The organism is Micromonospora sp. NPDC047812 (assembly GCF_040704175.1).
GTDB lineage: Bacteria > Actinomycetota > Actinomycetes > Mycobacteriales > Micromonosporaceae > Micromonospora.
The window spans coordinates 954,370-1,173,331 of record NZ_JBEYRY010000002.1 but is presented as its reverse complement, the minus strand read 5'-3'; the positions used below and the strand labels follow the sequence as shown (position 1 = coordinate 1,173,331).

Below are 218,962 nucleotides of genomic sequence, written 5' to 3'. Positions count from 1 at the left end.
TCCGGGTGCGGGCCGGGACGCTCGTGGTTCCGTGCGGGGGCCCCGGCTCGTTCGTTGTCCGGGTGCGGGCCGGGACGCTCGTGGTTCCGTGCGGGGGCCTCGGCTCGTTCGTTGTCCGGGTGCGGGCCGGGACGCTCGTGGTTCCGTGCGGGGCCCCGCCCGTTCGCGTTCAGGAAGTGCCTGCGTGTGCTCAGGCGATGCGGCGGTTCTCCCGGACCAGGCCGCCCTCGCACCAGTCCCGGTAGACGAAGAGTTCCGGGCGGGCCAGCAGCGCCCGGCTGTTGTACGCCCAGGTGCGCATCAGGTCGTCGCCGTCGCGCTCGGCCTGCTCCACGAGCTTGCGGAAGCGCCGCTTCGGGTGGGCGCGGAAGTTCGTCCGGATGCCGTCGGCGGCGTAGATGTAGAGGCAGTGCAGCGCGAACCGGCGCGCGGGGCAGGCCGGGTCCATCGCCAGGCCGAAGAGCACCGCCACCAGCCGGTCGCCGGAGACCAGCAGGTCCCAGTCCGGCGGCATCGAGGTCAGCGGTACGGAGTCGGGCTGGTAGGCCCACGCCCGCAACTCGGCGGGGGTCGGGTCGACGGGGTTGGCGAAGCCGTGGAACGTCGACTCCTGCACGTTCACCGGCCAACCTTCCGCTCTGAGCCCGCGAGGGCGTCGGCCACCCCCGAGCTCTGGCTGCTGGGGCGAAACGGTAACCCGGAGCGCTGGTCGGCGGTAGACCCCGTGAGGAGCAATTCGACATCCGTTGGCCGAGGGCCGACCCGACCGTACGGTCGATCCGGCCCCCGGCCGACGTCGGTCATTCCGCCACGGGTGCCGGCTGGGCCCGCTGCGCGGCACCGCGCTGCCGCAGCCAGCGCTTGAACCACGCGAAGTCGGGCAGCCGTGCCAGCATCGGCCCGGTCACCACGGTGATCAGCACGTACGCCGTCGCGAGCGCCGCCAGTTTCGGCTCGACGCTGCCGGCTGCCACCGCGAGGCCCGCGATGACGATGGAGAACTCACCCCGTGGCACGAGGGCCAGGCCGGCGCGCCATCGACCGGGCTCGGCGATGCCGACCCGGCGGGCGGCCAGGTAGCCGGTGAGGGTCTTCGTCGCCATGGTGACGATGGCCAGCGCGAGCGCGGGCAGCAGCACCGGCGGGATGTCCCGGGGGTCGGTGACCAGGCCGAAGAAGACGAAGAAGACCGCCGCGAAGAGGTCCCGTAGCGGCGTGAGCAGCTCCGTGGCGTGGTGCGCCACCGGCCCGGAGAGGGCGATGCCGACCAGGAACGCCCCGACCGCCGCCGACACCTGGAGCTTCGCCGCGATGCCGGCCACCAGCAGGGTCATCCCGAGTACGCCGAGCAGCAGCGCCTCCGGGTCCTTCGCCGACATCGCGGTGGAGATCAGGTTGCCGTAGCGGATGGCGACCACCAGCACCAGGAGCACGGTGCCGACCGCGATGCCGAGCGCGATCCCGCCGCCGAGCAGGCCCGTGCCGGCGAGCACGGCCGTCAGCAGCGGCAGGTACAACGCCATGGCGAGGTCCTCGATCACCAGGACCGAGAGGATCACCGGCGTCTCCCGGTTACCGAGGCGACCCAGGTCGCCGAGCACCTTGGCGATGACGCCGGAGGAGGAGACCCAGGTGATGCCGGCCAGCACCAGTGCGGCGACCCAGTCCCAGCCGAGCAGCAGCGCGAACGCCGCGCCCGGCAGCGCGTTGAGCAGCCCGTCGATGAGCCCGGCGGGGGCCGCGGCGCGCAGGTTGCCGACGAGCTCGTTGGCCGAGTATTCCAGGCCGAGCATCACCAGCAGCAGGATCACGCCGATCTCGGCGCCGACCGCGAAGAACTCCTCGCTGGCGCCGAGGGGGAGCAGGCCGCCGTGGCCGAAGGCGAGCCCGGCGAGCAGGTAGAGGGGGATGGGCGAGAGGCCGATCCGGCGGCTCAGCCGACCGAGCAGGCCGAGCAGGAACAGCAGCGCGCCGACTTCGACGAGCAGGGTTGTGGTCTCGTGCATCCGCGCCTCAGCCGTCCGGGTCACTGTCGGCGAGGATGGCTGTCACTCCGTCGAGGCCCCTGCGGGTCCCGACGACGACCACCACGTCACCGGCGGCGAAGCGGAAGGACGGGTCCGGCGAGGCGATCACCTCGCCGTGGCGCAGCACCGCGACGATCGAGGCGCTCGTGCGGGAACGTGCCTGCGTGTCGCCGAGCCTCCGGTTGACGTACTTCGACCCGGCCGGAATGGCGATCTGCTCGGTGAGCAGCCCGGCGGCCTGGTCGCGCAGCCCGGAGAGCTGGCCCAGCATCAGGGACGCGCCGAGGATGTCGGCGAGCGCCTCCGCCTCGTCGTCGGTCAGCGGTATGTCGTGCTGACATGAGTCGGGATCGTCCGGGTCGTACAGGACGAGGTCACGGCGGCCATTGCGGTGGGAGACGACGCCGAGGCGGCGGCCGGATTCCGTCAGCAGATCGTGACGGACCCCGATGCCAGGCAGGGCGGTCTGTTCGACACGTACGCGCACGCGGCCAGGCTACTCCCCGCCGTCACCTGCGGATCCTGCCAGGACATCGCCTGTCGCTGAGTGATCCGTCAGTGCTCCTCCGCCACCGACGTGGACGGCTCGGCCCGGCAGAGATCGGGCGCCGAGGCCGGGGAGTCCGGCCTGGAGGCGCGGGAAGGTGTGAGCCAGCTCACGTGGTCAGGGTTGAGCGGAATAGGCTCAACTCTGGTTGTGTCCTTTCCAGTGGACACGCCGATCCGGGGGAGCCCATGAACACGGAACGTCTCACCACCAAGAGCCGCGAGGCCATCACCGGTGCCGTCGCGCTGGCGAACCAGCGTGGCCACGCCACCGTGGAGCCCTGGCACCTGCTGCTGTCACTGTTGGACACCGACGGTTCGACCGCCGCCGGCCTGCTGCGCGCCGTCGGAGCCGATCCCGGCGAGCTGCGCCGGGTCGCCCAGCGCTCGGTCGACAACCTGCCCGCCGCCCGGGGTTCCAGCATCGCCGAGCCGACCCTGGCCCGGGAGTTCGTCAACGCCATCGGGGCCGCCGAGCAGATCGCCCGGCCGCTCGGCGACGAGTACACCTCCACCGAGCACCTGCTCGCCGGCCTGGCCCGGGTGGGCGGCGCGGTGTCGAACGCGCTGAAATCGGCCGGTGTCACCGAGGAGACCCTCGTCGCCGCCTTCCCGTCGGTGCGCGGCGGGGACCGGCGGGTCACCAGCGCCGACCCCGAGCAGACCTACCAGGCCCTGGCCAAGTACGGCGTGGACCTGACCGCCAGCGCCCGCGACGGCAAGATCGACCCGGTCATCGGCCGGGACTCGGAGATCCGCCGGGTGATCCAGGTGCTGTCGCGGCGGACCAAGAACAATCCGGTGCTCATCGGTGAGCCGGGTGTCGGCAAGACCGCCATCGTGGAGGGCCTGGCCCAGCGGATCGTCGCGGGCGACGTACCCGAGTCGCTGCGGAACAAGAAGCTCGTCTCGCTCGACCTCGGCGCGATGGTGGCCGGCGCCTCCTACCGGGGCCAGTTCGAGGAGCGGCTCAAGTCCGTCCTGGAGGAGATCAAGAACTCCGACGGTCAGGTCATCACCTTCCTCGACGAGCTGCACACCGTCGTCGGCGCCGGCAAGGGCGAGGGCTCGATGGACGCCGGCAACATGCTCAAGCCGATGCTGGCCCGCGGCGAGCTGCGGATGGTCGGCGCCACCACGCTGGACGAGTACCGCGAGCACATCGAGAAGGACCCGGCCCTGGAGCGCCGCTTCCAGCCGGTGCTGGTCGGCGAGCCGACCATCGAGGACACCATCGGCATCCTGCGCGGCCTGAAGGAGCGCTACGAGGTGCACCACGGCGTACGGATCACCGACGCCGCACTGGTCGCCGCCGCCTCCCTGTCGGACCGCTACATCACCGACCGGTTCCTGCCGGACAAGGCGATCGACCTGGTCGACGAGTCCGCGTCCCGGCTCCGGATGGAGATCGACTCCCGGCCCGTCGAGGTGGACGAGATCGAGCGGGCGGTGCGCCGGCTGGAGATCGAGGAGATGGCGCTGGCCAAGGAGCCGGACGCCGCCTCCGCCGAGCGGCTGGAGCGACTGCGCAAGGAGCTGGCCGACAAGCGCGAGCAGCTCACCGTCCTGTCGGAGCGCTGGCAGCTGGAGAAGAGCCACATCACCAAGCTCTCCACGGCCAAGGAGGAGCTGGAGCGGCTCGGCGGCGAGGCCGAGCGGGCCGAGCGCGACGGCGAGCTGGAGCGGGCCGCCGAGCTGCGCTACGGCCGGATCCCCGCCCTCAAGGCCGAGCTGAAGCAGGCCGAGGAGGAGCTGGCCCGGCTCCAGGCCGAGGGCGCGATGCTCAAGGAGGAGGTCGGCGCCGACGACATCGCCGCCGTGGTCGCCTCCTGGACCGGCATCCCCGCCGGCCGGCTGCTGGAGGGCGAGACCGCCAAGCTGCTGCGGATGGAGGAGTCGCTCGGCGCCCGCGTGGTCGGTCAGGCCGAGGCGGTCGGCTCGGTCTCCGACGCGGTCCGCCGCGCCCGGGCCGGCGTCGCCGACCCCGACCGCCCCACCGGCAGCTTCCTCTTCCTCGGCCCGACCGGCGTCGGCAAGACCGAGCTGGCCAAGGCGCTCGCCGAGTTCCTCTTCGACGACGAGCGGGCCATGGTCCGCATCGACATGAGCGAGTACGGCGAGAAGCACTCCGTCGCCCGGCTGGTCGGTGCCCCGCCCGGGTACGTCGGCTACGAGGAGGGCGGCCAGCTCACCGAGGCGGTGCGCCGCCGGCCGTACTCGGTGATCCTGCTCGACGAGGTCGAGAAGGCCCACCCGGACGTCTTCGACATCCTGCTCCAGGTGCTCGACGACGGCCGGCTCACCGACGGGCAGGGCCGCACGGTGGACTTCCGCAACGCGATCCTGATCCTCACCTCCAACCTGGGTTCGTCGGTGATCGGCGACCTGACGCTGGCCGAGGAGCAGCGCCGGGAGGGCGTCCTGGCGGTGGTCCGCTCGCACTTCAAGCCGGAGTTCCTCAACCGCCTAGACGACATCGTGGTCTTCGCCGCGCTGCTCGGGGACGACCTGCGGGCGATCGTCGACATCCAGCTCGACCGGATGCGCAAGCGTCTCGCCGACCGCCGCCTCGGCCTGAAGATCACCGAGCCGGCCCGGGTCTGGCTCGCCGAGCACGGCTACGACCCGATCTACGGCGCCCGCCCGCTGCGCCGCCTGGTCCAGACGGCGATCGGCGACCAGCTCGCGAAGGCGCTCCTGTCGGGGCAGATCCGCGACGGCGACACGGTCGAGGTCGACCTGGCGGACACCAGGGACGCCCTGACGGTCGCAACGGCCTGACCCGTCCCCCTCGCCCCGGCCGGCGCCGCCGACCGGGGCCCACCCTGACGATCAAGAGGTTTGCGTCCAGGCAGCGCTCCGTCGACGACGCAAACCTCTTGATCGTCAGGGTGGGCGGGGCGCGGCGGGGGAAGGAACAGGGCATGTTCGGGATCGGGAAGAAACGGGACCGGGAGATCGAGGCGGCGCTCGACGAGTTGCGGCAGGCCGACACGGTGGCGTTCGGCGGGGTGGGGATCGCCGCGACGGTGCTGCCGGTGACCGAGGCGTACCGGCGGGTGGAGGCGGCGCTCGCCGAGGACCCCGAGGGCGTACGCGGGGAACTCGACCGGCTGCTCGCCGAGGCCACCCCGGCGGGCCGCGTCTACGCCGCCACGCTGATCGAAGGCGTGGACCTGGCAGCCGGGCGGGCCGCCTGGACGGCGCTGGGCGGCGACCCGGCCGAGTTCGGCACCTTCACGGGCTGCGTCATGGGCCGCACCACCCTGCGCGAGTACGCCGCCGCGCACCTCTCCCGAGGCTGACCCCCGGCCCTCGCGAACAGCCTCGGGGCGGTCCCGGCGGAGATACGCGGGGTGACCGTTCCCTCACTCAGGCGACAGCATGTTTCCCCAGGTGCGCGGGGTTGTTACCGTCCTCGCCGACGTACCTGGGGAGGTGGTCGGGATGAGCGGGACGATCGCATTCGTGCTGGCGGCGATGGGCTGTCTGGTCGGGGTGGGCGGCCTGGTGGTGGCCGTGGTGGCCTGGAACCGGACACGTTCCCGCCCGCAGCAACGGGCCAAGGGGCCGGGCGACCCGCTGCGGGACCGGGACGCCGACGCGCTGCGCGGCGACCCACGCCGGCTCAAGCCCGGTGACATCGTCGAGATCCGGGGCGTGTCGTACGCGGTGCGCGGCTCGATCCGCCTGGTCGAGGGCGGCTGGAGCTGGGCCGAGCACCTGCTCGACGACGCCGCCGGCGTGCGGCGCTGGCTCTCCGTCGAGGAGGACCCGGAGCTGGAACTCGTGCTCTGGGGGGCCGAGCAGGGTGCCACCGTCACCCCGGGCGCGCCGACGATCGACTTCGCCGGCCGCCGCTACAACTGGAACGAGTCCGGCCAGGCGCGCTTCACCGCCGTCGGCAACACCGGGCTCGACCCGACCGGCACCATGCGGTACCACGACTACCAGGCGCCCGGCGGCGCCCGGCTCTCCTTCGAGGCGTACGGCGAGGCGGGCTGGGAGGTGGCGCTCGGTGAGCTGCTGCACCGCGGCGACGTGATGATCTACCCGCAGTCCGAGGTGGGCTGATGCTCGTCACCCTCGACGCCCCGTACGTCGACACCAGCGCCGCCGACCTCAGCCTGGCGCTCGACGACGTCGAGCGGCCCGCGCTGCACGTGCTCGACCTCGACCTGCCCGGCGGGGTCCGGCTGCGGCTGCGGCTGCTCGGCGCCTCGCACCAGGTGGTCCTGCACGCGCCCGGCGCCACGCTGACCGAGACGGTCGCCTGCCTGCCCGGCCGCCCGCCCGAGCTGCCGCCGGCGGTGCGGGACGAGGCGAGTGGCTACCACTTCACGGCCACCGTGCTGCGGCCCGCCGGCAAGGGGCTGAGCGAGCAGGTCGCCGCCCTCCGCGCCGACCTGGCCGACGACCCGTACGCGCTGGTGGGGGTGTTCCCCGGCGACACCGACGCGGTGACCGCGCTGGCGGTCCGCCCCGACCCGCCGGCCGGCACCCTCGCCTGGCGCACCTGGCACGCGTATCCCCAGACCAACGAGCTGGTCCTGACCGAGACGGTGGTGGCACTGCGATGACGTACCGACGCTGGTTCGTGGTGGGGGTGGCGTTCGCCGTCATCGGCGCCCTGGTCGCCGCCTTCGCCATCTTCTACGGCAGCTTCTCCCCGCGCGGTTACGTGGAGGACAAGTACAGGCGGGCGGCGAGCCACGACATCGGCCGCAACGCCGTCGCCTACACCTCGCCCCGCTCGCCCAGTCAGGTGGCGAAGGAGGTCACCGACGCGTGGCAGCCCGCCGACCAGTACGTCGACGGCAGCGGCGTCTACCTGCGCTACGACGACGACTCGGTGGTGATCCTGCCGATCGCCGCCGGCTCGGTGATCCTGCTGGAGCGCATGAGCACCGCCTATCCCCGCTACCACTCCACGGTCGGCTCCCACTGGGGCTGGGGCCGTGGCAGCACCGTCCGGGGCGGCGGCCCCGGCAGCGGCAAGTGACGCACCGACCCCCCTCACCCTGGAGCCTCCTGTGCAGACCCTCGTCACCGATCTGCTGGTCACCCTCGCCTACGGGGCGGTCGGTGTCCTGCTGATGGGCATCGGCTACGTCCTGGTGGACCTCGCCACCCCCGGCCGGCTCAACCAGCTGATCTGGACCGAGCGCAACCGCAACGCGGCGCTGCTGCTCGCCTCCAACCTGGCCGGCGTCGGCGTCATCGTGGTCGCCGCGATCGCCGCCAGCGACGACGACTTCGTGCTCGGCATCGTCGGCGCGTCCGCGTACGGGATCCTCGGCCTGGTGATCATGGCGGCGGCGTTCGTGCTGCTCGACGTCGCCACGCCGGGCAAGCTCGGCGAGATCCTGGTCGACCAGCAGCCGCACCCGGCGGTCTGGGTCTCCGCCGTCGTGCACCTCGCCACCGGCGCGATCATCGCCGCCGCGATCAGTTGATGGCGACGGCGAAGAAGCCCGGCGGGCAGGGGGCGGCGGGCGCGAACGCGGCCAAGAGCACCTGGATCGTCTGGGTGGTCATGGGTGTGATGGTCCTGTGCTGCGTGGGCATCGGCGTGGCCAACCGCGGCGGGGGCGGGGACGACGTGCTGCCGCCGACCTCGCAGGAGCGCGGCGACACCGTGCCGATCCTCCAGCGCTCCAGCGCCAGCCAGGGCATCTGCTACGGCTGGGTGCTCCGGGACTTCTACAGGTACACCGACCTGAGCGTCGGGTCGAACCTCGGCGACGGGGTGGCGGTCGAGGAGAACGCCGCCTGCCCGCGCTGGGTGCAGGTGGTCGCCCGGGTCGCCTACACGTCGGAGAGCAGCGAGAGTAACGACTTCGCCCTCGTCAAGGTGGAGGCCTCCGACGACGTCTCCGCCACCGCCCGCCTGCGGATGGAGAGCGGGCTGGAACGGCTCGGGCTGACCGAGGACGCCTTCGTCGACGAGCCCGGCTGGGCCGTCACCCGCGCCGCCGTCTCGCTGCCGTTGCTCGCCGCCGAGGCGGGGGTGGTGGAGCCGGCGCCGACCCCGGCGGCAGCGACGGCCGACGCGCCGCCGCTGCCGGACGCCGGTAGCGACCTCTGGCGCGACCGCTGGGGCTACCTGCTCGCCGCGGTCGGCCTGCTGCTGTTCACCGCGCTGCTGTTCGCCGCCGGCTTCTGGCAGCGCGGCCACCAGCGCCGCAAGGAGGCCGAACGGCAGGGGCCGACGAGGCACGTCCGGGCCGCCGGGCGTACGCCGGAGGGCCGGTGACCGTCGAGGCGCCGGCACCGCCCGCGCGGTGGCGGCTGTCCCGCGCGGCGGTGCTCGTCGCCGTCTTCGTCTGCGCCGCCTGCGGCCTGGTCTACGAGCTGGCCCTGGTCGCCCTCGGCAGCTACCTGATCGGGGACACGGTCGGGCAGGCGTCGATCGTGCTCGGCGTGATGGTGTTCGCGATGGGCGTCGGCGCGCTCGCCGCCAAGCCGTTGCAGCCCCGGGCCGCCGCCGCGTTCGCCGCGATCGAGCTGGCCCTGGCCCTGCTCGGTGGCCTCTCCGTGCTCGGCCTCTACGCGGCCTTCGCGTGGCTGGACCTCTACGGCCCGGCGCTGATCGGCACCGCCTTCGTGCTCGGGCTGCTGATCGGCGCGGAGATCCCGCTGCTGATGGTGCTGCTGCAACGCATCCGGGAGCAGGCCGCCGGCAGCGCGGTGGCGGACCTGTTCGCCGCCGACTACGTCGGCGCGCTACTCGGCGGGCTGGCCTTCCCGTTCCTGCTGCTGCCGGTCTTCGGCCAGCTCAAGGGGGCGCTGGTGGTCGGCGCGGTGAACGCCGTCGCCGGGCTCGCGCTGGTCTGCACGGTCTTCCGGCGGGAGCTGAGCCGCCGGGCCCGCGTCGCGCTCGGCGCCGGCAGCGTCGTGGTCTTCGTCAGCCTCGGGTACGCGTGGGTGACCGCGCACGACTTCGAGCTGACCGCCCGCCAGCAGCTCTACCGGGATCCGGTGGTGCACGCCGAGCGCAGCCGGTACCAGGAGATCGTGCTCACCCGCTCGGTGGCCGAGACCGGTCGCGCCGGCACCGACCTGCGGCTCTTCCTCAACGGCGACCTCCAGTTCAGCTCGGTCGACGAGTACCGCTACCACGAGGCGCTGGTGCATCCGGTGCTCAACGGCCCGCGTGGCGAGGTGCTGGTGCTGGGCGCCGGGGACGGCCTCGCCGTACGCGAGCTGCTGCGCTACCCGGACGTCCGGCGGATCACGGTGGTGGACCTGGACCCGGCGGTGGTGGCGCTGGCCCGCAGCGAGCCGCAGCTGCGCCGGCTCAACGGCGGGGCACTCGACGATCCCCGGGTCCGGGTGGTGCACGCCGACGCGTTCGCCTGGCTGCGTACCGCCACCGACCGCTTCGACGCGGTCGTGGCCGACCTGCCCGACCCGGACGAGACGGCCACCGCCAAGCTCTACACCGTCGAGTTCTACGCGCTGGTGCGGACGGTGCTCGCCGAGGGCGGCCGGCTGGTGGTGCAGTCCGGCTCGCCGTACTTCGCGCCCCGGTCGTACTGGTCGATCGAGGCGTCGCTGCGCGAGGCGGGCTTCGCCACCACGCCGTACCACGTGGACGTGCCGTCCTTCGGCGACTGGGGTTTCCTGCTGGCCGCCCCGGGCCCGACCGCGCCCGCCCTGGCCCTGCCGTCGGACGTGCCCGGGCTGCGCTTCCTCGACGCGGCGACCCTGACCGCCGCCGGCAACTTCCCGGCCGACCGCCGCCGGGTGGACGTGCCGGCCTCCACCCTGCTCCAGCCCCGCGTACTGGAGTACGCCCGCGCGGAGTGGCGCGGCTACTGAGGCGCCCGGCGACCCGCGATCGCCGCCGTCCCGGCGGGTCAACGCCCGTCTGACGTGCCGGAGTGGCCCGACCTGGATACGGTGTGACCGCGATCTAGGGAAGGAGAATCATGGTCGATTCCCACAACACGCCGGCCCGCACCCGGCCGGGTGTGGTGACCATATCCACGTATCTGCTGTGGCTGTTCGCACTCACCCAGCTGATCGGCCTCATCATCACGCTCTCCACCGTCGGCACCATCTCGCAGGTGCTCGACGACGCGTACCGGGGCACCGACGCCAACGGCACGCAGAACCTGGCCGACATCACCACGATGATCACCATCGGTGGCGCGGTCTTCGTGCTCCTGCTCGCGGTCGTGCTGGCCGTGCTCGGGGTGTTCAACAACCGGGGCAGCAACGGGTCGCGGATCACCACCTGGGTGCTCGGCGGCATCATGGTCTGCTGCACGGGCGGCGGCCTGGTCAGCGGAGTGGGCGGCGGCATGGGCACCGGTCAGACGACCGGCGACGGGCCGAGCCCGGAGGAGATCCAGCGCCGCCTCGACGAGGCGCTGCCCGGCTGGTTCACCCCGGTCACCACGCTGCTCAGCGTGATCGGGCTGCTCGCGCTGCTCGCCGCGCTGATCCTGCTGGCGCTGCCGAAGGCCAACGAGTTCTTCCGCAAGCCGAAGCAGGGCTGGGAGCCGCCGGTTCCGGGCGCGGCCTACCCGCAGTCCGGTGGCCAGCCCGGCTACCCGCAGTCCGGCCAGCCCGGCTACCCGCCCACGCCGGGCTACCCGCCGACGCCGGGCCAGCCGCAGTCGTCCGACCAGCCGGGTTACCCGCCGGCCCCGGGCGACCAGCCGCCGTCCGCGCCGTACGGCGGGGGCCAGCCGGGGTCGAACCCGGGTGGCGACCAGCCCGGTTCGGACCGTCCCGGCCCGACCCCGCCGCCGGTGAGTTGACCGGTCGATAACAGCGACGCCGACGGTCCCTCCGAGTAGGTTGCAACCCGACGCCTACCGGAGGGACTCGTCGTGTCGCACCCCGATCGGGCACCGGCCCGCCGCCCGGCCGTGGTCACGGCGGCCGTGGCGCTGCTGGCGCTGATGGCGGTCGCCGCCCTCGCGTACGCCGTCGCCGGTGTGGCGACGCGCGGTGGCACCGTCGACCGGTTCCGCGCCGCCGCCGGGGGCACGTCGGCGGGCCCGGACCAGATCGACCGGACGGTCACCCTGCTGGGCGCGTCCACCGTGCTGACGACGGTGGTGAGCCTGCTCGCGGGGCTGCTCCTCGCCGGTCTCGCCCTCGGCCTGCGGGCCGGCCGGGACGGCGCCCGCACCGCGACCTGGGTGGTCTCCGGACTGGGGCTGATCGCCGGGTGCTGCGGGCTCGCGTTGCTGGTCGGCCAGCGTGCCATCCCGCTGGGGTCGGGGGCGGACGACCGGGCGACGGCGGAACTCCTCGGCCTGCTCGCCGACGCCTACCCGTCCTGGTGGATTCCGCTCGGCGCGGGGCTTTCCGTCGGCCAGGTGCTCGGTTACCTTGTGGTAGCCGTGCTGCTGGCACTGCCGGCGGCGAGCGCCTGGTTCCGCCGGCGGCCCGCGCCGTCCGCCCCGCACCACCCTCCGGCGTCGCCCGCGCCGCCACCCGTCCAGCCGCCCGGGGCGCCGCCCGCGTCCCCGTACCCGCCGAGGTAGGACCGCCCGTGACGCTCGACCAGCCGGCCAGCGAGCGGCGGGCCCTGATCACCGGAGCGACCGCCGGCATCGGTGCCGCCTTCGCCCGCCGGCTGGCCGCCGACGGCTGGCACCTGGTGCTGGTGGCCCGGGACGCGACCCGGCTGGCCGCGACGGCCGCCGAGCTGGCCGGGCGGCACGACCGGGGGGTCGAGACGATCCCGGCCGATCTGTCCACCGACGACGGCTGCGCGACGGTCGAGGGGCGGCTGGCGGAGGGGTCGCCGGTCGAGCTGCTGGTCAACAACGCCGGGATCAGCCTGAACACACCGTTCCTGCGGTCCTCCGCCGAGGACGAGGCGCGGCTGCTGCGGCTCAACGTGCACGCGGTGATGCGGCTGACCCTCGCGGCCCTACGTCCGATGACCGAGCGACGCCGTGGGGCAGTGATAAATGTCTCTTCCGTGGCGGGGTTCGGCGCGGTCATGCCGGGGTCGACATACTCCGCCAGCAAGGCGTGGGTCACCAACTTCAGCGAGTCCGTCGGCCAGTCCGCCCGGCCCTTCGGCGTACGCGTGATGGCGCTCTGCCCCGGCTACACGCGTACGGAGTTCCACGAGCGCGCCGGCATCAACATGTCGAAGACGCCGGAGTGGATGTGGCTGCGGGCCGACGACGTGGTCGACGAGGCCCTGCGTGACCTGCGGAAAGGCAAGCTGGTCAGCGTTCCCGCGTGGAAGTACAAGCTCGCCGTGGCGGGACTGCGGCACGCGCCCCGGCGGCTGCTGGAGGCTGTGTCCCGGGACACCCGGGGCCGGATCGGCCGCGACGGCGGCTGACCGACGGACCGGGGCCGGCTCGCCCCGTCGATCTTCGTCGATCGTCCGATATGTCCGGCTGAACGGTCGCTCAGCGTAGCCGGCCACCGCCACCCGCCCGTCGTCCCCAGGGCTGATCCCGGTGGACCCCGCACACGACTCCCAGACTTGAGCAGTACCCTCTATCGGCATGGGGGACCACGACGACCTGCGTAAATTCATCACTGACCTGGCGGTGGTCCACGGCCGGGTGGTGCTCTCCTCAGGCCGCGAGGCCGACTGGTACGTCGATCTACGTCGCGTCACGCTCCATCACCAGGCCGCTCCGTTGGTGGGGCGCGTGATGCGTGACCTGACGGCCGACTGGGAGTACGACGCGGTGGGCGGGCTGACCCTGGGCGCCGACCCGGTGGCGCTGTCGATGGTGCACGTCGCGTCCGGAACCGATCGTCCGGTGGACGCGTTCGTGGTCCGCAAGGCGGGTAAGACGCACGGGCTACAGCGCCGGATCGAAGGGCCGGACGTGGCCGGCCGGCGGGTGCTGGCGGTGGAGGACACCTCCACCACCGGGGGAAGTGTTTTGACGGCGATCGAGGCCCTTCGCGAGGTCGGGGCTGAGATCGTGGGTGTGGCGGTTATTGTTGATCGAGGCGCCGGCGACGCGGTGCGAGCCGCCGGATTGCCGTATCGAGCGGCCTATACGTTGGCTGACCTCGGCCTTGTGGCGTAAAAGTCTGCCGATTCGGATCCGCCGATATGCAGGCGGATCGATGCTGCTGGTGGAAGGATGGAATACGTGGGAACTGCGTTGGCCGAAATGACTATGCCTCAGATCTCGCCGCTTGCCGGCGAGCCGATCGAACGTGCCGATGCCGAGCGTCTCGCGGGGGTCCTCAAGGCCCTCGCCGACCCCGCTCGACTTCGGCTGCTCAGCCTGATCCAGTCGGCACCCGAGGGCGAGGCGTGCGTGTGCGACCTGACCGCGCCCCTCGGCCTCTCGCAGCCGACGGTCAGTCACCACCTGCGTATCCTCACCGAGGCCGGCTTGCTGGAGCGGGAGAAGCGCGGTGTCTGGGCGTACTACCGGCTGGTGCCGACGGCGATCGCCACGATCGCCGATCTGCTGACCCCGCCGCGCAAGCGCGCCACCAAGAAGGCGCGCTGACCTTCACCGATCGTCCGGTGCCATCCCCCACCGGGGACGGCGCCGGACGGCCGGTCGGTCAGTGCTTGCCGTAGTGCTCGCGGGTCTCCCGGATCGCCTCCTCGGCGGCGGCCCGCTCCTGCGGGGTGGTGCCACGCCTGGCGGCCATCCACGCCCGGAGCAACTCGATGGCGATCGGAATCACCGAGATCAGCACGATGCCGATCAGGATCATTTCGATGTTCGCCTTGACGAACGGGACCTGGCCCAGGAAGTAGCCGAGCACGGTCACGCCCGTGCCCCAGAGCACGCCGCCGATCACGTTGTAGATCACGAACGTGCGGTAGTTCATCCGGCTGACCCCGGCGACGATCGGCGTGAACGTCCGCACGATCGGCACGAAGCGGGCCAGCACGATGGAGCGCGCGCCGTACTTCTCGAAGAACTCGTGCGCCTTGAGTACGTTCTCCTGCTTGAACAACCTCGAGTTCGGCCGGCGGAACAGCGCCGGGCCGACCTTGCGGCCGAACGCGTACCCGACCTGGTCGCCGGCGATCGCCGCGATGGTGATGAGCAGGCAGACCAACCACAGCGGGTAGGTGATGTACTTCCCGTCCGCGGTGAGCAGCCCCGCCGTGAACAGCAGCGAGTCGCCCGGCAGGAAGAACCCGATCAGCAGGCCGGACTCGGCGAAGACGATCACCAGGATGCCGATCAGCCCGAACGTCGAGATCAACACCTCTGGATCGAGCCAGCTCGGCCCCAAGGCCAGGGTGGTGGTGGGCGTCGGCACGAGGCGACCTCCGATGTATGCCGGTCGGTGACGGATCGTCCGTAGTCTAGGTGGCTGCCCGCCGCGCCGGTGCTCGACGTCACACCGCGCGAGCTGCCGCGCCGCCTCAGCGGGGCGCCACGACGAGCGTCTGCACCGCGCCCCCCACGGTGCCCTCGGCATCGGCCAGCCGGCTCGCCGCGACGCCGGACCCGTGCGGTCCGATCGTGGTGTCCGAGTCGAGCAGGAGCCACTCGCCGCGCGGTGGCCGGTGCAGGGTCACCGTCAGGTCGACGTTCACGAACAGCCAGCGGGCCAGGTCCAGCCGGGCGCTCACCCCGCTGCCCGAGTCCGCCACCAGCAGCGCCAGTTCCGCCGGACGGACGGGCTCGCCGGGCAGCAGCGGGATCCGGGGCCGTACCCACACCCGGGCCGGGCCCGGCTCGGCGAACGCGCCGGAGACGAATCGCCACTGCATGGCGGACAGGTAGCCGGCGGAGTGCGCGGCGGCCCAGTGCTCCGGCTCGGCGCCCGCGTCCGGCCCCGGCACCGGCGGCCCGTCGTCGGCCGTCGCGGGCGTCGGTGCGGCCGGGGCCAGGATGCGCCAGCCCCGGGCGTGCAGCACCTCCTGCCCGCCGGCCTCCGCGATCCCCTCCACCAGCGTGATCCGCCGGCCGGCCCGGACCGTACGGACGCGCACCGTCAGCTCCGCCACCGGCACCGGGCGCAGGATGTCCACCGACACGCGGGTGAGGAGTTGACCGTCGACCGGGTCGTGCCCGGCGAGCGCGCGGGCGAGCAGGGCCGACGGCGGGCCGGCGTGCTGGGCGGCCGGATCCCACGGGCCGGCGGTCGCCGGGGTGGACCCGAACCGGCCACCGCCGGCCGGCTCGTAGAACGCCTCGTACGTGGTCATGGCCGGCGACCATACCCGCGACCGTCGCCGGCCGACAGCGTCCCGCCGCCCGCCGGCGACGGTCTCCCGCTGCCGCCCGCCGCCGGCCGGGCGCTGGTCGCCGTCGACTGCCGGCACCCGGTGCCCGCTGTCACAGCCGGGGGTCGACCGGCTCGGACTCGCAGGCCAGGATGGCGAAGACCAGCTCGTGCCGGCGCCACAGCGGGGCGCCGGCGACCAGCGCGTCCAGCGCCGCCAGGCCCAGCCCGTGCTCGCGCAGCGCCAGCCCCCGCTTGCGCCCCAGGGACCGGCGGCGCAGCGCGGCGAGCTGCTCCGGCTCGTCGTACCCCGGACCGTAGATGATCCGCAGGTACTCCCGCCCCCGGCACTTGATGCCCGGCTGGAGCAGCGAACCCCGCTCGCTGCGGGCGGCCGGGCCGGCGTACGGCTTCACCACCATGCCCTCGCCCCCGGCCGCCGTCAGCGCCAGCCACCACTCGGTGGCCGCCGCCTCGGCGGCCGGGTCGGCCAGGTCGACGACCTGACGGCGGGTCGGCGTGAAGAACTCCGGGTCGGCGGCGCAGAGCCGGTCGGCCATTCCCAGGTGCCAGCCGTGGTCCCGGTCGGCGTAGCTGGCCTTGGCGCCGGCCAGCACCGCGAACGGGGCCAGGGTCACCCCGCGCAGCCCGTCGGTCGGCCCCACGTACGCCCGGTAGGCGTCCGAGTAGGCCAGGATCTCGTCGCGGCGGCGGGCCATCCGGTCGCGCAGCCCGTCGACGGGCAGGCCCCGACCGGCCGCCGCCTCCAGCACGGCCAGCGCCGCCGGGAGGGCGGCCCGGCCGGCGGCGCCGACGCCGGCGTACTGCTCGCGGATCAGGCCGCCCGCCTTCGCCGACCAGGGCAGCAGCTCGCAGTCGAGCAGCAGCCAGTCCGTCCCCAGCTCGTCCCAGAGCCCCGCCCCGCCGACCGCCGCGCGCACCCGGTCGAGCAGTTCCGTGTCGAGCGGCGTGCCGAAGAACGGCCGGCCGGTGCGGGTGTGCACCACCCCGCCGCCCGGGCCGAAGGGCCCGCCGTCGGGCTCCCGGCAGACCAGCACCACCGCCCGCGAGCCCATGTGTTTCTCCTCGCAGACCACCCGGTCCACGCCCGCCGCGCGGTAGTCGGCGAACGCCTGCGCCGGGTGCTCCAGGAAGCCGCCCGCCGTGGCCGTCGAGCAGGGCGCCATCGTCGGCGGGAGCCAGGCCAGCCAGCGCGGGTCGACCGCGAAGCGGCTCATCACCTCCAGCGCGGCGGCCGCGTTCTCGGCCGGCACCGTCAGCGACCCGTACGCGTGCTCGACGTGCCGCCGGCCGGTCACGTCGGTCAGCTCCAGCACCTGGTCGGGCCGGGCCGGGGCGGCGGTCAGCGGGCGCACCGGGGCGTACCACTCCCGCTCCGCCGGCACCGAGACCAGCTCCTTCTCCGGGTAGCGCAGCGCGGTGAGCCGGCCGCCGAAGACGCAGCCGGTGTCGACGCAGATGGTGTTGTTCACCCACTCCGGCACGGCGGCCGGCGTGTGCCCGTAGACCACCATCGCCGAGCCCCGGTACTCCCGCGCCCACGGGTAGCGCACCGGCATTCCGTACTCGTCGGTCTCGCCGGTGGTCTCGCCGTAGAGCGCGAACGAGCGCACCCGGCCCGAGGCGCGGCCCTGGTAGGCCTCCTTCAGCCCGGCGTGCGCGACCACCAGCCGGCCGCCGTCGAGCACGAAGTGGCTGACCAGGCCGTCGATGAAGCCCGCCACCTCGGCCACGAAGGCGTCCGGCTCCGCCGCCAGCTGCTCCATCGTCTCGGCCAGCCCGTGGGTGAGCCGCACCTCGCGGCCGCGCAGCCGGCGCAGCAGCTTCTGCTCGTGGTTGCCGGGCACGCAGATCGCGTGTCCGGCGGCGACCATGCCCATCACCAGGCGGAGCACGCCGGGGGAGTCCGGGCCGCGGTCCACCAGGTCACCGACGAAGACGGCGGTACGCCCCGACGGGTGCGTCGCGTCCACCGGCCGGCCCCGCTCGTCGCGGCGCAGCTCCCAGCCGAGCCGGACGAGCAGCGCCTCCAACTCGGCGCGGCAGCCGTGCACGTCGCCGACGATGTCGAACGGCCCGGTCAGCTCCCGCCGGTCGTTGAAGAGCTTCTCGTAGCGGATCTCGGCGGCGTCGATCTCCTCGACGCCCCGCAGCACGTGCACCTTGCGGAAGCCCTCCCGGGCCAGCAGCTTGTACGACCGGCGCAGGTCGCGCTGCATCCGGGCGAGCACCTGCCGGCCGAAGGTGCGGTCGGCGCGGCCCTCGGTGCGTTCCCAGGCCAGCGCCTCGGGCACGTCCAGCACGACGGCCACCGGCAGCACGTCGTGCTCGCGGGCCACCCGCACCAGGGCGGCCCGGGCGTGCGGCTGGAGATTGGTCGCGTCGACCACCGTGAGCCGGCCCCGGCGCAGCCGCGTGGCGGCGACGTGGTGCAGCGCCTCGAAGGCGTCGGCGGACGCGGACTGGTCGTTCTCGTCGTCGGCGACCATCGCCCGGAACGTGTCGGAGGAGAGCACCTGGCTGGGCGCGAAGTGCCGGCGGGCGAAGGTGGACTTGCCGGAGCCGGAGACGCCGACGAGTGCGACCAGGGCCAGCTCGGGGATGTCGAGGGTGGTCACGGGTTCTCCTTCCGGGTCAGCACGACGAGCTGGGTGGGGGCGCCTACCTCGGGATCGTCGTCGCCGACCCCGCTGATCGCGGCGGTGTAGCCGTACGTGGTGGACACCCGGTCGACCCAGGCGGCGAACTCCGCGCGGGTCCACTCGAAACGGTGGTCGGCGTGCCGGAACCGCCCGGCGGGCAGCCCCTCGTAGCGGACGTTGTACTCGGCGTTCGGGGTGGTCACCACGACGGTGGCCGGCCGGGCGTGCCCGAGCACGGCGTCCTCCAGCGCCGGCAGCCGGGGCGGGTCGACGTGCTCGACGACCTCCATCAGCACCGCCGCGTCGTACCCGCGCAGCCGGTCGTCCCGGTAGGTCAGCGCGGACTGCCAGAGCCGGATCCGGTCCCGCTGCCGCTCGGGCAGCCGGTCCAACCGCAGCCGCCGGGCGGCCAGGGTCAGCGCGTGCGTGGACACGTCGGTGCCGACGATCTCGGTGAACCGGCGGTCGCCGACCAGCGCGGCGAGCAGGGCACCGCCGCCGCAGCCGAGATCCAGCACCCGGCTCGCACCCGCCCCGGCCAGCGCGCCGAGCACCGCCTCCCGCCGGCGCGCGGCCAGTGACGCCCGGCGGGCCGTGGCCTGCCCGCCGTCCCCGGTCGCCCCGTCCGTGGTCGTGCCGTCCGCGGTCGCCTCGTCGGCGGTCGTACCGTCGGCGGCCGGGTGTCGCTCGGCCAGGCGGGCCAGGGCCAGCCCGGCCAGCGCCCGCCGGTGCGCCAGGTAGCGGCGGGTGATCATGTCGCGCTCCGGGTGGTCGGCCAGCCAGCCCTCGCCGGCCCGCAGCAGCTTGTCGACCTCGTCCGGGGCGACCCAGTAGTGCTTGGCGTCGTCCAGCACCGGCAGCAGGACGTAGAGGTGGTTGAGCGCGTCGGCGACGCGCAGCGTGCCGGTCAGCGTCAGGTCGACGTACCGGCTGTCGCCCCACTCCGGGTGCCGCTCGTCGAGCGGGATCGGGGCGGCGGTCACCGCCCAGCCGAGCGGGCCGAACATCCGGACCGCCACGTCCGCGCCGCCCCGGCAGCGCAGCACCGGCACCCGCACCTGAAGCGGGATCGGCGTACGGGCCAGCTCGGGACGCTCGCGGGACTCGCCGCGCAGGGCCGAGCGGTACACCTTGGACAGCGCGGAGGAGAGCAGGCTGGACGCCGCGTAGGGCCGGTCGTTGACGTACCGCCCGAGGGTGAAGCTGTCGGGGGCCGGGGCCTGCTGCCGGCCGCGACCCTTGCCCCGCACGCCGGCCAGCCGCAGCGGGTCGACGTCGAGCAGCAGGGCGGCGGTGCAACGCTGCTCGCCCGCCTCCGGGTAGAACACGTGCGCGGTGCCGACCGGCACGTCGAAGGAGTGCGCACGGTCGGGGTGCTTGACCAGCAGGTGCCCGAGGTCGGTGGCCGGCCGGTGCGTGGTGGTCAGGGTGAGCAGCACGCGCCCATGGTCTCAGCCTCGTCGATCTTGCGTCGTCCCGTTTTCCGGGTGTTTACGGTGGGGGTTCCTCCCGCAACGTTCCGGCTGCCCGCCTCCGTCATCAGGAGCAGGAGTCCGGGAGGTGCAGTGACGTACGAGGAGTTCGCCGACTCGCGGCTGGCCGCGCTGCTGCGGTACGCGGTCATGCTGACCGGCGACCCGCACCAGGCGCAGGACCTGCCACTGGTGGATCTGCTTAAGGTGCTTCCGGGTCTGGGGTCCGTCGATCCGGTCGGGCTCAGTCTCCCGGTCGGGCCGCCGGAGGGCCCCGGCCGGGGGCTGTCACCGGACCCGAAGGAAGCCCCCGCGTTCCTGGCCGCGCTGCGGGAGGACCGGTTGGCGCGGTGGGTGGCGCAGCATCCGGATCAGGTCAACCGCACCCGCTGACGCGTGGGCCGGCCGCCACCGGCATCGTCCGGTGGCGGCCGGCCCGCGTGCGGCTCAGCGGTAGTCCTCCTCGTCGGCACCGACCACCCGCGCCTGCTCCATCGCGTCCCAGTCGTCGACCTCCAGGCCGCGGCGCGGCTCGGTGTCGGCGTCGCCGGGGTCGATCGCGGCGGCCTGCTCGACCGCGTCGGCCGGCTCCGCCTCCATGTCACGTTCCTCGGGGCTGAGGTGGTCGCTGGGTGCGAAGTCCTCTTCGGGCTGACCCATATCAGTCTCTCCCGGGATCTCAGCGGACAGTTCCCCACACACCGTACGGGCTGCGCCCGCCCACCGCTCGGAAGCCGAGTCGACCGAATCGCCCCACCGGCCGCCGCCCCCGGTGCCAGGATGGGGCGGTGGGCTTCCTGATCCGGTTGGCGATCACCGCCGTCGCGCTGTGGATCACCACGCTGATCGTGCCCGGGGTGGAGGTGAGCGGCCGCTCCGGCACCACCACCGCTGTCACGCTCGTCGTCGTGGCCCTCATCTTCGGCGTGGTGAACGCGGTGCTCAAGCCGCTGATCAAGGTGTTCGGCTGCGTCTTCTACCTGCTCACCCTCGGCCTGTTCGCGCTGGTGGTCAACGCCCTGCTGTTCCTGCTGACCGACCGGATCGCCCGGGCGCTGGACCTGCCGTTCCACGTGGACGGTTTCTGGGCCGCGTTCTGGGGTGCCATCGTGATGGCCGTGACGACCTGGTTGATCAGCGTCGTCGTGCCCGACAGGTGGGAGGGGCGGTGAGGCGGTGCCAGGAACCGGGCGCGTACCGGGTCGGTTGTGCCGGCGCCGGCTCTCTACGGGATACTGCCGACGGTGGACAGCGCGGTCCGGCGCACCCAGGGACAACAGCGGCCGGTGACGGCCGAGAGCGGTAAGTAAGGAGCGTTCGACATGCCCATCGCTTCCCCCGAGACCTACGCGGAGATGCTGGACCGCGCCAAGGCCGGCCGGTACGCGTACCCCGCGATCAACGTGACGTCCTCGCAGACCCTGAACGCGGCGCTGAAGGGCTTCGCCGACGCGGAGAGCGACGGCATCATCCAGGTCTCGACCGGTGGCGCGGAGTACCTCTCCGGCCCCTCGGTGAAGGACATGGTCACCGGCGCGGTGGCGTTCGCCGCGTACGCGCACGAGGTCGCCAAGAAGTACCCGGTCAACATCGCCCTGCACACCGACCACTGCCCGCAGGAGAAGCTGGACAAGTTCGTCCGGCCGCTCATGCAGATCTCCAAGGAGCGGGTGGCCGCCGGCCAGGAGCCGCTGTTCCAGTCGCACATGTGGGACGGCTCGGCCGTGCCCGTGGCGGAGAACCTGGAGATCGCGGCCGAGCTGCTCGACCGGGCCGCCGAGGCCAAGATCGTCCTCGAGATCGAGGTCGGCGTGGTCGGCGGCGAGGAGGACGGCGTCGAGAACGCCATCAACGACAAGCTCTACACCACCGTCGAGGACGGCCTGGCCATGGTGGAGGCGCTCGGCCTGGGCGAGAAGGGCCGCTACATGGCGGCGCTGACCTTCGGCAACGTGCACGGCGTCTACAAGCCGGGCAACGTCAAGCTCCGCCCCGAGATCCTCAACCAGATCCAGGAGGCGGTCGGCGCCAAGTACGGCAAGGAGAAGCCGCTCAGCCTGGTCTTCCACGGCGGGTCCGGCTCGCTGCTGTCGGAGATCCGCGAGGCGCTGGACTACGGCGTGGTGAAGATGAACATCGACACCGACACCCAGTACACCTTCACCCGGCCGGTCGCGGACCACATGTTCCGCAACTACGACGGCGTACTCAAGGTGGACGGCGAGGTCGGCAGCAAGAAGCTGTACGACCCGCGGGTCTGGGGCAAGGCCGCCGAGGCCGGCATGGCCGCCCGCGTGGCGGAGGCCTGCGAGCACCTGCGCTCGACCGGCACCACGCTGGCCAAGTGACCCGCTGACGCGAACCGCCGACGGCCGGCTCCCCACCCGGGGGCCGGCCGTCGCCGTGTCCGCAGCCGTCAGGGCGCCGCGGTGAGCACCCGGACGGCCTCGTGGACGTCGTCGGTGAGGTGCACGGTGGCCGACAGGTCGCCGAAGGGCGAGGCGGCCAGCAGCGGCCGCAGCAGCGACTCCACCGGAAGCTCGTGCGTCCAGTAGGCGCGGTCCAGGAAGACGTACGCGCCGCTGGCCCCGTCGGTGCAGTAGTAGGTCTTGGTGGCTGCCTGGAACACCTCCTGCACCGTGCCCGCCCGCCCCGGGGCGAAGACGATCCCACCCCGGGCCAGCCGCAGGATGGTGTCCTCGCGGATGGCGTTGGAGAAGTACTTGGCGATCCGGCCGGCGAAGAGGTTCGCCGGCTCGTGCCCGTACAGCCAGGTCGGGATGGCCAGCCCGCCCGCGCGCGCCCAGGTCACGTCGCCGGCGGACAGCGCGGCCGAGTCGGCGCGGGACACGCTGCCGGGGTCGGCGGCCCGGGGCCGGGGCGGCACCACCGGCTGGCCGTAGCGCTCCCGGACCCGCAGCGCCGCCGACGTGTAGCGGTCGTGGTCGGTGAAGTCCGGCGCCCCGGCGAGCAGGTCGATCGCGGCGTCCAGATCCTCGATCGGCCGCAGCGCGAGGTAGGCGCCGAGGTTGGCGGCCTCCATCACCCCGGGGCCGCCGCCGGTCACCACCAGCCGGTCGGCCCGGGCCAGCTCCCAGCCCAGCACCGCCGCCATCCGGTACGGCGCACTGCCGCGCGGCACCGCGTGCCCGCCCATGATGCCGACCACCGACTGCGGCCCGTGGGTGGCCAGCCAGGCGCGGGTGGCGTCGGCCAGCGCGTTGTCCACGCCGTGGTCGTGCAGCCGCTGACCGAGCGCCTCCCGGACGTCCGGCAACGCCCCGCCGTGCGCCCGGAAATGCTCGTAGACCCGGGTGTCGTACATCCCGGCGAACCCGCCCTCGGCGAAGCCGGCGGCCAGTTCCTCCGGGGTGTAGAGGTGGGACGGCTGCGTCGGGTAGGGCAGCCCGGAGAACGGCGGCACCACGTTGGCGCCGCGCCGGACCAGATCGGCGCCGACCTCCCGGGAGGCGAAGCGGCACCCCACGAAGAGGGTGCCGGTCACCTCGACGGCGGTGAGGTCGGGGACGGGGTCGAGGTCGAGCCGCAGCCCCTGCACGGTCAGCCCGACGAGGCTGCCGGTGGTCAGCCGCCGGTCGAACTCGGCGCGGGTCTCGATCTCGTCGGTGCAGGTGTGCGGCTCGATGACGTCCGCGGGAGGTGGGGTCGGCACCCTGGCCATCCTGCCCCGCCGGGTCAACCGGCCAAACCTGGGGAACCCCCGCGTACCGGCGACCCCGCCGCTGAAGGCCGCCCGACCTGCGCGTCACCGGATCCGCGCCGGATGCCGGTCCGCGTCGGACCCCGGCCTGCGCGTCGCCCCGGCCTGCGCTGGACCGACGGAAGCCCGGCGGCCGTGACCACCGGGCTTCCGCGGTACCGGGTCCTGGGGAGGCTCCGGACCAATAGTTGTAGTCGAAAGCACCGGCCCGGGGCATGGGCCGCAGGCGTGACCAACTCCTCAGCCGTTCAGCCAGTCGGCTCGCCCAACCCCCTCGCGCGCCCCGGGGCGAAGCGGGTTGAATGGGGCGATGCAGAACCTGTTGCCGGAACCACCGGCCACCCTTCTCCCCGCGCACGACGAGGCCGACGCCGCCCTGGCCGACGCCGAGCAGGCCGGCAGCGACGAGGCGCACGCCGAGGTGGCGGCGCGCTTCCCGACCTACAGCGCCGGCTGGGGTGCGCTGGCCGCGCGGGCTCTCGCCGCCGGCCAGGTCATCCCGGCGTACGCCTACGCGCGCACCGGCTACCACCGGGGCCTGGACCAGCTGCGCCGCAGCGGCTGGAAGGGATTCGGTCCGGTGCCGTGGTCGCACGAGCCGAACCAGGGCTTCCTGCGCTGCCTCTACGTGCTGTCCCGGGCCGCCGACGAGATCGGCGAGTCGGACGAGGCGGCCCGCTGCGCCCAGTTCCTCCGCGACTGCGACCCGGCCGCCGCGGACGCGCTGGCGAGCAACTGACGTCGGGGCCGACGGCCGGCGCGGCTCAGTCCCGCCCCGGCCGTCGGCTCGTCCGGTGCCCGGCGCTCCCGGCACGTCGTCCACCTGGCGACGCGGCCGGGACGCCGGGCGGCGTCACCCGGGCGGACCGGCGGAGCCCTACAACCCCTCCGCGACGGCGGCGGCGATCTTCAGCCAGGCGTCCCGGGTGGCCGCGGAGAGCCCCCCGTACCGGATCGGCTCGCCGGTGTCGATGAGGCGCTCGTACGGCGCGAGCAGCACCGCCCGGGTGCGGGCCGCGAAGTGCTCCTGGATCGCCGGCAGGTCGATCTCCTTGCGGGACGGCGGCATGGAGACCACGGTGACCGCCTGCCGGACCAGCCGCTGCCGGCCGCTCTGCTCCAGGTGGTCCAGCATCCGGGCGGCCGTCTCCGCCGAGTCGTTGCGGGCCGACATGGTGACCACCAACTGGTCGGTGGCGTCCATCGCGGCCTGCCAGTTCTGGGCCCGGACGTTGTTGCCCGTGTCCACGAAGATCAGCTTGTAGAACCGGCTGACCACCTCGCGGATCTCGGCGAACGCGGCGGCGGTGAGCATCTCGCCACCCGTGGCCGACTCGTCCGAGGCGAGGACGTCGAACATCCCCTCACCCTGCGAGCGGACGTACTGCGACAGGTCGCCCACCCGCCCGTGCGCCCCCTGGAACTGGCCCAGGTCCCGCAGCATGTCCCGCACCGTACGGGAGTGGAAGTCCTGCTGGGCGCGCATCCCGAGGGTGCCCTGGGTCTCGTTGTTGTCCCAGGCCAGCACGTAGCCGCCGCGCTTCTGGCCGAACGTCATCGCCAGCAGCAGGATGGCCACCGTCTTGCCGGCGCCGCCCTTCGGGTTCACCACGGTCACCTGGCGCAGCCCGCCGAAGTTGCGGCGTACCGTCTCGATGTCCCGCCGCAGCTCCTGCTCGTGCCGCCCCGGCGGCAGCCGCAGCCCCATCCGGTTGGCCACCGCCCGTACGCCCATCGTGGCCACCGGGTCGGCGGGCCGGACCTGCCGGCGACGGGCGAAGTCCTCGGCCGTCGGGGGGTCGGTGATCGCCGGGTGCCAGTTCGGGTCGGGCTGTGCCGGCGGCACCGCCGTGACCCCCTCCGCCGGCTGGTACGCCTGCTGCGGAGCCGGGGCGTGGCCCCCCGGGGCGGCCTGCTGCCAGGGCGGCGGATGCCACCCGGGCGGGTACGGACCGGGCGGCGTCGGGCCGCCCTGCTGCGGCGGGTACGGCCCCGGCGGCCCGGCCTGTTGCGGGTACGGCCCGGACTGCTGCGGCGGGTAGGGCCCGGGCGGCGCGGACTGCTGCGTCGCCGCCGGGTCGGACCCGACGCCCTGCTGTGACGCCGGGTCGGGTCCGAGGCCCTGCTGCGGCACCGTCGGGTCGACCCCGAGGCCCTGCTGTGACGCAGCCGGGTCGGGTCCGAGGCCCTGCCCCGGCACCGTCGGGTCGACTCCGAAGTCCTGCTGTGACGTCGCCGGCTCGGGCCCGGGGCCCGGCGCGGACCCGAACGGCACGCCCTGCCCCTCCGAATCGTGCGGGAACGGGACGTGGGGCGCACCCGCCTGGGGCGGGCCCTGCCGGAGCGGGCGCTGGTCGGCCGGACCCTGCGGGGGGACGCCCTGGTCGACCGGGCCCGGCTGGGCCGGTTGCTGGTGGTGGTGGAGGGCCGGTCGGAGCGCGGCGCCCTGGTGCGTGGGCGCGGGACCGGTCGCGCCGGACCCCGGTCCGGGCTCGGCGGCCGCCGTGGTGGGTCGCTGCGGCGGCTGCGCCCACGGCGACTCAGCCGGCATCCGCGCCCCGCCGCCGTTGACCGGAGCGCCGCTCGTCGCCACGCCGCCGGCACCCCCGTTCGCGGATCCGCCGGCACCCCCGTTCGCGGATCCGCCGGCACCCCCGTTCGCGGATCCGCCGGCACCCCCGTTCGCGGGGTCGCTGGCACGGCCATTCGTCGGGCCGCCGGCGCTGGCATTCGTCAGTTCGCCGGCACTGCCACCCGACGGTTCGCCGGCACCGCCATTCGTCGCCCCGCCCGAACCGCCATCCGTCGGGCCGGTACTCCCGCTCGTCGGGCCGCCGTTCGCCGGGTCCCCGGTCTCGTCCCCGCCCGTCGTCGGCCTGCCGCCCGTCGGCACGTCGCCGGTCCGGTGCGGGCCGTCGGCCCCGGTGGATCCGCCGGGGCCGGGCGCCGTGTCGTGGGGCGACGGCCGGTCGCCCGGGGAGGCGTCGGCAGCGGCGGCCGGCGAGGCGCTGTCCTGCCGCCCGGCGGGCCCCTGGGCCGGCTCGCCCTGACCGGCGCCGGTCAGGGCGGTGGTCAAGGGGCGCGGGGAGGTCACCGGGACGGGTACGGCCGGCTGGTCGAGGCTGAAGGGCATGTCGAGGTCGACCCGGGCGGGACCGGTCTGCGGAGCCCGGGGAGCGGGTACGCCGCCTCCGGCGGCCACCGACGGACCTCCGCCCATCCCGACTGCCGCGCGGTCGCCGGCAGGGCCGGGGGCGGGCGGGCCGGCCGCGCCAAGGCCCGGGCCCGGGATAGGGCTCTGCGGGACCGTCGGGCCCGGGGGGGCGTTCGACGGGGCCGGTGGGGTCTGCGCGGCGGGTGTCGGCGGCGCCCAGGCCGAGGCGTCCGGCCCCCATCCCGACGCCGGGGCCGATGGAGAACCCGAGGCCCCGACCGCCGGATGGGCAGAGGCCCAGGTCGGCGGGTGGCCCGAGGCCGCGGCGGGCGGAGGCCCCGGGGCCACAGCCGGTTCAGGCCCCGGGACTGCGGCCGGCGGGTGGCCCGGGACTGCGGGCGGTGGGGGCGACCAGCCGGTGTTCGCGCCCTGCGCGGCGGTGGCTCCCGCGCCGGGAAGCGGCACCCCGCCGTTCAGGGACGGATAGTCGGCCGGCGAAGGCGGGTGACCCGGCCGGCCCTGGGGCGGGACGGCGGACGGGGGCGCGGCGGTAGACGCCCAGGGCGGCGTGTCGATGCCGTCGATCTGCTCCGGCGGCCAGAGTGGTTCGATGTCCCGCTCCGGAATCGGCTGCTGGCCGGGCACGTGGACCCGGTCGACGTTCTCGTCCACCACGGTTCCTCCCCATTCCTCCTGCCGAGGATAGGCCCAGTGGCCGCGCCGGGCCGGCCGTCGCGGGCCGGCCGCGTCGGTCGCGTCGGGGACGTCGAGGTCAGCTCGCCCAGACCGCCCAGGCGCCCGGTTCGGTCCACCAGGACCGCTTCCGGCTCAGCTCGCCCTCGGCCCCGTCGTCGAGGAACGGGACCTTCCCCTCGCGGGGCAGCACGGCCACGGCGCGCCCCCGGGCGCGTCGTACCTCCAGCCGCACCCGCTTCCTGCCCAACGCCGAGCGGGTCACCACGGGAACGGCGACCGCCACCTCGACCAGCCCGTCCGTCGGATCCGGGTCGCCGAGCAGGGCCACGTCGTCGAGCCGGGCGTACCCGCCCGCGTTGCCGATCGCACAGGCCAGCAGCGGATCGTCGCCGTTCGAGAGCACGGCGTCGTCCACCTCCACCCGACCGCGCCAGTGCAGCGGGCGGCCGCTGTCGTCGGCGGCGCCGAGGAGCGCGCCGTCCAGGGTCACCGAGCCGCCGTCGTTGCGCAGCAGGTCCAGCCGGCGGGGCCTGCCGTCCAGCACGGCGGCGGCCACCGCCGCCGGGTCGCGGGGCAGCCCGAGCTGCGCCGCCAGGTCACGGTGCGCCGTGCTCCGCGCCGGATCGAGCGGGAGTACGCCGATCGGCGGCAGGTCCGGCACCGTCCGGTTGCCGGGCAGGTCGTCGGGGCGGCGGCTGGGCGGCGGGGCGTACCGCCGGACGAGTCGGCGCACGACGGCGCGCAACTGGGCGTCACTGGCCGAGGCGACCACGAGCCGGGCCTTGGTGTCCGGGTCGGGCCAGGTGAGGCCGTCCGGGCGGGGCGGGCCGTCGAACCGGGCCAGCACCTCGTCGATCTCGGCGTCCGAGCGGGCGGTGACCGTCTCGACCCGGGCGCCGCGGGCGGTGAGCGCGTCCGCGCAGGCCAGCACCGGCACCCGTGGGGTGTCGCAGCGCCCGTCGGCCGTCGCACCGTCGGCGGGGGTGCAGACGTCGGCCGTCGCGCAGGCGTCGGCAGTCGCGCTGTCGGTCGCGCCGGTTCCGTCCTTCGCGCTGTCGGTCGCGCCGGCCCCGTCCTTCGCGCTGGCCCCGTCCTGAGGCGCCGCGCCGCAGCAGCCGCCGCTGCCGCAGGCCCCGCCGGGCGCGTCGCGCTCCGAGCCGAGGGTGAGCAGCACCACGTCGTACACGGAAAGGCCTCCTGCCTCCCGACGCGACCCCTGCCGGCCGCGCCGCCACTACTTGTTAGCCTGACACCCCGGGCTCGCTGACCGGTCGCCACCTGGCACCCGAGCCTTCTGGAGGCGAAGAGATGCCAGCGATCGTGCTCCTCGGTGCCCAGTGGGGCGACGAGGGCAAGGGCAAGGTTACCGACCTGCTGGGTGGGCGGGTCGACTACGTCGTGCGCTACTCCGGCGGCAACAACGCCGGCCACACGGTGATCACGCCGGACGGCCAGAAGTACGCGCTGCACCTGATGCCGTCGGGGGCGCTCTCCCCGAGCGCGATGATCGTCATCGGCAACGGCGTGGTGGTCGACCCGAAGGTGCTGCTGGCCGAGATCGACGGGCTCGCCGAGCGCGGAGTCGACGTAAGCCGCCTGCGGATCTCCGGCGACGCGCACCTGATCATGCCGCACCACCGGGCCCTCGACCGGGTCGTCGAGCGCTACCTCGGCAGCTCCCGCATCGGCACCACCGGCCGGGGCATCGGCCCCGCGTACGGGGACAAGGTCGCCCGCATGGGCATCCGGCTGCAGGACCTGCTCGACCCGGGCATCCTGCGCAAGAAGCTGGAACTGGCGCTGCGCGAGAAGAACCAGCTCCTGTTCAAGATCTACAACCGCAAGGCGATCGACGTCGACGAGACCGTCGAGGAATACCTGCGGTACGCGGAGCGGCTCAAGCCGTACATCGCCGAGACCCGGGTCATGCTCTGGGACGCGCTGGACCGCGGCGAGACGGTCCTGCTGGAGGGCGCCCAGGCCACCATGCTCGACATGGACCACGGCACGTACCCCTTCGTGACCTCGTCGAACCCGACGGCCGGCGGGGCCTGCGTGGGCGCGGGCATCCCGCCGACGGCGATCAGCAAGGTGATCGCGGTCAGCAAGGCGTACACGACGCGGGTCGGTTCCGGGCCGTTCCCGACGGAGCTGTTCGACGACAACGGGCAGCACCTGCGCAAGGTCGGCCACGAGTACGGCACCACCACCGGCCGGGAGCGCCGCTGCGGCTGGTTCGACGCCGTCGTCGCCCGGTACGCCTGCCGCCTGAACGGCGTCACCGACCTGGTGGTCACCAAGCTGGACGTGCTTACGGGCCTGCCGAAGGTGCCGATCTGCGTCGGGTACGAGATCAACGGCGAGCGCTTCGACGACATGCCGATGACCCAGACCGACTTCCACCACGCGACTCCGGTCTACGAGGAGCTCGACGGCTGGTGGGAGGACATCACCAAGGCGAGGACCGAGGACGAGCTCCCGGAGAACGCCCGCCGCTACATCGCCCGCATCGAGGAACTCTGCGGCACCCGCGTCAGCGTCGTAGGCGTGGGCCCGGGCCGCGAAGAAAACGTCCTCCGCCACCCCCTCCTCCCCTAACCCCACCCCGGGGACCCTGCGCGGTGATCAAGAGGTTTGCGTCCTGACCCGGCTCGGATCCGGATGCAAACCTCTTGATCGGACGAGCGCGGCGTCGAGGTTCCACCGGGAGATCGGGTTATCCACAGGGAGAATGGGGCTGTCCACAGGGGCGGTGCGAGGCGCGGACCGATCGTCATCTTGGTGGGGTGAGTGTCGATGTACTCCTCCGCCTCGCTGGTCGCCAGAACGGGGTGGTGACGGCCGCACAGGCCCTGTCCGCCGGCTTCAGTCGGAGCCAGATCCGGCGCCTGTGCCGCTCGGGCCGTTGGATCCGGGTGGCGAGGGGTTGCTTCGTGCCGGCCCCCGAGTTGAGCCCTGCCGCGCTGCGTAGAGCCCGCATCCGGGCTGTTGCCACCAGCCTGGGGCCGGGCGCGGTCGTCGTTCTCGACACCGCAGCCGAGCTGCATCGGATCGCCGGGCTCCGTCCGGCATCCGCCATCCACGTGTCGCTGCCGGCGAACCGGCCACGACCGCAGCGGCTCACCGACCCTGACGTCGTGGTGCACCAGCTCACCATCGATCCGGGCACCGTCGGTGTGGTCGCCGGGATGCCCGTGACCACCCCACTGCGTACGGTCGCCGATGTCATCCTCCGCGTGGACCGTTACTCGGCGGTGTGCGTACTCGACTCCGCGCTGAACCGGCGGGTGGTCACCGAGTCCGACCTGGCCCGGATCCCGGCCCTTCTCGTGGGCCGCAGGGGAGCCGTCGCGGCCCGGCGTCACCTCGCGGAGGCGGACGGGCGGGCGCAGTCCCCGCTGGAGACCCGCACCAGGCTGCGGTGTGTCGACGGTGGCGTGCCGCCCGACGTACTCCAGTTGGAGGTGCGTGACCGGGACGGTTGCCTGCTCGGCATCGGCGACCTCGGCTGGCGAGCGGCGCGGGTGATCGCCGAAGCGGACGGGCAGGCACCCCATCGCACGCCCCAGGCAGTCTTCGAGGACCGTACGCGGCAGAACCGGCTGGTCAACGCCGGCTGGCGGATCCTCCGCTTCACCTGGGCCGACACATTGCGTCCCGACTACATCCCCCACACGGTCAAGGCGGCGCTTCGCTCCAGCCCGGATGGTTGATCAAGAGGTTCTGACCCCTCCCGGGCCGAAAATGGGACGCAAACTTCTTGATCAACGGGGCTTGGGGAGGGGGTCAGTAGGATGCGGGCGTGCGGGTTCTTCTTCTTGGTGGTGGAGGGCGGGAGCATGCGCTCGCGCTCGGGTTGGCTGCGGATCCGGCCGTCGAGCAGTTGGTCGCGGCGCCCGGTAATCCCGGGATCGCCTCGGTCGCCTCGCTGCGGGCGGTGGATGCCTGCGATCCGGCGGCCGTCGCCGCGCTGGCGGTGGAGACCGGGGCCGACCTGGTGGTGATCGGGCCGGAGGCGCCGCTGGTGGCCGGGGTGGCCGACGCCGTACGCGCCAAGGGGATCCCCGCGTTCGGGCCGTCCGCCGAGGCCGCCCGGCTGGAGGGCTCGAAGACGTTCGCCAAGGACGTGATGACCGCCGCCGGCGTACCGACCGCCCGCGCGTACACCTGCACGGACGCGGAGAGCACCGGCAGGGCGCTGGACGAGTTCGGCGCGCCGTACGTGGTGAAGAACGACGGGCTCGCCGCCGGCAAGGGCGTCGTGGTGACCGACGACCGCGCCGCCGCGCTGCGGCACGCCGAGGAGTGCGGTCGGGTCGTCGTCGAGGAGTACCTGGCCGGCCCGGAGGTCTCCCTCTTCGTGGTGACCGACGGCGAGGCGGCGGTGCCGCTGCTGCCGGCGCAGGACTTCAAGCGGGTCGGCGACGGCGACACCGGCCCGAACACCGGCGGCATGGGGGCGTACGCGCCGCTGCCCTGGGCGCCGTCGGGCCTGGTCGACGAGGTCATGCGCGACGTCGTGCACCCGACCCTGGCGGAGATGGCCCGCCGGGGCACCCCGTTCGCGGGCCTGCTCTACGTCGGGCTGGCGATCACCGCCGGGGGCCCTCGGGTGATCGAGTTCAACGCCCGCTTCGGCGACCCGGAGACGCAGGTGGTGCTGGCGCTGCTGGAGACCCCGCTGGCCGGGCTGCTGCACGCCGCCGCGACCGGCACGCTGGCCGGGCACCCGCCGCTGCGCTGGCGCGCCGGTGCCGCCGTCACGGTGGTGGTCGCCGCCGACGGCTACCCGGCCGCCCCGCGCACCGGCGACGTGATCACCGGGGCCGAGGAGCCGGGGATCATCCACGCCGGCACCCGCCGGGACGCCGACGGGTCGCTGCGTTCCGCCGGTGGCCGGGTCGTCTGCGCCACCGCCGCCGGTGCCGACCTGCCCGCCGCCCGGGACGCCGCGTACGCGCTGGTGGCCGGCGTGGAGCTGGCCGGGGCGCACCACCGCACCGACATCGCCTCCGCCGCCGTCGAGGGGCGGATCAGCATTCCCGGCTGACCGGGCAACCTCCCCCCTCCCCGCCTCCGTTTGAGCGGTGAGGCGAGGAGGTGGCGGGATTGCCTGCCGACATCGAGGGCTACCGCGAGTATGTCGGGGCGCGGCTGGAGCCGCTGCGCCGCACGGCGTACCTGCTCTGTGGTGACTGGCACACGGCCGACGACCTGGTGTCGACGGCGCTGGTCAAGCTGCTGCGGCACTGGCGGCGCGTGTCCAGGATGGACAGCCCCGACGCGTACGTCCGGCGTACCCTGCTGCGGGTCTGGCTGGACGAGCGACGGCGGCCGTGGCGGCGCGAGGCCGCCTGGGCCGAGGTCCCCGACGGTGCCGTCCGTTCCGCCACCGACGGCGCCGCCGACCGGCTGACCGTCCTCGCCCTGCTGGCCGAGCTGCCGCCGCGCCGTCGCGCGGTCCTGGTGCTGCGCTACTTCTGCGACCTGTCCGTGGAGGAGACCGCCCGCGAACTCGGCTGCACCGCCGGCACCGTCAAGAGCCAGTCGGCGCGCGCGATCGAGGCGCTGCGGAGCCGCCTCGTGGGCGTGCCGGCCCGAGCCGAGGAGGCACGCACCGATGGATGAACTCGCCCGGCAGCTGCGCACCGCGGTGGCGTCGCCGCCGCCCACCCGGATCGACGTGGACCGGCTGATCGCCGACGACCGGCGGCGCCGCCGCCATCGGGTGTGGGCGACGGCGGGCACCGGGGTCGCCGCCCTGGTCGCCGCGGTCGTGCTGACACCGGCGCTGCTCGTCGGCCCGGCCGCCGGACCGGGTGGGCCCACCCTGCCGACCGGTGACGGCTCGCCGTCCGCCGACGCGGCGCTCTGCCCGGTGGCGGAACCGGAGCCCAGCGGACCGCCGGCGCCCCAGCAGTCGTACGACACGGTGCGCGACCGGCCGACCGAACGCCCCGACGACGGCGTGGCCCGGCTGACTCTCGTGCTGCGTCCCGCGCTGGCGGCCGTCGTGCCGTCGGGGCTGACGGTGCACGGCACGATCCCGGACTGCGACCCGGTGCAGTTCACCTACGAGAAGAGCCACTGGCACTACTACGCCCACGCCCGGCTGCGCGGCATCGGCCGGGCCGACAACGTGACGGTGTCGTTGGGCCCGACGGCCGTCGACGCGTCCGAAGGGTGCGCCGCCGCCCCCGACCCCCGTACCTGCACGAGCAGCCGCCTGCCGGACGGCGGCACCCTCACCACCAGCACGGTCACCCCGGGCGACGAGGGCTTCGAGCAGCGCTGGGCGCAGGTGCGCCGGACGGACGGCACGTCCGTGACGGTGACGACGGACAACCACCACGTCGAGGGCGGGGCGGACGGTGCGACGCCGACGATCCGGTTCGGGCCGCCGCCGGTGCTCACCGTGGCGCAGTTGGCGGCCATCGCCACCACGCCGGGGCTGACGCTCCATCCCTGATGCGGGCCGTCACCCCCGCACGGGCGCGTCCCGGTGCGCGGGGGGCGTCCACAGGTCGTCGACCCGGACGCGCCCCTGTACGCGGGGCGTGTTCCGGTGCGCCGTGGAGGCGTACTGCCCGTTGAGCGGGACGGGCTCCTCCACCCGGTTCGCCGAGCCGCCGGGCGGGGCGGGCGGATAGCGGGGCGGCTCGTCCAGCGCCCGCAGCGACGGCAGCGGCACGGCGGTCAGGGCCGCCACCAGCAGCGCCCCGGCCAGCACCAGGAAGGTGGTACGCAGCCCGAGCCACCCGACCAGCGGCCCGGCGAGCAGGTAGCCCGCCGGGCCGGCGGCGTACGCGAACGAGGTCATCACCCCGACCACACGCCCGCGCAGCCGTTCCGGCGTGCGGGTCTGCATGGCGTAGTTGGACAGCGGGTTGACCGGCCCGTACGCGAGCCCGATCGCGACGGCGAAGCCGATCATGGCCGGGAACGGTGGCAGGGTGGCCAGCCCGACGAGGGCCACGCCGATGACGACGAGGGCGGTCACCATCAGGGTGCGGCGACGGATCCGCCGACCCGCCGCGCCGGAGGCGAGCGCGCCGACGACTCCGCCGGCGCTCATCGCCATCAGGATCGCGCCGAGGCGGGCCGGTTCTCCCTGGCCGACGAACCACGCCGGCAGCAGCACGCCCTCGACCGGCAGGTAGAGCGCGGCCAGCACCATCGAGAGCAGCGCGATGGTCCGCAGCAGCCGGTCCCGCCAGACGAACCGCAGCCCCTCGACGGTGCCGCGCCACAACCCGGAGGGGGGACGTTCGGGGCGGCCGGCCCCGGGCAGCCGGACGGCGGAGATCATCGCGACGGCCAGCGCGAACCCGGTGGCGGTGACCCAGAGGGTCGAGCCGGGGCCGATCGCGGCGATGAGCACGCCGCCGACGCCGGGGCCGATCAGGAAGGCGAGCCCCCAGACCGCCTCGTGGACCCCGTTGGCGCGTTCGATCCGCCAGCCGGCGGCCTGCGCGGCGGCCGGCAGCAGCGTCTCCCGGGCGGTCAGGCCGGCCGGGTCGAACACCGCGCCGAGCACGGCCAGCGCCACGATCCAGCCGAGGTTCAGCCCGAGCAACGCGTCGACGACCGGGATCGCGGCGACCGAGACGGCGGAGAGCGTGTCGGAGACCAGCGCCGTCCGCCGCCGGCCGAGCAGGTCCACGATCGTGCCGGAGACGAGGCCGGACAGCAGCAGCGGCAGGGCGCTGGCCGCCGCGACCACGCCGGCGGCGGTGGGGCTGCCGGTGCGTTCCAGCACCAGCCAGGGCAGGGCCACGTTCGCCACGCCGTTGCCGGTGTTGGAGAGCAGCGTCGCCGCTTCGACCAGCAGCAGCGGTGCCCTCCGTGGTCCCGGTTGGCGGTGACGGGGATGGTGGCGGTGACGGGCACGGCGGCGCGGTCCGGAGCCGATCATGGTGCTGCCAGCCTAGGGGCGGTGGGGCACCCGGGCAGTAACGGCCGGGGAACGGTCAGCCGTAGTAGCGGCGCAGCTCGCGGGCCAGCACCTTGCCCGTGGCGTTGCGGGGCAGGTACTTCACGAAGACCACGTCCCGGGGTACGGAGAACCGGGCCAGGTAGTGCCGGACGTACTCGCGGACCGCCTCCGCGTCGAGCGTCTCGCCGGGGTGCAGGGCGAGGAACGCGGCGAGCCGCTGGCCGTACTCCGGGTCCGGTACGCCGATCACGGCGGCCTCGCGTACCTGCGGGAGCCGGGCGATCAGGTCCTCCACCTCGGCCGGGAAGACGTTCTCCCCGCCCGAGACGATCATGTCGTCGGCCCGGCCGTCGACGAAGAGCAGCCCGTCGGCGTCGAGCCGCCCCAGGTCGCCGGTGTCGAGCAGGCCGTCGTGGTGCTCCCGGGCGGCCCCGGAGGTGTAGCCCTCGAAGAGCATCTCGTTGCCGACGAAGATCCGGCCGACCTGCCCCGCCGGCACCGGCTCGCCGGCCGCGTCGAGGATCTCCAGCCGGGTCCCGTGCGGCGGGCGGCCGGCGGTGGTCGGAGCCGCGCGCAGGTCGGCGGGGCCGGCAATGGACGCCCAGGAGACCTCGGTGGAGCCGTAGAGGTTGTGCAGCACGTCGCCGTAGACGTCCATGAATCGCAGGGCGAGGCCGCCCGGCAGCGCGGAGCCGCTGACCGCGACCACCTTCAGCGGGGGGCGGGGGTCCGGCGGCGGCACCTCCAGCAGCCGTTGCAGCATCACCGGCACGGCGAAGAGCGCGTCGCAGCGCTGCGCCACCAGGGCGGCCAGCGTGGCGGCCGGGTCGAAACGGCGGTGCAGCACGATCGTGGCCCGCAGGGCGAAGCAGACCTGGAGGGCGGCGTATCCCCAGGTGTGGAAGAGCGGCGCGGCGATCATGACGGTGTCCCGGGCGTGCAGCGGGATCCGGTCGATGATGGAGACCAGCGGGCCGAAGCCGTTCGGCGTGGGGCGCCGGGCACCCTTGGGGGCGCCGGTGGTGCCGGAGGTGAGCACGATGATCCGGCCGTCGCGCTCGGGGGGACGCAGCTCGCCGGGGACCGCGCCGGTGCCGAGCGCCTCCCGGGCGCGCTCGTCGAGCCGCTGCACCTCGGCGGGGAGGTTGGCGACCCGGTCGGCGAACTCGGCGTCGTGCACCAGCACCCGCAGCCGCTGCTCCTGCGCCACGGTGGCGAGCTGCCCGGCGGAGAGCCCGGTGTTGACCAGCACCGCGTCCGCGCCGAGCAGGGTGGCGGCCACGATCGTCTCGACCAGGCCGTGGTGGTTGCGGCAGAGCACGCCGACCCGGTCCCCGGCCCGCACCCCGAGCGCCGTCCGCATCCCCCGGGCCAGCCGCTCGGCCCGGTCGAGCAGTTCGGCGTACGTCAGGCCGGTGCCCTGCTCGTCGACGACGGCCGTCCGGTCGGGGTCGCGGGCGGCGGCCTGGCGCAGCTCGCCGGCGATGTTCCAGCCCCACCTGCGCAGCGCCCGGAGCTGGGAGGCGACGCGGATCGGTCGGCCGGGGGCGAGCAGCCCGCGTCGGGTCAGGGTGGCGACGACGAACGGCAGATCCATGACGCAACCTCCTCAGGCGGTGCGCGTGGGGCCCGGGGCAGGGGCCCCACGCGGCGATCGGGAGATCAGGTGCGCGGTGGTACGGGTGCGGCGGACGCCGGCACACTTGCGGCACGGCGGCCGCGCGGCGCACCGGTGAGGTGGTGCCGTGGCTCGGTGCTGCGGCCGGTCAGCGGATCTGGACGCCGGAGATGGCCCGGGAGATGACCAGCCGCTGGATCTCGGAGGTGCCCTCGAAGATGGTGTAGATCTTGGCGTCCCGGTACCAGCGCTCGACCGGGTGGTCCCGCAGGAAGCCGGCCCCGCCGAGCAGTTGCACGGCCTTGTCGGTGACGGAGACGGCCACCTCGCCGGCCTTCAGCTTGGACATCGAGCCCTCGCCGGCCGTGAAGGGCCGGTTGTTGCGGCCCATCCAGGAGGCGCGCCAGACCAGCAGCCGGGCCGCGTCGATCTCCATCTTCATGTCGGCGAGCGCGAACGCGACCGCCTGGTTCTCGATGATCGGGCGGCCGAACTGGACCCGCTCCTTCGCGTAGTCCAGGGCGTACTCGTAGGCGGCCCGGGCCACGCCCAGCGCCTGCGCGCCGACGGTGGGCCGGGAGAGTTCGAACGTACGCATCGCGGCCTGGCCCGAGGCGCGCTTGCCGGAACGGGCCCGGTCGAGCCGTTCGAGCAGGGCGTCCCGGCCGCCGAGCAGGCAGCGCCCCGGCACGCGTACGTCGTCGAGGAAGACGTCGGCGGTGTGCGACGCGCGCAGGCCAAGCTTGCGCAGCTTGCGGGTCGCGGTCAGGCCGGCGGTGCCCGGCGGTACGACGAACGCGGCCTGCCCGCGGGAGCCGAGCGACGGGTCGACCGAGGCGGTGACCACGTGCACCCCGGCGATCCCGCCGTTGGTGGCGTACGCCTTCTGCCCGCTGAGCACCCACTCGTCGGCTGCCTCGTCGTAGACGGCCCGGGTGCGCATCGCGCCGACGTCGGAGCCGGCCTCGGGCTCGGTGGTGCAGAACGCGGCGACGGCCGGCTCGTCGACGGTGCCGAAGCACTGCGGCACCCATTCGACCATCTGGTCGGGGGTGCCGGCGCCGTAGATCGCGGCCACCGCGAGGGAGGTGCCGAAGATGCCCAGCCCGATGCCGGCGTCACCCCAGAAGAGTTCCTCGCTGGCGATCGGGAGGGAGAGGCCGGTGGGGTCGGCCCAGCAGGTGGCGAGGAACTCGAAGCCGTACAGGCCGACCTTCGCCGCCTCCTGGATGATCGGCCAGGGGGTCTCCTCCCGGGCGTCCCACTCGGCCGCGGCCGGGCGCACGACCTCGGCGGCGAAGCCGTGCACCCAGTCGCGCAGATCCCGCTGTTCCTCGTTCAGGTCGAGCGAGAACTCGGCCATGTCAGGCCTTGGGGATGTCGAACAGGTTGGCGATGTTGGCGGCCAGGCCCAGGTCGCCCTTGGCCTTCAGCTTGCCGGTCATGAACATCATGACGGGGTTCGCGCCACCGGAGACGATCTTCAGGAACTCGACCGGGCCCATCGTGAGGCTGAGCTTCGGGTCGTGCTGCGGGGTCTCGTTGACGGTGCAGGCGCCGTCGGCGATGACCACCTCGTAGGTGTCGGTGCCGCCGTCGGGACGGCCGGTGATGTTCCAGTGGATGACCGCGTTGGTCGAGCCGGCCCGGTCGGCGCGGAAGAGCTGCGGCATCCGGCCGAAGACCTCGCCGAGGATCTTGCCACGCAGGTCGCCGGACATCACCTCGGCGATCTTGTCGTCCGGGGTGGACTTGACCAGCTGGGCGAACTCCTTGGGGCCGACGTTCGCGAAGTTGGCCGGGTCGAAGTCAGTCATGGGGCTGCACCTTCCGGGTATTGGCTACTCGCGCGTAACCTTACGGGCGAGTAGGTATGCTCGCAAGGTGTCCACCCCACCCACCTTCAAGCGCCTCCCCCGCGCCGTACGCGAGCAGCAGATGCTCGACGCGGCCGTGAAAGTGTTCTCACGCAGGGGTTTCCACGCCGCCAGCATGGACGAGATCGCCGAGGACGCCGGCATCTCCAAGCCCATGGTCTACGCGTACCTCGGCACGAAGGAAGAACTCTTCGTCGCCTGCCTGCACCGGGAAGGCACCCGGATGATGCAGGCCATCGCCGGGGCGGCCGCCCCCGAACTGCCGGCCGACGAGCGGCTCTGGCGCGGGCTGCGCGCCTTCTTCGGCTTCGTCGGGGCGCACCGCGACGGATGGGCGGTGCTCTACCGGCAGGCCCGGGGCGAGCAGCCCTTCGCCGGCGAGCTGGCCGGCATGCGCGCCCGGCTGGTCGAGGTGGTCGCCGGGATGCTCGACCACGCGCTGCGCGCCGAGGGTCGCGAGGTGGGCGAGACCGACCTGGAGGTCGTCGCGTACGCCCTGGTGGGGGCGACCGAGTCGCTGGCGGACTGGCTCGCCGACCACCCGGAGGCCGACCCGGAGAAGACCGCCACCCGGATGATGAACGTCGCCTGGCTGGGCGCGGGTCAACTCCTCCACGGCGTCACCTGGCACCCACGGGCCACCCCCTCCTGACCCCGCTCGCCCGCCGGCGGCGGGCATCCGCGCGGCAGCAGTCGTCGCGCGGTCCGGCGGCGGTGTGGCGCGTCCCGTCGCGCGGTTCAGCGGCGCCTGCGGTGGCGTAGCCAGCGGAACGACTCCAGCAGGAGGGTGACCGCCAGTGAGAGGCCCACGCCGGCGAGGATGCCCTTGACGGGATCGCGTTCGAAGGCCAGCCCGCCGAAGTGGCCGAGCAGGGCGCAGTAGAGCGCCCAGCTCACCGCCGCGACGGCGTCGAAGAGCAGGAACGACCGGAGCGGGTAGCGGACCGCGCCCATGGTGAGGGTCACCGCCGTGCGGCCACCGGGGACGTACCGGGCGGTGGTCAGGATCAGCCCGCCGCGCCGGTGCACCGCCCGCCGGGCCCACTCGGAGCCGGCCCGGCGCCGGCTGTCCGCCGGGAAGCGGGCGAGCCGGTTCGCGCCGCCGCCGCGACCGATGGCGTACGAGACGTGGTCGCCGGCGAAGGCTCCCAGCGCGGCGGCGACGATCACCCACGCCAGGTCGGGGTCGCCGCCGGTGGCGAGCACGGCGGCGGTGATCACGGCCGCCTCGCCGGGCACGGCGGGGAAGAACGCGTCGACCGCGGTGAGCCCGAAGATCAGCAGGTACACCCACGGTGAGGCGACCAGCTGCCGGAGCAGGTCGAGCACGGACTCCATGCCTCCCATGCTCGCCGGGCGCGCACCGCCCGGTGGCCGAGTCGCCGGATCACCCGCGTCGCCGGATCACCCGCGTCGGCCGCCGGCGGGGCCCGGCGTCACGCCGACGCCCCGGCCGGCGTTCCGACCAGCGGGAGGGGTCGCGGGGCGAGGAGCGGGCCGTGCGGGACCTTGTCGTCGGCGGTGGGGCCGTGCGAGGTGAGCACCACCGGCGCGCCGAGTTCCCGGGCCACCGCCGAAGGCCAGTCGACGGGCGGGTCGTCGTACACGGGTCGGGAGCGCAGCAGGCGGGCGGTGAGCGCGGCCTGCCGGTCCAGGTCGCCCGGCGGGCCCGGGGTGAGCCGGTCGGTGGTGTCGTAGCGGCGGCAGAGCCGCAGCCCGGGGCCGGCGAGGTCGACGTGGGTGAGCGCCAGGCCGTCGACCCCGCCGGCGGCGGCGAGGGCGTACCGGTGGGCGACCGCGTCGAAGTGGCCGAACCGGAACCGCCCCTGCCACGGGTTGGTCGGGTTGTGCGGGTCGGCCAGCGGCAGGGCCGGGTCCTCGGTCACCAGCGGCCCGGGCCCGTGCCGGGTGGTGACCACCCGGAGCACCCCGATCCGGGTGGCGCCGCCGGGCTGGCCCGCCTCGGCGAGCAGGCTGTCGGCGTTGGCGAAGGTGGTGGTGCTCCACGTGGTGTACGGGTGGAAGCCGTGCCACTCGTCGAGCAGCACCCCCTGCGCGCCCTCGAAGACGCAGGTGCCGGCGCGCAGCGCCCCGGCCAGCCAGCTCCGGTCGACGATCGCGACCCGCCCGGCGAAGCCGGTGAACGCGGGCAGGCAGTCCTCGACCGGCGGCGCGTCCAGCGGGCCCAGCTCGGCGGTCAGCCGGTCCCGCAGGGCGGCCAGCCGGCGGCGCAGCAGCCCCGGGTCGCCGCAGTCGGCGACCCGGGGCGCCTCGTCGGGATGGGCGAGACCGTACGCGACGGCCTCGCCCACCCCGAGCCCGCAAGAACCGTGCCGGTCGGCTCCCCGGGCGATCTCGCGGGCCCGGTTCGCGGCCCGGTGGTACGGGGTGGCGAGCAGCGCCTCCCCGTCCACGGTCAGCCGGTCGAGCGCGTCGGCCACCCCGACCGAGGCGAGGTGGTCGGCCTCGGCGGCCAGCGCCAGCGGGTCCACCACCACGTGCCGCGACAGGTGCGTACGGACGCCGGGGTGGAACGTGCCGGCGCCGAACTGCGCGAACGTGTGGTGCCGCCCGTCGCGCAGCACGACGTTGTGCGCCGCCTGTGCGCCCCCGTTGAAGCGGACCACCGTGTGCACGGGCCGGGTGGCGCAGAGCCAGTCCACGACCGTGCCCTTGCCGGCGTCGCCGTAGCCGAGGTCGACCACCGCCACGTGTCTCATCGCCGGGTCACCTTTCCGTAGCCGAGGTCGACCACCGTCACGGCTCTCACAGCCGGGTCACCTCGCCGCCGGTGTCGCGGAACGCGGGCAGCGTCGACACCTCGGCGCGCCGCCCCCCGCGCAGGCGGGCCAGCGCCTTGGACACGGTGCCGGTGGCGCCCGAGCCGGCCCGGTCGAGGTCGCGCAGGCCCTCGTCCAGGTCGATGGCCTGCTCGCCGAGCCCGACGGTGAGCGCGATCGTCTCGCAGACCGCGTCGAGGTCGTCCAGCACGACGGTGTTCTGCCCGAGCAGGTCCCGCCAGAAGTCGAGCACCTTGGCGTTGCCGGAGTAGTGGCTGCCGGCGGGGAGCAGGTAGTAGGTGTCCCAGCGGCGGGTCAGCTCGTCGACGACCTGCCGCAGCGGCACGTCCTCGCGCACGTCGTCGCCGATGACGCGCTTCACCTCCCGGGCCTTGACCTTCGGGTACGCCAGCTCGTCGCCGATGATGAACAGGTAGCCGCGCCGGCCGCGCTTCTCCCAGGAGTCGGTGACGGTGTGCCGGGCCATGAAGTACATGGCCAGCTCGTACGACTCGCTCATCTGTCCGCCGCCGCCGCCCTCCAGCACGATGCGGCCGAGGTCGTCGTCCATCCGGTTGTCCGACTCGAACTGGCCGACCTGCAACGGCACCCGGTCGCAGGTGGCGTCGCCGATCGCGCCGAACATGATCTGCGGGTCGCTGGCGTAGCCCTGCCGTTGCAGCAGCCCGAGCAGCTGCGGCAGCTTGGTCTGCAGGACGCGCGGCACGTTGCGCATCGAGCCGGTGACGTCGAAGAGCACCGCGATGGGTGTCGACCGGGGGTGCTCGTCGGAGTCGCGGCTCTCGCGCATCGCGTCGCGGGGGTCGAGGGCGGGGTGCACGGTCCGCGCCCCGCTGTCGCTGTAGGAGAACGCGCTCTTGCCGGTGGTCCGGCGGTAGCGGTCGGCGGCGTCGTACACGTCGGTGGACCACATTCCACTGCCCATGACAGCTCCTTACGGGTTGAGGGTGAAGGGTCGGAAGGTGCGCGGCCCGTAGAGCCGCTCCAGCACCTCGTCCAGTTCGCGCAGCAGGCGCCAGGCGTCGTCGGGCCGGGCGTCCAGGGACCGCTGGCGGCAGCCCCGCGCGAAGTCGTGCAGCTCGCGGGGCGCGCGCGGCCCCATCAGCCAGCTCATGCAGACGCTGGCCATCGCGATGTCGGTGCCCGGGCCGCAGGGCTTCTTCCGGGGGATCTCGTCCGGGTACCAGTTCGCGTCGTAGCCGGGCACCAGCGCGGGGACCGTGCTGCCGACGGGGGCGGAGAAGCACCAGTCGACCAGCACCACGCCGTGCCCGTCCGGCTCGATCAGCACGTGCGGCGGCAGGACCGCGCCGTGCACGATGCCCGCCCCGTGGGCCAGGCCGAGCGCCACCAGCAGCCGCCGCCACATCCAGGCCACGTCGCGGGCGTCCAACCCGTCCGGGTACGCGCGCCGGACCTCTTCGAGGTCGTGCAGGTTGGGTGCGGTGGCGAGCACGTTGATCCGCCGTTCGGCGCCGGTCGCGGCGTCCCGGTGCGGGAAGTCCTCGACCAGCCGGGGCACGTACGGCAGGTAGCGCGGGTCGCCGCGCTCGGCGATGGTGCGCAGGGCGTGCGCCTCGCGGGCCATCAGGTCGTTGTCGGCGGGCCGTCGGGGCAGCTTGAGCAGCCGGTCGGCCCCGACGTCGTAAAGGTCGGCCAGGTCGCCCGAGTAGACCGGCGTGCCGAGTCGGTAGTCGCCGAGGACGGTGACCTGCCGGGCCCGCCAGCGGGTGGTGACCTGGATGAACGCGTCGGTGGCCTTGGCGCGTACCGCCGGGTCGGATGGCAGGCGGTCGGGGTGCAGGGCCGCGACTAGCTCGCGGTAGCGCCGGGCCGGCTGGTCCGTGCCGAACAGGTCGGCGTCGGTGCGGGCCGCCGCGACCAGGCGGACGGCGTCGGCGGTCCTCATCGGACCGCCTCCTCCCGGGCGGGGCGCAGCAGCGCCGGGTGCAGCAGCCGGGCGTCGCCGGCCCGGTAGAGCCGGGCGCGGGGGCCGCCCCGGGCGCCGCCGCGCTCGGTGCTGGTGCCGGTGCTCTCCACGAAGCCCGGCACGGAGAGCACCTTGCGGTGGAAGTTGCCGGCGTGCAGCGGGTGGCCCCAGACCGTCTCGTAGACGGCGCGTAGCTCGCTGATCGTGAACTCGCCGGCGAGGAAGCGCGTGGCGAGCGGGGTGTATTCCAGCTTGGACCGGGCCCGCTCCAGCGCGTCGTCGATGATCCGGCCGTGGTCGAAGGCGAGCTGCCGGCTGCTCAGCGCGGTCACCGGCAGCCAGATCGCCTCGTCGGCGTCGGTGCCGGCGGCCGGGTCGGGCAGGTCGGGGGCGAACGCGAGGTGGGCGACCGACACGACGCGCATGCGCGGGTCGCGCTCGGGGGCGCCGTAGCTGCCCAACTGCTCCAGGTGTACGCGGCGCAGCCCCTCGCCGCCGAGCCCGGTCTCCTCGGCCAGCTCCCGTCGGGCGCCGGCGGTGAGGTCCTCGTCGGGGTGGACGAAGCCGCCGGGCAGCGCCCAGTGCCCCTCGAAGGGGGGCTGGCCGCGCCGGATCAGCAGCAGGTGCAGCGCGCCGTCGCGGATGGTCAGCGCCACCACGTCGACGGTCACGGCGACCGCCGGATAGGCCCCGGGGTCGTACCCGGCCAGGAAGTCCTGCTCGTCAACCATGTCTCTCTCATTCTGAGAACATCTCGCTGTGAGAACAACCTAGCGCACGAAAACGCCCCTGCCAAGCCCGGGATCCGGATCCGGCAGGGGCGTGCCCGACTTCGGCCGGGGCGCCTCAGCGCACGAGGCCCGCCAGGTGCGGTCGACCGCGCGAGTCGTGCAGGCCGAACCCGCCCTCCGGCAGCAGGCCGAAGCTCATCGTGCTCGGCAGCGGCACCGGCAACTTGAAGGCCACCTCGACCGTGTAGGCGTCCGGCAGCCGGTTCTCCAGCGCGGCCAGGCAGCGGGCCTTGCTCCACATCCCGTGCGCGATCGGCCGGGGGAAACCGAACAGCCGGGCGCCGAGGCGGGAGGTGTGGATCGGGTTGTGGTCGCCGGAGACCCGCGCGTAGTCCGTACCGACGCGGGGCCCGACCCGCCAGCGGGCCGAACCGGCCGGCGTGGTGGGCCGCCCGGCCTGGTCGCGCCGCCCGCCGCCGCCCCGCCTGCCATCCCTGCCGAGGTACGTCGAGACGCCCCGCCAGACCTCCGTCCCGTCGACCGAGCCGACCAGCACCACGTCGACCTGCCGCCCCCGGTCGTGCGGGCGCAGGTTCTCGGCGTACGCGCGGAAGTCGAGGGTCTCGTCGGCGGCGACCGGGCGGTGCACGGTGATCCGGTTGCCCACGTGCACCACGCCCGTCAGCGGGATGGGGAACTCCGGCGCGGTCATCAGCCGCAGGGCCAACGGAAAGCCCATGACGTGCGGGAACGTGGCGGGCAGCCGGTCGGTGAGCCGGAACCCGCAGACCCGGTCGTAGTCGGCGAGGTGCGTCCGGTCGACGGTGGTCCCGCCGACGGCCAGCTCGACCGCCGGGACGCCCGCCGAGCGCCGCCCACCGCCGAGGCCGGGCAGCGCGCCGAGCAGCGCCCGCCGGTAGAGCGCCCCGGCCGCCGGCATCCGGGACAGCTCGACGCGCTCCCGGGCACCCGTCCCGGCCGTACCCCGGCCCGAGAGGTCCTGCGTCGCCTCGGCGGCGGAGGCGGAGAGGTCATGCGTCTGTTCCAGGCTCAGGTCGTGGCCGGACGCCTCCGGCCCGCGGACCGCGGCCAGGGTGTCCTCCGACAGGATCTCGGTCGGGCCGTCGATCAGCTCGTGCACCGACAGGTCGTCCGGGTCCGGAGCCGGTTGTCCTCGCCTCGCCATCACGCCCCCAGCAGGCTCTGGCCGCAGACCCGGACGACGTTGCCGCTGACCGCCCCGGAGGCCGGCCAGGCCAGCCAGCCGATGGTCTCGGCGACGTCCACCGGCAGCCCGCCCTGGGACATGCTGTTCATCCGCCGGCCCGCCTCGCGCAGCACCACCGGGATGCGCGCGGTCAGCCGGGTCTCGATGAACCCGGGGGCGACCGCGTTGACGCTGATCTGCCGTTCGCGCAGCGCCGGGGCGAGCGACTCCACCAGCCCGATCACGCCCGCCTTGCTGGTGGCGTAGTTGGTCTGGCCCCGGTTGCCGGCGATGCCGGCGATCGAGGAGACCGAGACGATCCGGCCGCCGGCCGGGATCAGCTCCCGCTCCAGCAGCACGTCGTTGATCCGCTCCTGGCTGGAGAGGTTGACGTCGAGCACCGAGTCCCACCGGTCGGCGTCCATCCGGCCGAGGGTCTTGTCGCGGGTGATGCCGGCGTTGTGCACGACCACGTCGACCCGGCCGTGCCGGTCGGCCAGGTGCGCGGCGAGCCGGGCCGGGGCGTCGGGGGCGGTCAGGTCGAGCTGGACGGCCGTGCCGCCGATCTCGTTGGCGACCGCCGCCAGTTCGTCCCCGGCCGCCGGGATGTCCAGCGCGACCACCCGGGCGCCGTCGCGGGCCAGCACCCGGGCCAGCGCCGCGCCGATGCCCCGGGCCGCCCCGGTGACCAGGACGACCTGCCCGTCCAGCGGGCGGTCCCAGTCGGCCGGCGCCTCGGCCGTGCCGGCGCCGACCCGGACCACCTGCCCCGAGACGTACGCGGACCGGCCGGAGAGCAGGAACCGCAGGGTCGCCTCCACGCCGGTCCAGGTGCCGGCGTCCGGGTCCTTCGTCACGTACACGAGCTGGGCGGTGACGCCCCGGCCGAACTCCTTGCCGATGCTGCGGGTCAGCCCCTCCAGGGCCCGCTGGGCGGTCGCCTCCCGGGGCGAGGCGCACTCGGCGGGCGGGGTGCCGAGCACGACGACCCGGCCGCTGGGCAGCACCGACCGGGCGTGCGGGTGGAAGAAGTCGTACAGCTGGCGCAGCTCGGCGGAGTCGGTGATGCCGGTGGCGTCGTACACCAGGGCGGCGAAGCGCCCGGCGGACTCCACGGTGCCGGGATCGCGCAGCTCGACCCCGGCGGCGGTCAGGAGCTTGCCGGCCTGCTCGGCGAGCCGGCCGCCGGTCGCGGCGCCCAGCAGGACGGGGCCGGGCACGATGGGGTCGCCGGGCGTGTGCCGGCGCAGTCGCGGCGGGTCGGGCAGCCCGAGGCGCTTGACCAGCGCACGACCGGCCCCCGATCGGACGAAGCTCGCGTACCTGTCGGTCATAGGCGTAGCCTACTGGCGAGTAGGTTGAGGGCAAGTCTTTCGAGGAGGCGGGATCGTGCAGAGCATCCGGCGGGTCGCGGTCATCGGCGGCAACCGCATCCCCTTCGCGCGGTCCAACTCGCGGTACGCCAGCGCGTCGAACGCCGACATGCTGGGCGCCGCGCTGGACGGGCTCGTCGCCCGGTTCGGCCTGGCCGGCCAGCGGGTCGGCGAGGTGGTGGCCGGCGCGGTGCTCAAGCACGCGAAGGACTTCAACCTGACCCGCGAGGTCGTGCTCGGCTCGAAGCTCGACCCGCACACCCCCGCGTACGACATCCAGCAGGCCTGCGGGACCGGGCTGGAGGCGGCCATCCTGGTCGCCAACAAGATCGCCCTCGGGCAGATCGACGTCGGCATCGCCGGCGGCGTGGACACCACCTCCGACGCGCCGCTCGCGGTCAACGAGGAGATGCGCCGCACGCTGCTCCGGCTCAACAGCGCCCGCACCCTCGGCGAGCGGCTGAAGATCGCCGCGAAGCTGCGCCCCACCCAGCCGTTCAGGCCGGAGATCCCGCGCAACGCGGAGCCGCGCACCGGGCTGTCGATGGGGGAGCACGCCGCCCGCACGGCGCTGCGCTGGCAGATCGACCGGCAGGCCCAGGACGAACTGGCGCTGCGTTCGCACCAGCGGCTCGCCGCCGCGTACGACCGGGGGTTCTTCGACGACCTGCTGACCCCATACCTCGGGCTCACCAGGGACCAGAACCTGCGCCCCGACACCAGCCTGGAGCGGCTCGGCGCGCTGAAGCCGGTCTTCGGCGCGAAGGGGCCCGACGCCGAGGCGGCGACCATGACGCCCGGCAACTCGTCGCCGCTGACCGACGGCGCCTCGACGGTGCTGCTGGCCAGCGAGGAGTGGGCCCGCGCGCACAGCCTGCCCGTGCTGGCGTGGTTCTCCTGGTCGGAGACCGCCGCCGTCGACTTCGTGCACGGCGACGAGGGGCTGCTGATGGCCCCCGCGTACGCGGTGCCCCGGATGCTGTCCCGGGCCGGGCTGACCCTTCAGGACTTCGACTTCTACGAGATCCACGAGGCGTTCGCCTCGCAGGTGCTGGCCACCCTCGCCGCCTGGGAGTCCCCGGAGTTCTGCAAGGACCGGCTGGGGCTGGACGCCCCGCTCGGCGCGATCGACCGGGAGAAGCTCAACGTCAACGGCTCGTCGCTGGCCGCCGGGCACCCGTTCGCGGCCACCGGCGGCCGGATCGTGGCGACCCTGGCGAAGCTGCTGGCGGAGAAGGGCGGCGGCCGGGGCCTGATCTCCATCTGCGCCGCCGGCGGCCAGGGCGTGACCGCCATCCTGGAGCGCTGACCCGCAAACGTCGAGCCGGGCAACCTGCCCGGCCCCGCGCTCCGTCCCTTGGGCATGAGGCGACGAAGGCGGAACGCGTGAAGTCCACCGACGAGGACGAGTACCGGCAGTTCGTCGAGGCCCGGCTGGAGCACCTGCGCCGCACGGCGTACCTGCTCTGCCGGGACTGGCACACCGCCGACGACCTCGTCTCCATCACGCTGGGCAAGCTCTACCGGGCCTGGCCCCGGGTCCGCGCGGCGGAGAACGTCGAGGCGTACGTCCGGCAGGTGCTCACGCGCGCCTGGCTGGACGAGCGGCGGCGGCCGTGGCGGCGCGAACGCAGCACCGACGAGGTCCCCGACGACGCCGCGCCGGACACCGAGCCCGACCTGGCCGACCGGGAGCTGCTTCTCGACCTGCTCGGCAAGCTGCCCGAGCGGCGGCGTGCCGTGCTGGTGCTGCGCTACTACTGCGACCTCTCCGTGGAGGAGACCGCCCAGATCCTCGGCATCACCACCGGCACGGTGAAGAGCCAGGCCGCCAGAGCGCTGGAATCGCTACGCCTGCTGGCCGTGGACCAGCCGGCCCTGAGCACGGGGAGGTTCGCGTGACGTACCGGGAGATCTTCGACGCGGCGATCGGCGACGCGCCGCCCTCCTCGATCGACCTGGACGGGGTGATCCTGCGGCAGCGCCGGCTGGTCCGCACCCGCCGGCTCGGGGCGTACGCCTCGGCGGCCGGCGGGGTGCTGGCGCTGGTGCTCGGCGCGGGCCTGGTGGTCGACCGTCCGGACATGCAGCCGGCGGGCCCGGTATCCGCCTCGCGCCCCCCGTACCGCAAGAGCAACCAGTTCCTGCCCTCTGACGCGGCCGAGCGCTACCAGCGCGGGATGGCGGCGGCCCTCGCCGCGCGGGCGCCCGGAGTCCGGTGGGTGCCACTGACCGCGGTAGGTCGCGGCGCCCTTCCGACGGCACCGGCCGGCGACGTGCCGGTCGGGGGCGCGTACGAGGACTACCGCAACGTCGGTTTCTCGGTGCACGCCTACCCGCTCGACCCCGCAGGTGCGTTCAGCAACGAGTTGTCGGCCCTGGCGCTGGCCGAGGCGCAGCCGGGCAGGAACCGCGACGTCATGGACTGCGGGAAACAGACCGCCGACTCGTGCGGCCTGTCGGCGGGGCCGGACGGGGCGCGTGTCCGGGAGATCGCGCGCGTCATTCGAGCCGTCGGGGGCGGGGACGTGATCCACTTCCGGGGGGTCGACGTCCTGCACCGCGACGGCACCTGGATCAAGATCTCGCTGCACAGCCGTGACGGGCGGTTCGTGCTCACCCCGGAGCAGCTCCGGGACCTCGCCCTCGACCCGGCCGCCCGCCCCGCCTGGTGACCCGGGCCGCGGAGGCTGGAGCCGGCGGCGGATGCCCGGCTGGCACGAGTTGGTCCGGGACCTACTTGATCGTGCCGGCCGGGGCGAGCCATCGCATGGCTTGACCGGTCACTTCGGAGATCTGGTCGAAGTCACGGTCGTAGTGCAGCAGGGACAGCCCCTGGTGTTCGGCCGTCGCCGCGATCAGCAGGTCGACGGCACCGGCCGAGCGATGGGTGCCCCGGGCGGTGAGCTGTTCCTGGATCTCGGCCGCCCGCTCGTAGCTCCGGTCCGGCACGCCCACCCAGTTGAACACCGTGCGAAGCCGCTCTCCCAGCCACCTGCGGTCGCTCAGCGAGCGGGCCGAATACAGGAACTCCAGCTCGACCAGCGGGCAGACCGCGAGCAGGCCGGCCGTGAGTGGCTGTTCCCACCGGGCCCGGGCGTCGGGGTCGCGTAGGAGCCGGACCAGCGCACTGGTGTCGACCAGGTAGTCCGCGAGCCTCACGACCGGTACGTGCCCTTGTCGAGCAGTTCGTCGAAGTCACCGGCCTGGGCCCGATCGCTGAGTTCGGCGAGGGCGCGGGCGCGACGCAGGCGGGCAGCCCCTTCCCGCAGCGCGACGTTCACCGTGTCCTTCTTGGTCTTGGTGCCGAAGGCCGCGGCAGCGTCCGCCAGCGCCTCGTCGTCGACGTCCACCAGGATCTTGGTCACGCGCACCCCCTATATACGTACCGGCGTTCGAGTATATCCTCGGCCGGTCGGGTGCGGTGTCCGAGCTGTCGGGCGTCTCGTCGGGCCGTCCCGTACGGCATGAAAGACTGAGGTACGTGACGATCCCGAACGTGCTCGCCAACCGGTACGCCTCACCCGAGCTGGTCGCCCTCTGGTCGCCCGAGGAGAAGATCCGGATGGAGCGGCGGCTCTGGCTCGCCGTGCTCCGGGCCCAGCGGGACCTCGGCGTCCCCGTGCCCGACGGCGTCGTCGAGGCGTACGAGGGGGTGCTCGACCAGGTCGACCTGGCCTCGATCGCCGAGCGGGAGCGGGTCACCCGGCACGACGTGAAGGCCCGGATCGAGGAGTTCAGCGCGCTCGCCGGGCACGAGCACGTGCACAAGGGGATGACCTCCCGGGACCTCACCGAGAACGTCGAGCAGCTCCAGGTGCGCCGCTCGCTGGAGCTGATCCGCGACCGGGTGGTCGCCACCCTGGCCCGGCTGGCCCGGCTCGCCGTCGAGCACTCCGACCTGGTCATGACCGGCCGCTCCCACAACGTCGCGGCGCAGGCCACCACGCTGGGCAAGCGCTTCGCGTCGGCCGCGGAGGAGCTGCTCATCGCGTACGAGCGGCTGGAAGACCTGATCAACTGGTACCCGCTGCGGGGCATCAAGGGCCCGGTGGGCACCGCCGCCGACCAGCTCGACCTCTTCGACGGCGACGCCGAGCGGGTGGCGGAGCTTGAGCGCCGCGTCGCTGGGCACCTCGGCTTCAGCCGGGTCCTCGACAGCGTCGGGCAGGTCTACCCGCGCTCGATCGACCTGGCGGTGCTCTCCACCCTGGCCCAGGTCGCCGCCGCCCCGTCGTCGCTGGCGACCACGATCCGGCTGATGGTCGGCCAGGAGCTGGCCACCGAGGGCTTCAAGCCGGGCCAGGTGGGCTCCAGCGCGATGCCGCACAAGATGAACACCCGCTCCAGCGAGCGGGTCAACGGCTTCGCGGTGATCATCCGGGGCTACCTGTCGATGGTCGGCGAGCTGGCCGGCGACCAGTGGAACGAGGGGGACGTCTCCTGCTCGGTGGTCCGCCGGGTGGCGCTGCCGGACGCGTTCTTCGCCGCCGACGGGCTGTTCCAGACCTTCCTCACCGTGCTGGACGAGTTCGGCGCGTACCCGGCCGTGATCAACCGGGAGCTGGAGCGCTTCCTGCCGTTCCTGGCCACCACGAAGATCCTGGTGGCGGCGGTCCGGCGCGGCGTCGGCCGCGAGGTCGCCCACGAGGTGATCAAGGAGCACGCGGTCGCGGTGGCCCTGGCCATGCGCGAGAAGGGCGCCGCCGAGAACGACCTCTTCGACCGCCTGGCGGCGGACGGCCGGCTGGGCCTGACCCGTGGCGAGATCGACGCCCTCGTCGCCGACCGCACCGCCTTCGTCGGCGCCGCCCCGGCCCAGGTCGAGGCCGTCGCCCGCCGCATCGCCACGGTCGCGGACGCCCACCCCGAGGCCGCCACCTACACCCCACCCCCCATCCTCTGACCGACCCACCCACTCCACCCAGCTCTCCTTCTGTCACGGCGGTTGACCAAGAGGTTTGCGTCCGGATTCGAGACCGAAGGGGGCGCAAACCTCTTGATCAACCCCGGGGGCCGGGCTCCGGGAGGCGCGTCGGAGGCCGGGTGGGGTGGTGGTGGGGTGGGTTTGGGGCGGTGGGTGTGGGTCAGGAGTCTCGGGTGGGGGTTTCCGCAGCCGAGCGGAGGTTGGGGGCGCTCGCCGGTTCGGCGATGCCGCCCGGGGACTCGGCGAAGGCCGGGTCGTGCGCGGTCTCCGCGGCGACCAGCGGCTGGTCGGGCGGCATGACGTCGGGCATCTTGGGCGCCACGACAACCGCCGTGCCGTACGCGCAGATCTCCATCCACATCTCGCCGCAGTCGCGGCTGTCGAAGCGCATCCCCACCACGGCGTTCGCGCCGATGCGGCGGGCCTCCTCGCCGAGCCGGGCCACCGAGTCCGTACGCCACCGGGTGAGGTTGTCCGGGGCCATCGGGTCGTACGCGCCACCGCGCAGGTTCTTGACCCCCTCGCGGTACGGGTTCCGCGTCCTGGCCATCGATGACACCACTTCGCCGAGGATCTGGCGGATCTCGTACCCGGGCAGTTGCTCCGTCGTCACGACCAGCACGCTTCCGATGCTGTCAGGGTGACGAGGCGCCCGATCGTGGGCCTTGTTCACCTGATCGGATGCTGCAAAACGGCGCGGCGCGGACGGCCGGCGCGCTGCCGACCATCCGCGCCTACCGTGGCGCTAACCGTCAGACACCGGCCGTCTGGGAGATCCAGGCCCGGTTGTACGCGACGCTGCCGTAGTTCTGGATGCTCTGGCCGTCGGCGGTGGAGGCGACGCCGACCTGCGCGCCGTTGTAGAACTGCGGGCCGCCCGAGTCGCCCCGCCAGGCGTTGCCGTCGATCCGGGTGCTCCGGATCGCCTGCCCGCCGTACGCGTCCGTGGCGCTGTTGCTGGTCACCCGGACCGACGCGGTCTTCAGCTGGGTCGAGGCCGAGCAGCCGCTGTAGCAGGTCATGCCCCAGCCGTAGATCGAGTTCGTCGAGTTGATCGGCGGGTTGCTGTTGGCCAGCGTCACGTACGAGGTGCTCACCGAGCTGGACAGGCGCAGCAGGGCCAGGTCGTACCGGCTGTAGCTGGCGCTGACGGTGCGGGTCTGGCCACCGGAGGTGCGGTTGACGCTGCCGACCCGGACGGACATCGTGCCGTTGACGCAGTGCCGGGCGGTGAGCACCCACTGCGGCGCGATGATCGTGCCGGAGCAGGTGAACGAGCCGTTGCTGAGCACGGCGGCGGCCCACGGGGCCGACGAGACGGTGCTGCCGCCGATGATGTACGGGCTGACCGGGGCGGCGAGGGCGCCGGAGCTGGCGCCGAGCAGGCCGGCCGCTGCGGTGGCCAGCACCGCGACCATGGATCGGATGCGCATGGGGGCTCCTTCGGGGGACGGGGCCCGGGTTCACCGGGTCGAGCTGTCGGCCGGCGGGCGGGGGTGGCCCGACGTCCAATCGACGTACGACGATGTACGGTAGGGCCCCTGAGATGTCGTTCACAAGAGATCCATCGGAAATGATGGATGAGACGGTATGGCGGGACGGGCGACGGTCGGGCGTCCCGTAGCCCGGCGGAGCGGGGCGAAACGGGCCGGTCGGCAACGGATGGGCATCGGGATCGCAACGAACCCGCATCGGTCCCCGGGCCCCGCGCCGGGAATGCCGATCACGGCCTGAACTGCGTCCGGCCGGTGCGTCCGGGGCGGTATCTGCCAGGTAGGCTGGCTGCGCTCGCCCGTTGTGGGTCGGCACCCAACTGCGTACACAGTCAGGAGTGCCCAGTGCCTCGCGTCGTCGTCGACGTCATGCTCAAGCCCGAGATCCTCGATCCCCAGGGCCAGGCCGTCGCAAACGCGCTGCCCCGGCTCGGCGTCAGCGACGTCGCCTCGGTTCGGATCGGCAGGCGGATCGAGATCGAATTCACCGGTGAACCGGACCTGGACCGGGCCCGGGAGATCGCCGACAAGCTGCTCGCCAACCCGGTCATCGAGGACTTCACGGTCCGCGTGGCCGAGGCCGACGAGACCGTGGACGCCCGCTCGTGACCGCCCGGGTCGGTGTGGTCACCTTCCCCGGCTCGCTCGACGACGGGGACGCGGCCCGGGCCGTCCGGATCGCGGGCGCCGAGCCGGTCCGCCTCTGGCACGGTGACCCGCAGCTGCACGGGGTGGACGCCGTCGTCCTGCCCGGCGGCTTCTCCTACGGCGACTACCTGCGCTGCGGCGCCATCGCCCGGTTCGCCCCGGTGATGGGCACGATCGTGGACGCGGCCCGGGGCGGCCTGCCCGTGCTCGGCATCTGCAACGGCTTCCAGATCCTCTGCGAGGCCCACCTGCTGCCCGGGGCGCTCACCCGCAACCAGCACCTGCACTTCCGCAACCGCGACCAGGTCCTGCGCATCGAGTCGGCCGGCACCGCGTGGACGAACACGTTCCAGCCCGGCCAGGAGGTGCTGATCCCGGTCAAGAACGGCGAGGGCTGCTACGTCGCCGACACCGCGACGCTCGACCAGCTCGAAGCCGAGGGTCGGGTGGTCGCCCGCTACGTCGGCGGCAATCCCAACGGGTCGCAGCGCGACATCGCCGCGATCACGAACCCAGCCGGCAACGTGGTCGGCATCATGCCGCATCCCGAGCACGCGGTGGAGGCGCTCACGGGCCCCTCCCTGGACGGTCTCGGCTTCTTCACCTCGGTGCTCAAGCACCTGGTGGGGGCGCCGGCGTGACCGTGCGCGGCATCATCGGTCGGCTCACCCGCCCGTCGGGCGGACGCGAGCGCAGCGAGGAGAGGTCATGACCACCCATCCGGACGAGGTACGGGATAACCCGGAGGCCTTCCCGGCCGCCCCGGCGCAGCCGGTGGAGCCGCGTCCGGCCGCCGTCGCGCCGCCGGCCGGGCGTCCCGGGCCGGCGACCGCCGACTGGGCCGACGGCCTGGACACCGTGCCGCGCGCCGGGGACACCCCCGGTGAGCTCCAGCCGTACGCCGAGCTCGGGCTCCGCGACGACGAGTACGAGCGGATCCGGCACATCCTCGACCGGCGGCCGACCCAGGCCGAGCTGGCGATGTACTCGATCATGTGGAGCGAGCACTGCTCCTACAAGTCGAGCAAGGTGCACCTGCGCCAGTTCGGCGAGAAGGCCCCGCCCAGCGACCGGCTGCTCGCCGGCATCGGCGAGAACGCCGGTGTGGTGCAGGTCTCCGACGAGCTGGCGGTGACCTTCAAGGTCGAGTCGCACAACCACCCGAGCTTCGTCGAGCCCTACCAGGGCGCGGCCACCGGCGTCGGCGGCATCGTCCGGGACATCCTCGCCATGGGTGCCCGCCCGGTCGCGGTGATGGACCCGCTGCGCTTCGGCGCCGCCGACCACCCCGACACCGCCCGGGTGCTGCCCGGCGTCGTCGCCGGCGTGGGCGGCTACGGCAACTGCCTGGGCCTGCCGAACATCGGCGGCGAGGTCGTCTTCGACCCCTGCTACCAGGGCAACCCGCTGGTCAACGCGCTCTGCCTCGGCGTGCTGCCGGTCGACCGGCTGCAGAACAAGGCCGCCGCCGGCCCGGGCAACGTCGTCGTGCTGATGGGTGCCAGGACCGGCCGGGACGGCATCGGCGGCGTGTCGGTGCTGGCCAGCGCCACCTTCGACGAGGGCAGCGAGCAGCGCCGCCCGTCGGTGCAGGTCGGCGACCCGTTCATGGAGAAGCTGCTCATCGAGGCCTGCCTGGAGCTCTACGACGCCCGGCTGGTCGTCGGCATCCAGGACCTCGGCGGCGCCGGCCTGACCTGTGCGCTGACCGAGACCGCCGCGGCGGCCGGCACCGGCATGCGGGTCTGGCTGGAGCGGGTGCCGCTGCGTGAGCCCTCGATGGAGCCGCACGAGATCCTCGCCAGCGAGTCCCAGGAGCGGATGCTGCTGGTCGTCGAGCCGGAGAAGCTCGAAGCGGTGCTCAAGACCGCCGAGAAGTGGGGCGTCTGGGCCACCGCGATCGGCGAGGTCACCCCGCCGGCGCCGGACGGGCAGCCCGGCCGGCTGCTGATCACCTGGCACGACCAGTTGGTGGTCGACGTGCCGCCGGGCTCGCTTGTCGACGACGGTCCGGTCTACGCCCGCCCGATGCGCGAGCCGGCCGACCTGATCCTGCTCCAGGCCGACCGCGCCGAGACACTGCCCCGGCCGGCCGACCCGGAGGCGCTGCGCGAGACCGTGCTGCGCATGATCGCCTCGCCCAACCTGGCCGACAAGACCTGGGTCACCGAGCAGTACGACCGCTACGTGCTGGGCAACACCGTGCTCGCCCAGCCGGAGGACTCCGGCGTGATCCGGATCGACGAGCGGACCGGGCTCGGCGTGGCGCTGTCGGTGGACGGCAACGGCCGGTACGCGCGGCTGGACCCGTACCACGGCACGAAGCTCGCGCTGGCGGAGGCGTACCGGAACGTGGCCGTCACCGGCGCGAAGCCGATCGCCGTCACCAACTGCCTCAACTTCGGCTCGCCGGAGGACCCGGGCGTGATGTGGCAGTTCGCCGAGGCCGTGCGTGGCCTGGCGGACGGCTGTGCCGAGCTGGGCATCCCGGTCACCGGCGGCAACGTCAGCTTCTACAACCAGACGGGCGCGGCGCCGATCCACCCGACCCCGGTGGTCGGTGTGCTCGGCGTGCTCGACGACGTGGCCGACCGGGTGCCGATGGGCTTCGTGCCCCGGCCGAGCGGCGACCACGACCAGATCTTCCTGCTCGGCGAGACGCACGTGGAACTCTCCGGCTCGGAGTGGGCCTGGGTCACCCACGAGCACCTCGGCGGCGTACCCCCGCAGGTCGACCTGGCCCGCGAGCGGCTCCTGGCCGACCTGCTGGCGGAGGCCGCGCGGGTCGGGCACCTGAGCGCCGCGCACGACCTCTCCGACGGTGGCCTCGCGCAGAGCCTGGTGGAGTCCTGCCTGCGGCGCGGCGTCGGCGCCCGGATCGCGGTGCCGGAGCGGTTCGACGGCGGCTCGATGCCGTTCGTCTACCTGTTCAGCGAGTCCGCCGGCCGGGTCCTGGTGTCGGTGCCGCGCGGCCGTGAGAAGGCGTTCACCGCCCTCTGCGCCGAGCGCGGCGTGCCGTTCGAGCTGATCGGCGTCACCGACCCGACCGGCGGGGCGCTGGAGGTGCACGGCCAGTTCCGGATCGGCCTGGACGAGCTGCGCGCCGCGCACGGCGAGACGCTGCCGCGCCTCTTCGGGGGCGCCGGGGTCGTCGAGGTGCCCGCGCCGGCCACCGGTGTGGCGGGTGCCGTCGAGGCCGTGTCGCTGCCCGTCGCCGAATCGGCCGGGGTGGAGCCGGTGGACCCGTCGGCCGTCGTGAGCGAGCCGATCGCGTCGGCCGGGCCGGTCCCGCCGACCGGTGCCGTCGAGCCGGTGGCCCCGGCCGAGGCGGCAGTCCCGGCGGAGGCCGTCGGGCCCGGCCCGGAGCAGCCGGTGGCCGAGGCCGCCGACCGGCCGGCCGAGGCCGGCGGGACGTCGGCTCCCGGGCCCGTTGACACCGAGCCCGGTCAGCGCTGAGGCGGTGGCCGCGGCCGTCCACGTCCAACCCGGTTCCGGCGCCCGCTTCGACTGGGGGCTGACGGGGGCGGCCGAGCTGGGCCGGGTGTGCGCGGTGCTGGTGGTGGTGGACGTGCTGTCGTTCACCACCGCCGTGGACGTCGCGGTCGGGCGCGGCATGCGGGTGCACCCGTTCCCGTGGGGCGAGCAGGCGGCCGACTACGCGCGGCGGGTCGGCGCGGTCGCGGCGGTGGGCCGCCGGCAGACGACCCCGGAGCATCCGTGGTCGCTTTCGTCGGCGGCGCTGACCACCGCGCCGGTCGTCGCCGACCTGGTGCTGCCGTCGCCGAACGGCTCGGCGATCAGCGCGGCGGCCAGCGCGACCGGGCTGCCGGTGGTCGCGGCCTGCCTGCGCAACGCGCGCGCCGTCGGCCGTTGGCTGGACCAGCAGGGGTACGGCTCGACGGACGCGCCGATCGGCGTGATCGCCTCGGGCGAGCGCTGGCCGGACGGCTCCCTGCGGCCCTGCGTGGAGGACCAGCTCGGGGCGGCCTGTGTGCTGGACGCCCTGTCGGGTGTGCCCGGCGGCCTCTCCGTGGAGGCGGCCATGGCCCTCGCCGCGCTGGCCAGCACCCCCGACGTGCCCGCTGCGGTCTGCGGCAGCGTGTCCGGCCGCGAACTCATCGAGGGCGGCTTCCCCGGGGACGTGGAGGTCGCCGTCCGGGTCGGCGTCTCGGACGTGGTCCCGGTGCTGCGCCAGGGCGTCTTCTCCGCCGCCTGACCTCCCCGCAAGCGCGCGTCCGACCTGTCGGGGCGGGCCGAAACGGCGGCGAGGGCCGCCCGGAGATCGGACGGCCCTCGCCGTGGTGCTGTCGTCGGGGCGTGCCCCCGAGCCGGTCAGTCGTCCAGCCAGTCCAGCCGGCGGCCACCCCGGTCCTGCTGCGGTGGGCCGTCCGGGCGACCGCGACCGGTCTGCGGGTCCTCGTAGGCGGCCGGCTGGCCGTAGCCACCCTGGCCGTAGCCGTCGCGGTCCTCGTAGCCGCCGCGCTGCTGCGGGGGCTCCTGACCGTAGCCGCCCTGGCCGTAGCCGCCCTGGTTGTCGTACGAGGTGGGCTGGTCGTAGCCGCCCGGCTGGCCGTAGCCGCCGCGTGGCGCCGGGGGCTCCTGTCCGTAGCCGCCGCGTGGTGCCGGGGGCTCCTGGCCGTAGCCACCGGGCTGGCCGTAGCCGCCCCGCTCGTAGCCGCCGCCCGGCTGGTCGTAACCGCCGGTCGGCTCGCCGCCCCGACCGTACCCCCCGCCCGGCTCGGACTGGCCGTAGCCCTGCCCCTGCTCCGGCTGGTAGACGCCGGTCGCGTACGGGTCGGCCGGGGCCGGGTACTGCGTGGCGTCGCCGGTGTAGCGGCCGGTCGGCTCGTCGTACCGCTCGCCGTAGCCCCGGCCGCCGCCCGCCGGCGGGTAGCCCGCGGCACCCGCGGCACCCACTGCGCCGGCTGCGCCCGCCGGGGCGCCGTAGTCGTTGCCGCCGTAGCCGCCGCCCGAGGCGGGCGCGTTGCCGTAGCCGCCGCCGGACGAGGGCGCGTTGCCGTATCCGCCGCCGGGCCCGCCGCTGCCGTAGCCGCCGCCGGAGGAGGGCGCGTTGCCGTATCCGGCACCGCCGTAGCCACCCGCACCGGCCGGCTCGTCGCCGTAGCCGCCGCCCCAGCCCTGCTGGTTGCCCGCCGCGCCGTAGGGCTGCGGGGGAGCGCCGTACGGGTCCGGCGGCACGTCGTCGACCACGGGGCGGTGCATCATCGTCGGGGCGTCGCTGAGCGCGGTGCCGCCGACCATCGTCGGATCCGGCGTGGCACCGACCCGGTTGACCACCCGGGTCTGGTCGTCCGCGCCCCGCAACGCCCCGCGTGCCGCCGGGACCGCGCCGGCCGCGGCGCCCGCCGGGGCGTCGTCGTCGGCCTCGTCGCCGCTGTCCTTGCGCCGCATCCAGAGCAGCACGATGGTGCCGACACCGGCGGCGACGAGCAGGCCGCCGAGCAGGATGATCAGCCAGGACCCCATGCCGCCGGAGTCCTCGTTGCTGGCGTTGGCCGCCGCGCCCGGGGTCGCCTCGGCGCTCTCCTCGGGCGTCTCCTCGACGGGCTCGTCGGAGGGGAGGGGCTCCTCGCTGGCCGACGGGGTGGCGCTCGGGGTCGTCTCGACCTTGATCGCCAGGGCGATGCGCTGCCCGGTGACGCTCTGCCCGGCGGACGCGTCGAAGCTCTTTGTGGCGTAGACCTCACCGACGCTGGCGCCGATGGCGAGCCGGCCGGGCGCGATCGGCTTCTCGCTGGTGCCGTTGAAGCGGAAGTTGCCGTCGTCGTCACTGATCGTGTCGATCTTCTTGCCGGCGCCGTCCTGGAGCATGACCACGGCGTTCGGCACGGCCTTGCCGTTCGCCTGGACGACCACCTTCCCGGAGACCGACTTGACGGTCTGCGCCTGGGTCGGCTGGGACGGCTGGGCCCTGCCCTTCACGCCGAGCTGGAAGGTGGCGGTGCCGGGGCCGGACTTGTCGCCCTCGGCCGCCACCGTCACGGTCACGTTGGCGTCGCCGGCGTTGTCGTTGGCCCGCAGCCGCAGCAGCTGGGACCTCGGCCGGTCGTTGTTGAAGTCGATCGTCCCGCAGCCGCCGGCGCAGCTCACGCCGCCCGGGAGGCCGGCGAGGCTGATCTGGACCTTCTCGTCGCCATCGCGGGGGGTCACCTGCACGGTGACGGCGGCGTCGCTGCCGGCGTTGACGGTGACCGAGCCGGGCGACACGGTGACGTCGGCGGCCAGGGCTGGTGTGGCGGGGACGGCGAGCAGAGCGCCGACAACCAGCGCCACGACCACACCGGCCCGCTGCTTCCAGGCACGTCGGTGTGTTGACACGTCCACCGCCTTCCGGACTGACTTCCCTCGGCGGCGAGGCGCCGGGCCGGGGATCATCACGGTACGAATACGCCGTCGGCAACTATGCCTTGTCTGACCGGATCGGCGCGACCCAGGGCCAGCGTCAGGCGCGGCGCGTTGACGCCGTATCGTCCCGTCGTGTCCTCTCCGCACATTAAGTCCGCCGCGGTCGCGGCGGCGTTGTCGGCGCTCGACGAGGGGCGTACGCCCGAACGGCCGGTCCTCCGGGAGGCGGTCCGTGCCCTGTTGACCGTCCTCGCGGAGCGCGCCCCCGGCCGATCGGTGGAGGTGCGTGTCCCACCTTACGGCGCAGTTCAGTGCGTTCCCGGTCCCCGACACACCCGTGGCACCCCTGCGAACGTGGTCGAGATGGAGCCCGAGACCTGGCTGGCGGTGGCCACCGGACGGCTCGACTGGGCCGACGCGATCACCCAGGGTCGCGTACGGGTGAGCGGAATCCGGGCGGACCTCTCCGCGCACCTGCCGCTCTAGCTGCGGCGATACCCATCGACCGGTGACACGTTGGAGCCGGATCGTGACTTTCTGTATCGACACGGATTCGCGTACACTGTCAGGCGACGACAGTGGTCCCGGCCGAGGAGTGCGGATCCGCCCCCCGCGTGATTCCGCAAGGCCGGTCCAGACCAGCATGAGGGAGCGCAGGTGCCCCGAGGCGACGGCCGGCTGAGCCACGACCTTGATCCCCAACGACCAGGCCCGCAGGACGCGTGTGGCGTCTTCGGCGTCTGGGCGCCCGGGGAGGAGGTCGCGAACCTGACCTACTTCGGGCTCTACGCCCTCCAGCACCGTGGCCAGGAGGCCGCGGGCATCGCGGTCAGCGACGGCTCGGGCGTGGTGGTCTACAAGGACCTCGGCCTGGTCGCCCAGGTCTTCGACGAGCCGACCCTGGCCAGCCTGCGCGGGCACGTGGCGATCGGGCACGCCCGCTACTCCACCACCGGCGGCTCGACCTGGGAGAACGCCCAGCCGACCATCCGGTCCACCACGTCGGGCACCACCATCGCGCTGGCCCACAACGGCAACCTGGTCAACACGGCGGAGCTCCAGCGCGAGGTCGCCGAGCGGGGCCTCGTCGCCGACGGCTCGACCAACGACACCTCCCTGGTGACGATGCTGCTGGCCAGCCGTCCGGACCTGTCGGTCGAGGCGGCGGCGCTGGAGGTGCTGCCGCAGCTGCGGGGCGCGTTCAGCTTCGTGTTCATGGACGAGTCGACCCTCTACGCTGCCCGCGACCCGCACGGCGTGCGCCCGCTGGTGCTGGGCCGGCTGGAGCGCGGCTGGGTGGTGGCGAGCGAGACCGCCGCGCTGGACATCGTCGGCGCGAGCGTGGTCCGCGAGGTCGAGCCCGGCGAGCTGATCGCGATCGACGAGGACGGCCTGCGCTCCAGCCGGTTCGCCGCCCCGGAGCCCAAGGGCTGCCTCTTCGAGTACGTCTACATCGCCCGCCCGGACGCCACCATCGCCGGCCGCAACGTGCACTCCGCCCGGGTTCAGATCGGTCGTCAGCTGGCCAAGGAGCACCCGGTCGAGGCCGATCTGGTCATTCCGGTGCCGGAGTCCGGCACCCCGGCCGCGATCGGCTACGCCGAGGAGTCGGGCATCACCTACGGCGCCGGCCTGATGAAGAACCCGTACGTCGGGCGCACCTTCATCCAGCCGTCGCAGACCCTGCGCCAGCTCGGCATCCGGCTCAAGCTCAACCCGCTGCGGGAGAACGTCCGGGGCAAGCGGCTGGTCGTGGTCGACGACTCGATCGTGCGCGGCAACACCCAGCGGGCGATCGTGCGGATGCTGCGCGAGGCCGGCGCGCTGGAGGTGCACGTGCGCATCTCGTCGCCGCCGGTCAACTGGCCGTGCTTCTACGGCATCGACTTCGCCACCCGCGCCGAGCTGCTGGCCAACGGGCTGGACAACGACGGCATCCGGCGCTCCATCGGGGCGGACACGCTCGGCTACGTGTCGCTCCCGGGCCTGATCGCCGCCACCGAGCAGCCGAAGACCCGGCTGTGCCGTGCGTGCTTCGACGGGGAGTACCCGATCGAGCTGCCCGCCGGCAACCTGATCGGCAAGCACGTGCTCGAAGGGGTGGGCCGGCGGGTCGCCGCGCAGGCGTCCGACACCCCGGAGCACACCGCCCCGCTCGTCGCCACTCCGGGCGGCGTGACCACACACCGCCCGTAGCACCACCCGGCGTGGCCCGGTCACCACCGGCGCGGCGCCAGAACCAAGGGGGAGAACCGTGACGCACGTGTCCGAGCGCAGCGGCGCAGGAAGCAGCCCGACCGGCGCCGGCGGCGACCGCCAGCCCTGGACGGCCGGCGCCGGCCGCCAGGCGCGCAAACGCTCGGTCTCGTACGCGGACGCCGGGGTCTCGATCGAGGCGGGCGACCGCGCGGTCGAGCTGCTGAAGTCGAAGGTGAAGCAGACCCGGCGGCCCGAGGTGATGGGCGACCTGGGCGGCTTCGCGGGCCTGTTCCGGCTGGACACGAAGAAGTACAAGAACCCCATCCTGGCCTCGTCCACCGACGGCGTGGGCACCAAGCTGGTGATCGCGCAGCAGATGGACATCCACGACACGGTCGGCATCGACCTGGTCGCGATGGTCGTCGACGACCTGGTGGCCTGCGGCGCCGAGCCGCTCTTCCTGCTCGACTACATCGCCACCGGCGAGGTCGTGCCGGACAAGGTCGCCGAGATCGGCGCCGGGATCGCCGACGGCTGCCGGTACGCCGGCTGCGCCCTGCTGGGCGGCGAGACCGCCGAGCACCCGGGCGTGCTGCGTCCGGACGAGTACGACATCTCTGCCACCGGCGTCGGTGTGGTGGAGGAGAGCGACATCCTCAGCCCGGACCGGGTCGAGGTGGGTGACGTGGTCATCGCGATGCGCTCCTCCGGCCTGCACTCCAACGGCTACTCCCTGGTGCGCCACGTGCTGCTGGGCGCCGGCCGGATGCGCCTCGACGTGGTGATCGACGACTTCGGCCGGCAGCGCACCCTCGGCGAGGAGCTGCTCACCCCGACGAAGATCTACGCGCAGGACTGCCTCAAGCTCATCGCCGAGGCCGAGGTGCGCTCCATCGCCCACGTCACCGGCGGCGGCATCCCCGGCAACCTGGTCCGGGTGCTCCCCGAGCACGTCGACGCGGTGGTGAACCGGTCCACCTGGAAGCCGCAGCCGATCTTCGACCTGATCCAGTCCAAGGGGCGGATCGAGGACCCGGAGATGGAGGCGACCTTCAACATGGGCGTCGGCATGTTCGCGATCGTCTCCGCCGAGGACGCGGACCGCGCGCTGGCCACCCTGACGGGCCGGGGCGTCGACGCGTGGCAGGCCGGCGAGATCATCGAGGGCTCCGGCAACGTGCAGATGATCGGCCAGCACACGAGGGGCTGATCGACTCCCGGTGACCGTACGGGCACCTGATCAGGGCTTCACCCGAGTGGCCGTCGCCGCCTAGCCTGAAGGGCACCCTCAGAGCTGTCGGGGCCGCCCGCCCGGGTTCCCCGACAGCCCTTCAGGCGCGGAGGAGGGCAATGGCTGCTCGGGGACTGCCGTTCAGCGGGATGCGCGGCCTGGCCGCCGTCCCCTCGTACGTGGTCATGCAGCCCACCACCCTCTGCAACCTGGACTGCGCCTACTGCTACCTGCCGTTCCGCGCGGCCGACCGGCGGATGCCGGTGCCGGTGGCCGAGGCGGTGGCCGCGTCGGTCAACCCCTGGGCGGCGGCGGGTCGCTTCTCGGTGGTGTGGCACGGCGGCGAGCCACTGGCGGCCGGCCGGGAGCACCTCGCCGCGCTGATCGCGCCCTTCGGGCCCGAGGTCGAGCACCACGTCCAGACCAACGCCACGCTGATCGACGACGCCTGGTGCGCGTTCTTCGTCGAGCACGGGGTGCGGGTGAGCGTGAGCGTGGACGGCCCGCGGGAACGCAACGGCGACCGGGTCACCCGGGGCGGCGGGCCCGCGTACGACCGGATCCTGCGCGGGGTGGCGGCGCTGCGCCGGCACGGCCTGCCGTTCTCGGCGCTGGCGGTGGTGGGTCGCCCCGGGCCGGGCCTGGCCACCGAGCTGTACGACTACTTCCTCGACCTGGGTTGTGACGTGCTGGGCGTCAACATAGAGGAGACCGAGGGGGTCAACCTCCGCGACAACTCCCACGACCCACGGCTGGTGACCGCCTTCTGGGCGGAACTGGTGGCGGCCTGGCGCCGGGAGCCCCGGATCCACCTGCGCGAGGTCGAGTGGTCGCTGCGGTACGCCGCGGCGGTCCTGGACGGCAGCGCCGACGACCTGCTCCCCCGGCGGTTGGACCCGATCCCGACCATCGGCCACGACGGCTCGGTGACCGTGCTCTCGCCGGAGCTGGCGGGTTTCACCGATGTCCGCTACGGCGACTTCAGCAGCGGCAACGTGCTGGCCACCCCGCTGGTCGAGATCCTCGCCCACGCGGACCGGACGCCGTGGGTCGGCGAGTTCCTCGCCGGCGTCGAGGCGTGCCGTTCGTCCTGCCCCTACTTCGGGTTCTGCGGCGGCGGCCACGCGGCCAACCGCTACTTCGAACAGGGGCGCTTCGACGGTACGCAGACCGCGCACTGCCGCAACAGCAAGATCCACTTACTGGAGGGAGTGTTGGAGCATGCCCGAGACCACCAGTCACCGGCATCCTGACCGGAGGACGGACACCCCGGACGAGGTAGCCGACCGGGTGCGGGAAGCCGCGCCGGGGCTCACCGCACTCCTCCACGAGGCCGAGGCCGCGCGGCGACTACGGGCCGAGGTGGCGGGCGGCGACGGCGCGAGCGCCGTGTGCGCCTGGAACCACTTCGAGAACATCCCGACGTTCTACAACTGGAACAACCGTCCCCGCTGAGACGGACCGTGATCAGGGACCTGCCGATCGTCCGGAGGGCTCTCCGGAAGGGGCAGGTCCCTGATCGTCGGTCGTGGCGCCGCTTCGATGGGCACATGCGTGAGCACGCGGGCGATCACCGCGTGCTCAGCTGCTACCGGAGGTCAGCGGGGCGGACGTACCCAGGGATCCGGGTCTTCGTCCGCGTGATCCTCATCATCGTCGTCGACATACTCTTTGTAGTCGTCGTCGAAGTTGTGCTCAGACTTACCAGCACCCGCCAACTCGCGCTGCAAGGCGGTGAGGTCGGTGTTCGGGGAGTGGTACTTCAACTCCCGGGCCACCTTCGTCTGCTTGGCCTTAGCACGGCCGCGCCCCATGGCTCGACCCCCTCGCACAGAATGCGGGGCAGCCCGAAGGCGGGCCCCGATGACGTCAGGCATCTCTCGTGGCTCTTACGGTACATGGGGATGCCATCGTTCGGCACCTCGGGTTACCGTCGACCGACACCGCGCGTCGCGGTCATCCGGCCGTCACCGATTGTACCCGGTAAGGAGCGGCGCGGAGAGCGCCCGTGACACCGGGCAAAGCCGTGCGAAACCGCCCCAACGGGACGGACTGCCCGCCGGGGTCGGGGGCGGAGCGGCCGTTCCGCCCCCGGAGCCCTCAGGGCAGGTGGATCGTGCGCAGCCGGCCGACGTCGGCCATCCGCCGCTCCGCCAGCCGGTCCGCCGCGACCGCCGGCGGCACGCCCTCGGCGTCGGCCAGCCGCAGGATCTCCCGGGTGGTGTCGTAGATCCGGGTCGCGCGCAGCTTGGCCCGGTCGAAGTTGAAGCCCTCGATCTCGTCCGCCACCTGGATCACGCCGCCGGCGTTCACGACGTAGTCCGGGGCGTAGAGAATGCCGCGGTCGGCGAGGAGCTTCTCGATGCCGGAGTGGGCGAGCTGGTTGTTGGCCGCGCCGGCGACCACCTTGGCGCGCAGCGCCGGCACCGTGTCGTCGTTGAGCGCGCCACTCAGCGCGCACGGGGCGTACACGTCGATGTCGGCGGCGACCAGCGCGGCGGCGTCGTCGAGCAGCGCGACCTGCGGGTGGGTGGCACGCGCCCACTCCAGGGCCTTCGGGTTGACGTCCGTCGCGACCACCTCGGCGCCGTCGTCGATCAGGTGGCCGACGAGGTACTTGCCGACCTTGCCCAGGCCGGCCACGCCGACCCGCCGACCGGCGAGGGTCGGGGCGCCCCAGACGTGCTCGGCCGCGGCCCGCATGCCCTGGAACACGCCCCAGGCGGTGAGGATCGAGGAGTCGCCGGCGCCGCCGTGCTCGACGCTGCGGCCCGTGACGTACGAGGTCTCGCGGGCGATCACGTCCATGTCGGCGACGTAGGTGCCGACGTCGCAGGCGGTGTAGTAGCGCCCGGCGAGGGACTCCACGAAGCGGCCGTACGCGCGCAGCAGCGCCTCGCTCTTGATCCGCTCCGGGTCGCCCCAGATGACCGCCTTGCCGCCGCCCAGGTCCAGCCCGGCGATCGCGTTCTTGTAGGCCATGCCCCGGGAGAGGTCGAGCACGTCGGCGAGGGCCTCGGACTCGCTGGCGTACGGGTAGAACCGGGTCCCACCGAGCGCGGGGCCGAGCGCGGTGGAGTAGATGCCGATGATCGCCTTGAGGCCGGTCTGCTTGTCCTGGCAGAACACGACCTGTTCGTGACCGCTGGACCCCGGGTCTTCGGTGGTGGCGAATACGCCCATGACTCGCTCCTGGTGTGGGGTGCGTCCTTGTGGGACGCGGACCGGTGGACCGCCGGCGGGATGCTGCCGGTGCCGCTGAGCCTAGTATCGGCCGACACCGTCCGGCCGCCCACGTCGTGCGTGATCGTGCCGCCGGCGACGGCCGAGTTCCAATTCGTGGGAGGATCGCGCCGTGCCGTCGCTCTTCGCTTCATACCTGCGCGTGTACGAGCCGCTGACCGCCTTCGACCGGGACCGCCAGGCGTACTGGCGGCGCTACGTCGAGCAGGGGCGGGCGGTGGCACCGGTGGAGGGGCCGGGCCGGCAACGGACGTCGGTGCTGGAGGCGCTCGGCGCCGGCTGGACCCGGCTGCCCGACCTGCCGGACGAGGCGTACGTCCTGGAGACCGACGAGGCCCTGCTGGTCTGCCCGTGGAACCTGCGCATCCGGGTGGCCGAGGCGGCGTTGAGCGCGCGCGACGGGGTGCCGCCGGTGCTGGCCGACGCCTTCGTCCCGCCGGTGCTCGCCGGTCAGGCGAAGGCCGTGGTGGAGGACTGGCGCAGCGGGGCGCGGGTGCTGGAGCACGGCGTGCCGCGCGTGCACGAGCAGATCGCCACGTGGGGCGTACCGCTGCGCTGGTTCGTGCTCTTCGACCCGGAGGAGCGGCACCACGTGACCCACCCCGGACGGCGGGCGCTGCGTTACCGGACGGAGATCTCCAAGGCGCGGCGTCGTTCGTCGCGGGCCCTGTCGGTGCTGCGCAAGTCGATCGGCGACGCGCCGATCACGGAGGCGGTCGAGGAGGCCGCCCGCTGGCTGGAGGAGTTCCACCCCCGTTCGATGGTGGAGCTGGACTACGGCGGCCTGGTCGAGCTGCTGTCGGACGAGACGCTGGCCGCCGACGACTCGCCCGAGCTGGTGGCGAGCGGGCTCGCCGGGCTGTCCCGGGGCGAGGCGGAGGAGGCCTCGGCGGCGTACGACAGGCTGGTCGCGCGCTGGCGGGCGATCCAGTTGCTGGAACGGTGCAACTGATACGAAACCGCCCAGGGAGCGCTCCCAAGCCGAGGCGCGTTCGTAGTCGACGCATCACGAACCGTGATCATGAGTCCGAATAAGGTACTTTCTGCCGTGTAAAAGTCGCATAAATCGGGCATGGTTCATCCGTCCGTCTAGGGACGTTCGGCCGTTCGGCCCATGTCGGACATCGGGGACTAGCCGGACCATGGGAGACGCGTCGGCCGGCGGGACCCCGGCCGATGTCTATACATGTGGAGGAGTGACCGATGGCATCGCGAACGCACGAACCAGAGCCGCTACTCACACCGGCCGAGGTGGCGTCGATGTTCCGTGTCGACCCGAAGACGGTGACCCGGTGGGCCAAGGCGGGCAAGCTCAGCGCCATCCGCACGCTGGGTGGGCACCGTCGGTACCGGGAGTCGGAGGTCAGGGCCCTGTTGCAGGGACAGATTCCCCAGCAGCGCCAGGGGGACTGACCGACCGGGAGTCAAACAGGCGTGAACGGAGGGCGGCGGACATGGTCCGCCGCCCTCCGTCGTGTCCGGACCCCGCCCGCGTACGCGACGGCGGGCGCGGATCAGGCGCCGGCCGTCGGCCCGTCCGCGAGGACGACCCTGATGCCGACCGTGCCGCCCTCGCCGCGACGCAGGCGGCTGCCGAGCAGGCTGAGCCGGCCGATCATCCGGTACTTCTGCTTGATCAGCTCTCGTACCCGTCGCGTGCCGGCCGCGTCGCAGAGGGTCGCGTGGGCGGCGACCGCCTCGCCGTGCGGCCGGCCCCGGACGTCGCACGGCGCCACCGTCACGTCGCCGCTGCGCCGGATCCGCTTCACCTTGCCGGCGTCCGCCGCCGACCACACCCAGAGCGCGTCGCCGTCGCGCACCGCCCAGACCGGGGTCGGCACCGCCCGACCGTCCTTGCGGAACGTCGTGAGCAGGATGTACTTCTCCGCGCCGAGGCGGTCCAAGGTGGTCACCCCGCCAGGATACGACCGGTGCGGCTGACTGACCGGCCGGATAGCGTGAAGCCCGTGACGGCACAGCCACGGATCGGTGACGTGTTCGGAGAGATGCTGCGCGACGCGTACGCCGTGGCCACCGGGGTCGGCCCCCGGCCGCTGGCCGGCGGGCGGCTGCCGCGACCGGTCATCGAGATCATCGAGCGGGACGACGGGCTCATCAACGGCGCGCCCGCCGCGCACTACCTGGACCCGCCGGCGGACTGGCAGCCGTACGACCACCGGGCCGTGGACCGGGTCCGGGGCGCGACCCTGGACGTCGGCGTCGGGGCGGGCCGGATCGCGCTGCTGCTCCAGGAGCGGGGCGTGCCCGTCACCGGGCTGGACACCTCGGCCGGGGCGCTGGCCGTCTGCCGCCGCCGGGGCGTACGCGACCTGGTGCACGGCACGGTCGACGCGCACGTCGCGGACGGCCGTCGCTACGACACGTTCCTGCTGCTCGGCAACAACGTCGGCCTGCTGGAGGGGCGGGAACGGGGGCCGGCGCTGCTGGCCGCGTTGGCCGCGCTGGCCCGGCCCGGCGCACAGGTCATCGCCCAGGGCACCGACCCGTACGGCACCCGGGACCCGGTGCACACCGGCTACCACGAGCGCAACCGGCGCCGGGGCCGGTTCGGTGGGCAGCTCCGGCTGCGGCTGCGCTACCGGGAGCTGGGCACCGAGTGGTTCGACTACCTGGTCTGCTCCCCGGACGAGCTGGCCGAGCTGGTCCGGGGCAGCGGCTGGCGACTGACCGACGTGGACGACCGGGACGCGCCGTACTACCTGGCGACCCTCCGCCTCGCCGGCTGACCGCGAGGCCCCGACCTTGACAGGGGCCGCGTAGACCTCGGCCGGCGGCCCCGGAACACCGACGCCGGATTCCCGCCGGACGCGGGAACCCGGCGCGGTTGTCAGACCTGGACGGTCGGGGGGAGCTGCTCGGGCGGCAGGCCGCCGTCGCCGTCGACCACCTCGTCGGGGGTGCCGTCCTCGTCGAGGTCGACCATCGTGATGTCCACCTTGCCGTCGTGGTCGGTGTCGAACTGGAAGAGGTCGGGCTTGCCGTCCCCGTCGGTGTCGACCACCCAGACGTCGGTGCGGCCGTCGTTGTTGGTGTCGGCGCGCAGCAGGTCGACCCGCTCGTCCCCGCGGGTCTCCACGGTCTCCGCCGCGTCCGTGGCGTGCGCGGTCTCCGGTGCCTGGCTCATCTGGCCCGTCCTTCCCTCGGTTGGGTGCCGTGGTACCCGATCCGCCGCGCCCCCACGCATGCCGGGAAGATCGCCGCTGCATAGGGTCGGCCCATGAGCGAGTGGAGCGGGCGGCGGGGCGCGGGTCGACCCCGTGCCGCCACCGGAGACAGGGAGGCGTCATGAGCGACCGCTTTGTCGTCGTCGGGGCCGGCACGATGGGCCTCGGCATCGCGTACGTGGCGGCCGGGGCCGGGCACGCCGTGGAGCTGGTCGAGGTGGACCGGGCGCGGGGCGCGGCGGCCGTCGAGCGGCTCGGGGAGCTGTGGGACAAGGCGGTGGCGCGCGGCAAGCTGGACGCCGACCGGGCCGCGACGAACCGGGAGCGGGTGACGCTGCGCTCGGGGCTCGCCGAGGTCGCCGAGGAGCCGGCCGTGGTGGTGGAGGCCGTACCGGAGCGACCGGACCTGAAGAGGGCGGTGCTGCGCGAGGCCGAGGCGCTGCGGCCGGCGCTGCTGGGCAGCAACACCTCCAGCATCCCGATCGCCGCGCTGGCCGAGGGGCTGGCCCGGCCCGAACGCTTCCTCGGGCTGCACTTCTTCAACCCGGTCTGGGCGATGGCCCTGCTGGAGGTCGTGGTCGGCCCGGCCACCGCCGAGGAGACCACCGCGGCGGCCGTCGCGCTCGCCGGCCGGCTGGGCAAGGACCCCGTCGTCGTACGCGACATGCCCGGCTTCGCCACCTCCCGGCTCGGGGTCACCCTCGGGCTGGAGGCGATCCGGATGGTCGCCGACGGGGTGGCCAGCCCCGCCGACATCGACAAGGCCATGGTGCTCGGCTACCGGCACCCGGTCGGCCCGCTGGAGCTGACCGACCTCGTCGGCCTGGACGTGCGGCTCGACATCGCGCGCACCCTCCAGGCCGCGTACGGGGACCGGTTCGCCCCGCCGCCGCTGCTGGAGGAGATGGTGGCCGCCGGCCGCCTGGGCAAGAAGTCCGGCCAGGGCTTCTACCGCTGGGAAGGCGGGGTCCGCTCGTGAGCGCGAGGAGCGAGCTTGCGAGCCCCGCCGTTGCGAACGGAGGGGGCACCGCATGAGTGGGCTGCGGATCGAGGAGCACGCGGACCGGCTGGTGGTGACGCTCGACCGGCCGGAGAAGCGCAACGCCATCGACGCCGACCTGATCGCCGAGCTGCACCAGGTCTGCGCGGACCTGGAGGCGCGTCCCCGCCTGCTGCTGCTCACCGGCGGCACCGAGGGGATCTTCGCCGGTGGGGCGGACATCGGGCAGCTGCGCGAGCGGGGTCGGCTGGACGCCCTCGCGGCGATCAACTCGGCGGCCTTCGCCCGGATCCGGGCGCTGCCGATGCCGACCGTGGCGGCAGTGGACGGGCCCGCGCTGGGCGGCGGCGCCGAGCTGGCGTACGCCTGCGACCTTCGGGTCTGCACCGCGCGGGCGGTGTTCGGCCAGCCGGAGGTCCGGCTGGGGATCCTGGCCGGCGCGGGTGCGACCCACCGGCTGCCGGCGCTGGTCGGGGAGGCCCGGGCCAAGGAGCTGCTCTTCACCGGCCGGCGGGTGGACGCCGAGGAGGCGCTGCGGATCGGGCTGGTCAACCGGGTGGTGGCCGAGCCCGGCGAGCTGCTGCCCACGGCGCACGGGCTGCTCGACGAGATGGCGAAGGGATCGGCCTTGGCGCTGCGGCTGACCAAGCTGGCGGTCGACGCGCCGGCCGCCGCGCACCCGCACCTCGACCTCGTCAGCCAGGCGGTGCTCTTCGAGGACGAGGAGAAGCACCGGCGGATGACGGAGTTCCTGGAGCGTCGACGCCCCCGCTGAGGCCCCCGACGAACGACGGCCGCACCGGTCACCGGTGCGGCCGTCCGTGTCCGACGGGTGGTGGCTCAGTGCCGGATCTCGACCCCGGCGTCCGCGAGGGCCCGGATCACCTGCGCGGACTCGGCGAATCCGATGATCAGCACGGCCTCGGCACCGAAGTCCTTGATCTCCTTCGCGCCCGCGACGAAGTCGATCGGGTTCGCCTTGGCGTCCTCCGGCGGGTCGTAGGTCAGCAGCTTGAGCCGGTCGCCGCCGATGCCGGCCCGCTCCAGTTCGGCCCGGACGGTGCCCTGGAGGCCCTCGCCATAGGAGTCCTTGCGGGCGACGATGGCGATCTTCTGCGGGCCGTCGCGGAGGATCACGTCGGCCAGCGCCCGGCCCTGGAGGCTGTCCGGCGGGGCGGTGCGGAAGTAGAGGCCCTTGTCGTCCAGTTCGGTGAGGCTGGCGTCGGTGTTCGACGGGGCGAACAACACCTTGCCGGCCCGCACCACGTCGGGCAGCACCGCGCGGGAGATGCCGGAGGCGCCGGCGCCGATGATGACGTGGACGTTCTGCGCGACGTGCCGGGCCACGGTGGCCTTGGCGACCGCCGGGTTGGTGCCGTCGTCGCCGTCGATCCAGACCACCGGCTCGCCGAGCACCCCGCCCGCCGCGTTGATCTCCCTGATCGCCAGCTTGGTGCCGGCGGAGATCGGCGGGTACGCGAGGGCCAGGTCACCGGTCTGCGGCAGCAGCCCTCCCATGACCAGCGGCGAGCCGTCGCTGCGGTCGGTGCGGCCACCACGCTGCTTCTTCGCCTTCGGCGGGGCCTTGCTGCTCGCCGCCGACTCGTCCCCGGCCCCGACGAACTCCGTCTTGCCGTCGTTGAGCCGCTGGCCGTCGAAGTGCAGCGTGCCGTAGCTCGCGGTGGACGGCTCGCCGGCGTCGGTGAAACCGGCCCGGGTCATCGAGACGCTGCGGTACTCCACGTCCTGCCCCGCGCGGGCCAGGGTCAGGCACTCCGCCACCCGTTCGCAGCGCCGCCCGTCGTTGGTGACCCCGACGATCTGCTTCGCGATGGCGGCCGGATCCGTCGTGCCCGCGAGCTGGGCGGCGATCGCGCTGATCACCACCGCGTCGTACGCCTCGGCGGAGTAGAGGAAGTCGCCCAGCTTCGGGTCGACGGACCGGAGCCGGTTCTTGAAGTCCTCGGGCAGGGGCGTGAGCGGCGTGGTGCCCTTCATGCCGTCGACCAGGCTGGCGCGATCCTTCAGCTCGGCAGGGTACGAGTTCAGCATGTTGCCGTCGGTGCCGTAGAGGCGCACCTGTTGGGTGGCCGCCTCCTCGGGCTCTTCGGTCCCGCAGGCGCTCGTGGCGAGCAGGAACGTCGCGCAGGCAGCCAGGGTGGCCGCCCGCGAGGCGCGTGACTTGAACATGGTCGTCCTTCCTCCGGCGAAGGTCCGCTGCGCACATTAGCGTGCTGGGCCGTGCGGCGGGACCACGGATGCGGCTCAATCCGCAGGTCGCCCGCCTTGACTACGCAAAGTGACCAACGTCGGATGACTTGACCCTCCCCTCTACCGTGCTGTGGGTGACGGACTCACCACAGCAGACGCTCGACGACGCGACCGCCGTGCTCCGCTCGGCGCTGGCCGGGGACGGCAACGCGGTGGCGGGAGCCTTCGACGCGGTCGTCGACCGGTCCGGTTTGGCCGGCGCGTACGGGGTGGCCTGGTGTCTTGCCGCGACGATGGTCGGCGATCCGGTGCCGCCGGGCACGTGCGCGCTGGACTTCCCCGGCATCGACGAGGCGGGCTACGACACCCGCTGGGTGGCGCGCTTCGTCAGCGCGTACGCCAACGCCGACGCCGACACCGGCGAGGCGTTGTTCGGGGCGGCGGCGGCCGACGGGCTGCTGCCGGAGTGCCTGCTCACCCTCGCCGGCTCGACCGTGGCGACGCTGCGTAGCCGGGCCGACTGACCCGTCGGGTGCCGCTTCGTCGGCTCGGGACCACCGGGGCGTCCGGTGGCCGCCGGTCGGGCGTGGTGCGACGGGGCCGGTCCGCCGTGACAGGCTGAGGGGCATGTCCGACGCCATGCTCAGCAAGGTGCGCAAGCTGCTGGCCCAGGCCGAGGACCCGGCCTGCACCCCCGCCGAGTCTGCCGCGTTCACGGCCAAGGCGACCGAGCTGATCGCCCGCTACGGCGTGGACCGGGCGCTGCTGGCCGCCCGGGATCCGGCCACGGACCCGGTGGGCGACCGGGTGGTCGAGGTCGTCGCCCCGTACGCCCGGGACAAGGCCGGCCTGCTCGCCGCTGTCGCCGATCCGCTGCGCTGCCGCTGCGTCCGCCGCCGGGAGGGCGCCGGCTTCGCCATGCACCTGTTCGGCTTCGCCAGCGACCTGGAACGGGTCGAGTTGCTCTTCACGTCGCTGCTGGTGCAGGCCGCCCACGGGCTGGCCGGCGCCGAGGTGCCAGCCGGCGCGCATGTCGCCGCCTTCCGCCGCTCCTGGCTGGCCGGTTTCGCCCAGGTGATCGGGGTGCGGCTCCGGGCGGCGGAGGCCGGGGCGGTCGCCGAGGCGGGCGCGCCCTCGGTGGCACTGGTCCTGGCCGACCGGTCGGACCGGGTCCGGCACCGCGTCGCCGAGGTGTACCCACGGCTGCGTACCGCCGCGCCGCGCCGGCTGGCCGGCGGCGGGTTCGGCTCGGGTGCCGAGGCGGGCCGTCGCGCCGACCTCGGCGGGCGGGGCGTCGCCACCGCGCCGGGCGCGCGCCCCGGCCTCGGCCGCTGACCGCCGCGGCCTCCGGCGACCGGTGCGCGCGGCGGTGGTGGGTGTCTAGGCGGCGCGTGGCCTGGCCGGCGGGCGGTGAGCCGCCGGGAGCCGGTCAGCCGGGGCTGCGGTCGGCCACCCTGGCGGCGTAGCGGGTGAGCAGTTCGTGCCAGCCGGCGGTCAGCGCCTGCCGGTAGCCCTCCGCGGCCTCGCCGTGCCGGTCGAAGTGCCGGTGCTCGACCTCCACCCGCGTCCGCTCCGGCCCGTCCCGGTGGAAGAGGACCTCCACCTCGCTCGCCTTCGCCGGGTCCGGCACCGGCGCCCGGTCCGCCCCGATCTGCCAGGTGAAGACCAGCCGCTCGGGTGGATCCCAGGTCAGCACCCGGCCCCAGTCGCAGCGGAAGCCGTGCGGACCGATCTCGTAGAGCATGCCGCCGCTGTGCGGCTCCATGCCCAGGTCGGCGAGCTGTTCCGGCCCGGACCAGGTGTATTCCACCACCCACCACTGCGCCAGGGCCCCGGTGAACACCTCGAACGCCCGCTGCGCGGGAGCGGGGACGAGGAGGGCGCTGCGCAACGCGAACCGCTCGGACTCCTGCCGGATGCCGGCCGGGTCAGCCATCTCCTGTCCCATAGGCCCGGACCATACCGGCTCATGCCCGGGTGCGCAGCTTCGCGATTGCCCTCTTCGGGGCGCCCTTCCGCACGCCGGACCACGCCGACTTCGGCGACCCGTGGCCGGGCGGCTGGCCCGGTCGTATCGCCCGTGCCGGCGGGATGTTCGGTCGGATAGCGGGTACCCGCGCCGAACGGTCCCGGCCGGCCCGGCCGGAGGATGCGGAGCGGGGAGCATGAGCGAGTACGCGCAGCAGCGGGACAACGACCGAACCGGCGGCCGATCGAACCGACGCGACGGGGAAGCGGAGCCTGCCCGCCGCGAGAGGGAGGCGGAAGCTGCCCGCCGGGGCGGGGAGCACGAGCCGGACGTCCTGCTGGACATCCCCGAGGTGTCCGTCGACTCGATCCGGCTCGCCGTGGACGGGCTGGACGCCGACGTCTCCCTGCGGGCCCGGCTGGCCAACCTTCTCCAGCTCGACGCCGGGGTGCGGGTGCACCTGGAGGGCGTCGAGCTGGACATCACCGGGGTGCACGCCGAGGCGTTGCTCAAGGTGCGGCTGGAGAAGCTGGTGCAGATCCTCGACCGGGCGTTGACCACCATCGACCGCAACCCGCAGGTCATCCAGGCGCTGTCGGGTACGGCGACGGCCGCGATGGACGACGTGAACCGGGCCACGCAGCAGCTGTCCAACCTGGGCGAGCAGCTCGTCGGCCCGGGGGAGCAGCGCCCGCTGGAGCGGGTTGGCGGCGCGACCGACGACCTCGGCCAGCAGGTGGGCGCGATCGGCGCGGTCGCCGACCAGTCACTGCGGGAGCCGGGCGGCCCCGGCCGAGGCGGCAAGCCCGGCCCCGGCCAGGGCGGGGGGCCCGGAGCCGGCCTGGCCGGGGAGCCGGGCGGCCCGGGGCGGGGCGGTGAGCCCGGCGCGGAGCAGGCCCAGCGGGGTGGTGGCCTCGCCAGCGGCTCGGGCGGCGGAGGCGAGCAGGGCCAGGCGCAGCGCGCACGCGAGCGGGCGGGCGACGAGGCGGCCCGCCGGGAGCCGGGCCGGCCCGAGGAACGGGAGCACGGCCAGGGCACCCCGGAGCAGGGCGGGCAGCGGCCGGGCGGTTCGCAACAGGGGGACGGCGGGCAGGGGCCGGGTGGTGAGCAGGGCGGCGGGCAGCGGCCGGGTGGTTCGCAACAGGGGGGTGGCGCGGAGCAGGGCGGGCAGCGGCCGGGGCGCGCGGAGCAGGGCGCTCAGCAGCCGGGCGGTGAGCGGGTCGGCGGGCCCGGGGGCGGCACGGCCGGAGAGGGCGGCGGGGATCGGGGCGCCGGCGGGCCCGGCGGCGGGCCGGAGGCCGGCCAGCGTGAGCCGTCGGGCGGCCCGGCCGAGGGCGGGCAGGGCCGGCAGCCCGAGAACCGCGGCGGTGGCGGTGCGCCGAGCGCCGCCCAGCTCGCCGAGCAGGCGGGGGAGACGCTGAGGCAGGCCGGCCGGAGCGTCTGGGAGGCGATCCAGGGCGGGGTGGCCCAGCACCGCCAGCAGCGGCGCTGACCCAGCGGGCGGCCCTGATCGCCGACGGCCTGCCGGAGGCCCGCCGGGTGACCGCCAAAGGGTCGAGGCCCGGCCGGTCGGCGGCGGCCCGCTATGGCGGCGACCCGCCGGTCGACGGATCAGGCGTCGGTCACCTCTGCCCGATACCGTGCGATCCACTGCCGGTTGAGTTCGTCGGCCTGGCGTTCATGACGCGCGACGACGGCGCAGCCGTCCGCGGGCACGTCGATCCCCAGGAAGTCGAGGACGCCGTACGTGGTGGCGACCATGTCCTCGGCCAGTTCCTCGTAGCGCACGACGTGCGGCTGGATCCCCCACGAGGCGAACCATGTCTCCCAGGCCGCGTTGTGCTCCCGGATCTCCTCGACGTAGCGCCTGATGCCGTTCGCGTCGAAGCGGGGCGCCTGCCCGTTGCCGGCGTCGCCACTGATCTCCCCGCTGCCGCCGACGAACCACCTGCCGGTCTGCTCGGCGCGCAGCCGCGACACCGCCTGTGCCAGCACGTCGTCCCGGCGAAGGAAGACGAAGCCGGTGCGGCCGAACGTCCGGCCAAGGAGCGCGAGGTCGTCGCCGTCGAGGTCGGGATGGACCGCCGCGAGCTTCGCGACCACCTCCTCGAGCGTTCCCCACATGAGCTTCGCGCCGAACACGCCGTTGTCGGTCCGGCCCGCGGCGAGCGCGGCCCGTACGAAGTCCGCGTAGGCGAAGCCGCCGTCCGCCGTACGGGGAAGCTGCCACCGGTCGGCCCACAGCGGCTCGTCCGGGGAACGGAAGTAGGCCTGTGGGCGACCGGCGACACCGGTGGATTCCAGCAACCCGAGCAGGAGCGAGCTTCCGGTACGCGGGGTGCCGCAGATGAAGTACGAGTCGACACGGTCCGTCGGCATGGTCGTACACAACCGAAGCGCGGGCGCCCGCCGCAACCGAATTCGCCGGCCGGGGCGGCCGGGATGATCAGCCGAGGGCTCGCAGTGCGACCGTGACCACGACGAAGAGTGCGATGGTGGCGGCGGAGGCGATCCGCGCTTGTCGCGACCGGGTGAAGAGGCCCACCACCAGCGCCGCCCCCAGGCCCAGCAACCAGTGCCCGACCTCGGGGTGCCGGTCGGGCCCGAAGCCGAGATGGCCGAGGGCGGCACGCCCGTAGCCGACGAGTGCGGCACCGCCGACCCAGACGAGCAGGGTCCAGCCACACCGCCGGCCGGGGCTCTCGGTCAGCCGCGATCCGTGGCGGGTGAGCGTGCCGAGCAGATAGGTCACCGTCAGCAGCGCCGCCACGCCGGCGAGCAGCACGGCGTGCACACCCACGAAGAAGGCGAGCATCAGCCACGGGCCGCCGTTGGTCCCGCGCAGCAACAGGGCGGCCGTCGCGCCGAGCACGACCATCTGCCCCACCGCCAGGCGCCCTGAGTTCACCACCCGCGGTGCGGTCGGTGCCGACCGCGCGGTCGACTGTTCGGCCACGCTCCGTCCCCCCGTCGCGCCGGCCCGCCGCAGACGGAGCCAGGGCGGGTCGGTGATCAGCCTGGCAGAGCCGGGCGGCCACCGCTGTCCCGGATCCGTCCGTCAGCCGCCGGCAGGGTGAGGTCCGCCGCCTCGCGCACCCCGAACCGGGAGTTGGGCCGGGCCATCGGGCGGATGCGACAGAAGTCGGGGCGGGCGGACGGCAGACGCGATCATGCCGAGGTCGCGGCGACGCAGAACTCGTTGCCCTCCGGATCGGCCATGACGATGTGGTGCCCGGTGAACTCCTCCAGGACGGTCCCGCCCGCCTGCACCAGCCGCTCGGACTCGGCGCTGATCCGCGCCCACCGCTCGTCGGGGGTGCCGTGGCCCGGCACCCGGACGTCGATGTGCAGTCGGTTCTTCGCCGTCTTCGGCTCGGGGACCCTGAGGATGGAGAGCGCGGGCCCGACGCCGTCGGGATCGCACAGCCACGCCACGTCGTCCACCGGATCGTCCTCCGGCAGGTGGAAACTCGCGTGCCACTCCTCACGGGTCCGGAAGGGCGCGGGCGGCGGCTCGTCCACGTAACCCAGCGCCGTCTTCCAGAACTCGCCGAGGAGCTTCGCGTCCTCGCAGTCGAGGGTCAGGCTGATTCTGGCTGCCATGGCGGGACCGTACTGCGTACCCCCGACAGGCGCGGCCGAGTCGACGGAGCGGGCCCCGCTGGTACCGCCTGCGACCTTGACGTCCCTTGCATGATGGGCCGCATGAGCCTGAGTGATCCGGACCCGGTGTGGATCGTCGTGCGCCTCGTGATCGTGCTCCTCAGCCTGGCTCTGATCGTTCTCGGCCTGCGTGTCGCCGTGTCACGACGGTTTCCCCCGGCGTGGGTGCGGATCGCCCGCCTGACGGCGAGCCAGCGGTCCCATCCCGTCCGCGTCGGCGGCGGCCAGGCGCTGCTCGGCGCGTGCCTGCTGCTCCAGCAGGCACCGTTTCTCATTCCCATGCCCTTCCTGGCCGGGCGCACGCTGCTCGTGGCGGCACTCCTTCTTGCCGTGACCGGGGCGGGATGGTTCGTCCTGCTCCGGCGCTAGACCACCGGCATCAGACGGCGACCTCGGCCGCACCGACCCCCGCCCACGTGCGAGGGGTGAACGTCTGTGGTCACCGCGCCTGCTCCGCGTCGTGTTGCCGGCTGAGCCTGCCCAGGCCGGGCAGGAAGCGGCCCACCCTGGCCGCGTACCGGCGGTAGGCGTCGCCGTGGGTGGCGATCAGGTACGGCTCCTCGACGGCGCGGACCTGTAGTTGCAGCGCGAGGACCAGTGCGAGCCAGGCGGCCAGTGCGACGGTGTTCGGCACCATCAGGGCCAGGCCGAGGGCGGTGGCCGCCATGGCGGTGAAGATGGGGTTACGGGCGAGCCCGAACGCGCCGCTGGTCACCAGTGGGGTGCGTTCGTCGGGGTCGACGCCGATCCGCCACGAGGTGCCCATGGCGAGCTGGGCGGCGAGCGTGGCCCCGATGCCGGCGACGGTGACGAGCAGGCCGACCATGTGCAGGGGACGGTTGTCGAGGCCGGGCACCGGCGACAGGCCGGCGAGGGCGGCGGCCGGACCGGCCGCACCGAGCACGAGGGCGGCGACGAACAGGAGTTTCGCCCACCACCGCAGGGTGCCGGGCGGGCCGGCGTCGAGGCGCATGCCCGTGTCGCCGGTGCGACGCCACTGGGCGAGGGTGCGCCAGCCGAAGGCGAGCAGCAGGCCCAGCAGGTAGAGCAGCAGCGCGAGCCAGGCCATCGTCACGCCTTGCCGTCCGTGCAGCAGGCGTCGGCGCAGTCGGGGCCCTCGCCGACGGCGGCCAGGGGCGCGCAGTCGTCGCAGTGCTCACCGCGCCAGGCTTCGATGCCTTCCTTCACCGCGACCCCGGCGATCACGAGCGCGGCGAGCGGATCCGCCCACGACCAGCCCCAGACGGCGTTGAGGACCAGGCCGACGAGCAGCACCGCGGACAGGTACGCGCACAACATGGTCTGCGTCGAATCGGCCATGACCGTCGCGGAGCCGAGTTCCCGCCCGGTGCGCCGCTTGGCCCGTACGAGCAGCGGCATCACGATCAGCGACGCGACGGCGAGACCGATGCCCACCGGGCTGGCGTCGGCGTCCCCGCCGGTCGACAGCGAGCGGACGGCGTCGAACGTCACCCAGGCGGCCAGGGCGAAGAACGACACGCCGATCAGCCGCAACGCCAGCCGCTCCCGGTCCTCGGGCGCCCGGGAGCGGAACTGCCAGATCAGCACGGCGGCGCTGGACACCTCGACGAACGAGTCCAGGCCGAAGCCGATCAGCGCCGTGGACGAGGCCGCCGCCCCGGCGGCGATCGCGACCAGGCCCTCCAACAGGTTGTAGCCGGCGGTGGCGTAGGCCAGCCACAGGCTGCGTCGCGACAGCACCATCCGACGTTCGGGGGTCGGCAGCGACAGGCTCACGAGGTCGCCCCCGCCGTGCCGTAGACCGGGCACAGGGCGACCGCCTCGCCCGTGGCGGCCAGGACCTGTTCCGCCGACCGCAGCAGGTCCAGCAGCTCCGGCCGCGTCAGCGCGTAGAACGACTGGCGGCCCTCCACCCGGTAGTCGACGAGGCCGCAGTCACGAAGACACGCCAGGTGCTTCGACACCGTCGACTGCGCCAGGCCCAACTCGTTTGTCAGGTCCACCACCCGTGCCTCTCCGGTCGCCATCCGGCGCAGGATGGCCAGCCGGGTGGGATCACCGAGGGACCGGAACAGCGCCACGGCGGGAGCCAGACCGGGAGTACAACCAATCGCCATGGCGCGATGATAGCCGGACCGGGCGATCGATTCCGAGGGGCGGGTCGCGGGCGGTTCTCAGGGCGCCGGCACTGTCGCCGGTCGGCGTCGTCCGGGCGCGCCGCTACCTGTCGACGGCCGTCAGCCCTCGTCCGTCTCGTCGAAGAAGTCGCGGGCGGAAGCGACGAGGTCGGGGTTCGGGTGACCGTCGTTGAGGAGGTCGATGCTGCGTACCGTCAGGTGCGCATTGCCGTCCGTGTCGGTGACGAACAGGACGGGGTGCCAGGTGGAGTTCACGCCGGCGATGCTCGCCCGGACGCGGTGGTCGCCCAGGGCGGCTTCGAGCGTCGCGCGGGCCCGGACGCACCATTCGTCGTGCGCCTCGTCGTCGTCGCCGAGAGAGAGGTGGGTGTCGAACATGTCCCGGCTGATCTGCACCATCGACTCGACACCGTGCTCGGGAGTTGTCTGGTCATCCGCGACGGCCCACTCGTCGGGCCACCAGCGGTAGCCGTCGGCATACGCATCGTCGGCCTTGACGAGCGCATCGAGGGCTTCCTCTGTGTGCGCCAGCAGGTTCACCGTGATCACGTCGCTGTCCGTGGTGAGCGCCACCGCGTACAGCTCCTCCGACGCGCGTCGCTCGAGCATCGGGCGGATCGTCGCGCAGATGCTCGCCACGATCCGCTCGTGCAGTGCGGGCATGTCGACGGTGGGCACGGCGCTCTTCCCCGAATCCTCGCGGACTCATCCCGCACGCAGAAGCGCCGACCGGCGTTTCCGCTGGTCGGCGCTTCAGTAGCCCGGCGAAAGGCTATGTGGCCAGGGGCGGGGTCGAACCGCCGACCTTCCGATTTTCAGTCGGACGCTCGTACCAACTGAGCTACCTGGCCGTGTTGCTCGGTTCATGCTACCCGTATGGCGGGTTCTCCGCCGGGAGGGTCACATGCCCCGATACGCAGAACGCCGCGCAGGGCGCGGCGTTCTCCGCTGGCGGTCCTGACGGGACTTGAACCCGCGACCTCCGCCTTGACAGGGCGGCGAGCACTCCAACTGCTCCACAGGACCTAGCTTTGTTGCCTCCGGCCGAAGCCGGACCGTGCCCCCAACGGGATTCGAACCCGTGCTACCGCCTTGAAAGGGCGGCGTCCTGGGCCGCTAGACGATGAGGGCGGCCCCGCCATCATTGCACACTCGCAACTTCAAGCGGACTTGCTCCCATCCGGCCCCGCCGGAGGCTTGGATAGCTTACGTGATGGTCGGTCCCTCGACCAAACCGGTATGGCCCTAGCCACAACGGCGGACAAAACCGCAGGTCAGAGGGGTCTATCGGAGCCGGGCGACGCCGAAGCGGCGCTTCAGGTCGGTGATCAGGCGGGGGCAGGCGGCCAACGTGGCCGCCCGATTGCCGCCCCCGTCGTGCAGCAGCACGACCGAGCCGGGCCGGGTCGCGGCGCGTACCCGCTTGACGATCGTCGCGGCGGTCGGCTTGCCCCAGTCCTGCGGGTCGACGTTCCAGTGCAGCGACCGCATGCCGAGCTGCCCGGCGACCGTCACCACCTCCCGCGTCCACCGGCCCCCCGGCTGCCGGTAGAACGGCACCTTGACGCCCGGCACCGCCGCCCGGATCGCCGCGTTGGTGCGGACGAGGTCCCGCCGGATCTCGTCGACCGGCCGCCGGCCGAGGTCCAGGTCGTGGTTCCAGCTGTGGTTGCAGAGCTGGTGACCCTCCCGCACGATCCGTCGGACCAGCTCGGGGTGACGTCGGGCCTGCGTACCCACCACGCAGAAGGTGGCGGTGACCCGGGCCGCCCGGAGGCGGTCGAGGACCTTCGGCGTCCAGGCCGGGCTGGGCCCGTCGTCGAAGGTCAACGCCACGGTCCGTACGCCGGTCGTGCGGCGCAGCCCCGCCGGCAGCTTCGCCGGCAGCGGGCGGACCAGGGGCCGGGGCGGGGCGGTGCGGGTCGGTCGCGGGGTGACCGACGGAGCCGGCTCGGCCGGCAGCGGGGCCGAGGCGACGGGACCGGGACCGGCGGCCCGCCGGTCGGTCGCGGTCCCGTCGCCGCAGCCGCCGAGGAGGAGCAGGGCCAGAACGGTGGCCAGCACGGCGCGTGCGCGCATCGTTCGCTCCCGGAGGGGTCAGGGTCGGCGGACCTCCCGACGCTAGTGGACGCGTTCCGCCCCCGGCACCCCCGGTCAGTCCGTCGTCGCCTGGTCCAGGGAGTCGCGTAGGGCGAGCGCCAGCGAGACCGCCTCGGTGAGGTCGACCGGCCGCACCACCCCGGCGGGCAGCGAGTCCGCCAGCCAGCCCGGCCCGGCGGCGAGCACCAGCAGCGGCCGGCGGGGCGCGGCGAGCAGGGCGTTGAGCTGGGCGGGATCGGCGGTGGCCCGGCTGTGCGACCAGATCACCACGGCGGCCGGCCCGGTCCGGTTGACGGCCTCGAGCAGCGCGGGCAGCGGCATCCGGGCGCCGAGCATCCGGTAGCCGACCCCGGCCTCGGCGAGCGCGGCGGCGAGTGCCTCCAACGGTAGGGTGTGCTGCTCCTCGTCGGCGCAGGTGAGCACGATGCGCGGTGGGCCGGCGGGCGCGCCGGCCCGGGCGGCCACCGCGAACGCCTCCGAGACGCAGCGCGACATCAGGTGCTCGACCTCGACCAGGCCACCGGTGGCGGCGTGCCGCTCCCCGATGCCGAAGAGCACGGGGCGCAGCAGCCCGTCCCAGGTGGCGATCACGCCGTCCGCCTGGACGGCCCGGGCGATCGTCTCGCCGATCGCGACCGCGTCCAGCCGCATGGCGGCGCGGGCCAGCCCCCGGGCCGCCGGTCCGGCCCGGCCGACGGGGATCGTCGACCCGCCGCCGTCCCGGCCGGCGACGGCGCGCACCCGTGGGCGTACGGCGGCGTCGGCGGGCACGGCGTCCGGCGCCCGGCGGGCCCAGCGGGCCGCCTCCGCCGGGGTGACCCCCTGGGCGGTGAGCCGTCGCATGATCTCCAGGCGCGCGAGGTCGGCCGGCGTGTAGCGCCGGTGGTGCCCGGGTACGTGCTCGCTGGGCCCGAGGCCGTAGCGCTGGTGCCAGGTGCGCAGGGTGGTCACGGCGACGCCCAGCCGTCGGGCGACGGCTCCCGCGCTCAGCGCCTCATCGGCCACCCGACCGCTCCGACGCGTCGTCCGCCGGCGGGCCGGGCGGGATGGCGGCCGGACCCGGCGGGCCGACGGCCGGCCCCGAGGGGGTCAGCAGCCGGTTCACCACCCCGCCCAGCCACGGTGCGTACGCGCGGGGGTCGGCGTCGAGGTCGGCCCTCAGCATGACGGGGTCCACCCAGCGCAGCTCGGCCACCTCGTCGGGATCCGGCAGCAGCGGGCTGCCCGGCCGGAACTCGCCCCGCAGGACGTGGTCGTACTCGAACTCGACCCGACCGGTGGCCGGGTCCTCGGCGTAGTAGACGTACACCCCGACCTCGGTCAGCTCGACCGGGCCGGCGCCGAGCTCCTCGCGCAGCCGGCGGTTGGCGGCCTCGACGAGGGACTCGCCCGGCGTCGGGTGGCCGCAGCACGAGTTGGCCCAGCGCAGCGGGAAGCGGGTCTTCACCGCCGCCCGCCGTTGCAGCAGCACCCGGCCGTCGGGGTCGACGAGCAGCACCGAGAAGGCGCGGTGCAGCTGCCCCGGGGGCTGGTGGGCGGCGGCCACGGTGGTCTCGCCCTGCGGCCGCCCGGCGTCGTCGACGAGCTCGACGAGATGCTTCTCGCGGGTGGTCACGGCAGGTGTCTCCAGGGTCCGAGGGGAAGGGCCATCAGGCTTGCCCGGTGATGCGGCCGGCGGCGAGCTTGCCGGAGATGAGCACCATGGGCACGCCGACGCCCGGCTGGGTGCCCGAGCCGACGAAGACGACGTTCGACAGCGTCCGGTGCAGGTTCGACGGGCGGAACGGGCCGGTCTGGAAGAGGCTGTGGGCGGCGGCGAACGGGGTGCCGGCGGCCATGCCCTGCTCCGCCCACTCGGCCGGGGTCACGGCCCGCAGCACCTCGACGCCGGCGCCGAAGCCGACGTAGCCGCGCTCCTCCAGGGTCCCGACGAGCTGGTCGGCGTAGCGCTGGGTGAGGTCGCCCCGCCAGTCGAACGGCGCCCGGTCGAGGTTGGGCACCGGGGCGAGCACGTAGTAGGTGTGCCGCCCGGCCGGCGCCACCGACGGGTCGGTCCGGCTCGGATTGGTGACCAGCAGGGACGGGTCGCTCATCAGCTCGCCCCGCCGGATGACCTCATCGAAGGTGCCCTTCCACGACCGTCCGAAGTGGATGTTGTGGTGGGCGATCTTCCCATACCCCTGCGTCGACCCGACGTGCAGGACCACGCAGGAAGGGGAGTAGGTGAGCCTGCGCGGGCGGCTCGGCGGCAGCAGGTCGCGGTAGGCGACCGGCAGGTCGGGATTGAGCACGACCACGTCGGCGGGGATCAGCTCGCCGTCGGCGGTCACCACGCCGGTGGCCCGGCCGTGGGCGGTCTCCACCCGGGTCACCGTCGTGTCGTAGCGGATCTGGACGCCGTGCTTCTCGGCGGCGCCGGCCATGCCGCGGGAGACCGCGTGGATGCCGCCGCGCGGGAAGTAGACCCCGGCCACCGAGTCGAGGTACGCGATGACCGCGTAGATGGCCAGCGCGTCGTGCGGCGCGAGGCCGGCGTACATGGCCTGGAAGGAGAAGATCCGCTGGGTGCGCGGGTCCCGGAAGAACTGGTTGATCTTCGTCTGGAGCCGCCGGAAGGCGCCGCCGGCCAGCAGCTTGACCAGGTTGCCGGTGAGCAGGTCGGTGGGCGCGTCCAGGTTGCGCTCGATGAAGTCGGCGCGTTCCCACTGCCAGAGCTTGCGCGCGTAGTCGACGAAGCGCAGGTAGCCGTCGGCCTCGCGTGGGCCGCAGACCCGGGCGATCTCGGCGGCCATCCGGGTGGTGTCCGTGATGACGTCGAGCGTCGACCCGTCCGGGTAGTACGCCCGGTAGGCCGGGTCGAGCGGGGTGAGGTCGAGCCAGTCGTCCAGCTCCTCGCCGACCGCCCCGAGCGCCTCGGCGATCAGGTCGGGCATGGTGAGCACGGTGGGCCCGGTGTCGAACTCGTAGCCGTCAACGCCGAGCCGGCCGGCCCGGCCGCCCGGTACCGGCTCGCGCTCCAGCACGGTCACCTGCCGACCGCTGCCCGCCAGGTGCAGCGCGCAGGCCAGCCCACCGAGCCCGGCGCCGACGACGACCACCCGGTCCGTACGCCCGTCGACGGTGCGCACGCGACCACCTCCTTGTGCGAAGTTGCCCATCATGCCCGCCGGTTGGTGACGGCGGTGGCGAGGCCCGTGAGCGCGGTGCGCGCGGTCTCGTCGATCGACGCGGTGCCGAGCGCGGTCAGCGCCTCGGTGACCCGGTCGGAGATCATGCGTTCGACCCGGTCGACCGCCCCGGTGTCGGCGACCAGTTCGGCGAGGCGGGCGACCTCCGCGTCCCCCACGCCGGCGCCGAGGCCGTCCAGTAGGCGCCGCTGGGTCGGCGTGGCGAGCTGCCGGGCCAGCATGAGCAGCACCGTCGGCTTGCCGGTGCGCAGGTCGTCGCCGGCCGGTTTGCCGGTGGTCGCCGGGTCGCCGTAGACGCCGAGCAGGTCGTCGCAGAGCTGGAACGCCTCGCCGACGGCGAGCCCGTAGCGGGTGTACGCGGCGGTCAGCGGGGCGTCGCCGCCGACGCCGGCCAGGCAGGCGCCGAAGAGCAGCGGCCGCTGCACCGTGTAGCTCGCGGTCTTGTAGCGGGCGACCCGCAGCGCCCGGTCCACCGACCAGTTCGCCGCGTCGCTCTCGCCGAGGACGTCGAGGTACTGCCCGGCGATCGTCTCCACGCGCATCTGGTCGTAGCAGCGCCGGACGTCGAGCAGGTGGGCCGGCGGCAGCGTCGCGCGGGCGAGGAGCCGGTCGGCCCAGACCATGCAGAGGTCGCCGATCAGCACCGCGACCGCCTCGCCGAACCGACGCGGGTCGCCCCGGTGGCCGGCGGCGGCGTGCCGGTTGGCCAGCGCCACGTGCGCGGTCGGCCGCCCACGGCGGGTGGCGGAGGCGTCCATCACGTCGTCCTGGACGAGGGCGAAGGTGTGCAGCAGCTCCAGCGCGGCGAACGCGGGCAGCACCGCCGGCAGCGGACCCGTGCCGCCCGGCGCGCCGCGCCACCCCCAGTAGGCGAACGTGGGGCGGACGCGCTTGCCGCCGGCCAGCACGCAGTCGCGCGCCGTCGCGGCGAATCCGCCCATCGCCGCGTCGATCTCGGTCAGCGCGTCGACCTCGGTGGACAGGAAGGTGGCGAGGGTGCCCTCCACCGCCGTGACCAGGTCCTTCGTGTACGCGGCCAGGACCGCCCGGACCGGGTCGTCCCCGTCGGTCGGGCCGGCGGGGGCCACGCGGAGCGAGTTACCCGCAACTGCGTCGTTGGCCATGTGACCGAGCGTACCCTAGGCTTACGAGTTGCGTCGATTCGCGCGTCGATTATCGAGGAGAGCCGGTGGACACCGATCTCACCGCGGCCTATGGCCGCTGCCGTGAGCTGCACAGACGGCACGGCCGCACCTACTATCTCGCCACCCGCCTGCTGCCCGCTTGGAAACGGCGGCATGTGCACGCCTTGTATGGATTCACGCGCTACGCGGACGAGATCGTCGACCGCACCGAGGAACTCCCCCCGGCCGAGCGCGCCGCCCGGCTCGACGACTGGGCCGGCCGCTTCGTCGCCGGACTGCACGGCGAACCGGTGGACGACCCGCTGCTCCCCGCCGTGCTGCACACGATCGCCGTCTTCGATCTCGACCGGAACGACTTCGCGTCGTTTCTCAAGAGCATGGCGATGGACCTGACGGTCACCTCGTACCGCACCTACGACCACCTGCTCGACTACATGGAGGGTTCGGCGGCGGTGATCGGCACCATGATGCTGCCGATCCTGGGCAGCTCCGACCCGGCGGCGGCCCGGGAGCCGGCCCGCCAGCTCGGCTTCGCCTTCCAGCTCACCAACTTCATCCGGGACGTGGCCGAGGACCTCGACCGGGGGCGGACCTACCTGCCCGACGACGACCTGGCCCTGTTCGGCGTCACCCGCGAGGACCTGGCCGAGGCGCGTGCCCGGGGCCGCGCCACGTCGCGGATCCGGGAGCTGATCGCGTACGAGGTGACCCGCGCCCAGGCGCACTACGCCGCGGCGGCCCCCGGGATCACCCTGCTGGCGCCCGCCTCGCAGGCCTGCATGCGCACCGCGTACGCGCTGTACGGCGGGATCCTGGACGAGGTGGCCGCGCGGGACTACGACGTCTTCGTCGACCGGGCGCTGGTGCCGCAGCGCCGCCGGCTGGCGGTGGCCGCCCGCGCCCTGCTCACCCCCGTCGGCACGCCGGTGGTGATCCCCGGCCCCGCCCGGGTTCCCGGCCTGCTGACGCTGTCCGCCCCGTGACGGACTCCCGCCGCTGACCGTCCGCCCGCCGCGGGACGGGCTTTCGCCGCTGGCCGTTCGGGCCGCCGTGCGGTCAGAGGCAGGAGTGCAGGGCGTCCGCCAGGGCCTCGACCCGGTCGTGGTCGGCCAGGTGGGACGTGGCGTAGGCGAAGGTGTAGCCGCGCCCGGGATCGGCCCAGGCGGAACTGCCGCCGATCCCGCCCATGCCCCAGCTGCCGTCCTCCTCCCACTGCATGCCCAGCGTCCAGCGGGTCCGCCGGCCGAGCAGCAGGTCGTCGCCGTCGTACTGGACCCGGGTCGCCTCGGCCACCAGTTCCCGGCTGAACAGCCGTACGCCGTCGAGGACGCCGCCGGCGAGCAGTCCCGCGTACAGGCGGGCCAGGGCGCCCGCGGTCGAGTGCAGGTTGACGGCCGGCACCTCGGCGCCGCGCCAGAGCGGGCTGTTCACCACCGCCGGGTCCCGGCCGCCGGGCGGGTTGTCCAGCGCCCGCGCCCAGAGCGAACCCGGCTCGCCCGCCACCCGGTCCGGCCACCCCGGATCGCCGTAGCGCAGGTCGGCGCAGCGCCGCTGGTCCGCCGCGCCGAGGCCGAAGCCGAGGTCCAGCCGCCACGGCCCGGCGATCTCCTCGGCCAGGAAGCGGCCCACCGACCGCCCGTCGACCCGCCGCACCAGCTCGCCCACCAGGTGCCCGTACGTCCAGGCGTGCTCGCCCGCGACGGACCCCGGCGGCCACTCCGGCTCGGCGGCGGCGAGGTCGGCGCAGAGCAGGTCCCAGTCGGCGACGGCGGCGGCCGGCCGGGGCACCGGAAAGGCCGGCAGCCCGGCGGTGTGCGTCAACACCTGGCGGACGGTGGCCGGGGCGCGGAAGCCCGGCCAGTGGTCGGCGACGGGGTCGTCCAGGTCGAGCCGGCCCTGGTCGACCAGCGCCAGCAGGCAGAGCGCGGCGACCGGCTTGGCGACGGAGTAGACGTTCACCAGCGTGTCCGGCAGCCACGGCCGTCCGGGTGACCGCTCGCCGCCGACGACGTCGACCACCGGCTCGCCGTCGTACCAGATCGCCAGGCCGGCCCCGGTCTCCCGGCCCTCGGCGAGCAGTTGGGTGAAGCAGTCGTGGACTGCGGAGAAGCGGGTGCGCATCCGGTCACGGTAGGAGGCGGAGACCTTCGCGGGCAGCGGATTCCCGGGTCGACCGGCTGGCCGGCCGTCGGGTGGTGCGCGATGCTGGCGGGATGGCGGATCCGGAACTGGTGGACGTGGTCGTGATCGGGCTCGGGGTCGGCGGCGAGGAGGTGGCCGGGCGGCTCGCCGAGGCGGGGCTGACGGTCGTCGGCGTCGAGCGTGACCTGGTCGGCGGGGAGTGCCCGTACTGGGGGTGCGTGCCGAGCAAGATGATGATCCGCGCGGCCAACGCGATCGCCGAGGCCCGCCGCGTGGACGGGCTGGCGGGCACCGCCGAGGTCCGGCCCGACTGGGCGCCGGTGGCGAAGCGGATCCGCGAGGAGGCCACCGACACCTGGGACGACACGGTCGCGGTGCGGCGGTTCACCGGCAAGGGCGGGCGGTTCGTCCGGGGCAGCGCCCGGCTCGACGGCCCCGGCAGGGTCCGGGTCGGCGAGCGGGTCTTCCAGGCCCGGCACGGGATCGTGCTGGGCACCGGCACCAGACCGTCCGTGCCGCCGGTCGACGGGCTGGCCGACACGCCGTACTGGACCAACCGGCAGGCGATCGAGGTCGAGGAGCTGCCGGAGTCGCTGCTGGTGCTGGGCGGCGGGGCGATCGGGCTGGAGCTGGCGCAGGTCTTCGCCCGGTTCGGGGTCCGGGTCACCGTGGTCGAGGCCCTGGACCGGGTGCTCGCCGTCGAGGAGTCCGAGGCGTCCGAGGTGGCCGCCGCCGCGCTGCGCGCCGACGGGGTGGAGATCCACACCGGGGTACGGGCGCAGCGGGTGGCCCACGACGGGCGCGGCTTCACCCTGTACGCCGCCGGTGGGGCGGAGTTCACCGCCGAGCGGCTGCTGGTGGTGACCGGTCGCCGGGCCCACCTGGACGAGCTGGGCCTGGACACCGTCGGGGTGGACGCCGGCCGGCGCTACCTGACCGTGGACGACCGGCTGCACGTCACCGAGGGGATCTGGGCGGTCGGCGACGTCACCGGCGAGGGGGCGTTCACGCACGTCGCGATGTACCAGGCGGGGATCGTCGTCGCCGACGTGCTCGCCCACGCCCGGCGCGCCGACGCCGGGCCCGACCCCAGCGGCACCGCGCACGCGACGGGTGGCGCGTCGGGCACCACCGGCGTGGGCGGTGCCGCCGGTGCGGTGCCGCGCGCCGACTACCGGGCGCTGCCCCGGGTGACCTTCACCGACCCCGAGGTCGGCGCGGTCGGCCTCACCGAGGCGCAGGCCCGCGAGCGGGGCGTCAACGTGCAGGTCGGCCTCGCCCGGTTGCCGTCGTCGGCCCGGGGCTGGATCCACAAGGCCGGCAACGAGGGCTTCGTCAAGCTGGTCGCGGACGCCGACCAGGGCGTGCTGATCGGCGCGACCTCGGTGGGACCGGCCGGTGGCGAGGTGCTCTCCGGGCTGGCGGTGGCGGTGCACGCGGCCGTGCCGATCGCCCGCCTCCGGCAGATGATCTACGCGTACCCGACCTTCCACCGGGCGATCGAGGACGCGTTGCGCGACATGTCCTGACGCCCGGGCCGCACGTCGGATGCCGGATGGCGGGCAGCGCGCGGCAACGCAACGCAATCGCCCGGCAGATGGCTGCCCGTTTCTTTCACCCAGGTGACGTACGATTGCGGCCGTGACGAAACGGTTGACCGAAGTTGCCAAGAAGGCGGGCGTCAGCGAGGCCACCGTCAGCCGGGTGCTCAACGGTCGGGACGGGGTCTCCGAGGCGACCCGGACGGCCGTGCTGACCGCGCTGGACGTGCTCGGCTACGAGCGGCCGACAAAGCTGCGCGGCGAGCGTGCCCGGTTGGTCGGGCTGGTGCTGCCCGAGTTGCAGAACCCGATCTTCCCGGCGCTCGCCGAGGTGGTCACCGGGTCCCTCGCCCAGCGCGGCTTCACCCCGGCGCTCTGCGCCCGCACCATCGGCGGCGTCTCCGAGATGGACTACGTGGAGATGCTCCTCGACCACCAGGTCTCCGGGGTGATCTTCGCCGGTGGTTCGTACGCGCTCGCCGACGCCCGGCACGACCACTACCGCCGGCTGACCGACCGGGGCCTGCCGGTGGTGCTGGTCAACGCGGGTGTGGACGAGTTGGGCTTCCCCCGGGTCTCCACGGACGACGCGGTGGCGGTGGAGCAGGCGTACGGGCACCTGCGCTCGCTCGGGCACGACCGGATCGGGATGGTGCTCGGCCCGGAGGGGCACGTGCCGTCCCGGCGCAAGCTGGACGCGATGGCCCAGGCGGCGGGCTGGGGTGACGACACGACGTACGTGGAGCGCTCCAGCTTCTCCATGGAAGGGGCGCGGGTCGCCGCGACCAAGTTGGTCGAGCGCGGCGTGACCGGCATCATCTGCGCCAGCGACGTGCTGGCCCTGGGCGCCATCCGGGCCGCCCGGCGGCTGGGTCGTGTGGTGCCGACCGACGTGTCGGTGGTGGGCTTCGACGACTCCGCGTTCATGACCTGCACCGACCCGCCGTTGACCACCGTGCGGCAGCCGATCGAGACGATGGGGCAGGCCGCGGTGGACCTGCTGGTCACCCAGATCGAGGGTGCCGGCGTGCTGCACGACGAGCTGCTGTTCGAGCCCGAACTGGTCGTACGCGGCTCCACCGCGCCCGCCCCCGGTCGCTGACCCGGGACCGCCCCGCCACCTGAACGACGGAACGGCCGTCGACCGCTGCCCGCGGTCGGCGGCCGTTCCGTCGTTTGCCGGCGCCCGCTGGCAGGCGCCAATCGGGTCAAAGCCGCAATTCGGTGGCCTTCCAAGATCCTGTCAAAATCTGTCGTCTCAAAGTCTCGTCTTTTCAACACAGGATCGATACCTTGCTGACACAAGTTCGCTTGGCTACAGTGACCCCACTCACACCTGGCCCCGGCGCAGCTGCCCGGGGCCGGGTCGCTCAGCAGATGCAGATCAGTGACGGCGCATCGGCGCGGTGACGACCACCGGGCACCAGCGCAGGTCATGGAGACACCCGTTCCCGAAGGGATGGACAGATGTCCGTACCGCAGTACCGGAAGACTGCGGCGTTGGCGCTCGTGGCCGGCCTGGGGCTCAGCCTTGCGGCCTGTTCGACGAAGAGCGACGACGCGACAGGCAGCGCAGGCGGCAAGGTCACCGTCACCGTCGACTGCCAGCCGGTCGGCTCCCAGAAAGAGCTGTTGAAGAACTGGAACGACGACGTCGCCGAGTTCCAGCGGCAGAACCCCGACATCGTCATCAAGAGCGTGAGCGTCGGCGAGCAGTGCAACAACCCGCCGGACTTCACCGCCCGCCTGGCCGGCGGCACCGTGACCGACCTGTTCTACGGGTACATGACCGACCTCCAGCAGGTGCTGGACTCGGGCCAGGCGATGGACATCACCGAGTACGCCAACAAGGACACGGTCCCCACCTGGGACAGCGTCGACCCGGCGCTCAAGGAGGTCTTCAGCGACGGCGGCAAGCTCTACGCCGTCCCGGCGAAGAACTACTCGATGGGCCTGGTCTACAACAAGGTCCTGTTCCAGCAGGCGGGGCTCGACGTCAACAACCCGCCCAAGACGTGGCCCGAGGTCCGGGCGGCGGCCAAGAAGATCTCCGCGCTCGGCAACGGGATCGCCGGCTACTCGGAGTACAGCGCCGGCAACACCGGCGGCTGGCACTTCACCTCCCTGCTCTACTCGCAGGGCGGCCAGGTGCTGACCGAGGACGGCAAGAAGGCCGACTTCAACAACGCGATGGGCAAGCAGGTCCTGCAGAACCTCAAGGACATGCGGTACGGCGACAACAGCATGGGCAGCCGCCAGCTGCTCCAGTGGGGCGACCTGCTGACCAACGCCGCCGCGGGCAAGGTGGGCATGTTCATCGGCGCGCCGGACGCCACCCAGGCGATCGTCAGCCAGTTCCAGGGCAAGTTCCAGGACTGGGCGATGGCACCGCTGCCCGGCCAGGACGGCCCGGCGAAGGCGACGCTCGGTGGCGGCGAGGGCTACTTCTTCAAGAAGGGCCTCTCTCCGGAGCAGGTCAAGGCCGGTCTGAAGTGGATCGCCTACCAGAAGCTGACGCCGGGCAAGGGCCAGTTCGACTACGTCCGGGCCAAGCCGCAGAACTACCCGGTCGGCCTGCCCCAGCCGCTGCTCTTCGCGGGCGGCAGCGAGGCGCAGAAGCAGGAGCTCGAGCTGCGCAAGGCGAACGCGAACGTCGACACCGCGAACTTCGCGCTCTTCGAGGCCAACCCGGTGCCGATCAAGGGCGAACCGCGTAACGCGCAGGCGATCTACGCGGTGCTCGACGCGGCGATGTCCGGGGTGCTGACCAACCCGAACGCGAACATCGACGCGCTGCTCAAGACGGCCGAAGGCAAGGTCAACCAGCTCCTCGCCGCGGAGAGCTGATCCGACGGTGGGGGCCGGCGCGCCGGCCCCCACCGAAGTCCGCACCGCACGTCCGGTCACTGACTCACCAGGAGTTGCCTTGGCGATCATCTCCGCCCCGGGGGCCACCAGGGACGCGGGTCGTCCCGCGCCGCCGTCCCCGGTACGGCCGCAGCGTACGAGCCTCGGCCGCAAGGTGCGGGACAACCTCACCGGCCACGCGTTCCTGATCGGGGCGGTGCTCTGCTTCGCGGTCTTCTCCTGGTACCCGATGATCCGCGGCATCGTGATGAGCTTCCAGCGCACCCGGCGCGGCGAGACCACCTGGGTGGGCTGGGACAACTACACCCGCATCATCGACGACCCGAGCTTCTGGACGGCCTGGAAGAACACGTTCTCCTTCACCGTCCTCGCGCTCGTCCTCGGCTACGTGGTGCCGTTCTTCGTGGCGATCCTGCTCAACGAGTTCCGCCACGCCAAGGGGTACCTGCGGATCCTGGTCTACCTGCCGGTGATGCTGCCGCCGGCCTCGGCGCTCTTCCTGTTCAAATTCTACGCGTACGACCCCAGCGACGCGGGGCTCTTCAATGCGATCCTCAAGGCGCTGCACCTGCCGACGTCGCAGTGGATGCAGTCCCCCGAGATGACGATGCCCGCGATGGTGCTCGCGTCGACCTGGATGAACATGGGCAGCGCGGTGCTGATCTACCTGGCGGCGTTGCAGAACATCCCCGGCGAACTCTACGAGGCGGCCGAGCTGGACGGCGCCGGCATCTGGCGCCGGATCCGGCACGTGACCATCCCGCAGACCCGGCTGATCCTCGCGCTCCTGGCGATGCTCCAGATCGTCGCCACCATGCAGCTCTTCATCGAGCCGCTGATCCTCGCCAACGGCGCGGGCGCGGAGGACTCGGCGACCTCGGTCGCGTACCTCATCTACCAGCACGGCTTCTTCCAGAACGACCTCAACGGCGCCGCCGCGCTCGGCGTGATCATGCTCGTGGTGCTGGCCGGCTTCTCCGCCGTCTACGTGCGGCTGACTGCGAAACAGGACTAGGACGGACGCGGAATGGCACAGGACTCCGGGACCCGGACACTCGTCTCTGCCGCCCAGCTCAGGCGGGGGCGCGGCAGGGTGATCTACTGGACGCTGCTCGCCGTCGTCGTGGCGGGATTCACGCTCGTCTTCCTCGGGCCGCTCTACTGGATGGTCACCGGCGCGCTCAAGTCGGGCCAGGAGATCGCGCAGACCCCGCCGTCGTTGTTCCCGCGGGATCCCCAGTGGCAGAACTACGTCGACGCGTGGAACAACCTGGATCTCGCCAAGCTGCTGTTCAACACGTTCTACTACGCGACCGGCGCGGTGCTGTTCCAGCTCGTCCTCGACACCGCCGCGGCGTACTCCCTGTCGAAGCTCCGCCCGGTCTTCGGCAACGTGATCCTCGGCCTGATGCTGGCGACGCTGATGATCCCGGCGATGGTCCTCATCGTCCCGCAGTACGTGACCGTGATCGACCTGCCGATCCTGCACGTCAACCTGCTCGACTCGCCGTTCGCGATCTGGCTGCCCCTGGTCGCGAACGCGTTCAACATCTTCCTCCTGAAGCGGTTCTTCGACTCGATCCCGGAGGAGCTGATGGCGGCGGCCCTCATGGACGGGGCAACCCCGCTGCGCACGCTCTGGTCGATCATCCTGCCGATGTCGCGCCCCATCCTCGGCGTGGTCTCGATCTTCGCCGTGACCGCGGTCTGGAAGGACTTCCTCTGGCCGAAGCTGGTCATGCCGTCACCCGAGACCCGGACGGTCAGCGTCGGCATCTACGCCTTCTCGGGCGGTACGCCCATGAACGTGGTGGTCGCCGCCTCGGTCATCGCCGCGATCCCGACCGTCATCGTCTTCCTGATCTTCCAGCGGAACATCATGTCCGGCCTCACCACGGGCAGCCTCAAGGGATAGCCCTCGGCGCAACCTTCCGCGGCGGACAACGACTGTTCGCCCGGGACACATCAAGGTCCGGCGAACCCGCCGACGCACTGACGCAGAAAGCAGGTGCTCGTGTCCAGAGCAGACAACGGTCCGTGGTGGCGTGGAGCGGTGATCTACCAGGTGTACCCGCGTAGCTTCGCCGACGGCGACGGCGACGGCATCGGCGACATCGCCGGCATCCGGTCGCGGCTGGACTACCTGTCCGCGCTCGGCGTCGACGCGATCTGGTTCAGCCCCTGGTACCCGTCCCCGATGGCCGACGCCGGCTACGACGTGGCGGACTACCGCGACATCGACCCGGTCTTCGGCACGCTGGCCGAGGCGGAGGCGCTGATCGCGGAGGCGCACGCCCTCGGCATCAGGACCATCGTCGACGTGGTGCCGAACCACTGCTCCGACGCGCACCCCTGGTTCCAGGCGGCGCTCGCCGGCGGACCGGACGCGCCCGAGCGGGACCTGTTCTGGTTCCGCCCCGGCCGGGGCCCGAACGGCGACCAGCGGCCCACCGACTGGGTCGGCGAGTTCGGCGGCGAGACCTGGACCCGGACCACCAACCCGGACGGCACCCCCGGCGACTGGTACCTGCACCTGTTCGCCCCGGAGCAGCCGGACTTCAACTGGGACCACCCCAGGGTGCGGGCCGAGTTCGAGGACATCCTGCGGTTCTGGTTCGACCGTGGGGTGGACGGCATCCGGATCGACTCGGCCGGGCTGCTGGTCAAGGACGGCACGCTGCCCGAGACCCTGCCGGACCGGCCGCACCCGTTCCGCGACCTCGACGGGGTGCACGAGATCTACCGCGACTGGCGGCGGATCGCCGACGAGTACCCCGGCGACCGGGCCCTGATCGGCGAGGTGTGGATGCCGGACCGGCAGCGGTTCGCCAACTACCTGCGCCCGGACGAGCTGCACGCGGCGTTCAACTTCGACTTCCTCGGCTGCGCCTGGGACGCCTCGGCGCTGCGCGAGAGCATCGACGGGACGCTGAGCGCGCACGCGCTGGTCGGCGCCCCGGCCACCTGGGTGCTCTCCAACCACGACGTCACCCGGCACGTCACCCGCTACGGCCGGGCGGACACCACGTTCAGCTTCGCCGCCAAGCGCGAGGGCACCCCCACCGACCTGGAGCTGGGCACGCGCCGGGCCCGGGCCGCCGCGCTGCTGTCGCTGTCGCTGCCCGGCGCCGCGTACGTCTACCAGGGCGAGGAGCTGGGCCTCTGGGAGGTCGAGGACATCCCGCGTGAGCTGCGGCAGGACCCCATGCACTTCCGTTCCGGCGGGGTCGATCCCGGCCGGGACGGCTGCCGCGTCCCGATCCCCTGGTCCGGCGAGACGCCGCCGTTCGGCTTCAGCCCCGACGACGCGACGGCGGCACCCTGGCTGCCCCAGCCGGCCGACTGGAAGGACCGCACGGCCAGCGCCCAGACCGGCGACGTCCACTCGATGCTGGAGCTGTACCGGGCCGCCCTCGCCGTCCGGCGGGCCGAGTCGGCACTCGGCGACGGGGAGCTGAGCTGGCTGCCCGCCCCCGAGGGGGTGCTCGCGTTCCGTCGGGAACCCGGGTTCGTCTGTCTGGTCAACCTGTCGGACACGGCGGTGCCGCTGCCGCCCCACGCCGACCGGCTGCTGGTCAGCGGGCCGCTCGACGACGACCGGTTGCCGCCGGACACCGCCGTCTGGCTGCGTACCGCCGAGGCGGCGCCAACCCCGACGCCCGAAACGGCCTGACCCGACGGTGCCGGCGGCCCGTCCCGGCCGCCGGCACCGCCACCCGCAGGCCCCGCGCCGGCCGAGGCCGACAGGGAGGTACGCGCACCGCACCGCACGACACGGGGGACCTGGCCACCTCAGGAAAGGGAGCGCCGCTCATGGCCGACCACACCACCGGGCACCACCAGCGAAGACACCGCATCCGCGCGGGGCTCGCCGCCCTCACCGGAACCGCCCTCGCGGCGGCCTCGATCTCCGTCGTCGCGCTGACCACCACCGCGACCCCGGCCCGCGCGGCGGGACTCTCGCCGTTCGACATCCCGGGGCGGGGCGCCACCGTCCCGTTCGTCGAGCAGGAGGCGGAGGAGGTCGCGCACACCGGCACGAGGATCGGCCCGGACCGGCGCTACGGCACGCTGCCGTCCGAGGCGTCCGGCCGGGAGGCCGTCACCCTCGACGCCGTCGGCGAGTACGTCGAGTTCACGCTCACCGCGCCCGCCAACGCGGTGACCTTCCGCTACAGCCTGCCGGACAACGCCGCGGGCACCGGCCGGGACGCCAGCATCGACCTGCGGGCCAACGGCACGCTGGTCAAGGCGGTGCCGGTCACCTCGCGGTACGGCTGGTACTACGGCGGCTACCCGTTCAACAACAACCCGGGCGACACCAACCCGCACCACTTCTACGACGAGACCCGGACCATGTTCGGGACCACGTACCCGGCCGGCACGAAGATCCGGCTCCAGGTCTCCTCGACCGCCCAGTCGCCGACGTTCACCATCGACCTGGCCGACTTCGAGCTGGTCGGCGCCCCGATCGCGAAGCCGACCGGCGTGCTCGACGTGGTCACCGACTTCGGCGCCGACCCGACCGGCGCGACCGACTCGACCGCCAGGTTCCAGGCGGCGGTGGACGCCGGCCGGGCCCAGGGGCGGGCCGTCTGGATCCCGACCGGCACGTTCACCCTCTTCGACCACGTCGTCGTGGACGGGGTGACCCTGCGCGGGGCGGGCCCGTGGTACTCGGTGCTCGGCGGGCGGCACCCGACCGACCGCAAGCGGGCCGCCGGCATCTACGGCAAGTACGTCCCCGGCGGCGGCTACAGCGGCGAGATCCGGCCGCACGAGGCCGGCGGTCCCAGCCGCAACGTCACGCTGCGCGACTTCGCCATCATCGGCGACATCCGGGAGCGGGTGGACGAGGACCAGGTCAACGCCATCGGCGGGGCGATGTCGAACTCGGTGGTCGACAACGTCTGGATGCAGCACACCAAGGTCGGGGCCTGGATGGACGGCCCGATGGACAACTTCACCATCCGCAACAGCCGGATCCTCGACCAGACCGCCGACGGGGTGAACTTCCACTGGGGCGTCACCAACTCCACGGTGACCAACACGTTCGTGCGCAACACGGGTGACGACGCCCTCGCCATGTGGGCGCAGAGCGTGCCGAACGTGAACAACTCCTTCACCCGCAACACGATCGGCGTGACGATCCTCGCCAACCACCTGGTGACCTACGGCGGGCGGGACATCAAGATCACCGACAACGTCACCGCCGACTCGGTCACCAACGGCGGCGGCATCCACGTGGCCAACCGCTACCCCGGGGTGACCGGCCCGACCGCCGTCTCCGGGACGATCACCGTCTCCCGCAACACCCTGATCCGCAACGGCAACTCGGACTACAACTGGCGCTTCGGCGTCGGCGCGATCTGGTTCTCCGCGCTCAACGAGCCCATCCAGGGCGCAGCGATCAACGTGACCGACACCGACATCCTGGACAGCTCGTACGCGGCGCTGCACTGGATCGAGGGGCAGTCCAGCGGGATCAGCTTCAACAACGTGCGGATCGACGGCGCGGGCACGTACGCCCTCCAGGTGCAGGCGCCCAGCCAGGTCTCCTTCACCAACGTGCGGGCCACCGGGATCGCCCAGGCCAACCCGATGCACAACTGCGTCGGCAGCGGCTTCCAGATCACCCAGGGCACCGGCAACTCCGGCTGGTACACGTCGACGCCGTACTGCGGGCCGTGGCCCGAGCCGCAGTGGGGCGGCGGGCCCACCAGCCCGCCCCCGACGACGACGCCGCCGACCACCGCGCCCCCGACCACCCCGCCGCCCACCACGCCCCCGCCGACCACCCCGCCCCCGACCGGCGGGAACCTGGCGCAGGGCCGGCCGGCGACCGCGACCAGCACCAACCAGAACTACGGCGCGGCGAACGCGGTGGACGGCAACGCGGCCAGCTACTGGGAGAGCGCCAACAACGCTTTCCCGCAGTCACTGACCGTCGATCTGGGCGCGGCGCGCACCGTCGACCGGGTGGTGCTGAAGCTGCCCGCCGGCTGGGAGCGCCGGACCCAGACGTTGTCGGTGCTCGGCTCGACCGACGGCTCCTCGTGGGCCACCCTCGCCGGGTCGGCCGGACGCACGTTCGACCCGGCCGGCGGCAACGCGGTGTCGATCAGCGTGCCGGCCGGCGAGCGCCGGTTCGTCCGGCTGACCGTCACCGGCAACACGGGCTGGCCGGCGGCGCAGCTCTCCGAGTTCGAGGTGTACGGCGGCGGTCCCACCACCCCGCCCCCGACGACCCCGCCGCCGACCACGCCGCCGCCGACCGGGAACCTGGCGCTCGGCCGACCGGCCGCGGAGACCAGCCACGCCGACGTGTACGTGGCGGCCAACACGGTCGACGGCAACCCGAACACCTACTGGGAGAGCGCCAACAACGCCTTCCCGCAGTCGGTGACGGTGGACCTGGGCGCCGACCGGACGGTGTCCCGGGTCGTGCTGAAGCTCCCGCCGTCCTCGGCGTGGCAGACCCGCACCCAGACGCTGTCGGTGCTCGGCTCCACCACCGGCACGTCGTTCGGCACCCTGAAGGCGTCCGCCGGCTACACCTTCAACCCGGCCAGCGGCAACACGGTCACCGTGACCTTCGCGGCGACCAGCCAGCGGTACCTGCGGCTGACGTTCACCGGCAACAGCAGCTGGCCCGCCGGCCAGCTCAGCGAGTTCGAGGTCTACTCCAGCTAGCCCGGTGGCCCCCGCCCGTCCCCGGCGGGGGCCACCGGCGGTTCGGGCGGCCCGGCGCAGCGCCGCCCCGACCCCCGTCCCGCACCGTCCCCCACCTGTCGCGGCACGACGGGCGTACCCCTGCGCCCGTCACCGGGCAACGCACCCGCACCCCCACCCCCGAAAGAGGTGTAGCGACCCCATGTCCAGACTCGGCACCAGACCCGGGACCGCGCCGACCGGCGCGCGCCGTCCCGTCCCCCGGTCCACCCGCCCGGCCAACCGGCGGCTGCTCGCCGGCGTGCTCGCCGGGCTGCTCCTCACCGCCGTCCCGGCCGTGACCCCGGCGGCCGCCGCGCCACCGGCGGACCCGGCCGCGACCGCCGCCCGCGCCGCCCTGCTCGCCGGGCTCTCCGCCACCATGAGCGCCAGCAGCCACAACCAGAACTACGTGGCGGGCAACGCCAACGACGGCAACGCCGACACCTACTGGGAGAGCGCCAACAACGCGTTCCCGCAGTGGATCCAGGCCGACCTCGGTGCCACCGTCAGCGTCGACCGGGTGGTGCTCAAGCTGCCGCCGTCGTCGGCCTGGCAGACCCGCACCCAGACGCTGTCGGTGCTGGGCTCCACCACCGGCTCGTCGTTCAGCACCCTGAAGGCGTCCGGCGGCTACACCTTCAACCCGGCCACCGGCAACACCGTCACCGTCAGCTTCGCCGCGACCAGCACCCGGTACGTGCGGGTCCAGGTCACGGGCAACACCGGCTGGCCGGCAGCCCAACTCTCCGAGGTCGAGGTCTACGGCGCCGCCGGCAACCCCGACACCCAGGCCCCCAGCGTCCCCGGCAACCTGGCGTACACCCAGCCCGCCAGCGGGCAGATCCGGCTCGCCTGGTCCGCGTCCACGGACAACGTCGGGGTGACCGGGTACGACGTCTACGCCAACGGCGCGCTGCGCGGCAGCGTCAACGGCTCCACGCTGACGTACACCGACAGCCAGCCGGACAGCGCCACGGTCTCGTACCACGTCCGGGCCAGGGACGCGGCCGGCAACCAGTCGGCGAACAGCAACACCGTGACCCGGACCGGCACCGGCAACCCGCCCGTCGGCACCAACCTGGCGGTCGGCAAGCCGATCACCGCCTCCGGGCACGTGCACACGTTCGTGGCGAGCAACGCCAACGACGACAACGTGGCCACCTACTGGGAGGGCAACGGCAACCCGAGCACGCTGACCGTGCAGCTCGGCGCCAACGCCAACCTCAGCCAGATCGTGCTGAAGCTGAACCCGGACTCCGCCTGGGGGGCGCGTACCCAGAACATCACCGTGCTCGGCCGGGACCAGGGCTCCTCGACCTTCACCACCCGGGTCGGTGCCGCGAACTACAGCTTCAACCCGACCAGCGGCAACACCGTGACCATCCCGGTCTCCGGCGCGGCTGCCGACGTGCGGCTCTCGATCGCCTCGAACACCGGCGCACCGGCCGGGCAGGTCGCCGAGTTCCAGGTCATCGGCACCCCGGCGCCCAATCCGGACCTGACCGTGACCGGCATGTCGTTCAGCCCGTCCGCGCCCGTGGAGACGAGCACCGTCACGCTCTCGGCCACCGTCCGCAACGCCGGCTCGGCGGCCTCCGGCGCCACCAACGTCAACTTCTACCTGGGGACCAACCGGGTGGGCACCGCGCCGGTCGGTGGGCTGGCGGCCGGCGCCTCGGCCACGGTCACCGCCAACATCGGCACCCGGGACGCGGGCAGCTACCCGCTGAGCGCGAAGGTCGACGAGTCGAACGCCGTCGTCGAGCAGGACGACACCAACAACAGCCACACCAACCCGAGCCCGCTGGTGGTCAGCCCGGTCGCCAGCTCCGACCTGGTCGCCGCCGCGGTCGCCTGGTCGCCCGGCACCCCGGCGGCCGGCAACACGGTCAGCTTCTCGGTGTCGATCCGCAACGCCGGCAGCATCGCCTCGGCGTCCGGCGCGCACGGCATCACGCTCACGGTGCTCAACGAGGCGGGCACGGTCGTCCGTACCCTGACCGGCTCGTACTCCGGCGTGATCAACGCCGGGGCCACGGTCGGCCCGGTCAACCTGGGCACCTGGACCGCCGCGAACGGCAAGTACACCGTCCGGGTGGTGCTCGCGGCCGACGGCAACGAGCTGCCGGTCAAGCAGGCCAACAACACCAGCGACCGCGCGCTCTTCGTGGGGCGCGGCGCCAACATGCCGTACGACATGTACGAGGCCGAGGACGGCGTGGTCGGTGGCGGCGCCAGCGTCGTCGGGCCGAACCGGACCGTCGGCGACCTCGCCGGTGAGGCGTCCGGCCGGCGGGCGGTGACCCTCAACTCGACCGGCAGCTACGTCGAGTGGACCACCCGGGCCAGCACCAACACCCTGGTCACCCGCTTCTCCATCCCGGACGCCCCGGGCGGCGGCGGCATCAACTCGACGCTGAACGTCTACGTCAACGGCAGCTTCCACAAGGCCATCGACCTGACGTCCCGGTACGCCTGGCTCTACGGCAACGAGGCCAGCCCGGGCAACTCGCCGAGCGCGGGCGGACCGCGGCACATCTACGACGAGGCCAACGTCATGCTCAACTCCACCGTGCCGGCCGGCAGCCGGATCCGGCTCCAGAAGGACCCGGCCAACACCACCACGTACGCCATCGACTTCATCAACACCGAGCAGGTGGCGCCGATCGCGAACCCGGACCCGGCGCGCTACACCACGCCGACCGGCTTCACGCACTCCGACGTGCAGAACGCCCTGGACCGGGTGCGGATGGACACCACCGGCAACCTCGTCGGGGTGTACCTGCCGGCGGGCAACTACTCCACCGCGTCGAAGTTCCAGGTGTACGGCAAGGCGGTCAAGGTGACCGGCGCCGGGCCCTGGTACACCCGGTTCAACGCGCCGTCCGGCCAGGACAACACCGACATCGGCTTCCGGGCCGAGAACTCGGCGGCCGGATCGTCCTTCGCGAACTTCGCCTACTTCGGCAACTACACGTCGCGGATCGACGGGCCGGGCAAGGTGTTCGACTTCTCCAACGTGTCGAACATCGTGATCGACAACATCTGGAACGAGCACATGGTGTGCCTCTACTGGGGCGCGAACACCGACCACATGACGATCAAGAACTCCCGGATCCGGAACATGTTCGCCGACGGCATCAACATGACCAACGGGAGCACCAACAACCTGGTCAGCAACAACGACGCCCGGGCCACCGGTGACGACAGCTTCGCGCTGTTCTCGGCGATCGACGCGGGTGGCGCGGACATGAAGGACAACATCTACGAGAACCTGACCTCGACCCTGACCTGGCGGGCCGCCGGCGTGGCCGTCTACGGCGGCTACGGCAACACGTTCCGCAACATCTACATCGCGGACACGCTGGTCTACTCCGGCATCACCATCAGCTCGCTCGACTTCGGCTACCCGATGAACGGCTTCGGCGCCAGCCCGCCCACGCGGTTCGAGAACATCTCGATCGTGCGGGCCGGCGGGCACTTCTGGGGCGCGCAGACCTTCCCGGCGATCTGGGTCTTCTCCGCCTCGAAGGTGTTCCAGGGCATCCGGGTCAGCGACGTCGACATCGTCGACCCGACGTACAGCGGCATCATGTTCCAGACCAACTACGTCGGTGGGCAGCCGCAGTTCCCGATCACCGACACGGTCTTCACCAACGTCTCCATCAGCGGCGCCCGCAAGAGCGGTGACGCCTACGACGCGAAGTCCGGCTTCGGCATCTGGGCCAACCAGATGCCGGAGGCGGGGCAGGGCCCGGCCGTCGGGTCGGTCACCTTCAACAACCTTCGCCTGAGCAACAACGCGGTGGACATCCAGAACACCACCTCGACGTTCACCATCAACCGCAACTGACCCACCCCGGTCGCCCGTGGTGGCGGCCGGGATTCCGGGCGGTGCGGTCACCGGACGTGCGGTGGCCGCACCGCCCGGCCCGTCGGGCCGCCCGCCCGGAGGGTCGGCCGGGGCGCGCTGGTCGGGCCGCCGCCGGTGAGTGGCCGGGCGCGGTGCCGGCCGGGCCCTGGTCCGGTCAGTGGGCCGGGGCGCCGTGCCGGCCGGCGCCGGCGGCGAACCGGGCCGCGCCGGCCGCCGCGTCGGCGGCCAGCGACTCCATCCCGTACGCCAGCTCCACCTCCAGCGCCGCCGGTTCCGGCAGGCCGGCGCCGGCGAGCAGCGCCGCCCGGTCGTTGCGCAGGCAGGTCTGCGGGTGCCGGGCGATCTCGGCGGCCAGCCGCTCGGCCGCCGCCCGGGACTCGCCCGGCGCGACCAGCCGGTTCACCAGCCCCATGGCGTACGCCTCCTCGGCCGGCACCGGCCGGCCGGTCAGGATCAGGTCCATCGCCCGGCTCTCGCCGATCAGCCGGGGCAGCCGGACCGTGCCCCCGTCGATCAGCGGCACCCCCCAGCGCCGGCAGAACACCCCGAGCACCGCGTCGGACTCGGCCACCCGCAGGTCGCACCAGAGCGCCAACTCCAACCCGCCGGCCACCGCGTGACCGGAGATCGCGGCGATCACCGGCTTGCCGAGCGTCATCCGGGTCGGACCCATCGGGCCGTCCCCCTGCGCCTCGACGCGGTTGCCGCTCGGGGTGCCGATGGCCTTCAGGTCGGCCCCGGCGCAGAACGTGCCGCCGGCCCCCCAGAGCACGGCCACGGAGGCGTCGGGGTCGGCCTCGAAGGCGCGGAACGCGTCGGCCAGCGCCCGGGCGGTCGGCCCGTCGACCGCGTTGCGGGCCGCCGGGCGGTCCAGGATCACCGTGGTCACCGCCGCGGCGCGTTCGACGCGTACCCCCATCCCGACAGCATGCCCCCGGCGGTGCCGGCGGCGCCAGGCGTCAGTGCGGGGCGGACCGGTCCGGGCGGACCAGGGTGGCGCCCAGCGCGGCACCGACCACGCAGGCCACGCCGACCACCTGCGGCCAGGCCAGCAGCTCGCCGAGCAGGACCAGCCCGACCAGCGCCCCGATCGCCGGCTCCAGGCTGAGCAGGACCGCGAAGACCCGGGCCGGCATCCGGCGCAGCGCCGCCATCTCCGCCGAGTACGGCAGCACCGACGACAGCAGCGCCACCGCCGCGCCCAGCGCGAGGGTCCACGGGTCGAGCAGCGCCGTACCGCTGCCGGTGACCCCCAGGGGCAGCACGGCCAGCGCGGCGACCGCCATCCCCAGCGCGAGGCCCCGGCTGCCTGGCACCCGGGCGCTGACCGCCTTGCCGAGCAGTACGTAGCCGGCCCAGCCGACCGCGACGGCCACGCAGCACAGCAGCCCCAGCCGGTCCACCCCCGTCCCGCCGAGCCCGCTGATCAGCAGCACGCCCCCGCCGGCCAGCGCCGCCCACGCCACGTCGGCGAGCCGGCGGCTGCCGGCGAGCGACACCAGCAGCGGCCCGGCGAAGCCGATGGTGACCGCGACGCCCAGCGGCACCCTTTCCAGGGCCGCGTAGAAGGCGAGGTTCATCACCGCCAGGGCCAGCCCGAACGCCCCGACCAGACCGGCGGTGCGCCAGCCCAGGCGCAGCCCCGGCCGGACCAGGACCAGCAGGATGAGCGCGGCGAAGCCGAGCCGCAACGTGGTCGTACCGCCGGCGCTGGTGCTGCCGAAGAGCTGCTTGGCGACGGCCGCCCCGACCTGGGTGGAGAGCATGCCCAGCAGCATCAGCAGCGGGGGCGGCACGGCCCGGGGCTGTCCCAGCGCGAGAGTCAGTCGGGTCGCCGGTCGGCCGGCCGGCAGCGGGCGGGAGGAGAGTGCGTACACCCGGACCACAGTGGTACCGGAGCGGGCGGCCCGCGACCGGATTTCCACTGCCGCGGGTGCCCCGCGCTGCCCGTCGGACCGGAACGGACCGGGCGGCGCTAGCATCCCCGATGGCACGATCATGTGAGGTGCCCCGCGCGAGCGGGGAGAATCGGGAAGCCGGTGTGAATCCGGCACGGGCCCGCCGCGGTGACCGGGGAGCCACCGTCCACGCGTACGCGCAGCCACTGGCCCGCCCGGGCCGGGAAGGCGGACGGCCAGGCGTCGATCCGGGAGTCCGAAGACCGGCCTCGCGTCCGGTGCCCGCGTCCGGTGTGGCGTGGGCCGAGCGCAGCGGGAGCCTGCCTTGGATCTGTACGACGTCATCCACCGCCGCCGGGACGTACGCGCCCAGTTCACCGGGGCGCCGGTGCCCGAGGAGACGCTGGACCGGGTGCTGGCGGCGGCGCACGCCGCGCCGAGCGTCGGCTACTCGCAGCCCTGGGACTTCGTCCTCGTGCGCGACCCGGAGCTGCGCCGCCGGTTCCACGAGCACGTCCGCACCGAGCGGGACACGTTCGCCGCGACGCTCGACGGGGAGGCGGCCGAACGGTTCGCCCGCATCAAGATCGATGGCGTCCTGGAGTCGACGCTGTCGGTGGTGGTCACCCACGACCAGGCCCGGGGCGGCCCCGCCGTGCTCGGCCGGCACGCCATCGCCGACACCGGGCTCTACTCGACCTGCCTCGCCATCCAGAACCTCTGGCTCGCCGCGACCGCCGAGGGGCTCGGGGTGGGCTGGGTGTCGTTCTACCGCGAGCCCTGGCTCGCCGAACTGCTCGGCATCCCCGACGGGATCCGGCCGGTGGCGTGGCTCTGCCTCGGGCCGGTCACCCACTTCGAGCCCGTACCCGACCTGGCCCGGCACGGCTGGCGACAGAAGCGCCCGATGGCCGACGCGATCCACCACGACCGCTGGACGGCACGGGAGAGCTGACCTCGGTGGGGCGTCCCGTTACGGCTCTGCGGGGGCCTGATCACGTACGGCAGCGGATCCGTCACCGTCGACCGGTTTGCGGCGGCTCCTGCCGGGAAGTCGGTACGGGTGCGAGCACTCTTGACGAAGATCGAGCAGGCATCCGGCCTGGACCGGGTCGGCGACCGGTTGCAGCGCGCCGTCCAGGCCACCCTCCGACCGCAGCGGGTCCGCGACCTGCTGCACGGCGTGTGGCTGGGCCATCCGCTGCACCCGGCGATGGTGCAGGTGCCGGTCGGCGCGTGGATCAGCACGGCGGTGCTGGACCTCATGCCGGGACAGCGCCGGGCCGCCACCACACTGTGCACGGTGGGCACCGTCAGCGCCCTCCCGGCCGCGGTCGCCGGCCTCAACGACTGGGCGGCACTGGCCCGCGACCAGCGCCGGGTCGGCCTGGTGCACGCCGCGTCCAACAGCGTCGGCCTGGCGTTCTACGCCGGCTCGGTGGCCGCCCGGATGGCCGGCCGGCACAACCTCGGCCGTACGCTCGGCTTCCTCGGGCTCGGCGCCGCCAGCATGGGGGCGTACCTCGGCGGGCACCTGGCGTACAAGCAGGGCGCGCAGGTCAACCAGAGCATCTCCGAGCTGCACCGGATGAGCGACGGCTGGCACTCGATCGCGGACATGTCCGCCCTGCCGGAGCGCAAGCTGATCACCCGGGAGGTCGACGACGTCTCGGTGATCCTCTACCGGCACGGCAACGAGGTCACCGTGATGCTGGAGCGCTGCCCGCACCAGAGCGGCCCGCTGGGCGAGGGCGAGGTGCAGGAGATCGACGGGCACGCCTGCGTGGTCTGCCCGTGGCACGGCAGCGCGTTCCGCCTCAACGGCGGCGAGGTCGTGCACGGCCCGTCCGGCAACGACCAGCAGGTCCTGCCGACCCGCGTCGTCAACGGCGTCCTGGAGACCCGCCTCCCCTGACGGGCGCCTGCGCCCTCCCGACCTCCGATGTCGATCAAGAGGTTTGAGTCGAGTTCGATCTCCCTGCGTGACCAAACCTCTTGATCACCCGAGCGGTATCGGTTGGGCGGGTGCGAGCGGGGTGGGTGGGTCAGGGGCGGCGGTGGCGGCCGATCGGTGTGTCGCGGGACGAACCCGGGTGGGTTCGGCCGTGGCCGGTCAGATCGTCGTCGCGGGCGCCAGCGGTCAGCCCGCCGTCGTAGGTGCCGGTGCCGGGGGCGGTCGTGTCCGCGCGAACGGTGCCGCCGGCGTACGCGTAGCCCTGACCGGTCGGGTGCGCGGAGTCGTGGGTGCCGGTGTCCGTACCGCCCCGGTCGGCTGCGGTCGCGCTGCCGCGCGGGGCGGTGCCGATGTCCCGGCGACCCGGGCCGCGCCTGGTCGTGGTGGTGCCGCGTGCGGCGGTGCCACGGCGGGCGGCGGTCGTGGTCCGAGCCGCGCCGGCCGGTACGTGGCCCGGTCGGCGGCGTAGGCCCAGGACCGCGCCGATCTGCGCGCCGACGATGCTCGCCACCGCCAGGACGGCGGAGACCGCGAGGGGCCTGTTCACCCGATCGGGTTCGCCGGCCCGGGCGGCTCCCACCGTCACCGTCGGGGTATGACCGGCGTCCGTCTCCGCCGGGGGCGGCACCGGGGCTTCGGCGGCCGGCGGGGGCGGCGTCGCCCGCTCGGGAGCGACCTTTCCCGGTGCCGGCTGCGGGGCCGGCCGGGTGGGAGCGGGCGGGGTCGGGCGCGCGACGAGGCGGCCGGTGGCGTGCCGGCGGGCCCCCCGGTCCTCGGCGTCCCCGGGCAGCTTCAACAACTGGCCGGGGTGGATCCGGTCGGGGTCGCCGAGCCGGTTCAGCTCGGCCAACTCCCGGTAGTCGGCGAACTCGTCCAGGTAGCGCTGGGCGACGGCGCCCAGGTGGTCGCCCCGGGCCACCCGGTAGACCGCCACACCGTCGTCCGAGTCGGCCGGCGCGGACAGGTCGGCCGGCGTGGACGAGGCGGCCGATGCCGGCCGTGCAACCGGGACAGTCGTCGGGGGCTGAGCAGGCAGGGCGGCCGACAGCGGCCGGGCGGCCGGAGCGGCCGGGGCGGGCCGGGCGGCCGAGGCGGACCAGGTGTGCGCGGCCGGGCCCGGCCAGGCGGCCTCCGCGACAGCCGGCTGCGCGGTCGCGACCGCTGCCGCCGGCAGGGCGTACGGGCCGGCGACCGCCGTCGCCGCGCTCGCCGCGGGGCTGGCCGCGAGGATCAGCGCGACCGAACCGACCAGCGCGGCGGCGGCCCGTTGCTGGCGACTCATGCCCGGCAGCCGGGGCGCGGGTCGGCGCAGCGCCTGCGCGCAGAGTTCGACCAGGACGGAGAAGGCGAACGTGGCCCAGCCGAACCAGCCGGCCAGCGCCAGCGCCCGCAGGAAGAGCCGCCCGTCGTCGCGGCTGGTCAGCGTCGAGCCGATCTCCGCGACGGTGGGCAGGTGATCGGGCAACGGGTTGCCGGCGAGGGCGAGCAGCGCCACCGGCGCGCCGACCAGCACCGCGCAGAGCACGACGAGCGCGCCGAACCCGGTCAGGATGCGTCCGGTCCGCCGTACGGCGGAACGCCCCGATGCGGCCATGGCTGCCTTCCCTTCCTACGGTGCCCCGGTGAGCGGTCGCGCGGTCGCCTCGCCGGAGACGGTGACGGTCTCGTCGAAGCCGAACAGGCCGAGCATGGATCTGCGGTGCGTGACGGTGACGCGTACCCGGACCCGGGTCTCCCCGTCGACGACCGGGAAGCTGACGGTGTGGCCGGCGGCGCCGGCGGCGGCGAGGTAGTCGGCGACGGCCCGGCGGGCCTGGGGACGGTTGATCCGGGTCGGCCCGCCCGCGATGGCGGTGGCCCGGTCGATGGCCTGGCCGCCGGCGCGGGCGGCCTCGGCCGCGAGGTTGTCGGCCCGCTGCAACGTGCGCAGCTGGCCCGCGCCGTCGAAGGCCAGGCCGATGACGGAGAGGACGCCGGCCATCGCCACCGCGAGGAAGATGCTCACCCGGCCCTGGTCGCGCCGGCCGGCCACAGCGGTCATCCCCGGCTCCGGTAGCGGTCCAGCGGCGACGTGAAGCTCGCCGACACGCGCTTGCCGGCGGGCATCCCCGGCAGGACGGACAGGTGCAGGTCCCCGTAGGAGACGGTGCACGCGACCCGGACGGTGACCGAGGCGTCCTGCCCGGCCGGGCTGCGGAACGCCGCGTCGAAGCTGGTGGGGGCGCCGCGTACCGCGCCGCTGAAGGTCACCTCGGGAGTGCCGGCGCAGTTCAGGCCGCGCCAGCCGAGCTGCCGGCGGGCCGCGTCCCGGGCCTCGGCGCGGGCGGTGCGGGCGTCCCGGGAGATCGAGGCGGCGCGGGCGGCGTCGTGGGCGGCGGCGTCGATCGCCTCGGCCGCCACCGCGGTACGCCCGGTGACGCCGGCCAGCACGATCAGCGCGATGAAGGCCGGGGCGAGCACCGCCACCTCGATCGAGACCGAGCCCCGCTCGGCGGTACGGCTCACGGCGTGGTCCACCGTTCCACGGTTCCGTGCGCGGTCTGGTGCACCGGGAAGCTGACCCCGGGTACGACGGACAGGGACCGCCCGCGCACCGTGCAGGTCACCTCCGTCGTGGTGGTCTGGCAGCTCGGTGCGGGATCGTCCCAGCCGACGAGCCAGCCGCCGGCGGCCCGCAGGAACCGGACGGCCCGGGCCTCACCGGCCCCGGGCGGCGCCTGGTGCAGCCGCTGCGCGTTGACCGCGCTCTGCGCGGCGTTGAGCGCGGTGGAACGGGCGACGAACCAGGCCGCGGTCTGGATCGAGGCGAAGAGCAGCAGCAGGATCACCGGCATCACCACCGCCAACTCGACGGGGCTGGCCCCCCGGTCGACCCCGCCCACCACGAGCCGCCGCCGGACGGCCGGGACGAGGCGCCGGCCGGCGCCCGGCACAGGGCCCCGGCCGGCCCCCGGCACAGGGCACTGGCCGGCCCCCGGCACAGGGCACTGGCCGGCGCCCGGCACAGGGCCCCGGACGGCGCCCGGCACAAGGCACTGGCCGGCGGCCGGACCGGGGAGCCTGGTGGCAGCCGGGACGGGACGCCGGTCGGCGGTGGCCGCCCGGCGTCCCGGGACGGGGTCTGCTCGGCGCACGGCCCGGCGCTACTTCGGGTCCGGAGCCTGGTGGGTGGGGATGTTGTCCATCCAGTCGTTGGCGGCACCGAGGGCGGCGGCGGTGACCGCCATCGCAACGGCGACCAGACCGAAGATGATCACTGCGGTCGGTACGGGGCTGTCGCCCCGCTCGCCGTCCTCGCGCAGCTCGGCCAGGCGTATCGACAGCGCGACGTGCAGGCGGGTGATGACGGACATGGCGTGCTCCTTCTCTCGGGGTCGGATCACAGGCGGGCGATGAACGGATAGACGGCGAAGCCGAGCAGGACGAAGACGAGCAGCGCCCCGGGGATGTCGAGCCGGCTGGTCACCCCCTCGGCCCGGGCCAGGTTGTCGGTGCGGATCTGGTCGCGCAGCGAGTCGGCGCGGCTGCGCAGGGTCTCGTGCACCTGCGCGCCCTCGCTGCCGGAGGAGCGCATGATCGCCCCGACGTCGCCCAGTTCCGCGATGCCGATGCGCTCGGCGAGGTCGCGAAGCTCGTCCCACGGCGAGTGCATCTGCATCTGCGCGATCCGCAGCGACTCGGAGATGCGGTCGAAGACCCAGCCGTCGCAGACCGCCGCCGCCCGCTCCAGCGACTGCACCGGCCCGTGCGCGGCGGAGAGCTGGAGGGCGACCAGGTCGAGGTAGGTGCAGACCGCCTGGCGGAACTCGTCGCGCGCCTTGTCCGCCCGGTCCAGCACCGACCGGTGCGCGATCAGGGCGCAGAGCAGCGCCAGCCCGAGGCTGCCGAGCACGGGTACGACCACCGGCAGCCGGATGCCGACGGCGAACAGGGTGACGCCCAGCAGCGTCGGCGCGGCGAGCCCGATCAGCGCGGAGAGCAGCATCGACAGGGCGTACTGCTCGGGTGTCCGGTCGATCAGGGCGAGCTGCCGGTGCGGTGGCCGCAGCCAGCGGGACAGTCCGGTGAGCCGCTCCAGCCGCCGGTCGGCGGGCGTGGCGAGCTGCCCGGCGCCGGCCGGCTGGTGCAGCCGGCGCAGCGCGGGCCCGAGCGCGGGGGTGGCCGGCACCAGCTCGCGGACCACCAGGAAGGCGCCCAGCCCGACCGCCGCCCCGCCGCAGACGGCGACGGCGAGCTGCCAGTTGAGGACGACACTCACGGGGCCGGCCTTTCGTTCGCGGCTGCGGGGCTCGCAAGCTCACTCCTCGCGCTCACGGGGCTGGCCTTTCGTTCGCGACTGCGGGGCTCGCAAGCTCACTCCTCGCGCTCACGCGAGCACCTCCTCCGGGGCCGGGGCGGGCAGGAAGCGCGCCGGCCGGCGGGGCTGGCTCATCGACCGCACCCAGGCCAGCAGGCCGACGAAGGCCGCGCCGAGCGCCGCCATCACGAGCTGCCCGAAGGGCGTGCCGTACGGGCTGATGTACTCGGTGTTGAGCAGCCCGTACGCGACGGTGGCCAGGGTCATCCCGGTGAGGAAGCGGACCGCGAAGCGGGGCTGGGTGCGCTTCGCCTCGATCTCCCGGCGGGTGGCCACCTCGGCCGCCGCCGCTCCGGCGATCGAGCCGAGCACGTCGCCGAGGCGTTCGCCCCGGTCGGTCACGTGCAGGATCAGCGCGGCCACCACCTGGTCGCAGACCGGGTCGCCGATCTCGTCGGCGAAGGCGAGCAGCGCGGAGCGGGCCAGCCAGCCGGCCTGGAGGCGGGCGGCGAGCAGCCGTACCTCCTCCTGGATCTCCTCGGGCGCGGTGGCGACCGTGCCGATGATGGTCTGCTGGAGCCCCTGGCCGGTGGCGGAGACGTCCTTGAGCCGGCGGGTCCACTCGCCGACCGCCTCGATGCGGGCGATGGCCCGCTGCTCGGCCTTGCCGACGGAGAACAGCCACGGGGTGCCCGGGACGGCCACCGCGACCAGCAGGCCGACGACCGGCAGGCCGGTGACGAGGAAGGCCAGCGCGCCCGCGACCAGGGCGGCGACCAGCAGCGCCTGGTGCGCCCGCTGCTCGCGCGGGGTGGTGCCCGGGCCCTTCCACAGCCGGCCCAGGCCCCGGCCCGCGCCGGGCCTGCCGCCGGGAGGCCGGCGGGTGCCGACCAGCGCGACGACCGCCAGCAGCAGCCCGGCCACGCAGGCGGCACCGGAGGCCACCGCGACGAGTTCGACGTTGTCCAGCACCGGGGTCACCGCCCTCCGAGCCGGGTGTGCCGGGGCCGTCGCCACGCGCCCGTGCCGGCCTCGATCCACCGGCTGAGCAGCCGGGCGTCGTAGCCGACGCGCAGGAGCTGGGCGCGGATCCGCTCGGGCAGGTGCCGGGGTACGGCCCGCCCGTCCGGCCCGGGCCCGAACACCTGGGTGGTGGTGATCCGGTTTCCGTCGCCGACGCCGATGACCTCCTCGACGTGCGAGACGAAGCGGTGCTTGCGCCCGCCGATCGCGGTCTCGTCCTCGACGGTGACGTAGACGATCAGGTCGAGCGCGTTGCCGGCCATCCGGCGGGCCTGGTCGACGGTCATCTCCCGGCCGTGCGCGAGCGCCAGTTCGATGATCCGCTCGCTCACCCCGGCGGGCGTACGCGCGTGGATGGTGCACATCGAGCCGCGGCTGGTCGTCATGGCCTGGAGCATCGGGACGATCTCCCGGGACCGGACCTCCCCGACGATGATCCGCAGCACGCCCATCCGCAGGGAGACCGGGATCAGGTCGGCGATGCTCACCTCGCCGGCCGGGCGGCCGTCCGCCCCGCGCTCGCCGTGGCCCTCCCGGGACTCGAAGCTCATCACCGCCCGGTGCTTGAGCCGGCGGCGGGCCGGCAGCAGCTCGCGGCTCTCCTCCAACAGCACGTACGGCTCGTCGGCCGGGATCTCGTCCATCAGCGCCCGGATGACGGTGGTCTTCCCGGCGCCCGCGAGGCCGGCCACCATGATGTTCAGCCCGGCGCGCATGGACGCGCGGAGGAAGTCGCGCACCAGCGGGTCGATCATCTCGTCCAGGTCGCCCCGGCCCCCGGCGAGGTCGTCGAGGCTCACGTCCAGCGTGTTGTGCTTGCGGATCACCGCGTACGGGCGGTGGCTGACCAGGAACACCGCGGCGAGCCGGCTGCCGTCGGGCAGTTGCAGGTCGAGGGTGGGCTTGGACGTCGACAGCGAGCGTTCGGTGGCCCCGGCCCGGCGGGCCGCCGCCTGGAGGATCTCCACCAGCTCGTCGTCGCTGTCGGCGATCGGCTCCACCCAGTCGACCCCGCCGCCGTGGCGGGTGACGCGCACCTGGTCGCAGCCGAGGATGTGCACCTCCTCGATGGTGTCGTCGACCAGCAGCGTCTGGAGGCGGCCGAGCCCGGCCAACTCGGCGGTCACCTGGTCGAGCAGGAGCCGCTCCTCGCCGGCCGCCATCGGGGTGCCGGCCCGGCGCACCGCGTCGGCGTACTCGGCGACCACCGTCACCGCGAGCCGGGCGCGCTCGGTGTCCTCCTCGTCGACGGTGAACTCCCGGCCGCGCTGCCACAGGGCGAGCCGCTCGCTGAGCTCCCGGCGTAGCTCGCGGACCACCTGGAAGTCGACCCGGGGCCGAGGCGGCGGCTGCTCCGGACGCGGCGCGGTGACCGGCACCGGTAGCGGGACGGGGTGGTGCCGGCCGTTGGGCGGGGTCAGCGGCGGCGCCGTGGAGGTGGCGCCGGAGGGCTGCCGGCGCGGGTCGCCGGAGACCGGTTCAAACCGCACCCGGCACCCCCTGCGACACGGGCCAGGCCAGCCGGGCGCGCCGGCGTTCCAGCAGCGCCCCGACCGGCACCTCCAGGGCCCCGGCCGCGCGCATCAGGGGCCGAGCGGCCCGCACGGTGCCGCCCAGGCCGAGCACCTCGGCCGTACGCGGATCGTGCGGCATCCGGGCGATGACCGGCAGCCGCAGCGCCTTGCTGACCTCGCCGCTGCCGTGGCCGTCGCCGACCAGCAGCAGCCGCAGGGTGCCCGGCGGCACCCGGTGCTCGGCGAAGTCCCGCTCGATCGTCCTGGCCATGGCCCGGGTGCCGGAGAGGTCGGGGAGCCGGGCGCCGCTGACCAGCAGCACCACCGAGGCGGCGCGCAGGATCGGCCACGGTGGACCGACGACGTGCAGCCGCCCGCAGTCCACCACCACGTCGTACGGCGGGTCGCCGCCCTCCAGGCTGCCGAAGAAGTCGGCGAACCGCTGCCAGAGCGGGGTGACGCTGCCGGCCTGGGCGGGGTCGACGACGCCGGGCAGCAACAGCCGTTCCCGCTTCGGCGCGTCCAGGTCGACCAGTTGCGACCAGAACGCCGACTCCAGGTTGCCGTCGCGCAACTCGCCGACCGCCAGCTCGCCGATGCCCCGGGGACCGTCCAGCGCGCCGCCCAGGTAGCCGGCGAGGATCGACCCGCCGGCCGGGTCGCACTCGGCGAGCACCAGCCGTCGGTGCCAGGTCAGGGCGCAGGCCAGGGCGGTGGTGGTGACGCCCGGGGAGCCCTTCGCCGACACCAGCGCGATGATCGCCACGGTCAGGCCGCCTCGGTCAGCACGAGGGCGATCCGCTCCTGACTGGACAACGCGACGACGGCCGGCACGTCCCGGACGGCCAGCGCCAGGTAGACCACCACCTCGTCGTCGTCGTCGGAGGTGACGGCGTCGATGACCGTCGCCTCGAACCGGGTGGCGGCGCCCGCCGGGCGGTCGTCGTCGCCGTCCGGCGTGCTGACCAGCAGGAGCTTGTCGCCGGGGTGGAGCTTGCGGGCGGGCACCTCGGCGGGGTTCAGGCCCAGCGCGAGCTGCTGCTGGCCGGGCCCGAGCAGCGGGTCGTCCGTGAGCTGGGCCATCGTCAGCAGCGTGCCGGGGGTCAGCGACACGGCGGCCCGCTTGCCGACCACCTCGTCGAGCCGGCCGGCGGGCACCGGGGACAGCCCCTGGCCGCCGGCCACCTGCACCGGGACCAGGTCGTCGGCGCTGACCTGCCGGCCGACCTCGACCGGCCGGGCCACCGCCAGGTAGCTGCCGGTGGCGCGTACCGAGGTGACCGCGAACGCCGCCCCCAGGCCGCCGAGGGCGATCAGCAGCACCGCCAGGCCGAGCAGCCCGGGCCGCATCCGGCGCTGCCGGACCACCCGGGGCGGGGCGACCGGCGCGTCCACCGGTCCGGTTCCGTTGCGGGTCGCCACACTCACCGAACCATCTCCGTTCGCGACTGCGGGGCTCGCAAGATCGGCTCACTCCTCGCGCTCACCGAACCGTCTCCGTTCGCGACTGCGGGGCTCGCAAGATCGGCTCACTCCTCGCGCTCACTGGGCCACCACCTGTAGTTCGTTGATCCGGACCGGGACCGTTCCCGTGGTCCGGTTGACCGGGATGACGCCGCTCTGGCCGCCGCCCTCCCAGGTCACCGTCCAGTAGGTCGTGGCGCGTACCCGGTAGTCGCCGGCCTTCGGGTAGCCCTTGGCGTAGCCGCAGTCGGGGGAGGGGCGGCCGGCGAGCGGGCCGTCGGCCCGGTACGGGGTGCCGGCGCCGGAGCAGGTGACCGTGCTGCCGTTGCCCATGTTCCAGACGATCCGGTCGAACGTCGCCGTGATCCGCACGGTCAGGCCCCGCTCGGTCTCCGACGCCTCCTGGGTCGGCCCGAAGTACTTCCGGTCGTCGTTGCGGCCCCACATCCAGACCGGCAGCCCGACCAGGCCGGGACCGTTGCTGCGGCGGGGGGCGACCGCGATCCGGGGCGCCGCAATGGTGATCTTGGCCAGCGCCCTGCGGGCGAGTTCCTCCGGGTCGGGCGGCGCGCCGAAGCCGGGCGGCGGGGCGTCGCGCAGGACCGTGGTCTGGGAGCCGAGGTCGCCGCCGTTGCAGGTGCGCACGTACCACTGCTGGCCCTCGGGGGCCTCGGGCTGCGGTTCGGCGAGCTTGTAGTAGCAGCCGTCGCCGTTGTTGAACCAGCCGAGCACGCTGTCGTAGCACTTGACGGTGCGGCCGTTCCACTGGCACTTGGCGCTGCCGCCCCCGCCGCCCGGGTCGCCGCCCCCGCCGTCGTCCCCGCCGCCCCCGGGATCGCCCGGGGCGCCGGGATCGTCGTCCCAGACGCTGCAGTCGCTCTGCCCCGGCGGGCACTCCGCGCCGGGGTCCGCGCGTTTCCCGGCGGTCGCGGGCACGGCCACCCCGAGCGCCAGCAGCAGGACCAGGCCGACGCCCGCGAGCGACCGGCGGGCCGTCCCGCTCCGGCCGCCACCGTCGGCGGTACGGACGACCTCCGTCCCGGCGTCCCGTCCCGCCCGCGTCAGCACGGCAGGTCCTCGTGGGCGGCGCCGGCGCTGATCAGCCAGCGGCCGTCCGGGAAGCGGGTGGCGGTGGCGGTGGCCAGGTGCCGCGTTCCGCCGGTGCCGGGCACGACCCGCTTGTCCCTGGCGTAGACGAGCCGGTAGCCGGTGGCGTCCAGGCAGTCCTGGATCTCCACCGTGGGCGGGCTCGAATCCAGGCTCACCGAGGTCACGGTGGGGTCGGAGACCAACGTGCCGGTACGCATCGCGCCGTGCTCCTTCGCCTTGCGGATGGTCAGCCGGACCCGGGTCAGCAGCGGGTCGGCGAGGAACCGGGACAGCTCCGGATGGTGGGGGTCGCCGCGCCCGCTCGCCTTGCGGGAGGCGGCGAGATATCCGGCGTACGCGGTCAGCGCCGCCTTCTTCGCCGCCTGCACGTCGGCGGCCCGGTGGGTGGGGGCGGGAGCGTCCCCGGCGGTCGCCGCCCGGGGGGTCGTCCCCGGCTCGGCGCCGCAGGCCGGGCCCGCGCCGAGCGCCGCGATGGCGAGCAGGCAGGTTGCCCATCGGCTGAACCGCCGTCCGCGCACGTCGTGCCTCCTCGGTGGCCACCCGGGGCCGGTCCGGCGGCCGCCGGGCATGCGACGGCGCGGCCGGACGGGGGCATCCGGACCTGTCGGAAAGCGCCGATGCATTTGCCGTTGCTGATCTCTACAAAAGCGATGTCCCGCGTCGTCCCGTCTTCTCGTTGTGGGTTGCACCACACCCAAGGGGCGAGCATAGGCTGACGTTCGCCGATGCAACAGAGGCAATTCATTCGAATACCGTGAGTGATGACGGGTGGTGGCGGCGGGTGGTCGAGGCTGGTGCGGGCGGGTCGGGCGGCGGGGATCGGTGGGGCGGCGGCGTGGGAAGCGCGCGCGGCGGGGGAGGCGTCGTCGCGGTGGCGGGCGGTTGTCCCGGACGTGGCGTCTGGTCCGATCCGTCCCCCGCGCCGACGCATCGACATTTCGCCAAGATGGGATTCCCGCCTATTTGCAGGCGCCATTTCCGCGCGCTGTGCCGCGCTTCGCGGGGCAGGGGCGCGGGCTGCTCCGCCCGTTACCGACCGAGAGTCGACGCACTACTCACCGTGGTCGCCGGCGCCGGCCTCCGGGGGCGGCCGTGGCGCTGACCGGGCCGCCGGCGGTGGCGGAGCCGACCGCACCGGAGGCCGCCGCGCGCGGGGCGCGGCTGCTGGCCGTGCTCGCGCTCGCCCCGGCGCTCCGGCTCGCCGTGATCCGGCACGCCGTACCGCCGGGGGTGGCGACCCGGACCGGGTGCGACGCGTGCGGCGCACCGGTCGGGCTGGCCCGGCCCTGGCCGGCGCTGGGCCCGCCGGCGCGGTGCGGGCGGTGCGGGGCGCGCGTCGGCCCGCCGCCCGGCACGGTGGAACTCGCCCTCGCGGCGGCCGTCGGGGCGCTGGTGCTGCTCGGGCCGCCCGGCGTCGTGCTGGCCGCCACGGCCTGGTGGCTGGGCTGGGCGATCCCGCTGGTCTTCGTCGACGCGGCCGTGCGCCGGCTGCCGGACCGGCTCACCTGGCCCGCCGCGGCCGGGACCTGGCTGTTGCTGGGGCTGGCCGCTCTCGCCGGGGCCGGTCCGGCGCCCTGGCTGCGCGCCACCGCCGCCGGCCTCGCGCTGGCGCTCCTCTTCGCCGCCACCACGCTGCTGCTCGGTCGGCGCGGCTTCGGCCTCGGCGACGCCAAGCTGGCGCTCGGCGTCGGCGCGCTGCTGGGCTGGTACGGCTGGGCCGCGCTGGTCGCCGGGCTGGTGTTCGCCCTGCTGCTGTCCGGGCTGGTCGGCGTCGCGCTGCTGGCCGCCCGCCGGGTCGGCTGGCGCAGCCACCTCCCCTTCGGCCCGTTCCTCGTCCTCGGCACCCTCGCCGCCCTGGCCGTCCTCCCCGCCTGACCCGGGCGGCCTTCCGTTCACGCTCCGCCCGGGCCGGTTCCGCCGTTCCCGCGAGCGGTCAGCGGCGGGACGTCGGGGTGGCCGGGTCGCGGACGGGGCGCTCGGCCTGGCGGGCGCGGCGGTGCAGCAGCCCGGCGGCGGGGCGGGCGAACAGCGGGGTGAGCAGCGCGGCGAACAGGGCGCCGAGCAGGACGCCGGCGACCACGTCGTGCGGGTAGTGCACGCCGACGAAGGTGCGGGAGAACGCGGCCAGCGCCGCCAGCGGCAGCGCCACCAGGCCGACCCGGCGGGACAGCAGCAGCGTCGCCACCGCCAGACCGCCCGCGATCGTGGAGTGGTTGCTGGGGAACGACCAGTCGCCCGTCGGCGGGCACTCGCCGGCGATGATGGCGAGCTCGGTGGCGAGCGCCCGGCACGGGCGCTCCTGGTCCACCACCGTCTTCAACAACTCGCTGCACCCGTACGCGAGCACCACCGGCGTCGGCGACACCAGGGCCAACGCGCGGTCGCGCGGCCCGCCCCCGAGCCGGGACACGGCCGCGATCAGCCACAGGGCGCCGAGCAGCAGGATCGCGCCCTCGGTGAAGTGCTCGGCGAACCACTGCACCGGTTGCGGGGTGTCGGCGGCGAAGTCGACGATGTCCTGGTACCACTCGACACTGACCTTCGGAACATCCGGCGTGTCCACATCAACCATGTTTCACCTCACCGATCGTTCATACCTCGTTTAGCTCCCAGACAACCCTGGAATACCTGGAAGCCGGGCGCAGTGTGCATTGGTCGGGGGCCGACCCCGACTTTCGTCTCAGCGACCTCTCAGCCCCATCTGCTTCGATTGGCCCGGTACGTCGGACTTCCACTGGAGGCGCTGTGCACGACACCCCCATCGCCGATCGGCCGCCGACCGGGCAGGTCACGGGGGACGACGAGGCCTGGCGGATCCGGCGTACGGAGGCGGACATGGACCGCCTCGCCGAGACCGAGTCGATCTTCGCCTTGGGCAACGGCTGGGTCGGCTGGCGCGGCAACCTGGACGAGGGCAGGCCCTACGGGATGCCCGGCACCTACCTCAACGGCTTCCACGAGCGCCGCGAGCTCGACTACCCCGAGGACGGGTACGCCTTCCCGCAGTTCAGCGACACGGTGATCAGCGCGCCGAACGCGGCCCTGATCCGCCTCTGGGTCGGCGGCGAGCCGCTGGACGTGCGTACCGGCACGCTGCGTACCCACGAGCGGGTGCTCGACCTGCGGGCCGGGGTGGTCGAGCGGCACACCGAGTGGATCTCGCCGGCCGGGCACGGCGTACGCGTCCGCAGCGTCCGGCTGGTCTCGCTGCCCCGGCGTCCGGTGGCCGCCGTCCGGTGGTCCGTCGAGCCGTTGGACGGCACGGTCGAGGTGCGGGTCTGCGCCGACCTGCTCGCCAACGAGCGGGTGCCCGAGCGCGCCGACGACCCCCGCGCCGCCTCCGTCATCACCGACCCGCTGACCGCCGAGTACCGCCACTCCGACGGGCGCGACGGCGTCCTCGTCCACCGCACCGGGCACAGCGGGCAGCGGGTCGCCGTCGCCGTCGCGCACGAGGTGCGGGCCCCGGACGGCTTCGCCCCCGGCGTCGACTGCACCCCGGACCGGCTGCGCCTCACGCTGACCGGGACGCTGCGCGCCGGCGAGCGGCTCGAGCTGACCAAGTTCGCCGCGTACGAGTGCACCCCGGTGGACGCCATGCCCCCGGAGGAACTGGCCCGCCTGGTCGTCGCGGAGGCCGACGCGGCCCGCGCGGAGGGCTTCGACGCCCTGCTGGCCGGCCAGCGCGCGGCGCTGGACGTCGCCTGGCAGACCGCCGACGTGCAGCTCGACGGCGACGCCGAACTCCAGCAGGCCATCCGGTTCTCGGTGTTCCACCTGCTCCAGGCGGGCCGGGCCGACGGTGACCGGACCATTCCCGCCAAGGGGCTGACCGGCAACGGCTACGACGGGCACGTGCTCTGGGACACGGAGGGCTACGTGCTGCCCGTGCTGACCTACCTCGACCCGCCGCTGGCCCGCTCGGCGCTGCGCTGGCGGCACGCCCACCTGCCGGAGGCCCGCGAGCGCGCGGCGGAGCTGCGGCTGACCGGGGCGACCTTCCCGTGGCGGACCCTCGGCGGGCGGGAGTGCTCCGGCTACTGGCCGGCCGGCACGGCCGGGCTGCACCTCAACGCCGACATCGCCGACGCGGTGCTGCGCTACGTCGCCGCCACGGGCGACGAGGAGTTCCTCGCCGGGCCGGGGCTGGAACTGCTGGTCGAGACGGCCCGGCTCTGGCACGGCTTCGGCCACTGGTCCGACACCGGCACCTTCCACCTGCACGGCGTGACCGGCCCCGACGAGTACAGCGCCCTGGTCGACGACAACGTCTTCACCAACCTGATGGCCCGGCGCAACCTGCGCGGGGCCGCCGACGCCGCCGAGCGGCTCCCCGGGGCGGCGGGCCGGCTCGGGGTCGACGCGGCCGAGGTGTCGGCCTGGCGCGCCGCGGCGGACGCGGTCTTCGTCCCGTACGACCGCAAGCGGGGGGTGCACCAGCAGTCGGCCGGCTTCACCGAGCAGCCGGAGTGGGACTTCGCGGACACCTCCGACGACGACTACCCGCTGCTGCTGCACTTCCCCTACCTGGAGCTGTACCGCAGGCAGGTGGTCAAGCAGGCCGACCTGGTGCTCGCCATGCAGCGCTGCCCGGGGGAGTTCACGGCCGACGAGAAGGCCCGCAACTTCGCCTACTACGAGGCGCGGACGGTCCGGGACTCGTCGCTGTCGGCCTCCCCGCAGGCCGTGCTCGCCGCCGAGGTCGGCCACCTCGACCTGGCGTACGACCTGTTCGCCGAGTCGGTGCTCCAGGACCTGGCGGACCTCGGCGACAAGACCGGCGACGGGCTGCACCTGGCGTCGCTGGGCGGGGCGTGGCTGGCCCTGGTGCAGGGCTTCGGCGGGCTGCGCGACGACCGGGGGGTGCTCTCCTTCGACCCCCGGCTGCCGGCGGCGATCGACCGGCTCGCCTTCAGCCTGCGCTGGCACGGCCACCGGCTGCGGGTCACCCTGACCTCCGACGAGGCCCGCTACGAGCTGCCGGACGCCGACCCGGACGCCGGCATCGAGGTGTGGCACCACGGCGAGCCGCTCCGGGTCACCGGGGCCGGGCCGGTCACCCGGCCGATGCCCGAGGTGCCCGACCCGGGGCCGGAGCCGCCCTCCCCGCCCGGCCGCCGCCCCACCCGCCGCTCCGCCGGCGACCGCTGAGGCGTACGGGCGCGGCTCGGTAGGGTGGCGCGGTGTCTGATCTCCAGCGGCTCGCCGCCCACCACGCCGCCGAGCTGCTGCGCTTCGAGCGGGAGAACCGGGAGTGGTTCGCGCGGTCGGTGCCGGACCGGGGCGACGCGTACTTCGCCGACTTCGCCGCGCGGCACGCGGGGCTGCTCGCCGAGCAGGAGACCGGCACCTGCCACTTCCACGTCCTGGTCGAGGCGGACGGGACGGTGCTGGGGCGGTTCAACCTGGTCGACGTCGCCGACGGCGAGGCCGAGCTGGGCTACCGGGTGGCCGAGCGGGCCGCCGGGCGCGGGGTGGCGACCGACGGCGTCCGCCGCGTCGCCGCGTTGGCCCGCCGGGCGTACGGGCTGCGCCGGCTGACCGCCGGGACCACGCCGGACAACGCGGGCTCGCTCGCGGTGCTCCGGCGCACCGGGTTCACGCCGGTGGGCGAGGTGTCACTCGACGGGCGCCCCGGGCTGCGGTTCGCCCGAGAGTTGACGGCCGACGACTGACGCGCCGGACATCCGCTGCCGGACGGTCTCCAGCGCCTCGAAGGCGTACGCCCAGTTGTGGCACTTGAAGCTGCGCAGCCCCTCGATCGCGGTGCGGCAGTCGGTGCAGCGCACCCCGGCGATCGCGTCCGGGACCTCGGTGTTGACGTACCTGCGGTCGCCGAGGATGACCGTCGCGATCATCATCCGGTCGTGTACGCCGGAGAGGGCGGAGGAGACGATGTCGTACCAGTTCACCCGTCGGCCGCACTTGGGGCAGTCCGGCTCGTCGCCGCTGACCCAGAGCGGGGCGCCGATGCTGCGCAGCGGCATGCCGAGCAGCTTCTCGATCCGCCGTACGTCGGACTCCGGGGTCGTCCACCGGTGCCTGCCGGGCAGCGAGGCGGGCGAGTCGTAGACGGCCCGGAACAGGACCGGGTCGACCTCCACGGTCTCGCGCTGACTGGTCATCGGCGTGCCTCCTCCACGGTCGGCGCCCGCACCGTCGACGCGGGTGGGGCGGCTACGACCGGATCAACGACGACCGGGGGTCAGGTGTTGTCCGCCCGGTGACGCGGGATCGGCCGCCGGGCCTACGGTTCGTGCCGCCGCAGGCCGCGCAGCGCCGTGTCCACCACCTGGTCGGCGTACTCGTGGGTCAGCGGGCCGGTGCGCTGGAGCCAGCGGTTGAGCACCGGCCCGAAGAGCAGGTCGACGGCCACGTCGAGATCGACGTCCCCGGCGAGCTGCCCCGCGCGCCGGGCGGCGCGCAGGCGCTCCTTCTTCAGCTCCCGCATGGGCCCGTCCAGCCGCTCCGCGTAGTCGGCGGCCAGGGCGGGGTCGTGGACGATCTCGGTGTGCAGGGCGCGCATGGGCAGGTCGTAGCGCGGATCGTTCAGCTCGTCGACAATGGCCCGCAGGACCAGCTTCAGGTCGGCGGCCAGGTCGCCGGTGTCGGGGAGGGCCCCGCCCTGACCGTCCTGCCCGCCGTCGGTCGTGAGTGCGAGGAAGGCGTCGAAAAGCAGGGCGCCCTTCGAGGGCCACCAGCGGTAGATCGTCTGCTTGCCGACGCCGGCGGCGGCGGCGATGCCCTCGATGCTGAGCTTCGCGTAGCCCACTTGGCCGACGAGGTCGAAGGCGGCGGCGAGGATGGCGCGGCGTGCCGTCTCGCTGCGACGGCTGGAGTCGGGGGCGACCTTCTGCGTGGGCATGGGCCCAATCTAGCAACAAGATGAGACGAGACGGTCCGTCTTGACAGTGGGGCTCGATCGGGTAGGGTCACTCGCGTCAACAAGACGAGACGGTCCGTCTCGTTAGAGAGGGGGTCCCCATGGAAGCCTCAGCCACCGCCGTACCGCGGGTCTGGTTCATCACCGGCGCCAGCCGTGGCCTCGGTCGCGCCTTCGCCGAGGCCGCGCTCGCCGCCGGCGACCGGGTCGTCGGCGCGGCCCGGGACGTCTCGACGCTCGACGACCTCGCGGCCCGGCATCCCGACCGCCTGCTGGCGTTGCGCCTCGACGTCACGGACCGCGCGGCGGTCTTCGACGTCGTCGCCCGCGCGGTGCGGCACTTCGGCCGGCTCGACGTCGTCGTGAACAACGCCGGGGCGCTCTTCATGGGCATGGTCGAGGAGTTCACCGAGGCCGAGGCCCGGGCCCAACTGGACCTCAACTTCTTCGGCGCGCTCTGGGTCAGCCAGGCCGTCCTGCCGCAGTTGCGCGCCCAGGGCGGCGGGCACGTCGTGCAGATCTCCAGCATCGGTGCCCTCGGCGGCTTTCCCAGCACAGGGCTCTACAGCGCGAGCAAGTTCGCGCTGGAGGGCATGAGCGAGGCGCTGGCCGCCGAGGCCGCAGCATTCGGCGTCAAGGTCACCATCGTCCAGCCCGGCGGCTACTGGACGGACCTCTACACCAGCAGCACGGCGGCCACCCCGCAGCCCGCCTACGGCCCGCTGCGGGAGGAGTTGGCGCGGCAGTGGGCGGAGGGGTCGATCGACAGCGAACCCCGGCTGGCCGCCGAGGCGCTGATGAAGCTCGTCGCCAGCGACGACCCGCCGCTGCGGCTGCTGCTGGGCAGCATGGTCTACGACCTCGCCTTCGACGTCTCGAAGCGACGCATGGAAGTCTGGGCCGGCTGGGAAGAGGTGAGCCGCGCCGCCGAGAAGGCGGTCCCGGCCCCGGGCACCGAGCCGACCTGACCGGCGGGGCGCGCCCGCGGCGCCGCCTCCGTCCGCTGGCCGCCGGCCGTGGCGGAGGCGCACTACGCTCCGGGCCACCCGAGGAGAAAGAAGATCAATGCGTAGGACCCTGCTGCCCGTCGCGGCACTCGCCCTGGTGGCGGCGCTGAGCGGATGCGTCACGATCACCACGCCGCCGGACGCCCCGGAGCCGGCGGCCTCCGCACGGCCGACGGCCAGCACCGCCGGCGCGGACGACGGGACAGCGGAGCCGGACCCGGCGCCGTCGGCCAGACCCGACACATCGGGAGCGCCCGCCACGCTCCGGGCCCTCACCTGCGAGCAGCTCAAGACCGCCGCGCTCGGCAACGGAACCGAGCGGTACAACGGCTACGCGGAACCGATCCCGCTGGTCGACGGCATGTGGTCCGGGGAGGACGGCACCGTCGTGCACATGCAACAGCCGTGTGCCGTCGGCGACCTGACCGGCGACGAGGCGGCCGACGCGCTGGTCCCGGTGCTGATGGACGGCGGCGGGACCGGCAAGTTCTGGCAGGTCGTGATGTACGGCAACATCGACGGTCGGCCCGTCTACGTCACCATGGTCGACATCGGCGACCGTACGCCGGTCGAATCGGTCTCGATCAGGTCGCGACGGGCGACGGTGGTCTACCTGACCCGCCCCGAGGACGCGTCCTCGGCGGAGGTCGCCGTGCGACGTACGGCCGTCTACGAACTCAGCGGCAGCCGGCTCGTCGAGGTCAGCCGCACGGACACGCCGTACACCCCCTGAGCGGTCAGCCCCGCGTGGTGGGTGCCGGACCGGTCGGATCGGCGACACTCGTCGCCGGCCCGGCCGGCCGCGCCACAGGTACTGCCCGGTTGCTGCTGTTCGTACGGCGGGTCGGGTCTCAGCGGGGTCGGCGCGACGACGTCCAGTCCTGCTGTCGCAGCCGTTCGATGCCGTCCAGCAGCAGGTCCAGCGCGAACTCGAACTCGAACTGGTCGTCGCAGCCCTGCCCCACGACCGACGCGTCGTCGTGGGACGCGGCCGTGGAGATCTCCGCGAGGTGCGGGAACCGGGCCGCGACCTCTGGCGGGAAGGACTGCGGTGGGTCTGAGCTGGCCGTGCCGGAGCGGCCGGCGCGCCGGGAGGCGTCGAACAGCTCCTGGCTGAAGCCCAGGATCCGGCTGCCCATCGCGTGCATCACGTGGTGGGCGAGGTCGGCGGAGAACCCGCCGGCCCGGAACGTCCCGACCATCGAGTCGAGGTATGCGAGGACGGCCGGCGTCGCCATGTTCCGCGACTCGATCGCGAGCGGCGCCCAGGGGTGGCGCCGCAGCACCTGCCGCGCCGAGAGGATGCGGCTGCGGACCGCGTGCTTCCAGTCCGCATCAGGCACCGGCGGGTCGATCTCGCCGACGACGACGTCGATCATGCCGTCGAGCAGTTCGTCCTTGTTGGCCACGTGCTTGTAGAGCGCCATCGGCACGACGCCCAGATCCTGGGCGAGGTTGCGCATGCTGAGGGACTCGATCCCGGCCTCGTCGGCGAGCGCGACGGCGGCGTGCAGGATCCGGTCCCTGCTCAGCGGCGTCCGGCGCAGCGTCTCAGCCTGCTCAGCCATCTCGGTCCTCGTCTTCGGCGGCGGTTGAAACCATAACCGCCTTGACGGGTGTACGCCGTACACCTACATTCGGTGTACGGCGTACACCCAGCGGGAGGTTGAGAGATGAAGGCGATAGTCCAGGACCGGTACGGCCCGCCGGAGACGCTCACGCTCGCGGACGTCGACGCGCCGGTGCCCGCCGTCGACGAGGTGCTCGTGCGGGTCGAGGCCGCCGCGCTCAACGCGTACGACTGGCACGCCATGCGTGGCGATCCGCGGATGGCGCGGTTGGCGATGGGCCGGACGCGGCCCCGCGCGCGCATCCGTGGCCGCGACTTCGCCGGCCGGGTCGAGGCCGTCGGCAGCCAGGTTCGACAAATCCGCCCGGGTGACGCCGTCTTCGGCGACCTCGGCGACGCCAACGGCGCGTTCGCCGAGTACGTGTGCGTGCCCGCGAGCCTGGTCGCGCCGAAGCCGGCGAACCTGACCCCGCAGCAGGCGGCCGCCCTGCCGCTGGCCGGTGTCACCGCGCTCATGGGGCTGCGCGACGTCGGGCGGGTCGAGCCCGGCCATCGCGTCCTCATCAACGGCGCCTCCGGCGGCGTCGGCACCCTGGCCGTCCAACTGGCCAAGGCGCTCGGCGCGACCGTGACCGGAGTGTGCAGAACCCACAACGTCGACCTGGTCCGCTCCCTCGGCGCCGACCACGTCGTCGACTACACCCGCGACGACTTCACCCGCGGCGACCGCCGCCACGACGTCGTGTTCGACCTGGTCGGCAACCGCTCACTCACCGCGCTCCGGCGGGCGCTGACCCCCACCGGGACGCTGGTGCTCTCCGGCGGCGGCGTGTACGGCGGCGGCAGCCTCGTCGGGCCGGTCTGGCTTCTCGCGCGCGGACGGCTGCTGGCGCCCCTCGTCCGCCAGCGCATCGTCACCCTCACCGCGGCGCCCGGCCGGCAGCACCTCGACACGCTCCGCGCCCACGCCGAGGCCGGCCGCCTCACCCCGGTCATCGACCGGACCTATCCGCTGCACGAGGTGCCCCGGGCCATCCGGTACCTGGAAGGTGAACACGCGCGGGCGAAGGTGGTCATCACCCTGTGACCTGCGGTGCCGTTGCCGGCGTCGATCTTCCGGGCGCGGCAGACCCCCTCTTCCTGTGGCAGAGAGGTAACGGATAGCGATCTCGCGGCGCTCAGCAGACGGACAACAGGAACGAACCTGTCGTCCCGCCGGGCTGTCGGCCCGGAGTCATCCCTCCGACGGAAGGACCCAATGTCTGCAATTCCTGGACGCCGCCTCGTCCGGCTCAGTGTGCTCGCGGGGAGTTCACTGGCAATGACCTTGGTGGGTCTGCTCGCCACGGCCCCCGCCAGCGCGGCACCTGCCCGGGCCGACCTGGTCGTCACCGCTAGCGTCGACCCGACCGAGGTCCCTGACACCGGCGGCTGGTCGACCCTGACGGTCGGCCTCCACAACGCGGGCACCAACGCCAGCGAGAACGTCACCCTGGTCGTGTCCCTCGCCGCCGGCAGCTGGTTCGGCGACGGGGTCTCGGTCCCACCCAGCTGGCAGTGCGCCCTCGTGACTCCCGCAGCCACCTGCACCCACGCACCGCTTGCGGCTGGTGCGACGGCGGAACCACTGCGCATCCCGTTCGGCGTGGGCGCCGGCACGGTTGGCGACCAGGTCGTGGTGAGCGCGACAGCCACCGGCGGTCGCGAGTCGTCCACCGCCAACAACACCGGTCAGGCCAGCCTGCGCTACATCCCCGGCACCGTGGACGTCAGGTTCACGAGCGAGCCGCGCGACCATGAGTTGATCGAGGGTGAGGTGTTCGGCCTGCATTCGGTCGTGTCGAACGACGGCACCTCTCCCTCCGGCGACCTGACCGTCACCGTGCCGCTGCCCGCCGGCACGGTCCGGCACGGCGAGAGCCACGAGGGCTGGGCCTGTGGCTACGGCGACGACCTCGCCGGAGGCCAGCCGGGCTGGCGCTGCACCCACGCGCCGCTGCGCCCGGGAGAGAACAGCTACCTGCTCGGCATCACGGCCACCATCTCGGGCGCAGACCCCGGCGACGTCCTCGACCTGACCGCCACCCTGTCGACCACCTCGACCGAGACGACCCTGGACAACAACACCCTGCGCACCCGGGCCACCGTCCTGCAGCCGGCGACCGTCCGGGGCATCGTCTGGGTCGACAGCGACCGGGACAACGTCCGCGACGCCGGCGAGCCCGGTGCACCCCCCGGCTACCAGGGCATCTACCAGATCGTGGTGGGTGGCCAGGGATTCGCCGCGGTGGCCACCGTGAACCCGGACGGCACGTACACCGCCCAGGTGCGGCCGGGCACCTACCGCAGCGAGTTCTACGTACGCGACCCGTACAGCTTCATCACCTCGCCCGATTCCGACCTGGTCTACTACCTGAACGAGACCGGCGGCCACAACAGGTACGGCTACAGCGGCTCGGTCACTCTCGCCGGCGGCGAAGAGGCGGTCATCGACGCCGGCGTGGTGTCCAAGTACCTGTCGTAGTCGACTGACGGTGGCAGCGAGGGCCCGGTGCCGGCGGCGGTCACGCCGTCGCCCCGGGCCCTCCGGCCGAGCACTGGTCGCCGGAAACGAACCAGAGCGAACTCTCGTCCACCACCGGTCGCCGCGGCGGTACCGGCAGGCGACGACCTCGCCCGGCAGGTGCGGGCGGTCGACACGCTGATCACATGCGTTCGGGAGTCCTGATGCCGAGCAGGTACAGCCCCTGTCGGAGCACCCGGGCGGTGAGGTCGCAGAGCGCCAGGCGGCTCTCCCGGACCGGCTCGTCGGCGCGAAGCACGGGGCAGCGCTCGTAGAACGCGCTGAACGCGACGGCCAGCCGGTACAGGTATCCGGTCAGGTGGTGGAACTCCAGGCTGTCCGCCACCTCGCCGACCACCGTCCCGAAGCCGACCAGTTCGAAGGCGAGCGCCCGTTCGGCCGGATCGGCCAGCGAGATCGCCGCGTCCGGCCGGGCCGCCACCCCGGCCCGCCGGAAGATCGACCGGATCCGCGAGTACGCGTACTGGAGATAGGGCGCGGTGTTGCCGTCCAGCGACAGCATCCGCTCCCAGTCGAGCACGTAGTCCTTGTGCCGGTCGCTGGACAGGTCCGCGTACTTGATCGCGCCGATGCCGACCGCCCGGCCCACCTCGTCCGCCTCCGCCTCGCCCAGGCTCGGGTTCCGCTCCCGGGCCAGCGCGGTGGCTCGGACGATCGCCTCCTCCAGCAGTCCGACCAGTTTCACCGAGCCGCCGGCCCTGCTGCGCAGCATCCGCCCGTCCGGCCCGAGGATCGAGCCGAACCCGACGTGCTCGGCCCGGGCCGGCGGGGCCAGCCAGCCGGCCTGCGCGGCGGCGGCGTAGACCATGTCGAAGTGCCGCCGCTGCGGTAGCCCGACCACGTAGAGCAGCCGGGTGGCGCCCAGCGTGCCCGTCCGGTACCGGATCGCCGCCAGGTCGGTCGCCGGGTAGCCGTACCCGCCGTCGGACTTGCGGACGATCAGCGGCAGCGGCTCGCCGTCACGGCCCACCGAGCCGGGCGGGAAAACGCAGGCCGCGCCCTCGCTCTCCCGCAGCAGCCCCAGGCGGTCCAGCTCCTCGACCACCGGGCCGAGCAGGTCGTTGTAGCTGCTCTCACCGTGGAAGTCCCGCTCGGTGAGGGTCACGTCGAGCAGGTCGTAGACGGTCATGAAGTACCGCTCGGACTGCCCCACCAGCAACCGCCACAGCCGAAGCGTCCCCGGATCGTCGCTCTGCAGGGCCACCACCCGCCGCCGGGACCGTTCCCGGAACGCCTCATCCGCGTCGAACGTGGCCCGGGCCGCCTTGTAGAACGAGTCCAGGTCACCCATGGACAGCTCGCGCGCCGCCTCGGCCCCGCCCAGGTCGATTAGGTGCTCGATCAGCATGCCGAACGGCGTGCCCCAGTCACCCAGGTGGTTGGCCCGCAGCACCCGGTGCCCCAGCCACTCCAGCAGCCGGGCTGCCGCGTCGCCGATCACCGTCGACCGCAGGTGCCCGACGTGCATCTCCTTCGCCACGTTCGGCGCCGAGTAGTCGACCACCACCGTCTCCGGCTCGGTGACCAGCGGCACCCCGAGCCGCGGGTCGGTGGCCAGCGCGGAGACCAGTCCGCCGAGGGCCCGATCGGCGATGGTCAGGTTGAGGAAGCCCGGCCCGGAGACCTCCGCCGCGCTGCACAGGTCGGCCAGTTCCACGCGGTCCAGCACCTCGGCGGCGATGGCGCGCGGCGGCCGGCCGAGCCGCCGGGCCAGCGCCAGCGCCGCGTCGGACTGGAAGTCCGCGCGCTGGGAGCGCCGCACGACCGGGTCCACCGGCCCGCCGGCCACCGTCGCGAACGCCGGCGCCAGCCGGTCGGTCAGCAGTTTCTCCAGGTCCATGGGGTACGCCGATCTCGCTCGGATCCGCCGCGCGGATCACCGGATGGGGATGCGGGCGGACCGAGGACGATCGACGATGACCGGCGGCTCGATCCGCCGGTCGCAGGAGAAGAAGACTCAGCGCAGGCGGTCGCGGAACCGCCGGCGTCGCCGCGCGCCGATCTGGACGTCGGGGGACGTCATCGGGTACGCGGGCGAGCTGGTCATGGCAGCAGCCTAACCGGCCGGCGCAGGGGTTGCGCAACGCCGTTCCCTGAGCGGGCACACCTGGACGCAGTACGCCCAGGTCACGACTGTGTCAGTCGAACTTCGGGCGCAGCGCTTCGCGCATCTCCCTGTAGTTCGCCGGCCTCACCGCCCAGCGTTCCTCGTCCGTGTCCTCGAACGTCACCTGGTACCTGCCGGTCGTCCGGTCGAACTGCACGAGGATCTTCACGGGCAGCAGATCACCGGGCTTGTAGTGGCTCCCCAAGTACGCATGGACCGCCGATTCGATGCTCGACCAGCCGCAGGACACGGCCGTGATGACGCCGTCGGGCGAGTACGCGTACCCGTGCGCGCTGCGATAGCCCTCGCCGAACTCCAGGATCATCGCCAGCGACTCCCAGCCCTCCACGGGCCCGCGCATCTCCCTGGCCAACGACGGTCCGTTCATGGCCTCGATCACCGACCGGATGAGATCGACGGTGACGTCCTTCGACATGGTTCTCCTCGGCTTCAGGTTCAGACGGTGAGCAAGACCCTGCCACGAGTTCAGGCGGTTCTGACGCTCCGGTCGGCCAGGTGCGTCAACGCCTCGCCCGCGTCGCGGAGCCGTCCTGCCAGTGGATCGGCTTTGCAAGGTTCCGAGCACCGCCGGCCCGTCGAGCCGCGCAACTTGACGGCTCTGGGACCGGCGCTGCGGCGCGGCCGGGGCATGGCGGATCATTGTCCGGGATCCGTTACCGGTCGCCGTAGTGGTACCGGCAGGCAATGATCTCGACGTTCATGCGCTTGACCAACTTGCGGTTTCTCTCGACCGAGCCCGTCCGTGACCGCAGACGGCGACCCCATCGGGACGGGGCGATGCGACGGTGGTCGGGATTGGCGCGTGACGTACAGTCGCGGTGAGGGCGAAGCGCCAGGCCGAGATTCCGGCACCGGTGTGAGGGGAGGGGGCAGGATGTTCGGGTGGAAAAAGACGCTAAACGATCTGATGGCGCAGCTCAGGCCCGACCTGAGTCGGGAATCGCTCGGCGTCGGGCCCGACTTCCCGGGCGTCGCCCCGAACCCGCTCCTGAGCAGTGATGCACGGAAGCGCAATGCGGAACTGCGTACGGGGGCGCTTGCGCTCGGCGTTCTCGTCGACTGGCGGGAGGTCAGCAGCGACGGCAGTCCACGCGTGGTCCTGATGTTCGACGTGGAGACCGCCGACGGCATCTCGTTCCGCGGTATCGCAGACGAAGACCTCACGATCACCGAGCTCTCCCGACTCGCCCCAGGACAGACGTTGCCCGTGCGCTACCGGCCGGCCGTCATGGACCACTACGTCGCCCTTGCCCGGGACGCAGACCCCGCCCATGTGCAGCAGCTCTCTGACGAGATCGCGAGCCGCAAGCGGACCTGACCCGAAGCCATTGGCCGGATCCCCAGGGCGTGTCTGGCAAAGGTTGAGCGTTCTGGCTGGAGCTCCGCTCCCGTGTCGGTCTGATGGGCCCCGAGAGTCGGAGCCGACGCTTCACCGTGATGTCCGGTCTCGGGATCTGCGTGACAGATCGGCATCAGGACCTGCGTGACGTCCTAAAGGGTGACGGCGGGACACGTGGCCCTACGATCACGGCGTGATTCAAGCCGAGCCGCCTTGCAGCTGCATCCTCTGCCACGACTACGGCGACCCAGCCGATCTGCACCCGTTGGAGTTGTCCACGATCGGGCACATCCAGCAGCACGGCTGGAGCGTCAAGATGATCCCCGAGGACAACAAGGGACCTGGTTGGGCTTACACAGTCGGACTCTGGCACACCCTCCGCATGCCAGAACTCGCCACGTTCGGCTTGGACGTCGAAGTGTCGAAGGCGTGCCTCAACAACCTGGGCACCAACGCGGCTAACGGTGCCGCCCTGGAAGCCGAGCAGGTGCGCGACGACGTCATCAAGCGGTACCCTGCCCACCTCAAGTCGATCGACTACCGCTGGTACAAGGCGTTCTTTGGCCGGGCCATCGCCTTCTACCGCAAGCCACCGCTGCCCTTCCTGCAAGTCATCTGGCCCGATCGTCAGGGCCGGTTTCACTGGGACCACGAGAGCGACGAGCAGCTCCGCCACCATCAGCCTCAGCTCTGGAAGCGGCCCGAGGATCATCCAGTGGGCGTCTGGACTGAGGATCTTTAGGTCGTTTAGCCAGACCTGTCACTCACGTCCCGAGACTGATCTGTCACGCAGGTCCTGAGACCCGACATGCGCTTCACCGTAAGGTGCGTGAACTGCAGCACCAAGGCCGATGTGCCGGGAAGTCTCTGGATTGTCTCCGACTCCCTTGTGTCCGTCCGCATTAGAGGTGAGATTATGGAGATCCAGCAGAGTTCGCGGTGGCGCGCGGCCACCCTCGGGCTTCGGATCGGCCTCACGAGTATGCCGATCATGCTTGTTTTGATGCTTCTGGGGCGCTTTGCGAATGCCAAAGAGATTGTCGTCCCAATCATCCTCACGATCCTTCCTGTAGCCATAGTCTCGATTCTTGTAGGGTGGGTGGGCGCCGTGCTTCTGATTCGTGACACGAGTCGCTACACGGGCGCAGCTAGTGGATATGTCAATCCCAGTCGAGCCTGGGAACTCATGCAGGCGGCAATTTCTGACGTCTGCAATTTCCGGAAGTGGTAGGCGGCTGTCAGCACAGTAGTCACGCTGACGTGTGGCGGGCGTTGCGTTATGAGCGATTGACCAATCGCTTGAAGGCATTAGCCGCTTCACTGACTGACACAGCCTCGGTGTCGATTCGCATGTCTGCCACCGGGAGGCGAAGTGTCTGCTCGACAGCCACGAAGCGTTGGTCTTCGTCCCCGATGCCCCGCGACTGGATGCGCTTTGCGAGTACGGCCGGCCGGGCGTACAGCTCGACTATGGTCCAGTTCGCTTCGAAGACCTACGTCCACTGGATGCCGAAGAAGGACCGGCCGCGCGGCCTGGTCGGCGGCCTCCTGCGGGACGCAGACAGCACCCGGCGGGAACCTCGCGCGGACCAAGATCGGAGTTGAGTTGCGCCCGATGATCTCTGCTCGGCGTTCTCGCAGCTCAGGGGCGGTTTGTAGTGGGCCGCCAGGGACTCGAACCCTGAACCCGGCGAGCCGGCCTTCTGCGGTGTGGTCCGAGGTCATCCGGGCTGCTGGCGCGCTTCTCGACCGGGTTCGGCTGGCACGGTTGCTGTACTTCGCTGCTGTACTGCTGGCGTCAGATGAGGCGCTGGATGCGGACCTTGGGTTGCTCGTTCCTCAGGTGTCCTTCCTTGTGTTGGCGGACCTGCTCGTCCCAGACCTCTTGGTCGAAGTCGGGGTCGGGTGGGATCCACTTGTGGGAGCCGTCGCTGTAGTGGAACTTCTCGTCGCCGGCCCGCAGGATGCTCATCGGATCCAGCCGAGGAATCGACGGTGCAGGCGGTCGGCGGAAACGTGGGCCAGGTCCTGGGCGGCGTCAACGAGCTGGGCGGCCAGGTAGAGGGCCAGCGACACCGGGGCGCTGTCGTACTCCGCTCGCAGTTCGCGCCGTCGGGGCTGGCAGGGCCAGTCGGCACCGCAGCCGCCGCACGTCCAAGCCGGTGTGACCGGGAGGTGCGTCGTCATTGCGGCGTCTTTCGCGCTGGCCGCCACTCCGATGCCGGGGCGCCTTGCCGGTCGTGGTCTGACGGCCAGTGCCCTCTGTTGATCGGGATTCGATGCCTGGTATGGCAGGGCAGCTCGCCTCCACATCGGCAGACCTTCCGCCATCGCCGCCATGACCAGACCGGCCGGTGCCGCCTGGCCAGAGTGAGCGCGACGGCTACCAAGTACTCCTCGTATGAGACGCGAGGCACCAGGTCTCTCCTCGGGTGTCGGTCAACATCGCGGACAGCACGTCGGGGCGGGCCCTCGGTGCAATGCCGCAGCTCACGTCACCGTAATGACGTAGGACTGTAGATACAATAAGATGTAGGGCTGTTGGACGCATAGCGTCAAGTTCGTGATCGACCCCAGTGCGGATCGTGCCGTGTTCCGGCAGCTCGCGGACCTCCTGCGAGACCGGATCACGTCTGGCGACCTGGCGCCCGGGGCTTCACTGCCGAGCGAGCTGCGGTTGGCTCAGGAGTACGGGCTGAGCCGAACAAGCGTCCGACAAGCGGTAGCACTGCTCCGGTCGGAAGGGCTCGTGATCGTGGAACCGCCGCGCGGCACGTTCGTCCGCGCCGTCGAACCGACCGAGACGGTGACCCTTCTCAAGGGCGACACCGTCACCGCTCGGATGCCCACACCCGTCGAGCGACGCGAGCTGGAGATGGGCGAGGGCATCCCGGTCATCGTGATCTTTCGCGCTGACGGCTCACGCGAGTTGTACGCCGCTGACCGCATCCGCGTAGGCCGCTGACCTCTCCGTGGCCGTTCAGCGAACCTCACCGGGGGAGCATGGTCGTGCGGTCCGCGGCTGGCCCCGTTAGTCGCCGGCTTGGCAGCCGCCAGGACACACGGTTTAGGAATTCTCGAAGCTACGGTTTCGGCGCCCCTGCCACCTGCCGTTGCTGCTGGGCAGGCATCTTAGCCACCGTGAGACCTTGACCGTCGTTGTCCGTCTGCGACCGCAGCATCGGGCACGCAACGGGCACGGGTCAGCCTCCGCCGTGACACCTCGCTTACAAGCTCTTTGCATGGCGTCCACACGTGCGGTAACGGCTGAGCGCTCGGAGCTTCGTCCGTGCCGGTGCTCGTCAGCGTGCTGCCGTCCAGCGCGGTTGCTGTCAGCGTTGCTGTCGACAGCCACTCTGCCGGTGTACTGGCAGCATCGTCCAGCCCTAAGACATCAACACGACTTGCAGCGCGGCGGCCATGGAGCTACTTCGCTACCCTGACCTACGACGTGCGGTCGAGGGCGGGCATGATCGAGGAGGAGTTGACTTGCGGATCTCCCTGCCAGGGCGAGCTTATCTAGCCGACTTGGAGCGATTTCTTCGGCTTCTGGAAGATGACGACAAAGAGGAGTTCACGCTTGTCCTACGTGAGGGCCTCTTCTCGCTACATCCGGTGGTATTGGCCATGATTGCGGCAACTGGCGCGGCAGCCGACTCTGCCGGCCAGTCAACTCAGGTCAAAAATCTGACCGTCAACTCCAGCACACGCTACCTCCGTCGAATGAACGTTTTCTCCCACATCAATACCGAGGTGGACATTTCGGTTAGAGAGCATGAGGCGGCAGGCCGCTTCATCCCGGTAAGAAACATCCTAACCAATGAGGAGTTGAACGACTTCATCAAGGATTTCGTGCCGCTTCTCCATATGGAGCCACGCGATGCGGATGCCGTAAAGTACGTTCTCTTCGAATTGATCCGAAATGTTCTCGAACACTCAGGCAGCAGCACGGGCGCTTTTGTAGCGGCTCAGGTTTCACAGATGAATCGAAGACTTCTCCTTGGCGTAGCAGACGCGGGAATCGGGATTAACAGAAGCATCAGCCGGAGCCATCGCGCCAACTCAGACCGGGAAGCTATATCACTCGCCTTACGGCCTGGCATAACTGGCGCGTCGCCGCGCTTCGGAGGCAATGAGACGAACGGAGGGGCCGGCCTATTCTTCCTGAAGTCCATGGCTACGCTGTCCCGGCACCACATGGTCGTCGTATCTGGCGATTGCATGATGAAGCTGCTAACTCAGAGGAATCCACAAATCAACGCGGACATTGCTAACGACCGGGTTACGTGGTTTGGCATTCCGAATGCGAGCTACCGGGGTACCGCCGTCGGCATCGACCTTCAAATAGACAGCCCCGTCGGCTTCGTCGAATTGCTCCGACAAATTGGCCAAGTCTACCATATCGACGTAAAGAAGCAAAAGGCGGCCCGATTCAAGCCGAGGTTCTCGTGAAGAAGATTACAATCTCTAGGTACGCTGGATCCTTTGGTGGGGACAAGGATGCGGCGGCTAGGATCCGGGACAGGGTTCTTAAGCGAGCCTTGGCAGACGGCGGCAGCGTTGCGCTCGACTTTGCTGGCGTCGAGCTGGCAACACAGTCATTTATTCATGCCTTGCTGTCGAATGTTATTCGCTCAGACGCCACCATCCTTGAACGGATTTCCTTCCGAAACTGCAATGCCAGCATTCAAGAGATTATTGAGATCGTAGCTGAGTACTCGCAGGAAGAGCTTTGAGCAATCCGCGCCATCCCAATGCTCCTACGGATGTCAACTCCCTCTGCCGCTATCTCGCCGATAGAGCTTGACTCCTTCGTCCCGAAAGAACGATCACTGCGGGGTGACCTGCCCGCGCAGCCGGGCTGGCCTGCCGGTACGGTCCGCTATCGTCCATGGGCGTCCATCCTTGCTCGCATCCGTCGTCACCCAGTTGGTCACTCAATCGCGAGCGTCAGACGTTGAAGCGGAACGCAGTCCGCTACGTCGTAACCAGCGGGAATGACGATCGATGCCTGCCCATAAGGCGTCTCAAGCGGCCACCGGTAGCCGCTGCTTGACGACGTTCACAGTGTCTTGTGCCCCTTGTGTGCCCCACGCCGACAGGAGGGCGAGCAGCAGTCGGTCACACCCTCCCGTGCTGCTCAAGCGGTCTGCCACAACCCGACACATCTCTGGTGAGCCTACGGCTCGCGACCAGACGTCCTGATGTGCCAGAGTGCGAGCGTGCGGGACGCTGGCCAGTTGAGATTTTGGATTCGAGGCAACCATGAGCGGCAGTCGGTCCTCAAGAAATCGCAAAAGTCGGGGCAAAGGATCCGGTCTTGCGACTGCGGCTGCCTCTCATGGAGAAATGCGGGGCAACGGTGGCAATGCCGACTCAAGGGATCCCGCAGATCGGGCAGGAGCAATTTTGGGTACCGTTGCGGCCGTCATCCCCGTAGTTTTTGCCGTTGAACGCTTATTCGTATTATCGCGCGGAGATCTGACTGTTTTTTTCGAGGCCATGAATGCGGTCACATTTCTGCCACTCGTGATTTCTGGCACCCTTCTCATGATTGGGAGCGGCATTCCCCTGTTCTTGTTGGCGATATATCCTGTCCTCAAGGGTTCTGATGTTGAGGAGGCCAAGCAGGCGTCACGGGGTCTAATTTTCTGGGCAATTTTCTCCGGATTTCTCGGTATAGGCGTGCTTACAAGCTATGCCCTTCACTTGGTGGCAGCGATGCTGGCATCATCCCTCTTGTTAATTTTTGCCCCTCCTCATCCTTCTCGACTACTGCGCATCCTTGGAGCTGTGTGGCTATTGCTTCCGATAGTCGCTTTCGCGCTGGTACCGTTACCTCCGCCTGATCTCGTCGCAACGGTTCGCGATCCTACTCCACAATGGCGGTATGTCTTGAGGGTGGATGAAACGCATACCACCCTTCTGCATCCAAAAGGCGGAATGGACCGCGTGGCCAACAACGAAATCCGAGTACGCACTTTTTGCCCGGAACGGTTCCATTATGACTTTTCCTCACGAACCTTAAATCGGCCTATGATATCGAGGTTGCTTCGCGCCAGCCATGGATATGCTGACCCCTTGTGTAGAGATGCACCCCCATCCCCTATCAGATAACAGCTCACTCTCTCCTTGTTGATTCTCCCCCGCCAATCCGTGCGCCATCGATCCACTCTCATGGGGAGCGGGTCGCCTCCCGGCCCGCCAGTAAAGCGGGTTTGACGCACGTACGGACGCTGCCGGAACAGATTGAGTTGGCTTTCGTGTCGCGGACCGCGCCCTCGGCGGATACCGCCACAGTGGCGCAGTTGACCTAACCTTGCCCGGCACGGACCCGGCTCCCGGGTTCGGAGCTGGCCACCGGCGGCCACCCCTCCCCTCCCAGGTAAGCGGTTGACCTGACCCTGAGCGGCTGCGGAGCCGGCTCCTGGGCGACCGGCATGCCACTGCGCGGACACCGCCCCCATGCTTGGGGCTTGCCGCGCGGACCCGGCACGCGCCCTCCCTGCGCCGCGCTGCTCGGGCGCGGCGCAGGGGCCGGCTGCCGGCGACGGACCTCCACCACTCTCAACTACCCCGTCTGCGGCGGCCCCTCCGGGCTTTCGGCTCCTCGCGCCAGCCGCCGGGCGTGTTGCGTGGCCGGAGTCGGAGCGCCAGCGAAGCGACGGACGCGCGCCCAGGCGGCGGCGCGTGCGGCCCGTTCAGGGCCGCCTTGATAGACGTACAGAAAGTCCTCCCACACCGGCCGGCAGCCGGTCGGTCCGCCCTTGCTCCGGGGTCACGGCGGGTTGACGTGTCGGCACCCGGTGCTACTCTGGCGCTCGTCGAGCACGACAGCGCGGCCTACCTGCCGGATCGCTGGATTCGACGTCGGAGATGCCGAGCGGCCTTCCTGCCGCTGATGCGGGCCACGTCCCGCAGGCTCTCGATCGCACCGGCCGCTGTGGCCGGTTCCCCGAATCCGCTGAGCGGCCCAGCACGGCCTTTCCTGCCGTCCACGATGGCCCGGATTCGCGCACCTCCACGGGTGGGGCAGCCTGCGGCGACCCACCGGATGCCGACCATCCAGGCTCCCGCCCGTGCCAGCCCTCATCACCGAGTCCACGGGCGCAAAGGACATGACCTATCGGCGGGAACTGGCGTTACCAGCCAGCCGCCCTCCGGCGTGAGCCGCCCTTCCGGCGGTGCCAGGAGACACGACGAACACCACCAGCGGACAAACGTCCACGGCTGGTGGTGCTTCGTTCTCCGTCCCTGCCACCCCGTGAGGAGAGCCGTGTCCACACCCCTCGACCTGTACCGTCCCGGCATCGCCAGCGGCCGTGACGCCCAAGCCCTGCACCGTGCCGCCATGCCTGAGTTCTCCGGCTGGCTGGAGCACACCCGCACCGCCGGCGGCTGCGCCCGCCCGGTCCGCCTTACCGGCACGATCGCCGCTGTCGAGCGAGACACCGGCCGGGTCCTGGGCGAGCAGCACACCGACGAGCTGCCCGACGGCGCGCTCTACACGGCGTGCGGCAACCGCCGCGAATCGCACTGCCCCGACTGCGCCTGGGTCTACGCCGGTGACGCCTACCAGGTCGTGCGCTGCGGCCTGACTGGCGGCAAGGGCGTCCCCGCCTCGGTCGATCGGCATCCGGTCGTCTTCGCCACCTTCACTGCGCCGTCCTTCGGTGCGGTCCACCACCGGCACGTCCCTCGCCACAACTGCACCACTCGCCAGCGCTGCGACTGCCGTCCGGCTCCCTGCCGTGCCCGAAGCAGCGCCGGCACCTGCCCGCACGGGCAGCCGGCGGCGTGCTTCGCCCGTCACGACGCCGACGACTCGCGGCTCGGACAGCCGCTGTGCCTGGACTGCTACGACCACGGCCACCAGGTCGTCTGGAACTACTTCTCAGGCGAGCTATGGCGGCGCACCAAGCAGGCCATCGAACGACACCTCGCTGCGCTGTGCCGCCGACGTGGCATCCCATTCGTCCAGGTCGTCACCGACTCCGGCAAGATGCGCCGGCTGCCGCCGGTGCGGGTGTCGCACGGCAAGGTCGCCGAGATGCAGCGCCGAGCCGCCGTCCACTTCCACGTCCTGCTGCGCCTCGACGGCGTCGACTCCGACGACCTGGACACGCTCGTGCCGCCGCCGGTGGGGACCACCGTCGACGATCTGGAGGCAGCCGTCCACGCCGCCGCACGCCAGATCACCGTCACCACGCCCCCGCACCCCGACCAGCAACGCGGCTGGGTGGTCGCCTGGGGCGAGCAGGTCGATGTCCGGCGTATCAACAGTGCCGGCGGCGAGCTGACCGACGGCAAGGTGGCCGCCTACCTCGCCAAGTACGCCACCAAGGCAACCGAAGCCACCGGCCACCAATCGACCCGGCTCACCCCTGCCACGATCGACGACTACGCCGATCCGGAAGGCGACCACCTCGCCCGCCTCATCGACGCCTGCTGGCACCTCGGACGGCCCACCGGCATCGACACCGCCAGCGGCGCCGTAATGGCCGACGACCGTCAAGACAGCCTTGACACCAGACCGAACGCCTACGCCGGGCTGCGCCGCTGGGCGCACATGCTCGGCTTCGGCGGTCACTTCCTCACCAAGGCCCGCCGCTATTCCGTCACCTTCGGCCTGCTCCGGGACATCCGCGCGACCTACCGCCGCGCCGAGGACGACGACCCCACCGACAGCGTGGCGGTTGGCGCTCTTACCTACGCCGGCTCCGGGTGGCTCACCGAAGGCGATGCGCTCCTGGCCAACACTGCCGCCGCCAAGCGCCGGCAGGCCAGACGTATCGGCCGGGAAGAACTCGCCCACGAAGCCTGGCTCATCGGAGCCGCCGCATGAGCAGAAACCTCACCCCGCGCTGGTACTCGCCAGCTGAGGTCGCCGTCCTGCTCGGTTTCGGCATCTCCAAGGTCAAGATGAAGATCGCCACTGGCGAGCTGCGCTCAATCAAGGACGGCAAGTACCGCCGCATCCTTTCCGAATGGGTCGACGACTACATCCGTGACCAGGTCGAGCGGCAGGAGGCGGCCTGATGCCGGGACGCAGTCGAGCCAACGGCGAAGGCTCGATCTTCCCGTACCGGAACGGCTTCGCCGCGTACGTCTGGGTCGAGAAGCCCGACGGCAAGCGGGGTCGGAAGTGGGTCTACGGACAGACCCGCGAGGCCGTCCACGATAAGTGGATCAAGCTGCACGGGCAGGCCAAAGCCGGCCCGGTGGCGACGCGCTCTCCGACGGTGGGGGAGTACGCCGGCTACTGGCTGCGGGAGATCGTCAAGCCGAACCTCGCTCCGGGCAGCTACGTCACCTACGAGGTGGTGGTCCGGCTCTACCTCGTGCCAGGGCTGGGCCGGAAGCGGCTCGACAAGCTTCGAGTGAGCGACGTCCAGACGTGGATCAACGAGGTCGGGCGGACCTGCCAGTGCTGTGCCCAGGGCAAGGACGAGCGGCGCAAGCCCGCCCAGCGTCGCTGCTGTGCCCTCGGCCGCTGCTGCCGGGATCTGCCCTCGGCAACGAGCGTCACCCACCTGCGGACCGTGCTCCGGACGCTGCTGTCCCACGCGATCACCGAAGGGCTGATCACCCGTAACGTCGCGTCCCTGGTGAAGCTGCCACCGGTACGCAAGCGCAAGCGGAAAGCGTGGACGAGCGACGAGGCCCGCCGCTTCCTGGAGTCGGCCCGCGCCGACGACGATCTGCTCTACGCCGCGTACGTCCTGGTCCTGGTGCTCGGTCTGCGCAAGGGTGAGATGTTGGGGCTCACCTGGGCTGACGTCGACCTCGACGCGGGGGAGTTGACCATCGACCGGCAGCTCCAGCGAGTTGGTGCCGAACTGCTGCACCGGGAGACAAAGACGGCCGCCTCGGACGCCACTCTGCCGCTGCCGGACATCTGCACCGTGGCGCTCGACCGCCGCCGCACCGCCCAGACCGCCGCCCGGGTCGCCGCCGGCCCCGCCTGGCAGCCGTCCGGCCTGATCTTCACCACCCGCTACGGCCGGCCGGTCGAGCCGCGCAACTTCAACCGCTTCTGGGATCGGCGCTGCGACGCCGCCGACGTCCGGCGGATCACCGTCAGGGACGCCCGGCGGACCTGCGCCTCGCTCCTGGCCGACCTGGACGTGCACCCTCGGGTGGCGATGCAGATCCTCCGGCACGCGCAGTTCGCCATCACCATGGAGATCTACACGGTGGTGTCATCGGCGGCCACCCGCGACGCGCTCAAGCGACTCGGCAAGGCGCTGGATCGCTAGTAACGGTAGGTCTGCCCGTCGTCTGCTAGCCCGGTTCAGATCAGACCAGGTCCATAGCCGGTAGCTCGAACAGGTACGCCAACCTCAGGAGGACGAGGCCCTAGAGAACCTGTCTCGTCTGAGTCTCCCTCTCAGAGGTGCCTACACTCACCGACCCCTGCCGGACAATCGGGACGCTTTCAGGGCCTAGAGTATTCAACATCCTGAGTCTTTGTCGTAGTTGGTCCTCGCCAAATGGTTCAAGCACGAAGTCGAGGGTTTTGAGTGCCGCTTGTGGGCCCTCTGCTCCACTAGTCAACCAGCTGACAAGGTCAGTTATGACCTGCTGGCGCTCATCGATCACGAGACTCTCGGCGTGCTGCTGCTCCGCCTCCTTGATCATTTGCCTAATGAGCTCACCGGGAGCCGCGGTAGACAGCTCCGGGAACCGGAGCAGTAGCCATGCAAGAGTTGTGCGAAGATCGCCGAAAACCTCGTCGCGGAGCGCGGCCGCGCGAACCTTCTCGACCTCGGTCCGCAGCTGGTGATCGCGGTGCTTGTAGAGACGGTCTTCTTGGAGTTTTCTACTGCTGGGGTCGACGGTCACTCTGACCATGCTCGTGGCCTCGACGCTGCCGAGGTGGTCATGGCACAGACAGAGTGTTCCCACGGCGAGTTGGATCTCGTCTGCGGCCGCGGAATACTGGTCGACTGAGTAATGAGAAGCTATTGCCGCAGCCCTAAGGCGGAGTTCGCGCCGTAGGAATGGCTCGACACTCCTACGCGTAACGTCGTCTCCAGCTCGCCATGCGGTGGTGAATTTCGCTGTGAGCACGGCGCCAGGCAGGTTAGAGCCCAGGCGTGCGATGAACCGATGGGTCCGCCAACGCCCAGCCCTCCGCCGCCATAGCCGGATGAATGTCACCGAACGTCCGTGTTCGCCGGGATGGGGGTCGGTGCGGTGCCCATGACGAGCGACACGATGAGGTTCTTGCGGGTTTCGGAGGTGCTGCCTTGGGTTACAAATTCCTTGAAACTGTCACTGGTCAGATTGTTTCGAATGATTGGAGCTAGGATAGTAATTGCGACTGCAGGGTTCAGCCTCCCGGTGTCGGCGCTGGCAAACCAGTTCTCCACGACGTTCATCGCAGCAGGCCGGGTCGTCTCGACGGCGATCAAAGCCGACCAGGCTTGGCGCAAGGCTTCTGCGCGTGTGGGGTCTGCGGCGATAGCGTGGATCAGGTCCGTTGTGGGCGGATCCAGTGCCGGGTCGATTAGGGCAAGTAGGCCGAGAGCGCCGGCTTGGTGGTCTTGGCGATCGAACCAGTCGAATACCACCGCCACCACCTCATCTCCCAGCTCGTCGTCGACGGCGAGCTGTCTAAGTGCCTGAGCAGCAGCGGGCCGGGCAGCCGTAACCTCATGGCTGAGTAGCAGACGCAGTCGAGATAAGGCGGCTTTGACGCTGTGGTGAGCGAGTTGGCCTGCGCAAACTTCTGCCACTCCCGTAAGGACCTCAACGCTGCTCTTTCGGCTTGCCCACTCGTAGAGGCGCCTGCGGACGACGGACCCGACTTCCTTGCTAACTGCCAAGCGTTCGAGGATGGTAATAGCCAGAGTTCGGTGCCGGGACTTCTGGGCCAGCCACTTCTGCACGATGTCGAGAGTTTCCAAGGACCCTAGATCAGCTGCCATTCGGACGAGCACGTCCGCAACGCGATCAAGGTGGTCATTTGCAACCGCACCAGCTGAAGTGATCTGCTCCAGCCAGCTGCGAATTGGGGTACGCAATTGCGGACGTTGTTGCCAGACGCGTTCGAGTACCGCCTTATCCAGCCCAGGATACTTTCGCGTGACGGTGATCGTGTCGCCGACAAGTTCAGCATCGATCACATCGATGAGGTCCTGCAGTTCTGGGCCGATGAGGATGTCCCGTGCGGAGGGGTGTGCCTTAAGCTTCCTCAGAAGTTCATCGCAGGCATCAAGCACCACTTCGGATGGAGCGCCATCCAAGACCGCGACAGCGATCAGCAGCGCTCTGGCGCGAGCAGCCCCCGACTGCTGGGCCTGAACGGCGCCGGCGTCAAGGTTCTTCGCGTCTCTATATTCCGCGAACTGTCGATCTAGATAGCGTTTCCAGTGACGAAACGCTTCCCGAATCTGATCTACGGCCGACTCTTCGAACGGAGTGTGACGTTTGACGATTTCCGCCAGCTCGGCCACCCGCCGCGGCCCTGATGTGCTGGCTTCAAGCTCCTCGACGAGCATCCGCAGGCCATCGCTGTCATCAAGCCATGAGAGGTGGTCATCCAATTCGTGCAGGTGGACGCCAAGTACCGAACGCACGGCTGGTGCGTGCAGTTCGACCGTAATGCTCGCCGTCTCGCCTGCACATTCCTGCCATAGCTTTTCCGTCACCAAGACGATCATTCGAGCGTCTAGGGCCGCTAGCTCACGCCCGTAAGCAGGAAGACTCCGGCCGAACTGCTCGGGAATCGCGGTCGCTTCATTTGTGAGGTCTAGCAGATATCGGCCCTCGAACTCCTTGGGCAACACGTCAGTGCGCGGTGTCGGCGTCCAGTCAGTCAGGCACTCACGAACGCCGTGTGCGCCCCTGTCCGCCAAGAGATTCAAGGCGCTGCTGCGCCTGCCCGTGCCGGGTCGGCCAGATAGCACGAGTACGCCGCACTCCGGACGGGAAAGAAGTCTTTCCGCTTCATCATAGCGACGGGGCGGGTAGAAGGCTGCCGTGCAGCGTTCTACCTCCTCGTTAATCGGTACCAAGGGCAGCCAGCGCAACTTCTGTTCTGTTAGGTTTACGTCCCTGCCAGCTTGGATGATCCGAGATTGGGTGGCAAATATTTCAGCGGTCTGACGGACCGATCCGGCCTCACTAGGCGTGAACTCTGCGGTAACAGTAGCGGATCCGCTGGCCGCAACCTCAGTTTGCTCCCTATGGGGCGGAGTTAGTGGGTACTCGGCCGGAAACGCCGGAGTATCGATGAAAGTCGGTGCCGGCTGCGCGGTCCAGGGTCCGTTGGGCTGTTCGTGCAATGATCCATCCCCCTTGATGCGGGATCCCGGTGCGTTCGAACTGGAGACTGCGGGGTGACTTGAACCGCGGCCCTACTTTGTCTTGATCCCGTTGACATCTCTGCCCGCCTGTATCACCGTTCCTCCGCGGGTGGCCACGCCGTGCTGCCGAACGGTCGACTGGGTGGGCTGTGGCACCTGCCGCTGGATCTCTTCGACCAAGACCGAGAACTCGGCTGCGAAGGTAGGATCGTTGCGTAGGCGTTCTCGCAATTGGCCACGCAACTCGGCTTCTACCCCTGCGGCGGTACCCTCCTCCTCGCCGGAGTTGACGAGGCGCTCCCGGGACTGGCTCAGTTCAGAGGCCACCTCCTCTTGGCGGCCGTTGTTGCCGCCGCCGAGCAGCCCGGCCAACCGCAGTCTTACATGCTCCCACGCGTCGGTCGTCATGGCGGCTACAACGCTGGTAGCTCCAACCTGGGCCAACTCAGTCAGATCCATGCATTTCCTCTGCTTGCGGGATGGATCGAGTCGAACATAGGCCAGAATAAGATCGCGCCCTCTCTGCTGCCGCGTGCCGTCACTGATCCGACAGAAGGCTGGTCAATAGGTCCGCTATCGGCACCCGCCCGGGGCTGGACCCCGGAAAGAGACTGCCCAGTGCTGCTGGGCCATACGGCCCAAGTGTCGATCCGAGATCGTCCAGCTGCACCGAGTGGTGTTCGGCGACAAGTCCGACGGCTGTACTTCACTGCTGTACCGGCCCCGATCACGGCATCAGCGGCCCAGGCCGGGGCCGCTGAGCTGCGGGCGAGTGGGCCGCCAGGGACTCGAACCCTGAACCTATGGATTAAAAGTCCACAGCTCTGCCATTGAGCTAGCGGCCCGCGCGCTCAGGTTACCGGAAGGCGGCCGGTTGCGACTCTCGGCTTTCGTGCCGTCGGTGACAACGGCAGCTCAGGGGGGTGTGCGAGGCTCTCCGCCGGAGACGCCCGCCCGTCCAGGAGCGGGCACCTCCGGGCGTACGGGAGGGTCAGGCTCGCCCGGCGGTGCGGGCGACGAACGCGCGCCACGCTGTGGGGGCGAAGGTCAGGGCGGGGCCGGTCGGGTCCTTCGAGTCGCGGACGGCGACCACGCCGGGCAGGTTGTCGGCCACCTCGACGCAGTTCCCGCCGCTCGAACCACTACGGCTGGGCTTGCGCCACTGAGCGCTACTGAGGTCCATGATGACTCCGCACTTCCTTCATCAGGTCGATGGACTGCCGACGCGGGAGCGCTTCGTTCCGCACGCCTTCCCACTTCGCCAGAAGACTAGCCACATCATCCTTGCTGTCGGCCACAACTCCGCCCAGCTGGTTTTCCAGGTGCCCGACCCACCCGCCATCGGCGGACCGAGCCAGCGCGAAGGGACCGGACAACCCGATGTGCAGCCCGGTCGCCGCTGGAATCACGTGCACGTGAACGTGTGGCAGCTCTGCCATCGCGACGAGGTGCGCCACCTGCTCGGCCATGATGCCGCTGAATCCGTCGCCGGTCCGCCGCAGCGCGGACTCGTCCAGGACCGCGACCAGTTGCGGCGGGTTGTCGCCGGTCAGGATGCTCTGCCGGTCCATCCGGGCGCTGACCTGCTGGTCAACCTCTGTCGCTGACATGAGGTCGTTGAGGCGCATGACCACGCGGGCGTAGTTCTCGGTTTGCAGCAGTCCGGGAACCAACAGAGGCTCGAACAGCCGTAGCTGCCGTGCGGCGCGCTCGGCGTCGAGCCAGGGGAGGAACCAGGACGGGGCGCCGACGCTGGCGACGAGCCGTTCGAAGAGCCCGCCGGTCCTGAGGGCCCGGTCGGCTCCCTTGATGAAGTCCATCGTCAGCGCCCGGGTGCCGCCCTCGACGGCGCTGACGTGTGACGCGCTGAAGCCCGCGCCCCGGCCGAAGGTCTCCTGCGTCATGCCGGCACCGCCCCGGGCGCGGCGGATCTCGCCCACGATGAACGCGGCGAGCGGGCTCGGCACGTCGGCCATTCAGGGCCTCCCAGTTTGAAGATCGACTACCCCCTGCGCCACCCGTCGGGCGTGGGCTCGGCCAGCCCGGCCCGGACGCGCGCGGAGCCTTCCGAGCGTAGTCGCCTCCACAGCAGAGTGTCACCAGCGATGGCCGCTCGTGGAGCGTTGGCTGGGGGCGGTCCTCGCGGGGGCCGCCCCGGGCGGGCGTCCGTGGGCGGCCCCCTTCCAGGTGACGGGCCGGCCGGCCGGCGGGCGGGAGGAAGACGTGACGGTCGACAGGCCGCGCGGGGAGCGCACGATCGCGCCGGGCGCGGTGATCCGCGTGCCGGAGGACTCCTACCGGTTCGGCGTCGGGGTCCTCACGATGTACGTCACCGAGGTGCTCGACCGGGGCCCGTTCCAGGGCGCGGAGTGGGTCGAGCTGCGCGGCCGGGAGCTGAACCCGGACGGCACGCTTCGACCGCGCGAGCGGTACGCCTCCGTCCGGCTGGACCGGGCGACCGTCGTCAGGGTGCCGTCGCGGTGACCCGGCGACGCGACCACGTACCGTCCCGCCCGACCTGGCGCTGCGCGGCCTGCGGGATCGCCTGGCCCTGCTCGGCGGCGAAGCTGCGCCTGCTCGGCGAGTACCGGACCGACCGGACCGCCCTGCTGGTCCACCTCGCCACCCTCCAGGTCGAGGCCGCCGCCCAGCTCGCCGAGCTGGACGGCGGCGGTCGCCGCGTCGACCTGGCCGACCGCTTCACCGCCTGGGCCCGTCGCCGCACCCCCTGACCACCGCCTGCGCGCTTTTCCGCAGTTCGGGCGGCCGTCGCGGTCACTGGTTGACGAGGGCCATCTGCCGGGCGTTGACGTCGACGTCCACCCGGTACGAGTTCAGGTTCGGTTCCGGCAGCGGTCGAACGCCCCGCTACGGGTGACAGCCCGGTGGACGGGCGCTTATGGGGATGAGCGGCTCGGCCATGGGCCGGAGGGGCAGCGCCCGGTTGACTGGTGGGACGACGACGGGGGAGGAGCACCGATGACCGAGACGATCCGTACCGCCGCCCTGGCCGGGGCGACCCTGACCACCGGGCTGGTGGCGGGGCTGTTCTTCGCGTTCACCTGCGCGGTCATGCCGGGCCTGGCCGCCACCGACGGCCGGACGCTGGTCGGCACCATGCAGTCGATCAACCGGAGGATCCTCAACGGCTGGTTCCTGGGCGCCTTCCTCGGCGCGCCGCTGCTGCTCGCCGTGGCCGCCGCCGCGCACCTGGACCGGGGCGGTGCCGTCCTCGTCTGGACCGTCGCCGCGCTGGCCTGCTACCTGGTCACCGTCGGGGTGACCGCGCGCCTCAACGTGCCGCTGAACGACCGGCTGGAGGCCGCCGGCCCGGTGGACCAGATCGCCGACCTGGCCGAGGTGCGGGCCTGGTTCGAGGCGGCCTGGGTACGCGGGAATCTCGTCCGCACGCTTTCCTCGGTGGCGGCGTTCGCCTGCCTGGTCGCCGCCCTGCTGGCCCGGCGCGGCTGAGCAGCGCCCGGCCCGGCCGGCCGGGCCGTCGCCCGCACCGACGCGGCAGGCATGGGCGGGGCGGCGTGGGGGAACCGTGCCCGTATGAGGATGAGCAGCACCCCGGCCGTGGCGGCCTCCAGCGAGGAGACGGGCCCGGACGGCGTACGGGAACCGGCCGGCGAGGCGCACGCCTGGCTGCCCGGGCAGAACCAGACCGTCTGCGGGCTCCCGCTCAGCCGGACCCGGCTGCGCCGCTTCCCGCACGTGCGGTTCGAGTACACGTCGACGGACGTGCTCACCGAGGCGGACCCGGTCGGCCGGATCTGCCCGCGCTGCCTGGCCGCCTCGCAGGGCCGCCGCCGGGGCGGGCAGAAGAACTGGGTCCGTCACTCGCCCCGCCCCTGACGGCGGCGAGCGGCGGCACGGATCCGCAGGCGACGCTCGGGACCGCTGCCGCACGCCGCGATTGACTCGCGCCTGACCGGGTACGGACGGGCATGCGGATCGTGGTGGTGGGGGCGACCGGCAACGCGGGCACCGCCCTGTTGCGCCGGCTGCGGCGGGAACGCGGAGTGGATCTCGCCGGGGTGGCCCGCCGGCTGCCCGGGCCGGACTGCGGCGAGCCGTACGACCAGGTGGAGTGGCACTCCTGCGACGTCGGCCTGCCCGGCGCGGCCGACCAGCTCGCCGAGGTCTTCGCCGGGGCCGACGCGGTGGTGCACCTGGCCTGGCAGATCCAGCCCAGCCACGACCAGCGGGTGCTGCACCGCACCAACGTCGGCGGCAGCGCGGCCGTGATCGACGCCGTGGTCCGCGCTGGCGTGCCGGCCCTGGTGTACGCGTCGTCGGTCGGCGTCTACGCGTCCGGCCCGAAGGACCACCCGGTCTCCGAGCGCTGGCCGGCGACCGGGGTGCCGGGCTCGTCGTACAGCCGGGACAAGGCCGAGGTGGAGGCGCTGCTCGACCGCGCCGAGCGGGAGCACCCGGGGCTGCGGGTGGTGCGGCTGCGACCCGGCCTGAACTTCCAGCGGGCGGCGGCCACCGAGATCACCCGCTACTTCCTCGGCCCGTTCGCGCCCGTCCGGCTGCTGCGCTTCGGCCGGATCCCGCTGGTGCCGACGAACCGGCGGCTGCGGATGCAGGCGGTGCACACCGACGACGTCGCCGACGCGTACGCCCGGGCGGTCCTGGGCGATGCGCGCGGCGCGTTCAACGTCGCCGCGGACCCGGTGCTGACCCCGGAGCTGGTGGCCCGGCACTTCCACGGCTGGACGGTGCCCGTGGCCGCCCCGGTGCTGCGCGTCGCCGCCGCCCTGACCTGGCGGGCGCGGCTGCAACCGATCGACGCCGGCTGGGTGGAGCTGGCGCTGCACGCGCCGCTGATGTCGAGCGAGCGCGCCGAGACGGAGCTGGGCTGGCACCCGCGCCACGACGCGCTCAGCGCGCTGAAGGAACTCTTCGCCGGCATGGCCGACGGCGCGCACACCGCCAGCCCGCCGATGTCGGCGGCCCGCCACCTGCCGGGCCGCCCCGTCGCCCTGCTACGCGGTCGCCCCGCCGGCCACGGCAACCCCTACTGACCCGCGCCGCCCACCGCCTCCCGGCGACGCTCGCGTCGATGGTCGCGGCGATCAAGAAGTTCGCGCCCTGGATCGGCGCCCCGGAGGACGCAAACCTCTTGATCGACGAGGCGGGGCGGGGCGGGGTGGGGCGGGGTGGGGGGTCAGAAGTCGGCGAAGACGTACGGGTGCTGGCGGGGGAAGAGGCGGCGCAGTTCCGCCGCCGCGTCCGTCGACACGTCGCCCAGCCCCCGCAGGCCCACCTCGACCGGGTCCAGGACCCCGTACGCCAGGGCGGAGAGGCCGGCGGCGGTCAGCGTGGCGGTCGGCGGCGAGCCGACGGTGGCGGCGGCCCCGGTGACCAGCTCCAGCACGCCCGTCGTGCCGTCCAGCAGGTACGACCCGGCCAGCCACCGGTCGCCGGTCAGCTCCACCCGCACCCGCCCCGCCCCGACGGGCAGCCCGGCCAGCGCGTCGATCGACAGCAGCCGGGCCATCGGCGCGGAGTAGCTCGGTCGGGCCACCCGCGCCTCGACGTGCACGGCCAGGTCGGTCAGCCACAGCTCCGGCACCTCGTCGACGGGCACCTGGACGGTCACCCGCTCCACCTGGTCGACGTGCCGGCCGAAGAACTGCAACATGAGCGCCCGGGCGAGCGGGTCGGCGACGAGCAGGTCGCCGGCGGCGAGCGTGCCGCCGTGGTCGTCGATGCGGTAGAGCACCGCGCCGGTGACCGTGCCGCCCGTGCGGGCCGTCAGCAGCCAGTGCTCGTCGCGGTCGCGCAACCCCACGTCCCGGTAGCCGGGGAAGATCGCGAAGCCGTGCCGCTCGTTCAGGCACCGCTCGGTGAACGCGCGCCAGTCCCGGTAGCCCTCGCCGATCCGCTCCCAGCCCACCTCGCCGGGAAGGTCGGCGTTGAGCAGCTCGCCCAGGTCGGCCGGCGAGAACGTGACCGTACGCGGCTTCGGCAGCCCCACGTAGCCGAACCGGGCGTAGAACGACGGCCGGAACGGGTAGAGCGCGCTGAGCTGGTGCCCCTCGTCGCGCATCTCGTCGAGGAGCCGGTGCAGCAGGGTGCGCACGTGCCCGCGCCGGCGGGCCAGCGGGTGGGTGGCGACCCCGGCGACGCCGGCCATCGGCAGCACCTCGCCGCGCAGGTTCTGCCGCATCGGGATCGCCGAGGCGGCGGCCAGCGTGGTGCGCCCCTCCTCGACGACCAGCGTCCGGTTGCCCTCGTTGTAGGGCAGGTAGCCGCGGAACTCCTCCGCACGCGCCGCGCTGCGCGGCGACGCCTCGAAGGCGTACGCGCCGAGCGCGAAGCTGGTGGACAGTCTTTCTTCGGCGTTCACCCGGCGGACGGTCATTCGCCCATCCCATCCCGGCCCGGCGGTCGCCGCAACCGCAATCGCCGGTGAGCGACCGGCGGGCGGTCAGCCGATCGGCAGGTGCCGCAGGTGCCGGCGGCGGCGCAGCCGGACGCTGAACACGGCCGCCACGGTGGCGATCAGCAGCGCGGTGACGACCAGCCCGTGCAGCGACCCCCGCGTCAGGTAGCCGGAGTCGGTGTGGTCCACCGCCCAGGTGGCGATCTCCCGGCTGGACCAGAACGGGGTCAGTCTGGCGCCGGTGCCGGCCGGGTCGATCAGCATCTGCACCGCCACCACGGTGAGCAGCAGCAGCGTCCCCTCCAGTTCGCGGGGGAGCAGCGCGCCGATCAGCATCCCGAACGGCGCGGCCACCCCCACGCAGCAGAGCATCGCCACCGCCACTCCGCCGTGCCGCAGCTCGGGCGCGTCGACGACGGTGAGCACGAAGAACGGCACGGACAGGATGAGCCCGGCCGCCCACAGGCCGAGCATCCGGCCGAGGTAGAGATCGTGCGGGCGGTAGCCGGCCAGCCGCAGCCGGGGCTCCAGCTCGCGGGCCGCGCCGGTGGCGAAGAGGGCGGCGGTGCTGACGGCCCAGCTGATGCCGAGCAGCAGCGAACGCACCGACTGCCCGACGTGGGAGTCCCGCCGGATCAGCCAGAACGCCAGCGGCATCAACAGCAGCAGCAGGAGCACGCCCCGACGGCGCAGCAACTCCCGCAAAGTCATCTCGGCGACGGTGACGAGGCGGTTCACGCACGCCCTCCCTGGGTGGCCGGGGTCAGGTCGAGCACCAGGTCGACCCGGTCGAGCTGGTTGAGCAGGTGGGTCACCACGACGATCGCCCGTCCCTCGTCGCGCAGCCGGGCGAGCTGGTCCCAGAAGTTGACGTACGTGCCCCGGTCGAAGCCCTGGTAGGGCTCGTCGAGCAGCAGCACGTCCGGCTCGCTGAGGGTGGACATCGTCAGGTTCAGCTTCTGCCGGGTGCCGCCGGAGAGGTCGCGGGCGAGGACGTCGCCCTCGGTCTCCCAGCCGAGTTGGCGGGCCGCCGCCCGGCCGGCGCGGCGGGCCGGCCCCCGGGCCACGCCCCGACCGGCGCCGATCAGCACGAAGTGCTCGTCGGGCAGCAGGAAGTCGGCGGTGCCGCCCTGCTGGGGGCAGTAGCCGACCCGGCCGGAGACGGTCACCTCCCCGGCGTCGGGGGAGACCAGCCCGGCGCAGACGCGCAGGAAGGTGCTCTTGCCGCAGCCGTTCGCCCCGATCACGGCGGCGATCTGTCCGGCCCGGACGGTCAGCGACGCGTCGCGCAGGACGGTGCGTCGCCCGTACCGCTTGGTGATGCCCCTGGCGTGCAACCGGACCGGTCCGGGACGCGGACCGGGCGAGGTGCCGATGGTCTCGACGATCGCGGCGGCGTAGTCGTGCGGCCGGCCGAAGACGACCCACGGGTCGCCCCCGCTGTCACGCAGGTGCGTGGCGGCCTCGGCGACCACGTGCCGGGCGGCGTCCGCCCGGACCCGGCGCCGGTCCAACTCGGCCGCGAACGCCCGCAGCCACTCGTCGGCGTTCATCCGTCGACCTCCTTCGTGACGAGGCCGGTCACCGGGGCGACGAACGCGAGCCAGGCGCTGCCGCCCTCGTGCAGGGTCGCCCGTCCGCTGTCGGTGAGCCGGTAGTACTTGCGGGCGGGCCCGGACGCGCCCTCCCGCCACTCGGCGGTGACCAGACCGGTGCGTTGCAGGCGCAGCAGCACCGGGTAGAGCGTGCCGCCCTGGATCGGCCCGATGCCGGCGGCCTCCAGCGCCTGGGCGAGCTGGTAGCCGTAGGACTCGCCCTCGCGCAGCAGGGCCAGGACGCAGAGGTCGAGCACCCCGCGCAGCCACTGACCGCGTCGGTCGGAATCCACCCGACGAACATAGCGGCACTACCTAGGTGGCACAACTACCTAGATCACGGCGGCTGCCCGCCGCAGGAGCCGGGACCAGCTCAGACGGCGACGACGTCCGAGACCACGACGGTCACGTTGTCCGGCGCGCCGGCCTGGTGGGCGAGCTTGACGAGCTGCTCGCCGCACTGGTGGCGGTCGCCGTACGTGTGCAGCGCGGCGGCGATCGTGCCGTCCTCGACGTAGTCGGAGAGCCCGTCGCTGCACAGCAGCAGCCGGTCGCCGGCCACCACCGTGAGCACCCCGATCGCCGGGGGGGTGTCCGAGCCCTGCACCGCCCGGGTCACCAGGGACCGCTGCGGGTGGTGCCGCGCCTGCTCGGGCGAGAGCGCCCCCTGGTCCACCAGCGCCTGGACGAAGGTGTCGTCGCGGGTGAGCTGGGTCAGCTCCCCGTCGCGCAGCAGGTAGCAGCGGGAGTCGCCCACCTGGGCCAGCACCAGCGCGTCCCCGGCGAGCAGGGCGGCGGTCAGCGTCGTACCCATGCCGTCGCGCGCCGGGTCGACGGTGATGGCGGCGTGGATGCGGCGGTTCGCGGTGCTCACCACGGCGCGCAGCGCCCCGGCCGCCTCGTCGGGGGTGGTCGGCGGGGTCAGCTCGTCCAGGATGCGGATGACGATCTCGCTCGCCACCTCGCCCGCGGGCAGGCCGCCCATGCCGTCCGCGACCGCGACGAGGCGGTCACCGGCGAGGGCGGAGTCCTCGTTGTTGGTGCGGACCAGGCCGATGTCGTTGAGGATGGCCGAGCGGAGGATCAGCGTCATGGGGTCAAGCTTGCCAAGAACACCCTGCCGCCGTCTCTACGCACTACTGCGTAGGGTTGGGGAATGATGCCGGTGTCCATGGTCGGGCGCGCCGGTGAGCTGGCCGAGCTCGACCGCGCGTGGTCCACCGTGGTCACCTCCCGGCGGTCCGCGCCGGCCGTCGCGGTGCTCACCGGTGCCGCCGGGGTGGGCAAGTCCCTGCTGGTCGCGGCCGCCCTGGACGCGTTCGCGCCCCGGCCGGCGGTGGTGCTCTCCGGCGCCGCCCGGGTGCACAGCCCCGCCCCGTACGACTGGCTGGCCGCCGTTCTCACGGGCCGGGACACGAGCCGGCTCGACCTGCCGCCGGACGCGCTGGCCTGGCTCGCCCAGCAGCCGACCGCGCCGCGCGAGCGCTACGCGCCGGGCACCCTGCTCCGGCTCGCGGTGCGGGTCGTCCGGCTGCTGGTCGGCGCCGGCCCGGCCGTACTGGTGGTGGAGGACCTGCACGCCCTCGACCCGGCCAGCCTGAACCTGGTCGGCGAGCTGGCGACCGCCGCCGACCTGCCGGCGCTGCTGGTGGTGGCGAGCCGGCCCGCCGAGGACGCCGTCGCGCCGGACCTCGCGGTCCGCGCGCTGGCCCGGCTCTGCGGCGTCCGGGGCGCCGTCCGCCAACACCTCGGACCGTTGCTCCCGGCCGAGGTCGCCGAGGTGCTGACCCAGGTGTACGCGGACCCGCGCCCGTCCGGTCGGCTGGTGCGCGCCGTCTGGCAGCGCACCGGCGGCAACCCGTACGCGCTCACCGAGCTGCTCGCCGCCCACGCCGGCCGGGGGCCCGAGGCGCTGCTCCGGCCGCCGCCCGCCCCGCGCCCGCCGAGGGTGACGCCGCGGCGGCCGGCGGATCCGGTGGACGCCGAGCTGACCGGGCGGGAGATCGAGGTGCTGGGCTGCCTGGTCGCCGGGATGTCCAACAAGCAGGCGGCGCGGGCCCTCGGCATCTCGGTGCGGACGGTCACCGTGCACGTGTCCAACCTGCTGCGCAAGACCGGTTCGGCGTCGCGTACCGAGGCGGCGATCTGGGCGGTGCAGCGGCGGCTGCCGGTGCCGACGCCGGTGGACGGCTGAGCCGACGCCTGACCGGCGCCTTGCGTCGCCGGCGGGTGCTCAGCGGCGGGGGTAGCGGAGCAGGAGGCTGGCGGAGACCTCCTCGTCGCCGACGGCGGCGTACACGTGCGGCACGTCCGACGTCCAGCGCAGGTGCCCGCCGGCGGCGGCGGTCAGCGGCGCGTCGACCGGGCCGGCGCGCAGCACGCCCGAGAAGACGGTGACGTGCTCGGTGACCCCCCGCTGGTGCGCGGGGGAGAGCTGCTCCGGACCGGGCGCGACCAGCATCCGGTACAGCTCGTAGGTGGCGTCGCTGTCCTCGAAGACCTCCAGCAGGATGGCGCTGACCGCGGCGCCGCGGACGGTCGGCCCGGCGGCCGGGCCGGAGAGCACGGCCGTCAGCGGTACGCCGAGCTGCGCGGTGATCGCGTAGAGCGTCTCCAGGGTCGGGTTGCGGGTGCCGTTCTCCAGGCCGGAGAGGGTCGCCTTTCCCACCCCGGCGAGCCGGGCGAGGGTGGACAGCGACATCCCCCGCTCCTCGCGCAGGGCGCGTATCCGGCGACCGACGGCCCCGGCGCCCGGATCGGGGGCCGAACGGTGGACTGGTGACGTCTGCGGCACCCCGCTATGGTGCTACAGGTTCCTGTTCCGTAAACGGAACGGTCGGGGGAGGGTGGGATGGCGGGACTGTCGCAACCGGTGCTGGCGGGCGTGGTGACCGCGCTGGTCGGCTTCGCCAGTTCGTTCACGGTGGTGCTGGCCGGCCTGCGGGCCGTCGGCGCCTCGGACGCGCAGGCCGCCTCCGGGCTGCTGGCGGTGTGCGTGGCCTCCGGGATCTCCGCCGTATGGCTGGGCCTGCGGCACCGGATCCCGATGAGCGTCGCCTGGTCCACCCCGGGCGCGGCGCTGCTGGTCGCCACCGGTGCGGCGCCCGGCGGTTGGCCCGTCGCCGTCGGGGCGTTCCTCGTCTCGGGTGCGCTGATCGTGGCCGCCGGGCTGTTCCCCGCGCTCGGGCGGGCCGTCGCGGCGATCCCCCGGCCGGTCGCGGGCGCGATGCTCGCGGGCGTCCTGCTGCCGCTCTGCACCGCCCCCGTCCGCGCGCTCGTCGAGGTGCCCCGGCTGGCCGTCCCCGTGGTGCTGGCCTGGCTGCTGCTGCACCGGTTCGCCCGCCGGTGGGCGGTGCCGGGCGCGCTGGTCGTCGCGGTGGCGGCGATCGCGCTGACCACGCCGGTCTCCGGGCTCGGCGGCGCGCGGCTGCTGCCCGCTGTCGAGCTGACCGCGCCGGCCTGGAGCCTCTCCGCTATGGTCGGCCTGGCGTTGCCGCTCTTCCTGGTCACCATGGCCGCGCAGAACGTACCGGGGATGGCGGTGCTGGTCGGCTACGGTTACCGGCCGCCCTTCGGCGCCGCGCTGCGCGCCACGGGCCTGACCACCGTGGTCGCCGCGCCCGCCGGCGGGCACGCGGTCAACCTCGCCGCGATCACCGCCGCGCTGGCCGCCGGCCCGGACGCCCACCCGGACCCGGACCGTCGCTGGATCGCCTCGGTCACCGCCGGGATCGGGCTGGCCCTGCTGGGGCTCGGCGCCGGGGCGGCCACCGCGCTGGTCGCGCTCGCCCCGCCGGTGCTGATCGAGGCGGTCGCCGGGCTGGCGCTGCTCGGCGCGCTGGCCACCGCGCTCACCTCGGCGCTGGCGGTGCCGGCGGCCCGGGAGGCCGCGGTGGTCACCTTCGTGGTCACCGCCTCCGGGGTGACCCTGCTGGGCGTGGGCGGCGCGTTCTGGGGGCTGGTCGCGGGCGGGGTGATGCTCCTGCTCTTCCGCCACCGCTCCGGCGGACCGGCCGCGCCGGAGCCGCCGCCCGCACCCGCGACCGCGTCGCCGGGGCCGGCGTCGCCCGGATCGGGTGCGGCCGGACAGGGCGTGGCGGGGCCGGCTTCGGGCGGACCGGCCTCGTCCGGGCCGGCTTCCGTCGCGGTCGCCTCGGCGCCGAGTGGCGGCGGGGCCCCGCCTACTCCTCGGGCGGCAGGTCGCGGGCCGGGACGTCGAGGCGTACCTGGTCGTCGGTGACGGCGGCGATCTGCTCGGCGAGCACGTAGACCGCGCCGGTGCGGACCAGGTCGGTGGAGACCTTCAGGTAGCCGCTGTGCAGCAGCCGGGCCGCCAGGTCGGCCGGTACGTCCGGCTCCTCGACGGCCGTCGACTCGATCAGCTCGTCCAGGCTGCTGCCCGGGTCGGCGGTCGGCGCCTGCACGGTCACCGCGTTCGGGTCGCCCCGCTGGACCAGGTCGACGGTGCCGACCTCGGTGCCGTCGACGTCGACCACCCGCATGCCCGTGGTGATCCGGGAAACTGTCGCCTGTCGCTCGGTGCCCTGCTGCTCCATCCTGGCGCGGTTCCCGGCCCCCGCTCCGGCTAAACCATCGTCGAGATCTTGGACAGTTGCCGCTCGGCCCGAACGCCAACTGTCCAAGATCTCGACGGGGCCCTCACACCTCCCTCGACCAGGCAGATGGGGGGCGGGGGGAGAGTTCGCGCCACGTGTCGGTGCCCTGGAGCAGCGCCCGGACCGTCTCCTCGGCGTCCTCGGCGGTGTCGTACTCGTAGAACCGGGAGACGCCCTCGGAGCCGCCGGCGCGCTGCTCGACGTGCCACCGGTCGGCGTCCACCCGGAGGAAGACGTCGCGCCGGGCCAGCCGGCCCCATTTCCCGTTCCACCAGTGCTTTCGCTGCTCCATGGCGGGGACTCTATCGAACATGCGTACGAAAATGTGCGGCCCCTGCGGGATTCCCGCAGGGGCCGATGTGCGTGCGCCGGGTTCAGCGCGGAGTGGGCGGTTCCTCCCGGCGGCCCAGCACCTCGTCGAGCGCGCCGCGCCGCTGTCCGGGGGTGGTGTGGCCGGCGGCGACCAGGGCGTCGCGGATCTCGGTGAGCAGCCGGACCTCCTCGCTCGGCGCCTTCGGCGGCGGCTCCTCGCCGCGCTTGCGCCGCTCGGCCAGCTTGTTCATCGGGAACACCACGAGGAAGTAGAGCGCCGCCGCGGTGAGCAGGAAGGTGATCAGCGCGTTGACGAAGGCCACCCAGTCGAACGGGATCTCGCGGAACGTCGGTGTGGACCCGGTGAGGCCGTTCTTGCTGCCGGTGAGCAGCGCGATGAGCACCCGGACCAGCGGTTCCAGGAACGACTTGGTGAGCTGGGTGACCACGCCCGTGAAAGCGGCACCGATGACGACACCGACCGCCAGGTCGACGACGTTTCCGCGCATGATGAAGTCTTTGAAGCCCTTGAGCATCCGTACTCCCGAGGTGTCCGGTCTTCCGTCCGGCACAACCTATGCCCCGGGCGTGGGCTCCAGAAAAGCGCCGGCCTCGATCGCCGCGCGGTCCGGGTCGCCGGCCCGGATCGCCTCGACCAGCCGGGAGTGGTCGACGTAACGCTCCGGCTCCAGCGCGTCGCCCATCGACTGGGCGACCGTGCTGCGCAGCGCGGTGCCGACCGAGGCGTACAGCTCGGCGAGCATGCCGTTGTGCGCCGCCGCGACCACGGCGGTGTGCAGCGCCGCGTCGGCCTCCACGAACTCGTCGACCCGGCCGCCGCGCCAAGCCGCCTCGCGGGTGGCGAGCGCGCCGTCCAGGGCCGCCAGGTCCTCGGTCGTACGCCGCAGCGCGGCGAGCCGGGCGGCCTCCACCTCGAAGGCGCGGCGCACCTCGACCACCTCGGCCATCCGGTCGGCGGTGAGCCGGCGGGCCACCACCGGGGCCAGCTCGTCGGTCGACACCACGTACGTCCCGGAGCCCTGCCGGCACTCCAGCACCCCGGCGTGCACCAGCGCCCGCACCGCCTCGCGGACCGTGTTGCGGCCCACGCCGAGCGCCGCGACGAGCTGCGGCTCGGTGGGGATCCGCCCGCCGACCGGCCACTCGCCGCCGAGGATCCGCTCCCTGAGCTGGGCGATGGTCTGCCGCACCCGGTGCCCCCGGGGCGGCGCGGCGGCGGAATCAACCGACGGTGGCACTGGTTACAACACCTGCCCGAAATTCATCCCATGATTGTAGGTTCGGACGCATGACCCCGCCAACCGCCGCCCTGCCGGCCGCTCGCCCCGACGCCGGCACACCGCCGGACGCGGTGGGCCGGTCGTCGCCCACCCCCGCCGCGCCGGCCGGTCCGGTCGCCGGTGGCCTGCTCGTGCTCGTCGGCATGCTGCTCGTGGCGCTCAACCTGCGGGCCGCGATCACCAGCCTCGGCGCCCTGCTCGACGAGGTACGCGGCGGCCTGGCCCTCTCCGGGGCGCTGGCCGGGGTCGTGACCACCCTGCCCGCGGTGGCCTTCGCCGTCTTCGGGTCACTCACTCCCCGGCTGGTCCGCAAGAACTCCCCGGCCCGGGTGCTGGTGGTGGCGATGCTGATCCTCGCCGCCGGGCAGCTCGTCCGGGTCGGTACGGACTCCGCGCTGGTCTTCATCGCCGGCAGCGCCCTCGCGCTGGCCGGGATCGCGGTGGCGAACGTCCTGCTCCCGCTGCTGGTCAAGCAGTACTTCCCGCACCGCATCGGGCTGGTCACCGGGGCGTACTCGATGACGTTGACGGTGGGCGCGACGGTGGCCGCCGCGGCGGCGGTGCCGGTCGCGCACCTCTTCGGCACCTGGCGGGCCGGGCTCGCCGTGTGGGCCGGGCTGGCCCTGGTGGCCGTACTCCCGTGGGTGCCGCTGGCGCTGCGGGCGCGCGCGGCCCGACGGGCGGCGACCCCGGCGGCGGTGGCGCCCCGCCCCCACCGCATCCGGCCCGGACGGACCCGGCTCGGCTGGGCGATGGCGGTCTACTTCGGGACGCAGTCGCTGGGCGCCTACGCGATCATGGGCTGGCTGGCCCAGCTCTTCCGCGACGCCGGCTACCGGCCGCAGGACGCCGGCCTGCTGCTCGCCGGGGTGACGGCGCTGGGCGTGCCGATCGCCCTGCTGATGCCGACCCTGGCCGGGCGGCTGCGCACCCTGCACCCGCTGGTGCTGACGCTCTCCGCCGCGATGGCCCTCGCCTACGTCGGGATGGCCGTCGCGCCGCACGACGGTGCGCTGCTCTGGGTGGTGCTGCTCGCCATCGGGCAGAGCGCCTTCCCGATGATCCTGGCCACCATCGGGCTGCGCGCGCGGACCACCGAGGGAACGGTGGCGCTCTCCGCCTTCAGCCAGAGCGTCGGCTACCTCATCGCCGCGCTGGGGCCGCTGCTGGTGGGCATCCTCTACGGGACGACCGGCGGCTGGACCGTCCCGATCGGGTTCCTGCTGGCGGCACTCGCCGTGCAGACCGGCGCGGGCATGGTGATCGCCCGTCCCCGGCACATCGAGGACGAGGCGTGAGGAGGGGCCGTCAGGAGGTGGCCGGCGTGGGGTCGCCGGCCACGGCCTGGTCGACCGTCGGGTAGGTGTGCAGCACCTCGACGAGACCGCTCACCTCGAGGATGCGGAGCACGCCGCGCTGCGGGGCGGCCAGTCGTACCACGCCACCGGCCTCGTCGCAGCTGTTCTTGGCCCGGACGAACACCGACAGCCCCGTGGAGTCGCAGAACGAGACGTTCGCCAGGTCGAAGACGAGCCGGCTGCGGCCCTTGTCGAGCAGGTCGGTGATCTGGTCCTGAAGCTGCGGTGCGGTCGCCATGTCCAGCTCGCCCGCGACCGATACGACGACCACGTCGCCGCGCTGTTCCGTGTGCACCGTCAAGGACATTCGCCAGACCTCCTGTTATCGGGGAAACGGTATCCCACGATCGGGGTGGTACGCAGAACGGGAGGCGGTATCCGGTGGCCGTCCTCATTCGTTTGCCCTGCGACAAGTAGCGCTCCGGCCTCCGGTGATAGAGTCCGCCGTCGAGGTCGAAGGGGGTCCACCATGGCGTTGAGCGCCGAGGAAAGCGGCCGGCTGGCCGGTCTGCTGACCGGTCACGCCGAGCGGATCATACAGCGCTGGACGGAGATCGCCGCCGCGTCACTGCGCGGGCGACTCAGCCAGGGCGAACTGCGCCGGCAGATGCAGGAGCTGCATTCTAGCATGATCACTGCCAGTGAGCAGGGTGCCGTCGACCTCGACTCCGAGCAGGCCACCGAGCTGCGCGCCGTGCTCTCCGAGCTGTCCCGGGGGCGCGCCCGGCAGGGCTTCTCCGCCTCCGAGACCGCGGTCAGCGTGTTCTCGCTCAAGGAGGTGCTGCTGGAGCTGATGGAGGCCGAGGGCGGCGCCGACACGCTCCGCGACTACGTCGCCTTCTCCGGCCTGATCGACCAGATGGGCCTGTTCACCTTCGAGAGCTTCGTACGCACCCGCGAGAGCCTCATCGCCGACCAGGCGGAGCAGCTGCTGGAGCTGTCCACCCCGGTGGTGAAGCTCTGGGAGGGCGTGGTCGCCGTGCCGCTGGTCGGCACCCTCGACTCGGCCCGGGCCCAGGTGGTGATGGAGCGGCTGCTCCAGACCCTGGTCGACACCGGCTCGCCCTACGCGATCATCGACATCACCGGCGTGCCGGCGGTGGACACCCAGGTCGCCCAGCACATCCTCAAGACCGTGGTGGCCGCCCGGCTGATGGGCGCCGACTGCATCATCTCCGGCATCCGGCCGCAGATCGCGCAGACCATCGTGGCCCTGGGCATCGAGTTCGGCGACATCGCCACGAAGGCCAGCCTCGCCGACGCGCTGCGGCACGTGCTCCGGCTCAGTGGGGTCGAGACCGGCCGCCGCCAGCGCCGGGAGGCCTGATGGAACGGGTGCCGATCCTCAAGATCGGCGACATCCTGCTGGTCTCCATCCAGGTCGACATGTCCGACCAGACGGCCGTCCAGCTCCAGGAGGACCTCGCGGAGCGGATCGTCGCCACCGGCTGCCACGGCGTGATCATCGACATCACCGCCCTGGACATCGTCGACTCCTTCGTCGGGCGGATGCTGTCGACCATCGCGTCGATCTCCAAGGTGCTCGACGCGGAGACGGTCGTGGTCGGGATGCGTCCCGCCGTCGCCATCACCCTGGTCGAGCTGGGCCTGTCGCTCAACGGCATCCGGACGGCGCTCAACGTCGAGCGGGGCATGGAGCTGATCGCGGCGGCCCACGCCGACGAGCACGAACTCGCGTTCGACGACGAACCGGACGCCGAGACGACGGCGTTGTCATGACCGCCGGAGTCGACCTGGGCCAGCCGCAGGCGCAGGCGATCCGCAGCGACGAGGACGTGGTACGCGTCCGGCAGTTGGTGCGTACGGTGTCGGTGGCGGTCAAGCTCTCGCTGGTCGACCAGACCAAGATCGTCACCGCGGCGAGCGAACTGGCCCGCAACACCCTGGTGTACGGCGGCGGCGGCACGGTCGAGGTGGCCACGGTGGACAACGGCCGGCGACGGGGCGTGCGGATCGTCTTCGACGACTCCGGCCCGGGCATCGCCGACCTCGACCTGGCGCTGACCGACGGCTACACCACCGGCGGCGGGCTCGGCCTCGGGCTCAGCGGCGCCCGCCGGCTGGTCGACGAGTTCGACATCCAGACCGCTCCGGGTGAGGGAACCCGGATCACGGTCACCAAATGGTCCCGATGAACGACGACGCGGTCCCCGACCGCGGAGTCTGGTACCGGGTCGAGAACGGCAGCGCCGCCAGCACGGTGCGGCGGGCCGCCGAACGGCTCGGCGCCCAGCTCGACCTGGGTGCCGCCCGCACCGCCGACCTGGCCATCGTCGCCGCCGAGCTGACCAGCAACCTGGTCAAGCACGCCGACGACGGTGTCCTGCTGCTGCGGCCGGTGCGGCGCGGCGTGGAGGCCGGCGTGGAGCTGGTCGCCCTCGACACCGGGCCGGGGATGGCCGACCTCACCGCCTCCTCCCAGGACGGGCACTCCACCGTCGGGACCCTCGGCATCGGCCTCGGCGCGATCGTCCGACAGGCCAGCTGGTTCGACGGCTACTCCCGGCCGGAGCGCGGCACGGTCCTCGCCGTACAGGTCTGGCCGAAGCCCGACGGCGGGCACGAGCGGCCCTGGGTCGGCGCGCTCAGCCGGCCGCTGGCCGGGGAGTCGGTCAGCGGCGACGGGTACGCGTGGCGGATCGTCGAGGGCCGGCGCCAGGTGCTGGTCTGCGACGGCCTGGGACACGGGCCGCTCGCCTCCGCCGCCACCGACGCCGCGCTCGACGCGTTCCGCAAGGCGCCGGTGGGGGCGCCGTCGGCGGTCGTCGCGCACCTGCACCGCTCGATGTCGCACACCCGGGGCGCGGCGCTGGCCGTGGCCGAGCCGGACCCGTCGGCCGGGGTGCTGCACTACTCGGGGCTGGGCAACATCTCCGCCGCCGTGATCGGCGCCGACGGCAAGCGGCGGGGCCTGGTCTCGCTGCCCGGCATCGCCGGGCACCAGCGCCCCTCGGTCCGGCAGTACGACTACCCCTTCGAGGCCGACGCCCTGCTGGTCATGCACAGTGACGGGGTGGTCGACCGCTGGCAGTTCGCCGACTATCCCGGTCTCGTCGACCGGTCGCCCCTGGTGGTGGCCGCGACGGTGCTGCGGGACGCCGGCACGCGTCGCGACGACGCCTGCGTCCTGGCCGTCCGGGCATGGTCGTGACCGGACCCACCGGGGCGCCGCTGCTGACGATGGCGCTGCGGGTCGAACACGACATCTTCGTCGTCCGCCAGCGGGGCCGTGAGGTGGCCGCCGCGGTGGGCCTGGAGCACCAGGACCAGGTACGCATCGCCACGGCGCTCAGCGAGGTCGCCCGGGACCTGCTGCACTCGGTCGGCGGGGCGGAGGTGGCATTCGCCCTCGTCGACGACGCCACCGACGGCAGGCGCCACCTGCGGGTGGACCTCGTACCGGTGCGCCCGCTGCCCGACGGGCGGTACGAGCCGCAGTCCGGCGCGGTGGCGCGGTTGGTGGACAAGTTGGGCGTGCTGACCAGGGCGGGGGTTACGGTCGTGAGGATGTCCCGACGTGTCCCGGTCACCGCAGAGGTGCTGACCCCCGAGCGTCTCGCCGAGCTGCGCTCCGAGCTCGACCGGAACGCCCCGGGCAGCGCCCTGGACGAGCTGACCGCCCAGAACGCCCAACTGATCGCCGCCCTCGACGAGGTGCGCAGCCAGCGCGACGAGCTGGCCGTCCTGAACGAGGAGCTGGAGGAGACCAACCGCGGGGTGATGGCGCTCTACAACCAGCTCACCGAGGAGCTGGAGGAGACCAACCGCGGCGTGGTGGCCCTCTACGCCGAGCTGGACGAGAAGTCCGCCCAGCTGCGCGCGGCCAGCGAGTCGAAGAGCCGCTTCCTGGCGAACGTCAGCCACGAGCTGCGGGCACCGGTCACCGCGATCATGGGCCTGGGCCGGCTGCTCAGCGACTCCGCCTCCGACCCGCTCACCGCCGAGCAGGCCCGCCAGGTCGGGCTGATCCGCTCCTCGGCGGGTGACCTCCTCACGCTCGTCAACGAGTTGCTCGACCTGGCCAAGGCCGAGTCGGGCCGGATCGAGCCCGACTGGGCCGAGGTGGACCTGCGGCCGGTCTTCGGCCAGTTGCGCGGCACGCTACGGGCCCTGGCCACCCGGCCCGACGTGGAGCTGGTGGTGGAGGAGCCGCCCGTTCCGGCGACGCTGCGTACGGACGAGGTGCTGCTCGCCCAGGTCCTGCGCAACCTGCTGCACAACGGGCTCAAGTTCACCGAGCGCGGGGAGGTCCGGCTGCGGGCGGAGCGGCGGGACGAGCGCTGGTCGCTCGTCGTCTCCGACACCGGCGCGGGCATCCCCTCGGAGCTGCACGAGCGGATCTTCGAGGAGTTCTACCAGGTGCCCGGCGCGACCCGGGTCGGCGGCACGGGCCTCGGCCTGCCGTACGCACGGCGGTTGGTGAACCTGCTCGGTGGCAGCCTGACGGTGGCCAGCGAGCCGGGCCGGGGCAGCACGTTCACGGTCACGCTGCCCGTGGGAGGAGCGTGACGTGGAGGGTGGCCCGGCGACGGTGCTGGTGGTCGACGACAGCCCCACCAAGCGCTACCTCCTGGTCAGCTGGCTCTCCCGGGCGGGCTTCACGGTGCTGGAGGCCGAGAACGGCGCCGAGGCGCTGACGCGGGTCGGGGTGGACCCGATCGACCTCGTGGTGCTCGACGTGCGGCTGCCCGACATCAACGGTTTCGAGGTCTGCGAGCGGATCAAGGCGGCGCACCCGGCAATGCCGGTGATCCACGTGTCCGCGCACGCGGTGGACGTGGTGGACCGGGCGCAGGGGCTGACCCGGGGCGCGGACGCGTACCTGGCCGAGCCGATCGAGCCGGAGGAACTGGTCGCCACCTGCCACGCGGTGCTGCGCTACTACCGGGCCCGGCAACGCGCGGAGCTGCTCGCCGAGCGGCTGCTCGCGCTGGCCGACACCACCGTGGCGGTGCACTCCGCCCCGAACTTCGCGCGGCTGCTGGAGGCGGCGGCGGCCGGCGCCGCGCAGATCTTCAAGAGCCCGGCCGCCGTGGTCGCCGAGACGTTCGAGGGCGACTGCCTCGCCGGGACGGCGGACGGCCCCGGCGGCACGCCCACGATCGTCCCGTGGATCGTCGACGACACCGGGGTGCCCACCGGGACGACGGTCCGGGTGGACGAGCCGGCCGCCTGGGGCCTGGTCGAGTGGCCGGCGGACGACACGGTCACGGTGGCCGCCGCCCGGCTACGCGAGGACCGCGCGCCGCTCTACGTCGTGGTGCCCACCGCCACGCAGACCGCCCGCACCCCGGTGCTGCGGCAGCTCGCGCAGGCCGTGGCGGCGGCCGTGGAGGCGCAGCGCTCCTTCGACGAGGAGCACCGCATCGCGGTCACCCTCCAGCGCAGCCTGCTGCCCCGCCGGATACCGCAGGTCAACGGGCTCGACATGGCCGTCCGGTACGAGCCGGCGAGCGCGCAGACCGAGGTGGGGGGTGACTTCTACGAGCTGGTGATGCTCGACGGGCACCTGCTGCTGGCGATCGGCGACGTGGCCGGGCACTCGCTGCACGCCGCGACGGTGATGGCCGAGCTGCGGCACGCGGTGCGGGCGTACGCGGTGGAGGGGCACCAGCCGGGCGAGATCCTCCACCGGGTCAACGAGCTCATGCGTACCCTGCTCCCCAACGAGCTGGCCACGATCTGCGTGCTGCTGCTGCACCCGCCCAGCGGCCGGGTGCGGCTGGCCAGCGCCGGTCACCTGCCGCCGGCGCTCAGCCTGGACGGCAAGGTGGAGTTCGTGCAGCACTCGGCCCCGCTGCTCGGGGTCCGCGCGCAACGGCCGCCCGACCTGGAGTTCGTGCTGCCGGCCGGGGCGACGCTGGTGTTCTACACCGACGGGCTGATCGAGCGGCGGGACACCACGATCGACGACGGGCTGGCCGCCCTGGCCGTGGCCGCCGGCCGGATCGAGGACGACCTGGACCAGTTCTGCGAACGGCTCCTGGTCGAGCTGGCCCCGCCGGAGATCCACGACGACGTCGCCGTGGTGGCCCTCCGCCGCCGCTGACCGTCGGGCGTTCCAGCGGGACCCGGCGGCCCCCGGGGCGCGCCGGCGTCGCCGCGCCCGAAGCGCGAATGCGCCGGTCAGCCGAGCGACCGGGCGTACGCGGCCGGGGAGACGCCGGTGACGGAGGTGAACTCCCGGACCAGGTGGGCCTGGTCGCTGTAGCCCAGGTCGGAGGCGAGCGCCGCCCAGTCCTGCGGCCCGCCGGCGGCCTGTTCGATCGCCTCCTGGAGCCGGTAGCGCCGGATCACCCACTTGGGGCCGACGCCGACGTACTCCAGGAAGAGCCGCTGCAACCGGCGGACGGAGCTGTCGTGTCGCCGGGCGAAGTCGCTCACCCGCAGGATGTTCCGGTCGGCGCGGATCTTCTCGACCAGCGCGATGACCTCGTCGGCGACCGGGTCCGGCTCGGGCGCCCAGGCGGTCAGGAAGGCGTCCAGCGCGGCGCAGCGCTCGTCGTCCGTACCCTCGCAGACCGCACCGCCCACGGCGGCCCGCGGGGGTGCGCCGGCACCGGTCGGGTCGGTAATGCCGGGGCCGGTGGTGAGGGGCTGGCGCCGCCCGGTCAGCTCTGCGACCGACCGCCGCCAGTAGGGCCGGAAGCCACCCGGACGGAACTGGACGCCGCAGACCTGGCCGCTGCCGGCCAACGTGATCGAGAGCAGTCGCAGCCCGACGCCGGCGATCTCGGCGGTCTCGGGGGCGTCGTCGTGACGGGCGAAGACCACGTTCACCGCGGGATGGGGCACGACCCGCTGCACGAACGGCTCGGTCAGCCGCCAGTCGACGAGCCAGTAGTGCTCCACATAGGGCAGTAGCGCGGCGGCCGGCAGGCAGCGGCGGAGCCGGACCCGCCGCAGCAGCCGCTGGGGGTCCAGAATTCCCCGGCTGTCGCGGCGCGGCTGGTGTCGCATTTCTTCAAGACGATCCTCATACGCTGACCCTATGTCCACAAAGACTAGCGATCTGTTGGCAGCCGCGGCGCCCCGTACCGTCGCGGTGATCAGGGGAATCTCCGACGACCAGTTGGACCTGCCGACCCCCTGTAGCGACTACGCGGTACGCGACCTGCTCAACCACTTCTACCAGGCGGTGGTCAACCTCCGGGTCCTCGCGGCGAAGCAGCAGCCGGAGTGGGTGGAGAATCCCGACCACCTGACCGAGGGCTGGCGCGACCGCTTCGAGGGCGAGATCGCGAAACTGATCGAGGCATGGTCGGATCCGGCCGCCCTGGAGGGTGACTCGCCCGGGATGGGCATGCCGCAGGAGACGGTCGGCAGCATCGCGCTGCTCGAACTCACGGTGCACGGGTGGGACCTGGCCATCGCCACCGGTCAGCCGTTCCAGCCGGCGCCGGAGGCGCTGCCCCCGGTCTACGCGTTCATGGAGCAGCGGGGCCCGATGGCCCGCGAGCGCGGTCTCTTCGCGGAGCCGGTGGGCACGTCCTCGTCGGACGCCTCGGAGATCGATCGTCTCCTCGCCCTGACCGGGCGGCACCCCGCCTGGTCGGCCGGCGCCTGATCGCCACAACCCTCTCCCTCTCGCAGGCCCGCGCGGCATCCCGCCGCGCGGGCCTCCTTGACGGCCGCTATTCGCTCGGTGAATAGTGGCACGGGTGTCCACCCCGCACCTGCTGCTCGGCCTCCTCGCCGCCGGCAACCGGCACGGCTACGAGCTGAAGCGCGCCCACGACGAGCGCCTGCCCCGCGCCCGGCCACTGGCCTTCGGGCAGGTCTACTCGACTCTCGGCCGGTTGCAGCGGGACGGCCTGGTGGCACCCGCCGGGCAGGAACGCGAGGGCGGTCCCGACCGCACCGCGTACTCGCTGACCGCCGACGGCCGGGCCGCGCTGGAGCGGTGGCTCGCCGAGGTCGAGCCGCCGATGCCGTACGTCGCCAGCACGCTCTTCGCCAAGGTGGTCGTGGCGCTGCTGGTGGCCGACGCGGACCGGGCCCGGGCCTACCTCGTCGCCCAGCGGCAGGCCCACACCGAGCGGCTGCGCGAGCTGACCGCGGTGAAGACGGCACCCTCGGCCAGCCTCGACGACATCGTCGCGGCCGACTTCGCCATCGCCCATCTCGACGCCGACCTGCGGTGGTTGCAGACCACCCTGGGCCGGGTCGCCGACTGGCACCGGGAGGTGCACTCGTGACGCAACTTCAGGCTCGCGGCGTGGTCAAGGCCTACGGGCGGACACCCGCGCTGCGCGGCGTCACGCTCGACGTCGCCGAGGGGGAGATCGTCGCCGTCACCGGCCCGAGCGGCTGCGGCAAGTCCACCCTGCTGCACTGCCTCGCCGGCATCCTGCGCCCGGACGCCGGCGAGGTGAGCTGGAACGGGCAGCGGATCGACACCTGGTCCGAGGCGGCACGGTCCAGGCTGCGGCGCACCGAGTTCGGGGTGCTCTTCCAGTTCGGCCAGCTCGTCGCCGAGCTGACCGCCGCCGAGAACGTCGCCCTTCCGCTGCTCCTCGCCGGCACCCGGCGGCGGGAGGCACGGACGGCGGCGCTGTCCTGGATGGACCGGCTCGGCGTGGCCGACCTGGCCGACGTCCGGCCGGGCGAGATGTCCGGCGGCCAGCAGCAGCGCTGCGCGACGGCGCGGGCCCTGGTGACCGAGCCCCGGGTGCTCTTCGCCGACGAGCCGACCGGCGCGCTGGACACGCTCACCGGCGAGCAGGTGCTCGTCCAGCTGGTCCGGCTCGCCCGCGACCAGCGGACCACGGTCGTCCTGGTCACCCACGAGCCGCAGATCGCCGCGTACGCCGACCGCGAGGTCATCCTCCGCGACGGCATGGTCGACCACACCGGGCTCGGCCTCGACATTCCGCTGCCGGGCAGCCGCCGGTGAGTCCGTCGACGCTGGTACGCCTCGCCCTGGCCGGCACCCGCACCGACACCGTCCGGGTGGCGCTGACCGCGCTCAGCGCCGCCCTGGCCACCCTCGCCGCCCTGGCCGCGCTCACCGTGCTGGCCATCCCCACCCCGCCCGCCACCGACGGCAACGGCAACCGCTGGTCCCAGCAGTACGCCAACCAGCTGCTCGTCGAGCCGGGGCTGCGCGGCGGCACGGCCTTCGCCCTGCTGCTGCTCATGATTCCCGTGCTGGCGTTGGCCGGGCAGTGCGCCCGGCTCGGCGCGCCGGCGCGGGACCGCCGGCTGGCCGCGTTCCGGCTGGCCGGCGCCACCCCGGGCCAGGTGACCCGGATCGCCGTGCTGGAGACCGGCCTGGCGAGCCTGCTCGGCACGCTGGCCGGCGCGTCGGTCTACTTCGCCGGCCGCGAGCTGTTCGACCGGCCAGACGCCCGGGGCCGGCTCGTCCTCCCCACCGACGTGCTGCCCCCGGCGGGCGTGTTGGCGGCGGTGCTGGCGGGGCTGCCGGTCGTGGCGGCGCTGGCCACCGCGCTGATGCTGCGCCGGGTGAGCACGACCCCGTTCGGCGTGCTGCGTACGCACCGCCGGGAACGCGGCCCCCGGCCCTGGGCGGGCGTCCTCATCGGCGCGGGGCTGGTCGCCTTCCTCGCCGTCGGACCGGTCACCCGCTGGTACGTCCGGCGCGGCGCCGACGGACCGTCGTGGCTGGTGCCGGCGCTGCTCGTCGGCGGCGGGCTGGCCGCGATGATCGGGGTGGTCGTCGGCACCGGCTGGATCTCCTGGATGGCCGGGCGGACGATGCACCGCTACGCCCGGGGGCCGGCCGCGCTGCTCGCCGCCCGCCGGCTGATGGCCGACCCGTGGGCGGGCAGCCGCACCTTCGCCGCCCTGCTGGCGGCGGTGCTCCTCGGCGCGGGCGCGGCCGGGCTGCGGGAGTACTTCGTGGCATCGGCAGAGCTGAGCCGGCGGGCCGGGTCCGGACTGGTGGGCGGCGACTTCTACCTGCGGACCATGGACCTGGTGGACCTGGCGGTGGCGGTGGCCATGCTGGTCGCCGCCGGTGGGCTGGTCGTCGCGGTGGTGGAGGGGATCACCGCCCGGCGGCGCGCGTACGCGGCCCTGGTGGCGACCGGGGTGCCCCGGTCCACGCTCGGCCGGTCCATCGCCTGGCAGTCGCTGGCCCCGGCCGTGCCGGCGGTGGCGGTCGCGCTCGCCGTGGGCCTGCTGCTGGCCCGGGGGCTCTTCCGCGCGCCGACCGCAATTCACTACGACGAGGTCTGCGACGCCACCGCGCAACTCTGCGCCGACCCCGCCACCCGGGCGCGCTACACCCGGGTCGTGGAGATGCCGGAGGTGACCGTGCCGCCCGACGTACCGCTGGAACAGCTTGCCCTGCTCGGGGCCGGCGCCCTGGCCGGGGTGCTGGTGACGGTCGGCGTGGGCCTGCTCTTCCTGCGCGCGGGCACGGCCGTGGAGGAGCTGCGCGCGACCTGAGCCGCGACACGGCCCCGGTGCCGGGTCAGGCGGCGAACAGGCCGGTGGCGAGCGCGAGCAGCGTCCCGGCGGCGGCGGAACAGCAGCACACCAGCAGGAACGCGACCACCGCGAGGATCGCCCAGACGCGCCGGTCGCGCGCCGCCGCCCGCCACCCCGCCGCCGGTACGTCCCCGGCCGGCTCGTCGTCCACCCCGTCGCCCCCGGTCACTCCGGCAGTCTAGGTGCCCGTCCGCGCCGTCCCCGCCGTCCCGACCGGAACGACACGGGACTGTCGGCGTCCCCCGGCTCGGGCAGGATGGGGCGATGGAGCTGGTCTCGATCACCGACGTCCGGAACGCCGCCGCCGACATCGCGGGCACCGTGCTGCGTACCCCGCTGCTGCGGACCGGCTGGGACGCGGAGCTGTGGCTCAAACCGGAGAGCCTGCAACCGGTGGGGTCCTTCAAGCTGCGCGGCGCGACCCACGCAATCGCCAGGCTGACGCCCGAGGAGCGGGCGCGCGGCGTGGTCACCCACTCCTCGGGCAACCACGGCCTGGCGCTGGCGTACGCGGCCCGCGCGGCCGGCGTGCCGTGCCGGATCGTGGTGCCCGAGGGCGCCCCGGCGGCGAAGGTGGACCGGATCCGGGCGCTGGGCGTCGAGGTGCTGCTGGTGCCGCCCCCGCAGCGGGGCCCGGAGGCGGAGCGCATCGCCGCGACCACGGGCGCGGTGCTGGTGCCGCCGTTCGACGACCGGCGGATCGTCGCCGGGCAGGGCACGGTCGGGCTGGAGATCGTCGAGGACCTGCCCGACGTCGACGTGGTGCTGGTGCCCGTGGGCGGCGGCGGGCTCTCCTCCGGCGTCGCGACCGCGGTCACCGCCCTGCGGCCGGCGGCGACGGTGATCGGCGTCGAGCCGGAACTCGCCGCCGACGCCCGGGAGTCGCTGGCGGCCGGCTCGGTGGTGGTCTGGGGCGAGGAGCGCACCTACCGGACGATGGCCGACGGGCTGCGCCTGCCGCCGTCCGAGCTGACCCTCGCCCACCTGCGGGCCCGGCTCGACCGCATCGTCACGGTGACCGAGGAGGAGATCCGCGCCGCGATGGGCCGGCTGGTGCGCGACGCCCGCCTGGTGGTGGAGCCGAGCGGCGCCGTGGCCGTGGCCGCCCGGCTGTTCCGCGCCGCCGAGCTGCCGCCCGGTCGTACGGTCGCCGTCGTCACCGGCGGCAACGTCGACCCGGCGGTGCTGGCGGGCGTGCTGGGGTGAGCGGGCGTCGGGAAGGGCCCTCGTCGGCGAGGGCCCTTCCCGACCCGGCTCAGGCGCGGCCGAGGCGGTCGAGGATCCAGGCGTTGACGAACGCCTCCTCGCGCCAGGAGTCGTAACGGCCGCTGGGGCCGCCGTGGCCGGCGCCCATCTCGGTCTTCAACAGGTAGTCGCCCTGCGGCGCGACCGCCCGCAGCCGGGCGACCCACTTCGCCGGCTCGTGGTAGAGCACCCGGGTGTCGTTGAGGCTGGTCACCGCGAGGATCGCCGGATAGTCCACCGCCCGCACGTTCTCGTACGGCGTGTAGGACTTCATGTACGCGTAGACCTCCGGGTCGGCGAGCGGGTTGCCCCACTCCTCCCACTCGGTGACGGTCAGCGGCAGCGACGGGTCGAGGATCGAGGTGAGCGCGTCCACGAAGGGCACCTGCGCGACGATCCCCGCGAACGCGTCCGGGGCGATGTTGGCGACCGCGCCCATCAGCAGCCCGCCGGCCGAGGCGCCCCGGGCCACGAGCCGGTCGCTGGTCGTCCAGCCCGCCTTGACCAGGTGCCGGGCGCAGGCGACGAAGTCGGTGAAGGTGTTCTTCTTGGCCAGCAGCTTGCCCTGGTCGTACCAGCGGCGGCCCAGCTCGCCGCCGCCGCGGATGTGCGCCACGGCGTAGATGACGCCCCGGTCCAGCAGGGAGAGCCGGGCGACGGAGAACCACGGGTCCATGCTCGCCTCGTACGAGCCGTAGCCGTAGATCACGCAGGGGGCGGAACCGTCCTTCGGCGTGCCGGCCCGGCAGACCAGCGAGATCGGCACCCGGGTCCCGTCGTCGGCGAGCGCCCAGTCGCGGTGCTGCTCGTAGTCGGCCGGGTCGTACGCCCGCCCGTCCGGCCCGGGCTTCACCGGCTTCTGCCGGCGCAGCACCATCTGCCGGGTGACCAGGTCGTAGTCGTAGACCGAGTCGGGCGTGACCAGCGAGGTGTAGCCCAGCCGGATCTGCCCGGTGCGGTACTCCGGGTTGCCCTGCAGGCCGACGCTGTAGAGCGGCTCCGGGAAGTCGATGTCGTACGCGTCCCCGCCGCCGACGGGCAGCACCCGCAGCCCGGTCAGCCCGTTGGTGCGCAGCGAGACGACCAGGTGGTCGGCGAAGGCGTCCACCGCCTCCAGCCGGGTGCCGGGCGAGTGCTCGATGAGCGGCACCCAGTCGCCGGGCGCGTCCGCCGAGGTGTACGCGAGCGCGAAGTCCTCCGCGCCGTCGTTGTGCAGGATCAGGAAGCGGTGCCCGTGGTGCTCGACTGTGTACTCCACGCCCTGCCGCCGGGGCGCCACGGACGCCGGCGCGCCGGTCGGGTTGCCGGCCGGGATCACCAGCACCTCGCTGGTGATCTTGCTGTGCACGTCGATGAGGATGAACCGCTCCGAACGGGTCAGCTCCACGCCGACCCAGAACCGCTCGTCGTCCTCCTGGTAGACCACCACGTCCTCGGTGGACGCCGTGCCCAGGGTGTGCCGCCAGACCCGGTTCGGGCGCCACGTCTCGTCCACCGTCACGTAGAACAGCACGGAGGCGTCGGCGGACCAGGCGGTGCCGTAGAACGTGTCGGGCACCTCGTCGGGCAGCAGCTCGCCGGTGGAGAGGTCCTTGACCCGCAGCGTGAACCGCTCGTCGCCGGAGAAGTCCGTGGAGTAGGCCAGCCACCGCCCGTCCGGGCTGACGTCGAACGCGCCGAGCGCGAAGAAGTCGTGCCCCTCGGCGAGCAGGTTGCCGTCGAGCAGCACCTCCTCACCGTCGAGCGGCGCGCCGTCCGCGCTGACCGGCGGCTCGGTCTCGCCGTCCCGGACCGCCCGGCGGCACTGCACGCCGTACTGCTGGCCCTCGACCGTCCTGGTGTAGTACCAGTAGCCGCCCTTGCGGCTGGGCACCGACAGGTCGGTCTCCTGCGTGCGCCGGCGGATCTCCTCGAACAGGTCGGCGCGCAGCCCTTCGAGATGCGCCGTCCTGGCCTCGGTGTACGCGTTCTCGGCGGTCAGGTAGGCGATCGTCTCCGGGTCGTCCTTGGCGGTGAGCCAGGCGTACTCGTCGACGACGGTGTCGCCGTGGTGGGTGCGCTCGCTGGGCACCCGCTTGGCCGTGGGCGCGGGGGTCTCGGTGGTCACGGCGCCACGTTACCGGCCGCGCGCCGCCCGCCGCGCGGCCTCGACGGCGACCCGCCGTCACACCTTTCGAACATGTGTACGATGGCCGGCATGGCGGCTGCAGCGAGTTCCACCGACCGGCCCGGAGCCCTCGACATCACCCGGCGGTTGACCGAGATCTGCGGCCCGCCGTTCGCCCGCTTCGCCGGCCCCGCCGACGAGGTGGCCGGCCGCCCGGCCCGCTGGGTGGCCGTCCCGGGCGGTGCGCACGCCGCGGCCGAGGTGCTGCGGCTCGCCGCCCGGCACGACCTGACGGTGGTGCCGCGCGGCGCCGGCACGAAGATCGACTGGGGTGCCGCCCCCGACCGGGTCGACATCATGCTCGACACCGGCCGGCTCGCCGGGATCGGGCACGAGCCGGTCGGCGCGCCCACCACCGAGGTCGGGGCGGGCACCCCGCTGCGCGCGGTGCAGGCCACTCTGGACCGCACCGGGCAGCGCCTGGCGCTCGACGCCCCCTCGCCCGGCGCCACCCTCGGCGGCGTGCTCGCCGCCGGCGAGGCGGGACCGCTGCGGCACCGCCACGGCAGCCCCTGCGACCAGCTCGTCCGGGTGCGCTACCTCGACGCCGACGGCGAACTCGTCGACGCCGGGGGCGGCGCCGCCGGCCTGGAGCTGGCCCGGCTGCTCTGCGGCTCGCAGGGGGCGCTCGGCGTGCTGGTCTCCGCGACCCTGCGGGTGCACGCCGTCCCGGCCGGCCGGATCTGGGTCAGCCGACCGGTGTGGACCCCGCTGGAGGTGCACGACCTGATCCGCACCGTGCTCGCCGCGCGCCTCGACCCGGCGGCGGTCGAGCTGGACCTGCCGGCCGGCGCGGGACCCCGGCCGCGCCAGGGCACCCGGGCCGCCGCGATGGCCGCGCACCCGTCCATGGCGGGGCGCGTCCGCGGCGGCCCGGCCGGTGCCGGGCGGCTGGTGGTGCTGCTGGAGGGCGGCCCGGCGGACGTCGCCGAGCGCGCCGACCGGCTCGTCGCGCTCCTCGGCCCGGGCACGGCCGCCAGCCACGCCGCGCCCGAGTGGTGGCGGCGCTACCCGTTCGGCCCCGGCGACACGGCGCTGCGGATCGAGGTGCCGATCGCCGACCTGCACGCCGCCGTCTACGCGCTGCGGGACGCCGCCGGCGGCCCTGTCCCGGTGCGCGGCTCCGCCGGCCTCGGCGTGGTGCACGCGGCCCTGCCCGGCGCCATGTCACCCGACCGGGTGGCGTCGATCCTGGCCGCCGTCCGCGGCGTGCTCCTCGCCCGGCAGGGCCGGTGCGTGGTGGTCTCCGCGCCGCCGGCCGTCCGGCGGGCCGTCGACCTGTGGGGCGAGCTGGCCGGGCTGGCCCGGCTGCGCGCGGCCAAGGAGCACCTCGACCCGCACCACCGCCTCGCCCCGGGCCGCCTGCCCGGCGGCCTGTGACCGCCCCGGCAGCTCGCGGCGCGAGCGGACGAGAGGGCGGCGGGGAGTGGCCGGGGTCGCGCGTGGCTCAGTCCATCCACCATCGGTGAAGGTCGGCGCCGATCGGCGTGAAGCGGCTCGCGGCCACGATCACCGCGCCCACGGTCAGGGCCAGCAGCACCCGCCACGTGCGGCGGGACATCGCCGAGCGGTCCCGGGCCAGCAGCACCACGGCGTGGACCGCCAGCAGCGGCCCGGCGACCAGGCCGGCGAGGTAGAGCAGCGACACCGCGACCCGTGCCGGCGCTGACACCGGCGCTCAGGTGACGTCGTTGCGGAGCACCAGGATGGCGATGTCGTCGCGGGGCGCCTCGATCGAGAAGCCGATCGCGGTCGAGCGGAGCCGGGCCGCGATCACGTCGGCCGGGTAGCCGGCCAGCGGGGCGGCGGCGTCGCGCAGTCGGTCGGTGCCGAACAGCTCCCGGCCGCGCCGCCGCTCGGTGACCCCGTCGGTGTAGAAGACCAGCGAGTCGCCCGGGTCGAGCGGCACCTCCGCCGTCGGGGAGGCGATCGAGTCGAGCAGGCCGAGGGCGGTGCCCCCGGTGCCGACGAAGCGCGCCCCGCCGCCGGCGGGCAGCAGCACCGGCCGGTCGTGGCCGGCGAGGTGCAGGGAGACGTCGAGCTGGTCGCCGTCGCCGGGGCCGACCGCCGCCAGGGCCAGCGTGCAGTAGCGCCCGCCGCCCCGCTCGATCAGCGTCTCGTTGACCCGGGCCAGCGCCTCCGGCAGCGGCTTGCCGTCGCCCACCAGCACCCGGATGACGTCGCGGACCAGGCCGGTGACCGTCGCCGCCTGCACCCCCTTGCCCGAGACGTCGCCGATCACCACCAGCCAGCGGCCGTCCGGCAGGGGCACCACGTCGTAGAAGTCGCCGCCGACGTCGGCGTCGCCGCCGGTCGGGACGTACTCGGCGGCGAAGCCGATGCCCTCGACCACGGGCAGCACCGGCGGCAGCAGCGACTGCTGGAGGGTGTGCGCGACGCGCCGGCGCTCGGCGTGGATCCGGGCGTTCTCGATCGCCAGCGCCGCCCGCCGGGCGACGTCCTCCAGCACGGCGACCTCGTCCGGGTCGTGCCGGTGGCGCTGGTGCCGGCCGACGGCCAGCGTGCCCAGTCGCTGCCCCCGCGCGATCAGCGGGACGGCGAAGCCCTCCATCGGCGCGCCGAGCGGCATCTGGGTGCCGTTGCGGGACGCCTCGCGCAGCCGGGCCTGGACCGAGTCCGGGCCGGTCTCCTCGAGCACCTGGTGCAGCTGGGGCAGCACCGACTCGTCGGCGTGGCTGGCTGCCGCGAGACGGAGCCGGCCCCACTCGTCGGTCGTGTGCACCGCGCACCACTGCCCGAGCCGGGGCACCACGAGCTGGGGGACGAGCGCCATGGTCAACTCGACGTCCAGCGACTGCGCGAGCAGCTCGCTCGCCTCGGCGAGGAAGGTCAGCCAGGCCTGCCGGCGGACGTCCGCCCGGCGCAGCCGGTCGTTCTCCAGATGCAGCGAGAGCCGCTCGGCCATCAGCACGGCCAACGGTCGCGCGTACGCCGACGGCGCCGCGTCCAGCTCCAGTTCGCCGGCGTACGGCCGGTGCACGGCCAGCGCCACCCGGAGCAGCTCGTTGCCGGGCCGGGGCTGGCGACCGTACCGGGCCAGCACCTGGGTGCCCTGCCCGTCGCCCCGGTCCAGCCGCACGACCCCGCCCGCCGCGCCGACCATCTCCGCCACCCGGGTGAGCAGGCTGGTCGCGAAGTCGGGCAGCGGGTCCTCGGCGTACGGGTCGGGGGTGGTCTGCATCAGCTCGCTCATCGCCCCGGCGCTCGGCGCGGAACTCTCCGGGGTCACCGGCGCCCCGCCCCCGGCGGTCGCCGCGGCGGGCACCCCGGGGTGCCGGGCGGCCGTGGCCCGGCCGGGCAGGTCCAGCCGGAACCACACCCCCTTGCCGGTGGGCAGGTAGGTGGTGCCCCAGCGGCTGGCGAAGTGGTCGACCAGCAGCAGCCCCCGGCCGCGCTCGGAGACCTCGTCGATGTCGGTGGCGTCGTTGCGTACCCCGACGGTCAGCTCCTCCACCGGGCCGGCAGCGAAGTCGGACACGGTGACGGTGATCCCGACCGGGTCGGCGACCACCTCGACGTCCAGCTCGGTGCGGGCGTGCTCCACCGCGTTGGTGGAGAGTTCGGTGGTGAGCAGCATGGCCTCGTTGGCCAGTTCGTCCAGGTGGGCCTCGGTGAGGACGGACCGCACGAGGGCCCGCGCCGCGGCTGGCGTACGCCGGTCTGCGGGGAGCCGGACGCGCCGGACGTGCTCGTCTCGGCCCCCGGTCGCCGCGGGCCCCGCCTCCGCTGACACCCCCGTATCCTCCACCGCCACCCGCGCGGGTGCCAAGCCGATCCCCGTACGGGCGCCCCCGCCCTCCGCTCTCCCGCCTCGTCGATCATGCGGTTGGGGTGGGCGATCGGTGATGTTCGGCCCGTTTCGTCGGGCACCACGACTGCATGATCGGCCCTCGGGCCGCGGCCTGGCGGGGCGCGGTGGGGGCAGTTCGGGGAGGGGTGGTCGGGCGCGTGGAGGTGGTGCGGACGAGGCCACGGGCACAATGGTGGGATGGCCGGTGTCGGCAGGAGCCGGTGGCCCCGAGCTGAGCGAGGAATGATGACCACGAAACAGTCGGCGACCGTGGACCAGTCCGCGCCCGACCACGAGGCGCTCCTCGGCGAGCTGACCGAGGCGCTGCGGCGGGTGCGTCGGGGCGACCTGAAGGTCCGGCTCCCCCGCCGGGCGGGCCGGGCCGGTGAGGTCGCGGACGCCTTCAACGAGGTCGTGTCGCTCCAGGAACGGCAGTACCTCGACCTGCGGCGGATCAGCCGGATCGTCGGCCGGGACGGCCGGCTCACCGAGCGCCTGGACGACGAGGGCCTGGACGGCTCCTGGGCCGAGGGGCAACGGGCGGTCAACTCGCTGATCGACGACCTGGGCCGGCCGACCACCGAGATCGCCCGGGTCATCGTCGCGGTGGCCGACGGCGACCTCTCTCAGCACATGGCCCTGGAGATCGACGGCCGGCCGCTGCGCGGTGAGTACCTGCGGATCGGCCGCACGGTCAACACGATGGTCGACCAGCTCTCGTCCTTCTCGAACGAGGTCACCCGGGTCGCCCGGGAGGTGGGCACCGAGGGCAAGCTCGGCGGCCAGGCCGACGTGCGCGGCGTCGCCGGCACCTGGAAGGACCTCACCGACTCGGTGAACACCATGGCCTCGAACCTGACCGGTCAGGTGCGGTCGATCTCCCAGGTGGCGACGGCGGTGGCCAAGGGCGACCTGTCGCAGAAGATCACGGTCAGCGCGCGCGGCGAGGTCGCCGAGCTGGCCGACACGATGAACTACCTCACCGACACCCTGCGGCTCTTCGCCGAGCAGGTCACCCGGGTGGCCCGCGAGGTGGGCACCGAGGGCAAGCTCGGCGGGCAGGCCGACGTGCCGAACGTGGCCGGCACCTGGAAGGACCTGACCGACAGCGTCAACTCGATGGCGTCGAACCTGACCGCCCAGGTCCGCAACATCGCCCAGGTCTCCACGGCGGTGGCCCGGGGCGACCTCTCGCAGAAGATCACCGTGGCGGCGCAGGGCGAGATCCTGGAGCTGAAGGACACCGTCAACACGATGGTGGACCAGCTGTCGTCGTTCGCCGACGAGGTGACCCGGGTGGCCCGCGAGGTCGGCATCGAGGGGAAGCTCGGCGGCCAGGCCCAGGTGCGCGGCGTCTCCGGCACCTGGCGCGACCTGACCGAGAACGTCAACCAGCTCGCCGGCAACCTGACCAGCCAGGTCCGCAACATCTCCCAGGTCTCCACGGCGGTGGCGAAGGGCGACCTGTCGCAGAAGATCACGGTCGACGCCCAGGGCGAGATCCTGGAGCTGAAGAACACCGTCAACACGATGGTGGACCAGCTGTCGTCGTTCGCCGACGAGGTGACGCGCGTCGCGCGCGAGGTGGGCACGGAGGGCAAGCTGGGCGGGCAGGCCCAGGTGAAGGGCGTCTCGGGTACGTGGCGGGACCTGACCGACAACGTGAACTCGATGGCGTCGAACCTGACGTCGCAGGTGCGCAACATCGCCTCGGTCACCACGGCGGTCGCGAAGGGCGACCTGTCGCAGAAGATCACCGTCGACGCCCGGGGTGAGATCCTGGAGTTGAAGTCGACGGTGAACACGATGGTGGACCAGCTGTCGTCGTTCGCCGACGAGGTGACGCGGGTGGCCCGCGAGGTGGGCACGGAGGGCAAGCTCGGCGGCCAGGCCCAGGTGCGCGGCGTCGCCGGCACGTGGCGGGACCTGACGGACAACGTGAACTCGATGGCGTCCAACCTGACCGCCCAGGTGCGCAACATCGCCCAGGTCTCCACCGCCGTGGCGAAGGGTGACCTGTCGCAGAAGATCACGGTGGACGCCCGGGGTGAGATCCTGGAGTTGAAGTCGACGGTGAACACGATGGTGGACCAGCTGTCGTCGTTCGCCGACGAGGTGACGCGCGTCGCGCGCGAGGTGGGCACGGAGGGCAAGCTGGGCGGGCAGGCCCAGGTGAAGGGCGTCTCGGGTACGTGGCGGGACCTGACCGACAACGTGAACTCGATGGCGTCGAACCTGACGTCGCAGGTGCGCAACATCGCCTCGGTCACCACGGCGGTCGCGAAGGGCGACCTGTCGCAGAAGATCACCGTTGACGCCCAGGGTGAGATCCTGGAGTTGAAGTCGACGGTGAACACGATGGTGGACCAGCTGTCGTCGTTCGCCGACGAGGTGACCCGCGTCGCGCGCGAGGTGGGCTCGGAGGGCAAGCTGGGCGGGCAGGCCCAGGTCAAGGGCGTCTCCGGCACGTGGCGGGACCTCACCGAGAACGTCAACCAGCTCGCCTCGACCCTCACCACCCAGCTGCGCGCCATCGCGCAGGTCTCCACCTCGGTGACCCGGGGCGACCTGACCCAGCGGATCGCGGTCAAGGCGCAGGGCGAGGTCGCCGAGCTGAAGGACAACATCAACCAGATGATCGTCACCCTCCGGGAGACGACCAAGAAGAACGCCGAGCAGGGCTGGCTCGACTCGAACCTGGCCCGGATCGGCGGCCTGCTCCAGGGGCAGCGCGACCTGGGCGAGGTCTGCCGCATGATCATGATGGAGGTGACCCCGCTGGTCGACGCGCAGCTCGGCGCGTTCTTCCTGGCGGACACGTCCGAGGGCGTGATGCGGCTGCGGTTGACCGCCTCCTACGGCTACGTCGCCCGGGGGCACGAGGTCACCTTCGGCCCCGGCGAGGGGCTGGTCGGCCAGGCCGCCCTGTCCCGCCGCACGATCCGGATGGGCGGGGCGCCGGACGGCAAGCTGATGCTCCGCTCCGGGCTCGCCGAGACTCCGCCGGCCGACCTGGTCGTACTGCCCGTGCTCTTCGAGGGCGAGCTGCTCGGGGTCATCGAGTTCGCCAGCGTGGCGGCCTTCTCCGAGCTGCACCTGTCGTTCCTGGAGCGGCTCGTGCTCACCACCGGCATCGCCGTCAACACCATCCAGGCCAACCGGCGTACGGAGGAACTGCTCGCGCAGTCCCAGCGGCTCGCCCACGAGTTGCAGGAGCAGTCGGCGGAACTCCAGCGCACCAACGCCGAACTGGAGGACAAGGCGCAGCTGCTCTCGGAGCAGAAGGGCAACATCGAGACGAAGAACCGGGAGATCGAGCTGGCCCGGCTCGGCCTGGAGGAGAAGGCCCAGCAGCTCACGAGGGCGTCGGCGTACAAGTCGGAGTTCCTGGCCAACATGAGCCACGAGCTGCGTACGCCGCTGAACTCGCTGCTGCTGCTGGCCCGGCTGCTGGCCGAGAACTCGGAGCAGAACCTCACGCCGAAGCAGATCGAGTTCGCCCGGACGATCCACGGCGCCGGCTCCGACCTGCTGTCGCTGATCGACGACATCCTGGACCTGTCCAAGATCGAGGCGGGGCGGATGGACGTCGAGCCCACCGCCGTCCGGTTCGACGAGATCCGCGGGTACGTGGAGCAGGCGTTCGCGCCGCAGGCCGAGGAGAAGGGCCTGGACTTCCAGGTGCGGATCAGCAAGGACCTGCCGGAGGCGCTGGTCACCGACGCCCAGCGACTCCAGCAGATCCTGCGCAACCTGCTCTCCAACGCGGTCAAGTTCACCGACAACGGGGCGGTGACGCTGCGGATCGCGCCGGCGCCCGACAGCGCCGTCTTCGACGTGCCGGCCCTGACCAACGCGCGGCAGGTCATCGCGTTCACCGTGGTCGACACCGGCATCGGCATCTCCGACGACAAGCTGTCGCTGATCTTCGAGGCGTTCCAGCAGGCCGACGGCACCACCAGCCGTCGCTACGGCGGCACGGGGCTGGGGCTGTCGATCAGCCGGGACCTGGCCCGGCTGCTGGGCGGCAGCATCGTGGTGGCGTCGGCGCCCGGCCAGGGCTCGACGTTCACCCTCTTCGTGCCGGACGTGCTCGCCCCGGACGCGGTGGTCGCGCCGCTGCCGCCGTCACCGGCGCGGGCCGGACTGCCGTCGTCGCTGCTCATGCCGCCGCCGGAGCTGCCCGAGCCGGCCTCCACGCCGGCCACCCGGCGGCTGGAGGGCGCCACCGTGCTGATCGTCGACGACGACGTCCGGAACGTCTTCGCGTTGACCAGCGCGTTGGAACTGCACGGCCTGACCGTGTTGTACTCGGACAACGGGGCGGACGGCGTCCGCCTGCTGGCCGAGCATCCGGAGGTGGACATCGTCCTGATGGATGCGATGATGCCCGATCAGGACGGGTACGAGACGACCAGACAGATCAGGCGCAACCACCGGTTCGCCGACCTGCCGATCGTCTTCCTGACCGCCAAGGCCATGCCCGGCGACCGCGAGTCGGCGCTGGCGGCCGGGGGAAGTGACTACATCACCAAGCCCGTCGACCTGGACGAGTTGATCGAACTCATGTCGTCCTGGATCAGCGGCAGCCGAACCGAGGAGAGTTCGTGACCCAGATGGCAAAGGCGCTGCTGGTGGACGACCGCCGGGAGAACCTGATGGCACTGGAGGCGATTCTCCAGGGCCTGCCGGTCCAGTCCGTCGCCGTCGAGAGCGGCGAGGCGGCCCTGAAGCAGCTGCTGGTCGACGACTTCGCGGTGATCCTGCTGGACGCCCAGATGCCGGACATGGACGGCTTCGAGACCGCCAGCCACATCAAGCGGCGCGAGCGTACGCGGCACGTGCCGATCATCTTCCTCACCGCCGCCGACCGGGACGCCCAGCTCGCGCTACGCGGTTACGCGGTCGGCGCGGTCGACTACCTGACCAAGCCGTTCGACCCGTGGGTGCTGCGCGCCAAGGTGTCGGTCTTCGTCGAGCTGTGGGTGAAGACCCGGCAGCTCGCGGCCCAGTCGGATCTGGTGCGGGACCGGGACGCGCAGTTGCGGGTGCTGACCGACGCGGTCGACGAGGCCACCGCGATGCTGCGCCTGGACGATCAGGATTCCCGCGACCGAGCGGTGCGGGTCCTGGAACAGGCCCGCTGGGGCAACACCCCCTGACCACCCACCGACCCGCCCTGGATGAAGGTGACCACGGCACGCGGGTCAGCGCCCAAACCGACAGGCCCTGACCCACGGCGGGCCCTCCGGCCTAACCCGGGACCGGACCCGGTCTCCGGCCTCGCCCGTTGATCATGAGGTTGGCGGAATGGCCGGATTGTCCGGGCTAACGTCATGATCGACGCTGGGTGGGCGGAGCGTGTGGACGCGCCGGGCGGGGGTGGCGGCGTGGGCGGCGAGATCTTGGTAGCTGGCGGCCCTCGGAGGGGCCGTTTCGTGCCAAGATCGCCTCAACCCGTCGTCTGGACGGGAAGGCCGCTGTCGTCTGGGCGGGGAGTCGACGCGTGGGGTGGTGGGGAGTCAGCCCGTGGTCTGGTCGTTGCGGATCATCAGGGCGCTGCGCAGGCCGGTGATGTCCAGGACGCGGAGCAGGAAGTCGCCGACGTTGGTCAGGATCAACAGGCTCTGCGCGTGACTGGCCTTACGACTGAGCACGACGAGGGTGCCCAGGCCCTGGGAGTCGCAGAAGGTGACCCCGCCGAGGTCGAGCACGATGCGCGGTGGCGGATCGGCGAGGACCTCGTTGACGACGGTCGACAGCTGGGCGGCCGTGAGCATGTCGATCTCACCGGCCAGGCGAAGCACAGCTTCGTCGCCCGTCCGGTGTAGCGTGATGGACAGTTCGGCACGATCCACCGGGTCAGCCTAGCGCGATCCGGACCACCCGGCCCGTCGAGCGGTGGCGACCGAGCCGACCGGGCGCGACGACCACGCTCCCGAGCACGGAAGCGCCCCCCCCCCGCGCCAGGGCGACAGCAGCCCGCCCCGCCCCGCAGGGCCGAACCGGACCCGCCCGCGCTGCCGTGGAAGACCACATGCCGTGCGGCCAGGGACGGACGGGCACACGCCGCACGGCCCGAGACAGGCAACAGTCCGCGCGGCCCGAGACAGGCACACGCCGCGCGGCCGGAGACAGGCATACGCCGCACGGCCGGGGACGGGCACACGCCGCGCGGCCGGGAGTGGGCATGCTCCGCACGGCCGGGAGTGGACGCGCCTCCGCGCCGAAGGGGAGCGGGCGCACACCCCGCACGGCAGGCAACGGGTACGCCCCGCAAGGCCGGGACCGGACATGCTCGGGGAGGGGCGGGAACGGGTACGCCCGCACGGCGGAGCGACGCTACCGGGACGGCGGTGAGGGCCGGCCCGGGTGAGCCTGGTAACCCCGGTGCGGGGTGCCTGCCGATTCGCCGCCCGACGCTGACACAATGGCGGCATCGTGACCGATATGTTTCCCGCCGGATCCGGCCGCTACCCGGCCGACGCACCGGCCTCCGAGGCCCTGTTCGACCGCGCCAAGGCCATCGTGCCCGGCGGGGTGAACTCCCCCGTGCGCGCGTTCCGTGCCGTCGGTGGCACGCCGCGCTTCATGGTCCGGGGGGAGGGGCCCTGGCTCTACGACGCCGACGACCGGCGCTACGTCGACCTGGTTTCCTCCTGGGGCCCGCTGATCCTCGGTCACGCGCACCCGGAGGTCGTGGACGCGATCAGGTCGGCCGCGACCCGGGGCACGAGCTTCGGCACCCCCACTCCGGGCGAGGTCGAGCTGGCCGCCGAGATCGTGGACCGCACCCCGGTCGAGCAGGTCCGGCTGGTCAACTCCGGCACCGAGGCCACCATGTCGGCGATCCGGCTGGCGCGCGGCTTCACCGGCCGACCCCGGATCGTGAAGTTCTCCGGCTGCTACCACGGGCACTCCGACGGCCTGCTGGCCGCCGCCGGCTCGGGGGTGGCGACCCTCGGCCTGCCCGATTCGCCGGGGGTGACCGGCGCGGCGGCGGGCGACACGATCGTGCTGCCGTACAACGACGTCGCCGCCGTGGAGCAGGCGTTCGCCGCCGAGGGCCAGCACATCGCCGCGATCATCACCGAGGCCGCCGCCGGCAACATGGGCGTGGTCGCCCCGCGCGACGGCTTCAACTCCCAGCTCGCCCGGATCGCGCACGCGCACGGCGCGCTGCTCATCGTCGACGAGGTGATGACCGGGTTCCGGGTCTCCCGCGCCGGTTGGCACGGCCTCGACCCCTCCGACGCCGACCTGTGGACGTACGGCAAGGTCATGGGGGGTGGCCTGCCGGCCGCGGCGTTTGGCGGGCGTGCGGAGATCATGGAGCGACTGGCCCCCGCAGGCCCGGTCTACCAGGCCGGCACCCTCTCCGGTAACCCGCTGGCCTGCGCCGCCGGCCTGGCCACCCTGCGGCTGGCCGACGACGCGCTCTACCGCAAGCTGGACGACACGGCCGCCGTCGTGGGCAGGCTCGCCGCCGACGCGCTCGCCGCCGCCGGGGTCCCGCACCGGCTGTCGTACGCGGGAAACATGTTCTCGATCTTCTTCACCGACGCCGACGTGGTCGACTACGACAGCGCCCGCACCCAGCAGGTGCCGGCGTTCAAGGCGTTCTTCCACGCGATGCTCGCCGGCGGCGTCTACCTGCCGCCGAGCGCCTTCGAGGCGTGGTTCGTGTCTGCGGCGCTGGACGACGCCGCTCTGGAGCAGATCGCCGCCGCACTGCCGGTGGCGGCCAACGCGGCGGCAGCGGCGGGTCACGGGGGGTAGCGGTGAGCAAGACGGTGGTCCACGTGCTGCGGCACGGCGAGGTGCACAACCCGGACGGCATCCTCTACGGCCGGCTGCCGGGCTTCCGGCTCTCCGAGCTCGGCGTGCAGATGGCCAAGGCCGCCGCGCAGGGGCTGGCCGAGCGGGAGGTCGTGCACGTGGTGGCCAGCCCGCTGGAGCGCGCCCAGCAGACGGCCGAGCCGATCGCCGCGCAGTTCGGGCTGCCGGTCGGAGTGGACGAGCGGCTCATCGAGAGTGCCAACTGGTTCGAAGGCAAGAAGGTCTCGCCCGGCGACGGCTCGTTCCGCGACCCGCGCAACTGGTGGGTGCTGCGGGACCCGGTCACCCCGTCCTGGGGCGAGGCGTACCGCGCCATCGCGGAGCGGATGTTCGGCGCCCTGCACGCCGCCCGGGTGGCCGCCGAGGGGCGCGAGGCCGTGCTGGTCTCCCACCAGCTGCCGATCTGGACGTTGCGCCGCTACGTGGAGCGCAAGCGGCTCTGGCACGACCCGCGCAAGCGCCAGTGCGGGCTGGCCAGCCTCACCTCCTTCCACTTCGACGGCGCCAAGGTCGTCGGCATCGGCTACTCCGAGCCGGCCGCCCACCTGATCGCGATGTCGCCGACCGCCAGGACGGCCAAGGGGGCCTGATGAACGCCCGGAGGTGGACCGCGGGTCTGCTCGCCGCCGTCGTGACGGTGGCGCTGGCCGGCTGCTCGTCGCGCGACGGCGAGAAGGCGTGCGACAACTCCGGCGGCATCATCGAGTGCGCCCCCGACCAGCGTTCGGCCGCCCCGAAGCTCGCCGGTGAGCTGCTCACCGGCGGCAGCCACGACGTGGCGAAGGACCGCGGCCAGGTCGTGGTGGTCAACTTCTGGGGCTCCTGGTGCGCGCCGTGCCGGGCGGAGGCGGACGACCTGGAGAACACGTACCAGGCCACGAAGGGCTCCGGGGTGACCTTCCTGGGCATCAACATCCAGGACCAGCGGGACAAGGCGCGGGCCTTCGAGGAGAGCTTCAAGGTCAGCTACCCGAGTCTCTTCGACCCGCCGAGCCGGCTGGCGCTCGCCCTGGACATCCCGCCGAACACCATCCCGGCCACCGTGGTGCTGGACCGGGACGGCCGGATCGCCGTCGTGATCCGGGCGGCGGTGAAGCAGGAGGGCCTCCAGCCCATCGTCGAGCGGATCGCCGCCGAGCAGCCGGCCTCCAACGGTTCACGCTGATGGGCGAGACGTTCTCCGAACTCGCCCAGTCGGGCCCGCTGCTGCTCGCCATCGGCGCGGCGGCGCTCGCCGGGCTGGTCAGCTTCCTCTCCCCGTGCGTGCTCCCGCTCGTGCCGGGCTACCTGTCGTACGTCACCGGCCTCGCCGGCGCGGACCTCGAAACCCGGCGCCCGCGGGTGCGGGAGGGCCAGCCGGCGACGGACGGCCCTCTGCCCGGCGCCGACAGCGCCGCGAGCGGGGAGAACGGCGGCGGGGTGGCGGTGCGCGAGCGCACCGGGGCGCCGAAGGTCGCGGTCAAGGGCCGGGTGCTCGCCGGCACGCTGCTGTTCATCGCCGGCTTCACCGCCGTCTTCACCGCCACCGCGATTCTCTTCGCCGGCGTCGGCCGGGTCTTCTTCGAGTACGAGCGGACGCTGGAGATCGTCATCGGCGCGCTGATCGTCGTGCTCGGGCTGAGCTACGTGGGGCTGGTCCCCGGGTTGCAGCGGGAGTTCCGTTTCCAGCGGCTGCCCGCCGCCGGGCTGCTCGGGGCGCCGGTCTTCGGGGCGGTCTTCGCGCTCAGCTGGGTGCCCTGCGTCGGCCCGACCCTCGGCGCGGTGATCGGCATGGCCGCCGTCGGCGGGCAGACCGACCGGGCCGCGGTACTCGCCGTGGCGTACTGCCTCGGGTTGGGGATTCCGTTCGTCGTCTTCGGGCTGGGCTTCGAGCGGCTGCTGGGCGTGTTCCGGGCGGTCCGGCGCAACAGCCGCTGGGTCACCCGGGTGGGCGGGGCGCTGCTGATCCTGATCGGCCTCGCGCTGGTCACCGGCGGCTGGACGAACTTCGTGATCTGGTTGCAGACCACCGTCGGGGTGGGCGAGGTGAGCATCTGATGACCGCCGTCGACGAGCGGCCGGCACCGCCGGCCGAGGCGCCCCGGCGCCGGCCCAACCGCCTGCTGGCCCTGCTGCGCAACTCGTGGCGGCAGCTCACCAGCATGCGTACGGCCCTGGTGCTGCTCTTCCTGCTCGCGGTGGCCGCCATCCCCGGCTCCGTGCTGCCGCAGCGCGGGGTCAACCCGGAGGACGTGCGGGACTACTTCACCGCGCACCCCGACCTGGCTCCGGTGCTGGACCGGATCGGGGCCTTCGAGGCGTTCGGCTCGGTCTGGTTCTCCGCGATCTACCTGCTGCTCTTCACCTCGCTGATCGGCTGCATCACGCCCCGGCTGCGCGACCACGTACGGGCGCTGCGGTCGAAGCCGCCGGCCGCGCCGAAGCGGCTGGACCGGCTGCCGCAGCACGCCGTCCTGCCCGCGCCCGAGGGGGGTGTCGCGGCGATCGCGGCGGCGCTGCGCCGGCGGCGCTGGCGGGTGGTGGTGCGTGGCGACGAGGTCTCCGCCGAGAAGGGCTACCTCAAGGAGACCGGCAACCTGCTCTTCCACAGCTCGTTGGTGCTCGTGCTGGTCGGCGTCGCGCTCGGCTCCTGGTACGGCTGGAGCGGCAACAAGCTGCTGGTGGCCGGCGCGGACAACGCGTTCTGCAACACCCGCCAGCAGTACGCCGAGAGCAAGCTCGGCCCCCGCGTCGACAGCGCCGACCTGCCGGGCTTCTGCATCCAACTCGACGACTTCCACGCCCGGTTCCTGGAGTCCGGCCAGCCGGAGTTCTTCGACGCCGAGGTGACCGTCGACGAGGCCGACGGCGAGCGGCGGCGGGCCAACTTCTCGGTCAACGCCCCGCTGCGCCTCGACGGCGCGAACGTCTACCTGCTGGGCCACGGCTACGCCCCGGTGATCCGCTACACGGACCGGTTCGGCAAGAGCCAGACCAGCAACTTCCCGTTCCTGACCACGGGCGACATCGGCCTGACCAGCGAAGGGCTGGCGGCCTTCCCGGACATCAACGTCGACCCCGCGACGGGTGAGCGGGGCGAGAACCTCCAGATGGCCTTCTCCGGCCTCTACCTGCCGACCGCACCGGCTGCTGCGCCGTTCGCCCGCTCCGAGTACCCCACCGAGCGGAACCCCGCGCTGAACCTCGTCGCGTACCGGGGCAACCTGGGCATGGACGCCGGCATCCCCGGCTCGGTCTACGAGTTGGACCAGCGGCAGGTGCGGGCCGGCAAGGTCAAGGAGGTCGGCACGAAGCTGCTCCGCAAGGGCGAGACCTGGACGCTGGACGACGGCACCACCGTCGAGTTCCTGGGCACCGTGCCGTACATCACCCTGTCGGTCCGGTACGACCCAGGCTCGACGCTGCTGCTGGTCAGCTCCGCCGTCCTGCTGGTCGGGCTGATGGGCTCGCTGTTCGGGCGGCGCCGCCGGGTCTTCTTCCGGGTGCTGCCGGCCGGTGCCGCCGACCCCACGAGTGGATCTCCGACGAGCGGTAGTAGTTTGGTCGAGGCCGGTGGCCTGCCGCGCACCGACCATCCCGGGTTCGCCGACGAGTTCGCGCAGCTCGTGGCCGCCATCGGCGGCGACGGGCGGTCGGACGAGGAGGCCGGTGTCGACCGCGACGGCGGCGACCGGGCCGGAGCGCGAGAAGGAGCCGAGTGATGTCCGCACTCTCCGACCAGTTGGTGTCGTTCGCGATCCTGGCGTACCTGATCGCGATGATCAGCCACGCCGTCGAGTACGCGCTCGGCAACGCCCGCGCCCGGGTGGCCGCGGCGCCCGCCCGCGAGCTGGTCGGTGCCGGCGTCGGCGCGGCCGGGGGCGGCACCCCTGACGCACCCGTCGCGAGCGGGGCGTCGGCGGCCGAGCGCACCGCCCGGCGCGCCCGAATGGCGGGCCTGGTCGCCGTCGCGGCCACCGCGCTCGGGGCGCTGCTGCACCTGGGGGCGCTGGTCACGCGCGGTCTCGCCGCCGACCGGATGCCCTGGGGCAACATGTACGAGTTCGTGCTCACGGGCACCTGGATCGGTGTCGCCGGCTGGCTGATGGTGCTCTGGAAGCGGCCGCAGCTGCGCCGCCTCGGGCTGTTCCTGTCGCTGGTGATGGTGCTGCTGGTGGCGACCGCCGAGCTGGTGCTCTACACCCCGATCGTGCCGCTGGTGCCGGCGCTCAACTCGTACTGGTTCGTCATCCACGTCTCGACGATCGTCTTCGCCTCCGGCATCTTCCTGCTGGGCGCGGTGCCGGCGGTGGCGTTCCTGATGCGCGCCGGCTACGAGCAGGGCCGGCGGAGCTTCCCGTACACGCTGGCGAAGCGGCTGCCGGCGGCGGCGGCACTGGAGCGGCTGACCTTCGTGCTGCACGCCTTCGCGTTCCCGGTCTTCACCTTCGCGGTGATCGCCGGGGCGATCTGGGCCGAGGCGGCCTGGGGACGGCCGTGGGGCTGGGACCCGAAGGAGACCTGGTCGTTCATCTCCTGGGTGATCTACGCCGGCTACCTGCACGCCCGGGCCACCCCGAGCGTGAAACGGAACGTGGCGACCTGGCTCGCCGTCGTCGGCTTCCTCACCATGCTGATGAACCTGTTCGGTGTGAACATCTTCTTCGAGGGACTGCACTCCTACGGCGGCCTGGACTGATCACCTGCGGGTGACCCGGACCGCACGTACGCCGCTGTCCCGCTGATCCGGAGACGGCCCACGACGGACGGGTGACGGCCGCGTCGACGCGTGCGGTGGGCGGCCTCGCCGGGCCACCCACCGCAGCTCACCGGGGCACCGGTCAGGCCGCGTCGTCCAACTGCCGCCGGACGAGCCGTTCGGTGGCGGTGGCCCCCGTCGGCTGCAACCCGGCGCCGGCGTTCTGCGCCTGCACGTCGATGGTCACCGCGATCCGGTCCGTACCGGCGATGATCATTTCGAAGACCTTGGCGAACCGTACCTCCATCTCCTTGCCGTGGTCATCGGTGATGACCAGTCGGCCGCCCTGCGGCGCCTCGTGCAACTGCCGCATCCGCAGGCCGGTGATGTCCTTGTAACGAAAGTCGAAGGCGTCGGCGTTCGACACGATGCACTTGACGAAGTCCCACTCGCAGGAGAAGACCGAAATGCGGGTCTGTCCGAGGAGCAGGATGACGAACTTGTACCGCGAGAACCGTCGGATTCCGTCCTTTCCCACGGCCTGTTCGGTGGGCGAGGCGGGGCCGATGACGAGTTGCGGCTCGCAGATCAGGTCGTCCAGTTCCCGGTCGAGGTGCCGCAGGGCGTGGTCGAGAACCCCGAACTTGTCGAAGTGCAGCCACATGTCCATCTGGGGGTCTTGACGGCGGGCGGCCGTGCTGCTGTCGGCCCCCCCGCGGGCGCCCGTCCACCGCCGCTGCCGGGGTCCCGCTGCCACGTGAGCGCGGGCGACGGTGCGGTGGTCAGCCGCCGAACCAGCCGGGCACGTCGAGGCGGAACGGGTTGGCCGGGGTGACCGCGCGCAGGTCGTCCTCCAGGGCGGCGACCCGGTCGGCGCCGAGGGTGGCGGCCCACCGCTGCCGGAGCTGGTCGAAGACGGCCGCCGAGCGGCGCAGGCCGTCCAGGCCGTGCGGGGTCGCCCGGACCAGCTTGCGCCGCGCGTCGCGCGGGTCGTCGGCGCGCTCCAGGTAGCCGAGGGCGACCAGGCGGTCGACCGTCTTGCCGGCCGCCTGCTTGGAGACGCCGAGCCGCTGGCCCAGCTCGGTGGCGGTGGTGCCCTCGGCACCGACGGCCTGGAGGACGAAGCCGTGCAGCGGTCGCAGCTCCGGGTGCCCCTGCCGGGCCAGCTCCGCGTGCAGGTCGTCGATGAGCGTACGGAAGCCGGCCAGCAGCAGCAGGGGCAGCAGGAAGCCGGGCCGGTCGGGTTCAGCCGTTGCCACGTTCGACAACCTCGTTTACTATTTCGACAACCACGTTGACGATCCTACGTCCACCTACGGCGGGCCGCCCGTCGGGCCGCGCCGGCCGTCCCCGAACCCGAGAGCAGGTTTGCCGTGTCCCCGTTCACCGCGCACACCGCCGACACCGCACCCGCCGCCGCACGGCCGGTCATCGAGGGCGTACGCCGCCGGCTCGGGCACCTGCCCGCCGCGGTCGGCCTGATGGCCGAGTCCCCGGAACTGCTCACCGGATTCCTCACCGTCAACGGCATCTTCGAGAAGTGCGCCCTCGACCCCGTCGAGCGGGAGGTCGTCGTCATGACGGTCGCCACCCGCAACGAGTGCCACCTCTGCGTCGCCATGCACACGGCCGCCCTCACCCGGCACGGCGCGACGCCCGGGCTGATCGGCGCGCTGCGCGCCGGCACGCCCGTGCCCGACGACCGGCTGGAGGCCCTGCGCCGCTTCACCCTCGCCGTGCTCGACCACCGGGGCGCGGTGCCCGAGGACGGGATCACCGCCTTCCTGGCGGCCGGCTACCAGCCCCGGCACGCCCTGGACGTCGTGCTCGGCGTCGGCACGTACACCATCTCCACCCTGGCCAACCGGCTCACCGGCGCGCCGCTCGACGCGCCCGTGGCCGCGTACGCCTGGGAGCCGGCCGCCCGCTGACGAACGTGCCCGGGACCGATCTCGGACCCGCCCCCGGGCGGCCGGGGGCGCGAAGGCCGGCCACGGTACGCCCGTGGCCGGCCCTCCTCGTCGGCCCCGCCTCGGCCCAGGGCGGGCACGGGGTCCCGGTCAGCCGAGGGTGACCGGGGCGGCGTCGTTGGTCGGATCGTCGTCCGGACGCGGGTAGTCGTAGTACACGCGGACCTCGCCCGGAGCGCCCGTGGGGCCGTCGATCCGCAGCTCGAACGGCACCGTGAAGCTCTGCCCGGCGGGGAACACGGTCCCCTGCCAACAGACCCAGGCCGTCGGAGCGCTGCCCTCGTCGTCCTGGGTCGGCCCGCAGCCGGGCGGGGTGGCCAGCACGGTCACTCCGGCCGGTGGGGTGAAGATCATCGCGCTGGTGCTGCCGCCGGAGACGGTGTTGTCCGGCACGCCCGGACCGTCGTTGCGGATCCCCACGTTCACCCGGACGGTGTCACCGACGGCACCGGTGACGGTGGCGCCCACGGCGACGACGTCGAAGGCGCCGTGGACGCCGGGCAGGTAGGTGCTGCCGTAGGCGTCGCCGGCGGCGATCGGATCCATCGGCTCGCCGACCGGCCGCAGCCGGAGCGCGCGGTCGGCCTCCCGACGGGTCAGCCGCACGTTGCCGGGCAGGGGCCCCGCGGTGGCCAGCGGCTCCACGAACTGGGTGATGCGCTTGTCGCCGAGGGTGGCCGGACCGACCGTGGTGGTGAAACCGTGCCGCAGCTCGTGCCGGACCCCGGGCACGAACGTGCCCCGCACGGTGCAGACCACCACCGTGGCGAGCACCGGGTCGACGCCGTACCGGCAGTTCCGGTAGCTGGCAGGTTGCAGGCCGACTGGAAAGCGGAGCGTCAGCCGGAGGTCCCCGGCCGGCTGGTCACCGGCGTTGACCACGGCCACGGGCACGTCGCGGACGTCGCCGACGTCGACGCCCGGGACGCGCTCGTCGACCAGGTCGAGCAGGTCGGGACCGGACCGCACGTCGACGGTCGCCTGATGGGTGTACGGCCCCAGTCCGTCGGCCCCCACGGTGTAGTTCAGCGTGCCGGTCGCGCCGTGGACGGCGCCGGGCGCGGCGCGGAAGACCAGCGGCACCGTGCCGTTGACGGTGCCGTACTCGTCCGGAATCGCCCCCGGCGGCATCGGGCAGGTCACCGAGGTGCCCTCGGTGACGCACCAGTCGGGGAAGCTGACCGTGGCGACGCCCGCCAGGCCGGACAGGTCGACGGTGACCCGGGGGGCGGTCGCGCCGGTGCTGCTCAGCTCCAGCGGCGCCACCCGGCCTGGCGCGCCGGCCGCGCCGACGGTGAGGTCGTTGAACCAGCCGCTGACCTGGCCGGGGTCGGTCTCCGCGGCGGCCGGACCGGCCACCACGCCGGTGCCCGCCGTGACCACGGCCAGCACGGTCAGGGCGCGCAGGGTCCTGCTGCGCGGGACACGCACAGATCTCATCGATCTCCTTCGTGGGTGAGGCCGGTCCGGAAGGCCGCGGCGGGGCATCACGACCGGTCCGATCGGCGGACCCGATCCTAGTGATCACCGGCCGTCCGGTCCGGCCCGTCGGAGCGTCGGTGATCGATGACCCGGACCTCCGCCGGCCGGAGCGACCGGGCCGTTCCCGCGCCTGCCGACCCGGTGACCGCCGGTGTCACACCACCCCGGCGTGGTCGCCGCCCAGGTCGGTGCGGGAGACTGGCAGGCATGGCGGCTCGTGGCTTCCCGTACACCGATCTCAAGGACTTCCTCGCGGCGCTGGAGCGCGCGGGCGAGTTGCGGCGGGTGAGCGCCCCGGTCGATCCCACCCTGGAGATCAGCGAGATCGTCACCCGGACGGTCCGCGCGGGCGGCCCGGCGCTGCTCTTCGAGCGGCCCACCCGGGGCGAGATGCCGGTGGCGATCAACCTCTTCGGCACCGAGAAGCGGATGGCGATGGCGCTCGGCGTCGAGTCGCTGGACGAGATCGGCGAGCGGCTCGGCAACATGCTCAAGCCGGAGCTGCCGGTGGGCCTCTCCGGGATGATGGACGGCCTCGGCAAGGTCAGGCAGCTCACGTCGATGCCGCCGAAGAAGGTCAGGACCGCTCCCTGCCAGCAGGTGGTCTACCGGGGCGACGACGTCGACCTGGGCCGGCTGCCGGGGTTGCAGGTCTGGCCGGGCGACGGCGGGATCTTCCACAACTTCGGGCTGACCCACACGAAGCACCCGGAGACGGGCAAGCGCAACCTGGGGCTGTACCGGTTGCAGCAGCACTCGCGGAACAGCATCGGCATGCACTGGCAGATCCACAAGAACTCCACGGCGCACCACGCGGTCGCCGAGCGGCTCGGGCAGCGGCTGCCGGTGGCGATCGCCATCGGTACCGACCCGGCGGTCGCCTACTCGGCCAGCGCGCCACTTCCCGCCGACATCGACGAATACCTGTTCGCCGGGTACCTGCGCGGGGAGCGGGTCGAGATGGTGGACTGCCTGACGGTCCCGCTCCAGGTGCCGGCGCACGCGCAGATCGTCCTGGAGGGCTACATCGAGCCGGGTGAGCGGCTCCCGGAGGGCCCGTTCGGCGACCACACCGGCTTCTACACGCCGGTGGAGCCCTTCCCGGTGATGCACATCGAGTGCATGACCACGCAGCGCGACCCGGTCTACCACTCGATCGTCACGTCGCAGCCCCCGCAGGAGGACCACGGCCTCGGCAAGGCCACCGAGCGGATCTTCGCGCCGCTGCTGCGCTTCCTGATCCCGGACATCGTCGACTACGACCTGCCCGCGGCCGGGGTCTTCCACAACTGCGCGATCGTGTCGATCCGCAAGCGCTACCCGAAGCACGCCCAGAAGGTGATGAACGCGATCTGGGGCGCGCACATGATGTCGCTGACCAAGCTGATCGTGATCGTCGACGAGGACTGCGACGTGCACGACTACAACGAGGTCGCCTTCCGCGCCTTCGGCAACGTCGACTACGCCCGCGACCTGCTGCTCACCGAGGGGCCGGTGGACCACCTGGACCACGCCTCCTACCAGCAGTTCTGGGGCGGGAAGGCGGGCGTCGACGCCACCCGCAAGCTGCCCGAGGAGGGCTACACCCGGGGTTGGCCGGAGGAGATGCGGATGGCACCCGAGGTCGTCTCCCTGGTCGACAAGCGCTGGAAGGAGTACGGCATCTGATGGCGACCGCCGTCGAACCGGCGCAGCGGCCGGGCCGGGTGAAGTCCTTCCTCAAGCTGGTGGCGATCGAGCACTCCGTGTTCGCCCTGCCGTTCGCGTACCTGTCGGCGCTCACCGCCATGCAGGTCGACGGGGGGCGGGTCCGGTGGCTGGACCTGCTGCTGATCACCGTGGCGATGGTCGGCGCGCGGACGTTCGCGATGGCCGCGAACCGGATCCTGGACCGCCGGATCGACGCGCGGAACCCGCGTACCGCCGGCCGGGAACTGGTCACCGGGGCGGTCAGCGTGCGGACGGCCTGGACCGGCGCGGCCGTCGCGCTCGTGGTCTTCCTCGCCGCCGCCGCCCTGCTCAACCCGCTCTGCCTGGTGCTCGCGCCGCTCGCCGTGGTGCCGCTGGTCGTCTACCCGTACGGCAAGCGGTTCACCAACTGGCCGCACGCGATCCTGGCCGTCGCCCAGGCCGTCGGCCCGGTCGGCGCCTGGCTGGGCGTCACCGGCACCCTCGACGGCTCCTGGCCGGCGTGGCTGCTCGGCGTGGCCGTCGGCCTCTGGATCGGCGGCTTCGACCTCATCTACGCCTGCCAGGACGCCGAGGTGGACCGGCAGATCGGCGTGCACAGCGTGCCGGCCCGCTACGGGCTGCGCTTCGCGCTGCACGCCTCCACCGTGGCGCACGTGGTGACGTTCGCGCTGTTCCTCTGGTTCGGGGCGCTGGTCGGCTTCGGCTGGCTCTGGTGGATCGGGCTGGGGCTGACCGCCCTCGCCTTCGGCTACCAGCACCTGGTGGTCACCCCGACCGACCTGAGCAAGGTCAACCGGGCCTTCTTCACCGCCAACGGCTTCGTCGGCATCGCGCTGTTCGTCTTCGCCCTGCTCGACCTGGTCGTCCGCCTCGGCCTACGCGCCTGACCGTCGCCGCCGGCCCCGCTGTGCCGGGCGCACCGGTGCCACCCCGCTGCGCGAGTCCCACGGGCGCCGGCCGTCGGTGGGCGCTCCGCCGTCGCGGCCGGGCCCGCAGTCCGGCCCGGCCGTCAGGAAGGGGCCCCTCCGCCGGCGGAGGCGTCGACGAGGCGCCCTCCCCCGCCGCCGTAGCGGGTGCTCTCCAGGGTCCAGTCGACGGTGGCCCGGACGGCGTTCGCCACCCCGTCGAGGTGGTCGGCGACCGCCCGGTCCAGCGCCGGGCCGAACGACGGCACCGCGGCGCGCAGCTCGACGAAGCGCCGCATCGACGCCCGCCAGCGCTCGGCCGTCAGGTCGACCGCGGTCTCCACCGGCACCCGCCGCTCGGCCGCCGTCGCGAGCACCAGGTTGTGCCCGCCGGAGGTGGCCTCGTCGCGTTCCAGCGAGGCGAGGTCGTTGTACCAGGAGAGCAGGTCGTTGCCGGTGTCGGCGATCTCCCGCAGCAGCGGGTGGTGGTGGACCGGGTCGGGCAGCGGGCGACCGGTGACGAACTCCACCAGCGGATACGACACGTACGCGGCGGAGGTGGCGCGCCGCAGCGCGACGTACTCGGCGACGCCGGGGCGGCGGCCGGCCGCCTTGTTCGCCGCCTCCCGCCACGTGCCGTCGAGGTGGTCGGCGACGGCCCCGGCGAAGCGCAGCCGCCAGCGGGCCGGCATCCGCCGGCGCGGCTCCCGCCACCCGTGCACCAGCAGCCGCCGCAGCGGCCCGGTCAGGCCGACGTGCCGGAGCCGGGGACCGGCGTGCAGCAGCGTCAGCGCGCCGGCGCGCAGCGCCCGGATCTGGTCGGGGCCGAGCCGGCCCGGCCGGTCACACGCGTCGTCGACCAGGAAGAACCAGGTGAACAGCGCCGTCAGCGCCCGCAGGTCGGCCTCGGCCGCGCCGGGGTAGAGCCGGCCGGCGTACCGGGCGACGCCGGCGTGCGCCAGCCGTTGCGGCGCCGCGTCGTCAGCCGCCAGGCCGAGGCCCGGCAGCAGGTCGCCGACCAGCCACTCCTGCACCCCGTCGGCGTACGGCGAGAGCCGGGGCGGGATGGGGCACTCGGACCGTAGCGACCGCAGAACCTCGTCGGTCATCACCGATTCCTCCCGGGCGCGATCCCGCTACGCGTGGGAATCGCCACCGGCAGCATGTCAGGCCGCCGGGATGGGCGCGCTCCCGACCCGACATCGCGCCCGCCGGGGCACAACCGGCACCCGAGCGGGACATCACGGACGCTCCGGGCGGGGGTGCCCGGCGCCGGGACGGGGCGACCAGGCAGGCTGGAGGGCATGCGCGAACCATGGGTGGTCGGAGTCTCCGGGGCGTCCGGCACGCCGTACGCGGCGGCCGTCGTGCGGGCGCTGCTCGACGCCGGCGAGCCGGTGGACCTGATCGTCTCCCGGGCCGCCCGGCTGACCGTCCTCGACGAGACCGGGCGCCCGTTCCGGGACGCACACTGGGCCGAGGACCTCGCCGCCTGGCTGGGCCGCGACCTCGCGGGAGCCGACGTGCGGCACTGGCCCGCCGGCGACCTGGCCGCCGGCCCGAGCAGCGGCTCCTACCGGGTACGCGGGATGGCGGTGGTCCCGGCGAGCACGGCGGCCTGCGCCGGCATCGCGATCGGGCTCTCCAAGGACCTGTTGCAGCGGGCCGCCGAGGTCAACCTCAAGGAGCGCCGGCCGGTGGTGGTGGTGCCCCGGGAGACGCCGGTGACCCGCAGCCACCTGGAGCACCTGATCGCGCTGCACGACGCCGGAGCGGTCGTGCTGCCGGCCAGCCCCGGCTTCTACGGCGCGGGGGCGGCGGCCTCCGCCCCGCAGCTCGTCGACTTCGTGGCCGGCAAGGTGCTGGACGCCCTCGGCGTACCGCACACGCTGTTCCGTCGTTGGTCTGGTGAGCTGGGCGTGGCCCGGGAGTGACCCGGGCCCGGCTCACCGGGACGCGGACCGGAGCTTGCGTCCGGCCCGCGTGACGATCCGCACCATTCAGTACATGCCGGCGTTGGCCGGGCCCGGCCCGGTCGAGGCGGCCGGCCCCGCGTTACGCGGTTTACCGACGTCTTCCGCCTCGTCCAACATGCCCTCCCCCTCAAGCAGGGCCCGCACCTCGGATTCCCGAAACCGGCGATGCCCGCCTGGAGTCCGGATGCTGCCTATCCGGCCCGCCGCTGCCCATCGCGTCACAGTCTTCGGGTCAACCCGAAACAGCGCGGCAACTTCACCCGGTGTCAGCAGGCGATCTCCAGTGTCCACAGCCCCCTCCTCGCGTCGACGAAGCCCCCGGCTGAACACACTGCCCCCGGCCGGTGCGAGCCCAGAGCCGTCATGAGGGACGTATGGCAATTACAGCACCAGCGACCTGGCCTGTCCGCCAAACGCGAAAAACGCACTGAGTGGGAAGTTAGGAAATATTACCTGCGTGCGGCCCCTTTGACTGCGAGTTTTCGAACGACTACACCCTGTCATGTCCAACGCGCGCCGGATGCCCGACGTTACGCCCGGACCGCTAGGGTCACAGTCCGTGGACGCCATCGACCTGAGCCTCGTGGAGCTGCTACGCGGCAACGCCCGCCTGTCCTACGCCGAGCTGGCCCGGCAGGTCGGCCTCTCCGCGCCCGCCGTGCACGAGCGGGTCGGCAAGCTGGAGTCCAGCGGCGTGATCCGGGCCTACCGCGCCGAGGTCGAGCCCGAGGCGATCGGCTTCGCCGTCACCGCGCTCATCGGGATCGTCGAGGACTCCGGCGGCGACACCGACGACGTGCTGGAGGCGTTCCGGCAGATGCCCGAGATCGAATCCTGCTACTTCATGGCCGGCGTCGAGTCTTTCCTGCTCAAGGCCCGGGTCGGCACCATCGCCGAGCTGGAACGGCTCATCGTGCGGCTGAACCGGACCCCGGGGGTCGCCTCCACCCGCACCGGCATCGCCCTCTCCACGAAGTGGGAGAACCGGCCGCAGGCCCCGGTGCCGCCCGCCGCCTGACCCGCCGCCCGCCGGCCCTCGGCAGCCGCGTCCCGTCACCTCCGGTCCCCGGCCGCCGGACAGCCGCGTCCCGTCGGCTCTGGTGCGCGGTCGCCGGACAGCCTGCGTCCGGCCGGCTCTGGCGCACCGTCGCCGGGCGGCGATAGCGTGCGCCGATGACGAAGCCAGCCCCCGGGACGGCGGTGGTGACCGGTGCGGCCGGCGGCCTCGGCCGCGCCATCGCCGCCGCGCTGCACGCCGACGGCTGGCCGGTGCTCCTCACCGACCACGACGACCAGGCGGTGGCCCGTGCCGCCGCCCCGCTGGGCGGCTGGTCGCGCCGGCTGGACGTACGCGACGAGGACGCCTGCGCCGCCGTCGCCGCCGAGGCCGCCGGCCGGGGCGGGCTCGGCCTCTGGGTGAACAACGCCGGGATCCTCGTCACCGGCCCCTCGTGGGAGCACGACGCGGCGACCCGCCGACGGGTGATGGAGGTCAACGCCCTCGGCGCGATGAACGGCACCCTCGCCGCGCTGGCCGTCATGCGGGAACAGGGGCACGGGCACGTGGTCAACGTCGTGTCGCTGGCCGGCCTGGTGGCCGCGCCCGGCGAGACCGTCTACGCGGCCAGCAAGCACGCCCTCGTCGCGTTCAGCATCGGCACCCTCGCCGACCTGCGGCTGGCCGGGCACCGGGGCGTACACGTGTCGTGCCTGTGCTCGGACGGGATCTGGACGCCGATGCTGCACGACCGGCTCGACGACCCGGGCGCCGCGGCCTCCTTCACCGGGACGCTGCTGACCCCCGAGCGGGTGGCCCGGCGGGCCGCGCGGCTGGCCCGGCGGCCCCGCCCGGTGGTCAGCGTCCCCCGCTGGCGCGGCGCGCAGGTCCGGCTCCTCGACGCGCTGCCCGGCGCCGCCGTGCGGCTCGCCCCGCTGATCCTCGCGGCCGGCAGGGCCGGTCAGCGCCGCCAGCGCCGTCGGACCGGAGCCGATCCACGGTGAGCCGGCTTGCTAGGTTTCGAGAGTGACTCACATCGACCGGTGCGACGAGGCCAGCCGGCGCTGGGTGACCGAGGCGATCGCCGCCGTCGAGGCGGACGCCAACCGCTCCGCCGACACCCACCTGCTGCCGTTCCCGCTGCCCCGATCGTGGGGAATCGACCTCTACCTCAAGGACGAGTCGGTGCACCCGACCGGCTCGCTGAAGCACCGGCTGGCCCGCTCGCTCTTCCTCTACGGGCTCTGCAACGGCTGGATCGGCCCGGAGACCACGATCGTGGAGGCGTCCTCCGGCTCGACGGCCGTCTCCGAGGCCTACTTCGCGCGGATGCTGGGGCTGCCGTTCATCGCGGTGATGCCCGCCTCCACCTCGCCGGAGAAGATCGCCCAGATCGAGTTCCAGGGCGGCCGCTGCCACCTCGTCGACGACCCGGCCAAGGTGGTCGTGGAGGCCCGCTGGCTGGCGGAGGACACCGGCGGGCACTTCATGGACCAGTTCACCTACGCCGAGCGGGCCACCGACTGGCGGGGCAACAACAACATCGCCGAGTCGATCTACGCGCAGCTCGCCCTGGAGCGGCACCCGGTGCCGGCGTGGGTCGTGGTGGGCGCCGGCACGGGCGGCACCAGCGCCACCATCGGCCGGTACGCCCGCTACCAGCGGCTGCCCACCAAGTTGTGCGTGGTCGACCCGGAGAATTCCGCGTTCTATCCCGCCTGGCAGGCCGCCGACTGGTCGGTGCGCACGGGGCGGGGCTCCCGCATCGAGGGGATCGGCCGGCCGACCGTGGAGGCGTCGTTCGTGCCGTCGGTGGTGGACCGGATGGTCCAGGTGCCCGACGCCGCATCGCTGGCCGCCATGCGCGCCGGCTCGGCGGTGCTCGGCCGCCGGGTGGGCGGCTCGACGGGCACCAACCTGTGGGGCGCCTTCGGGCTGATCGCGGAGCTGCTCGCCGAGGGTCGCACCGGCTCGGTGGTCACCCTGATCTGCGACGCCGGCGACCGCTACGCCGACACCTACTACTCCGACGACTGGCTGGCCGCCCAGGGACTGGACCCGACCCCGCACCTGGCGACCGTCGAGCGCTTCCTCACCACCGGCGCCTGGCCGGCCTGAGCTGTCGGCTCGGCTGAGCCGCCTGGCCGGCCCTGAGCTGTCGGCTTGGCTGAGCCGCCTGGCCGGCCCTGAGCCGTCGGCCTGGCTGGGCCGCGTGGCCGGCCTGAGCCGCGTGGCCGGCATGGGGCGCCGGTTCGGGGGGCCTGGGCGGCGCGGGCCGTCGGGGGAGGCGTCCGTAGCCCGGTCAGCGCGGGTCGACGCGCTCGGCCAGCCCGGGGTAGCGCACCACGTAGCCGTCGCCGTCGAGGTCGATGTCGGCGGTGAAGGTGTCGCTGGTGAAGCGGACCCGGCCGGGGCCGAGCGGGGTGTAGACCTGCTCGGCGGGCACCACCAGCAGGCTGGGCACCAGCACCCAGGCGACGTCGATCCGGTGCGGGACGTCGGCCGCGGCGCGGGTCAGCCCGAGCCGGCGCACCGGTAGCGCGTTGAACAGCGCCGCTCCGCCGAGGTCGACGTCCACCGCCCCGGCCAGCCGGCCCGGGTCGTCGGCGCCGGGCAGCCCGACCGGCGGGTGGCCGCCCGCCCGCAGCGCCGCGTCCAGGTCACCCTGCTCGGCGGTGGTCACCCGCCACCCGTCGGTCACCCGCTCCAGGCGTACGCTCCGCATCCAGCCGGTGCCCTCCGCCTCTGCCTCGACGCGGACGCTGGCCCACTCCGGGTCGGTGGCGAGCTGGTAGCGGCAGGTGTAGGGGATCGGGTCGACGGCCGTCAGCGTGCCCCGCGCCGTCAGCCCACGGCCGTCGTCGAACAGCGCGTGCTCCGCGCCGGCGGTGTCCGTCCGGGTCCAGAAGAGCGACTTCGGCATGGTCGGCATGAGCCGGACGTTACGCGAACCGGCCGGCACCGGCAGCGGATGCGCGAACGCCGCCGCGGAGCATGGGCCCCGCGACGGCGTTCGTGGCTGACGCTGGTGATCAGTGGGTACGCGCGGGCGGACGCCCGCCGAAGCCCCGCCGGTCGTCGCGCGGCCGCTCGTCGCGCCCCCGGCCCTCGGGCCGGAAGCCGCCCCGGTCGCCGAAACGGCGTTCGCCCTGGGGGCGGTCGCCGTAGCTGCGGCTGTCGGTGGGGCGGTCGCTGTAGCGGCGTTCGCCCTGAGGGCGGTCGCCGTAGCTGCGGCTGTCGGTGGGGCGGTCGCTGTAGCGGCGTTCGCCCTGGGGGCGGTCGCCGTAGCTGCGGCTGTCGGTGGGGCGGTCGCTGTAGCGGCGTTCGCCCTGGGGGCGGTCGCCGTAGCCACGGCTGTCGGTGGGGCGGTCGCTGTAGCGCCGCTCGCCCTGGGGCCGGTCGCCGTAGCCACGGCCGTCGGTGGGACGGTCGCCGTAGCGGCGCTCGCCCTGGGGGCGGTCGCCGTAGCGGCGCTCGCCCCGGGTGTCGCGGTCGCCGTAGCGGCGCGGGCCGCCCGGCCGGTCGCCGTGCCGGCGCGGCTCCTCGGCCTCGACGCGCACCGGAATGCCGCTCGGCTCGCGGGCGCCGGTCAGCTCGGCGAGCGCCGGATCGCCGGCCCGCACCCGGGTCTCGGCCGGTGCCACGCCGGCCTTCTCCAGCATGGCGAGCGTGGTCCGCCGCTGCTTCGGCAGCACCAGCGTGGCCACCGCGCCGGACTCGCCGGCCCGGGCGGTACGCCCCGCGCGGTGCAGGTAGTCCTTCGGGTCCTTCGGCGGGTCGACGTGCAGCACCAGCGAGACCCCGTCGACGTGGATGCCCCGGGCCGCCACGTCCGTGGCGACCAGGACGTTCACCCGGCCCTCACGGAACTCGGCCAGCGTGCGGGTACGCATCCGCTGGGTCTTGCCGCCGTGCAGCCCGCCCGCCCGTACGCCGACGGCGGCCAGCTGCTCGACCAGCCGGTCGACGCCGAGCTGGGTGCGGGCGAAGACCATCGTCCGCCCCTCCCGGGCCGCGATGGACGCGGTGACCGGGAACTTGTCGTGCGGCGGGATCAGCAGCATGTGGTGGTCCATGGTGGACACCGAGGCGGTGGACGGCGCGGTGGAGTGCGTCACCGGGTCGGTCATGAACCGCTTGACCAGCGCGTCGACGTCGCCGTCCAGGGTGGCCGAGAAGAGCAGCCGCTGGGTGCCGGCCGGCGTCTTCGCCAGCAGCTCGGTGACCTCGGGCAGGAAGCCCATGTCGGCCATCTGGTCGGCCTCGTCGAGGACGGTGACCTCGACGTCGTCCAGGTGGCAGACGCCCCGGGCGATCAGGTCGCCCAGCCGGCCGGGGGTGGCCACGATGATCTCCACCCCGCGCCGCAGGGCGTCGATCTGCCGGTCGTACGGCACGCCGCCGACGGCGGTCTTCAGGAACACGCCGACGGCCTTGCCGAGCGGCATCAGCGCGTCGTTGACCTGCATCGCGAGTTCCCGGGTCGGCACCAGGACCAGGGCCCTGGGGCGCAGCGGCCGGGCCCGGTTGCGGTCGGCCACCAGGGCCAGCAGGGGCAGGCCGAAGGCCAGGGTCTTGCCGGAGCCGGTCTGGCCCCGACCGAGGACGTCCCGGCCGGCGAGCGCGTCCGGCATGGTGGCGCGCTGGATCTCGAACGGGGTGGTGATGCCCTGTCGGGCGAGCGCCTGGACCAGCGGCTGGGGCAGCCCCAGCGCGGCGAAGTCGGTGGCCTCGGGCGTCACCGGAGCGGCCGGGTCCTGGGCGGTGCCGTCCCGCTCGACGGCGGTCTGCGCGTCGGCGGTGTCGAGGGCGGGCAGAAACGTGCTGGGTTCAGCAAAGGTCGTCAAGAAATGCCTTTCGAGCGGGGCGCATCTTCGCGATGGCCTGCCGCAGCTGAACGCCGCCGAATCGCCCGCAAGATCGCCCATGGGCGCGCAGGGCGCGCCGGGTCAGTGATCCTCACCAGTGTACGGGGACGGGACGAACCCGCCACCCGACCACGGACGGGTAGTGGGCGGGCTCACCATCGTCGTCGTACGCGGCTCACTTGCTCAGGACGCCGCCCACCAGCCCGCCCACCGTGTCGTTGGCGAGCAGCACGACCAGCACGCTGATCGCCACCAGCAGGCCCAGCGAGGCGGCCAGGACGACCACCACCTTGGTCGTGCTGGACCGCTGCTCGGTGGGGGTCTCCGTCCAGCCCTGGGCCAGGATGTGCCCGGTCAACGAGCCGGAGTTCTCCACCGGGTTGTTCGGGAACGCGACGGTGCTGAAGCCCGGGCCCTCGGTGCCGGCTCCGGTACCCGCACCGTAGATGGTGCCCAGGTCGGGCCCGCCGTCGTAGCGGCCCGCGGAGGCGCCCTCGGCCTGCCCGACGCGCGTGGACGGGCCGTCGACGCGACCGCTCAGCCGGCGCGCCTCCCGGGGCGCGGTGGCCGGCTCGGCGCCGCCGGGCCGGCGGTCACCCGGGTTGGTGGGCGGCGGCCAGCCCGGCAGGGCGGGAGCGGGCACGGCCGGCGGCCCGGAAGCCGGCGGCGCGGAGAACGGCGGCCCGGATGCCGGGGGTGCGGAGAACGCCGGCGCGCCTGCTGGCGGTGCGGACGCCGGGGGCGCGGAGAACGGCGGCGCGGAGAACGACGGCGCGGAGAACGACGACCCCGATGCCGGGGGCGCGGAGAACGGCGGTGCGGATGCCGGGGGCGCGGAGAACGGCGGCGCGCTCGCCGAGGGCGCGGAGAACGGCGGCGCGCTCGCGACGGGGCCCGGTACCGGTCCGGCGGCCGTGAGGGGTGGCGGCGGGAACGGTGGCGCCGGCGTCGGGCCGGGCGGGGGCGGCGGAGCGGGCACCGGCGGTCCGGGCGGCGGCGTGGGCGGACCCGGCAGGGGCGGTACCGGCGCCGGCGGCCTGGGCCCCGGCCCCGGGGGCACCGGGCCGGGCGGGTAGGGACCGGGGACGGGCGGCGTCGGGGTCGGGACCGGAGGGGCCGGCGACGGCGGGTTCGGGCCCGGCACCGGCGGCGTGGGCGCCGGCTCGGGCTCCGGGACGGGTGGGGTCGGCGGCTGCGCAGGCTCCGGCGGCTGGGCGGGCTCCGGGGGCTCCGGGTTGACCGGCGCCGCCCGGTAGATCCGGGCCTCGCCCGTCCGGGACCGGACGGCCCCGGCCTCGTCGGCCGACATCCGTCGCATTCCCGGTACGGCCGCGCTGGCCCGCGCCCCCGCCGTGGCCCGCTGTCCGGGGACCGGGGCGGCGGCCGGGGCGCCCGTTCCGGCGGCCCGGTAGGTGGTGCCGGCGCTCGGGCCGGCCGGCGGTGCCGCGTCATCCTGACCGGGCGCGGTCGCGGTGGCCACGGACACCCGGCCCCGGGCCGGCGCGGCGGGCTGTCGGCGTACGTCGTCGGCGGGCGGCTCGGGCGGCGACCCGGACGGCCCGGACGGCCCGGCCGCGGCCGGCGACGGTGCGCCGACGGACGTCAGGGGATGCGGTGCCCCGGCACGGCTCCGGTCGGGCGTGGACCCGTGGTCGACCGGCTCCGCCGGAACCTCTTGCTCGGCCATGCTCGCCCTCCGCGCACGCTCGCGCCCGGATCCGCGACATCGGACCGGGCGTGCCTGTCTGTCACCGTGCCACATTCCGGCCCGGCGGCACAGCCGGAGCGCGTTCCGGGGCGGTCTCGGGGCCGATCCCGTCGGCCGGCCCGGGGGACGTGGTCAGCTACCGGTGCTCGCCGACGCGCTGGCCGACGCGCTGCCCGCCGGAGCGGAGCTGCTCTGCGCCGTGGTCGGGGCCACACTGCCGGTCGAGGCGCTCGGCGAGGAGGCGGCCGACCTGCTCGGGGACGGCGACGGCGAGGTCGACCTGCTCGGGGACGGCGACGGCGAGGTCGACGTGCTGGGCGTGGGGTTGGGCGAAGGGGTGCCGGTGGGCGTCGCCGACGGCGAGGTCGACGGGCTCGGCGACGGCGAGGTGGGCGACGGGGTCGGCTTCGGGCTGGTCGGCGGCTTCGTCGCGGGCGGCTTGCTCGGCGTCGGCGTCGGCGAGGGGGTGCTGACCGGCGCGGGCACCGCCCCGATGACGCGGGTGGCGGCATAGAGGCGCGACCAGCGCACGGTGGAGATCTTCACCACGTCGCCGGTGGTCGGCGCGTGGATCATCTTGCCGCCGCCGACGTACATGCCCATGTGGTGGATCGTCGTCCAACTGGTGCCGGAGGCGAAGAAGAGCAGGTCACCGGGGAGCAGCGCGGTGCGGGACACGGTGCGGGACCGGGTGGCGTAGTACTGGTCCCGGGAGACCCGGGGCAGCCCGTAGTAGCCCGCCGACCGGTAGGCGGCGTAGATGAGGCCGGAGCAGTCGAACCGGTCCGGCCCCTCGGCCGCCCACAGGTAGGGGTCGCCGAGCTGCGCCTTGGCGTACGCGAGGGCCTTCAGCGCCGTCGGGTGGGCGGCCAGGCCGTTGGCGGTCTCGTTGCCGAGGTAGCCGGCGCCGAGGCGCTGCTCGGCGGCCTCCTGCTGGCGCTCGATCTCGACGAGCTGGGCGGCGTTGTCCCGCTTCAGCTTGTCCAGCTTCTTCTCGGCCTCGCGCAGGGCCTTCTCGCCGGCGGCGTACTCCGTCCTGGCGCCCGTGAGGCGGGACTCGGCCGAGACCATCGCCTGGTTGGCGGCCTGCTCGCCGGCGCGGGCCCGGGACACCTCGCCCTCGGCGGCGGTGGTGCCGCCCTCGGCCTTCTCGCCCCGGATGATCCGGGAGAGCCGGCTCAGTTCGTGCAGGTCGTTGGCGAACTCGCCGGGCGGGAGGGCGGCGGCGGCCTTGAAGGCGCCTGCGGCGGCGGCGTCGGCACCCTCCTGGGCGCGCGCCACCGCGTCCCGGGCGAGGGCGAGGTCGCGCTCGGCGGTGGCGCGCTGCGCCTCGGCCTCGGTGCGCTTCTGCTGGAGCAGGAGCAGCTGGTCACGGAGCTGCCCGACCTGGGCCTCGGCGGCGTAGATCTGGGCGGCGAGCGGGCCGTTGCCGACGTTGCCGGCCGGCACGCCGGGGACCGTGCCCGGCAGCCCGGGAGCGCCCGGCAGGCCCGGGACCGTCCCCGGCAGCCCGGGGACCGGCGTGCCGCCGGGGAGCTGGAGCGGGCCGGTGTAGGACGGGCGGGACCCGGTGTCGGGGACGCTGGTGGGCAGCGACGGGTCGGCCTGGACCGGGTTGGCGAGGACCGCCGCGGCGACGGCGCCGAGCAGGGCGGACCAGAGCGCCGGGCGCAGCACCGGCGAGATCACCGGGCTCCGCCGTCGCTGCCGTCGCCCGTGCCTGCTGTCGACCATTCCGCTCCCCGTCCGGCCTGCGACGCCGCGCCGGGTGGGCGCGACGGTGGGGACGCTACCAGCGTGTGGCGAACGTCCCACCCTGTCTTACCGCACGCAGGCAGCGATGTCGATGCGTGGACAGGTAACGGGTGCCTGAGAGTTCGGTGAACCGGCCCACGGGGGCCGACCATGCTGCGGCGGCGTCGGCGGGCCGACGTACGCTCGATTCCTACCGCAGGTGGAAGGGACGTGGCTTTCGATGGACGCCGGACTCAAGCGTGAGCTCGAAGCGAAGGTGTACGCCGGCGAGCGGCTGACCCGCGAGGACGGGATCGCCCTCTACGACAGCGACGACCTCGCGTGGCTCGGCCGGCTGGCGCACCACCGGCGCACCGAGCTCAACGGCGACCGGGTGATGTTCAACGTCAACCGGCACCTTAACCTGACCAACGTCTGCTCCGCCTCGTGCGCGTACTGCTCGTTCCAGCGCAAGCCGGGGGAGAAGGACGCCTACACGATGCGCATCGACGAGGCGGTCCGCAAGGCCAAGGAGATGGAGGACGAGCAGCTCACCGAGCTGCACATCGTCAACGGCCTGCACCCGACCCTGCCCTGGCGCTACTACCCGAAGGTGCTGCGCGAGCTGAAGGCGGCGCTGCCGAACGTCAAGCTCAAGTGCTTCACCGCCACCGAGGTGCAGTGGTTCGAGAAGATCAGCGGCCTGAGCGCCGACGAGATCCTCGACGAGCTGATGGACGCCGGCCTGGAGTCGCTGACCGGCGGCGGCGCGGAGATCTTCGACTGGGAGGTCCGCCAGCACATCGTCGACCACGCCTGCCACTGGGAGGACTGGTCGCGGATCCACGCCCTGGCGCACAGCAAGGGCATGAAGACCCCGGCGACGATGCTCTACGGCCACATCGAGGAGCCCCGGCACCGGGTCGACCACGTGCTGCGGCTGCGCGAGCTCCAGGACGAGACCGGCGGCTTCGCGGTCTTCATCCCGCTGCGCTACCAGCACGACTTCGTCGACTCGGCGGACGGCAAGATCCGCAACCGGATCCAGGCCCGTACGACGATGGCGTCGCCGGCCGAGTCGCTGAAGACCTTCGCGGTGTCCCGGCTGCTCTTCGACAACGTCCCGCACGTGAAGTGCTTCTGGGTCATGCACGGGCTGTCGGTCGCCCAGCTCTCGCTCAACTTCGGCGTCGACGACCTGGACGGCTCGGTCGTCGAATACAAGATCACCCACGACGCCGACTCGTACGGCACCCCGAACACGATGCACCGGGACGACCTGCTGCACCTGATCTGGGACGCCGGCTTCCGTCCCGTCGAGCGGAACACCCGCTACGAGGTGGTCCGCGAGTACGACGCCCCGCCGTCCCTGGCCGAGCGCCGCGCCGAGCCGCAGCAGGTCTGGGCCTGAGTCGGCACGTACCCTTCCAGACCATGACCGAGCAGCGGAGCGGGTTCCCCCGGCGCGACGCCGAGGGGCGCATCCTCACCCTGGGCGACCTGCTCGGGGTGAGCCTGGCCGGCCTGGTCATCGGCGTGCTGGCGGTGGTGCTGTTCGACTGGGCGTTCGCGCTCATCGGCAGCGGCGAGTTCGGGCGGTCGAACGGCTGGCTGGCGATCATCCTGCCGGCCTGGCTGTTCTGGGACGACTTCCGCGCCTGGGAGTTCGGCGCGGCCCGGGTGGTGTCGGTGCTGGCGGCCGCCGCGGTGGGCGTGGTCGCCGGGCTCGTGGTGGCCGGCCTCGCCGCCGGTCTCCCGCCGCTGCTCTCCGGTGGGCTGGGGGCGGCGACCTTCACCCTCGGGTACGCGGTGGTCTGGTTCCACGGCGTCCACTGGCTGGCCCGCCGGACGGGCTGAACCTGCCGCCGGGAGCCCCGGCGGCGGAGAACGGAGTGCGGAAACGTGAGCGCGGCGGTCAAGTACACGCTGGGCCGGATCGGGCTGTTCGTCGCCGTGCTGGCGGCCCTCTGGCTGGTCGACCTGGACATCTTCATCAAGCTGATGGTGGCGTTGGCCTTCTCGGCCGCCCTGTCGTTCTTCCTGCTGAAGGGCTGGCGGGACGAGATGGCCGAGGAGATGGCCACCGCCGCCGAGCGCCGTCGCGCCGAGAAGGAGCGGCTCCGCTCCGCCCTCGCCGGCGAGGACGAGCCCGACGGCGACGAGCAGCAGGGTGGCGCCCGGTCAGCGGAACGCTGACGCCCGAGCGACCCGACACGCCGCGACGGCTGCTGCTGAACAGTCGACGATCGCGCCGTCGTCCTGGCTGGTCGGTGGGGGGCGCAGGCCACGACGGAAGGGCCCGGCGCGGTCGTCGTCGACCGTGCCGGGCCCTTCGTCAACCGGTCACCAGTTGGTGGAGCCGGCCACCTTCGGCCACGGCTTCAGGGTGGGCTTGATCAGGTAGACGACGCCGCCGGAGCCGCCGGACACCCCGCCGCTGGCGTTGGTCCGCTTGGTGCGCAGCCAGATCTGCTCGAACTGCTCACGCTTGTAGACGTTGCGCACCGCCTCGTTGCTCGACGAGGCCGGGTCGTTGACGATGACGTCGCCGTCGGCGGTGAAGCCGACCACCACGAACAGGTGGCCGGAGGTGCCGTAGTTCGCCCCGTCCAGCTCGCTGGCGAGGAAGGACTGGCTGGTCACGACCGGGATCCCGGCGGCGATGAAGCGCTCCACCTCGTCCAGCGAGTGCAGCCGGGTGACCCGCGCCTCCAGGCCGGGGAAGCTGGCCGCGTACGCGGTGTTGAAGGGCCAGTTGCCGGCGCCGTCGTACTGGTAGTCGTAGACCATCCGGGCGGCGTGGTTGACCGTCGGGTCCGGGTAGGTCGGGTCGACCCAGGAGGTGTCCTCCTCGGACGCCTTGCGGCCCCAGTACTCGATCACCATCGTGGTGGAGGTGGGGGAGCACCAGGCCTGGCCGCCGCCGTCGTACTCGGGGTAGTGGCCGGCGTGGACGTTCTGCGAGTAGCGGGGCACGGCGAGTTCCTTGCCCCAGGCGATGCCACCGGCGCTCGGCTCGACGGTGAACCGGTCGGGCACGTTCGAGCTCATCGCGCCCACCGTGTGCACGACCGGCGCGGCGCGCTGGCCGGGGGCCTTGTAGAGGGTGAGCCGCAGCTGGTACTCCCGCAGCAGCACGCCGACGGAGGCGTCGTCGATGCTGAAGGTGTCGGTCCAGATGGTCGACCAGGGGTCGCCCTGCCGGTTGACGCTGGTGCGCTTGATGTCGGCGTCGCCGGAGGCCCACCGCCCCATCACGTACCACTTGGTCTGCACGCCGGTGTTGTACGTGCCCTGCATCTCCACCTGGATCCAGGTGCCGGCCGGGGTGCTCGCGTTCCACGAGGCGATCAGCTCGGTGGCGTCGAAGCCGATCCGGGTGACCGGGGAGGTCCAGGTCGCGTACTCCCAGCTCCTGGTCACGCCGGTGTGCGGATCGGTGTAGTCGGTGGTGCCGAGCGGCCGGGCCAGCGTCACACCCGGCCGGAGGCCGGGGACGGCCCGGGTGCCGGCGTGGGTGCCGCCACGCCAGTCGGGGTAGCGGGACCAGTCCTGGAAGGTGATCTGTTCGTCGTGGACCACCGGTCGACTGGTCGACGGGGCCGCGACGGGTGCGGCGGCCACGGCGGGTGCCGCGGTGCCGAGAAGGGTGAGTGCGGTGGCGGCCGCGAGGGCGGCCGTACGCAGGCGTGTTCTGGCCATGGGTCCTCCGCAGGGACGGACGGATCGTTGCGGGTCAGTGTCCCGCCCGGAAGGAATTTTCGCCAGGGGTCGACAGTTGGAAAATCCTTGCCGATGTGAGGATCAGGATGGCATGTAAGTGGGCAACGATGGATGTTGATATGACCATGTGAGCGGTGGTGAAGTGTCCTCCACCGAGCGGGATCTCCTCCCGCCCCCCGAGGAGGTTGTCCATGGCCTTCCGCAACACCACCCTCCGCCGTCGCCTGGCGGTCGCCGTCGCAGCCGGGTTCGCCCTGCTCACGGTCGCCGCCGCGCCGGCCACAGCCCGGCCGGCCCCGGACCGGGCCGACTCCGCGACGGCGTCGTACCGGGTGCTCGGCCCGCGTACGGTCGACGACCGCACCGCCGTCGCCGGCACCGGCGCCGCCATCGACTTCGTCGAGCACGGCGTGCTGAACGTCTCGGCCACCCCGGCCGAGGCGGCGGCCATCACCCGGCTCGGCTTCCGGCTGGAGGCGGTCGCCGCCCCGTCGGCGGACGACCACGGACACAGTCACGCCGAGGGGGACGTCGGCACGGCCGCCTTCCCGCCCGCCGACTCCAACTACCACGACTACGCGGAGCTGACCGCCGTGGTGAACAAGGTGGTCGCGGACCACCCCTCGATCGCCCGGAAGATCAGCATCGGCTCCTCGTACGAGGGTCGGGACCTGATGGCGGTGAAGATCTCCGACAACGTCGCCAGCGACGAGAACGAGCCGGAGATCCTGTTCAACTCCCAGCAGCACGCCCGCGAGCACCTGACCGTCGAGATGGCGGTCTACCTGCTCAACCTCTTCACCGACAGCTACGGCAGCGACTCCCGGATCACCAGCATCGTGAACAGCCGGGAGATCTGGATCGTGCCGACGGTCAACCCGGACGGCAGCGAGTACGACATCGCCACCGGCTCGTACCGGTCCTGGCGCAAGAACCGGCAGCCGAACAGCGGCTCGTCGTACGTCGGCACCGACCTGAACCGCAACTGGTCCTACCAGTGGGGCTGCTGCGGCGGCTCGTCCGGCTCGGCCTCGTCGGACACCTACCGGGGCCCGTCAGCGTTCTCCGCCCCGGAGACCCAGGCGCTGCGGAACTTCGTCAACAGCCGGGTCGTCGGCGGCACCCAGCAGATCAAGGCGAACATCGACTTCCACACCTACTCGGAGCTGGTGCTCTGGCCGTTCGGCTACACGTACAACAACACCGCGCCGGGGATGACGGCGGACCAGTACAACACCTTCGCCACGCTGGGCCAGCAGATGGCGAACACCAACGGCTACACCCCGCAGCAGTCGAGCGACCTCTACATCACCGACGGGGACAGCATCGACTGGATGTGGGGCCAGCACGGCATCTGGGCGTACACCTTCGAGATGTACCCCGGCTCGGCCGGCGGTGGCGGCTTCTACCCGCCCGACGAGGTGATCCCCGCCCAGACCTCGCGGAACCGGGAGGCGGTCCTGCTGCTCAGCGAGTACGCCGACTGCCCGTACCGGGCGATCGGCAAGCAGGCGCAGTACTGCGGCGGTGGCGGCGGCACCACGGTCTGGTCGGACACCTTCGAGACGGCCACCGGCTGGACCGTCAACCCGAACGGCACCGACACCGCGACCCTCGGGGTGTGGGAGCGGGGCGCCGCCCAGGCGACCAACTCCAGCGGGGCGAAGCAGCTCGCCCCGTACGCCGGCGCCAACGACCTCGTCACCGGCCCGCTGGCCGGCACGGCGGCCGGTGACCACGACCTCGACGGCGGCGTGACCAGCGCCCGGTCGCCGGCGGTGACCCTGCCGTCGAGCGGCACGCTGACCCTCTCCCTCGCCTGGTACCTCGCCCACGGCTCGAACGCCTCGTCGGCCGACTACCTGCGGGTGAGCGTGGTGCACAACGGCGGCACCACGGCCCTGTTCACCCAGTCCGGGGCGGCCACCAACCGCAACGGCGCCTGGGCGGTGGCGAACGCCAACCTGACCCCGTACGCCGGTCAGTCGGTGCGGATCCTCGTGGAGGCGGCGGACGCCTCGGGCGCGAGCCTGGTCGAGGCGGCTGTGGACAACGTCACCATCACCAGTTCCTGACCCGGTGGTGGGGCCCCGCCCCGCCCCCGGCGGGGCCCCACCACCGGCCAGCAGACGTCGATCCAGGGCATATCGCCGCCGTTGAAGATCAACGGATGCCGATGCGCCCTGGATCGACGAGGCACGTCCGGGGCGTGCGCTACCGTTCTACCGACCACGCGCAGCGAAGCCGGTGCGAGCCCGGCGCTGTCCCGCAACTGTGATGTCCCGCCACCCGGCCGCGCGCCGGGGCGTGGCGGGGACGAGCCAGGTCGCCTGCGTCCGTGGTCGCGACTCGCGCTCTCGAGGAAGGGCGCCTCGCGGACGGGCGCCACCGCTCCCTGTCGGCGAAGCTCCACGCTCCTCGACCGACAGGAGGACCCGTGCTCAGACGTACCCCCCGGCTCTTCGCCGCGACCCTCGCGGTGGCCGCGCTCGCCCTCGGCGCCTGCGCCGAGAAGAGCTCCGACGACACCCCCGCCGCCGGCGCCAGTTCGGCCGGCGCCGCCTTCCCGGCCACCGTCGGCTCGGTGACCCTGGAGAAGCGGCCCGAGAAGATCGTCTCGCTCAGCCCGACGGCCACCGAGATGCTCTTCGCCATCGGCGCCGGCAAGCAGGTGACCGCCGTCGACGACCAGTCGAACTTCCCGGCCGACGCGCCGAAGAGCGACCTCTCCGGCTACCAGCCGAACGCCGAGGCGATCGCCGGCAAGAGCCCCGACCTGGTGGTGCTCGCCAACGACACCAACAAGATCGTCGAGCAGCTCACCGCGCTGAAGATCCCCGTCCTGCTGAACCCGGCGGCGACCACGCTGGAGGACACCTACCGGCAGATCACGGACCTGGGCACCCTCACCGGTCACCCGGCCGAGGCCGCCGACGTGACCAAGCGGATGAAGGACGACATCGCCAAGCTGGTCGCCGACCTGCCGAAGCGCGCCGAGAAGCTCACCTACTTCCACGAGCTGGGCCCGGAGCTCTACACGGCCACCAGCAAGACCTTCATCGGCTCGCTCTACACGATGGTGGGCCTGGAGAACATCGCCGACGCGTCCGACGCCGACGGCAAGCAGGGCGGCTACCCGCAGCTCTCGCAGGAGGTCATCGTCAAGGCCGACCCGGACTTCGTCTTCCTCGCCGACACCAAGTGCTGCAAGCAGAGCGCGGAGACGGTCAAGGCGCGCGGCGGCTGGGCCGGCGTCACCGCCGTGAAGAACAACCAGATCGTCGCCCTCGACGACGACGTCGCCTCCCGCTGGGGACCCCGCGTGGTGGAGCTGCTCCGCGTGATCGTCGACGCGACCGCCAAGGTCCCCGCGTGACCCGCGCCCGTCGATGACCGGTCCGCCCGTGCAGGCACCGCCCGCCCGGCGGGCCGGGACGCTCCCCGCGTCCCGGCCCGCCGGGCTGCGGCCCCGCTGGCTCGTCGCCGGCGTCGCCGCCGTGCTCGTCGCGCTGGTCGCCGGGGTGTCCCTCGGCCCGGTCAGCCTGCCGCCGGGCAGCGTCGCGGCCGAGCTGCTCAACCTCGTTCCCGGGGTACGCCTCGACAGCGGGCTGACCGAGCGGGAGATCGCCATCGTCACCGAGCTGCGGCTGCCCCGGGTGGTGCTCGGGCTGCTGGTCGGCGGACTGCTGGCCCTGGCCGGCGGCTGCTACCAGGGCGTGTTCCGCAACCCGCTGGCCGACCCCTACCTGCTCGGGGTGGCGGCCGGGGCCGGGCTCGCGGTCACGGCCGTGATCACCCTCGGCGCCGGGGCGGGCGGCGCGCTGACCGGGCTGCCGCTCACCATCCCGCTGGCCGCGTTCGTCGGCTCGATCGGCGCGGTGGCGATGACCTACCTGCTGGGCGTCTCCGGCGGACGCGGCCGCTCCACGGCCACGCTGATCCTCGCCGGGGTGGCCGTCTCCGCGTTCCTCTCGGCCGGGCAGACCTACCTGCTGCAACGCAACTCCGACAGCATCCAGCAGGTCTACTCCTGGCTGCTCGGGCGGCTCGCCACCGCCGGCTGGCACGACGTGCGGCTGGTGCTCCCGTACTTCCTGGTCACCGCCCTGGTGGTGCTGCTGCACCGCCGGGAGCTCGACGTGCTCTCCGTCGGCGACGACGAGGCCGCGAGCCTCGGGCTGCACCCGCAGCGCTCCCGCTACCTGCTCATCGCCGCCGCCTCGCTCGGCACCGCCGCCGCCGTCTCCGCGTCCGGCCTCATCGGCTTCGTCGGGATCATCGTGCCGCACACCGTCCGGCTGCTCGCCGGGTCGAGCTACCGGGTGATCCTGCCGCTCTCGCTGCTCTTCGGCGGCGCCTTCCTGGCCCTGACCGACGTGGTGGCCCGTACCGCCGCCGCCCCGTCGGAGATCCCGATCGGCGTGGTCACCGCGCTGCTCGGCGGCCCGTTCTTCGTCCTGGTGCTGCGTACCTCCCGCCGGGTGCTCGGGTGAGCGCGCGACGCGTGCCGGCCGCGCGGCCGGCGGACGGTGGGGCCGTGCGGGCCCCCGACGCGGCCACCGTGCCCGCCGTCGAGGTGCGCGACCTGCACGTGCGCCTGGACGGCACGCCGATCCTGGCCGGCGTCGACCTGACCGTGGCCCCCGGCGAGTGGGTCACCGTGATCGGCCCGAACGGCGCCGGGAAGTCGACCCTGCTGCGCGCCGTCGGCGGCCTGCTGCCCGCGCCGGGCGCCGTCTCCCTCTTCGGTACGCCGAGCGAGGCGCTGCGCCGCCGCGACCGCGCCCGGGTGGTCGCCACCGTGGCCCAGTCCCCGGTCGTGCCGGCCGGCATGTCGGTGTTCGACTACGTGCTGCTGGGCCGCACCCCCTACATCGCGCCGCTGGGCCGGGAGTCCGCCGCCGACCTGGCCGCCGCCCACGAGGTGCTCGACGGGCTGGACCTGGCCGGGTTCCACGACCGGGAGCTGGCCACCCTCTCCGGCGGCGAGCGGCAGCGGGTCTTCCTGGCCCGCGCGCTGGCCCAGGGCGCGACCCTGCTGCTGCTGGACGAGCCCATCAGCGCCCTGGACATCGGCCACCAGCAGGAGGTGCTGGAGCTGGTCGACCGGCTGCGCCGCGAGCACGGCCTGACCGTGCTCGCCACCATGCACGACCTCTCCATCGCCGGCGAGTACGCCGACCGCATGGTGCTGCTGGCCGAGGGCCGGGTGGTGGCCGCCGGCACCCCCCGCGAGGTGCTCACCGAGCAACTCCTCGCCACCTGGTACCGCGCCACCGTCCGCGTCGTCGACGGCG

At 73.1% G+C, this 218,962-nt stretch carries 211 protein-coding genes, 4 tRNA genes, 3 pseudogenes and 1 riboswitch (1 of these 219 cut by a window edge); of the genes and pseudogenes, 114 read left to right on the top strand and 104 right to left on the bottom strand.

Going from position 1 to position 218,962, the window contains the following annotated elements; translation table 11 throughout:
* Positions 1-190: 190 nt before the first annotated feature.
* The 3 genes from AB0883_RS13280 to AB0883_RS13270 form a co-directional block, all read right to left on the bottom strand.
* Complete coding sequence (locus AB0883_RS13280) at positions 191-622, bottom strand: hypothetical protein (protein WP_366641401.1); 432 nt, start codon at positions 620-622, stop codon at positions 191-193.
* 178 nt (positions 623-800) lie between these two features.
* Positions 801-2,006 (bottom strand): cation:proton antiporter, encoded by a 1,206-nt coding sequence (locus tag AB0883_RS13275; protein WP_366641730.1) that lies wholly within the window; start codon positions 2,004-2,006, stop codon positions 801-803.
* 7 nt (positions 2,007-2,013) lie between these two features.
* On the bottom strand, positions 2,014-2,514 hold the full coding sequence (locus AB0883_RS13270) for a TrkA C-terminal domain-containing protein (protein WP_366641400.1): 501 nt from the start codon (positions 2,512-2,514) through the stop codon (positions 2,014-2,016).
* A gap of 248 nt (positions 2,515-2,762) precedes the next feature.
* On the opposite strand from AB0883_RS13270, the gene clpB reads away from it, so the two are divergent.
* The 13 genes from clpB to AB0883_RS13205 all read left to right on the top strand — a co-directional run bounded on the left by clpB (position 2,763) and on the right by AB0883_RS13205 (position 14,041).
* Positions 2,763-5,354, top strand: a complete 2,592-nt coding sequence (gene clpB, locus AB0883_RS13265; RefSeq protein ID WP_366641399.1) for an ATP-dependent chaperone ClpB — start codon at positions 2,763-2,765, stop codon at positions 5,352-5,354.
* 143 nt (positions 5,355-5,497) lie between these two features.
* Positions 5,498-5,878 (top strand): hypothetical protein, encoded by a 381-nt coding sequence (locus tag AB0883_RS13260; protein ID WP_366641398.1) that lies wholly within the window; start codon positions 5,498-5,500, stop codon positions 5,876-5,878.
* A 142-nt stretch (positions 5,879-6,020) separates the two neighbouring features.
* A complete protein-coding gene (locus AB0883_RS13255; RefSeq protein ID WP_366641397.1) occupies positions 6,021-6,647 on the top strand; it encodes a DUF4178 domain-containing protein in 627 nt (208 codons plus the stop codon).
* On the top strand, positions 6,647-7,153 hold the full coding sequence (locus tag AB0883_RS13250) for a DUF2617 family protein (RefSeq protein WP_366641396.1): 507 nt from the start codon (positions 6,647-6,649) through the stop codon (positions 7,151-7,153). The genes AB0883_RS13255 and AB0883_RS13250 overlap by 1 nt, the downstream gene beginning before the upstream one ends.
* Positions 7,150-7,575: a DUF4247 domain-containing protein gene (locus tag AB0883_RS13245; RefSeq protein ID WP_101413563.1), complete on the top strand. Its 426-nt coding sequence runs from the start codon at positions 7,150-7,152 to the stop codon at positions 7,573-7,575. The genes AB0883_RS13250 and AB0883_RS13245 overlap by 4 nt, the downstream gene beginning before the upstream one ends.
* A gap of 31 nt (positions 7,576-7,606) precedes the next feature.
* Entirely contained in the window at positions 7,607-8,029 is a 423-nt protein-coding gene (locus AB0883_RS13240) for a DUF350 domain-containing protein (protein WP_121397274.1), read from the top strand.
* An 80-nt stretch (positions 8,030-8,109) separates the two neighbouring features.
* Positions 8,110-8,829 (top strand): hypothetical protein, encoded by a 720-nt coding sequence (locus AB0883_RS13235; RefSeq protein WP_366641395.1) that lies wholly within the window; start codon positions 8,110-8,112, stop codon positions 8,827-8,829.
* Positions 8,826-10,397, top strand: a complete 1,572-nt coding sequence (locus AB0883_RS13230; protein WP_366641394.1) for a polyamine aminopropyltransferase — start codon at positions 8,826-8,828, stop codon at positions 10,395-10,397. Before AB0883_RS13235 ends, AB0883_RS13230 begins: the two co-directional genes overlap by 4 nt.
* A gap of 110 nt (positions 10,398-10,507) precedes the next feature.
* The gene (locus AB0883_RS13225; RefSeq protein WP_366641393.1) at positions 10,508-11,344 is read left to right on the top strand and encodes a hypothetical protein; all 837 of its coding nucleotides are present in this window, start codon (positions 10,508-10,510) and stop codon (positions 11,342-11,344) included.
* A gap of 72 nt (positions 11,345-11,416) precedes the next feature.
* A complete protein-coding gene (locus AB0883_RS13220; RefSeq protein WP_366641392.1) occupies positions 11,417-12,079 on the top strand; it encodes a hypothetical protein in 663 nt (220 codons plus the stop codon).
* A gap of 8 nt (positions 12,080-12,087) precedes the next feature.
* A complete protein-coding gene (locus AB0883_RS13215; RefSeq protein ID WP_366641391.1) occupies positions 12,088-12,897 on the top strand; it encodes an SDR family oxidoreductase in 810 nt (269 codons plus the stop codon).
* 169 nt (positions 12,898-13,066) lie between these two features.
* Positions 13,067-13,606: an orotate phosphoribosyltransferase gene (locus tag AB0883_RS13210; protein ID WP_366641390.1), complete on the top strand. Its 540-nt coding sequence runs from the start codon at positions 13,067-13,069 to the stop codon at positions 13,604-13,606.
* A gap of 57 nt (positions 13,607-13,663) precedes the next feature.
* Positions 13,664-14,041 (top strand): metalloregulator ArsR/SmtB family transcription factor, encoded by a 378-nt coding sequence (locus tag AB0883_RS13205; protein ID WP_007073957.1) that lies wholly within the window; start codon positions 13,664-13,666, stop codon positions 14,039-14,041.
* A gap of 58 nt (positions 14,042-14,099) precedes the next feature.
* Here the strand turns inward: AB0883_RS13205 and AB0883_RS13200 are convergent, their stop codons facing one another.
* The 4 genes from AB0883_RS13200 to AB0883_RS13185 form a co-directional block, all read right to left on the bottom strand.
* Complete coding sequence (locus AB0883_RS13200; protein WP_366641389.1) at positions 14,100-14,813, bottom strand: VTT domain-containing protein; 714 nt, start codon at positions 14,811-14,813, stop codon at positions 14,100-14,102.
* Positions 14,814-14,919: 106 nt separating this feature from the next.
* A complete protein-coding gene (locus AB0883_RS13195) occupies positions 14,920-15,708 on the bottom strand; it encodes a thioesterase family protein (protein WP_366641388.1) in 789 nt (262 codons plus the stop codon).
* A gap of 130 nt (positions 15,709-15,838) precedes the next feature.
* Entirely contained in the window at positions 15,839-18,364 is a 2,526-nt protein-coding gene (locus AB0883_RS13190; RefSeq protein ID WP_366641387.1) for a polynucleotide kinase-phosphatase, read from the bottom strand.
* Positions 18,361-19,827: a 3' terminal RNA ribose 2'-O-methyltransferase Hen1 gene (locus tag AB0883_RS13185; RefSeq protein WP_366641386.1), complete on the bottom strand. Its 1,467-nt coding sequence runs from the start codon at positions 19,825-19,827 to the stop codon at positions 18,361-18,363. Before AB0883_RS13185 ends, AB0883_RS13190 begins: the two co-directional genes overlap by 4 nt.
* 126 nt (positions 19,828-19,953) lie before the next feature.
* Here AB0883_RS13185 and AB0883_RS13180 point away from each other — a divergent pair, with 126 nt between their 5' ends.
* Positions 19,954-20,253 (top strand): hypothetical protein, encoded by a 300-nt coding sequence (locus AB0883_RS13180; RefSeq protein WP_366641385.1) that lies wholly within the window; start codon positions 19,954-19,956, stop codon positions 20,251-20,253.
* A 54-nt stretch (positions 20,254-20,307) separates the two neighbouring features.
* Here AB0883_RS13180 and AB0883_RS13175 read toward each other — a convergent pair whose 3' ends face one another.
* Entirely contained in the window at positions 20,308-20,520 is a 213-nt protein-coding gene (locus AB0883_RS13175) for a hypothetical protein (RefSeq protein ID WP_121397261.1), read from the bottom strand.
* 128 nt (positions 20,521-20,648) lie between these two features.
* On the opposite strand from AB0883_RS13175, the gene AB0883_RS13170 reads away from it, so the two are divergent.
* Both AB0883_RS13170 and fbaA read left to right on the top strand, forming a co-directional pair.
* Positions 20,649-21,032 (top strand): phage holin family protein, encoded by a 384-nt coding sequence (locus tag AB0883_RS13170; protein WP_366641384.1) that lies wholly within the window; start codon positions 20,649-20,651, stop codon positions 21,030-21,032.
* Positions 21,033-21,182: 150 nt separating this feature from the next.
* Positions 21,183-22,208 (top strand): class II fructose-bisphosphate aldolase, encoded by a 1,026-nt coding sequence (fbaA, locus tag AB0883_RS13165; RefSeq protein WP_366641383.1) that lies wholly within the window; start codon positions 21,183-21,185, stop codon positions 22,206-22,208.
* A 68-nt stretch (positions 22,209-22,276) separates the two neighbouring features.
* Here fbaA and AB0883_RS13160 read toward each other — a convergent pair whose 3' ends face one another.
* On the bottom strand, positions 22,277-23,542 hold the full coding sequence (locus AB0883_RS13160; RefSeq protein ID WP_366641382.1) for a hypothetical protein: 1,266 nt from the start codon (positions 23,540-23,542) through the stop codon (positions 22,277-22,279).
* Positions 23,543-23,891: 349 nt separating this feature from the next.
* Between AB0883_RS13160 and AB0883_RS13155 the strand changes: the two genes are divergently transcribed.
* Positions 23,892-24,320, top strand: coding sequence for a DUF3151 domain-containing protein (locus AB0883_RS13155; RefSeq protein ID WP_366641381.1), 429 nt, complete (start codon positions 23,892-23,894; stop codon positions 24,318-24,320).
* Between the two features lie 138 nt (positions 24,321-24,458).
* Here AB0883_RS13155 and AB0883_RS13150 read toward each other — a convergent pair.
* Positions 24,459-25,974, bottom strand: a pseudogene (locus AB0883_RS13150) (chromosome partitioning protein); the annotation flags it as partial.
* A gap of 1,533 nt (positions 25,975-27,507) precedes the next feature.
* The gene (locus tag AB0883_RS13145) at positions 27,508-28,617 is read right to left on the bottom strand and encodes a hypothetical protein (protein ID WP_366641380.1); all 1,110 of its coding nucleotides are present in this window, start codon (positions 28,615-28,617) and stop codon (positions 27,508-27,510) included.
* 122 nt (positions 28,618-28,739) lie between these two features.
* Between AB0883_RS13145 and AB0883_RS13140 the strand changes: the two genes are divergently transcribed.
* The 5 genes from AB0883_RS13140 to AB0883_RS13120 all read left to right on the top strand — a co-directional run bounded on the left by AB0883_RS13140 (position 28,740) and on the right by AB0883_RS13120 (position 33,900).
* Positions 28,740-30,029 carry an adenylosuccinate synthase gene (locus tag AB0883_RS13140; protein WP_366641379.1) on the top strand — a complete coding sequence of 430 codons (1,290 nt, stop codon included), beginning with the start codon at positions 28,740-28,742 and terminating at the stop codon, positions 30,027-30,029.
* A 188-nt stretch (positions 30,030-30,217) separates the two neighbouring features.
* A complete protein-coding gene (locus AB0883_RS13135) occupies positions 30,218-31,144 on the top strand; it encodes a type IV toxin-antitoxin system AbiEi family antitoxin domain-containing protein (RefSeq protein WP_366641378.1) in 927 nt (308 codons plus the stop codon).
* 89 nt (positions 31,145-31,233) lie between these two features.
* Complete coding sequence (gene purD / locus AB0883_RS13130; RefSeq protein WP_366641377.1) at positions 31,234-32,481, top strand: phosphoribosylamine--glycine ligase; 1,248 nt, start codon at positions 31,234-31,236, stop codon at positions 32,479-32,481.
* Between the two features lie 59 nt (positions 32,482-32,540).
* On the top strand, positions 32,541-33,059 hold the full coding sequence (locus tag AB0883_RS13125) for a SigE family RNA polymerase sigma factor (RefSeq protein WP_366641376.1): 519 nt from the start codon (positions 32,541-32,543) through the stop codon (positions 33,057-33,059).
* Entirely contained in the window at positions 33,052-33,900 is an 849-nt protein-coding gene (locus AB0883_RS13120) for a hypothetical protein (RefSeq protein ID WP_366641375.1), read from the top strand. The genes AB0883_RS13125 and AB0883_RS13120 overlap by 8 nt, the downstream gene beginning before the upstream one ends.
* A gap of 9 nt (positions 33,901-33,909) precedes the next feature.
* On the opposite strand, the gene AB0883_RS13115 is transcribed toward AB0883_RS13120, so the two are convergent.
* The 4 genes from AB0883_RS13115 to AB0883_RS13100 form a co-directional block, all read right to left on the bottom strand.
* Positions 33,910-35,346, bottom strand: coding sequence for an MFS transporter (locus AB0883_RS13115; RefSeq protein WP_366641374.1), 1,437 nt, complete (start codon positions 35,344-35,346; stop codon positions 33,910-33,912).
* A 55-nt stretch (positions 35,347-35,401) separates the two neighbouring features.
* Positions 35,402-36,964: an AMP-binding protein gene (locus tag AB0883_RS13110; protein ID WP_366641373.1), complete on the bottom strand. Its 1,563-nt coding sequence runs from the start codon at positions 36,962-36,964 to the stop codon at positions 35,402-35,404.
* A 169-nt stretch (positions 36,965-37,133) separates the two neighbouring features.
* On the bottom strand, positions 37,134-38,348 hold the full coding sequence (locus AB0883_RS13105) for an acyl-CoA dehydrogenase family protein (protein ID WP_366641372.1): 1,215 nt from the start codon (positions 38,346-38,348) through the stop codon (positions 37,134-37,136).
* Position 38,349: 1 nt separating this feature from the next.
* The gene (locus AB0883_RS13100) at positions 38,350-38,802 is read right to left on the bottom strand and encodes an SCP2 sterol-binding domain-containing protein (RefSeq protein ID WP_089002639.1); all 453 of its coding nucleotides are present in this window, start codon (positions 38,800-38,802) and stop codon (positions 38,350-38,352) included.
* A gap of 67 nt (positions 38,803-38,869) precedes the next feature.
* On the opposite strand from AB0883_RS13100, the gene AB0883_RS13095 reads away from it, so the two are divergent.
* Complete coding sequence (locus AB0883_RS13095; protein WP_121397247.1) at positions 38,870-39,514, top strand: TetR/AcrR family transcriptional regulator; 645 nt, start codon at positions 38,870-38,872, stop codon at positions 39,512-39,514.
* An 86-nt stretch (positions 39,515-39,600) separates the two neighbouring features.
* Here the strand turns inward: AB0883_RS13095 and AB0883_RS13090 are convergent, their stop codons facing one another.
* The 7 genes from AB0883_RS13090 to AB0883_RS13060 form a co-directional block, all read right to left on the bottom strand.
* The gene (locus tag AB0883_RS13090) at positions 39,601-40,200 is read right to left on the bottom strand and encodes a DedA family protein (RefSeq protein ID WP_366641371.1); all 600 of its coding nucleotides are present in this window, start codon (positions 40,198-40,200) and stop codon (positions 39,601-39,603) included.
* A gap of 98 nt (positions 40,201-40,298) precedes the next feature.
* The gene (locus AB0883_RS13085) at positions 40,299-41,582 is read right to left on the bottom strand and encodes an adenylosuccinate synthetase (protein WP_366641370.1); all 1,284 of its coding nucleotides are present in this window, start codon (positions 41,580-41,582) and stop codon (positions 40,299-40,301) included.
* A 46-nt stretch (positions 41,583-41,628) separates the two neighbouring features.
* Complete coding sequence (locus AB0883_RS13080; RefSeq protein ID WP_366641369.1) at positions 41,629-42,588, bottom strand: hypothetical protein; 960 nt, start codon at positions 42,586-42,588, stop codon at positions 41,629-41,631.
* 9 nt (positions 42,589-42,597) lie between these two features.
* Positions 42,598-43,572, bottom strand: coding sequence for a serine/threonine protein kinase (locus AB0883_RS13075; RefSeq protein ID WP_366641368.1), 975 nt, complete (start codon positions 43,570-43,572; stop codon positions 42,598-42,600).
* Positions 43,569-44,324: an NUDIX domain-containing protein gene (locus tag AB0883_RS13070; RefSeq protein ID WP_366641367.1), complete on the bottom strand. Its 756-nt coding sequence runs from the start codon at positions 44,322-44,324 to the stop codon at positions 43,569-43,571. The genes AB0883_RS13075 and AB0883_RS13070 overlap by 4 nt, the downstream gene beginning before the upstream one ends.
* 115 nt (positions 44,325-44,439) lie before the next feature.
* Positions 44,440-45,264: a MaoC/PaaZ C-terminal domain-containing protein gene (locus tag AB0883_RS13065; protein ID WP_366641729.1), complete on the bottom strand. Its 825-nt coding sequence runs from the start codon at positions 45,262-45,264 to the stop codon at positions 44,440-44,442.
* A gap of 245 nt (positions 45,265-45,509) precedes the next feature.
* Complete coding sequence (locus AB0883_RS13060; protein ID WP_366641366.1) at positions 45,510-46,865, bottom strand: 3-oxoacyl-ACP reductase; 1,356 nt, start codon at positions 46,863-46,865, stop codon at positions 45,510-45,512.
* 55 nt (positions 46,866-46,920) lie between these two features.
* Between AB0883_RS13060 and AB0883_RS13055 the strand changes: the two genes are divergently transcribed.
* The 3 genes from AB0883_RS13055 (at position 46,921) to AB0883_RS13045 (ending at position 49,579) form a co-directional block, all read left to right on the top strand.
* On the top strand, positions 46,921-48,213 hold the full coding sequence (locus AB0883_RS13055) for an acetyl-CoA C-acetyltransferase (protein WP_366641365.1): 1,293 nt from the start codon (positions 46,921-46,923) through the stop codon (positions 48,211-48,213).
* Between the two features lie 77 nt (positions 48,214-48,290).
* A complete protein-coding gene (locus AB0883_RS13050) occupies positions 48,291-48,806 on the top strand; it encodes a SigE family RNA polymerase sigma factor (RefSeq protein WP_366641364.1) in 516 nt (171 codons plus the stop codon).
* Complete coding sequence (locus AB0883_RS13045) at positions 48,803-49,579, top strand: hypothetical protein (protein ID WP_366641363.1); 777 nt, start codon at positions 48,803-48,805, stop codon at positions 49,577-49,579. The genes AB0883_RS13050 and AB0883_RS13045 overlap by 4 nt, the downstream gene beginning before the upstream one ends.
* A gap of 61 nt (positions 49,580-49,640) precedes the next feature.
* Here the strand turns inward: AB0883_RS13045 and AB0883_RS13040 are convergent, their stop codons facing one another.
* Positions 49,641-50,066, bottom strand: coding sequence for a PIN domain nuclease (locus tag AB0883_RS13040; protein ID WP_366641362.1), 426 nt, complete (start codon positions 50,064-50,066; stop codon positions 49,641-49,643).
* Positions 50,063-50,272 carry a type II toxin-antitoxin system VapB family antitoxin gene (locus AB0883_RS13035; RefSeq protein ID WP_366641361.1) on the bottom strand — a complete coding sequence of 70 codons (210 nt, stop codon included), beginning with the start codon at positions 50,270-50,272 and terminating at the stop codon, positions 50,063-50,065. Before AB0883_RS13035 ends, AB0883_RS13040 begins: the two co-directional genes overlap by 4 nt.
* A 116-nt stretch (positions 50,273-50,388) precedes the next feature.
* Between AB0883_RS13035 and purB the strand changes: the two genes are divergently transcribed.
* Positions 50,389-51,810 carry an adenylosuccinate lyase gene (gene purB, locus AB0883_RS13030; protein ID WP_366641360.1) on the top strand — a complete coding sequence of 474 codons (1,422 nt, stop codon included), beginning with the start codon at positions 50,389-50,391 and terminating at the stop codon, positions 51,808-51,810.
* Positions 51,811-51,991: 181 nt separating this feature from the next.
* Here purB and AB0883_RS13025 read toward each other — a convergent pair.
* A pseudogene (locus AB0883_RS13025) lies at positions 51,992-52,559 on the bottom strand (YbjQ family protein).
* A 24-nt stretch (positions 52,560-52,583) separates the two neighbouring features.
* Positions 52,584-53,264 carry a trypsin-like serine protease gene (locus AB0883_RS13020; protein ID WP_366641359.1) on the bottom strand — a complete coding sequence of 227 codons (681 nt, stop codon included), beginning with the start codon at positions 53,262-53,264 and terminating at the stop codon, positions 52,584-52,586.
* A 405-nt stretch (positions 53,265-53,669) separates the two neighbouring features.
* On the opposite strand from AB0883_RS13020, the gene purS reads away from it, so the two are divergent.
* The 4 genes from purS to AB0883_RS13000 all read left to right on the top strand — a co-directional run bounded on the left by purS (position 53,670) and on the right by AB0883_RS13000 (position 58,188).
* On the top strand, positions 53,670-53,933 hold the full coding sequence (gene purS, locus AB0883_RS13015; RefSeq protein WP_121397234.1) for a phosphoribosylformylglycinamidine synthase subunit PurS: 264 nt from the start codon (positions 53,670-53,672) through the stop codon (positions 53,931-53,933).
* A complete protein-coding gene (gene purQ / locus AB0883_RS13010; RefSeq protein WP_366641358.1) occupies positions 53,930-54,613 on the top strand; it encodes a phosphoribosylformylglycinamidine synthase subunit PurQ in 684 nt (227 codons plus the stop codon). Before purS ends, purQ begins: the two co-directional genes overlap by 4 nt.
* 133 nt (positions 54,614-54,746) lie before the next feature.
* Complete coding sequence (purL, locus tag AB0883_RS13005) at positions 54,747-57,428, top strand: phosphoribosylformylglycinamidine synthase subunit PurL (RefSeq protein ID WP_366641728.1); 2,682 nt, start codon at positions 54,747-54,749, stop codon at positions 57,426-57,428.
* A 4-nt stretch (positions 57,429-57,432) separates the two neighbouring features.
* The gene (locus AB0883_RS13000) at positions 57,433-58,188 is read left to right on the top strand and encodes a 2-phosphosulfolactate phosphatase (RefSeq protein WP_366641357.1); all 756 of its coding nucleotides are present in this window, start codon (positions 57,433-57,435) and stop codon (positions 58,186-58,188) included.
* Between the two features lie 116 nt (positions 58,189-58,304).
* On the opposite strand, the gene AB0883_RS12995 is transcribed toward AB0883_RS13000, so the two are convergent.
* Complete coding sequence (locus AB0883_RS12995) at positions 58,305-60,368, bottom strand: carboxypeptidase-like regulatory domain-containing protein (RefSeq protein ID WP_366641356.1); 2,064 nt, start codon at positions 60,366-60,368, stop codon at positions 58,305-58,307.
* A gap of 102 nt (positions 60,369-60,470) precedes the next feature.
* Here AB0883_RS12995 and AB0883_RS12990 point away from each other — a divergent pair, with 102 nt between their 5' ends.
* The 5 genes from AB0883_RS12990 to amcA all read left to right on the top strand — a co-directional run bounded on the left by AB0883_RS12990 (position 60,471) and on the right by amcA (position 65,223).
* Complete coding sequence (locus AB0883_RS12990; RefSeq protein WP_366641355.1) at positions 60,471-60,824, top strand: sterol carrier family protein; 354 nt, start codon at positions 60,471-60,473, stop codon at positions 60,822-60,824.
* Positions 60,825-60,995: 171 nt separating this feature from the next.
* Positions 60,996-62,534, top strand: a complete 1,539-nt coding sequence (gene purF, locus AB0883_RS12985) for an amidophosphoribosyltransferase (RefSeq protein ID WP_121397229.1) — start codon at positions 60,996-60,998, stop codon at positions 62,532-62,534.
* 58 nt (positions 62,535-62,592) lie between these two features.
* Positions 62,593-63,747 (top strand): phosphoribosylformylglycinamidine cyclo-ligase, encoded by a 1,155-nt coding sequence (purM, locus tag AB0883_RS12980; protein ID WP_366641354.1) that lies wholly within the window; start codon positions 62,593-62,595, stop codon positions 63,745-63,747.
* Positions 63,748-63,917: 170 nt separating this feature from the next.
* Entirely contained in the window at positions 63,918-65,021 is a 1,104-nt protein-coding gene (gene amcB, locus AB0883_RS12975; RefSeq protein WP_366641727.1) for a cyclophane-forming radical SAM peptide maturase AmcB, read from the top strand.
* Positions 64,990-65,223 (top strand): multiple cyclophane-containing RiPP AmcA, encoded by a 234-nt coding sequence (gene amcA / locus AB0883_RS12970; RefSeq protein ID WP_151455707.1) that lies wholly within the window; start codon positions 64,990-64,992, stop codon positions 65,221-65,223. Before amcB ends, amcA begins: the two co-directional genes overlap by 32 nt.
* 143 nt (positions 65,224-65,366) lie before the next feature.
* On the opposite strand, the gene AB0883_RS12965 is transcribed toward amcA, so the two are convergent.
* Together AB0883_RS12965 and AB0883_RS12960 are read right to left on the bottom strand one after the other, a co-directional pair.
* A complete protein-coding gene (locus tag AB0883_RS12965) occupies positions 65,367-65,582 on the bottom strand; it encodes a DUF3073 domain-containing protein (RefSeq protein ID WP_089002617.1) in 216 nt (71 codons plus the stop codon).
* Between the two features lie 286 nt (positions 65,583-65,868).
* Complete coding sequence (locus AB0883_RS12960) at positions 65,869-66,951, bottom strand: Glu/Leu/Phe/Val dehydrogenase dimerization domain-containing protein (protein WP_366641353.1); 1,083 nt, start codon at positions 66,949-66,951, stop codon at positions 65,869-65,871.
* A gap of 172 nt (positions 66,952-67,123) precedes the next feature.
* Here AB0883_RS12960 and AB0883_RS12955 point away from each other — a divergent pair, with 172 nt between their 5' ends.
* Positions 67,124-67,963 carry a hypothetical protein gene (locus AB0883_RS12955; protein WP_121397224.1) on the top strand — a complete coding sequence of 280 codons (840 nt, stop codon included), beginning with the start codon at positions 67,124-67,126 and terminating at the stop codon, positions 67,961-67,963.
* A 251-nt stretch (positions 67,964-68,214) separates the two neighbouring features.
* Positions 68,215-68,424, top strand: coding sequence for a BldC family transcriptional regulator (locus AB0883_RS12950; protein WP_007073996.1), 210 nt, complete (start codon positions 68,215-68,217; stop codon positions 68,422-68,424).
* 101 nt (positions 68,425-68,525) lie between these two features.
* Here AB0883_RS12950 and AB0883_RS12945 read toward each other — a convergent pair whose 3' ends face one another.
* On the bottom strand, positions 68,526-68,924 hold the full coding sequence (locus tag AB0883_RS12945) for a PPOX class F420-dependent oxidoreductase (RefSeq protein ID WP_366641352.1): 399 nt from the start codon (positions 68,922-68,924) through the stop codon (positions 68,526-68,528).
* A 54-nt stretch (positions 68,925-68,978) separates the two neighbouring features.
* Here AB0883_RS12945 and AB0883_RS12940 point away from each other — a divergent pair, with 54 nt between their 5' ends.
* On the top strand, positions 68,979-69,758 hold the full coding sequence (locus tag AB0883_RS12940; protein ID WP_366641351.1) for a class I SAM-dependent methyltransferase: 780 nt from the start codon (positions 68,979-68,981) through the stop codon (positions 69,756-69,758).
* A 101-nt stretch (positions 69,759-69,859) separates the two neighbouring features.
* On the opposite strand, the gene AB0883_RS12935 is transcribed toward AB0883_RS12940, so the two are convergent.
* Entirely contained in the window at positions 69,860-70,156 is a 297-nt protein-coding gene (locus tag AB0883_RS12935) for a hypothetical protein (protein ID WP_366641350.1), read from the bottom strand.
* A 161-nt stretch (positions 70,157-70,317) separates the two neighbouring features.
* On the opposite strand from AB0883_RS12935, the gene AB0883_RS12930 reads away from it, so the two are divergent.
* Both AB0883_RS12930 and AB0883_RS12925 read left to right on the top strand, forming a co-directional pair.
* Positions 70,318-71,175: a 3-hydroxyacyl-CoA dehydrogenase family protein gene (locus tag AB0883_RS12930; protein WP_366641349.1), complete on the top strand. Its 858-nt coding sequence runs from the start codon at positions 70,318-70,320 to the stop codon at positions 71,173-71,175.
* 52 nt (positions 71,176-71,227) lie between these two features.
* Positions 71,228-71,971: an enoyl-CoA hydratase/isomerase family protein gene (locus AB0883_RS12925; RefSeq protein ID WP_366641348.1), complete on the top strand. Its 744-nt coding sequence runs from the start codon at positions 71,228-71,230 to the stop codon at positions 71,969-71,971.
* Between the two features lie 65 nt (positions 71,972-72,036).
* On the opposite strand, the gene AB0883_RS12920 is transcribed toward AB0883_RS12925, so the two are convergent.
* Positions 72,037-73,386, bottom strand: coding sequence for an ABC transporter substrate-binding protein (locus tag AB0883_RS12920; RefSeq protein WP_366641347.1), 1,350 nt, complete (start codon positions 73,384-73,386; stop codon positions 72,037-72,039).
* Positions 73,387-73,541: 155 nt separating this feature from the next.
* Here AB0883_RS12920 and AB0883_RS12915 point away from each other — a divergent pair, with 155 nt between their 5' ends.
* Positions 73,542-73,931, top strand: a complete 390-nt coding sequence (locus AB0883_RS12915) for a hypothetical protein (RefSeq protein ID WP_366641346.1) — start codon at positions 73,542-73,544, stop codon at positions 73,929-73,931.
* A 103-nt stretch (positions 73,932-74,034) separates the two neighbouring features.
* On the top strand, positions 74,035-74,742 hold the full coding sequence (locus AB0883_RS12910) for a DUF2786 domain-containing protein (RefSeq protein ID WP_366641345.1): 708 nt from the start codon (positions 74,035-74,037) through the stop codon (positions 74,740-74,742).
* A gap of 94 nt (positions 74,743-74,836) precedes the next feature.
* Here AB0883_RS12910 and AB0883_RS12905 read toward each other — a convergent pair whose 3' ends face one another.
* On the bottom strand, positions 74,837-75,355 hold the full coding sequence (locus AB0883_RS12905; RefSeq protein ID WP_366641344.1) for an SRPBCC family protein: 519 nt from the start codon (positions 75,353-75,355) through the stop codon (positions 74,837-74,839).
* 217 nt (positions 75,356-75,572) lie between these two features.
* Here AB0883_RS12905 and AB0883_RS12900 point away from each other — a divergent pair, with 217 nt between their 5' ends.
* Positions 75,573-76,868, top strand: coding sequence for a hypothetical protein (locus AB0883_RS12900; protein ID WP_366641343.1), 1,296 nt, complete (start codon positions 75,573-75,575; stop codon positions 76,866-76,868).
* A 119-nt stretch (positions 76,869-76,987) separates the two neighbouring features.
* Here the strand turns inward: AB0883_RS12900 and AB0883_RS12895 are convergent, their stop codons facing one another.
* From AB0883_RS12895 to AB0883_RS12885, 3 genes are all read right to left on the bottom strand, one after another.
* Complete coding sequence (locus AB0883_RS12895; RefSeq protein WP_366641342.1) at positions 76,988-77,755, bottom strand: Stf0 family sulfotransferase; 768 nt, start codon at positions 77,753-77,755, stop codon at positions 76,988-76,990.
* A gap of 67 nt (positions 77,756-77,822) precedes the next feature.
* Positions 77,823-78,263 carry a hypothetical protein gene (locus AB0883_RS12890; RefSeq protein ID WP_366641341.1) on the bottom strand — a complete coding sequence of 147 codons (441 nt, stop codon included), beginning with the start codon at positions 78,261-78,263 and terminating at the stop codon, positions 77,823-77,825.
* Between the two features lie 281 nt (positions 78,264-78,544).
* Positions 78,545-78,979: a VOC family protein gene (locus AB0883_RS12885; RefSeq protein ID WP_366641340.1), complete on the bottom strand. Its 435-nt coding sequence runs from the start codon at positions 78,977-78,979 to the stop codon at positions 78,545-78,547.
* 102 nt (positions 78,980-79,081) lie between these two features.
* On the opposite strand from AB0883_RS12885, the gene AB0883_RS12880 reads away from it, so the two are divergent.
* Positions 79,082-79,408, top strand: coding sequence for a hypothetical protein (locus AB0883_RS12880; protein WP_366641339.1), 327 nt, complete (start codon positions 79,082-79,084; stop codon positions 79,406-79,408).
* Between the two features lie 70 nt (positions 79,409-79,478).
* On the opposite strand, the gene AB0883_RS12875 is transcribed toward AB0883_RS12880, so the two are convergent.
* The 12 genes from AB0883_RS12875 to AB0883_RS12820 form a co-directional block, all read right to left on the bottom strand.
* Complete coding sequence (locus tag AB0883_RS12875; protein WP_366641725.1) at positions 79,479-80,108, bottom strand: isoprenylcysteine carboxylmethyltransferase family protein; 630 nt, start codon at positions 80,106-80,108, stop codon at positions 79,479-79,481.
* Between the two features lie 2 nt (positions 80,109-80,110).
* Positions 80,111-80,797 carry a cation transporter gene (locus tag AB0883_RS12870; RefSeq protein ID WP_366641338.1) on the bottom strand — a complete coding sequence of 229 codons (687 nt, stop codon included), beginning with the start codon at positions 80,795-80,797 and terminating at the stop codon, positions 80,111-80,113.
* Entirely contained in the window at positions 80,794-81,138 is a 345-nt protein-coding gene (locus AB0883_RS12865) for a metalloregulator ArsR/SmtB family transcription factor (RefSeq protein WP_366641337.1), read from the bottom strand. Before AB0883_RS12865 ends, AB0883_RS12870 begins: the two co-directional genes overlap by 4 nt.
* A gap of 120 nt (positions 81,139-81,258) precedes the next feature.
* Positions 81,259-81,837, bottom strand: a complete 579-nt coding sequence (locus AB0883_RS12860) for a DUF4303 domain-containing protein (RefSeq protein WP_366641336.1) — start codon at positions 81,835-81,837, stop codon at positions 81,259-81,261.
* Positions 81,838-81,936: 99 nt separating this feature from the next.
* Positions 81,937-82,010: transfer RNA gene (locus AB0883_RS12855), tRNA-Phe, on the bottom strand.
* A 98-nt stretch (positions 82,011-82,108) separates the two neighbouring features.
* Positions 82,109-82,185 (bottom strand) — tRNA-Asp (locus AB0883_RS12850).
* A 32-nt stretch (positions 82,186-82,217) separates the two neighbouring features.
* Positions 82,218-82,290 (bottom strand) — tRNA-Glu (locus tag AB0883_RS12845).
* Between the two features lie 153 nt (positions 82,291-82,443).
* Positions 82,444-83,238, bottom strand: coding sequence for a polysaccharide deacetylase family protein (locus AB0883_RS12840; RefSeq protein ID WP_366641335.1), 795 nt, complete (start codon positions 83,236-83,238; stop codon positions 82,444-82,446).
* A gap of 75 nt (positions 83,239-83,313) precedes the next feature.
* On the bottom strand, positions 83,314-84,264 hold the full coding sequence (locus AB0883_RS12835; protein ID WP_121397209.1) for a MerR family transcriptional regulator: 951 nt from the start codon (positions 84,262-84,264) through the stop codon (positions 83,314-83,316).
* Positions 84,254-84,874 carry an isopentenyl-diphosphate Delta-isomerase gene (gene idi / locus AB0883_RS12830; RefSeq protein ID WP_366641334.1) on the bottom strand — a complete coding sequence of 207 codons (621 nt, stop codon included), beginning with the start codon at positions 84,872-84,874 and terminating at the stop codon, positions 84,254-84,256. Before idi ends, AB0883_RS12835 begins: the two co-directional genes overlap by 11 nt.
* Positions 84,875-84,908: 34 nt before the next feature.
* Entirely contained in the window at positions 84,909-86,417 is a 1,509-nt protein-coding gene (gene crtI, locus AB0883_RS12825; protein WP_366641724.1) for a phytoene desaturase family protein, read from the bottom strand.
* Positions 86,417-87,571: a polyprenyl synthetase family protein gene (locus AB0883_RS12820; RefSeq protein ID WP_366641333.1), complete on the bottom strand. Its 1,155-nt coding sequence runs from the start codon at positions 87,569-87,571 to the stop codon at positions 86,417-86,419. The genes crtI and AB0883_RS12820 overlap by 1 nt, the downstream gene beginning before the upstream one ends.
* 65 nt (positions 87,572-87,636) lie before the next feature.
* Here AB0883_RS12820 and AB0883_RS12815 point away from each other — a divergent pair, with 65 nt between their 5' ends.
* A complete protein-coding gene (locus AB0883_RS12815; RefSeq protein ID WP_366641332.1) occupies positions 87,637-88,575 on the top strand; it encodes a phytoene/squalene synthase family protein in 939 nt (312 codons plus the stop codon).
* 73 nt (positions 88,576-88,648) lie between these two features.
* On the opposite strand, the gene AB0883_RS12810 is transcribed toward AB0883_RS12815, so the two are convergent.
* Complete coding sequence (locus tag AB0883_RS12810; RefSeq protein WP_366641331.1) at positions 88,649-89,713, bottom strand: serine hydrolase domain-containing protein; 1,065 nt, start codon at positions 89,711-89,713, stop codon at positions 88,649-88,651.
* 92 nt (positions 89,714-89,805) lie between these two features.
* Here AB0883_RS12810 and AB0883_RS12805 point away from each other — a divergent pair, with 92 nt between their 5' ends.
* The 8 genes from AB0883_RS12805 to AB0883_RS12770 all read left to right on the top strand — a co-directional run bounded on the left by AB0883_RS12805 (position 89,806) and on the right by AB0883_RS12770 (position 104,710).
* Complete coding sequence (locus tag AB0883_RS12805) at positions 89,806-91,263, top strand: NAD(P)/FAD-dependent oxidoreductase (protein ID WP_366641330.1); 1,458 nt, start codon at positions 89,806-89,808, stop codon at positions 91,261-91,263.
* 112 nt (positions 91,264-91,375) lie between these two features.
* On the top strand, positions 91,376-92,377 hold the full coding sequence (locus AB0883_RS12800) for a LacI family DNA-binding transcriptional regulator (RefSeq protein WP_366641329.1): 1,002 nt from the start codon (positions 91,376-91,378) through the stop codon (positions 92,375-92,377).
* A gap of 365 nt (positions 92,378-92,742) precedes the next feature.
* Entirely contained in the window at positions 92,743-94,122 is a 1,380-nt protein-coding gene (locus AB0883_RS12795; RefSeq protein ID WP_366641328.1) for an extracellular solute-binding protein, read from the top strand.
* Between the two features lie 79 nt (positions 94,123-94,201).
* Positions 94,202-95,158, top strand: a complete 957-nt coding sequence (locus AB0883_RS12790; protein ID WP_366641327.1) for a sugar ABC transporter permease — start codon at positions 94,202-94,204, stop codon at positions 95,156-95,158.
* A gap of 12 nt (positions 95,159-95,170) precedes the next feature.
* Positions 95,171-96,058, top strand: a complete 888-nt coding sequence (locus AB0883_RS12785) for a carbohydrate ABC transporter permease (RefSeq protein WP_121397199.1) — start codon at positions 95,171-95,173, stop codon at positions 96,056-96,058.
* 99 nt (positions 96,059-96,157) lie between these two features.
* The gene (locus AB0883_RS12780; protein ID WP_366641326.1) at positions 96,158-97,816 is read left to right on the top strand and encodes a glycoside hydrolase family 13 protein; all 1,659 of its coding nucleotides are present in this window, start codon (positions 96,158-96,160) and stop codon (positions 97,814-97,816) included.
* Positions 97,817-97,956: 140 nt separating this feature from the next.
* The gene (locus AB0883_RS12775; RefSeq protein ID WP_366641325.1) at positions 97,957-100,836 is read left to right on the top strand and encodes a discoidin domain-containing protein; all 2,880 of its coding nucleotides are present in this window, start codon (positions 97,957-97,959) and stop codon (positions 100,834-100,836) included.
* A gap of 181 nt (positions 100,837-101,017) precedes the next feature.
* A complete protein-coding gene (locus tag AB0883_RS12770) occupies positions 101,018-104,710 on the top strand; it encodes a discoidin domain-containing protein (RefSeq protein WP_366641324.1) in 3,693 nt (1,230 codons plus the stop codon).
* A 175-nt stretch (positions 104,711-104,885) separates the two neighbouring features.
* Here AB0883_RS12770 and AB0883_RS12765 read toward each other — a convergent pair whose 3' ends face one another.
* Together AB0883_RS12765 and AB0883_RS12760 are read right to left on the bottom strand one after the other, a co-directional pair.
* Positions 104,886-105,650 carry a crotonase/enoyl-CoA hydratase family protein gene (locus AB0883_RS12765; protein WP_366641323.1) on the bottom strand — a complete coding sequence of 255 codons (765 nt, stop codon included), beginning with the start codon at positions 105,648-105,650 and terminating at the stop codon, positions 104,886-104,888.
* A gap of 40 nt (positions 105,651-105,690) precedes the next feature.
* Positions 105,691-106,608 carry an EamA family transporter gene (locus AB0883_RS12760; RefSeq protein WP_366641322.1) on the bottom strand — a complete coding sequence of 306 codons (918 nt, stop codon included), beginning with the start codon at positions 106,606-106,608 and terminating at the stop codon, positions 105,691-105,693.
* A 109-nt stretch (positions 106,609-106,717) separates the two neighbouring features.
* A riboswitch (cobalamin riboswitch) is annotated at positions 106,718-106,916 on the top strand.
* Between the two features lie 38 nt (positions 106,917-106,954).
* On the opposite strand from AB0883_RS12760, the gene bluB reads away from it, so the two are divergent.
* Both bluB and AB0883_RS12750 read left to right on the top strand, forming a co-directional pair.
* Positions 106,955-107,584 carry a 5,6-dimethylbenzimidazole synthase gene (gene bluB / locus AB0883_RS12755; RefSeq protein WP_366641321.1) on the top strand — a complete coding sequence of 210 codons (630 nt, stop codon included), beginning with the start codon at positions 106,955-106,957 and terminating at the stop codon, positions 107,582-107,584.
* Between the two features lie 108 nt (positions 107,585-107,692).
* Positions 107,693-108,544, top strand: a complete 852-nt coding sequence (locus AB0883_RS12750) for a Rieske 2Fe-2S domain-containing protein (RefSeq protein WP_366641320.1) — start codon at positions 107,693-107,695, stop codon at positions 108,542-108,544.
* A 496-nt stretch (positions 108,545-109,040) separates the two neighbouring features.
* Here the strand turns inward: AB0883_RS12750 and AB0883_RS12745 are convergent.
* From AB0883_RS12745 to AB0883_RS12690, 12 genes and pseudogenes are all read right to left on the bottom strand, one after another.
* A pseudogene (locus tag AB0883_RS12745) lies at positions 109,041-110,177 on the bottom strand (LysM domain-containing protein); the annotation flags it as partial.
* Between the two features lie 15 nt (positions 110,178-110,192).
* Positions 110,193-110,624: a hypothetical protein gene (locus AB0883_RS12740; protein WP_366641319.1), complete on the bottom strand. Its 432-nt coding sequence runs from the start codon at positions 110,622-110,624 to the stop codon at positions 110,193-110,195.
* The gene (locus AB0883_RS12735) at positions 110,621-111,100 is read right to left on the bottom strand and encodes a TadE/TadG family type IV pilus assembly protein (protein ID WP_366641318.1); all 480 of its coding nucleotides are present in this window, start codon (positions 111,098-111,100) and stop codon (positions 110,621-110,623) included. The genes AB0883_RS12740 and AB0883_RS12735 overlap by 4 nt, the downstream gene beginning before the upstream one ends.
* Entirely contained in the window at positions 111,085-111,516 is a 432-nt protein-coding gene (locus tag AB0883_RS12730) for a TadE/TadG family type IV pilus assembly protein (protein ID WP_366641317.1), read from the bottom strand. The genes AB0883_RS12735 and AB0883_RS12730 overlap by 16 nt, the downstream gene beginning before the upstream one ends.
* 210 nt (positions 111,517-111,726) lie before the next feature.
* Positions 111,727-111,936, bottom strand: a complete 210-nt coding sequence (locus AB0883_RS12725) for a hypothetical protein (RefSeq protein WP_366641316.1) — start codon at positions 111,934-111,936, stop codon at positions 111,727-111,729.
* A gap of 26 nt (positions 111,937-111,962) precedes the next feature.
* The gene (locus AB0883_RS12720; protein ID WP_366641315.1) at positions 111,963-112,841 is read right to left on the bottom strand and encodes a type II secretion system F family protein; all 879 of its coding nucleotides are present in this window, start codon (positions 112,839-112,841) and stop codon (positions 111,963-111,965) included.
* 108 nt (positions 112,842-112,949) lie between these two features.
* A complete protein-coding gene (locus tag AB0883_RS12715; RefSeq protein ID WP_366641314.1) occupies positions 112,950-113,861 on the bottom strand; it encodes a type II secretion system F family protein in 912 nt (303 codons plus the stop codon).
* On the bottom strand, positions 113,858-115,393 hold the full coding sequence (locus tag AB0883_RS12710) for an ATPase, T2SS/T4P/T4SS family (protein ID WP_366641313.1): 1,536 nt from the start codon (positions 115,391-115,393) through the stop codon (positions 113,858-113,860). Before AB0883_RS12710 ends, AB0883_RS12715 begins: the two co-directional genes overlap by 4 nt.
* Positions 115,383-116,183 (bottom strand): ParA family protein, encoded by an 801-nt coding sequence (locus tag AB0883_RS12705; protein WP_366641312.1) that lies wholly within the window; start codon positions 116,181-116,183, stop codon positions 115,383-115,385. Before AB0883_RS12705 ends, AB0883_RS12710 begins: the two co-directional genes overlap by 11 nt.
* Positions 116,184-116,185: 2 nt before the next feature.
* Complete coding sequence (locus AB0883_RS12700) at positions 116,186-116,845, bottom strand: SAF domain-containing protein (RefSeq protein WP_366641311.1); 660 nt, start codon at positions 116,843-116,845, stop codon at positions 116,186-116,188.
* A 114-nt stretch (positions 116,846-116,959) separates the two neighbouring features.
* Positions 116,960-117,835, bottom strand: a complete 876-nt coding sequence (locus tag AB0883_RS12695; RefSeq protein ID WP_366641723.1) for a hypothetical protein — start codon at positions 117,833-117,835, stop codon at positions 116,960-116,962.
* A 107-nt stretch (positions 117,836-117,942) separates the two neighbouring features.
* On the bottom strand, positions 117,943-118,509 hold the full coding sequence (locus AB0883_RS12690; protein ID WP_366641310.1) for a hypothetical protein: 567 nt from the start codon (positions 118,507-118,509) through the stop codon (positions 117,943-117,945).
* Between the two features lie 598 nt (positions 118,510-119,107).
* Between AB0883_RS12690 and AB0883_RS12685 the strand changes: the two genes are divergently transcribed.
* Positions 119,108-119,866, top strand: coding sequence for an A24 family peptidase (locus AB0883_RS12685; protein WP_366641722.1), 759 nt, complete (start codon positions 119,108-119,110; stop codon positions 119,864-119,866).
* Positions 119,867-119,924: 58 nt separating this feature from the next.
* Here AB0883_RS12685 and AB0883_RS12680 read toward each other — a convergent pair whose 3' ends face one another.
* Positions 119,925-120,563, bottom strand: a complete 639-nt coding sequence (locus AB0883_RS12680) for a phosphatase PAP2 family protein (protein WP_366641309.1) — start codon at positions 120,561-120,563, stop codon at positions 119,925-119,927.
* A gap of 263 nt (positions 120,564-120,826) precedes the next feature.
* On the opposite strand from AB0883_RS12680, the gene AB0883_RS12675 reads away from it, so the two are divergent.
* Both AB0883_RS12675 and AB0883_RS12670 read left to right on the top strand, forming a co-directional pair.
* Entirely contained in the window at positions 120,827-123,142 is a 2,316-nt protein-coding gene (locus AB0883_RS12675) for a glycosyl hydrolase family 65 protein (protein WP_366641721.1), read from the top strand.
* Between the two features lie 32 nt (positions 123,143-123,174).
* On the top strand, positions 123,175-123,666 hold the full coding sequence (locus AB0883_RS12670) for a GNAT family N-acetyltransferase (RefSeq protein WP_366641308.1): 492 nt from the start codon (positions 123,175-123,177) through the stop codon (positions 123,664-123,666).
* Here AB0883_RS12670 and AB0883_RS12665 read toward each other — a convergent pair.
* Together AB0883_RS12665 and AB0883_RS12660 are read right to left on the bottom strand one after the other, a co-directional pair.
* The gene (locus tag AB0883_RS12665; protein WP_121397180.1) at positions 123,610-124,116 is read right to left on the bottom strand and encodes a hypothetical protein; all 507 of its coding nucleotides are present in this window, start codon (positions 124,114-124,116) and stop codon (positions 123,610-123,612) included. The two genes, AB0883_RS12670 and AB0883_RS12665, sit on opposite strands and share 57 nt — an antisense overlap.
* Before the next feature lie 122 nt (positions 124,117-124,238).
* On the bottom strand, positions 124,239-124,856 hold the full coding sequence (locus AB0883_RS12660; RefSeq protein WP_366641307.1) for a TetR/AcrR family transcriptional regulator: 618 nt from the start codon (positions 124,854-124,856) through the stop codon (positions 124,239-124,241).
* Between the two features lie 119 nt (positions 124,857-124,975).
* On the opposite strand from AB0883_RS12660, the gene AB0883_RS12655 reads away from it, so the two are divergent.
* Together AB0883_RS12655 and AB0883_RS12650 are read left to right on the top strand one after the other, a co-directional pair.
* Positions 124,976-125,842 (top strand): SDR family oxidoreductase, encoded by an 867-nt coding sequence (locus tag AB0883_RS12655; RefSeq protein WP_366641306.1) that lies wholly within the window; start codon positions 124,976-124,978, stop codon positions 125,840-125,842.
* A 97-nt stretch (positions 125,843-125,939) separates the two neighbouring features.
* Complete coding sequence (locus tag AB0883_RS12650) at positions 125,940-126,614, top strand: hypothetical protein (RefSeq protein WP_366641305.1); 675 nt, start codon at positions 125,940-125,942, stop codon at positions 126,612-126,614.
* A 118-nt stretch (positions 126,615-126,732) separates the two neighbouring features.
* On the opposite strand, the gene AB0883_RS12645 is transcribed toward AB0883_RS12650, so the two are convergent.
* The gene (locus AB0883_RS12645; RefSeq protein WP_366641304.1) at positions 126,733-127,449 is read right to left on the bottom strand and encodes a TetR/AcrR family transcriptional regulator C-terminal domain-containing protein; all 717 of its coding nucleotides are present in this window, start codon (positions 127,447-127,449) and stop codon (positions 126,733-126,735) included.
* A gap of 105 nt (positions 127,450-127,554) precedes the next feature.
* Here AB0883_RS12645 and AB0883_RS12640 point away from each other — a divergent pair, with 105 nt between their 5' ends.
* Complete coding sequence (locus AB0883_RS12640; RefSeq protein ID WP_366641303.1) at positions 127,555-128,538, top strand: NAD(P)-dependent alcohol dehydrogenase; 984 nt, start codon at positions 127,555-127,557, stop codon at positions 128,536-128,538.
* Between the two features lie 234 nt (positions 128,539-128,772).
* On the top strand, positions 128,773-129,975 hold the full coding sequence (locus tag AB0883_RS12635; RefSeq protein WP_366641302.1) for a hypothetical protein: 1,203 nt from the start codon (positions 128,773-128,775) through the stop codon (positions 129,973-129,975).
* Positions 129,976-130,156: 181 nt separating this feature from the next.
* On the opposite strand, the gene argS is transcribed toward AB0883_RS12635, so the two are convergent.
* Both argS and AB0883_RS12625 read right to left on the bottom strand, forming a co-directional pair.
* Positions 130,157-131,875, bottom strand: coding sequence for an arginine--tRNA ligase (gene argS, locus AB0883_RS12630; RefSeq protein WP_366641301.1), 1,719 nt, complete (start codon positions 131,873-131,875; stop codon positions 130,157-130,159).
* A gap of 298 nt (positions 131,876-132,173) precedes the next feature.
* Positions 132,174-132,578 (bottom strand): hypothetical protein, encoded by a 405-nt coding sequence (locus AB0883_RS12625; RefSeq protein WP_366641300.1) that lies wholly within the window; start codon positions 132,576-132,578, stop codon positions 132,174-132,176.
* 459 nt (positions 132,579-133,037) lie between these two features.
* Here AB0883_RS12625 and AB0883_RS12620 point away from each other — a divergent pair, with 459 nt between their 5' ends.
* The 3 genes from AB0883_RS12620 to AB0883_RS12610 all read left to right on the top strand — a co-directional run bounded on the left by AB0883_RS12620 (position 133,038) and on the right by AB0883_RS12610 (position 134,733).
* On the top strand, positions 133,038-133,481 hold the full coding sequence (locus AB0883_RS12620) for a hypothetical protein (protein ID WP_366641299.1): 444 nt from the start codon (positions 133,038-133,040) through the stop codon (positions 133,479-133,481).
* Between the two features lie 214 nt (positions 133,482-133,695).
* On the top strand, positions 133,696-134,244 hold the full coding sequence (locus AB0883_RS12615; protein ID WP_366641298.1) for a DUF4262 domain-containing protein: 549 nt from the start codon (positions 133,696-133,698) through the stop codon (positions 134,242-134,244).
* Between the two features lie 87 nt (positions 134,245-134,331).
* Entirely contained in the window at positions 134,332-134,733 is a 402-nt protein-coding gene (locus AB0883_RS12610) for a hypothetical protein (protein ID WP_366641297.1), read from the top strand.
* Between the two features lie 567 nt (positions 134,734-135,300).
* Here AB0883_RS12610 and AB0883_RS12605 read toward each other — a convergent pair.
* Both AB0883_RS12605 and AB0883_RS12600 read right to left on the bottom strand, forming a co-directional pair.
* Positions 135,301-135,474, bottom strand: a complete 174-nt coding sequence (locus AB0883_RS12605) for a hypothetical protein (RefSeq protein ID WP_366641296.1) — start codon at positions 135,472-135,474, stop codon at positions 135,301-135,303.
* On the bottom strand, positions 135,471-135,689 hold the full coding sequence (locus AB0883_RS12600; RefSeq protein ID WP_366641295.1) for a flavin reductase: 219 nt from the start codon (positions 135,687-135,689) through the stop codon (positions 135,471-135,473). The genes AB0883_RS12605 and AB0883_RS12600 overlap by 4 nt, the downstream gene beginning before the upstream one ends.
* 376 nt (positions 135,690-136,065) lie before the next feature.
* Between AB0883_RS12600 and AB0883_RS12595 the strand changes: the two genes are divergently transcribed.
* From AB0883_RS12595 to AB0883_RS12570, 6 genes are all read left to right on the top strand, one after another.
* Positions 136,066-136,467, top strand: a complete 402-nt coding sequence (locus AB0883_RS12595) for a winged helix-turn-helix domain-containing protein (RefSeq protein WP_366641294.1) — start codon at positions 136,066-136,068, stop codon at positions 136,465-136,467.
* Between the two features lie 524 nt (positions 136,468-136,991).
* The gene (locus AB0883_RS12590) at positions 136,992-137,954 is read left to right on the top strand and encodes an ATP-binding protein (protein ID WP_366641293.1); all 963 of its coding nucleotides are present in this window, start codon (positions 136,992-136,994) and stop codon (positions 137,952-137,954) included.
* On the top strand, positions 137,951-138,238 hold the full coding sequence (locus AB0883_RS12585; RefSeq protein WP_366641292.1) for an STAS-like domain-containing protein: 288 nt from the start codon (positions 137,951-137,953) through the stop codon (positions 138,236-138,238). Before AB0883_RS12590 ends, AB0883_RS12585 begins: the two co-directional genes overlap by 4 nt.
* Before the next feature lie 2,540 nt (positions 138,239-140,778).
* The gene (locus AB0883_RS12580; RefSeq protein ID WP_366641291.1) at positions 140,779-142,347 is read left to right on the top strand and encodes a replication initiator; all 1,569 of its coding nucleotides are present in this window, start codon (positions 140,779-140,781) and stop codon (positions 142,345-142,347) included.
* Positions 142,344-142,541 (top strand): excisionase family DNA-binding protein, encoded by a 198-nt coding sequence (locus AB0883_RS12575; protein WP_366641290.1) that lies wholly within the window; start codon positions 142,344-142,346, stop codon positions 142,539-142,541. Before AB0883_RS12580 ends, AB0883_RS12575 begins: the two co-directional genes overlap by 4 nt.
* Positions 142,541-143,761, top strand: coding sequence for a tyrosine-type recombinase/integrase (locus AB0883_RS12570; RefSeq protein WP_366641289.1), 1,221 nt, complete (start codon positions 142,541-142,543; stop codon positions 143,759-143,761). The genes AB0883_RS12575 and AB0883_RS12570 overlap by 1 nt, the downstream gene beginning before the upstream one ends.
* Positions 143,762-143,861: 100 nt before the next feature.
* Here AB0883_RS12570 and AB0883_RS12565 read toward each other — a convergent pair whose 3' ends face one another.
* From AB0883_RS12565 to AB0883_RS12540, 6 genes are all read right to left on the bottom strand, one after another.
* Positions 143,862-144,575, bottom strand: coding sequence for a hypothetical protein (locus tag AB0883_RS12565; protein WP_366641288.1), 714 nt, complete (start codon positions 144,573-144,575; stop codon positions 143,862-143,864).
* Positions 144,576-144,661: 86 nt separating this feature from the next.
* Positions 144,662-146,170 (bottom strand): hypothetical protein, encoded by a 1,509-nt coding sequence (locus tag AB0883_RS12560; protein WP_366641287.1) that lies wholly within the window; start codon positions 146,168-146,170, stop codon positions 144,662-144,664.
* 696 nt (positions 146,171-146,866) lie between these two features.
* Positions 146,867-147,274 carry a hypothetical protein gene (locus AB0883_RS12555; protein WP_366641286.1) on the bottom strand — a complete coding sequence of 136 codons (408 nt, stop codon included), beginning with the start codon at positions 147,272-147,274 and terminating at the stop codon, positions 146,867-146,869.
* A 314-nt stretch (positions 147,275-147,588) separates the two neighbouring features.
* Positions 147,589-147,660: transfer RNA gene (locus tag AB0883_RS12550), tRNA-Lys, on the bottom strand.
* A 146-nt stretch (positions 147,661-147,806) separates the two neighbouring features.
* A complete protein-coding gene (locus AB0883_RS12545) occupies positions 147,807-147,998 on the bottom strand; it encodes a DUF397 domain-containing protein (protein ID WP_366641285.1) in 192 nt (63 codons plus the stop codon).
* Positions 147,985-148,791: a helix-turn-helix transcriptional regulator gene (locus AB0883_RS12540; RefSeq protein WP_366641284.1), complete on the bottom strand. Its 807-nt coding sequence runs from the start codon at positions 148,789-148,791 to the stop codon at positions 147,985-147,987. The genes AB0883_RS12545 and AB0883_RS12540 overlap by 14 nt, the downstream gene beginning before the upstream one ends.
* Before the next feature lie 247 nt (positions 148,792-149,038).
* Between AB0883_RS12540 and AB0883_RS12535 the strand changes: the two genes are divergently transcribed.
* From AB0883_RS12535 to AB0883_RS12515, 5 genes are all read left to right on the top strand, one after another.
* Positions 149,039-149,299 carry a hypothetical protein gene (locus AB0883_RS12535; RefSeq protein WP_366641283.1) on the top strand — a complete coding sequence of 87 codons (261 nt, stop codon included), beginning with the start codon at positions 149,039-149,041 and terminating at the stop codon, positions 149,297-149,299.
* The gene (locus tag AB0883_RS12530; RefSeq protein WP_366641282.1) at positions 149,296-149,547 is read left to right on the top strand and encodes a flavin reductase; all 252 of its coding nucleotides are present in this window, start codon (positions 149,296-149,298) and stop codon (positions 149,545-149,547) included. Before AB0883_RS12535 ends, AB0883_RS12530 begins: the two co-directional genes overlap by 4 nt.
* Positions 149,548-149,794: 247 nt before the next feature.
* Positions 149,795-150,286, top strand: a complete 492-nt coding sequence (locus AB0883_RS12525) for an anthrone oxygenase family protein (RefSeq protein WP_366641281.1) — start codon at positions 149,795-149,797, stop codon at positions 150,284-150,286.
* Positions 150,287-150,370: 84 nt separating this feature from the next.
* Positions 150,371-150,673 carry a hypothetical protein gene (locus tag AB0883_RS12520; RefSeq protein WP_366641280.1) on the top strand — a complete coding sequence of 101 codons (303 nt, stop codon included), beginning with the start codon at positions 150,371-150,373 and terminating at the stop codon, positions 150,671-150,673.
* Positions 150,674-150,765: 92 nt separating this feature from the next.
* A complete protein-coding gene (locus AB0883_RS12515) occupies positions 150,766-151,848 on the top strand; it encodes an NAD-dependent epimerase/dehydratase family protein (protein WP_366641279.1) in 1,083 nt (360 codons plus the stop codon).
* 143 nt (positions 151,849-151,991) lie between these two features.
* Here the strand turns inward: AB0883_RS12515 and AB0883_RS12510 are convergent, their stop codons facing one another.
* From AB0883_RS12510 to AB0883_RS12490, 5 genes are all read right to left on the bottom strand, one after another.
* The gene (locus AB0883_RS12510; protein WP_366641278.1) at positions 151,992-153,176 is read right to left on the bottom strand and encodes a GNAT family N-acetyltransferase; all 1,185 of its coding nucleotides are present in this window, start codon (positions 153,174-153,176) and stop codon (positions 151,992-151,994) included.
* Positions 153,177-153,257: 81 nt separating this feature from the next.
* Positions 153,258-153,950 carry a hypothetical protein gene (locus AB0883_RS12505; RefSeq protein WP_366641277.1) on the bottom strand — a complete coding sequence of 231 codons (693 nt, stop codon included), beginning with the start codon at positions 153,948-153,950 and terminating at the stop codon, positions 153,258-153,260.
* A complete protein-coding gene (locus AB0883_RS12500; RefSeq protein ID WP_366641276.1) occupies positions 153,947-154,765 on the bottom strand; it encodes an ATP-binding cassette domain-containing protein in 819 nt (272 codons plus the stop codon). The genes AB0883_RS12505 and AB0883_RS12500 overlap by 4 nt, the downstream gene beginning before the upstream one ends.
* Positions 154,762-155,100 carry a PadR family transcriptional regulator gene (locus tag AB0883_RS12495; protein WP_366641275.1) on the bottom strand — a complete coding sequence of 113 codons (339 nt, stop codon included), beginning with the start codon at positions 155,098-155,100 and terminating at the stop codon, positions 154,762-154,764. Before AB0883_RS12495 ends, AB0883_RS12500 begins: the two co-directional genes overlap by 4 nt.
* 80 nt (positions 155,101-155,180) lie before the next feature.
* A complete protein-coding gene (locus AB0883_RS12490; RefSeq protein WP_366641274.1) occupies positions 155,181-155,900 on the bottom strand; it encodes a protein phosphatase 2C domain-containing protein in 720 nt (239 codons plus the stop codon).
* A gap of 63 nt (positions 155,901-155,963) precedes the next feature.
* Here AB0883_RS12490 and AB0883_RS12485 point away from each other — a divergent pair, with 63 nt between their 5' ends.
* Complete coding sequence (locus AB0883_RS12485) at positions 155,964-157,001, top strand: AAA family ATPase (RefSeq protein ID WP_366641273.1); 1,038 nt, start codon at positions 155,964-155,966, stop codon at positions 156,999-157,001.
* A 39-nt stretch (positions 157,002-157,040) separates the two neighbouring features.
* On the opposite strand, the gene AB0883_RS12480 is transcribed toward AB0883_RS12485, so the two are convergent.
* Positions 157,041-157,508: a helix-turn-helix domain-containing protein gene (locus AB0883_RS12480; RefSeq protein WP_366641272.1), complete on the bottom strand. Its 468-nt coding sequence runs from the start codon at positions 157,506-157,508 to the stop codon at positions 157,041-157,043.
* A 150-nt stretch (positions 157,509-157,658) separates the two neighbouring features.
* Here AB0883_RS12480 and AB0883_RS12475 point away from each other — a divergent pair, with 150 nt between their 5' ends.
* Positions 157,659-159,047, top strand: coding sequence for a benzoate/H(+) symporter BenE family transporter (locus tag AB0883_RS12475; protein WP_366641271.1), 1,389 nt, complete (start codon positions 157,659-157,661; stop codon positions 159,045-159,047).
* Here AB0883_RS12475 and AB0883_RS12470 read toward each other — a convergent pair.
* The 4 genes from AB0883_RS12470 to AB0883_RS12455 form a co-directional block, all read right to left on the bottom strand.
* Positions 158,989-159,363 (bottom strand): hypothetical protein, encoded by a 375-nt coding sequence (locus AB0883_RS12470; protein WP_366641270.1) that lies wholly within the window; start codon positions 159,361-159,363, stop codon positions 158,989-158,991. The genes AB0883_RS12475 and AB0883_RS12470 overlap by 59 nt on opposite strands.
* 103 nt (positions 159,364-159,466) lie before the next feature.
* A complete protein-coding gene (locus tag AB0883_RS12465) occupies positions 159,467-159,715 on the bottom strand; it encodes a hypothetical protein (protein WP_366641269.1) in 249 nt (82 codons plus the stop codon).
* An 82-nt stretch (positions 159,716-159,797) separates the two neighbouring features.
* The gene (mscL, locus tag AB0883_RS12460; RefSeq protein WP_121397153.1) at positions 159,798-160,271 is read right to left on the bottom strand and encodes a large conductance mechanosensitive channel protein MscL; all 474 of its coding nucleotides are present in this window, start codon (positions 160,269-160,271) and stop codon (positions 159,798-159,800) included.
* A gap of 39 nt (positions 160,272-160,310) precedes the next feature.
* On the bottom strand, positions 160,311-160,994 hold the full coding sequence (locus AB0883_RS12455) for a FadR/GntR family transcriptional regulator (protein WP_366641268.1): 684 nt from the start codon (positions 160,992-160,994) through the stop codon (positions 160,311-160,313).
* A gap of 185 nt (positions 160,995-161,179) precedes the next feature.
* Here AB0883_RS12455 and AB0883_RS12450 point away from each other — a divergent pair, with 185 nt between their 5' ends.
* Complete coding sequence (locus AB0883_RS12450) at positions 161,180-162,334, top strand: MFS transporter (protein WP_366641720.1); 1,155 nt, start codon at positions 161,180-161,182, stop codon at positions 162,332-162,334.
* A 10-nt stretch (positions 162,335-162,344) separates the two neighbouring features.
* On the opposite strand, the gene AB0883_RS12445 is transcribed toward AB0883_RS12450, so the two are convergent.
* Positions 162,345-162,701 (bottom strand): STAS domain-containing protein, encoded by a 357-nt coding sequence (locus tag AB0883_RS12445; protein ID WP_091624489.1) that lies wholly within the window; start codon positions 162,699-162,701, stop codon positions 162,345-162,347.
* 162 nt (positions 162,702-162,863) lie between these two features.
* Here AB0883_RS12445 and AB0883_RS12440 point away from each other — a divergent pair, with 162 nt between their 5' ends.
* The 6 genes from AB0883_RS12440 to AB0883_RS12415 are packed head-to-tail and all read left to right on the top strand — an operon-like array spanning position 162,864 to position 168,464.
* The gene (locus AB0883_RS12440) at positions 162,864-163,721 is read left to right on the top strand and encodes an STAS domain-containing protein (protein ID WP_366641267.1); all 858 of its coding nucleotides are present in this window, start codon (positions 162,864-162,866) and stop codon (positions 163,719-163,721) included.
* Entirely contained in the window at positions 163,721-164,134 is a 414-nt protein-coding gene (locus tag AB0883_RS12435; RefSeq protein WP_101413704.1) for an STAS domain-containing protein, read from the top strand. Before AB0883_RS12440 ends, AB0883_RS12435 begins: the two co-directional genes overlap by 1 nt.
* Positions 164,131-164,550, top strand: a complete 420-nt coding sequence (locus tag AB0883_RS12430; RefSeq protein ID WP_366641266.1) for an ATP-binding protein — start codon at positions 164,131-164,133, stop codon at positions 164,548-164,550. Before AB0883_RS12435 ends, AB0883_RS12430 begins: the two co-directional genes overlap by 4 nt.
* Positions 164,538-165,566 carry a SpoIIE family protein phosphatase gene (locus tag AB0883_RS12425; protein WP_366641265.1) on the top strand — a complete coding sequence of 343 codons (1,029 nt, stop codon included), beginning with the start codon at positions 164,538-164,540 and terminating at the stop codon, positions 165,564-165,566. Before AB0883_RS12430 ends, AB0883_RS12425 begins: the two co-directional genes overlap by 13 nt.
* Positions 165,567-165,595: 29 nt before the next feature.
* On the top strand, positions 165,596-166,924 hold the full coding sequence (locus AB0883_RS12420) for a sensor histidine kinase (RefSeq protein WP_366641719.1): 1,329 nt from the start codon (positions 165,596-165,598) through the stop codon (positions 166,922-166,924).
* 1 nt (position 166,925) lies between these two features.
* On the top strand, positions 166,926-168,464 hold the full coding sequence (locus tag AB0883_RS12415; protein WP_366641264.1) for a SpoIIE family protein phosphatase: 1,539 nt from the start codon (positions 166,926-166,928) through the stop codon (positions 168,462-168,464).
* A gap of 77 nt (positions 168,465-168,541) precedes the next feature.
* Here AB0883_RS12415 and AB0883_RS12410 read toward each other — a convergent pair whose 3' ends face one another.
* On the bottom strand, positions 168,542-169,375 hold the full coding sequence (locus AB0883_RS12410; RefSeq protein ID WP_366641263.1) for an AraC family transcriptional regulator: 834 nt from the start codon (positions 169,373-169,375) through the stop codon (positions 168,542-168,544).
* A 31-nt stretch (positions 169,376-169,406) separates the two neighbouring features.
* Here AB0883_RS12410 and AB0883_RS12405 point away from each other — a divergent pair, with 31 nt between their 5' ends.
* The 4 genes from AB0883_RS12405 to AB0883_RS12390 all read left to right on the top strand — a co-directional run bounded on the left by AB0883_RS12405 (position 169,407) and on the right by AB0883_RS12390 (position 172,828).
* Positions 169,407-169,982, top strand: a complete 576-nt coding sequence (locus AB0883_RS12405; RefSeq protein ID WP_366641262.1) for a TIGR03086 family metal-binding protein — start codon at positions 169,407-169,409, stop codon at positions 169,980-169,982.
* 94 nt (positions 169,983-170,076) lie between these two features.
* The gene (locus tag AB0883_RS12400; RefSeq protein WP_366641261.1) at positions 170,077-170,613 is read left to right on the top strand and encodes a PadR family transcriptional regulator; all 537 of its coding nucleotides are present in this window, start codon (positions 170,077-170,079) and stop codon (positions 170,611-170,613) included.
* The gene (locus AB0883_RS12395) at positions 170,610-171,311 is read left to right on the top strand and encodes an ABC transporter ATP-binding protein (RefSeq protein ID WP_366641260.1); all 702 of its coding nucleotides are present in this window, start codon (positions 170,610-170,612) and stop codon (positions 171,309-171,311) included. The genes AB0883_RS12400 and AB0883_RS12395 overlap by 4 nt, the downstream gene beginning before the upstream one ends.
* On the top strand, positions 171,308-172,828 hold the full coding sequence (locus AB0883_RS12390; RefSeq protein WP_366641259.1) for an FtsX-like permease family protein: 1,521 nt from the start codon (positions 171,308-171,310) through the stop codon (positions 172,826-172,828). The genes AB0883_RS12395 and AB0883_RS12390 overlap by 4 nt, the downstream gene beginning before the upstream one ends.
* A gap of 25 nt (positions 172,829-172,853) precedes the next feature.
* Here the strand turns inward: AB0883_RS12390 and AB0883_RS12385 are convergent, their stop codons facing one another.
* The gene (locus AB0883_RS12385) at positions 172,854-173,039 is read right to left on the bottom strand and encodes a hypothetical protein (RefSeq protein ID WP_366641759.1); all 186 of its coding nucleotides are present in this window, start codon (positions 173,037-173,039) and stop codon (positions 172,854-172,856) included.
* Between the two features lie 95 nt (positions 173,040-173,134).
* Between AB0883_RS12385 and AB0883_RS12380 the strand changes: the two genes are divergently transcribed.
* Positions 173,135-174,076: a threonine/serine dehydratase gene (locus AB0883_RS12380; RefSeq protein ID WP_366641258.1), complete on the top strand. Its 942-nt coding sequence runs from the start codon at positions 173,135-173,137 to the stop codon at positions 174,074-174,076.
* A 49-nt stretch (positions 174,077-174,125) separates the two neighbouring features.
* Here the strand turns inward: AB0883_RS12380 and AB0883_RS12375 are convergent, their stop codons facing one another.
* The gene (locus AB0883_RS12375; protein WP_366641257.1) at positions 174,126-176,222 is read right to left on the bottom strand and encodes a S9 family peptidase; all 2,097 of its coding nucleotides are present in this window, start codon (positions 176,220-176,222) and stop codon (positions 174,126-174,128) included.
* 90 nt (positions 176,223-176,312) lie between these two features.
* Here AB0883_RS12375 and AB0883_RS12370 point away from each other — a divergent pair, with 90 nt between their 5' ends.
* A complete protein-coding gene (locus AB0883_RS12370) occupies positions 176,313-177,662 on the top strand; it encodes an FAD-binding oxidoreductase (protein WP_366641256.1) in 1,350 nt (449 codons plus the stop codon).
* A gap of 67 nt (positions 177,663-177,729) precedes the next feature.
* Here the strand turns inward: AB0883_RS12370 and AB0883_RS12365 are convergent, their stop codons facing one another.
* Positions 177,730-177,954, bottom strand: coding sequence for a hypothetical protein (locus tag AB0883_RS12365; RefSeq protein WP_366641255.1), 225 nt, complete (start codon positions 177,952-177,954; stop codon positions 177,730-177,732).
* Positions 177,955-177,960: 6 nt separating this feature from the next.
* Positions 177,961-180,036, bottom strand: coding sequence for a SpoIIE family protein phosphatase (locus AB0883_RS12360; protein ID WP_366641254.1), 2,076 nt, complete (start codon positions 180,034-180,036; stop codon positions 177,961-177,963).
* A 300-nt stretch (positions 180,037-180,336) separates the two neighbouring features.
* Here AB0883_RS12360 and AB0883_RS12355 point away from each other — a divergent pair, with 300 nt between their 5' ends.
* Both AB0883_RS12355 and AB0883_RS12350 read left to right on the top strand, forming a co-directional pair.
* A complete protein-coding gene (locus tag AB0883_RS12355; RefSeq protein WP_366641253.1) occupies positions 180,337-184,704 on the top strand; it encodes a HAMP domain-containing protein in 4,368 nt (1,455 codons plus the stop codon).
* Entirely contained in the window at positions 184,701-185,255 is a 555-nt protein-coding gene (locus tag AB0883_RS12350; protein WP_121397136.1) for a response regulator, read from the top strand. The genes AB0883_RS12355 and AB0883_RS12350 overlap by 4 nt, the downstream gene beginning before the upstream one ends.
* Before the next feature lie 360 nt (positions 185,256-185,615).
* Here AB0883_RS12350 and AB0883_RS12345 read toward each other — a convergent pair whose 3' ends face one another.
* Positions 185,616-185,951 carry an STAS domain-containing protein gene (locus AB0883_RS12345; protein WP_121397135.1) on the bottom strand — a complete coding sequence of 112 codons (336 nt, stop codon included), beginning with the start codon at positions 185,949-185,951 and terminating at the stop codon, positions 185,616-185,618.
* Between the two features lie 583 nt (positions 185,952-186,534).
* Between AB0883_RS12345 and hemL the strand changes: the two genes are divergently transcribed.
* From hemL to ccsB, 6 genes are read left to right on the top strand one after another with little or no spacing between them, the layout of a single operon-like run.
* The gene (hemL, locus tag AB0883_RS12340) at positions 186,535-187,872 is read left to right on the top strand and encodes a glutamate-1-semialdehyde 2,1-aminomutase (protein ID WP_366641252.1); all 1,338 of its coding nucleotides are present in this window, start codon (positions 186,535-186,537) and stop codon (positions 187,870-187,872) included.
* Positions 187,873-187,874: 2 nt separating this feature from the next.
* Positions 187,875-188,522 (top strand): histidine phosphatase family protein, encoded by a 648-nt coding sequence (locus AB0883_RS12335; protein ID WP_121397133.1) that lies wholly within the window; start codon positions 187,875-187,877, stop codon positions 188,520-188,522.
* Positions 188,522-189,097 carry a TlpA disulfide reductase family protein gene (locus AB0883_RS12330; protein ID WP_366641251.1) on the top strand — a complete coding sequence of 192 codons (576 nt, stop codon included), beginning with the start codon at positions 188,522-188,524 and terminating at the stop codon, positions 189,095-189,097. The genes AB0883_RS12335 and AB0883_RS12330 overlap by 1 nt, the downstream gene beginning before the upstream one ends.
* Positions 189,097-189,969 carry a cytochrome c biogenesis protein CcdA gene (locus AB0883_RS12325; protein ID WP_366641250.1) on the top strand — a complete coding sequence of 291 codons (873 nt, stop codon included), beginning with the start codon at positions 189,097-189,099 and terminating at the stop codon, positions 189,967-189,969. The genes AB0883_RS12330 and AB0883_RS12325 overlap by 1 nt, the downstream gene beginning before the upstream one ends.
* The gene (locus tag AB0883_RS12320) at positions 189,969-191,633 is read left to right on the top strand and encodes a cytochrome c biogenesis protein ResB (RefSeq protein WP_366641249.1); all 1,665 of its coding nucleotides are present in this window, start codon (positions 189,969-189,971) and stop codon (positions 191,631-191,633) included. Before AB0883_RS12325 ends, AB0883_RS12320 begins: the two co-directional genes overlap by 1 nt.
* On the top strand, positions 191,633-192,610 hold the full coding sequence (gene ccsB, locus AB0883_RS12315) for a c-type cytochrome biogenesis protein CcsB (protein ID WP_366641248.1): 978 nt from the start codon (positions 191,633-191,635) through the stop codon (positions 192,608-192,610). Before AB0883_RS12320 ends, ccsB begins: the two co-directional genes overlap by 1 nt.
* 142 nt (positions 192,611-192,752) lie before the next feature.
* Here the strand turns inward: ccsB and AB0883_RS12310 are convergent, their stop codons facing one another.
* Together AB0883_RS12310 and AB0883_RS12305 are read right to left on the bottom strand one after the other, a co-directional pair.
* On the bottom strand, positions 192,753-193,280 hold the full coding sequence (locus tag AB0883_RS12310) for a hypothetical protein (RefSeq protein WP_366641247.1): 528 nt from the start codon (positions 193,278-193,280) through the stop codon (positions 192,753-192,755).
* A gap of 112 nt (positions 193,281-193,392) precedes the next feature.
* A complete protein-coding gene (locus tag AB0883_RS12305) occupies positions 193,393-193,869 on the bottom strand; it encodes a MarR family winged helix-turn-helix transcriptional regulator (RefSeq protein ID WP_366641246.1) in 477 nt (158 codons plus the stop codon).
* Between the two features lie 114 nt (positions 193,870-193,983).
* Here AB0883_RS12305 and AB0883_RS12300 point away from each other — a divergent pair, with 114 nt between their 5' ends.
* Positions 193,984-194,541: a carboxymuconolactone decarboxylase family protein gene (locus AB0883_RS12300; RefSeq protein WP_366641245.1), complete on the top strand. Its 558-nt coding sequence runs from the start codon at positions 193,984-193,986 to the stop codon at positions 194,539-194,541.
* Between the two features lie 129 nt (positions 194,542-194,670).
* Here AB0883_RS12300 and AB0883_RS12295 read toward each other — a convergent pair whose 3' ends face one another.
* Positions 194,671-196,020: a hypothetical protein gene (locus AB0883_RS12295; protein ID WP_366641244.1), complete on the bottom strand. Its 1,350-nt coding sequence runs from the start codon at positions 196,018-196,020 to the stop codon at positions 194,671-194,673.
* A 249-nt stretch (positions 196,021-196,269) separates the two neighbouring features.
* On the opposite strand from AB0883_RS12295, the gene AB0883_RS12290 reads away from it, so the two are divergent.
* Positions 196,270-197,730 carry a menaquinone biosynthesis decarboxylase gene (locus tag AB0883_RS12290; protein ID WP_366641243.1) on the top strand — a complete coding sequence of 487 codons (1,461 nt, stop codon included), beginning with the start codon at positions 196,270-196,272 and terminating at the stop codon, positions 197,728-197,730.
* Entirely contained in the window at positions 197,730-198,641 is a 912-nt protein-coding gene (gene mqnP, locus AB0883_RS12285) for a menaquinone biosynthesis prenyltransferase MqnP (protein WP_366641242.1), read from the top strand. Before AB0883_RS12290 ends, mqnP begins: the two co-directional genes overlap by 1 nt.
* A 122-nt stretch (positions 198,642-198,763) precedes the next feature.
* Here mqnP and AB0883_RS12280 read toward each other — a convergent pair whose 3' ends face one another.
* Positions 198,764-199,768 carry a terpene synthase gene (locus AB0883_RS12280; protein ID WP_366641241.1) on the bottom strand — a complete coding sequence of 335 codons (1,005 nt, stop codon included), beginning with the start codon at positions 199,766-199,768 and terminating at the stop codon, positions 198,764-198,766.
* Between the two features lie 195 nt (positions 199,769-199,963).
* On the opposite strand from AB0883_RS12280, the gene AB0883_RS12275 reads away from it, so the two are divergent.
* Positions 199,964-200,593, top strand: a complete 630-nt coding sequence (locus AB0883_RS12275; protein WP_366641240.1) for a UbiX family flavin prenyltransferase — start codon at positions 199,964-199,966, stop codon at positions 200,591-200,593.
* Positions 200,594-200,659: 66 nt separating this feature from the next.
* Here the strand turns inward: AB0883_RS12275 and AB0883_RS12270 are convergent, their stop codons facing one another.
* The gene (locus AB0883_RS12270; RefSeq protein ID WP_089002465.1) at positions 200,660-200,926 is read right to left on the bottom strand and encodes a BldC family transcriptional regulator; all 267 of its coding nucleotides are present in this window, start codon (positions 200,924-200,926) and stop codon (positions 200,660-200,662) included.
* 268 nt (positions 200,927-201,194) lie between these two features.
* Here AB0883_RS12270 and AB0883_RS12265 point away from each other — a divergent pair, with 268 nt between their 5' ends.
* The 3 genes from AB0883_RS12265 to AB0883_RS12255 all read left to right on the top strand — a co-directional run bounded on the left by AB0883_RS12265 (position 201,195) and on the right by AB0883_RS12255 (position 203,750).
* Positions 201,195-201,653 carry an Lrp/AsnC family transcriptional regulator gene (locus AB0883_RS12265; protein ID WP_358114451.1) on the top strand — a complete coding sequence of 153 codons (459 nt, stop codon included), beginning with the start codon at positions 201,195-201,197 and terminating at the stop codon, positions 201,651-201,653.
* A gap of 155 nt (positions 201,654-201,808) precedes the next feature.
* A complete protein-coding gene (locus tag AB0883_RS12260; protein ID WP_366641239.1) occupies positions 201,809-202,636 on the top strand; it encodes an SDR family oxidoreductase in 828 nt (275 codons plus the stop codon).
* 22 nt (positions 202,637-202,658) lie between these two features.
* Positions 202,659-203,750 carry a PLP-dependent cysteine synthase family protein gene (locus tag AB0883_RS12255; protein WP_366641238.1) on the top strand — a complete coding sequence of 364 codons (1,092 nt, stop codon included), beginning with the start codon at positions 202,659-202,661 and terminating at the stop codon, positions 203,748-203,750.
* 184 nt (positions 203,751-203,934) lie between these two features.
* Here AB0883_RS12255 and AB0883_RS12250 read toward each other — a convergent pair whose 3' ends face one another.
* The 4 genes from AB0883_RS12250 to AB0883_RS12235 all read right to left on the bottom strand — a co-directional run bounded on the left by AB0883_RS12250 (position 203,935) and on the right by AB0883_RS12235 (position 209,942).
* The gene (locus tag AB0883_RS12250; protein ID WP_366641237.1) at positions 203,935-204,564 is read right to left on the bottom strand and encodes a putative glycolipid-binding domain-containing protein; all 630 of its coding nucleotides are present in this window, start codon (positions 204,562-204,564) and stop codon (positions 203,935-203,937) included.
* A 100-nt stretch (positions 204,565-204,664) separates the two neighbouring features.
* Positions 204,665-206,560 (bottom strand): DEAD/DEAH box helicase, encoded by a 1,896-nt coding sequence (locus AB0883_RS12245; RefSeq protein WP_366641236.1) that lies wholly within the window; start codon positions 206,558-206,560, stop codon positions 204,665-204,667.
* 115 nt (positions 206,561-206,675) lie between these two features.
* Entirely contained in the window at positions 206,676-207,143 is a 468-nt protein-coding gene (locus AB0883_RS12240) for a hypothetical protein (protein ID WP_366641235.1), read from the bottom strand.
* A 1,197-nt stretch (positions 207,144-208,340) separates the two neighbouring features.
* Entirely contained in the window at positions 208,341-209,942 is a 1,602-nt protein-coding gene (locus AB0883_RS12235; protein WP_366641234.1) for an NlpC/P60 family protein, read from the bottom strand.
* Positions 209,943-210,183: 241 nt separating this feature from the next.
* Between AB0883_RS12235 and mqnE the strand changes: the two genes are divergently transcribed.
* Genes mqnE through AB0883_RS12220 form a run of 3 tightly spaced genes read left to right on the top strand, consistent with a single transcriptional unit; the run spans position 210,184 to position 212,138 of the window.
* The gene (gene mqnE, locus AB0883_RS12230) at positions 210,184-211,353 is read left to right on the top strand and encodes an aminofutalosine synthase MqnE (protein ID WP_121397115.1); all 1,170 of its coding nucleotides are present in this window, start codon (positions 210,184-210,186) and stop codon (positions 211,351-211,353) included.
* Positions 211,354-211,376: 23 nt separating this feature from the next.
* Positions 211,377-211,799, top strand: coding sequence for a hypothetical protein (locus AB0883_RS12225; protein WP_366641233.1), 423 nt, complete (start codon positions 211,377-211,379; stop codon positions 211,797-211,799).
* Between the two features lie 45 nt (positions 211,800-211,844).
* On the top strand, positions 211,845-212,138 hold the full coding sequence (locus tag AB0883_RS12220) for a DUF4229 domain-containing protein (RefSeq protein WP_366641232.1): 294 nt from the start codon (positions 211,845-211,847) through the stop codon (positions 212,136-212,138).
* A 147-nt stretch (positions 212,139-212,285) separates the two neighbouring features.
* Here the strand turns inward: AB0883_RS12220 and AB0883_RS12215 are convergent, their stop codons facing one another.
* The gene (locus AB0883_RS12215) at positions 212,286-213,644 is read right to left on the bottom strand and encodes a C39 family peptidase (RefSeq protein ID WP_366641231.1); all 1,359 of its coding nucleotides are present in this window, start codon (positions 213,642-213,644) and stop codon (positions 212,286-212,288) included.
* Between the two features lie 212 nt (positions 213,645-213,856).
* Here AB0883_RS12215 and AB0883_RS12210 point away from each other — a divergent pair, with 212 nt between their 5' ends.
* The 4 genes from AB0883_RS12210 to AB0883_RS12195 form a co-directional block, all read left to right on the top strand.
* Positions 213,857-215,740, top strand: a complete 1,884-nt coding sequence (locus tag AB0883_RS12210) for a M14 family zinc carboxypeptidase (RefSeq protein ID WP_366641230.1) — start codon at positions 213,857-213,859, stop codon at positions 215,738-215,740.
* Between the two features lie 362 nt (positions 215,741-216,102).
* Positions 216,103-217,041: an ABC transporter substrate-binding protein gene (locus AB0883_RS12205; protein ID WP_366641229.1), complete on the top strand. Its 939-nt coding sequence runs from the start codon at positions 216,103-216,105 to the stop codon at positions 217,039-217,041.
* Positions 217,042-217,054: 13 nt separating this feature from the next.
* On the top strand, positions 217,055-218,158 hold the full coding sequence (locus AB0883_RS12200) for an iron ABC transporter permease (RefSeq protein WP_366641228.1): 1,104 nt from the start codon (positions 217,055-217,057) through the stop codon (positions 218,156-218,158).
* 44 nt (positions 218,159-218,202) lie between these two features.
* A protein-coding gene (locus tag AB0883_RS12195; RefSeq protein WP_366641718.1) for an ABC transporter ATP-binding protein crosses the window boundary here: on the top strand, positions 218,203-218,962 show its 5' portion. 41 nt of this gene lie beyond the right edge of the window; only the first 760 of its 801 coding nucleotides appear in the window; it begins with the start codon at positions 218,203-218,205; its stop codon lies off the right edge, out of view.

Bases quoted from the DNA above. Each gene is read 5' to 3' on its own strand.
- AB0883_RS13275 (WP_366641730.1), bottom strand. From the start codon at position 2,006: ATGCACGAGACCACAACCCTGCTCGTCGAAGTCGGCGCGCTGCTGTTC.
- clpB (WP_366641399.1), top strand. From the start codon at position 2,763: ATGAACACGGAACGTCTCACCACCAAGAGCCGCGAGGCCATCACCGGT.
- AB0883_RS13260 (WP_366641398.1), top strand. From the start codon at position 5,498: ATGTTCGGGATCGGGAAGAAACGGGACCGGGAGATCGAGGCGGCGCTC.
- AB0883_RS13255 (WP_366641397.1), top strand. From the start codon at position 6,021: ATGAGCGGGACGATCGCATTCGTGCTGGCGGCGATGGGCTGTCTGGTC.
- AB0883_RS13250 (WP_366641396.1), top strand. From the start codon at position 6,647: ATGCTCGTCACCCTCGACGCCCCGTACGTCGACACCAGCGCCGCCGAC.
- AB0883_RS13245 (WP_101413563.1), top strand. From the start codon at position 7,150: ATGACGTACCGACGCTGGTTCGTGGTGGGGGTGGCGTTCGCCGTCATC.
- AB0883_RS13235 (WP_366641395.1), top strand. From the start codon at position 8,110: ATGGGTGTGATGGTCCTGTGCTGCGTGGGCATCGGCGTGGCCAACCGC.
- AB0883_RS13225 (WP_366641393.1), top strand. From the start codon at position 10,508: ATGGTCGATTCCCACAACACGCCGGCCCGCACCCGGCCGGGTGTGGTG.
- AB0883_RS13210 (WP_366641390.1), top strand. From the start codon at position 13,067: ATGGGGGACCACGACGACCTGCGTAAATTCATCACTGACCTGGCGGTG.
- AB0883_RS13205 (WP_007073957.1), top strand. From the start codon at position 13,664: ATGGAATACGTGGGAACTGCGTTGGCCGAAATGACTATGCCTCAGATC.
- AB0883_RS13195 (WP_366641388.1), bottom strand. From the start codon at position 15,708: ATGACCACGTACGAGGCGTTCTACGAGCCGGCCGGCGGTGGCCGGTTC.
- AB0883_RS13175 (WP_121397261.1), bottom strand. From the start codon at position 20,520: ATGGGTCAGCCCGAAGAGGACTTCGCACCCAGCGACCACCTCAGCCCC.
- fbaA (WP_366641383.1), top strand. From the start codon at position 21,183: ATGCCCATCGCTTCCCCCGAGACCTACGCGGAGATGCTGGACCGCGCC.
- AB0883_RS13160 (WP_366641382.1), bottom strand. From the start codon at position 23,542: ATGGCCAGGGTGCCGACCCCACCTCCCGCGGACGTCATCGAGCCGCAC.
- AB0883_RS13155 (WP_366641381.1), top strand. From the start codon at position 23,892: ATGCAGAACCTGTTGCCGGAACCACCGGCCACCCTTCTCCCCGCGCAC.
- AB0883_RS13140 (WP_366641379.1), top strand. From the start codon at position 28,740: ATGCCAGCGATCGTGCTCCTCGGTGCCCAGTGGGGCGACGAGGGCAAG.
- AB0883_RS13120 (WP_366641375.1), top strand. From the start codon at position 33,052: ATGGATGAACTCGCCCGGCAGCTGCGCACCGCGGTGGCGTCGCCGCCG.
- AB0883_RS13115 (WP_366641374.1), bottom strand. From the start codon at position 35,346: ATGATCGGCTCCGGACCGCGCCGCCGTGCCCGTCACCGCCACCATCCC.
- AB0883_RS13110 (WP_366641373.1), bottom strand. From the start codon at position 36,964: ATGGATCTGCCGTTCGTCGTCGCCACCCTGACCCGACGCGGGCTGCTC.
- AB0883_RS13105 (WP_366641372.1), bottom strand. From the start codon at position 38,348: ATGGCCGAGTTCTCGCTCGACCTGAACGAGGAACAGCGGGATCTGCGC.
- AB0883_RS13100 (WP_089002639.1), bottom strand. From the start codon at position 38,802: ATGACTGACTTCGACCCGGCCAACTTCGCGAACGTCGGCCCCAAGGAG.
- AB0883_RS13090 (WP_366641371.1), bottom strand. From the start codon at position 40,200: ATGGAGTCCGTGCTCGACCTGCTCCGGCAGCTGGTCGCCTCACCGTGG.
- AB0883_RS13085 (WP_366641370.1), bottom strand. From the start codon at position 41,582: ATGAGACACGTGGCGGTGGTCGACCTCGGCTACGGCGACGCCGGCAAG.
- AB0883_RS13080 (WP_366641369.1), bottom strand. From the start codon at position 42,588: ATGGGCAGTGGAATGTGGTCCACCGACGTGTACGACGCCGCCGACCGC.
- AB0883_RS13075 (WP_366641368.1), bottom strand. From the start codon at position 43,572: ATGAGGACCGCCGACGCCGTCCGCCTGGTCGCGGCGGCCCGCACCGAC.
- AB0883_RS13070 (WP_366641367.1), bottom strand. From the start codon at position 44,324: ATGGTTGACGAGCAGGACTTCCTGGCCGGGTACGACCCCGGGGCCTAT.
- AB0883_RS13065 (WP_366641729.1), bottom strand. From the start codon at position 45,264: ATGCCGGCGGCCGGGGCGCTCTACCGGCGGGCGCTGCTCGGCGCGCTG.
- AB0883_RS13060 (WP_366641366.1), bottom strand. From the start codon at position 46,865: ATGACCGACAGGTACGCGAGCTTCGTCCGATCGGGGGCCGGTCGTGCG.
- AB0883_RS13020 (WP_366641359.1), bottom strand. From the start codon at position 53,264: ATGCGCATCCGATCCATGGTCGCGGTGCTGGCCACCGCAGCGGCCGGC.
- AB0883_RS12995 (WP_366641356.1), bottom strand. From the start codon at position 60,368: ATGATCCCCGGCCCGGCGCCTCGCCGCCGAGGGAAGTCAGTCCGGAAG.
- amcB (WP_366641727.1), top strand. From the start codon at position 63,918: ATGCGCGGCCTGGCCGCCGTCCCCTCGTACGTGGTCATGCAGCCCACC.
- amcA (WP_151455707.1), top strand. From the start codon at position 64,990: ATGCCCGAGACCACCAGTCACCGGCATCCTGACCGGAGGACGGACACC.
- AB0883_RS12965 (WP_089002617.1), bottom strand. From the start codon at position 65,582: ATGGGGCGCGGCCGTGCTAAGGCCAAGCAGACGAAGGTGGCCCGGGAG.
- AB0883_RS12960 (WP_366641353.1), bottom strand. From the start codon at position 66,951: ATGGGCGTATTCGCCACCACCGAAGACCCGGGGTCCAGCGGTCACGAA.
- AB0883_RS12950 (WP_007073996.1), top strand. From the start codon at position 68,215: ATGGCATCGCGAACGCACGAACCAGAGCCGCTACTCACACCGGCCGAG.
- AB0883_RS12935 (WP_366641350.1), bottom strand. From the start codon at position 70,156: ATGAGCCAGGCACCGGAGACCGCGCACGCCACGGACGCGGCGGAGACC.
- AB0883_RS12930 (WP_366641349.1), top strand. From the start codon at position 70,318: ATGAGCGACCGCTTTGTCGTCGTCGGGGCCGGCACGATGGGCCTCGGC.
- AB0883_RS12925 (WP_366641348.1), top strand. From the start codon at position 71,228: ATGAGTGGGCTGCGGATCGAGGAGCACGCGGACCGGCTGGTGGTGACG.
- AB0883_RS12920 (WP_366641347.1), bottom strand. From the start codon at position 73,386: ATGTTCAAGTCACGCGCCTCGCGGGCGGCCACCCTGGCTGCCTGCGCG.
- AB0883_RS12910 (WP_366641345.1), top strand. From the start codon at position 74,035: ATGTCCGACGCCATGCTCAGCAAGGTGCGCAAGCTGCTGGCCCAGGCC.
- AB0883_RS12905 (WP_366641344.1), bottom strand. From the start codon at position 75,355: ATGGGACAGGAGATGGCTGACCCGGCCGGCATCCGGCAGGAGTCCGAG.
- AB0883_RS12900 (WP_366641343.1), top strand. From the start codon at position 75,573: ATGAGCGAGTACGCGCAGCAGCGGGACAACGACCGAACCGGCGGCCGA.
- AB0883_RS12895 (WP_366641342.1), bottom strand. From the start codon at position 77,755: ATGCCGACGGACCGTGTCGACTCGTACTTCATCTGCGGCACCCCGCGT.
- AB0883_RS12885 (WP_366641340.1), bottom strand. From the start codon at position 78,979: ATGGCAGCCAGAATCAGCCTGACCCTCGACTGCGAGGACGCGAAGCTC.
- AB0883_RS12880 (WP_366641339.1), top strand. From the start codon at position 79,082: ATGAGCCTGAGTGATCCGGACCCGGTGTGGATCGTCGTGCGCCTCGTG.
- AB0883_RS12875 (WP_366641725.1), bottom strand. From the start codon at position 80,108: ATGGCCTGGCTCGCGCTGCTGCTCTACCTGCTGGGCCTGCTGCTCGCC.
- AB0883_RS12865 (WP_366641337.1), bottom strand. From the start codon at position 81,138: ATGGCGATTGGTTGTACTCCCGGTCTGGCTCCCGCCGTGGCGCTGTTC.
- AB0883_RS12840 (WP_366641335.1), bottom strand. From the start codon at position 83,238: ATGCGCGCACGCGCCGTGCTGGCCACCGTTCTGGCCCTGCTCCTCCTC.
- crtI (WP_366641724.1), bottom strand. From the start codon at position 86,417: ATGGGCAACTTCGCACAAGGAGGTGGTCGCGTGCGCACCGTCGACGGG.
- AB0883_RS12820 (WP_366641333.1), bottom strand. From the start codon at position 87,571: ATGGCCAACGACGCAGTTGCGGGTAACTCGCTCCGCGTGGCCCCCGCC.
- AB0883_RS12810 (WP_366641331.1), bottom strand. From the start codon at position 89,713: ATGCGCACCCGCTTCTCCGCAGTCCACGACTGCTTCACCCAACTGCTC.
- AB0883_RS12805 (WP_366641330.1), top strand. From the start codon at position 89,806: ATGGCGGATCCGGAACTGGTGGACGTGGTCGTGATCGGGCTCGGGGTC.
- AB0883_RS12795 (WP_366641328.1), top strand. From the start codon at position 92,743: ATGTCCGTACCGCAGTACCGGAAGACTGCGGCGTTGGCGCTCGTGGCC.
- AB0883_RS12785 (WP_121397199.1), top strand. From the start codon at position 95,171: ATGGCACAGGACTCCGGGACCCGGACACTCGTCTCTGCCGCCCAGCTC.
- AB0883_RS12775 (WP_366641325.1), top strand. From the start codon at position 97,957: ATGGCCGACCACACCACCGGGCACCACCAGCGAAGACACCGCATCCGC.
- AB0883_RS12770 (WP_366641324.1), top strand. From the start codon at position 101,018: ATGTCCAGACTCGGCACCAGACCCGGGACCGCGCCGACCGGCGCGCGC.
- AB0883_RS12765 (WP_366641323.1), bottom strand. From the start codon at position 105,650: ATGGGGGTACGCGTCGAACGCGCCGCGGCGGTGACCACGGTGATCCTG.
- AB0883_RS12740 (WP_366641319.1), bottom strand. From the start codon at position 110,624: ATGACCGCTGTGGCCGGCCGGCGCGACCAGGGCCGGGTGAGCATCTTC.
- AB0883_RS12725 (WP_366641316.1), bottom strand. From the start codon at position 111,936: ATGTCCGTCATCACCCGCCTGCACGTCGCGCTGTCGATACGCCTGGCC.
- AB0883_RS12680 (WP_366641309.1), bottom strand. From the start codon at position 120,563: ATGGTTGATGTGGACACGCCGGATGTTCCGAAGGTCAGTGTCGAGTGG.
- AB0883_RS12675 (WP_366641721.1), top strand. From the start codon at position 120,827: ATGGACCGCCTCGCCGAGACCGAGTCGATCTTCGCCTTGGGCAACGGC.
- AB0883_RS12665 (WP_121397180.1), bottom strand. From the start codon at position 124,116: ATGACCAGTCAGCGCGAGACCGTGGAGGTCGACCCGGTCCTGTTCCGG.
- AB0883_RS12660 (WP_366641307.1), bottom strand. From the start codon at position 124,856: ATGCCCACGCAGAAGGTCGCCCCCGACTCCAGCCGTCGCAGCGAGACG.
- AB0883_RS12655 (WP_366641306.1), top strand. From the start codon at position 124,976: ATGGAAGCCTCAGCCACCGCCGTACCGCGGGTCTGGTTCATCACCGGC.
- AB0883_RS12650 (WP_366641305.1), top strand. From the start codon at position 125,940: ATGCGTAGGACCCTGCTGCCCGTCGCGGCACTCGCCCTGGTGGCGGCG.
- AB0883_RS12645 (WP_366641304.1), bottom strand. From the start codon at position 127,449: ATGGCTGAGCAGGCTGAGACGCTGCGCCGGACGCCGCTGAGCAGGGAC.
- AB0883_RS12640 (WP_366641303.1), top strand. From the start codon at position 127,555: ATGAAGGCGATAGTCCAGGACCGGTACGGCCCGCCGGAGACGCTCACG.
- AB0883_RS12635 (WP_366641302.1), top strand. From the start codon at position 128,773: ATGACCTTGGTGGGTCTGCTCGCCACGGCCCCCGCCAGCGCGGCACCT.
- argS (WP_366641301.1), bottom strand. From the start codon at position 131,875: ATGGACCTGGAGAAACTGCTGACCGACCGGCTGGCGCCGGCGTTCGCG.
- AB0883_RS12625 (WP_366641300.1), bottom strand. From the start codon at position 132,578: ATGTCGAAGGACGTCACCGTCGATCTCATCCGGTCGGTGATCGAGGCC.
- AB0883_RS12620 (WP_366641299.1), top strand. From the start codon at position 133,038: ATGTTCGGGTGGAAAAAGACGCTAAACGATCTGATGGCGCAGCTCAGG.
- AB0883_RS12605 (WP_366641296.1), bottom strand. From the start codon at position 135,474: ATGAGCATCCTGCGGGCCGGCGACGAGAAGTTCCACTACAGCGACGGC.
- AB0883_RS12600 (WP_366641295.1), bottom strand. From the start codon at position 135,689: ATGACGACGCACCTCCCGGTCACACCGGCTTGGACGTGCGGCGGCTGC.
- AB0883_RS12575 (WP_366641290.1), top strand. From the start codon at position 142,344: ATGAGCAGAAACCTCACCCCGCGCTGGTACTCGCCAGCTGAGGTCGCC.
- AB0883_RS12570 (WP_366641289.1), top strand. From the start codon at position 142,541: ATGCCGGGACGCAGTCGAGCCAACGGCGAAGGCTCGATCTTCCCGTAC.
- AB0883_RS12560 (WP_366641287.1), bottom strand. From the start codon at position 146,170: ATGATCGTCTTGGTGACGGAAAAGCTATGGCAGGAATGTGCAGGCGAG.
- AB0883_RS12555 (WP_366641286.1), bottom strand. From the start codon at position 147,274: ATGGATCTGACTGAGTTGGCCCAGGTTGGAGCTACCAGCGTTGTAGCC.
- AB0883_RS12545 (WP_366641285.1), bottom strand. From the start codon at position 147,998: ATGGACCTCAGTAGCGCTCAGTGGCGCAAGCCCAGCCGTAGTGGTTCG.
- AB0883_RS12540 (WP_366641284.1), bottom strand. From the start codon at position 148,791: ATGGCCGACGTGCCGAGCCCGCTCGCCGCGTTCATCGTGGGCGAGATC.
- AB0883_RS12525 (WP_366641281.1), top strand. From the start codon at position 149,795: ATGACCGAGACGATCCGTACCGCCGCCCTGGCCGGGGCGACCCTGACC.
- AB0883_RS12520 (WP_366641280.1), top strand. From the start codon at position 150,371: ATGAGGATGAGCAGCACCCCGGCCGTGGCGGCCTCCAGCGAGGAGACG.
- AB0883_RS12515 (WP_366641279.1), top strand. From the start codon at position 150,766: ATGCGGATCGTGGTGGTGGGGGCGACCGGCAACGCGGGCACCGCCCTG.
- AB0883_RS12500 (WP_366641276.1), bottom strand. From the start codon at position 154,765: ATGAACGCCGACGAGTGGCTGCGGGCGTTCGCGGCCGAGTTGGACCGG.
- AB0883_RS12490 (WP_366641274.1), bottom strand. From the start codon at position 155,900: ATGACGCTGATCCTCCGCTCGGCCATCCTCAACGACATCGGCCTGGTC.
- AB0883_RS12485 (WP_366641273.1), top strand. From the start codon at position 155,964: ATGATGCCGGTGTCCATGGTCGGGCGCGCCGGTGAGCTGGCCGAGCTC.
- AB0883_RS12480 (WP_366641272.1), bottom strand. From the start codon at position 157,508: ATGTCGCTGTCCACCCTCGCCCGGCTCGCCGGGGTGGGAAAGGCGACC.
- AB0883_RS12475 (WP_366641271.1), top strand. From the start codon at position 157,659: ATGGCGGGACTGTCGCAACCGGTGCTGGCGGGCGTGGTGACCGCGCTG.
- AB0883_RS12470 (WP_366641270.1), bottom strand. From the start codon at position 159,363: ATGGAGCAGCAGGGCACCGAGCGACAGGCGACAGTTTCCCGGATCACC.
- AB0883_RS12465 (WP_366641269.1), bottom strand. From the start codon at position 159,715: ATGGAGCAGCGAAAGCACTGGTGGAACGGGAAATGGGGCCGGCTGGCC.
- mscL (WP_121397153.1), bottom strand. From the start codon at position 160,271: ATGCTCAAGGGCTTCAAAGACTTCATCATGCGCGGAAACGTCGTCGAC.
- AB0883_RS12450 (WP_366641720.1), top strand. From the start codon at position 161,180: ATGCTGCTCGTGGCGCTCAACCTGCGGGCCGCGATCACCAGCCTCGGC.
- AB0883_RS12445 (WP_091624489.1), bottom strand. From the start codon at position 162,701: ATGTCCTTGACGGTGCACACGGAACAGCGCGGCGACGTGGTCGTCGTA.
- AB0883_RS12440 (WP_366641267.1), top strand. From the start codon at position 162,864: ATGGCGTTGAGCGCCGAGGAAAGCGGCCGGCTGGCCGGTCTGCTGACC.
- AB0883_RS12435 (WP_101413704.1), top strand. From the start codon at position 163,721: ATGGAACGGGTGCCGATCCTCAAGATCGGCGACATCCTGCTGGTCTCC.
- AB0883_RS12430 (WP_366641266.1), top strand. From the start codon at position 164,131: ATGACCGCCGGAGTCGACCTGGGCCAGCCGCAGGCGCAGGCGATCCGC.
- AB0883_RS12425 (WP_366641265.1), top strand. From the start codon at position 164,538: ATGGTCCCGATGAACGACGACGCGGTCCCCGACCGCGGAGTCTGGTAC.
- AB0883_RS12420 (WP_366641719.1), top strand. From the start codon at position 165,596: ATGGCGCTGCGGGTCGAACACGACATCTTCGTCGTCCGCCAGCGGGGC.
- AB0883_RS12410 (WP_366641263.1), bottom strand. From the start codon at position 169,375: ATGCGACACCAGCCGCGCCGCGACAGCCGGGGAATTCTGGACCCCCAG.
- AB0883_RS12405 (WP_366641262.1), top strand. From the start codon at position 169,407: ATGTCCACAAAGACTAGCGATCTGTTGGCAGCCGCGGCGCCCCGTACC.
- AB0883_RS12380 (WP_366641258.1), top strand. From the start codon at position 173,135: ATGGAGCTGGTCTCGATCACCGACGTCCGGAACGCCGCCGCCGACATC.
- AB0883_RS12370 (WP_366641256.1), top strand. From the start codon at position 176,313: ATGGCGGCTGCAGCGAGTTCCACCGACCGGCCCGGAGCCCTCGACATC.
- AB0883_RS12355 (WP_366641253.1), top strand. From the start codon at position 180,337: ATGATGACCACGAAACAGTCGGCGACCGTGGACCAGTCCGCGCCCGAC.
- AB0883_RS12330 (WP_366641251.1), top strand. From the start codon at position 188,522: ATGAACGCCCGGAGGTGGACCGCGGGTCTGCTCGCCGCCGTCGTGACG.
- AB0883_RS12325 (WP_366641250.1), top strand. From the start codon at position 189,097: ATGGGCGAGACGTTCTCCGAACTCGCCCAGTCGGGCCCGCTGCTGCTC.
- AB0883_RS12320 (WP_366641249.1), top strand. From the start codon at position 189,969: ATGACCGCCGTCGACGAGCGGCCGGCACCGCCGGCCGAGGCGCCCCGG.
- ccsB (WP_366641248.1), top strand. From the start codon at position 191,633: ATGTCCGCACTCTCCGACCAGTTGGTGTCGTTCGCGATCCTGGCGTAC.
- AB0883_RS12310 (WP_366641247.1), bottom strand. From the start codon at position 193,280: ATGGACATGTGGCTGCACTTCGACAAGTTCGGGGTTCTCGACCACGCC.
- AB0883_RS12295 (WP_366641244.1), bottom strand. From the start codon at position 196,020: ATGAGATCTGTGCGTGTCCCGCGCAGCAGGACCCTGCGCGCCCTGACC.
- AB0883_RS12290 (WP_366641243.1), top strand. From the start codon at position 196,270: ATGGCGGCTCGTGGCTTCCCGTACACCGATCTCAAGGACTTCCTCGCG.
- mqnP (WP_366641242.1), top strand. From the start codon at position 197,730: ATGGCGACCGCCGTCGAACCGGCGCAGCGGCCGGGCCGGGTGAAGTCC.
- AB0883_RS12280 (WP_366641241.1), bottom strand. From the start codon at position 199,768: ATGACCGACGAGGTTCTGCGGTCGCTACGGTCCGAGTGCCCCATCCCG.
- AB0883_RS12275 (WP_366641240.1), top strand. From the start codon at position 199,964: ATGCGCGAACCATGGGTGGTCGGAGTCTCCGGGGCGTCCGGCACGCCG.
- AB0883_RS12260 (WP_366641239.1), top strand. From the start codon at position 201,809: ATGACGAAGCCAGCCCCCGGGACGGCGGTGGTGACCGGTGCGGCCGGC.
- AB0883_RS12250 (WP_366641237.1), bottom strand. From the start codon at position 204,564: ATGCCGACCATGCCGAAGTCGCTCTTCTGGACCCGGACGGACACCGCC.
- AB0883_RS12245 (WP_366641236.1), bottom strand. From the start codon at position 206,560: ATGGGCGATCTTGCGGGCGATTCGGCGGCGTTCAGCTGCGGCAGGCCA.
- AB0883_RS12235 (WP_366641234.1), bottom strand. From the start codon at position 209,942: ATGGTCGACAGCAGGCACGGGCGACGGCAGCGACGGCGGAGCCCGGTG.
- mqnE (WP_121397115.1), top strand. From the start codon at position 210,184: ATGGACGCCGGACTCAAGCGTGAGCTCGAAGCGAAGGTGTACGCCGGC.
- AB0883_RS12225 (WP_366641233.1), top strand. From the start codon at position 211,377: ATGACCGAGCAGCGGAGCGGGTTCCCCCGGCGCGACGCCGAGGGGCGC.
- AB0883_RS12215 (WP_366641231.1), bottom strand. From the start codon at position 213,644: ATGGCCAGAACACGCCTGCGTACGGCCGCCCTCGCGGCCGCCACCGCA.
- AB0883_RS12210 (WP_366641230.1), top strand. From the start codon at position 213,857: ATGGCCTTCCGCAACACCACCCTCCGCCGTCGCCTGGCGGTCGCCGTC.
- AB0883_RS12200 (WP_366641228.1), top strand. From the start codon at position 217,055: ATGACCGGTCCGCCCGTGCAGGCACCGCCCGCCCGGCGGGCCGGGACG.